The following is a 224,224-nucleotide window of genomic DNA, read 5'->3' on the forward strand; positions in this document are numbered from 1 at the left end:
GGGGTTGAATTCGCTGTGCAGGATGCCGCGGCCGGCACTCATGCGCTGCACCTCCCCCGGCCCGATGACGCCGCCGTTGCCCAGGCTGTCCCGGTGTTCGAGGCTTCCGGCCAGGAGATAGGTGACCACCTCCATGTCCCGGTGTCCATGCATGCCGAAGCCGCGGCCGGGCTGGATGCGATCCTCGTTCAGGACGCGCAGGCAACCCCAGCCCATTTCGCCCGGGTCGTGGTAATCGGCGAAGGAAAAACTGTGTCGGGCCAACAGCCAGCCGTGGTCGGCGTGACCGCGCTCGGAAGAAGGGCGGCGGCGGATCATCCTGGACTCCTCGGGAATTCAGCGATTGGACCGGCTCACCGGGCGGCGGTTCAGGCCTCGACCCACTCCAGGATCGCTTGCCACTGCTCCAGGTCGCGCTCGCTGCGCGAGGGGGGAAGGTCGAAGAGGGTGAGGCCGGCAGCGGCGGCCTGGACGTAGAGCTGGGTATCTCTCAGGCAGGTCAGCACCGGGACTTCCAGGGTGGCGAAGAAGCGCTCCAGATCCCCCGCAGCCCGGGTGCGGGCGTCGACCCGCATGCCCACCACCGCAACGTCGGCCCGCCCCTTGCGCACCGCCTTTTCGGCCAGGAGCTCGGTGAGAAAGCGGCGGCTGGCCTGCATGTCGAAGAAGGAGGGCTGCACCGGCACGATGACCCGCGACGACAGCTTGAGCACTTTCTCCAGGGTCTTGCCCCGCAGGCCCGCCGGGGTGTCGAGGACGGCGTGGGTGACCCCCTTGGGGGGCCGCGCGATGGCGTCGGGGCCGATTTCCCAGGTACTGATGGCGGGCACCGCCGCCGGGCGCAGGGCAAGCCACTCGCGGGAAGACTGCTGGCGGTCGATGTCGCCCAGCATGACGCGCTGACCGCGTGCGGCGAAGTAGCCGGCCAAGCTGGTGGCCAGGGTGCTCTTGCCCGAGCCTCCCTTGGGATTGGCCACCAGGAAGAGCTTCACCGCGCCGGCCCCAGCTTGTCCAGGGTCTTGCGCACCAGGTTCACATGCCCCCGCAGGGTATAGACCAGGTCGGTGAAGGCCAGCGGCACCCGCAGCCGGCTGGCCTCCTCGTCCAGGGCGTCGAGGCGCGTACGGTATTCCGGCAGTCGGTCGGCGTCGAAATGCTCCTTCAGGTCGTCCTCCAGGAATTTCAGTTCGCCGTAGCAGCGGAAAATCTTGGAACGGATGCGCCAGGAGTAGATCGCCGGCGCCACTTTGAGCAGGGGAATGAGCAGGGCGATGATGGGCACCAGCATGACGATGAGCCGATCGGCCAGCACGGCGAGCCAGAAAGGCAGGTAGCGCTGCAGGAAGGGCGGGCCGGATTTGTAATAGCGGGCCGCCTCGGGCGAGAGCGGCAACATGGGGTCCTTGTAGGCGGGGAATTCGCCTGCGTCCTGGAAGAAGCCGGCCTTGCCATGCACCTCGCTGGCCGCCTGGAGGAGCAGGCTCTGAAGGGCAGGGTGAAGGTCGTCACGCACGGCGAGATTGGAGGTCGGCGCCAGGACACGGATGTCTTCCGGCGGAAAATCCCGCACCAGGTCGGCGACGCCCTTGGGGAAGGTCAGGCGGGTGAGGAAGGGAAAGCGGCGCTGGTAGGCGCTGGATTGGGAGAAGCTCATCACCCGCACCCCGGGAGAACGCAGGAGCACCTGGACGACGGGGGCATTCTCGGCGGCGATGATGAAGGCGGCGTCGATGCGTCCCTGCTGAAGCTCTTCCGCCGCCTTGAGGCCGGACAGGGGCACCAGATGCTCGCCGGGCCTGATCTCGTTGGCTTCCAGGAGTTGCTGCGCCAGTTGACGCACGCCGGAGCCTTCCTGGCCGATGGCGATGCGCTTGCCCTGAAGGTCCGTCAGGCGGGTGAGGGCCGCCGCCCCCCGGTAGAAGACCCACACCGGTTCGTAAAACATGCTGCCCAGGGACAGGAGGCTCGAATCCTCCTGCCCATCCTCCGGCGGCGTCACCACGCCGCCCTGCACGAAGGCCACGTCGGCCTCACCGGCCTTCAGGCGCTCCAGATTCTGCAGCGAACCGGCCGAAGTCAGCACCTCCAGGGTGATGCCGTCCCGGGCCAGGATGGCGGCGTAGCGTTTGGCAAACTGGTAGTAGGCCCCCGCTTCGCCCCCGGTGCTGATGACGATGCGGCTGGGCGGCGCCGGCTGGACGAACTGATAGGCGACGACGAATCCGATACCGACGATGAGGATGATCCACCAGGCGGTGGCGAAGAGATCACGCAGGGAGAGGATACCTGCCTTGATGCGGGCCATCATGGAACGAGAATGCTGGAACCCGTGGTGCGGCGGGCTTCCAGATCACGATGGGCCTGGGCTGCGTCAGCCAGGGCATAGGTCTGCTGGACTTCGATGCGCAGACCGGCCGCCACCTGGGCAAAGAGCTCGCTGCCCAGGGCCTCCAGGTCCGCGCGCCGGGCGGTGTAGTGCATGAGGGTCGGCCGGGTCACGAAGAGCGAGCCCTTTTGCGACAGGAGCAGGAGGTCGAGGGGCGGCACGGGGCCCGAGGCGTTGCCGTAGCTCACCATCGTCCCCAGGGGGCGCAGACAGTCGAGAGAACCCGTGAAGGTGTCCTTGCCCACCCCGTCATAGACGACGGCGACGCCCTCGCCCCCCGTGATTTCGCGCACCCGGGCGGTGAAATTCTCCTCGCTGTAGTTGATGACGTGGTCGCAGCCGTGGGCGCTCGCCAGGGCGGCCTTGGCCGCGGAGCCCACGGTGCCGATGACGGTCGCGCCGAGGGCCTTGGCCCACTGGCAGGCGATGAGGCCAACGCCCCCCGCAGCGGCGTGGATGAGGACGGCGTCGCCGGCCCGCACGGCGTAGGTGCGGCGCAGCAGATAGGCCGCGGTCAGGCCCTGCAGCATCATCGCCGCCGCCGTCTCGAAGGCGATGCCGGAGGGCAGGACCAGCAGGCGATGGGCCGGGAGGTTGCGCACCTGGGCGTAGGCCCCCACCGGCCCCCCGGCGTAGGCCACCCGGTCGCCGACCGCCACTTCGCTGACGCCCTCGCCCACCGCCTCGACCACTCCGGCGCCTTCCAGGCCGATACCGCTGGGCAGGGGCAGGGGGTAGAGGCCGGTACGATGGTAGACGTCGATGAAGTTGAGGCCCACGGCCACGTGACGCACCCGGGCTTCCCCGGGCGCCGGTGGCACCACGTCGACGGCCTCCCAGACGAGATTCTCGGGACCGCCGGCGGCATGGATGCGAATGGCGTGGGGCATTTCGATTCCTCGGACAGTGAATGCGACAGGGCGGAAAGGGCAGCGCGGGCGCGTCCCGAAGGCGGGAGAGTATCACTGGCCCCGCTCTCGAATCCACCCGGTATCATGGGCTCATGATGTCCCTGCACCGACTGATCCTGCCCCGGGTCCTCCTGGTCTGGCTTGGGCTTTCCCTCATCGCGGGCGGCCTTACCTACTGGCTGGAGATGCGCAAGATCGACCAGGCGGTGGTCGCCCTGGCCGCCGCTGCGGTGACCCGCCATGGCGCCGAGAGGGGTGGCACCACGGATCTAGCCCGGCATGCCGAAGATTTCCTGCACGAGGGCTTCGTTGCCGTCGAAATCCTGGCTCCCGGCGGCACTCCCCTCGCCCGGTCATTCCAACCCGGCTTCGAGGGCGTCGCCGCCACCCTCATGGACGCCGACACTCCCCGCAGCGACCGGCCCCGCTACCGCACGATTCACCGCAACGGCGCAACGCTGGTGCGCGTGGCTCTGCCGCTCTCCGCAACGGACCGCCAGCCCACGGGACACTTCGAGGGACTCTACCGGGTGGAACCCGCCACCCTGGCCGGCCTGCGGGGCGATCTGTGGCGTACCCTTCTCGCCGTCCTGACAGCCGTGCTGGCGACCACGGTGGTGCTCTATCCGTTGATCGTCGCCCTCAACCGCAACCTCTTCCGCGCCTCCCGCGAAGTCCTGCGCGGCAATCTGGAAATGGCGGCGGTCCTCGGCGCCGCCATCGCCAAGCGGGATTCGGACACCAATGCCCACAATTACCGCGTCACCCTCTACGGCTGTCTCCTGGCCGAAGCGATGGGCCTGCACGGCGAAGCCCTGCGCGCCCTCATGCTGGGCGCCTTTCTGCACGACGTGGGCAAGATCGGCATTCCCGACACCATCCTCCTGAAACCCGCCGCCCTGACGGATGAGGAGCGGTCGATCATGCGGAGCCACGTCAGCCTGGGCGTGGATATCATCGCCTCCTCGGCCTGGCTGAGGGCCGCCCGGGAGGTGATCCAGAACCATCACGAGTGGTTCGACGGCAGCGGCTACCCGCGGGGCCTGGCCGGCGAGGCGATTCCCCTCACGGCCCGCATCTTCGCGGTCGTAGACGTCTTCGACGCCCTCACTTCCCAACGGCCCTACAAGACGCCCTGGAGTTGCGACGCCGCCCTGGCCACCCTGGAGCACGACGCCGGCAGCCACTTCGACCCCGCCCTGGTGGCGGCTTTCGCCCCCATCGCGCGGCAGGTCCAGCCCGTTGTTGCACAGGCAGACGAGGCCGCCATCGCCGAACGACTGGCCACCCACATCGACGCCCTGCTGCTTGCCGATGGCAATCGCCCCTTGCGTGGCCTGTTGCGCAGGCGTTTCGGCAACCTTGGCGGATGATGGCGGCCGAGGCTGCCGGCCCCCCGAGGCAAGGACTTCAGCGCGTGTAGTACCCCACCGCCACCAGCAGGTCGCCGACCTTGCGGAAGCGCGTGTGCTTGTCCTCCACCTTGCGGGTGACGGGATTGCGCCAGGCGTAGTCCAGTTCGCCCCGATCACTGTCCTTCAGGGCCTCGATCATCTGGCGGATGATGGGCTTGCCACCGGGGTCGGTGAGGGCCAGTCCGTCGCTGTCGATCAGGCGCGGCGACACGCCATGGGCCTTGAAGCGTCCATCCCTGAGGTCCACGACGAAGACGTAGAGATCGTCCTCGATGTACCCGCCGTTCAGATCGTTGAAGGCCGCAATGGCCTTGCCGGGATCGGCCTTGACCGCCGCCACGGCGCGGTCGAGCAGGGCATTGGCCTGCTCCGGCGAAGCCCGGGGAATGTAGTAGCCCACCGCCAGGATGCGGGTGCCGACCTTGTGGAAGAAGGTGATCTTGCGTTCCGGCTTCTGGTGCAGACGGTTGAGCCAGCGGTACTCGACGCTGCCGGTATCGGCGGCCTTGGCTTTTTCCAGCATGTCGTAGAAGAAGGGCGTGCCGAAGGCGTCGCGCATATTGGTCACCTTGCGCCCGATGAGGGCCGCCGAGGAACCGCCGCTGGCCAGGAAGGTACCGTCGGTGCCGACCACGTAGACATAAAGTTCCGCGTCGACGAAGTCGCCCGGATGGTTGAAGGCGGCGAAGGCTTCGTCGCCGTGCTGACGAAAATGGCCGACGGCCCGCGCCAGCAGCGCCCGGGCGCGCTGGGCGTCGGTGGTGGGCATTTCGCGGATGCCCGCTGTGCCCTGGGCGCCCTCCTGCTGCGCCTGGGCCGGGTAGAGGCCTATCGCCATTACCGCGAAGATTGCTGCCCGAAGAATCTGCCGCCCCACCATACCCATGCCCTCCTTCACCGGCCGCACTGCCGAAAAGGCGCCATTCTACCCATGACCGGCGCCCCGGCCCGACCGGACGGGCTCAGAGGGGAGTCAGCCGTGCATACTCCAGGGCCAGCCACTTGAGGCCGACGGCGCCGAAGTTGATGTGCACCCGGGCATCGGCACCCCGCCCCTCGCTATTGACGATGACACCGACGCCGAACTTGGGGTGCTCGACGCTCTGACCGATGCGCAATCCTCCGGCCAGCGCGGGCGCTGCCGCACCATAGACCGGCGCCACCGGGACCGCCGTTGCCGCCGGCGCGCGATTGAGCCGCTGCAGGAGTTCGGCCGGAATTTCCTCGAGAAAGCCCGATGGGACGCAGTAGCGCGTCTGACCGTGCAGGAGCCGGGTCTGGGCGCAGGAGAGGTAGAGGCGCTGGCGCGCCCGGGTCACCGCCACGTACATCAGTCGCCGCTCTTCCTCCAGGCCGTCACGGCCTTCGGCGATGGCATTTTCGTGGGGGAAGAGCCCCTGTTCCAGGCCGGTGAGGAAGACCACGTCGAATTCGAGGCCCTTGGCGGCGTGGACCGACATGAGTTGCACCGCCTCCTGGCCTTCGCCCGCCTGGTGCTCGCCCGCTTCCAGGGAGGCATGGGTGAGGAAGGACACCAGGGCGCCGCCTTCGCCCACCGCGCCTTCGTCGTCCACGAAGCCGGCGGCGGCGTTGATCAGTTCGTCCAGGTTTTCCAGGCGCTCCTGGCCTTCCTTTTCCCGCCGGTAGTGCTCGGCGAGACCGCTCTTCTCGATGACATGCTCGACCATCTCCGGCAGCGGGAGACCCTCGGTTTCCCGCCGCAGAGCCTCCACCAGCGCGACGAAGGCGCCCACGGTCTGACCGGCCTTGCCGGAGAGGGAAGCCGCGGCGTTGTACAGCGGGGAGTGGCACTGGTGGGCAGCGGCCTGGAGATTTTCCAGGCTGCGGGCGCCGATGCCGCGGGCGGGGAAATTCACCACCCGCAGGAAGGCCGTGTCGTCGTCCGGATTGGCGATGAGGCGCAGGTAGGCCAGGGCGTGCTTGACCTCCTGGCGCTCGAAGAAGCGCAGGCCGCCATAGACGCGGTAGGGGACGCCGCGGCTAAACAGTTCGTGCTCCAGCACCCGGGACTGGGCGTTGGAGCGATAGAGCAGCGCCATCTGCCCGGCGGGCCGGCCTTCCCGCAGCAGTTCGCGCACTTCCTCGACCACGAAGCGGGCCTCGTCCAGGTCCGACCAGGCCTCGAAGGCCCGGATGGGTTCGCCGGCGCCGGCGTCGGTCCACAGGTTCTTGCCCAGGCGCTCGCGGTTGTGCTTGATGATGGCGTTGGCCGCCGCCAGGATGTTGCCCTGGGAACGGTAGTTCTGCTCCAGGCGGATGACGTTGCTACCGGCGCTGGTCTTGCAATACTCGCGCTCGAATTCGCGCATATTGGCCACCTCCGCGCCCCGGAAGGCATAGATCGACTGGTCGTCATCCCCCACCGCGAAGAGGCAGGCCCCGCCAGCGGCCAGAAGCTTGAGCCAGGCGTACTGGAGTCGATTGGTGTCCTGGAATTCATCCACCAGGATGTGGCGAAAGCGTTCCTGGTAGTGGCGGCGCAGGGGTTCGTTGCGGGCAAGCAACTCGTGGCAGCGCAGCAGGAGTTCGGCAAAATCGACCACCCCCTCGCGATTGCACTGGGCTTCGTATTCAGCGTAAAGCTCGACCCGGCGCCGGGTCCAGGCGTCGTAGGCTTCGGCCTGGGCGGCCCGGATGCCTTGTTCCTTGTGGCCATTGATGAAATGGCAGAGCTCCCGAGGCGGATATTTCTCGTCATCGACGTTGAGGGCCTTGAGGAGCCGCTTGACCGCCGCCAACTGGTCGGCGGAATCGAGGATCTGAAAGGTCTGAGGCAACCCGGCCTCGCGATGGTGGGCCCGCAACAGGCGGTTGCACAGCCCGTGAAAGGTGCCGATCCACAGGCCCCGCGGATTGATGGGCACGAGGGCCGACAGGCGGGCGGTCATTTCCTTGGCGGCCTTATTGGTGAAGGTGACCGCCAGCACACCGTGGGGACTGACCTGGCCGGTGGAGATCAGCCAGGCGATGCGGGTCGTGAGCACCCGCGTCTTGCCGCTGCCGGCGCCGGCCAGGATGAGGGCATGGACCGGCGGCAGGGTCACGGCCTGAAGTTGAGGGGCATTGAGATGAGCGAGAAGATCGGACATGAATCAATTTCCGGCGCCGGCGGCAGGTATAAACTTGCCAGCGCCTATAACGAAAGGCATAGACGACGACAGGCCACTACCCATTGTGCAACGCAATGTCAACCGTGAATTCATACGCTACAAACAGTCACAAAGCGGCGGTAGACTTCGACATAAATAAATGCTGCAATGCACAAAACAAAAGAGAGCCCAAAAGGCTGGCCGTCATCAGAGAAAGTGGCTACCGCCACAGTAGCGAAAGGAGTAACACAATGAAAGCACCGAAAATCCTGCCCTGGATCGCCAAGCGCGCCGGGATCAGCGAGGAACTCGCCCTCAAGCTCTGGCGCCGCGGCGCCGGCGAAGCCGAATACCTGTGCGGCAAGGCCCAGGGCCCCGAGTACTGGGGCCTGGCCGTCGAACGCTTCCTCGCCCTGGTCGAGGACGAAGCCGGCCGCAGCCCCGCCTACACCCTGGAATCGGCCCCCCGCCTCTCCTGGATGTTCCGCCATCAGACCCGCATGTCGCTCCTCACCCTGATGGCTGCCCAGAATGCCTACCGCTACTGGCAGGACACCTGGGGCAATCTGCGCGGCGCCAAAAAGGCCGCCTGAGGCTCAGCGCCGATAGGGCCTGGCCGCCGGAAGGGCCAGCTCCTGCGCCAGGCGTGAGGCGAGCTTTTCCGCCTCCTCCTGGCCGGGAATCTGCCCCAGGCGCAGTTCGTAGGTCTTGCCGTTCTGGCGGGGAACGATGCGCACCCCGTAGCCCGCCGCGGTCGCCCGATCATAGACGGCGAGGGCCGCGGCCTGATCCACATAGGTTCCCAGGCGTACGCCCCAGCGGCCACCCCGCTTCTGCAGGCCAGACCCGGCTTCGAGTTCGGTTTCCCGGGCCCATTTTTCCACCTGGGCGGCATCGACCGAAGCCACCGGGTCCGGCCCCTTGCCCTTGTCCGCGCCGTAGAACTGGAGCGGCTGGTCGAGTTGCACCGGCGCCCCGCCGGGATGAGACGCCGTGATGCGCCCTTCGAGCAGACATACGAAGTCGCGCTGATCGTCACTGCGGCCCCAGATGTCGGTACCGCGAATGCCGGCGGTCACGGTGCCGATCTGAACATTGATCGCGCGCCGGTCACTGCTACGCCGAAAGATGTCGGTGGTCAGACGGAAGGCCCCCTTGGCCACTTCGAGGGCCGCGGTAAACACGCCATTTTCCTTGCGACCCAGGGCATTGAGGCCGACCTGGCCGTTCTCTCCCACCCGCACGGCGCTGCCATCGGCCATCTGCACCAGGGCTCGCCCCCCGAAGCCGGTCACCAGGCGATCCCGGCTCTCCAGAGCCATCCCCGGCGCCAGGGCGAGACGCGCCCCGCCCCGCTCGACCCAGGCCGGCGCCTGCACCCCATCGACCACCGCATGGGGGGCCGCCAGCAGCGGCAGCGCGAGACCCCACAAGGCCAGCGCAGCGAGTTTCTTTGTCCATTGCCTCATGTCACGCTCCCGATATTGGATTGCCATGGATGACCCCGGATGATAACAGCCCCCTTGCCATTGGCACCTGGAGGCCTACACTCGCCGCCATGGATGAACCCAGCGACGAAGGTCTGATGCTTGCGTATCGCGCCGGCGACGCCGCCGCCTTCGAAACCTTGTACCGGCGCCACCGTAGTCGCCTCTACCGTCACCTCGTCCATCAATGCGGCGACGCCCGGCTGGCCGAAGACCTCTACCAGGACGTCTGGGCGCGCGTCATCGCGGCCCGTACGGGCTACGAGCCCCTGGCAAAATTTTCGACCTGGCTGTTCCGCATCGCCCATAACCGTCTCCTCGACCACTACCGCCAGCACGCCCGCGGGGTCGCTTCCAGATACGACGCAGACGCCGATCCGGATGCGCTGCCGGCCCGGGAAGACAGCAACCCGGCCCGCCAGGCGGAACGCCACAGCCTGGCACGACGCCTGTCCAGCGCCCTGGAGGAACTGCCCGAGCCCCAGCGCGAGGCCTTCCTGCTGGCCGAGGAGGGCGAACTCAGCCTGGAGGAGATCGCCGCCGCCACCCAGGTGGGGCGGGAAACCGCCAAGAGTCGGCTACGCTATGCCGTCGCCCGGCTGCGCATCGCCCTGGAGGATCTGCTATGAGCCCCCCCGACAACAGTCCCCGGGACGCCGAACTCGCCCGCCTGTATCGCCAGTCGCAGACCGCGGAGCCGCCGCCCGCCCTGGACGCCACCATCCTTGCCGCGTCGCGCCAGGCGCTGCAGCCGCAGCGGCAAGCGTGGTGGCGCCGTCTCCAGATACCGGTAAGCGTGGCGGCCACGGTCATGCTTGCGCTCATGCTCAGCCTGAGCATGGAGCGCCACCCGCCTGAAGAAGCCGGCGTCCCGGCCACGGCCGCACCCCCCGCCGGGGAAACTCCCGCTGCAGGGGGCGTTCCCGCAGCCAAAGACCAGGCCACCGGGCCCCAGCCCGGGCCAGCGGGCGTCCCTGCATCGGCAGCCAAAGCCCTGCCACGGCAGCCCGCCCGCCCGGAACCACGGCCAATCACCGCGGACCATTCCGATTCGTCCCCTGCCGCTTCTCCCCCGGCGGCTCACGCCCCGGCTGGTCCTCCAGCAGCTCACTCCCCGGCTGCTTCCCCAACTGCTCCCTCCGCGGCAACTTCCGCCCCGGTCGCCGCTGTTCCGAACAGCCCGGCGCCAGCCCCTGCCGCTCCCGCCCGCGATCAGGCGCTCCCGGCTCCCGCCGCCGCCCGCTCGACGGAAAGCACCGTCGGCGAATTGCGCGAGGAACGCAAGGCCCTCGCGGCCCCGACGCCCGCCGCCGGCGCCGCGCCCGCGCCCGCGCCGGTAGCCGCCGACCGGGCCCTACCCAAGCGCGAGAAGGCGGCCCCCAGCCCGGCGGACTGGATCGAGGAAATCCGCACCCTGCGTCGCCAGGGCGCCACCCAGGAAGCCGAACGCCGCCTGCGGGAATTCCGCACCGCCTTCCCGGATTACCCCCTGCCCGACGATTTGCGCTGAGCTTTAACCCGACTGCGCGAGAACCGGCGTTTACCCGATCACCTCAACCTGATCGGAGAACACCGTGAAATCCCTCCTCACCGCGCTGGCCCTCGCCACCAGCCTCATCGCCCCTGCCCACGCCGGCTCCCTGGTGGACGTCCAGGTCATCGACCGCAGCACCGGCCAGACCCTGGAAACCTGGCGCCACCAGGGCCGCCTCTACGTGGCCGGCACACCGGGCAACCGCTACGCCATCAATCTCGGCAACAAGTCCGGCGGCCGCGTCCTGACAGTCCTGTCGGTGGATGGCGTCAATGCCGTGAGCGGCGAGACCGCCGCCGTCCGCCAGACCGGCTACGTCCTCACGCCCGGCCAGAGTGCCGAAATCGCCGGCTGGCGCAAGAGCCAGGACGAAGTCGCCGCCTTCTATTTCACTTCGGTGGCCGACAGCTACGCCAGCCGCAGCGACCGCCCCCGCAACGTGGGCGTCATCGGCGTTGCCGTCTTCCGGGAAATGGAGCCTCCCAAACCCGTCCTCCTGCCCGCCCCCCTGGCTTCCCGGGAGAAAGCCGAGGCCGCCGACTCCGCGGCCGCCACCGGCGCTGTCCGCGGCGAAGCCAAGGCCGCCCAGGCCCCGGCGGCCGAAAGCCGTTTGGGCACCGGCCACGGCGAGCGCATCGCGGCCCGCAGTGAATTCACCGAATTCGGCCGGGCCAGCGAGCAGCCGAGTGAGGTGATCGCCATCTACTACGACAGCCGCGCCAATCTGATGGCCCGCGGCATCATTCCGGGCACCCCCATGCACGGGCGCCCCAACCCCTTCCCGGGCGGCTTCGTGCCGGACCCCAAAGGCTGAAGCCCGCCCCGGCCGGGGCCGGAAAGCGCTCCCGAACCACGTATAATCTGCGGTTTTTCCACAGACTTTTTCGCCCCCGGCCATGCAGGACAAATACCAACCGGCAGCCATCGAGCGCGCCGTCCAGGAACACTGGGTCAAGACCGCCGCCGCCCGCGCCGTCGAAGACCTCAGCGGGCAACACGCCAAGCCCAAGTACTACTGCCTTTCCATGTTCCCCTACCCGTCGGGGAAACTGCACATGGGCCACGTGCGCAACTACACCATCGGCGACGTGCTCTCCCGCTTCCACACCATGCTGGGCTACAACGTGCTGCAGCCCATGGGTTGGGACGCCTTCGGCATGCCCGCCGAAAACGCCGCCCTCGCCAACAACGTTCCACCCGCCGGCTGGACCTATTCCAACATCGACTACATGAGGAAGCAGCTCCAGTCCCTGGGCTTCGCCATCGACTGGGAACGCGAGCTGGCCACCTGCACGCCCCAGTACTATCGCTGGGAGCAGTGGCTGTTCACCCGTCTCTACGAAAAGGGCCTGGTGTACAAGAAATTGGGCACGGTGAACTGGGACCCGGTGGATCACACCGTGCTGGCCAACGAGCAAGTCATCGACGGCCGCGGCTGGCGTTCCGGCGCCCTGGTCGAGAAGCGCGAGATCCCCATGTATTACATGAAGATCACCGCCTACGCCGAAGAATTGCTCGCCGAGCTGGATAACCTGCCGGGGTGGCCCGAGCAGGTGCGCCTGATGCAGAAGAACTGGATTGGCAAGAGCGTGGGCGTCAGGTTCGCCTTCCCTATCGTTTATCCCGGCGAAGCCGGCACCAATCTCCCCTCGCCCTCAGGGAGAGGGGCCGGGGGTGAGGGTGGGGAAGAACGACCCGACAAGCTCTGGGTCTTCACCACCCGTGCCGACACCATCATGGGCGTCACCTTCTGCGCCGTGGCGGCCGAGCACCCCCTCGCCACCCGCGCCGCCCGGGACAACCCTGCGCTGGCCGCCTTCATCGAGGAATGCAAGCAGGGCGGCGTCGCCGAGGCCGACCTGGCGACCATGGAAAAGAAGGGCATGCCCACCGGCATCTTCGTCGAGCATCCGCTCACCGGCGAGAAGGTCGAAGTCTGGGTCGGCAACTACGTGCTCATGGGCTACGGCGAAGGCGCCGTCATGGCCGTACCGGCCCACGACGAGCGGGACTTCGCCTTTGCCAAGAAGTATGGCCTGGCCATCAAGCAGGTCATCGCCGCCGCCGGCCAGCAATTCAGCCTGGACGGCTGGCAGGAATGGTATGGCGACAAAGCCAGGGGTGTCTGCGTCAATTCCGGCAAATACGATGGCCTGGCCTATGACGCTGCGGTGGACGCCATTGCCGCCGACCTGGCCGCGAAAGTTGTAAACGGCGAGAGCCTCGGCGAAAAGAAGGTGCAGTTCCGCCTGCGCGACTGGGGCATCTCCCGTCAGCGCTACTGGGGCTGTCCCATCCCCATCATCCACTGCCCGCGCTGCGGCGACGTGCCGGTCCCCGACGACCAGCTGCCCGTAGTGCTGCCGGAAAACGTCGAGATCACCGGCGCCGGCAGTCCCCTCGCCCGCATGCCGGAGTTCTACGAGACCAACTGCCCGAAGTGCGGCGGCAAGGCCAAGCGCGAAACCGACACCATGGACACCTTCGTCGAGTCGTCCTGGTATTTCCTGCGCTATGCCTGCCCGGACAACGCCACGGCCATGGTGGACGAGCGCGTCGCCTATTGGTGCAAGGGTGGCATCGACCAGTACATCGGCGGCATCGAGCACGCCATCCTGCACCTCCTCTACGCACGCTTCTTCACCAAGCTGATGCGTGATGTCGGCCTCATCGGCGACCTCGGCGAGCCCTTCGCCAACCTGCTGACGCAAGGCATGGTGGTGGCCCCCACCTTCTACCGCGAACTCGACGGTGGCAAGAAACAGTGGATCAACCCGGCCGACGTGGACGTCGTCACCGACGAGCGCGGTCGCCCCACCGGCGCATCTTTGCGCACCGACGGCCAGCCGGTGGTCATCGGCGGCACCGAGAAGATGTCGAAGTCGAAGAACAACGGCGTCGACCCCCAGGCCCTGATCGACCAGTACGGCGCCGACACGGCCCGCCTGTTCATCATGTTCGCCTCGCCGCCGGATCAGTCGCTGGAATGGTCCGATGCCGGCGTCGAGGGGGCCTACCGCTTTCTGCGCCGCCTGTGGAAGACAGTTTTCGAGCACGTCGGCGCTGGCCTGGTGCCCGCGTGCACCGGGAACGCAGACCTTTCCAAACCCCAGGCCGACCTGCGCCGCAAGCTGCACCAGACCCTGGGCAAGGTGGCCGACGACTACGGCCGGCGCAAGCAGTTCAACACGGCCATCGCCGCCGTCATGGAACTGCTCAACGCCTACGACAAGACCGACCTCGCCGGCGCCGCCGGCCGCGCCCTGGCCCAGGAGTTGCTGGAGAGCGCCGTTCTGGCGCTCTTCCCCATCGTGCCCCATATCGGTCAGGCCCTCTATGCCGAGCTGAAGCCCGGCCAGGATGCCGGCGTACAGCCCTTCCCCAAGGCCGACCCGGCCGCCCTGGTGCAGAGTGAAATCGAACTGGTCGTGCAGGTGAATGGCAAGCATCGCGGCGCCATCCGCGTCGCCGCCGATGCCGACAAGGCCGGCATAGAAGCCGCCGCCCTGGCTTCCGAAGGGGCGGTCAAGTTCATGGAAGGCAAGCCGGCCAAGAAGGTGGTGGTGGTGCCGGGCCGCCTGGTGAATATCGTCGTCTGACCCGTACGCTCTGCCTTTTCGTGCCCCCGCCCCCTGGAGACCCGCCTGCCATGAAGCGTCTATTTCTCGCCTTCCTCGCCGCCGTCCTGGTTGCGGCTTGCGGCTTCCAGTTGCGGGGTTCGACCAGTGCCACCCTGCCTTACAAGTCGATGTACATCGCCCTGCCCGAGAATTCTGAAATCGGCCTGTGGCTGGGGCGCTACATCAAAGCTTCCGGCAGCACCCAACTGGTGGCCAACGCGCGGGACGCCGAAGCCATATTCCAGCAGCTGCTGGATCAAAGGAACAAATCGATCCTCAGCCTGAACGCCAAGGGCGCGGTGCGGGAATATCGGCTCGAGGCCAAGTTCGCCTATCGCGTCATCGATCCCAAGGGCAAGGTTCTGGTGCCGCCCAGCGAAATCGTGCTTACCCGCGACTTGACCTTCGACGCCTCGGCGGTGCTCGCCAAGGACCAGGAAGAGGCCGTGCTGTGGCGTGACATGAGCAACGACCTGGCCAGTCAGATCCTCCGCCAACTGGCCATCGCCAAGCCGGGCAGCGGTGTGGAAGACGACTGATGCAACTCCGGGGAGACCAGTTCGCCTCCCACCTGGAAGGCCCCTTGCGTGCCCTCTACGTGCTGTATGGCGAAGAACCGCTCCTGGTTCTGGAGGCTGCCGACGCGCTCCGTGCCAAGGCCCGCCAGCAGGGCTACAGCGAACGCGAGGTCCTGACCGCCCTGCCCGGCTTCGACTGGGGCCAGCTTCTGGCCGCGGGAGGCAACCTTTCGCTTTTCGGCGACCGCAAGCTCATCGACCTGCGCATTCCCTCCGGCAAGCCAGGGCGCGACGGCAGTGCGGCCCTCCAGACCTGGTGCAGCCACCTCTCTCCCGACACCCTGCTCCTGGTCACCCTGCCTGAACTCGACTGGAAGGAAGAGAAGGCCGCGTGGTTCACGGCCCTCGCCGAAGCCGGGGTGACGGTGAAGCTCATGCCTCCGCCCCTGGGCGAACTGCCCGGGTGGATCGCCGGGCGCCTGCGGCGTCAGAAACAGCAAGCCGATACCGAGGCCCTGCGCTTCATTGCCGATCGCGTGGAGGGCAATCTGCTGGCGGCCCACCAGGAAATCCAGAAACTTGCCTTGCTGTACCCGGCCGGCGCCCTGAGCCTGGGACAGGTGCGCGAAGCGGTACTGAACGTCGCCCGTTACGACCTGGATGGCCTGCGCGAAGCCCTGCTGCTGGGGGATGTGGCACGTCTGGTGCGCACCCTGGACGGCCTCTGCCACGAGGGGGAAGCACCGCCCCTGGTGCTGTGGGCCATGACCGAGGAAATCCGCACCCTGGCCACCCTGCGCGCCGGCCTGGACCGAGGCCGGCCCCTGGAAGCCCTGCTCAAGGAAGCCCGCGTCTGGGGGCCACGCCAGGGGCCCGTCAAGCGGGCGCTACAGCGGCTGGGCCGCGGGACACTCGACTCGGCCATCGCCCATGCCGCGCGCATCGACCGCCTGGCCAAGGGCATCGGCCAGGGCAATGTATGGGAGGAATTCCAGCGCCTGGGCCTCACCCTGGCGGCTTCCGGCACTCGGGGCTGAGGCCCCCCGAATACGCCTAAGCCGCCTTGTCCTGCGTCACGCTGGCGGGGTCAGGCTCCAGGTCTTCCCACAGACATGCGCATTCCTTGCGCACGTCGTGCAGGCCCGGTTTGGATTTTTCCTGGACGAGGCACTCGCCCACACAATCGTGGTCGATGACGACCACTTTCATGTCTGTATCCACCTGACGCTCGCCGTCCCAGTAGCTGCACGTCGCACAAACCTTGATTTCAGCAGGCAGGATCAGCTTTTCCGCCATGTCACCCTCGCAGCATCACCCTATTATCGTTGCGGATAAGAGTTTACCCGGATAGAGAAGTTCCCTCCAATTGGGTCGCTATAATCATTCCCTGTTTCTGGATGGATTGATTTCATGGATATCAAGGAATACATGCACACCGTGGGCCGGCAGGCCCGCGCCGCCTCCCGCCGCATGGCCATGGCCAGCACGGCGGAGAAGAATGCCGCCCTGGCCGCCATCGCCGCCGCCATCCGCCGCGAGAAGGCCGCCCTTGTCGCCGCCAACGCCGAAGACCTGGCTGCCGCCCGCGCCGCCGGGCTGGAAAGCGCCATGATCGACCGCCTGACCCTCTCCGAGAAGGGCGTCGAAGCCATGGCCGAAGGCGTCGAACAGGTGGCCAAGCTGCCCGACCCCATCGGCGAGATGAGCGACATCAAGTACCGGCCGTCCGGCATCCAGGTAGGCAGGATGCGGGTGCCGCTCGGCGTCATCGGCATCATCTACGAGGCCCGCCCCAACGTGACGGCGGATGCCGCTGCCCTCTGCCTGAAGTCCGGCAACGCCGCCATCCTGCGCGGCGGTTCGGAGGCCATCCGCTCCAACCGGGCCATCGCCGCCCTGGTCCAGGAAGGCCTTACCGCCGCCGGCCTGCCAGCGGACTGCGTGCAGGTCATCGACACCACCGATCGCGCCGCCGTCGGCGAACTGATCACGATGCGCGAATTCGTCGACGTCATCGTGCCGCGTGGCGGCAAGGGCCTCATCGCCCGCCTGCTGGCCGAATCCCGGGTGCCCATGATCCAGCACCTGGACGGCAACTGCCACGTCTACCTGGACGAGGAAGCCGACCCCAACAAGGCCCTGAAGATCGTCGAGAACGCCAAGACCCAGCGCTACGGCACCTGCAACACCGCCGAATCGCTGCTGGTGGACCGGTCCGTCGCCGCCATGCTGCTGCCGCCCATCGCCCACATGCTCACTGCCAAGGGCGTCGAGATCCGCGGCTGTGCGGAGACCCGCGCCCTGGTCAAGGAAGCTCAGCCGGCGACGGAAGAGGACTACTACACCGAATATCTGGCGCCCATCATCTCGGTGAAGGTAGTGGCCGGCATCGACGAGGCCATCGCCCATATCAACCGGTACTCGTCCCATCACACCGATGCCATCGTCACCGACAACTACCCCAAGGCCCTGCGCTTCCTGCGGGAGGTGGATTCCTCCTCGGTCATGGTCAACGCCTCGACCCGTTTCGCCGACGGCTTCGAATACGGCCTGGGGGCCGAGATCGGCATTTCCACCGACAAGATCCACGCCCGCGGCCCGGTGGGCCTGGAGGGCCTCACCAGCCAGAAGTGGGTGGTGCTGGGCGACGGGCATGTGAGGCAGTGAGGGGTGAGGAATTCGGGGCGGTGCTTTCCGCCCCCGGCTTCTCGCTGGGCGTCCAGTGTGACGAGGAGGAGATCTTCGAAATCCACTTCCTCGAACCGTGCCCGGAAGTGGCCCCGATCAGCCCTCTGGCCGCCGAAGCGGTACGCCAGTTGAAGGCTTATCTGGTCGCCCCCGGCTTCGTCTTTGGCTTGCCCCTGCGCCCATCCGGCACCACTTTCCAGCGCCGGGTGTGGGAGCAGATCGCCGCCATCCCCTGCGGGCGGACGCGAACCTACGGCGAAGTCGCCAGGAGCCTCAACAACGCCCCCCGGGCCGTGGGCCAGGCCTGCGGCGCCAATCCCTTCCCCCTGGTCGTACCCTGCCACCGCGTGATCGGTGCCGCCGCCAGCCTGGGCGGTTTCGCCCGCCACGGGGGCGGCTTTCTCCTCGACGTGAAGCGCTGGCTCCTGACCCATGAAGGCTGCCTCCCCGGCGGTTGAACCGGAAGACCTCGCCGACATCGACGGTTTCTGCGACGCCCTCTGGCTGGAGGACGGTCTGGCCCGGGCCACCCTGGCCAGCTATCGCTCCGACCTCGCCCACCTTGCCGTCTGGCTGCGCGGCGAGGGCCACGGCCGGCTCCTCGATGCCAGCGAAGCGGCACTGATCGCCTACATCGCAAGGCTCGCCCGGGAAAAGCGGGCCAGTTCCCAGGCCCGCCACCTCTCGACCCTGCGGCGTTTCTACCGCTGGCAGCGGGCCCGGGGGCGCCTCTTTGCCGACCCCACCCTCAAGCTCGCCCACCCGGTTCGGCCCGCCCGCCTGCCCAAGGTGCTCTCGGAAAAGCAGGTCGAGGCGCTCCTGGCGGCACCCGATCCGGGCACCCCCCTGGGTTTGCGCGATCGCGCCATGCTCGAAGTGCTCTACGCCAGCGGGCTACGGGTGTCGGAACTGACCGGCATGGCCCTCGCCCAGGTCGGATTCAACGAGGGCGTGGCGCGGGTGATCGGCAAAGGAGACAAGGAGAGACTGGTGCCCCTCGGAGAGGTCGCCATCGACTGGCTGCGCCGCTACCTCGCCGAAGCCCGGCCGGAAATCCTGGGACTCCGCCGCAGCGAAGCCCTCTTCGTCACCGGCCGCGGCGGCCCCATGAGCCGGCAGATGTTCTGGAACCTCATCAAGCGCTACGCCATCCGGGCGGACATCGACCCGGCCAGACTCTCCCCCCACGTCCTGCGCCACGCCTTCGCCACCCATCTGCTCAACCACGGTGCCGACCTGAGGGTCGTCCAGTTGCTCCTCGGCCACGCCGACATTTCGACCACCCAGATTTATACCCACGTGGCGCGCGAACGTCTCAAGGCACTCCACGCGGCACACCACCCGCGGGGCTGATCCTTCCGCACGATGTGTGGCGTGATAGACGCAAAGCGCCTCTGTTTCATCCCTCTCGCACCCAAGGGGGGAGAAGCGGCGAGGGCGAGGGTATCGGGCGTGGCGGCATGCATCCCTCGGGCACGCCCGAAAACTTCACAGACGCTGAGCCGTCCGGTCTCGCCGGCAGCGGTGAAGCGTGCCAGACCCCCGGTTGAAGGCGGTCCCTTATCCGAAGCGCCTGACGCCCGCGGGGGTTCCCAGCAGCAGCACGTTGGCGGGCCGCACCGCGAAGAGGCCATTGGTGACGACACCGGTGATCTGGTTGATTTCCTTTTCCAGTCCCGCGGGATCGGTGATGGCGAGTCCCTGTACGTCGAGAATGACATTGCCGTTGTCGGTGACGAAGCCTTCCCGCAGCACCGGCGTGCCGCCCAGCTTGGCCAGTTCCCGGGCGGCATGGGCGCGGGCCATGGGGATCACTTCCACCGGCAGGGGGAATTTCCCCATGACGTCCACAAGCTTGGAGCCGTCCGCGATGCAGACGAAGCAGCGGGCCACGGCGGCGACGATCTTCTCCCGCGTCAGCGCCCCGCCGCCGCCCTTGATCATGTGCATGCCGTGGTCGATTTCGTCGGCGCCATCCACGTAAAGAGGAATGTCGTCCACCTGGTTGAGGTCGAGGATGGGGATGCCGTGGGTTTCGAGACGCCGCCGGGTGGCTTCCGAGCTTGCTACGGCCCCCCGAAAGCGTGTCTTGAGCGGGGCGATGGCATCGATGAAGCAATTGGCAGTCGAGCCGGTGCCGACGCCCAGCACGGAGCCCGCCGGCGCATGGGCGGCAACATAGTCGGCTGCGGCCTGGCCGACCGCCTGTTTCAATTCATCCTGGGTCATGGGTTCCTCCGCGCGAAGCCGGCATTTTACCTTCACAAATAATTCACTTTCCTGCCCCAGGGAAAGATATAAACTGTATATATCGTTTAACGACACAGGAGAACGCCATGACCAGTTCCGCCAAGCCCTCGTCCGACCAGGCGTCTGCCAGCACCGTTGCGGCCGCGGCACCCGTTTCTGCGCCGCCGGCCGTGGCCGCCGCCGCCGCCACGATTCGCAAGCCGGTGGTGGCCGCAAAACCAGCAGCGGAAAAATCCACAAGGAGCGCGAAGTCCGCGGCGGCCAAGCCTGCCAAGATCGTTGCGCCAGCGGGAAAGGTCACCCGCAAGGAAGCGGTCAGGTCCGCGCCGGGTGAAGGGGCGCCCAAGGCAGATAAGGAGGCCAAGGCCCGCAAGGCCGAGAAGACGGGCAAGGCCGCCAAGGCGGAGCCACCGCGTCAGGCTCGGGCCGAGAAGCCGCGCAAGGCCAAGATGGTGCGGGACAGCTTCACCATGCCCGAAGGCGAATACGTGCGCATCGCCGGCCTCAAGAAGCGGCTTCTGGGGCTCAAGATAGCGGCCAAGAAGAGCGAGTTGCTGCGGGCGGGCATCGCCCTGCTCGACGGACTCAAGGACGCCGAGCTGTTGGCGGCAGTGGCCCGTGTGGAAAAGGTCAAGACCGGCCGTCCGGCCAAGTCCGGCAAGTAGGGCCGTGGTTCCGGCTCCCGGTGCCGTGGCGCCGGGGCCGAAGCACTCCGGGCTGGGCCCCGGAGGGGAGCCTATGACTAATGTTACAGTCCGTCATCGTACTGTAACATTTCGGGAATAACCTGCGATCCGTCATTCACCACGCTCGCAGGAGTGCCCCATGTTCAAGCAATCCAAGCTCGTTTCCGCCCTGGCCCTCGTGGGTGCCGGCTTCCTTGCCGCCACTGCCGCCCAGGCCCAGGTCGTCAAGATCGACGGTTCCTCCACCGTGTATCCCATCACCGAAGCGGTTGCCGAAGAATTCCAGAAGGCCAAGAAGAACGCCATCAAGGTCACCGTGGGCATTTCCGGCACCGGCGGCGGCTTCAAGAAGTTCTGCCGCGACGAGACCGACCTCTCCAACGCCTCCCGCCCGATCACCGAGAAGGAAATGGCCGACTGCAAGGCCGCTGGTATCGAATACATCGAGATGCCGGTCGCCTACGACGCGCTGACCGTGGTCATCAACCCCAAGAACACCTTCCTCAAGCAGGCCACCGTCGAGGAACTGAAGAAGATGTGGGAACCGGCTGCCCAGGGCACCATCACCAAGTGGAACCAGATCAATCCGGCCTGGCCCGACGCGCCCATCAAGCTCTTTGGCGCCGGTGCCGATTCCGGCACTTTCGAATACTTCACCGAGGCCATCGTCGGCAAGGCGAAGTCCTCCCGCGGCGACTACACCGCTTCCGAGGACGACAACGTGCTGGTCCAGGGCGTGTCCCGCGACGTCAATGCCATCGGTTACTTCGGTTACGCCTACTACGCCGAAAACCAGGCCCGCCTGAAGGGTCTGCCCATCGTCAATCCCAAGACCGGCAAGGCGGTCGAGCCGTCCGGCGCCAACGTCGAGAACGCCAGCTACCAGCCGCTGTCCCGCCCCATCTTCGTCTATGTCAAGGTCAAGTCCCTGGACAAGCCGGAAGTGCGCGAGTTCATCGACTTCTACATGAAGAATTCCGACAAGCTGGTGCGCGAAGTCAAGTACGTGCCCCTGCCCAAGGCGGCCTACGACGGCAACCTGAAGCACGTGAAGGATCTCAAGAAGGGCACGGTCTTCAGCGGCAAGCCCGAGGTGGGCATCACCATCGAAGAACTGATGCGACGCGAAGCCAAGCTGTAATCCCGGGCACGCTTCTCTGTCTCGCAAAAAAGCCTGGTCTCTCCGGGGGCCGGGCTTTTAACATAGGGTTTTTCCCGTGACTGCACACTCCATGTCTGCAAACAACGCCTCTGACTTGCCCGTGGTCAGCGATCGCCTGGCCAGGAACGCCATGCGCAATCTGAGCGAACGGGTCATCGAGGCCCTGCTCTTCGCCGCTGCGGCGGTATCGGTGCTGACCACCGTGGGCATCGTCTATGTCCTGGTGTCCGAATCGATCCATTTCTTCCAGCGGGTGAGCATGGTCGATTTTCTGACCGATACCCAGTGGACGCCGCTGTTCGACGATGCGCATTTCGGCATCATGGTGCTGGTCTCGGGAACCCTGGTTTCCTCTGCCGTAGCCCTGATCGTCGCCATCCCCATGGGCACCGTCATCGCCATCTATCTCTCGGAATTTGCCAAGCCGAAAGTCCGCGAGATCTCGAAGCCCGTTCTCGAACTGCTGGGCGGCATTCCGACCATCGTGTTCGGTTACTTCGCCCTGCTCATGGTCACGCCGCTGCTGCAGAAGATCTTTCCCGAGTTGCCGGGCTTCTCGCTCCTGTCGGCGGGTCTGGTGATGGGCATCATGATCGTTCCCTACGTCGCCTCCCTGTCGGAAGATGCCATGCGTGCCGTGCCCATGAGCCTGCGCGAGGGAGCCTACGCCATGGGGTCCACGCGTCTCTACACGGCCCTCCACGTCGTCGTGCCGGCGGCCTTCTCGGGCCTTGCAGCTTCGTACATCCTGGGCATCTCCCGCGCGGTGGGTGAAACCATGATCCTGGCGGTGGCCGCCGGCATGCAGCCCAACCTGACCTGGAACCCCATGGAACCCGCCGCCACCATCACCTCCTACATCGTCCAGGTGGCCCTGGGCGACCTGCCGCACGGCTCCATCGGTTACCAGACCATCTTTGCCGCCGGCCTCACCCTTATCCTCATCACCCTGGCCTTCAACATCCTGGGGCAGTGGATGCGCCGCAAATTCCGGGAGAGCTACTGATGCCTGCCCTGACCAACGAACAAATCCGTGCCGTCATCGCCCGGGGAAAGCTGAAGGACGCCATTTTCCAGGCGGTGGGCATCCTCTGCCTGGCCATCGGCCTGCTGGTCATCTTTCTGCTGGTCGGCGACATGGTGATGCGGGGCTCCGAACGCTTCAGTCTCGATTTCTTCACCAATTTCGCTTCCCGCCGCGCCGGTTCCGCCGGCATTCTCTCGGCCTGGGTCGGCTCCCTCCTGGTGATGCTGGTGACGGCGGTGGCTGCCGTTCCTCTGGGTGTCGCTGCCGGCGTCTATCTGGAAGAGTATGCCAAGCGCAACTGGATCACCGAAATCATCGAGATCAACATCACCAATCTCGCCGCCGTGCCGTCCATCGTCTATGGCCTGCTAGCGCTGGGCATCTTCGTGTACCAGTTCGGTTTTGGACAGAGCATTCTGTCGGCAGGCCTGACGCTCGCCCTGCTCATCCTGCCCATCGTCATCGTCGCCACCCGCGAGGCCATCCGGGCCATTCCGGCCATGATCCGCGAAGGGTCGATGGCGGTCGGCGCGACGCGCTGGCAGACCTGCCGCTACCACATCATTCCCTACGCCATGCCCGGCATACTTACCGGCGTCATCATCGGGCTGGCCCGGGCCATAGGCGAGACGGCGCCCATCATCACCATCGGTGCCCTCACCTTCATCGCCTTCCTGCCGCCGGTACCCTTCACCGCGACCGGCGAAGGCGCCACCGCCGGGCTGTTCGACTGGATCATGTCGCCCTTCACGGTGATGCCCATCCAGATCTTCAACTGGACGTCCCGCCCCGACCCCGCCTTCGAAGTCAACGCCGCCGCCGCCGGTTTCGTCCTCATGGCCATGGTGCTGGCCATGAACGGGTTGGCGATCTGGCTGCGGTACAAGATGCGCAAGAACATCAAGTGGTAATTACCCAGGAATCCGTCATGCACACCCATGCCGAAACGCCCCCCCTCAAGGCCGAGGCCCGCAATCTCAACTTCTACTATGGTGAAGCCCAGGCCCTGAAGGGGATCAACATGCCCATCTACGACAAGAAGGTGACCGCCCTCATCGGCCCTTCCGGTTGTGGCAAGTCGACCTACCTGCGCAGCTTCAACCGCATGCACGATCTCTATCCCGGCAATCGCTACGAGGGCGAGATCCGTTTTTTCCCGGACAACACCAACATCCTGGCCAACGACGTTGATCCCATCGAGGTGCGCATGCGCATCGGCATGGTGTTCCAGAAACCGAACCCCTTTCCCAAGTCGATCTACGAAAACGTCGCCTACGGGCTGCGGGTACGGGGTGAGCGCAACAAGCGCGCCATGGACGACAAGGTGGAGCACGCCCTGCGCGGCGCGGCACTGTGGGATGAGGTCAAGGACCGCCTGACCGAGCTGGCTTCCAATCTTTCCGGCGGCCAGCAGCAGCGCCTGTGCATCGCGCGTGCCCTGGCGACCGATCCCGAACTCCTGCTCTTCGACGAACCGACGTCGGCCCTCGATCCCATCGCCACGGCTTCCATCGAGGAACTGGTGCATGAGCTCAAGAAGCGCGTCACCATCCTCATCGTCACCCACAACATGCAACAGGCCGCCCGCGTCTCGGACTTCACGGCCTACATGTTCCTGGGGGAGATGATCGAATTCGGCAAGACCGACGACATCTTCATCAAGCCCAGGGACAAACGTACCGAAGACTACATCACCGGCCGCATGGGCTGAGGCCCTGTGAAAATTTCATTCACTCCCGCTCGTCATGCCCAGCTGCGCCCGCTCGGCGTTGCAAATGCTCGCCATAGCCCGAGCTATGGCTGTGCTTTGCGCCTTGATCGTGCCCACCTGGGCACGCCGCTCGGGCGCGCCCGAAAATTTCACAGGTTCTGAGGAGACACACCATGAACGAAAGCTCGCACCTCTCCACCAAGTTTGATGAAGACCTTTCGGCCCTGCGCAGCCATGTGCTGCAGATGGGCGGACTGGTCGAATCACAGGTCTCGGACGCCATCGAAGCCTACTCCAGCGGCGAGATCGCCAGCGTCAAGTCCATCGTCGAGACCGATCACAAGGTCAATGAGCTGGAAAAGGCGGTTGACGACGATTGCGCCCATATCATCGCCAAGCGCCAGCCGGCGGCTTCCGACCTGCGTCTGGTCTTTGGCATCAGCAAGATCGTCACCGACCTGGAGCGGGCCGGCGACGAAGCCAAGAAAATCGCCAAGGGCGTGCGGCGCATCTACGAGAGCGGCCACATGCCCAGCCAGTACGGCGTGGGGGTGCGCCATGTGGCCGAGGCGGCCCTCAACATGATGCGCCATGCCCTGGACGCCTTCGCCCGCCTGGATACCGCCGCCGCCGCGGAAGTGATCCGCGCCGACAACGAGGTCGATGTCGAGTTCAAATCCATCCTGCGCCAGCTCATCACCCACATGATGGAAGATCCCCGCACCATCACGACGTCAATGGACATCATCTGGATCGCCCGGGCCATCGAGCGCATCGGCGACCACGCCAAGAACATCGGCGAGCACGTCATCTACATCGTGGAGGGGCAGGACATCCGTCACTCGCCCAAGAAAGAGCCGCTCGCATGAATCCGACCATCCTCGTCATCGAGGACGAGCCCGCCATCCAGGAACTGGTGGCCATCAACCTCAAACACGCCGGCTTTCTCGTGGTGAGAGCCAACAGCGCCGAGGAAGGCGAGTCCGCCATCCGCGCCGCCCTGCCAGACCTGGTGATTCTGGACTGGATGCTGCCCGGGCAATCCGGGGTGGCGCTGGCCAAGAAGTTGCGTGGCGATGAACGCACCCGGGAACTGCCCGTCATCATGCTTACGGCCCGGGTGCACGAAGAGGACAAGATTCAGGGTCTCGAAGCCGGAGCCGACGATTACGTCACCAAGCCCTTTTCGCCCAAGGAACTGGTGGCCCGGGTGCGGGCCGTTCTGCGCCGCCGGTCGCCGCATCTGGCCGGCGAAGCGGTCGAGGTCCGGGGACTCGTCCTCAATCCCGCCACCCACCGCGTGTTGGCGTCCGACCAGCCGGTCGAGCTGGGGCCCACGGAATTCCGTCTTCTCTTCTTCTTCATGACCCATCCGGAGCGGGTCTACACCCGGGCCCAGTTGCTCGACGAAGTCTGGGGTGACCACGTTTTTATCGAAGAGCGCACCGTGGATGTCCATATACGCCGCTTGCGGGCTGCCCTGGAGCCCTCGGGGCACCACGATCGCGTCGAAACCGTCCGCGGGACCGGCTATCGGTTCCGGGGCGACTGAGCGCTTGCAGGGGGATATGCCCCTCTCCATGGTCAGGGGGCTCGTCTATCTCGGGCTTACCCTTGCGCTGTCGGGCTTTATCGGGGGCCTGGTGCATCCCTGGCTGGGCTGGGCGCTGCTTGCCGCCGGCTTCGCTGCCCAGATCGTCCACCACCTGGTCTACCTGTCCCGGCTGGAGCGCTGGTCCGTCCAGCCAGAAAGCACCGAGATGCTCGAGGGCGCAGGCGTCTGGGACGAGGTCTTTGCCCGCCTCCATCGGCATGAAAAGTACCTCGTGGGCGTCGTGGCCCAGCGCGAGGCGGAAGTCGCCGAGTTTTCGGCGGCCATTCAGGCCCTCAATGACGGCGTGGTCCTGCTCGACGCCGGCAATCACATCCTCTGGTGCAACGTCACCGCCGAGCATCAATTCGGGCTCAACCTGAACACCGACGTCGGCCAGATGGTGGCCAACCTGGTGCGACAGCCGGAGTTCGTTCACTACCTCGGGGGAGAAGACTTCTCCAGGCCCCTGGTGATGCGCAGCGATCGCAAGGGCGAGCGCGTGTACTCGATCCACATCCTGCCCTACGGCCGCAGCAGCCGCCTCATGCAGATCAAGGACGTCACCCAGGCCGATCTCCTCGACCGCATGCGCCGGGACTTCGTCGCCAACGTCTCCCACGAACTGCGCACGCCGCTCACCGTGCTGGCGGGCTTTCTGGAAACCCTCCAGGAAATCGAGGTCGAACCCGCCCAGCGTCATCAATTCCTGCGGCTCATGGCCGAACAATCCGAACGCATGCAGCGCATCGTGCGGGATCTCCTGACCCTCTCCTCGCTTGAAGCGGCGCCGCCGCCGGAGGACGAGCGTATCGACATGGCCAGCCTCCTCGACAAATTGCGGCGCGACGCGGAAGCGCTCTCCGCTGGTCGCCACCGCGTCCTTCTGGAAGCGGATGGGCCGGACCTCCAGGGGGCCGAGGGGGAACTGGTGAGCGCCTTTGCCAACCTGGTCTCCAATGCCGTGCGCTACACCCCCGAGGGAGGAACCGTCACCCTGTCCTGGCAGGCCTGCCGGGAGGGTGCGGAGTTCGCCGTGCGCGACACGGGCATAGGCATCGACGCCAAACACATTCCGCGCCTGACCGAGCGCTTTTACCGGGTCGACCGGAGCCGCTCGCGGGATACGGGGGGCACCGGTCTGGGGCTGGCCATCGTCAAGCACGCCCTTTCCCGCCACCAGGCCAGTCTCGACGTCACCAGCGCTCCCGGCGAAGGCAGCCGTTTCGCGGCGCGCTTTCCCGCCTCCCGCGTGGCCGGCGCGTAACCAATCCTTCATCGCTTCATCACGGACCCTTAACGGCGCAGCGTTAAGGTGGCGCCATGCCACGGGTCCGCACGCTGTTCCTGTCAGATATCCACCTCGGCACCCGCGCCTGCCAGGCCGACCGACTGCTGGATTTCCTGCGCGAGTACCCCGCCGAGCGCACCTATCTCATCGGCGACATCATCGACTTCTGGGCCATGAGCCGCAGCATCCATTGGTCCCGGGCCCAGAACACCGTGGTGCAGAAGTTCCTGCGCCGGGCTCGCCATGGCGAGCAGGTAGTCTTCATTCCGGGCAATCACGATGAAGCCCTGCGCGACTACTACGGCATCGCCTTCGGCGATATCGAGGTGGCCGAGGAGGCGGTGCACGAGACCATCGACGGACGTCGCTTCCTCCTCATCCACGGCGATGCCTTCGACCAGGTGACCCGGCATCACCGCTGGTTGGCGATCGTCGGCGACATCGGCTACGAATGGCTGGTGCGCCTCAACCTGTGGCTCTCCTGGATACGCCGCAAACTCGGCAAGGCCGGCTACTGGTCCCTGGCCGGCTACGCCAAGCGCAAGGTCAAGACTGCCCTCAATTTCATCTTCGATTTCGAGGATTCGGCCCTTCACCACGCCCGGGAGCGTGGACTGGACGGCGTCGTCTGCGGCCACATCCACTGGGCGGCGATCAAGGACATCGGCGGGCTCACCTACGTGAACTGCGGCGACTGGGTCGACTCCTGCACCGCCGTCGTCGAGCATTTCGACGGCAGGCTGGAACTGGTGCACTGGGGCGCCCGCAGTCTGATCCCGGAAACGTCCCTCCCCCTGAACGAAGAGGTCCTGTCCTGATGCGCATCCTGATGGTTTCCGACGTCTATTTCCCCCGGGTCAACGGGGTCTCCACCTCCATCGAGACCTTCCGCGCCTGTCTTGCCGCCCAGGGAATCGAGGTCCGTCTCGTCGTCCCGGCCTACCGCGGGGAAGCGGGAGAACCGGGCATCGTGCGGGTTCCCGGCCGCGCCGTCCCGCGGGATCCCGAGGACAGGCTGGTCTCGTGGAGCGCCATGAAGGCCGCCGTCCTCACCGCGGCCCAGGACTGCGATCTGGTCCACATCCAGACGCCCTTCGCGGCTCACTACGCCGGCCTGGCGGCGGCGCGCAAGCTGGGCATTCCGGCGCTGGCCACCTACCACACGCTGTTCGAGGAATACTTCCAGTACTACGCGCCCTGGTTGCCGGCCCGCTGGCTCAAGGCCGTGGCCCGCCGCGTCTCCCGCCGGCAGTGCAATGCCCTCGATGCCATCGTGGTGCCCTCGGCTGCCATGGCGGAACGCCTTGCCAGCTATGGCGTCGTGCGCCCCTGTCACGTGCTGCCCACCGGCATTCCCCTCGCCAATTTCAGTCAGGGCGACGGTGCCGCATTCCGCCGCCGCCACGGCATCGAGGCCACGCGGCCGGTAGCCCTCTTCGTTGGCCGGGTCGCCCACGAAAAGAACATTGCTTTCCTGCTCCAGGCCTTCGCGCGCACCCTCGTCGCCCGTCCGGATGCCCTGCTCCTGGTCACCGGTGAAGGCCCCGCCCTGGAAGAACTGCGCACGCGGGCCGTCCAGCTCGGCCTTGCCCAGGCGGTCCGCTTCCTGGGGTATCTGGACCGGGGCAGCGAACTCCCCGACTGCTACGCCGCCGCCGACGCCTTCGTCTTCGCCTCGCGCACCGAAACCCAGGGGCTCGTCCTGCTGGAAGCCATGTCTGCGGGCGTTCCGGTCCTTGCCCTTTCCGCCATGGGCACCACCGACATTCTCGGCCCGCGCAGGGGATGCCTCGTCCCGCCCGACGACGCCGAGGCCTTCGGCCTTGCCCTGGCCCAGTACTTCTCCCACCCCGAGGGCTGGGATGAACTGCGCGAAGAAGCGCGCCATTACGCCCTGGAGTGGTCCGACGGCGCCATGGCCGCTCGTCTGGCCGACCTCTATCGCCAGCGCGTCGCCGCAACACCGGCCATTGCCGCAGTGCCGGTGGGTGCGTGAAGGGCGCGCACCGATGCAGGAATGCCTCCGTGAGTTCGAATGCAGTGCCCCCGGTCGCGTGAAGGGCGCGCGGTCCGCGGCCCCCATTCCGGTGCGCGCCAACCTCTGCCTCCTTGCCCTCCTGGCCCCTGCCCAGGCCTACCTCCTCTGGGGGCCTCCCCTGCTCGGCACGCCGCCGTGGACGGCACTCCTGCCCGTCATCCTGACCACCACCACCTGGTCCCTGGTGCACGAAGCCATGCACGGCGTCCTTCTCCCCGAAGCGCGGGCCAGCCACCGGGCCGGGCGCCTCCTGGCCGTCCTGCTGGGTACCGCCTTCAGCCTCCTGCAGCGCGCCCATCTCCTGCACCACGCCTACAGCAGAACCGAAGACCTCAGCGAAGTCTGGGAGTGCGGCCGCGAGTCCCGCCTGCGGGCGATCCTGCGCCACTACGGCGCCGTGCTGGGTGGCCTCCACCTGGCCGAAGTCGGCCTCGCGCTCCTGGCGACCCTGCCACGCTTCCTGCGGATACGCCTGCTGTCCGCCCTGGCACCGGCCAAGGACTCTGGGCGGCGCTTCGTCACCTGGGCGCTGCGCCCGGATGTCGAAGCGGAAAGCCGCGTCGACGGGGCGGCTGCCCTGTTCTTCCTGGCCGCGGCAGGGCTTCTCTGGGGGGCGGATGCCCTTTGGCTCCTGGCGGCATTCGCACTGCGGGGTCTCGCCCTGTCCCTGTTCGACAACGCCTACCACTACGGCACGCCGGCCGGTGATCCCCTGGTGGCGCGCAATCACCGCCTGGCGCCCTGCCTCTCCGGCGCCATCCTGCACTTCAATCTGCACGCCACCCATCACCGCCACCCGAGCGCCCCCTGGAGCGCGCTTCCTGCCCTGGCTGCTGCCGCGGGCGATCCCTGGGAAGGCGGTTACTGGTCTCGGGCCCTGGAGCAGCTCAGGGGGCCGATCCGCCGCAGTGATCTTCCCCCGGCCGGCGGCCGATGAAGCGGAAGTAGGGGACACTCAGCCCGGGCAGGTAGGGCAGGCGACTGCGGCCGACGATCTGGTGGTGATGCGGCAGCAAGGTGGCCAGGGTGCGCACATGCTGCGCATCGGGGCGCACGCCATCGTGGCCGAACCAGGCGCGCCAGAAGCGCCGCGCCCAGGGCGACTGGTCGGCCAGCAAGGTGAAATCCACCACCGCCAGACGGCCCCCGGGGCGCAGCATGGCGAAGGCATTGACCAGGGCGCGCCGCCAGTCGGGGATCATGGACAGCGAATAAGAGAAGACCACGGCGTCGGCAACCTCCCGCGGGAACCAGGTGCAGGCATCGGCGTGGTGGCAGAACACGTTTGGGTACGCGCTCCAGCGGTGCCGGGCCTGTTCCAGCAGGGGCGCGCACAGATCGACCAGATCCACCCTGGCCAGCTGGCCGATTCCCGGGCCCAGGCAGGCCAGATTGCGCCCGGTGCCGGCGCCGATCTCGATCAGACGGGCGCCGGGGGAGAGGTCCAGGTCGGCGTAGAGCGCCTCGCGACCCGCCAGCAGCCGCTCGCGGAAACCGTCGTAATGGGCCGCCTGGGGACCGTAGAAGCGCTCCAGACGAGACTGCTGATCGCCGTGGCGGCCCTGGCCGCGCAGCAGGGCCAACAGCACCCGGGCCTCGGAACCGAGCCGCAGCGCCCCCCGGCTCCCGCGCCGCTCACCGGGGAGTTCGGCGCCGGATTCACGTCGCGACATCGGCGATGTGGAATCCGGCATAGGTGTGGACGCGGTCCTGCAGGCTGAGGCGGCGGGCCAGGTCGTCGTGGAAGGTGAGGACGTGGCGCAGGCGGCGGTGGGCCTCGCCGACCTCGATCCAGTCCAGGTAGGCCGGCCGGGCGTGGGCGCTGCGGAAGATGATGCGGGCGCCCGGAGAGGCCCGGTCGAGGATGGCATTCCACTCCGCCACCAGGGCTTCCGGGTGATAGCAGCTCATCCAGTCCATGTGGTCGAGGAGCACGAACTTGTCGATACGATCGCCGGTACGATGCAGGAAATCGGTCACCAGGGTGGTGTGACAGCGGATGCGATCCACGCCGCCCGCCTTCAAGGTCGTAAAGCCCCTCTCGGTCAGGTATTCGGGGCAGCAGTCCGGCGTATAGCGGCCCCCGAAATAGACCCGCCAGAAATAGTTGTCGCGCAGGGGCAGTTCCTCCACCACGTATTCGACCGCCTCGCGGATGAAACCCGCGACCCCGCCAGGATGTTGCGCCTGCACCTCGCGCCGCTGGGGGTGAGGCACGCCCAGGAGGCTCAGGGTGATCTGCCGGCCCAGGAGCCAGTTCAAGGGGCGGCTCCACAATTGCGGCCGGATGCGCTGGCGGTAGAGGGTGCGCTGCTCCTCCAGGCCGCTGGCCGAGAAGAGGGCCGCGATGTCCCCCTGGAGGCCCGGGCTGCTGCGGAACCAGGCACGAAAGCTGCGCGCGACCAGACCGGCCAGGCTGTGGAAATAGAAACTGCCGTGGGGGCTCGCGAACCAGTGCAGGCGCTGGTCCCAGAAATCCCGCGCGAAATCGGAGAGATCCCAGCGCAGGGTCTTCTGATAGAAGGACGCGAAACGTTGGTGATAGCCGTGGCCGAAGAGAGCAAAGAAATCCTCGTACTCCAGGCGCCGGATGGCCGCCATCTTGAGTTCGAGCAGAGCGTTCTGGCGCGGATTGGCATCCACCGCATGAACGCGGCGTACGCCGGCGGCCGCATAGTCCAGGGCGTTGCAACCGGCACTGGTGATGACGAGGACAGTATCGTCCTGGCGCAATTGCAGGGCCTGCCGGTCCACCGCGGGATCTTCCCAGCAGGTGTTGTAGACCAGCGAGCGGCGGGTGACGGCGTCGAAGATTTTCTGGTCGACGCGATCGATCAGGGTCGGTAGACGTTTCACGGCATGTCCTGTGCGAGTGTTGGGATGACGGACGACGGGCAGCAGCTTAGGTCTTCGCGGTTACGCCTCCATGACGACGGCTGTCATGAAACCTTAGCCTGGCCGGCCTATCTTCCACCCCGAGACTTCACACCATGAACGCCCCCCACACCCCCCCGTCCCCCGGCGACGAAGCCGCCGCCAACGAATCCCCCTTCAAGGGCAAAACCGGTCTGCGCCGCGTGTGGAACGCCCTGCACTACTCCTTTGCCGGCCTGCGCGCCGCCCATGCCCACGAGGATGCCTTCCGGCAGGAGGTCTGGCTGGCCCTCCTGCTCACGGGAACCACCCTGCTGCTTCCGGTAAGCGGGGTCGAACGGGCGCTGATGATCGCCAGCGTGCTCCTGGTGCTGGTGGTCGAACTGCTCAACTCCGCGGTGGAAGCCGCCGTCGATCGGGTCAGTCTGGAGCGGCACCGCCTCGCCGAACGGGCCAAGGACATCGGCAGCGCCGCCGTGCTGCTCGCCCTGGTCAATGTGGTCGTGATCTGGGCCTCGATCATGCTCGATCGCGCATGACCCTGGCCATCGACATCGTCAGTGAAACCTACCCGCCGGAAGTGAACGGCGTGGCCATGACCGTGGGCCGCCTGGTGGAGGGCCTGCGGGGGCGAGGGCACGCGGTCACCGTCCTGCGGCCGCGGCAATATCGGGAGGAACTGCCGTCCCGCGACGAAATCCCCCTGGCCGGCCTTCCCCTGCCGGGTTATCCGGGCCTGCGCCTCGGGCTCCCCGCTGGAGGCCCCCTGCGGCGACGCTGGCGGGCGCGCCGGCCGGACCTCGTCCATGTCGTGACCGAAGGGCCCCTGGGCTGGTCGGCGGTGAGCGTCGCCCGCAGCCTCGGCATCCCGGTCACCTCCGGATTCCACACCAATTTCGACCACTACAGCGCCCATTACGGTCTGGGCTGGCTGCGTCCCGCCGTCGGGGCCTATCTGCGCAGCCTGCACCGCCGTACACGGGCCACCCTGGTGCCCACCGCCGCACTGGCCGCAGAACTCTCCTGCGCCGGGATTCCGGGGGTGCGCGTCGTGGGGCGGGGCGTCGATACCGCCCTCTTCGACCCGCGCCGGCGCAGCGAGGTCCTGCGGACAAGCTGGGGCGCCGGCCCCCGGACCGTCGTATGCCTGTCGGTCGGCCGGCTGGCGCCGGAAAAGAACCTGAGCCTCGTCAGCCGCAGCCTGCAAGGCCTTCCGGGTGACATCCGCATGGTCTGGGTGGGCGACGGCCCGAGCCGGGGCGCCCTCGAACAGAGCCATCCCGACCACGTCTTCGCCGGGGTGCGGCGGGGCGAAGAACTGGCTGTCCACTACGCCAGCGCCGACATCTTCCTGTTTTCCAGCCTCACCGAAACCTACGGCAACGTCGTGGCCGAGGCCATGGCCAGCGGCCTGGCCGTGGTCGCCTACCGCACCGCTGCGGCGGCGGAGATCGTCCGCCCCGAAAAAGACGGTCTCGTCGTCCCGCCCGGCGACGAAACCGCCTTCACCACCGCGGCGGCCCGCCTGGCAGGCGATGCCGGCCTGCGCCAGCGCCTGGGTTCCACCGCCCGCCTGGCCATGCTGCCCCGCAGTTGGGAGCAGGTCGTCGCCCAATTCGAAACGGCGATCCTGGAGGCGATCCATCGGCCGGCGGACTGTTCCCCCTGAGGGGGATATTCGCCCGGAAGACAAGAGGGCTTCGAGTTTGGCCGTGGAGCGGGCCCCGCAACATCAACGGACCGCCTGTCGCTGCCCGGAATGCCTTGTACCCGGGACTTCCGCGCGCCCCGGGCCGCCCGCCGACAGGGAGGGTACGCGCCCCGAACCGACCGCCCCATCCGGGCGCGCCGCGCCCCGCGCCGCGCCCCGCTCCGCTACTCCCCGAGCCGCGCGTGCAGCCGCGGCACGGCCCAATCGACAAAGGCCCGAATGCGCGGCGACAGCAGCCGCGAGTGGGGATAGACGATGGACACCGCAGCGGCTTCCGGCTCCCATTGCGGCAGCAGGCGAACCAGTTGCCCGCCATCCAGGAGGCGGCGCACCTGATAAGCGAGAAAGCGCCCGCAGCCCAGGCCCTTGGTGCAGGCTTCCACCGCCACATCGACGTGGTTGCAGGCGAATACATCGGCCACCGGCACGCGCACGGTTTCCGCCCCCCGCTGAAAAACCCAGTCCTGGCCACCGTCAAGGCCCGTGAAGCGAATCAGGCGATGTCGCGCCAGACCCCGCGGATGCTCGGGTGTCCCGTGGGCTTTCAGGTATTCCGGCGTGGCGCACAGCACCCGCCGCGTGCTCCCCACCGGCCGCGCCACCAGGGCCGAATCCGGCAGGGGGCCGATACGCACCGCCAGGTCGATGCCTTCCTCCAGCAAATCGACGATGCGGTCGAGGAGCACCAGTTCCGCTCGCACCGCCGGGTAGGCCGCAAGGAAATCGGTGACCACCGGCGCCACGTGCAGGCGGCCGAACATAACCGGCGCCGTCAGCACCAAGCGCCCCGAGGGTTCCCGGCGGCGGTCGGTGAGCACGGCTTCGGCCTCTTCCACTTCCGCCAGCAGGCGGCGGCAGCGCTCGAAATAGTCCCGCCCTTCTGCGGTCAGCGCCATGCGGCGGGTGCTGCGGTTGATGAGGCGCGCCCCGAGGGCTTCTTCGAGAGCGGCCAGGCTGCGCACCACGGCGGTCAGCGAGCAGCCGAGCCGCTCCGCTGCCCCGGTCAGGCTGCCAGCCTCGACGATGCGCACAAAGATGGTCATGGCTCGTAGTTTGTCCATGGCGCCATTACACCGTAACCCGGATTAATAAAGTGCTGACGACGCTATTTATTTCATCTTCGGAAGCTATCACCATCACCTCACTCCGGCCTGATGCGAAAGGCGCACCATGACCTACCACTTTGCCAAACTCGCCTACACCCCAGCCGTCCAGGAACTGCAACGCCGCGTCAACGGCCAGGAGATGCCCCTGGGCCGGGGGCCGGCGGAAGCCATGCTGGGGGGGCAGGAAGAAGAATTCATCGCCGCCCGCGACAGCTTCTACCTGGCCACCGTCAGCGAAACCGGTTGGCCCCACGTGCAGCATCGGGGCGGCCCGGCAGGCTTCCTCAAGGTCATCGCCGGGGACCGGCTGGCCTTCGCCGATGTGGGGGGGAACCGGCAGTACGTCAGCGTGGGCAATCTGCACAACCAGCCCCGGGTCGCCCTCATCCTGATGGATTACCCCCGGCGCCGACGCCTGAAGATCCTGGGCCTGGCCGAAGTCTACCCGGCCGACGCCGCCCCCGCGGAGCTGCTGCCAGCCCTGCGAGGCAGCACCGACGGCCGGGTCGAGCGGGTGATCGCCATCCGCATCGCCGCCTTCGACTGGAACTGCTCCCAGCACATCACACCCCGTTACTCGGCCGCGGAATTGCAAGCCTTCGGCCTGCTCGACCCCTCAAACCCGACAGGAGACATGCATGAAACTCTATGACCTCAGCCTTTCCGGCAACTGCTACAAAGTTCGCCTTTTCGCCGCCCTGGCCGGCATCCCCCTGGAGATCGTCGCCGTGGATTTCCTCAGCGGCGAGCACAAGCGCCCACCCCTGAGCGACCTCAACCCCTGGTGCGAGATTCCCATCCTCGTGGATGGCGACGTGGTCCTGCGGGATTCCCAGGCCATCCTCGTCTATCTCGCCGGTCGTTACGGCGGCGAACAGTGGCTGCCCAAGGATCCGGCGGGCATGCCCGCGCAATGTCCTCGACCTGGTCGAGCGCGAGCTGGACGACGACGATGACGAGGACGAAGACAACATGATGGTCATGTCCATCGCCAATGGCCTGGACTGCATCGGCTGCGGCTCTTGCGGCCGCGTCTGCCCCAAGGACTGCTACACCTACGCGCCGGCATGACGCAGCGGCCCGACGCCGCCACCGGGGCCGCCGTTTGCGCGGCCCTCCGCAGCCAGGTGGAAAAGCTGGGCCTCTCCATCGGTGACGAGCCGGTGTGGTCCGCCGTCACCTTCGAGGAGGCGGTGGACCCGTTTTCCCGGGAGGTGAGCACTGTTGCGTATTGGCGCGGCGGCGCACGCTTCGGCAAGGCCACCTTCTTTCCCGACGGGCGCGTCTTCGCCGAATACCAGGTACTGCAGGCGAATCCGGCCGATGGCGATACCTACGTCGATGCGGTGCAGGTCTGGGGGCGGCCGGAAAAGCTGCGGGGCGAGGCGGTCATCGCCGCCTATCAGAAGTGACGCCGGTGACCCTGCCGCGGCTCATCCTGCTGCACAAGCAGAAGACCAGCGGCCGCGTACGCTTTCTCTGCCTTGCTTCAGGCGTGGTCGCCTTCAATCCCTTGCCGGCCCTGGCAGCGCTGCGCGACGAGAACTACTCCCCGAAGATCCAGTTCCACCCCACGGCCGTGGTGCGGGAGGCGGAGATTCACCTCGGCTTGCCCGAAGGCGCCATCGAGCCGGAGGCCGAATTCGCCGCCTGGGTGGATACGCCGACGGGGGACGTGCCCGTGCTGCTCGGCGTGTTCACCGACCTCGACCCGCCCTTCGCCGCGGCGGAGCGGACCGGCAGCCGCTTCATCGCCCTCACCGAAGCCCGCCCCTTGAGCGACGTCGAACGCCAACTCCTGCGCCGCGCCTACGAGCACGTCCTGGGCTGACCAGGCGGGATCCGGGCGTCCTCTGCAATGGCCACGCCCCGACTCCCGTAGCCGGCCCGCACGGTCAGGTCATGTAGTTGCCGCCGTTGCAGGCGAAATTGGCGCCGGTGGTGAAGCCGGCGCCGTCGGAAGCCAGCCAGCCGCAAATGGAGGCGATTTCGTCCGGGGAGCCCAAACGCTTGACCGGGATGGTCGCGACGATCTTTTCCAGCACGTCTTCCCGGATCGCCCGCACCATGTCGGTCCCGATATAGCCCGGGGACACGGTATTGACGGTGACACCCTTGCTGGCCACTTCCTGCGCCAGGGCCATGGTGAAGCCGTGCATGCCGGCCTTGGCGGTGGAATAGTTGGTCTGCCCGAACTGGCCCCGCTGACCGTTCATCGACGAGATGTTGATGATGCGGCCCCAGCCCTGGTCCAGCATGCCATCGACCACCTGCTTGGTGACGAAGAAGAGGGAGTTGAGGTTGGTGTCGATGACGGCCATCCAGTCCTCCACCGACATCTTGCGAAACACGCCGTCCTTCGTGATGCCCGCATTGTTGACCAGGACGCTGACCGTACCGAAATCGGCGCGCACCTTGTCGAAGGCCGCCTTGGTGCTGTCCCAGTCCGAGACATTACCTTCTGAGGCGGCGAAATCGAAGCCCAGTTCCTTCTGTTCGGCCAGCCAGCGGTCCTTGCGGGGCGAGTTGGGTCCGCAACCGGCGACGACCTTGAAGCCGTCCTGGGCGAGTTTCTGGCAAATGGCGGACCCGATACCGCCCATGCCCCCTGTCACGTAAGCCACTTTCTGAGTCATCTTCGGCACCTTTAAATAATTAAATATTGAATTATGGATTATAGCGAGGGTGACGCGAAGCGCAAGCCCGGGTGCCGGAGACCGCGCCTCCAACGGGGAACCCATGGGTTCAGAAAAGCGGCCAGGCCGGGGAGAACCGGATCGATGAATCCCACAAGCCCAAGAAAGCACCCCGGAAAACCGGCATCCCCCACCCCACCTGGGCCATTGTCAGCTTCCCGACAAACGGCCAGTCCGCAACCCATTGATTTATCGATACTCACGCCTGGCACTCAACTTGCACATCCGTAGAAAAACCTCCCGGACTCCCCCATGCCCAAACCCAAAAAACACCTCCTCGTCTGCGTCCAGGGCCGCCCCCAGGGCCATCCGCGCGGCTCCTGCCAGTCAAAGGGCTGCGCCCAGGTCTGGCAGGCCTTCTCCGACGAATTCACCGCCCGCAACCTGTGGGCCTCGGGCTTCCAGCTCACCAACACCGGCTGCCTCGGCCCCTGCCATCTGGGGCCCAGCGCCATCGTCTACCCGGACGGCTTCATGTACACCGGCATCAAACCGGAGGACGTCGCCACCATCATCGACGAGCACCTGATGTTCGATCAGCCGGTAGAGCGCCTGAAGGCGCCGGCCGACGTGTGGAGCTGATGCCATGGCCGCCGTTCAATACGAAATCGGCGATCTCGTCTTCGCCGCCGAAGACATCCTCAACGACGGCGGCATGCCCGGCGTCGTTGAGGCGGAAGGCCTGATCGCTCCCGCCGGTGCCCGGGGCGTCGTGGTGCATTTCCGGGCATTCCGAAATCGACCCCAGCAGGGAGGTCTACCTGGTGCGCTTCGAAACCGGGCCCGAGGGGGCTCTGGGCAATCCGGTAGGCGTCCTGCCCGAGGAACTCACCCAGAACGAGCCTACCCTCCAGTGAGCCATCATCCTAGAAACCTCAGTTGACCGCTTGTCGAATGCCGGAATGCATTGTGTCCTGGAACTCCGCGCCCTACCGAATCACACACCCATTGGGTGGCATCGCTACGAGCCCGCTGGCGCGTCCAACTGAGGTTTCCAGGATCATGGCCAAAATCGGCATTTTTTTCGGGACCGACACCGGGCGTACCCGCCTGATCGCCAAGCAGATCGCCAAAAAGCTCGGTGAAGAGGCAGCGCCGCCGGTGAATATCGGGCGCACGACGGTGGCGGATTTCCTCGCCTACGAGGCCCTGATCCTGGGCAGCCCCACCCTGGGCGACGGCATGCTGCCCGGCGAATCCTGCGGCCTCGCTCACGCCAGTTGGGAGGAGTTCCTGCCCCAGATCGAAGGTGCCGACCTCAGCGGCAAGACCATTGCGCTGTTCGGCCTCGGCGACCAGAAGAAGTATCCGGACGAATTCGTGGACGCCATCGGCATTCTCCACGACGCCCTCACCGCCCGCGGCGCCCGCCTGGTGGGCCGCTGGCCGGCCGCCGGCTACGAATTCAAGGCCTCCCGTGCCCTCGTGGGCGATGACTTCCTGGGCCTCGCCCTGGACCAGCATCATCAGGCGGCACTGACCGAAGGCCGCATCGACGCGTGGCTCGCCTCGATCAAACCGGAGCTGACGGGCATGGATCGAGACCCCCAACGATGAAAGAGGCCGCCATGCCCGTCTCCCTCACCCCCGCCCCCTCTCCCGCGTTGCGGGCGAGGGGAGATAACGGAAACGCTTCGCATCTTTCACGCTAATGCCATGAACGCCAATCCCTGGGCCGCCCCCAAGGCCAAAGCCATCCGCCGGGTGCTCGTCTCCTTCGACGAACGTCTGGCCGGCGCCTGCGACGTGGTTCCCGACAGCGGTGACCCGGCCATGGTCACCCTGCGCCATGCCGAGCTGGAGCGCCTGCGCGCCCATGTTTTCCTGCACGGGCAGAAGCCGGGCACCTACGGCGTCTTCTTCGAGTACCCCCACCCGGTGCCGGGCATTCTGGAAAGCGAGGAGAACCTCTCCCTGCAGCGCCTGCTCTCCAGCCTGGCGTTGCATTTCGACGCCTGAGTGGTATACCTCCCGCCCATGCGCCTTCGCCGCTGCCTGTTCGCCCTCTGCGCCCTCTGCGCTCTCATCGCCGGCCCTGTGTACGCCGACGAGGTCCAGGTCGCCGTGGCGGCCAATTTTTCGGCGCCCATGCAGGCCATCGCCCGGGATTTCGAGGCCGACACCGGCCACCGGCTGCGCCTTTCCTTCGGCGCCACGGGCAAGTTCTACGCCCAGATCACCCACGGCGCGCCCTTCGACGTCCTGCTGGCCGCCGACGACGAAACGCCGACGCGCCTGGTCAAGGAAGGCCTGGCCAAGGGCGACAGCCGGATGACCTACGCCATCGGCCGCCTGGTGCTCTGGTCGCCCCGCGCCGACGGGGTAGATGCCAAGGGCGAGATGCTGCGCCGCGGCGAATTCGCCCGTCTCGCCCTGGCCAATCCCAAGACCGCCCCCTACGGCGCCGCCGCCGTCGAGGCCATGACCGCGCTCGACCTGCTGCCCGCCCTCCAGGCCAAATGGGTGCTGGGCGAGAACATCGCCCAGACCTACCAGTTTGTCGCCAGCGGCAATGCCGAAATCGGCTTCATCGCCCTCGCCCAGGTGTGGAAGGATGGCCGCCTCACCTCCGGTTCGGCCTGGATTGTCCCCGCCAAGCTGCACCAGCCCATTCGCCAGGATGCCGTGGTGCTGACCAGGACTGCCGTCCCGGCCGCAGCAGGCGCCCTGCTCACCTACCTGAAGGGCGACAAGGCGCGCACCGTCATCAACTCCTACGGATACGAGTTGTGAAAATCGCCATCGCCACCCGGGATTTCACCGCCGTCAGCGGCCATGCCGGCCAGACCCGCCACTGGCTGCTCTACGACTTGTCCGAGCACCGTTCCAACCGGCTGTTGCCCGCCCCGCGGCGCATCGATCTGGCCAAGGACGAAGTGCTCCACGTCTTCGAGGACGACCGCCCCCACCCCCTCGACGGCGTGGATATCGTGGTCGCCGCCAGCGCCGGCGACGGCTTCATCCGCCACATGAAAAAGCGCGGCGCGGAGGTACTGCTCACCGGCGAAGACGACCCGGCAATGGCCATCACCCGCATCCTGGCCGGCGAAGCCCTGCCCGACCCGCGCTTCGACATCACCACCACCCTGTGCAAACTGCGGGACCTGTTTTCGCGGCACTGACTTAGGGAACAGGCTGGAACAGTTCCCGTTGCGGCGGCCCCGGATCAACGTCCCGCCGCGCTTCAGGCCGGCGCCTCGGCCCGATCCGGCGCCCGGAACATCGAGCAGCGGCGGAACACCTCTTGGGTCGGCGCGACCTGCTTCTGGCTGCAATACTTGGCGACCCGCCTGGCCAAGCCCTTGATGTCGCGACCCGAGTTGGCCAACCGGTGCCGACGTCGCCTTTGCGACAGGGCGGCGCCGCCAACCTGCAGGAGCCCGCCATGCAATATTCCACCCACGACTGCCAGGGCCGCCCCGTCGCCGTCGGCGACGAGGTGCGCGTCCTCGACATCAACCCCGACCCCGATCTCGACGACGACCAGCGCGAGATGTTTCTCGCCATGATCGGCGCCTGCTGTGCCGTGGAGCGCATCGACGCCGACGGCACCGGCTGGGTGGCGGTGTGGTGGAACGGCGACGACGGCACCCAGCTGACGCTGGTGGGCCTGACGCCCCTGCAGATGGAACGGCAGGCGGGCTGAGGGCGGGCGGCGGGGCGGCGTCATTCTTCCGCCAAGGCCTCCTCGCCCTGGGCGTTGTAGTTGCGCAGACGCTTTTCGGCGGCGACGCCGAGTATCTTCAACAGCCAGGGGGGCGGCGAATTGGCCATGGCCTGCTGGAACTGGGCGATGATTTCCAGCGCCGGCCCGCCATCGGGCACCTTGATCGGGTAGATGTCGGCCCGGATCACCTTGGCCGCCGCCGGCCCGCCGATGGAAACCACGTAGCACACGTGGCAGTCGCCGATGAGCTGGGCGCGCCACAGGTTCTTGTCCGGCGCGAATTCGGCGTCCATGGTGTCGCGGATATCCACCAGCCGGACCGCCGTGGGCGATACCTGATAGACCAGAAAGCGCAGGCAGGAGCCGAAGTGGCCGGAGAGGGTGTCGCCCTTGTCGGAGGCGATGGCGACCCGCACCGAGCCCGGCATCTCGCCGGCCTCGTAGGCCTCGATCCGGGGCAGCGAGTCATCCCCCTGGGTCTCGCCCCACAGGATGCGCACGGCGAGCTTCATCGCCTCCAGGCCGATGCCGATATCCTCGCCGTCCTCCTCGCCGTCGGCGCTGGCGAAGCCGGTTTTCAGCAGGGTCACCGTCACCTGGCGCAGTTTCTCTTCGTCGATTTCGTGACCCAGGCCGCGCTGCAGCAGCTCCAGCAGGCGCGGCAGGGTGGCGTTGGGCATGGCCCGGGCGGCCAGGGCCACGCGCAGGGCCGCCTCGCGGGTGATGGGCGGCTTGTCGGCTTCTTCCATGATTTTCTCCTTGGGGTTGGGGTGTTATGGTGGTCTTTAAACCGACAACCTCGGTTCCGTTCGCCCTGAGCCTGTCGAAGGACAGTGCACCACGGGCTTCGACAGGCCAGTCCTGAGCCCCGTCGAAGGGCTCAGCCCGAACGGAGGAGGGAATTTCGGTTGCCATTCGAGGTCTGTTTTCCACCCCCTTGCAGAGATGGTGCCAGCCCGCGCCGTGCCCCTAAGGGCCTGATTTCACGCCGGCACGGCCCTTGCTGACCGACTCCCTGCCCCCGCCGGAATCGTCCCCAATGTCGGATAGCTCACAAAACCCCCTCGACCTTCTGCGCGCTTACCACGCCCGCACCAAACACCGCTTCGAGGCCTATGCCGAAGGCCCCGGCCAGCTCGACTGGGATGCCCAGCCCGACGCCTTCCGCCGTTACCCTGGGGCACCGCTGACCTCCCTGCCCCTGGCGGCCGACCGCTTCGAGCGCCCCTACAACCGCCTGGCGACGCCACCCGCCACCCCGGTGGGGGCCGACCTGGCCAGCCTGGGCGCCCTGCTGGAACTGAGCTTCGGCATCTCGGCCTGGAAATCCTGGGGACCAAGCCGCTGGGCGCTGCGCTGCAACCCCTCCTCCGGCAACCTGCATCCGGTGGAAGCCTATGTTCTCGCCTCCGGCCTCCCCGGCATCGCCGCCGGCCTGCACCACTACGACGCCCAGGATCACCTGCTGGAAGGCCGTGCCCTGCTGCCCCCCGGCGGCCCCCCCTGGCTCGCCGTCGGCCTCTCCAGCGCCCTGTGGCGCGAAGCCTGGAAATACGGCGAGCGGGCCTTCCGCTACTGCCAGCTCGACATCGGCCACGCCGTCGGCGCCCTGGCCTACGCCGCCGCCCTCCTCGGCTGGCGCGTGGAACCGCTGGCCCCCGGCGGCACGGCCCTCGCCCACCTGCTTGGCCTGGACCGCGCCGAAGACTTTCCCCCCGGCCGCCACGCCTTCACCGAAGCCGAAGAGCCGGAGGTTCTCCTCGCCCTCCACGCCCCCGGCCTGGCCGCCCCGCCCTCCGGCCTCACCGCCTGGCTCGACGGCGCCCCCTGGCACGGCCGACCCAGCACCATCGACCCCGCCCCCGGCTACCGCTGGCCCGTCATCGCCCAGGCCGCCGCGGCCAGCCGCCGGGAGGAATTCCCCGCAGTGCCGGTATCACCGGCCTTCGCGCCCCTGCCCGCGCTGCCGCCGCACCCCACACCGGCCGGCACCGCCCAACTCATCCGCCAGCGCCGCAGCGCCCAGCGCTTCGACCCCAAGCACACCCTGGACAAGGGCGCCTTCTATCGCCTGCTGGACGCCACCCTGCCCCGCGCCGGCGCCCCCTTCACGGGCCAGGAGGCCCCCCCCGCCATCGCCCTGCTGCTTTTCGTCCTGCGCGTCGATGGGCTGCCGCCCGGCCTCTACCTGCTGCCGCGCACGCCGATGGCGGCGGCCGGACTCCCGGTCGTCCTCGGGGCCGCCGACCACCGCTTCGTCAGCCGCTGCGCCGTGGCCGACGTGGACCCGGATTGCCCCGCCCATCTCCATCTCACGTTCCTCGCCGCCCTCGGCCTGCAGGAGGTGCAGCGTCTGGCCCGCGCCCTCTCCTGCCACCAGGACATCGCCGCCACCAGCGCCTTCTCCCTGGGCATGCTCGCCGACTTCGCGGCCCTGGCCGACGACGCCTACACCTACCGCACCCTGCTGCGGGAAGCGGGCCTCATCGGTCAGGCCCTCTACCTGGAGGCGGAGGCCGCCGGCGTGCGCGGCACCGGCATCGGCTGCTTCTTCGACGACCCGGTGCACCAGGCCTTTGGCCTGGCCGGCGATACCTGGCAGAGCGTCTATCACTTCACCGTCGGCACGGCGATCGTCGACGATCGCATCGAAACGGGCCCGCCCTACCCCCAACGCCAGGCGGAGACCCCATGAGCCCAGACCTCGCCGAAGCCCTCGCCCCCCGCGGCAAATTCGCTTCGGGCCACTGATTTAATTCATGCCCTGCCGGGTTGGCGGTGCTACATTGAAGGTGTGACCAGCCAACGGTTCACCTCGAACCTTCAGCTCGTATCCTGGGCGAAGGGCGCTTCCGTTGAATTGCATACCGTCGGGAATCCACCCGACACTTACGGAGGCCATCATCATGACCGACACCCCCCGAGGGACCGCCTGCGAGCGTCCCGATGCAACCGTTTCCGAGGCGCAACAGGCCCAGGCCATGCATCTCGGCATTGCCTTCGACGGACATCAGTTCGTCTATCACGATTTCAAGTACGACCGGCTGCCCGACGCCGTCGCCTATGCGGAGCTGGAAGCGGCACGCGGCGAGGGGCAGGCGCCCGTCACCAACCTGGAAGCCTGGCACGACCGGCCAGTTCCCAGTGCTGCCGAACGGGTGATCATGCAGCCCCTGGGCATCCGCTTCGAGGGATGGCGCTATCGCTATCACATTTATCGCTACGACCGCCTGGCCGATGCGCTGAATTACGCCCGCGGCTGATCCGCCCACCGCCCCCCCAAGCGGATAGTCAGTCAAACAGGTTCAGCCATGTTCGCCACGCCGCCCATCCCCACGCGCTGCTTCGCCCGTCCTCGCCACGGCTTCGGCGATGGCTGCGGATCGCGTCGTGCGATCGTGGCGCGAATGCACTCGGCATCGACGAAACCTGTTTGACTGAGGACTATGGCTTGCGGGGGATCTACGCCCCGAAACCCACGAACCGATGCAGATCGAATCCCTCCTTCTGACCACCGTCCGGGTGCAGACGCTCCAGGGCGGCTGGTACCTGACCAATGCCAGCGGCTTCCTCTTCCAAAGGGGATCGCGCCTCTTTCTGATCACCTGTCGCCACGTGGTCTGCGACCCGCCCAGCGAACACCATCCCGACAGCCTGGCCATCGAGTTGCATGTCGGCGGCGAACACCTGTCCCAATCGGTGCGCCTCGCCATCCCCTTGTTCGAAAACGGCCTGAGCCTGTGGCGCACCTGTGCCGATGCCGCCGGCGACGTGGACGTCGCGGCCATCGAAATCCCCCCCCAGCTGCTGCCCCGGGACGTGGTGTACCGGGCGTTTTCGCCCGAACACCTGCCCCCCCGGCTGGAGTCCATCGAGGCGGGGCAGTCGATCCTGGTGGTGGGCTACCCCCTCGGGTTTCAGGACACCCTGCATCACCTCCCCGTCGTGCGTCAGGCGGCCATCGCCTCGTCCTTCGGGCTGCGCTTTCAGGGGCAAGGCTATTTCCTGACCGACGCGCGCACCCACCGCGGCACCAGCGGCGCCCCCGTGGTTCTGCGCCGCCCCGACGATCGCGGTGGCGGCGCCGGACTGCCCTGGCTGCTCCTCGGCGTCCATTCGGCCCGCCTCGACGTGGGCACCCGGGATCTGGTCCTCGACGAGGCCCTGGGGCTCAACTGCGCCTGGTATTCGGATGTACTGATGGCCCTGACGGCAGATCGCCCGGCGTAAACCCCGAGCCCTGCGGGACGGGTGTGGGAGGGGCCGCATCCACGCCACGCCCCCGCCGCCGACGTGACGGCGTGGACGGAGAGGCCGTCGCGCTGTGCCCGAGGGGAGCCGAGATTCCCCGCCGGCAAACCCGATCAGAGCCTGCGAAATTTTCGGGCGCGCCCGAGCGGCGTGCCCAGGTGGGCACGATCAAGGCGCAAAGCACAGCCATAGCTCGGGCTATGGCGAGCATGGGCAACGCCGAGCGGGCGCAGTTGGGCATGACGAGCGGGGGTGAACGGAATTTTCACAGGCGCTCAGGGGCCGTCGCGGGACGAGTGGCCTTCCAGCTTCCTGATTTCCGCCACCAGGGCGACCTCCTGCCCGGCGGTAATGATCGGCTGGCCGGGGTGGCGAACGCTGCTCACCCGGCCCGCGCTCACCCCGGCGCCGTGCAGGGCCTGGGCCAGGGCCCGGAGATCCGGGCGCTCCAGGCGCTGTCCGTCGCTCAAGGTGGCAAGATAGCGGTCCCGCGCGCCGGCGACACCTGCCGAAATAACCATGACGCTCCCCCTTTTTCGGATTGGAGCCTGCAATTCATGGGATATCCCCAGCCCCGCGCACCAGTCGCCGATCGCGCCTGCTGCTGCGGCACGATGGCGCGCCGGACGCGCCGGGAAAGCCCCCCGACCGGGCGGACCGGCCACGCCCGCACCATCGTCCCGGGGCGACCCCGGCCGAAACCGGCTGACGACGCCCAGGAATAGGGCTCCGGGCCACACCCGGGGCTATAACCCATTGATTTATTGAGACGGCACCGGTGCCGCAGTGCCGGGCCGCGCCCGGAACTCGGAGCGCTCCCCCTCAAGCCTGACGGCGCGCGGCGGCCTCACCCGCCCCGCCGTTGCCCTTGCCGCCCGGGGCCGGCGCCCGGGCAAAGGCGGCGAGGATCGACGGCCAGGCATTCGGCATGGACTGGCGCCATTGGGGCGCAGGCGCCGGATTGAGCAGCACGTGCACGAATTCATCCTGGGCCTGGGCAGCAATGTCCTGCAACCCCCGGCAATAGGCGAGGGCCCGATTGACCTGGAACATCGACAGACTGTCGGTGAAGGCCTCCAGGCCGGTGGCCGAAGTCTTGCCCGCCGGGGAGCGGAGTGCGGGGGCGGCATCCGCCAGCATCTCCCGCAGGGCAGCCATGTTGAGCGCCACGAGGCGTTCCGAACTGGTGAGGTAGATGCGGGAGAGGGCGAGGAAGGATTCGACCGTGCCGGCGGGAATGCCGGACCGGGTGTTGCTGGCGTCGTGCGTCATTATTGGGTCTCCTTTGGTGTGGTCGGCCGTCGCACCGGGGTCGTTTTGTTGCCCTGGTTTTCGGTCGAGGGCTTACCATACTCCGGCGGTATGAGCGTTTTTGTACGAATCCGTACCTAGCCCCATTGGGCTCGGCCTTACCCTGTGGGCAGGATGAACCTGTCACCGGGACGACACTCCCGGAAATCCAGACGCGGGCGGCGATGGCCACCCCGGGGACACCACCATGGCTTCGACGATACCGGACAGCCCCAGCGAAAACCGCATCCTGGCAGGCCTCGCGCCGGCCGATCTGGCGCGCCTGAGCGACGACCTGGAACCGGTCACGCTCGCGCCGGGTACCCGCCTCTACGGCCTGGGCGACGTCATCGAGCACGTCTATTTTCCGCTCTCCGGCCTGGTCTCTTTGGCGTGCGTCACCGCCGTCGGCCAGGAGGCGGAACTGGCGGTGACCGGCCGCGAAGGCCTGGTGGGCATCTGTCTGGTGCTGGGAGGCGACCGGGCCACCTACCAGGTTTCCGTCTGCGACGCCGGCGAGGCCTACCGCCTCAAGGCCGATGTCATGGCGTGGGAACTCGGCCAGGGTGGCCCGCTGCTCGGACTTTGCCTGCGCTACGCCCGCCTCCTGATGCAGCAGATGGCCCAGGCCGCCCTGTGCTGCCGCCACCATTCGCCGCAACAGCAGGTCAGCCGCTGGCTGCTCAGCCACCTCGACCGCCTGGGCGGCAGCACGATCGCGCGCACCCAGGCCGGCATTGCCGAGGCCCTGGGCCTGCGGCGGGCGGAGGTCAATGCCTGCCTGGGCCAGCTACACGCTGGCGGAATACTCCTTTCCCGCCGGGGGCGGATCACCGTCACCGACCGCGATGCCTTGGCAGCAAGGGCCTGCGACTGCTACGCCCCCCTGCGCCAGGAGGAGGATCGCCAGGCGCCCCCGCGGGCCGAACCCCGCGCCGCCGCTGCGGCGCGCCCCGGCGGGAAGAGCCTGCGCCAGCGCGCCGAGGCCCGCTGGCAGCGCGATCGCTCTCTCCTGGCCAATCCCCCCGGTGACGCGGCACGCCTGGTCCATGAACTCCAGGTCCATCAGATCGAACTGGAAATGCACAATGAAGAATTGCAGCGGGCCCGGGACGAGGCCGAGGCCCTGCGCCGGCGCTGTGCCGATATCCATGACTTCTCGCCGGTCGGCTACTTCACGCTCGACGCCCGCGGCACCATCCTCGACCTCAATCTGGCCGGGGCCATCCTGCTGGGCATCAAGCGCTCCGAGGCATCCCGCCGGCGCTTCGTCGCGGCGCTGGCCCCCTCGTCCCTGGCACCCTTCGAGCACTTGCTGGCCGCCGTGCTGGCCAGCGGAGCGAAGCAGGTCGGCGAATTCACCCTGCTCCCCACCCATGCCCGACCAGAAACCGTGGTCCGGGTCGAAGCCGTGGCCGACGAGACAGGGGGAGAGTGCCGCCTGGTGGCCATCGACGTCACGCCGGCGCGGCGCGCCGAAGAGGCCCTGCGTCAGCGCGAACAGTACCAGCGGGCGCTGCTGGACAACTTTCCCTTCATGGTCTGGCTCAAGGACGAGGACAGCCGCTTTCTCGCCGTCAACACGCCGCTCGCACGCAACTTCGGCTACGCCACCGCCGACGAGCTCATCGGCCGGACCGATTTCGACATCACCACGCGGGAGATGGCCGAGGCCTATCGCGCCGACGACCGGGCGGTTCTTCTGAGCGGCGAGCAGAAGCTGGTGGAGGAATTGATCGAGGCGGACGGCAGCCCGCACTGGTTCGAAACCTACAAATCGCCCCTGGTGATCGACGGCCGCCGCGTGGGCACCGTGGGTTTCGCCCGGGACGTGAGCCACCGCCACTTCATCCAGGCCGCCCTGGAGGATGCGGAACGCCGCCACCGTCGTTTCATCGACCAGCTCTCCCTGCCGGTGGCGGTCGTCCAGGACGGGGCGCTGCGTCACGTCAATGCCGCAGCGCTCGAACTGTTGGGCTACGCGCCGCAAGCCTGTCTCGAGCAACCCTTCCTGCCGCGCGTCCACGAAGCCGATCGCCCCCGGGTGCAGACCCTTTGCGCGCAAGCGCCGGACGGCGAAGCGGCACCCCGGCATTGCGATCTGCGCGTCGTCGCCGAAGATGGACGGTGGGTCGACTGCCGGGTCCACGTCAGTTTCGTGGACTGGGGCGGGCGACCGGCGGCCCTGGGCATCCTCGAAGACCTCACCCAAGCCCGGCGTCTGCAAGCCGAGTTGCACGCCCTGGCCGCCAGCGTCGCCCGGGCCGAGGCAAGCCCCTGCCGGGCCGAAGTCGGTGGGCGCGGCGCAGAAGAGGCCGGGGCGGCTACGGCCGATCCCGCCGCCGCGCCCGCGGCGATTGCCACAAAACCCCGGCGGAGTTAAGGTTTCTCATGCCACATGGCAGCGATTCCGGAGGGGGAGGAAAGGCTTGACCCAACAACAACAGCGCCGGGGGCGCGCGCGGTCGGCCGTCCCGCCCGCCACCGCCACCACGGCGGCCAGGAAGAACGGATCACCCCCCCACCGCGGCGATCCGCCCGCCGTCGTCGGCATCGGCGCTTCGGCCGGCGGCCTCGAAGCCCTGGAACGCTTTCTCGCCCACGTACCCCCGGGGAGCGGCCTGGCTTTCGTGGTCATCCAGCACCTCGACCCCACCCACGCCGGCATCCTGCCCGAACTCCTGCAGCGGGCGACGACCATGCCGGTGATCCAGGCCCGGGACCGCCTGGCAGTGGCGCCCGACAGTGTCTATGTCATCCCCCCCAACCGGGATATGGCCATCCTGCACGGCCGCCTGCAGCTCCTCGAACCGGCAGCGCCCCGCGGGCTGCGCCTGCCCATCGACTTCTTTTTCCGCGCCCTGGCCGCCGACTGCCGCGAGCGGGCCATCGGCGTCATCCTTTCCGGCATGGGGTCCGACGGCGCCCTGGGCCTGCGGGCGATCAAGGAACAGGGCGGCTTGGTCCTGGTACAGGATCCGGCCACCGCCCGCTTCGACGGCATGCCGCGCAGCGCCATCGCCACCGGCTTGGCCGACGTGATCGGCGCAGTCGACGAACTGCCCCCGCGCATCGGCGCAATCCTGCACCCCAGCCCCCGCGCCGCCGCCGGCAGGGAGCCTTCCGGCAGGGAGCCTTCCGACAGCGAGACCGCCGCCCAGCGCAGCGCCCTGGAAAAAGCCTGCGTCCTGTTGCGGGCGCGCACCGGCAACGATTTTTCCCGCTACAAGAAGAGCACCCTTTACCGCCGCATCGAGCGGCGCATGGCCATCCATCAACTGGCGCGGATCGGCGATTACGTCCGCACCCTGCGCGACAACCCCCAGGAAGTGGACCTTCTGTTCCGCGAATTGCTCATCGGGGTGACGAGTTTCTTCCGCGATCCGGCGGCCTGGGTCTGCCTCCAGGAAGAGGCCCTGCCCGGGCTGCTCGCCGCCAACCCCGACGGCGCTCCCCTGCGGGCCTGGGTCGCCGGGTGTTCCACCGGGGAGGAGGCCTACAGCCTGGCCATGGTTTTTCGCGAGACTGCGGAAAAACTCTGCCCGGCACGCCCACCGGGCTTGCAGATCTTCGCCACCGACCTCGACCCCGACGCCATCGCCCGCGCCCGCCAGGGCCTGTATCCGGCCAATATCGCCAGCGACGTTTCCGCCGCACGCCTCAAGCGCTTCTTCGTCGAAGACGACGGCAGCTATCGTGTGAGCAAGGAAATCCGCGAAATGGTGGTCTTCGCCCCCCAGAACGCGATCATGGACCCGCCCTTCACCCGGCTGGACATCCTCACCTGCCGCAATCTCCTCATCTACCTCGGCCCCGAGTTGCAAAAGAAGCTGCTCCCCCTCTTCCACTACAGCCTCAAGCCGGGTGGCGTCCTCATGCTGGGCAGCGCCGAATCGGTGGGGTCCTACAGCGAGCATTTCTGCCCCATCGACGCCAAAGCCCGCCTGTTTCGGCGCAGCGCCGGCCCAATGCGGGGTGCCGAGATCGAATTTCCCACCCGCCACTTCCCCGTCAGGACCGAATCGCCCATGGACGCTCCCCCCGAAAACGCCGCCAGCGTGCAACAGATCGCCGACCAGCTCTTGCTGCAGCGCTTCGCGCCCGCCGCCGTCCTGGTCACCGCCGCCGGCGACCTGGTGTATATCAGCGGGCGCACCGGCAAATACCTGGAACCGGCCGCCGGCAAGGCCAACTGGAACATCCACGCCATGGCCCGGGAGGGCCTGCGCGACGAACTCGCCATGGCCCTGCCCAAGGCCCTGCGCAGCGGCGAAACCGTCGTCTGCCGCGGCCTGCACGTCGCCAGCGAGGGCGGCGCCTGCCGGGTGGACCTCACCGTCCAGCCGCTCGCCGATCCGGCGGCCCTGCGCGGCATGGCCATGCTGGTGTTCGCCGACGCGGCGGCGACCGCCCCGCCGCCAAAGGCCGCCGGCAAGCCGGGCAGCGCCCGCGGTCAGCGGGAAGAAGCCCTGCAACAGACCCTGGCCCAGGCCCGGGAGGAGGTGCAGACCCTGCGCGAGGAGATGCAGTCCTCCCAGGAGGAATTGAAGTCGGCCAACGAAGAGCTGCAATCGACCAACGAGGAACTGCAATCGACCAATGAGGAGCTGACCACCTCCAAGGAGGAAATGCAGTCCCTCAATGAGGAATTGCAGTCGGTCAATGTGGAGTTGCAGGCCAAGGTGGACGAGCTTTCCGCCGCCAACAACGACATGAAGAACCTGCTCAACAGCACCGACATCGCCACCATCTTTCTCGACAACGCGCTGCACGTGCGGCGCTTCACCAATCAGGCGACCCGGCTCTTCAAGCTCATCCCCGGCGACATCGGCCGCCCCCTGGCGGACATCGTCAGCAGCCTCGACTACCCCGGACTCCTGGCCGACGCCGAGGAGGTGCTGCGCACCCTGGCCTTTGCCGACCGGGAAGCCCCCGCCGGGGGGGACCGCTGGTTCCAGGTCCGCATCATGCCCTACCGCACCCTGGAAAACGTCATCGACGGCGTGGTCATCACCTTCAACGACGTCAGCCGCGCCAAGCGCCTGGAAGGCGAGCTGCGCCAGCTGGCCGGGCGGGACGAGGAGCCTTCATGACCTCGAACGACGCGAATCCGGGCCTGCGCGGCGCGGCAGAAACGCGCCCGCAAGCCGCCGGGCAGACCGCCAGGCCAGCCGGCAACGACGAGCTGGCACGGCTGGTGCACGAACTGGAGGTGCACCAGATCGAACTGCACATGCAGAACGACGAACTGCGCCAGGCCCGGGCCGAAGAGGAAGCCGCCCTCGCGCGCTATACCGAACTCTTCGACTTCGCGCCGCTGGGCTATTTCGGCCTCGATCGCAAGGGCGTCGTCCACGAGGTCAATCTGGCCGGCGCCCGGCTGCTGGGATGCGAGCGCTCCGTGCTCCTGGGGCGGCCCCTGGCCGGCTTCCTGGCCAAGGAATCCCACGCCGCGTTCGCCCGGCTCCTGACCCGGGCGGCGGCGCCGGAAGGGCGCGAAAGCTGCGAACTCACCCTGACGAGGGGGCCTTCGCCCGCCGGCCGAACTTTCGTCCAGATGGAGGCCGTGGCCGACGAGCCGGGCGGCGGCATCCGGGCGGCCATGCTCGACATCGACGCGCGCAAGCGCAGCGAGGCAGAACTGGAGCGCCATCGTCACCACCTGGAGGCCCTGGTGGCGGAGCGCACCGAAGAGATCGCCGGCCTCAACGCCCAGCTGGAGCGCCGGGCCCAGGAGGCGGAGGCCGCCAATCGGGCCAAGAGCACCTTCCTGGCCAATATGAGCCACGAGATCCGCACGCCCATGAACGCCATCATCGGCCTGACCACCCTGCTGCGCCGCCACGGCGAACTCGGCCCCGCCGCCCAGGACAAGCTGAGCAAGATCGCCAGCGCCGCCGATCATCTGCTGTCCATCCTCAACGCCATCCTCGACCTTTCCAAGATCGAGGCCGGCAAGGTCGTCCTGGAAAACATCCCCTTCAGCCCTGCCGCGCTGCTCGACGAGCTGGCGGGGCTGGTCGAGGAACGCGCCCAGGCCAAGGGATTGCGGCTGACCGTAGCCAGCCATGCCTTGCCGCCAGTGCTTGTGGGGGATGCCACCCGCCTGCGCCAGGCGCTGCTCAACTATTTGGGCAACGCGGTCAAATTTACCGAGGCGGGGAGCGTCGTCCTGAGCGCCCGGCTGATGAGCCAGACCGACGGCGAGGCGGTGATCCGTTTTGCCGTCGAGGATACCGGCATCGGCGTCACCGCCGAGCAGCAGTCGCGCCTGTTCACCCCCTTCGAGCAGGCGGACAACTCGACCACGCGCCGCTATGGCGGCACCGGCCTGGGCCTGGCCATCACCCGGCACATCGCCCAGTTGATGGGGGGCGAAGCCGGTTTCGAGCCGCGCCCCGGGGGCGGTAGCCGCTTCTGGCTCACCGCCCGCCTTGCCCGCTCGGCTGCGGCCGCTATCCCGGAAGCGCCATCGCCAAGCCCGGGCGACGGCCGCGCGAGGCTGCAGAAGGACCACCGCGGCGCCCGGGTGCTGGTCGCCGAAGACGACCCGGTCAACCGCCAGCTCGCCGCCTATCTGTTCAAGGAGGTCGGCCTGCTGGCCGAATTTGCCGAAGACGGCCAGCAGGCCGTGGCGATGGCGGCGGTCGGGCAATACGATCTGATCCTGATGGACATGCAGATGCCCGGGATGGACGGCCTTGCCGCCACACGGGCCATCCGCCGCCTGGCCGGTTACAGCGCCACACCGATTCTCGCGCTGACCGCCAACGCCTTCGCCGAAGACCGCAAGGCCTGTCTCGAGGCGGGTATGAACGCCTACCTCGCCAAGCCCGTGTCCCCCGCGATCCTCTACGCCGCCATGGCGGACTGGCTTTCACGGCCGGGCTGACCCCGGCGGGTCGGCGGGTCGGCGGGTCGGCGGGTCGGCGGGTCGGCGGAAATATATCGTGGCCACGTCCCCCCATGCGCCTATACTGAATTCGTACCGCGGCATTGCGGAGCCCTCCTGGAGGTCGTCATGGGCAAGATCAGAAAAGGCAACAAGGAAGTCAAGAAGCAGGCCCTCCTGACTGCGAAGGAAAAGAAAACGGCCAAGCAGGTCAAGAAGCACAGCAGCGACAAGATTCCCTTCATCGTGCATTGAGCGCCTTCAGTCGCCGCCAGCGGCGGCGCCCCCCACGGGGGAACAGGCAATCCCGGGGCGGGCCTCGTTTGCTCGCGAGTCCCCGGCCGGAAGGGTGCTCCGGCAGGCTTTCCCCAGCGCCCGGCACAGCCCGCGGTCCGCGCTGGGCGATTTCCCGAATCCACCCGGCCCCACGGCGGCGGGCTTGCCGCCAGCGCGTTCGGCGTGACCCCGTCGGACCACGGAAGGAGTCGATCATGGGCAGCATTTCCTACGACATGCGCAACCTGTTTTCACAATTGGGGCAGGCCAACGACGCCGACTCGATCCGGCGCTTCATCGAATCCAAGACCCCGATGGGCGACGCTGTTCTCCTCCACGAGGCCGCCTTCTGGTCGGCGTCCCAGGCGAACTTCCTGCGCGAGGCCCTGCTCGACGACGCAGAATGGGCTTCGGTCATCGACGCCCTCAACTCGGAACTGCACGGTCCGCGGCAAACGTCCGCGCCTCGGTGAGGCAGGCCTGTGTGCGGGCAGTTTCAGGGCGCTGCAGGACGGACCATCGCCTCGGGCTTGACCCAGCGATCGAATTCCTCGGCTGTCAGATAGCCCAGCGTCAGGGCCGCCTGGCGCAGCGTCGTCCCGTCCCCGTGGGCCTGGCGGGCGATCTCCGCAGCGCGGTCGTAGCCGATGTGGGGGACCAGGGCCGTCACCAGCATCAGCGACCGATCCACCAGTTCCGCCATGCGCTCGCGCCGGGGAACGACGCCGCGCACACAATGGGTCTCGAAACCGGCCATGGCATCGGTCAGCAGGCGCACGCTCTGCAGGAAGTTATGGGCGATCAGGGGTTTGCAGACATTCAGCTCAAAATTTCCCGCGGCGCCGCCAAAGCCGACCGCCACATCGTTGGCCATGACTTGGGCGCAGACCATGAGCAGCGCCTCGCACTGCGTCGGATTGACCTTGCCCGGCATGATGGAACTGCCGGGCTCGTTTTCCGGCAGGCTGATTTCGCCCAGGCCGGAACGGGGGCCCGAGGCCAGCCAGCGGATATCGTTGGCGATTTTCATCAACGCCACGGCCAGGGTCTTGAGGGCGCCGTGGGCGGCCACCAGACCGTCGTGGGCGGCCAGGGCGGCAAACTTGTTGGCTGCGCTGACGAAGGGCTGAGCGCCGGTACGGGCCAGTTCCGCCGCCACCCGCGGCCCGAATTCCGGGTGGGCGTTGAGCCCCGTGCCCACGGCGGTGCCGCCGACGGCGAGGGGATAAAGGGAGGCCAGCGATGCTGCGATCCCGTCCCGGGCGTGGTCGAGTTGGGCGACGTAGCCGGAGAATTCCTGGCCCAGGGTGAGGGGCGTCGCGTCCTGCAGATGGGTGCGGCCGATCTTGACCAGGGTGGCGAAGGCGGCGGCCTGCCCGTCCAGGGTCGAACGCAGCCGGGCCAGGGAGGGCAACAGGTGGCGGGCGATGCCGTGGGCAGCGGCGACATGCATGGCCGTGGGGAAGACATCGTTGGACGATTGCCCGAGATTGACGTCGTCATTGGCGTGGACCCGCCGCTGCTCGCCGCGCTGGCCGTGCAGGAGTTCCGAGGCACGGTTGGCGAGCACCTCGTTCATGTTCATGTGAGTCTGAGTTCCCGAGCCGGTTTGCCAGACCGAGAGAGGGAATTCTGCGTCGTGCAGGCCGGCCAGGACTTCCTCGGCCGCCGCGACGATGGCGTCCGCCTTCGCATCGCCGAGGAGACCGAGATCCCGATTGACCCGGGCGCAGGCCTGCTTGACCATCGCCAGGGCGACGATGAGTTCCTTCGGCATGCGTTCGCCGGAAATGGCGAAATGGGCCAGGGCCCGCTGGGTCTGCGCCCCCCACAACCGTTCCGCCGGCACCTCGATGGCTCCGAAGGAATCCCGCTCGATCCGCATTTCGCCCATGGCAACCTCCCCCGCCCCGGAACCGGGCCCGGCGCGGAACGAGGCTCGTTCCGGCACCCGCCAAGGCATAGCCTCATCATAGGCCTTCCGCAGGCAGGGAGTGGCGCCGTCGCCCGCCGGTGCGGGTCACGGCCCCTCCGGGACGCCACCGGGCGGGGGGAGGCGACGCGATGACGGCGGCCGGCTGGTCGCTGCTCGTCGGCATTCTCCTTATTCTCATGGCGCTCGCGGGCACCCTCCTGACTCGCCTGCCCTTGAGCACGGCCATGATCTATCTCGGCCTCGGTTATGCCCTGGGACCCGGCGGCCTGGCCATCATCGCGGTAAACCCGTTTCTGGAGGCGGAACTCCTTTCAGGCGTCTGCGAAGTGGCCGTCCTGATTTCCCTCTTTGCTGTCGGCTTGAAACTGGGCGTTCCCCTGGGCGATCGTCGCTGGCTGATTCCCCTGCGCCTCGCCTTTCCCGCCATGGCGCTCACGGTGGGGCTCATCGCCTCCATCGGCGTGTTCGGTCTGGGCCTTTCCCTCGGCGCGGCGGTGCTCCTGGGCGGCATCCTGGCCCCCACCGACCCGGTTCTCGCCACCGGCATCCAGGCCGAAGCCGGCCTCAGCCCGGATCGGATGCGCTTCAGTCTGGCCGGCGAGGGCGCCCTCAACGACGGCTCCGCCTTTCCCTTCGTCCTGCTCGGCCTGGGCCTTCTGGGGCTCCATCCCCTCGGACAAGGCGGCTGGCGCTGGCTGGGGGTGGATCTGCTGTGGGCCACCGCCGGGGGGCTGCTGGTCGGTGCCCTGCTCGGCACCCTGGTCGGAAAACTGGTGGTGCACCTGCGCATCCGCCATCAGAATGCGGTGGGCCTGGATGAATTCCTCTCCCTGGGGCTCATCGCCGTGTCCTACGGCCTGGCCCAGCTCAGCCTGGCCTCCGGCTTTCTGGCGGTATTTGCAGCGGGCCTGGCCATCAGCCGGGTACGGGATCTGCCCCCGGCCGGCAAATCAGCGCGGCGGCCGGAAAGCGATCGGGCCGACTGGGCGACCCATCCCCACCATGCCAGCTCCGCCCTGCACCGGGCCGTCCGGCGGTTCAACGAGCAACTGGAAAAACTGGCGGAGTTGGCCATCGTTCTCCTGGTCGGCATCCTCCTGCCGGCCGTTGCGGCGCTGCCGGCCCTGTGGTGGTTCGTTCCGGCACTCTTCATTCTGGTCCGCCCCCTGGCCATCCTCCTCGGCATGGCCGGTCAGCCCCTGAACCGTGACGAGTTCGCCATCGTCGGCTGGTTCGGCATCCGCGGTATCGGCTCGATCTTCTACCTGATGTTCGCCCTCGACCACGGTGTCACCGGTGCCCTGGCCCAGGAACTGGTGAGCCTGACCCTGGTCACCGTCGCCACTTCGATCCTGGTACACGGCATATCGGCCCTTCCCCTCATGAGCTGGTATGCCGCACGCAAGGCCCGCCGCATCCCCTCCTGAGGAGTCCTGGCCGCTTCGACGCCGGCGGGGAGGGCCTCAGGGGCCTGACTTCGCAAGCTCGCCCAGCCGCTGGCGCAAGTCTGCCGGCGCGTAGAACACAAAGGCGTTCCCTTGCCGGGTTCTTTCCAGAAGCCCCGCCGCCTCCAGTTCCAGCAGGTCGTTGCGCGCCGTCTGGTACACCACGCCGTGGGAGCGCTGGTGGGCGTCGATGCGGTACGCCTCCCCGGAGTTGCGCAAGGCGTGGTTCAGGAGTGCTGTTTGCCGATGGTTGAAGCGGCCGCGCAGATTGGGCGATGCCGCGAGCAGGCGCTCCGTTTCTTTCTGCTCCCCCGTTTTCCGTGCCAGGTACTGGTGCAAGGCGGCGATGGCCTGGCGAATGGTTTGCAGCTGGTGAAGCAGGAAATAGGTGGTGTCGTTCTTGTCGCTTTCCACGTGCAGGTAGGCGCGCATGTACTTCGCCGGCGCTTTGCGCAGGATGTGGCTGATCGACGCGTATTCCATCAGCCAGTAGCCGCTCCGGGCCATGGCCCAGTAGAACAACGCCCGCGCCGTGCGGCCGTTGCCGTCGGCGAAGGGATGGTCGTAGCCGATCATGAAGTGCAGAAGGATGGCGCGCAGAGCGGGATGCACGAAGGGCAGCAAGGCTTCGTCGGCATTGGCGAAGTCGCACAGGCGCTGCATGCGCGCGGGCAATTCGCTGTGGGGGGGTGGAACGTGCAAGGGCGTGCCGTCGCGCACATCGACGACTTGCACCCCGTCGTCGATGCGGTAGCGACCGGCGTCGTCGGGGTTTTCGAGCGTGTCTTCGGTCAGGATGCTGTGCAGTTCCAGCACGAGATCGGGGGTCAGCCTGGCATCGCGCAAAGCGCGCAGGTGTTCCATCGCCCGGTAATTGTTGAAGATCATCGTTTCGCTCAAATCCCGCGGCTTGCGCCCGCTGCGCAGCATCGTCGCCGCGACCTTGCGGGTGGTGGACGCCCCTTCGAGCTGGCTCGATGTGATGGCCTCCTCGATCAGCGAATTGATCAGGTGGCGCTGGGAATCTTCGTGCAGCGGGGCGCCGGACGTGGCCCGGAGGTGCCCTGCGGCATCGCGGTCGATGTGGTGCAGGTCGATGGCCACGGGCGCGGGGGTAGCAAAAACGAAGGGCTTTCCCCCCTTGCCCACCAGAGGCAATGGCTGGAACGAGGCCACGCGGCCGATGGTCACCGCTGCCCACCATTCGGCATGGGTCAGCCCGTGCGGCGCCGGGCGCCGCCGCAATTCGTCCCAATGGAGGTATTTTCCGGCGGGCAGCGGATTGGCATGGCGCAGGGCCGCCTCGATGCGGGCCGCATCCAACTGGGCGAAGCAGGTTTCCAGGGAGGGAGCGTGCTCCGGAAGGCGCATCTTCTACTAAACCAAGTATTTATTAGTAGACACTAGTATAGACGGGGTGGGCGCCCACGGTATACTAAATTGCCAATAAATTAGTAGTGACTACCCAATTGCGGCGCCCCCCGCCGGGCACACAAGGTGCCCAGGCTCCCTACCCGTCCCGCCGCGGCAGCACCCATCCCGCCCGCGCATAGTGGCAGGTATAGCCGCCGGGGTAGTGCTCCAGGTAATCCTGGTGTTCAGGCTCCGCCTCCCAGAAATCGCCCACCGGTTCCACCTGCGTGACCACCTTGCCCGGCCACAGGCCCGAGGCCTCGACGTCGGCAATGGTGTCGAGGGCGGTCTGCCGCTGGCGCTCGTCCACGTAGTAGATGGCCGAGCGGTAGGAGGGGCCGATGTCGTTGCCCTGGCGGTTGCGGGTGGTGGGGTCGTGGATCTGGAAGAAGAATTCCAGCAGGCGCCGGTAGCTCGTCTTCTCCGGGTCGAAGACAATTTCGATGCCCTCGGCGTGGCTGCCGTGGTAGCGGTAGGTGGCCCTGGGCACGTCGCCGCCGGTGTAGCCGACGCGGGTGGCGACGACGCCCGGCAGGCGGCGAATGAGCTGCTGCATGCCCCAGAAGCAGCCGCCGGCGAGGACGGCCCGTGCGGTGGTGGCCATCATTTCACCTCCACCTGGTCGATGTAGTCGCCGTAGCCTTCCGCCGCCATCCGCTCCAGGGGGATGAAGCGCAGGGACGCCGAGTTGATGCAGTAGCGCAGGCCGCCCCGGTCCCGCGGGCCGTCGGGGAAGACGTGGCCCAGGTGGCTGTCCCCGTGGGTGGAGCGGACTTCGGTGCGGATCATGCCGTGGCTGATGTCCCGCTTTTCGCTGACGAAGGCCGGCGCGATGGGTTTGGTGAAGCTGGGCCAGCCGCAGCCGGATTCGAACTTGTCGCTGGAGGCGAAGAGCGGCTCACCGGAGACGACATCGACGTAGAGGCCCGGCGCGTGGTTGTGCAGATATTCGCCGGTGCCGGGGTGTTCGGTACCGTTCTGCTGGGTGACCCGGTATTGCTCGGGGGCCAGGGCGGCGATGGCGGCGGCGTCTCGGATGTAGGTCTTCATGGCGGTGCTTTCCGGTTCTGGTTGGGACAGGGGCGGCGTGTTTTCGATCTGACCCGGCTGGCGGGCAAAGGTGCTTCCACCATTTTCTGCCACTCGCTTCCTTGGGGGAAACGATGAGTCTTCCATTGGTCGCCGCGCAGCCATTGAACCTTACAGGCCCCGGACTCTGCCCCTGAGGCAAAAAAAATACTTCATCCGGCTCACCGATTAATTCGATAATATTCGAACCATGGAAACATTGACCGCCGCCGAACTCCTCGCCGCCCTCGGGCACGAATCGCGTCTTTCCATCTTTCGCCTGCTGGTGGAAGCCGGCCCCGCAGGGGTAACGGCCAGCGCCATCGGCGAAGGCCTGGGCATGGCACCGGCCACTCTTTCCTTCCACCTGGCGCATCTGAGCCGGGTGGGGCTGATCCAGGGCCGCAAGGAGGGGCGCTTCATCCGTTACGCCACCGACTACGCCGCCATGGACGACTTGCTGGCCTTCCTCACCCGCAACTGCTGCCAGGGTAGCGGCGACTGTTTGCCCAGGACCCGGGCCGCCGACAGCATCGCCAAGCGCCGGGGCAGCCTCCAGAAAACCGCCTCCCGCCCGGGAACCCCCTTGACCTCCGAGACCGAAACGCCATGACCCCCACCGTCCTCGTCCTGTGCACAGGCAACTCCTGCCGCTCCCAGATGGGAGAGGCCATCCTCAACCACGATCTGGCCGGCCGGGTGAAGGCGGTTTCCGCCGGCACCCGCCCCCAGCCCAAGGTGGCCGACGGCGCCATCCAGGCCCTGAAGCTGGCCGGGCTGCCCACGGAAGGCCTCTTCCCCAAGGACGTGGACACCCTGCTCGACACGCCCATCGACCTGGTGGTCAGCGTGTGCGACAACGCCCGCGAGACCTGCCCGGTCTTCCCACGGCCGGTACGGCGCCTCCACGTACCGTTCCACGACCCCCACGGGGAACCGCTGGAGAGCTTCGTCGCCGTGCGCGACGACATCCGGGTGCGGCTGGTGGCCGCCGTGCGCGAAGCGCTCTCTCTGTGAGGCACCGCCATGTCCGCCCCCTGTGAAATCGCCGTGAAAGCCGGTTCCGGCGCCCCCATGAGCGTCTTCGAGCGCTACCTGACCCTGTGGGTCTTCCTCTGCATCGTCGCCGGCATCGTCCTCGGCCAGGTCGCCCCGGGGCCGGTGCAGGCCATCGGCCGCCTGGAGGTGGCCCGGGTCAATCTGCCGGTGGGCCTGCTGATCTGGGTGATGATCATCCCCATGCTGGTGAAGGTGGATTTCGGCGCCCTGCACGAGGTAAGGCAGCACGGGCGCGGCATCGCCGTCACCCTTTTCGTGAACTGGCTGGTGAAGCCCTTTTCCATGGCTTTCCTCGCCTGGCTCTTCGTGCGTACCCTGTTCGCCCCCCTGTTGCCGGCAGACCAACTGGACAGCTATGTGGCCGGCCTCATCCTGCTGGCGGCAGCCCCATGCACGGCCATGGTCTTCGTGTGGAGCCGGCTGTCCAACGGCGACCCGCTGTTCACCCTTTCCCAGGTGGCCCTCAACGATTCCATCATGGTCTTCGCCTTCGCGCCCCTGGTGGGCCTGCTGCTGGGCATCTCGGCCATCACCGTGCCCTGGGACACCCTGCTCACCTCGGTGGTGCTCTACATCGTCATACCCGTGATCCTCGCCCAGCTCTGGCGACGCGCCCTGCTGGCGGGCGGGCAGGCCGCCTTCGACGCGGCCATGGCCAAGGTAGGCCCCTGGTCCATCACCGCCCTGCTGGCCACCCTGGTCCTGCTCTTTGCCTTCCAGGGCGAGGCCATCCTGCGCCAGCCCCTGATCATCGCCCTGTTGGCGGTACCCATCCTGATCCAGGTTTTCTTCAACTCGGCGCTGGCCTACTGGCTGAATCGGGCCGTCGGCGAAAAGCACAACGTGGCCTGCCCCTCGGCCCTGATCGGCGCCTCCAATTTCTTCGAACTGGCAGTCGCCGCCGCCATCAGCCTCTTCGGCTTCGAGTCCGGCGCCGCCCTGGCGACGGTGGTGGGCGTGCTGATCGAGGTGCCGGTAATGCTGCTGGTCGTCAAAATCGTCAACCGGTCCAAGGGCTGGTACGAAGCCCGCTGATTTCCAAGGAGACCCCCATGAAAAAGCTGGAAGTGTTCGACCCCGCCCTGTGCTGCTCCACCGGCGTCTGCGGCGTCGATGTCGACCCCGTGCTGGCCCAGTTCGCCGCCGACTTGAAGTGGGTGGCGGAACAGGGCGTCACCGTGGTGCGCTACAACCTCGGTCAGGAACCCCAGGCCTTCGCCGCCAACCCCGCGGTGCTGAAGGAAATGGAAGCAGGCATGGATCGCCTGCCGATCCTGGTGGTGGACGGCCATGTCGTCTCCACCGGTATCTATCTCACCCGCCAGCAACTGGCCCAGAAGCTGGGCTCCGCCCTGGCGACTGCCGACAAGCCCCATGTGAAGGTGGGCGGTTGTGGCTGCAAACCGGGAAGCTGCTGACCCCATGACACTCGCCGACGCCCACACCCGCACCCTCTTCTTCACCGGCAAGGGGGGCGTGGGCAAGACCTCGCTCTCCTGCGCCACCGGCCTGGCCCTGGCCGACGCCGGGCGACAGGTGCTGATCGTCAGCACCGACCCGGCTTCCAACCTGGACGAGGTGCTGGGCACGCGGCTGGGTGCGGCGCCGACGGCCATCGCCGGCGCCCCGGGGCTGTTCGCCCTCAACATCGACCCCGAGGCGGCCGCCCGCGATTACCGGGAACGCATGGTCGCCCCCTACCGCGGCATCCTGCCTGCAGCAGCCATCCAGAGCATGGAGGAGCAGTTCTCCGGTGCCTGCACGGTGGAAATCGCCGCCTTCGACGCGTTCTCCAAGCTTCTCGGCGACCCCGCCGCCACGGCGCCCTTCGACCATGTCATCTTCGACACGGCGCCCACCGGCCATACCCTGCGCCTCCTCACCCTGCCCTCGGCGTGGAATGAGTTCATCTCCTCCTCCACCGGCGGCGCTTCCTGTCTCGGCCCCCTGGCCGGCCTGGAAAAGCAGAAGGCCCTCTACGCCGCCAGCGTGCAGCGCCTCGCCGATGCGGCGGCGACCACGGTGATCCTGGTCAGCCGCCCCGAGGCCTCCGCCCTGCGCGAGGCCGAGCGTACCCGGGGCGAATTGGCCGCCCTGGGCGTGAGCAACCTGCAACTGAGCATCAACGGCCTGTTCGCCGACGGGCGCCCCGATGACGCCGTCGCCACCGCCATGGCCCACCGGGCCGCCGCGGCGCTGGCGGCCATGCCCGCCGGCCTGGCCGATCTGCCCCGCCGCACCATCCCCTTCCTGCCCCTCGGCACCGTCGGCCTCGCCGCGCTGCGCCGCATGGCCGCCCCGGAAGATGCCCCCCTGCCGGCCTCGCAAGAAAACGCCGGGCCGCCCCAAGTTTTCTTGTCCCCCTCGGGGGGTGCCGCCGCTGGCGGCGGCTGGGGGCACTCAGTACCGATGCCGACAGCCCCCCTGCCCCCGGGCCTGGCAGGGTTGGTGGATGACATCGCCCGCGCCGGCCACGGCGTGGTGATGACCATGGGCAAGGGAGGGGTGGGCAAGACCACCGTGGCAGCGGCCATAGCCGTCGCCCTGGCGGCCCGGGGCCATGCCGTGACGCTATCCACCACCGACCCGGCCGCCCATGTGGCTGGGACCGTGGACGGCACCCTGCCGGGCCTGAGCGTCACCCGCATCGACCCGGCCCGGGAAGTGGCCGAATACACCGCCGAAGTCCTGGAGCGGGCCGGCCAACACCTGGATGCCGGTGGCCGGGCGCTGCTGGAGGAGGATCTGCGCTCCCCTTGCACCGAGGAGATCGCCGTCTTCCGCGCCTTCGCCCGCACCGTGGATGCCGGCCGGGCGGGGTTCGTCGTCCTCGATACGGCACCGACCGGCCACACCATCCTGCTGCTCGATGCCGCCCAGGCCTATCACCGGGAGGTGATGCGCACCCAGGGCGACATGCCCGAATCGGTTCGCCTGCTCCTGCCCCGCCTGCGCGACCCGGACTACACCCGCGTCCTCATCGTCACCCTGCCGGAGGCGACGCCCGTGCATGAGGCCGAACGCCTGCAGGCCGACCTCGCCCGGGCCGGCATCGCCCCCTACGCCTGGGTCGTCAATCAGTCATTGCTGGCCAGCGGCACCACGGACCCACGGCTCGCCCAGCGGGGGGCCAGCGAGTTGCCCCTCATCCAGCGGGTCCGGGACGAGCCCTGCCCCCATTGCGCCCTGGTGCCCTGGCTGGCCCAGGCCCCCGTTGGCCCCGCCGGCCTGGCCGCCGTCGTCGCCTGAGCGGCTGTCACGTTTGCGACAAGAGGGGCGACAGCATCTGTCGCGCCAAAATTCATCCGACTGATTCTTAAGCCAAAACTCCTCTGGCACAGCGATTGCTGAACCCCCCTCGAACGCTTTCGAGGAGCCAGCATCGTGGAACTTCCAGTCATCAGTGTCAGCAGCGGGCCCAAGGCCGAAGGTGGCGGCTGTGCCTCCGGCGGCTGCGGTACGGCCCCCGACGCCCTCTCCCACCTGCCGGATCACATCCGGGCCAAGGTGCAGGACCATCCCTGCTATTCGGAAGAGGCGCACCACTACTTCGCCCGCATGCACGTGGCCGTGGCGCCGGCCTGCAACATCCAGTGCAATTACTGCAATCGCAAGTACGACTGCTCCAACGAATCCCGCCCGGGCGTCGTGTCCGAGCTGCTGACGCCGGACCAGGCGATCAAGAAGGTGCTGGCCGTGGCGGCCGAGATCCCCCAGATGACGGTGCTGGGCATCGCCGGACCCGGAGACCCCTTGGCCAACCCGGGCCGCACTTTTGAAACCTTCGAACAGCTGTCCGCGCGCGCCCCGGACATCAAGCTGTGCGTATCGACCAACGGCCTCAACCTGCCGCAGTACGTCGACCGTATCGCCCAGCACAACATCGACCATGTGACGATCACCATCAACTGCGTCGATCCGGAAGTCGGCGCCAGGATCTACCCGTGGATCTACTGGGAGCACAAGCGCATCACCGGCGTTGAAGGCGCCCGCATCCTGATCGAGCAGCAGCAGAAGGGTCTGCAGATGCTGACCGACCGCGGCATCCTGGTGAAGGTCAATTCGGTGCTGATCCCCGGCGTCAATGACGAGCACCTCAAGGAAGTCTCGAAGATCGTCAAGGCCAAGGGCGCCTTCCTGCACAACGTGATGCCGCTGATCGCCGAGCCGGAACACGGCACCTACTACGGCATCATGGAGCAGCCGGAACCGACCCCGGAACAGTTGCAGGACCTGCAGGACGCCTGCGCCGGCGACATGGCCATGATGCGCCACTGCCGCCAGTGCCGCGCCGATGCGGTCGGCCTGCTGGGCGAAGATCGCGGCGACGAGTTCACTCTCGACAAGATCGACGTCATGGATGTCGATTACGAAGCCGCCATGGTCCGCCGCAAGGTGGTGCACGACGAAATCATCGAGAAGCTGGACGCCAAGCGCGGCATCGTCAAGCCGAAGCACGAGGGCATCCCGGAAGGGTCGCGCCCGGTGCTGATGGCGGTGGCCGGCAAGAACGGCGTCGTCGCCGAGCACTTCGGCCATGCCAAGGAATTCCTGATCTACGAAGCCTCGCCGGACGGCGTGCGCTTCATCAGCCACCGCAAGACCGAGTTGTACTGCGGCGGCATGGATTCCTGCGGTGAGGGCGACGAGGAACCGGACTCCCTGCTCGACCGCAACATCCGCGTGCTGGAAGGCTGCGAGGTCGTTCTCTGTTCCAAGATCGGCTACGAGCCCTGGGGCAAGCTGGAAGCCGCCGGCATCGCGCCGAATGGCGAACACGCCATGGAGCCGATCGAGGACGCCGTGATGGCGGTGTACAAGGAAATCGCAGCGACCGGCAAGCTGTTGCCCGCCGCAGAAAGCCTGAAGGTGGCTTGATGCACAGCCCCCTTCGCCCGCTCCACTCGCTGCCCCCCAAGGGGGCCCAGGTCTCCCTCGGGACGCCCCTTCAGGAGAGCTGAGATGGCCCTGCAAATCACCCAATCCTGCGTCAATTGCTGGGCCTGCGTCGATGTCTGCCCCAACGACGCGATCTACCAGGACACGCCGCATTTCCTGATCGACGACGGCAAATGCACCGAGTGCCTGGGCGACCACGCCGATCCCCAGTGCTCGTCCATCTGCCCCATCGAGATGGCCATCGTCAATGAACTGGGCGAGTTCCTCAATCCGCCCGGTTCCCTCACGGGCATTCCCATCGAGAAGCTGAAGGAGTTCGGGCTGTGGCGGGAAGCCGCGTGAATCCTCTTTCTCCGTGCGAGCCCCCTCCCCCCGTTCGCCCTGAGCCCGTCGAAGGGCGCTTTACCCACGGCGCATCCCGGGCTTCGACAAGCTCAGCCCGAACGGTTGCGGGGGGCTACGGCTAACGGCCCATGGCCATCGTCACCTTCTACGAAAAACCCGGCTGCAAGGGGAATCTTCGCCAGAAGACCCTTCTTGCCGCCGCAGGCCATACGGTTCAGGCCCGGAGCCTGAAGGCGGAGCCGTGGACGGCCGAAACGCTGCTCGCCTTCCTTGGCGCCCTGCCCATCGCCGACTGGTTCAACCGCAGCGCCCCGGCGGTGAAATCCGGCGAGATCGTGCCGGAGAAGCTGGGCTTCGAGCATGCGCTGCGTCTGCTTCTGGAAAATCCCCTGCTGATCCGCCGCCCCCTCATGCAAGTGGGCGAGGAACGCAGGGTGGGTTTCGATGCGGCGGCGGTGAACGCGTGGATCGGCCTCGACGGCGCGGCCCTGCCGGAAGGCAATATCGAAGCCTGTGTCCACGGCCCGGAAGGCCACGGCTCCTGCGGCAGCGCAGCCCGTGAGGAAACCGACCATGATGCCTGCGGGACTCACTAGCGCAGCGGTGGAACTGGCACCGGGCGTCCACTGGGTGGGCGCCCTCGACCCGCATCTGCGCAATTTCGACATCATCCTCAAGACCGCCAACGGGACCAGCTACAACGCCTACGTGGTGCGGGGCGAAGCCGGGGTGGCGGTCATCGACACGGTGAAGGAAAGTTTCGCCGACACCTTCTTCCAGCGCCTGGAGTCCGTCGCCCGCTACGACGAAATCACCACCATCGTCCTCAACCACCTGGAGCCGGACCACAGCGGCGCCCTGCCGGAGTTGCTGCGCCGTGCCCCCCAGGCCAAGGTCTATCTCTCCAGCCGCGCCCAGATGATGCTCAAGGCGCTGTTGAAGCCCACCGGCGAAACGGCCCCCGAATACATCCCGGTCACCACCGACGACACCGTGGCCCTCGGCGGCCGTACCCTGCGCTTCCTGCATACGCCCTACCTGCACTGGCCGGATACCCAATGCACCTACCTGGAGGAAGACGGCTTTCTCTTTACCGGTGACGTCTTCGGCTGCCACTTCTGCGACCCGCGGCTGTTCAACGATTCGGTGGGCGACTTCCGCTTCTCCTTCGAGTACTACTACGCCCACATCATGCGGCCCTTCCGGGAGAACGTGCTGGATGCCGTGGCCCTCATCGAGCCCCTGGACCTCACCCTCATCGCCCCCGCCCACGGCCCCATCCTGCGCCACATGCCACGGGACTACGTGCACCGCTACCGGGAGCTGGCCACGCCGCGGCTGTTCAACGAGGCCCGCAGCGAGAAGACCCTGGTCATCTTCTACATCTCGGCCTATGGCAACACCCGCCGCATGGCCGAGTCGGTCGCGGCCGGTGCCGAACGCATGGGCGGCGTACGGGTCTCGCTTTACGACCTGGAAGGCGGCGAATCGGGCATCTTCACCGACCTCATCGAAGAAGCCGACGGTCTGGCCTTCGGCAGCCCGACGATCAATGCCGACGCGGTGAAGCCCATCTGGGACGTGCTGTCCTCCCTCACCACGGTCAACGTCAAGGGCAAGCTGGGCGCCGCCTTTGGTTCCTACGGCTGGAGCGGCGAGGCGGTGCGCCTCATCGAGGATCGGCTGCGCGGCCTCAAGATGCGCGTCCCCGTCGAGGGCCTGCGCATCAAGCTGGTACCCGACGCCGGCGAACTGGAGCAGTGCCGCGACCTGGGCGAAACCCTGGCGCGCCACCTCACCGGCCAGATGGTGGCCCGTGAAATCAACATGGCCGCCTTGGCCTGAACAGGGAGAAAACATGACCCCCACGCTCGTTTCACTCGCTGCCCCCCGAGGGGGCGCCGTCTCCTTCGGGGCGGCCCATCAGGAGACTCCCAATGCCTAAAGCCAAAGTCACCTTCGAGGATATCGGCGTTTCCGTCACCGTGCCGGCCGGCACCCGCCTCATCGAGGTTTCGGAAAAGGTCGGCGCCGGCATCACCTACGGCTGCCGCGAAGGGGAGTGCTGTACCTGCCTGACCAAAATCGTCTCCGGCGGGGAAAACCTCGCTCCGCCCAGCATCCTGGAGGACCAGGTGCTCAAGGACAACCTCGCCCCGCGCAACCACCGTCTCGCCTGCCAGGCCCAGATTATCGGCGGCGAGATCGTGGTCAAGCCGGCCTGAAAGCGTGGGGCGGCCATGACTTTGTCGACTTCGCCTCGCCGTGCAGTACGCACTGTCTTCGGCTCGTCTTCGCGTCCTGACCGCCCCACGCTTTCAGGCACACACCAACCTTTGTCGACTTCGCCTCGCCGTGCAGTGCGCACTGTCTTCGGCTCGTCTTCGCGTCCTGACCGCCCCACGCTTTCAGGCGCACACCAACCTTTGTCGACTTCGCCTTGCCGTGCAGTACGCACTGTCTTCGGCTCGTCTTCGCGTCCTGACCGCCCCACGCTTTCAGGCGCACACCAACCTTTGTCGACTTCGCTTCACCGCGCAGAACACGCTGTCTTCGGCTCGTCTTCGCGTCCTGACCGCCCCACGCTTTCAGGCGCACACCAACCTTTGTCGACTTCGCTTCACCGCGCAGAACACGCTGTCTTCGGCTCGTCTTCGCGTCCTGACCGCCCCACGCTTTCAGGCGCACACCAACCTTTGTCGACTTCGCCTCGCCGTGCAGTACGCACTGTCTTCGGCTCGTCTTCGTGTCCTGGCCACCCCTCGCTTTCAGGCGCCCAGCCATCCCAATTTTCAAAGCCCCACGAGAATTTCCACTAAAACCAACTCAGGAGTAACACCATGGCACTCATCACTTTCAGCAGCCCCTTGCACAAGGACAAGACGGTCTATGCCGTCGCCGGCAGCCACACCCAGACCATCCTGGCCCTGGCCAAGGAACACCACATCCCGATCGACTTCGGTTGTCAGGAAGGCAACTGCGGCACCTGCCTGGTCAAGGTTTCCTCGGTGGATGGCAAGCGCCGCCCCATGGGTGGCCCCCTCAACGTGCGCGAGGTCGCCGCCCTGACCGAACTGGGTCACATCACCAAGGCCCAGATCGAGCAGATGTACGTGGACGACATCCCCCCCACCCAGTGGCGCCTGGCCTGCCAGATGGTCGTCCGTGACGAGGACATCCTGGTCGAGTATCCGAGCAAGTAAGCCATGAACGACCCGGATCGCACCGCACTCCGCGCCCTGGCCGTCGCCGAACTCCTGGCGGCGCCCTGCGGTGCGGACGTGCGCACCGATCCGAATCGCCCCTTGCTGGCCAGTCTGCTGACCGGCCAGCGCCTGGGCGAAGGCTGTCTGCCTGCCGACCTGGGCCTGGGTGCCGATCGCCACGGCCGCCTGCTGGCCGAATACTTTCCCGACTGCGCCACCACCGCCGCGAACCGGCCCGCGCCACCCATTCCGGAATGGAGCGACCTGCAGAAGCTCCTCCTGGACCACCGCGCCCATGAGCGCCATTCCGAACTCTGGTTCGCCGACATCGTCGCCACCGCCTGTGCCGGTGCCGACCACCTGTGGCAGGACCTCGGCCTCGCCAACCGCGACGAACTCAGCCGCCTGATGTGGGTGAATTTCCCGGAACTCGCCCGCAGCAACACCGGCGACATGAAGTGGAAGAAATTCGTCTACCGCCAGTTCTGCGCCCGGGAAGGCATCTACGTCTGCCCCGCCCCCTCCTGCGGCGTGTGCAAGGACTACGCCAAATGCTTTGGGCCCGAGAGCTGATCGCCCGCCCCGCGCCGGTCCACCGACGCGCTTCCCCTGACCGCAGCGCCCTCGTCGAGCGCGCCACGGCGGCCTACCTCGGCCTGGCCATCGGCGATGCCCTGGGCGCCACCGTCGAGTTCCTCACCCCCCGGGAAATCCTGCAACAGTACGGCACCCACCAGGACATCACGGGCGGCGGCTGGCTGCGCCTCAAACCCGGCCAGGTCACCGACGACACCACCATGTCCCTGGCCCTGGGCGACGCCATCCTGGCTACCGGCCGCGTCGAAGCCCGCGCCGCCGCCGAGGCCTTCGACGCCTGGATGCGCGCCAAGCCCGTGGATATCGGCAACACCGTGCGCCGCAACCTCATCACGTTCAGAAAAACCGGCAACCCGGAAGCCCCACCCTCCGAGCACGACGCCGGCAACGGCGCCGCCATGCGCGTGCTGCCGGCGGCCCTGGCCACCTTCGGCCACGGCCCAGAAGCCACCGCCGCCGCCTGCCGCGCCCAGGGCCACGTCACCCATCACAACGCTCTCTCCGACGCCGCCAGCATCGCCCTCGCCGGCATGGTGCAGGATTTCATGAACGGCCTGCCCGACGACGACGTGGAACGCCGCCACTGCCTGCCCCTCATCGCCGCCCACCCGTGCTTCACCTACACCAGCAAGCCCCGCGAAAACCCCAGCGGCTTCGTGGTCGAAACCCTGCAAGCCGTTCTCCAGTCCCTCTTCGCCACAGAAAGCTTCGAGGATTGCCTCATCGACGTCGTCAACCGCGGCGGCGACGCCGACACCACCGGCGCCATCGCCGGCATGCTGGCCGGCGCGCGGTATGGGCTGGAGGCGATTCCGCCAAGGTGGCTGCGAAAACTAGAGCCGGCAATCAGAGAGCGATGCGCGGAACAGGCACGGAAGTTAGTGACGACGGCGGCTAGCAGAACCGGCAAATACCCAGAAAGCGCTATCAACTTGGGATAGTTCACGCGCGCCACCCCTTGAACACTTTGCGTGCTTCCTCGATGAAGCGACCCAACGATGCATCTGAGCCGGCCACTCGCGACAGATCCATCGCGCCGACAATGTCATCGGCAAATTCGATGCCGCCCAAGCTTGGAGCAATGCCGGTTGCGCGAATGGCGTCCACCAACATCTTCTTGTAGCGTGACCGTTCGCACTTCGCATCGGGAGCGGCGCAACCGCGCCCGAACACCGCCTTGAATGCAGCAGAATCGGCCAACAGCCAGCGCTCGATGTGGGGATCAGGCACCGCGCACACCGTTTGCACGAGCGCCTTGTCGGTGACAGCGTTAACTTGGCGAAGACGCTCGACCAGTCCCTTGCAGTTGGCGTCAGTGGCGACAACAATCAGGTCCGGCAAGCGGTCGCGCCCACGCATCAGATCCCGAAAATATTGCTTCAGCTCGGTCACTACGGCGCCGTGTCCGCGGCGGGCATTGCGCCAATCCATCCGTATCTCCACGCCCGCCTCTCCTGCCAGTCGTTGCAACAAGGCGGCGAGAAATTCCTTATGGGCCTGGTCTTCGACAAAGAGCGCGATGTCACGCATCAAAGTCTCCCCTAAGCATCCGCTCCGAGACGGTGAGTTCCTCCTCATCCATGAGCGCCTGATCAATATCTCCACGTTTCGCCAGCGGCCCCCAGGCTGCAAAGGGATCAATGCGCGTTTCGCCGTCAACGCGCTTGCAGGCAAATAGAGATTCATCTTCCACAAGATCCGGTAGCAATGGCGAATGAGTAGTCACGATGTACTGGGTTTCCCCGAACGATGCGCGTGTTTTTAATAATTCCGCCACCAATTGGATGCGCCGCGGGTGAATGCCATTCTCAGGCTCCTCGAAGCCGATCAGCGACGGTTGCTCTCGCGCACCTGCCAGCGACAGGAGTCCGAGGATGCGCAGCGTGCCTTCCGAGAGGACCCGAGCGGGTACTGAAATACCATGCTCCCTCAGTCTTAGTTCGACCTCTCCAAGCTTGCTGACATCCACCTCGATGCCCTGGACATTGGGCATAAGGGTGCGCATCGCTTTCTCGACCGCCTTGAATTGGCGAGGATCAAGAACTTTCAGCGTGTTGAGAAAGGACGCCAGTTCTTCGCCCATGAGACCGATATGACGCACCTCCTTGACCGGATTGGCGGTACGCATACGCTCACGCGGCTCGAAGTAGAAGAACAACCAGCTTTCCAGTTCCTTGCGCATCGCGACCAAATGCGGGTAATGCGGCGGATAGTGCGGCAAGGAAAGGATACTGTGATCCAAAAAGCGCTCGTAATAGCTTGGGTGAGCCTGCCCCTCCAGGCGTAGATGCAGTCGTTTCCCTTCGCGCGACAGGAACGGTTTGCGCTTGCCGGTTGGTTCGCCCTTGTCCGTCAATGCGGCAAGGTACTCGTCTGCAACCCGGAGCACCCCTGATTTCGGCATCATCTCGACTTCTATCCGGTAACGCAGGTTTCTTTCCTTGACCGCATTCACCGCATGGGCTTCGTTTCCACTCGCTTCTTGGTCACTCGAACGGCGCATTTCACCGATTTGACGATTGACTGCTTCAACGACGGCATTGGAGAGTCGCACATCGACCTCAATGGAAAAAGACAGGCAATCCTTCTCCAGCAAGCCCTCGATGCCATTTTCTTCAAACGAAAACGATTCGAGCGGTTTGCCACGATAGGGAGGTGCGAAGGCTTCCTTGATGGTCTTTTCCGTCGCCAGCTTCGAGAGCAATTGCAGACAGTCCAGGAAGTTGCTTTTCCCAGCCGCGTTCGGCCCGAAAAGAATAGACAGGTCTGCAAGCCGGAGATCAAGGTGCTTCAGCGACTTATAACCATCGATCTTGATGCGTGTCAGCATTGCATTTCACCTCGTTCCGGTTTGAGCTTCCCCTGAGATTTCGTCCTCGAGGGGATGGTGTGGCGGCATGCCACGGCAATCGTATGGTCAATACCCGTGAAAAAGAAAATCCAGCGCCTCAGTTATCCGCATCTGATCCCCGGCGAGGGAAGTCACGGGCGATTTCAACACACGCTGCGGCACCGCGCCCATCTTGGGCGTCTCCAGCAGGTATTCTTCGCCTTGGATGGCCAACACCGGCGTCAGTCGCGTCGACAGCTTGACCTTGGGGAAGTGATCGAGGCTGCGCAGAGGAATCACCATTCGGCTGTCCAAGCCATCCAAAAGATCGCTTTGCACATCCAGTAGATACGGCGTGGTTTTAGCGTGGCTGCCTGGGTTGGCGTACACATCGAAGCGCGCCATCAGAAAGTTCTCCATTCATCCAGTGGCAGCCCCTCGGTTTCGATGGTGGCGTTGTAAGCGGCAATGAAATCTGCGTGATCCTCGCGCCATTTACGCTCCAGCTCGTGTCGTACGACTTCACGCAAGTAGGCGTCACAGACCTGCGAAATGTTGATGTCGAGCTGCTTGGCCGCCTCCAGCACATCGCTGCTCAAACTCAGATTGGCAGCCCGTTTGCCGGGGCTGCCGGTTCTCATGCGACGGGCAGTTTGAGTGATTGGCATAGGAATCTCCATGCGCATTTGGTTGTGCGCATATATTAACCCGCATATCACTTCGAATCCATCGCTGAACGTCACCCCTCGATCGGCCCATCTACGGTCGGCGGCGGCTAGTAGTCAGTCAGATAGGTTCAGCTATGTTCGGCACGCCCCGCATCCCCGCTCGCTGTGTCGCTCATCCTCGCCATAGCTTCGGCTATGGCTGCGGTTCGCTTCGTGCGATCGGGGCGCGGATGCGCGCCTCGGCATTCACGCAAACCTATCTGACTGACTACTAGTCGAAGGCCAACATCGCGGCACTGACATGTTGTGCTTCCGCCATGTCGAGGAGGGCTTCACCGCAGGCCGGGCAATAGTCACCGGTGGCAGCCGGAATGACGGTCGCCTCGCCTTTGCCGGTGTAGGACAGGTCACGGGTTTCGTGCACCAACTCGGCGGCTGCGCAGGATGGACATTTCATGTTGCTCTCCGAACTCGAACCATCCTGCCGCGGCCCAGCACCCCGGCGACGACGGGCGCCGGCAGACCCTTGAGCGACACCCTCGTTCATCCGCCCATGGCGCCGTCAATCCGATGGGATTTCAATGACCCCCGCATTGCGGGCGAGCGATCACCCCCGCTGCCACCGAGATGGCATCGGGCGTTTGGCCCGCGACCCAGGACGCTCAGCCCTTTGCCTTGAGGCACCCCGCCAGTGCCGCATCCATGGTGACCAGGTGGTTGGCGAACCACTGGGGCATGCCTTCCACGTAGGCGCGAGCCATGGTGAGGCGGCCACCGTCCACCCGGGCCGCCAGATGGGCGAGTTCGCCGAGCACCCTCAGGTGCTCGCTTTCGTGCTCGCCGATGGCGGGGAAGCGGCAGCGCCGCATGAGCCGGGCCTCGTGCTCGAAGTGCTTGCGGGTGTGCTCCCGCAGTTCCGCGAACCGGGTCGGAAAATCCGCGTCCGCTGCCGTCGCCAGGGCGTCGGCGAGGTCGACGAATTCCTGGTGGGTGACGTCCATGTCCGCCACCCCGAGGGCGAAGCGCTCCTCCCAGGGCATTACACTGCTCCGTGCACTTCGCGCTTGGCGTTGTTGGTCGTCTTCATGGCCTCGTCGACAGAGAGGGACGGATACTTGTACTTGAAGCCCTGGAAGGCGTTGAAGACCGTCACCACCTTGTCGCCGGCGCCCTGACCCTTGAAGTCGCCCTTTTCCAGCGCGGCGAGGTCGATCAGTTCGTTCCAGCACAGGCCTTCGGTGAGGGGGACGAAAGCCACCGTGGCACCGTTGATGACCGAGATGAAGGGCTTGGGGATGTTGACCGTGAACATCACGGCGACCGAGGCCGGGTTCAAGTCGGCACCGAATTTCTCCATGAACGCGGGCCAGTGCTGGAGCTCTTCCAGGGAACCGGAGATCAGCTTGAGTTCCTCGCCCTTGGTCAACACGATGGCCTGCTTGAAGAGGGCGTGGGGCGGCTTGCGGCGCCCCTGGTCATCGGCGACCTCGCCTTCCACCAGGACCAGCTCGCCGCGGTAGGCCTCCCAGCCTTCGCCGCTGGCGGCTTCACGAAAATTGGCATTGAAGAAGTAAGGTTCGTAATGATCGAGCAGCATGGGTTTTCTCCCTGTTTATGAATGTCTGAAGACTCTCAGGCCGGCACGGCGGCGCCGATGAATTCGAAGATGTCGGCCTCGAGGATCTCGAGGCCGATGCGCTTGCAGAAGCGGCGTTCCTTGTCCGTGGGGCTGGGGATGAAAACCCAGCCGGCCGGTTCGGCGGCGCTGTAGATCATGTCGGCCATGACCATGCGTTCCGTATCACGGTTGAGGCGCAGGCCCATCAGCAGGTATTGCTTGCCCTTGCGCAGGCTCTTGACCTCCGGCGGAATGGAGAAGCCCCCCATCAGCTCGGTGATGAAATCCACGTAGTCGGCGTCGGAAGCGATATAGACCGGCTCCGGCCGGGGCGTGCCCATGGGCTTGAAGAGGATGGGCAGAGCCGGGTTGATGATCTCGGCCGACTGATAGGCCGCGCCGTCCCAGAAGTACTGTTTGTAGCGGAAGGCGGTGCCGCCGATGCGGGCGATGCCGACGATCAGATTGTGGGGAAAGTCGGCGTAGGAATCCTGGAGCTGGGTGTCCCGGTTGATGTCGATGACGTAGGGAGGCGCGATGCCCTTCAGCCATTCGTGGAAGGCGCCGCGGGTCCACTGGGTTTCGCCGTAGGTGCGGGTGAGGAACTTGGTGACCGTGCTGCGGCCGCGCTTGAGTTCGACGTTCATGGCAGCCCGGGGAAACTCGTACATGAGCTTGGGCGCCATGGGCCTGCCGTCGTTCATGGCATAGATGAGGGAATCGCTGTCGGCGGGAATGGGGGCGCCGGTGGCGGCATTCTTCACGTCGGCGAGGACGCCGGGGCCAAGATAGGGGACGATGCTGCCGTCCTTGAGGCCGGCCAGCAGTTTTGCGCTGAGTTCTGGGGTCATGGCTGTGCTCTGGAAGGGGAACACAAGCCTTTGAGCAAATTCCACGCCCATCCGGCGACTACGCAGTGGCGGGGGTTTACGCCGCCCCGACTCAGCGATTGTCAGGTTTGTTACAGGAGCCAACGACGGAGGTGCGACAGCCCTCCCTCACACAACACCCCCATTTCTTCATCATGGCGAGCCGAAAGCCGCCACATGCCGCTATAGTTCTTCCCATCGCCGAATAGTCCGAGTTCTGCGCTTGCCAAGCGCTCGCCTATTCACAGAAGCGTAACCGCTTGGCCCAACGAAAGGAGTTATCCATGGAGAACGCATACGATGGGCTTTGAATGGTGGGTCTGGATCGTCGGGGGCATTTCCCTGGCCTTGGTGGAGCTTCTGCTTGCCTCTTTTTTTATCCTCTGGTTCGGCATGGGGGCACTCCTGGTCGGCCTCATCACCCTGGCGTGGCCGGAAATCTCCCTCACCGCCCAGCTTGCCACATGGACCGGGGCTTCCCTGGCGATGGTGGTGCTCTGGTTCCGGATCTTCAAGCCGGGCTTCCAGAAGACGAAGGCGGGGACGGCCGCCGGCGACGTGATTGGCGAGATCGGCCTGCTGGTGGCCGATGTGCAGCCCTTCGCCCGGGGTCGGGTGCGCTTTCAGCGCCCCATCCTGGGCACCGACGAATGGGCGTGCATGGCGGATACAGCGATCGCCGCCGGCGAACGAGTCAGGCTGCTTTCGGTAGAGGGCAGCTACCTGAAGGTTGAAAAATCATGAATGGAGATTTCGGTATGAGTGCAGGTTTTATCGTTGTCGTTGCCCTCCTGGTGTTCGCGATCGTCACCCTGGCCAAGGGCGTGCGTATCGTTCCCCAGGGCGAGGAATGGATCGTCGAACGGCTCGGCAAGTACCACGGCACCCTCAAGCCCGGCCTCAACATCCTCATCCCCTACCTGGACAACGTGGCCTACAAGCTGGTCACCAAGGACATCATCCTCGACGTCCAGGAACAGGAGGTCATCACCCGGGACAACGCGGTGATCCTCACCAACGCCATTGCCTTCGTCAAGGTGACCGACCCGGTCAAGGCGGTGTACGGCGTGACCGACTTCGCCGAAGCCATCCGCAACATGATCATGACCACCCTCCGCTCGATCGTCGGCGAAATGGAACTCGACGCCGCTCTCTCCTCCCGGGACCAGATCAAGGCCCGGCTCAGGGAAAGCATCGCCGACGAGGCAATCGACTGGGGCCTGGCGGTAAAGTCGGTTGAGATCCAGGACATCAAGCCCTCCCCTTCCATGCAGAAGGCCATGGAACTGCAGGCCGCCGCCGAGCGAGAGCGGAAGGCGGCGGTGACCAAGGCCGAGGGGGCCAAGCAGGCGGCCATTCTCGAAGCCGAAGCCCGCCTGGAGTCCGCCAAGCGCGATGCCGAGGCCCGGGTCACCCTCGCCGACGCATCGGCCCAGGCCATCCGCAAAGTGACCGAGGCGGTCGGCACCGAGCCGGGCCCCATGATGTACCTGCTGGGCGAGAAATACATCGCCTCCCTGGAACATATGGGAGCATCGGACAACGCCAAGCTGGTGGTGCTGCCGGCCGATCTGCAGGAGGCTGTACGGGGCCTGGTTGGCCGCGTCGCCGGTAGGTGACACTGAGTCCGCTACGGCCCAACCGCCCGCCTTCCTTGGTCACAGAGTCGACAAAGTCACCTCGACCGCCCCGCCAACCACCAGAAATTCGTCCTCCCCTTGCAGCACCCCAGGCAGCAGCCCGCAGTGGAAGAATATCTTGGCCAGGGGAATCTCCGCCGCCAGGATGTAGTCACCGAATTCGCAGGCCCGCTCCCGGCTGCAGGTGAAGGAATTGAGATTGTTGAGCAGGACGACCTGTCGCCCGTGGCCGCCCTTCTCCAGTACCTCATGGTCCGCCATGCGATTGACGCCGCGGTAGAGGGTGACATGGCGCGCGCCGGGGTGCCGCTGCTGCAGCGCATACTGGCAATAGGTGTAGACGAGGTCGAGCTGGGCCTCCAGCGCGTTGGTGCCGTAGAGGCCCTGGGCCCGCATCTCTTCATAGCGGCGATAGGCTTCGCCCGTGGGGTCGCGCAGGGAATCCCGGTGAAAGCGCGGGGTGAGGCCGAAGCGGGATTCCACCCAACCCTTGAGCACGGCCCCCTCCCGGCTGTCGGCATCGAAGCTCCAGCCGCGCAGCACCTTGATGTAATTGGCCTTGGCCCGCTTTTTCGAGCGGCCGGTCAGTCCCATCTCTTCCAGCCATTCGAGCTGGAAGCGCACCGTCATGTAATCACGAAAGACCTCCGGCCCAGCAGCAGGCTCCGCCGCTTCCAGGCGCTGGAACAGATCCCGGTGCAGCTCGGCCACGCCGTCGAGGAGTAACGGCGTCGGATGGCGCTGGTAGGTCAGCCCTCCCAACACCACGGCCGGCAGGTTGCAGCGATTGATGGGGAGACGCGCTGCCCGGGGCAGCGATGCCTTGTAGTCACCCCTACAAAGCATAGGGGAATTGTCGGAAGTCTCCACGCCCGCCGGCGCGGGAGAAAAATCGCTTTTCACTGGATATTCAATGGTTTGGTGTCTGTCAGCCCACCTGGCACGCAACGTGCAGAAGGGGAGGTGCGACTCTCACTGATTCCTTCGCAAATCGACTGACAGACACAAGGAGATTACACCATGGCAAAACTGCGTCAATGCGCCATCTACGGCAAGGGTGGTATCGGCAAATCCACCACCACCCAGAACTTGGTGGCCGCCCTCGCCGAAGCTGGCAAGAAGGTCATGATCGTTGGCTGCGACCCCAAGGCCGACTCTACCCGCCTGATCCTGCACAGCAAGGCTCAGACCACCGTGATGCACCTGGCTGCTGAAGCCGGTTCCGTCGAAGACCTCGAACTCGAGGACGTTCTCTCCGTTGGCTTCGGCGGCGTCAAGTGCGTCGAGTCCGGCGGCCCGGAACCCGGCGTCGGCTGTGCCGGCCGCGGCGTCATCACCGCCATCAACTTCCTGGAAGAAGAAGGCGCCTATGACGAAGACCTCGACTTCGTCTTCTACGACGTGCTGGGTGACGTGGTCTGCGGCGGCTTCGCCATGCCCATCCGCGAAAACAAGGCCCAGGAAATCTACATCGTTTGCTCCGGCGAAATGATGGCCATGTACGCCGCCAACAACATCTCCAAGGGGATCGTGAAGTACGCGAACTCCGGTGGTGTCCGTCTGGCCGGCCTGATCTGCAACAGCCGCAACACCGACCGCGAAGACGAGCTGATCATGGCCCTGGCCGCCCGCCTCGGCACAACCATGATCCACTTCGTGCCCCGCGATAACGCCGTGCAGCACGCCGAAATCCGCCGCATGACCATGGTCGAATACGATCCGAAACACAAGCAGGCCGACGAATATCGCCAGCTCGCCAACAAGATCGTCAACAACACCAACCTCGTCATCCCGACCCCGATCGAGATGGAAGAGCTGGAAGACCTGCTGATGGAATTCGGCATCATGGAAGCGGAAGACGAGTCCATCGTCGGCAAGACCGCCGCCGAACTGGCCGCCTGATTTCGTGCCATGACGCCGGTGACTTTGTCGACCTCGCCTTGCTGTGCCACTCGCCTTGCTGTGCGACTCGCACTGTCTGCGGCTCGTCTTCGCGTCACCGGCGCCCTGTCCCGAAATCGCACTGAATCACCCGTTCAACCAGCACGCCGGCCACAGATTGGTGGCGGCGTCAGGAGGAAAAAATGACGACTCTGTCTCGTGAAGAAACCGACGCCCTCATCGCCGAGGTGCTCGAGGTTTATCCGGAAAAAGCCAAGAAGGACCGCGCCAAGCACCTCGCGTCCAACGACGTTTCCGTTGAACAATCCAAGAAGTGCATCACGTCCAACCGCAAATCCCTGCCCGGCGTCATGACCATCCGGGGCTGCGCCTACGCCGGTTCCAAGGGCGTGGTCTGGGGTCCGATCAAGGACATGATCCACATCTCCCACGGCCCCGTCGGCTGCGGCCAGTATTCCCGCGCCGGTCGCCGAAACTACTACGTCGGCACCACCGGCGTCGATACCTTCGGCACGATGAATTTCACCTCCGACTTCCAGGAGAAGGACATCGTCTTCGGCGGCGACAAGAAGCTGGCCAAGCTGATCGAGGAGATCGAACAGCTCTTCCCGCTGCACAAGGGGATTTCGGTCCAGTCCGAATGCCCCATCGGCCTCATCGGTGACGACATCGAGTCCGTCTCCAAGAAGGCTGCCGTCGCCCTCGACAAGCCAGTCGTGCCGGTGCGTTGCGAAGGTTTCCGCGGCGTGTCGCAGTCCCTCGGCCACCACATCGCCAACGATGCGATCCGCGACTGGGTGCTCGACAAGCGCGACGGCGCCGCCTACGAATCGACACCCTACGATGTGGCCATCATCGGCGACTACAACATCGGCGGCGACGCCTGGGCGACCCGCATCCTCCTCGAAGAGATGGGTCTGCGCGTCGTGGCTCAGTGGTCCGGCGACGGCACCATCGCCGAGATGATGAACACGCCGAAGGTCAAGCTGAACCTGTTGCACTGCTACCGTTCGATGAACTACATCTCCCGGCACATGGAAGAGAAGTACGGCATTCCCTACCTGGAATACAACTTCTTCGGCCCGACCAAAATCATCGAATCCTGCCGCAAGATCGCCGCTTTCTTCGACGACAGCGTCAAGGCCAAGACCGAAGCCATGATCGCCCGTTATCAGCCGATGATGGACGAGATCATTGCCAAGTACAAACCGCGTCTGCAGGGCAAGAAGGTCATGCTCTACGTCGGCGGCCTGCGTCCGCGTCACGTCATCGGCGCCTACGAAGACCTCGGCATGGAAGTCATCGGCACCGGCTACGAGTTCGCCCACAACGACGACTACGACCGCACGATCAAGGAAATGGGCGATGCCACCCTGCTCTACGACGACGTCACCGGTTTCGAACTGGAAGAGTTCGTCAAGCGTCTCAAGCCCGACATGGTCGGCTCCGGCATCAAGGAAAAGTACATCTTCCAGAAGATGGGCATTCCGCTGCGCCAGATGCACTCCTGGGACTACTCCGGTCCGTACCACGGCTACGACGGCTTCGCCATCTTCGCCCGTGACATGGACATCGCCCTCTCCAATCCGACCTTCAAGAACCTGGTTCCGCCCTGGAAGAAGGTCGCTGAAGAAACGGCTGAAAAGCAGGCTGCCTGAGTTTCAGGAATTGGGAAACGGGACACGGCGGCGTGTGATTGCGGACTTCGCGTCCTTCATGCGCCCCGGTTCCCCGGCCCCGGATCATCAACCTTGCGCCCGGCTCTGCAGATTGGCGGAACGGGCAAGGAGATAGCAATGCAAACCGCAGACAAGATCAAGCCCTGTTATCCGCTGTTCCGCGACGATGACTACAAGAAGAACCTGGCCGAGAAGCGCGTCCAGTTCGAGGAAGGTCACGGTCCGGACAAGGTGTGGGAAACCTTCATGTGGACCACCACCCAGGAATACCAGGATCTCAACTTCCAGCGCGAAGCCCTGACCGTCGATCCGGCCAAGGCCTGCCAGCCCCTCGGCGCCGTCCTCTGCGCCTCCGGCTTCCACAAGACCCTGCCCTACGTGCATGGCTCCCAAGGTTGCGTCGCCTACTTCCGCACCTACTTCAACCGTCACTTCAAGGAACCGTGCTCCTGCGTCTCCGACTCCATGACGGAAGATGCAGCCGTGTTCGGCGGCCAGAAGAACATGTTCGACGGCCTGGAAAACGCCAAGGCCATCTACAAGCCGGACATGATCGCCGTCTCCACCACCTGCATGGCCGAAGTCATCGGGGACGACCTCAACGCCTTCATCAACAACTCGAAGAAGGCCGGTCACATTCCGCAGGACTACCCGGTTCCCTTCGCCCATACCCCGTCCTTCGTCGGTTCGCACACCACCGGCTGGGACAACATGGAAGAAGGCATCCTGCGCTACTTCACGCTGAACGCCATGGAAGGCAAGGTCGTCGGCTCGAACAAGAAGGTCAACATTGTTCCGGGCTTCGAAACCTACCTCGGCAACTACCGCGTCATCAAGCGCATGCTGGCCGAGATGGGCGTCGGCTACACCATGCTCTCCGATCCGACCGATGTCTTCGACACCCCGGCCGACGGCGAATTCCGCATGTATTCCGGTGGCACGACGATGGACGAGGTCAAGGACGCGCCGAACGCCATCACCACGCTGCTGATCCAACCGGCCCAGTTGGAAAAGACGAAGAAGTTCGTCGAGAACACCTGGAAGCACGACATTCCGAAGCTCAACATCCCGATGGGTGTCGAGTGGACCGACGAGTTCCTGATGAAGGTCTCCGAAGTCACCGGCCAGCCGATCCCGGCTTCGCTGGAACTGGAACGCGGCCGCTGCATGGACCTGATCTCCGACAGCCACGCCTGGCTGCACGGCAAGAAGTTCGCCCTCTACGGCGACCCGGACTTCGTCATGGGCATGGTCAAGATCCTGCTGGAAGTGGGTGCCGAGCCGACCCACATCCTGTCCCACAACGGCAACAAGCGCTGGGGCAAGCAAATGGAGAAGCTGCTCGCCTCCAGCCCCTTCGGCACCCTGGGCAAGGTCTATGTCGGCAACGACCTGTGGCACATGCGCAGCCTGTGCTTCACGGACAAGCCTGACTTCCTGATCGGCAACAGCTACGGCAAGTACATCCAGCGCGACACCCGCCACAAGGGTGAAGAGTTTGAAGTGCCGCTGATCCGTATCGGCTTCCCCATCTTCGACCGCCACCATCAGCACCGCGCCACCACCATGGGCTACGAAGGGATGATGTCCGTGGTCACCCAACTGACGAACGCCGTCCTTGAGCAACTCGACAAGGAAACGATCGGCATGGGGACGACCGACTACAACTTCGACCTGGTCCGCTAAACCCCCTCCCCTTCAAGGGGAGGGCCGGGGTGGGGATGGGGTTTCGCCAGCGACTTCCGGCCCCATCCCCCTCCCAACCTCCCCCTTGAAGGGGGAGGCGTTACAGGAGCATAACCATGGCCAATATCATGATCCGTCAGGGCGAAAAGGGATTGACCTTTTATCTCCCCAAGCGCGACCTGGAAGCCTCCATCGAGTCCATCGAATTCGACAGCCCGGAGAAATGGGGTGGCGAACTGAAGCTGGACAACGGCGGCTCGTACTACATCGACCCCATCGCCAAGCCGCCCCGCCTGCCCATATCCCTGCGCGCCAAGCGTCTTGGCGCTGCCGAGGACTGAGTTCCGCCACCTTACCCCTCCCCGATTTAGACGAAGGAGAAATCACCATGGCAATGAAGATCGATCCCGACATGTGCACCGCCTGCGGCGACTGCAAACCGGTCTGTCCGACCAAGTCGATCAGCGCCGGCAAGGTCTTCTACAAGATCGATGCCGCCACCTGCACGGAATGCGACGGCCACAACGATAGCCCGTTGTGCGTCGATGTCTGCCCGTCCGGCTGCATCAGCGCCGCCTGATTCGGCACCAACCCACGCTCCGTTCGGGCTGAGCCTGTCGAAGCCCAGGGCAAACCGCCCTTCGACAGGCCTGTCCTGAGCCCAGTCGAAGGGCTCAGGGCGAACGGGCACCGGGAACTTGATCTGCCGAAGAGCCTTGAGCCGAGCGCCGCCCCTGGCGGCCTTCCGCTGAAAGTTCTCAGGGAGCCCCCATGTCCACCACCCCCATTGCCTCCCGCGAGGCCGCCCTGCGCATCGCATTGGCTGCCCGCGCCCTCAACAACCTCGACGTCAAGGCTTTCGTCGGCGCCCTGATCGAGAAGCTCGAAGCGCCCCTCACCGAAGCCAAGCTCAGCAAGCTCACGGTGGAGGATCTGCGCACGCTCCTGGCCGGCGACTTTGCCGAGCAGGGCTGCCATGTCGGCGTCGAGCCGGAACAACTCAAGGAAACGGTGCGCCTCCTGTGGGGCCAAGGCATCGAGCACGGCGATTTTCCCGCCATCGAGGCCTACGCCGAGGGGGAGATGCCTGGATCGATCCGGGTCGCCGTCGCCGCCAACCGGGGCGAGAACCTCGATGGTCATTTCGGTTCCTGCGACCGCTTTCTGGTCTATCAGGTCGGGCAACTGGCCATCAAGCTGATCGACGTGCGCAGCACCGCCGAAGCCGATGGGGCCGAAGACAAGAACGCCGCCCGTTCCGCGCTGATCGGCGACTGCCAGATCGTCTACATCCAGTCTATCGGCGGCCCGGCTGCCGCCAAGGTGGTGCGGGCCGGCGTCCATCCCATCAAGAAGCCCACCGGCGGCCCGGCCCGGGAGGTGCTCGCCGAACTGCAGGGCCGCCTGTCCTGCCCGCCCCCCTGGCTGGCCCAGATCATGGGGGTGCCATCGGCCTCCCTGGCCCGCTTCGAGAAAAACGTCGAGGAGGAGGAAGCGTGATCACGCCCACCACGCTGGCCCGCGTCGGCGAAGCCGTCCTTCTCGACCCGCGCACCGCGATCCTGCGCCAGCGTTTCCCCGACCTGCACTTCACCGAGTGCAGCGAGGATGACGTCTCGCCCCGCTACAAGCCCGCCTTCACCGTCGACGGTTACGATCTCTACCTGGTCTCCGGCGCCAGTGGCCATTGCCTGGAATTTACCGGCGACCACGATGCCGCCACCGGCATCCTCATTGCGGCAAAGGTCGATGGCGAGTGAAACGACCTCCGCCCAGGCCGGTGTCGGCCGCCTTGGATTGTGCTCCGGCTGCAGCTATTTCCCGGACTTTCTGAACGGCCGGCGCTGTACCCCGGGCGACGCCTGCATCCGTGCCCACAGCGGCCGGCAGATCGACCGCTTTCTGCGCACCAACCCCGGCGAGGCCGAGCACTTCCTCAAAGACATCTTGTGGGAACGCCGCGCCATCGCCGCCCGCTACGCGCCCGTTGCCGCCATCGGCCCCCTGCGCTCCGACGCTGACGAAGTCGTCCGCCGCGTCGTCGCCACCCGCCTGCCCCTCGCAGAACTCGACCCCATGGTCGGCGACCCGGACCGGGAAGTCCGCCTTTCGGTCGCCACCCGCCTGCCGGAAGCGCTCCTGGTGCAGATGCTCGGCGACCCGGACTACCTGATCCGCGCCACCGTCGCCCGCCGCCTGCCCCATGGGCAGCTCACCAAACTGGCCCGGGACCCGGAGCGGGAGGTGCGCAAGGTGGTGGCTTCCCGCCTGCCCGCCTTTGCCCTGCACCTGCTGGCCGCGGATCCGGAGCCGGAAGTGCGCGCCATCGTCGCCGAACGTGCCCTCCCCGGCTTGGCCGCCACCCTGCTGCAGGACGACGAATGGTGGGTGCGCCTGGCGGCCGTGGGCAACGCCCCCCTGGAATTTCTGCAAGCCCTGACCGCGGACCCCGAAGTCGAGGTCCGGGAGGCGGTCATCGCCCGCCTTGCCGACGCAAAAACCGCCCCCTCACGAGGATAGCCCCATGAAAGAAGCCCTGGCCTGGACGGAATACTGCAAATCCCTGGCCCCCGCCATCGTCGAAGCCTGCGCCAAGACGCCGGTCAATACCGGACCGTCCGGGCTGGCCAAGGCCCTGGGCGCCGCCCTGCCCGACTGGAAATTCCGTCATGCCCTGGGCCGCGGCGGCTGGTACCGCCTGGGCGGCATCGTCGACGGCAACGGCCGGCGCGTCAGCGACAGTCTCGAAACCTGGGTGGAAACCGAGCTGGATGCCCGGGACGGCGACCTCGCCGCCCTTGCCGATGACTGCGCCGGAGAGGAACTCTACGCCACCCGCCTGGTGGGCCAGACCCACTACCTGGTGGCTCCTGCCGGCGACGATTGCGACGACTTCCTGCAACTGGAAATCGAGGATCTGCAGGAGATGCGCGCCCACCGCCTGTTCGCCAACGACCCTGCGTCCGTCGAGGAACTGGTGGACCCGCGGGGTGGAGCGGATATGCCCCAGGCCGTCGGGCTGCCCGCCTACAGCTTCCGCCGCATCCAGCACGTGGGCGCTTTCCTCAAGCGCATGCTGGCGCAGAAACCCGAGCCGGCCCCCATCCACCGCATGCTCGCCGACTGGGCAGGCAGCAGCGCTGGCGCAACCAGCGCCTATTTCAATCACTGGGTCATCGCCACCCGCGAGCATCTGGATCGCTACCACCAGCCGGTGTTCCGCGCCCAGCCCATCGCCACCCTGGCCGGCGAGCCGCCCGCCTTCGAAGCCGCCCAGGGCACGGAAGGTCTCAGGCTGCACGACGCCCTCAACCACTTCGACCGCCAGGCCGGCTACCCCATGGCCTGGTACTTCCACATGCTGGCCGCCAAGACCGTGCCCCACTGGGTGGCCCAGACGGTCGTGGAGGACGCCCTGACCGGCTTCGCCTACCTGCCCCAGAAGGACGTGGACGTGGTGCGGAGTTGGCTGCACCGGCCCTACGCTGTCTGATGTCACGCCGGCCCTCGCTGCGTTCGGGCTGAGCCTGTCGAAACGCCGGGGATACGCCGCCCTTCGAGACCCGTCCTGGAAGCCACTGTATCGGGGCGACTCCGGAGAGGCCAGGGCCTCTGTCGCATTCCCGACACACGCCCGACAGCCTGACCCAGCGCCACGACAAAGCATCCTAAAATCAATGCACTAACGCCTGGCACCCCCCTTGCTAGAGAGCTTGCAAGGAGATTTCCATGGCCCACGTCACCATCAACGACACCACCCTGCGCGACGGCGAACAGTCGGCGGGGGTGGCATTTTCGCTGGCGGAGAAACTGGAGATCGCCCGGCAACTGGCCGCCATCGGCGTCCCCGAGCTGGAGGTGGGCATTCCCGCCATGGGCGCCGAGGAACGCGCTTCCATCCGCGCCGTGGCCGACCTGGGCCTCGCTCCCCGCCTCATGGTGTGGAGCCGCATGCACCCTGCGGACATCGCCGCCTGTGCCGGCCTCGGCGCCCACCTCATCGACATTTCCGTGCCGGCCTCCGACCAGCACCTGGCCTACAAGCTGAAGCAGGAGCGGAGCTGGCTGCTGCGCGAACTGCCCCGCTACGTGGGCGCCGCCCTGAACCTCGGCCTGGAAGTGGGCATCGGCCTGGAAGACGCATCCCGCGCCGACCTCGATTTCCTCTGTGCCCTGGCGGAAGTGGCCGAACGCTGCGGCGCCCGGCGCCTGCGCTTCGCCGACACCCTGGGCATCCTGGAGCCCTTCGGCACCTTCGACCGCATCGCCCGCCTGCGCCGCGCCACCGGCCTCGAAATCGAAATGCACGCCCACGACGACATGGGCCTGGCCACGGCCAATACCCTGGCTGCCTGCAAGGCCGGCGCCACCCACGTCAATACGACGGTGAACGGCCTGGGCGAGCGGGCCGGCAACGCGCCCCTGGAAGAAGTGGTGCTGGGGCTGAAAAAGCTGCACGGTATCGATACCGGCATCGACTTGAAGGGCTTCCCCGCCCTCTCCCGCCAGGTGGCCGCCGCCTCCGGCCGGGCCGTCCCCTGGCAGAAGAGCGTCGTCGGCGCCGGCGCCTTCACCCACGAGGCGGGCATCCACGTCGATGGCTTGCTCAAGCACCCGGACAACTACCAGGGCTTCGATCCCCGCGAGGTGGGTCAGGCTCACCGCATCGTCCTCGGCAAGCATTCCGGCTCCCGGGCGGTGCAGGTAGTTTACGGTGACCTGGGCATCGACGTCGCCGAAGTCGAGGCTCAGGCGCTGCTGCCCCATATCCGCCAGTTCGTCTCCGCCCAAAAGCATCCGCCCGAAGCTGCCGATCTCAAGGCGCTCCTGGCCGCAGCCCGGAGCCCTTCCCATGCCTGACGCCATGACCATGATCGCTGCCGCTGCCCCCGCTCCCGGCCTCTGGGCCATGCTGCGCGAAGACCTGCACTGCGTCTTCCAGCGTGACCCCGCCGCCCGTTCGCGGCTGGAGGTGCTCACCACCTATCCCGGCGTCCATGCCATCCTCGCCCACCGCCTCGCCCACCGCCTGTGGCGGGCTGGCTGGCGCTACCCGGCCCGGCTCCTCGCCTTTTTCGGACGCACCCTGACCAACGTGGACATCCACCCCGGCGCCACCATCGGCCGCCGCTTCTTCATCGATCACGGTGCCGGCGTCGTCATCGGCGAGACGGCCGAAGTGGGCGACGACGTCACCCTGTATCACGGCGTCACCCTGGGCGGTACCTCCTGGAACCGGGGCAAGCGCCACCCCACCCTGGCCGACGGCGTGGTGGTCGGCGCCGGCGCCAAGATTCTCGGCCCCATCGTCGTCGGCGAACGGGTGCGGGTCGGCGCCAATTCGGTGGTGGTCAAGGACGTGCCGGCCGACCGCACCGTGGTCGGCATCCCCGGGCGCATCGTGGACACCCGGGCCGGCGGCCCCCGCCCCGAGGACGGCATCAGCCTCGACCACAACCTGCTGCCGGACCCGGTGGCCAAGTCCATCGCCTGCCTCATCGAGCGCATCGATACCCTGGAGAAGGAACTAGCCGAACTGCGCCAGGAGCCGGCTCCCCCCGACCACAGCGGCCAGTGCCGGGTATGCAGCGCCGGCGACCTGTGCTGCGAAAGCGAGTCCATGCAGGGCGAAACCCTGCACCGGCATTGAGACGACCATGGACCTGCTCGACTTCTCCGACTGCAAACTCTATTTCGAAGAGCCCCTGCCCGCCGAGGCGGAGCGCCTCATCGCCCAGGCCGCCCGGGAATACGGCGAGGCCAGCGCCGAACCGGCCCTGTTGCGGGCCCACTTGCTGGCGCCGGAAAACCTCGCCGTCCTCGTCGGCCTCTACCGCTACTACTTCTACCAGCACCGCCTGGAAGACGCCCTGGTCGTCGCCGAGCGCGCCATGCAGATCTCCGGCCGCCACCTGGGCCTGCCCAAGGACTGGAACCAGATCGACGAGGCCCGGCTGGGCTGCGCCGCCGCCAATTCCTTCGGCCTGCTGCGCTTCTACCTGCTGGCGCTGAAGGCCGCCAGCGTGGTGCTGCTGCGCCTGGGCAAGATCGCCGCTTCCCGTGCCCGCCTGGAGAAGCTCTCCTCCCTGGACAGCCGCGACCAGCTCGGCGCTGCCAAGCTCCTGGAAGTGGTGGACGAGTTTCAGCGCCCGGAAGAATCCGACATCCCCCATCTCACCCTTGTCGCTGCCTGAGGAGGCATCATGGAAGACACCCTTACCCTTGCCGAAGCCATGGAAGAGTTGGTCTCCGCCGAGGATTTCCTCGATTACTTCGAGGTGCCCTACGAGCCTTCCGTGGTCCACGTGAACCGCCTGCACATCCTGCAGCGCTTCCACGATTACCTGGCCAAGCAGGCCCCCAACCTGCCGCCGGAGGAAGAGCAACAGCGGGGCATCTATCGCCTGTGGCTGGAGCGGGCCTACCAGGATTTCGTCGCGTCCGACTCCCTGACCGAGAAGGTCTTCGCCGTCTTCCAGAACCAGGCCAAGCCCGAAGGCGGGTTCAGCTCCTTCGTCTCCCTCGACCGGGTCTTCCAGCAATGATCCTAGAAACCTCAGTTGGACGAGCCCGTTGGTGCGTTCGGGCGGGTGTCTGGCGCGAAGCGACGACGCGGCAGGCTGATGCCTGCAAGGAGGAGCGACAAAGCCAGGTGCCCGCCCGGATGCGCCAGCGGGCTCGTAGCGATGCCACCCGAGGGGTGGGCGGTTCGGAGCGGCGTAGAGGTCCAGTGCACAGGGCATTCCGGGTATCGACAAGCGGCCAACTGAGGTTTCTAGGATGATGGATACCCGCTGGGAATACGGCGAGGCGGTGCGGCTCACCCGCAACGTCCGCAACGACGGCACCTATCCGGGGCTCGATCCCGGCGCCCCTCTGGTACGTCGCGGCAGCATCGGCTACGTGGTGGACGTCGGCACCTTCCTTCAGGATCAGATCATCTACTCGGTCAATTTCCTGGAGGAAGGCAAGATCGTCGGCTGCCGCGAGGAAGAGCTGATCGGCGCCGAAGAGCCGTGGACCCCGAGCCGCTTCGAGTTCCGCGACAAGGTGCGCACAGCCAAGGGGCTTGCCGTCGCCGGCGAGGTACTGGTGGCCGTGGGTGCCAGCGGCGAAGTCATCAAGGTCATCCGCGACGCGCCCGGCGGTGTCGCCTACCACATCCACTTCGACAGCCTGCCCGGTCGCCTGCTGCAGATTCCGGAAGCGCTGCTGGAGGCTGCCCCGGCGAAGGAGTAAACCCATGGCCATGGCGCACGGTTACCTCACCCTGAAACTTTCCTGGGAACTGTTCCAGAAAGCACCGGAGGCGCTCAGCGTACCGGAGCGCACCCGCCTGGCTGAGGTCGCCGGCCGCCAGGACCGCATCGAGCATTGCATCCTGGCCAGCCCGGAAGCCGCCCCCATCGTCATTCCGGCCGCCACCCTCGCGGCACGTCTGGCCGACATCGAGAAACGCTATCCCTCGCCTGATGAATTCGCCGCCGACCTGGAGCGCAGCGCCCTCGACCGCCAGGGCTTCGAGAACGCCGTCGAGCGCGACCTGCGGGTGGAAGCCGTCCTCGACCGTATCGCCTCCCGCGTGCCGCCGGTGACGCCCGTCGACGCGGAAATCTACTACCGCCTCCACCCGGAAGCCTTTGACCGGCCGGAAGCCCGCCGCCTGCGCCACATCCTGGTCACCTTCGACAACCCGCGGGATAAGGCCAAGGCGGCCGTCCTTCTCGAGGGCCTGCGCAAGCCCTTGCCCGATGCCGAAGCCTTCGGCGAGGCAGCCCTGCGCCACTCCCAGTGCCCGACTGCCATGGAGGGCGGCCAGTTGGGCGTGGTCAAGCGCCAGCAGCTCTACGCCCAACTGGAGCCTGCCGCCTTTGCCCTGGTCGAGGGCGAAATCAGCGCCGTACTCGAATCCCCCATCGGCCTGCACATCCTGCGCTGTGACGAGATCTTCCCCAGCGGCCCGCTGCCCTTCCCGGAGGTGCGGCAGAAGATCATCGAGCGCCTGACCGACAGGCGTCGCCAGGAGGCCCAGCGCACCTGGATCAAGGAGCTTGTTGCCGGGGCACAGGGCAAACGCCCCCCACCAGGCAGCCGGCTCACCTGAGAGCCGAAAAATTCACAGGCGCTGAGGCCGCAATGAACAAGGGCTCCCGCAGGAGCCCTTGCTGTTGCTGTGGCCCGGTTCAGGCCTTGGGCGGAACGTAGCCCTGGATCTGGTCGGCACCTTCGCCGAAGAAGTGCTTCTCCACCTGCTCCATGAGGTACTTGCGGTGCTTGGCATCGACCAGGTTGAGGCGGTTTTCGTTGATGATCATGGTCTGCATGCGAATCCACTGCGCCCACGCTTCCTTGGAAACCTTGTCGAAGAGACGCTTGCCCAGGTCGCCGGGATAGGGCGGATGGTCCAGACCTTCGGCCTCGCGGCCGAGCTTGATGCAATTGACGGTACGTGCCATGAAATGCTCCGGAAGATGGTTTGGCGAATTATCCTAGTAGTCAGTCAGATAGGTTTGCGTCGATGCCGAGGCGCGCCTCCGCGCCCCGATCGCGCGAAGCGAACCGCAGCCATAGCCGAAGCTATGGCGAGGATGAGCGACAAAGCGAGCGGGGATGCGGGGCGGGCCGAACATAGCTGAACCTATCTGACTGACTACTAGAAACCTCAGTTGGACGAGCCCGTTGGTGCGTTCGGGCGGGTGCCTGGCGCGAAGCGACGACGCGTCAGGCTGATGCCTGCAAGGAGGAGCGACAAAGCCAGGCGCCCGCCCGGATGCGCCCGCGGGCTCGTAGCGATGGACCCGACGGGCGAGCGTTGGGGAGGTGCGCGGAGGTTCAAGGCACAAGGCATTCCGGGGACTGACAAGCGGCCAACTGAGGTTTCCAGGATTATAGCGGCTCGCGCACCATGAATCGCCAAACTCCCAAGAGCCAGGCGTAAGCGCGGAGGCTAAAGGGTCCGCCCCCACGGCGCCGGACTCCCGCCCATGCCCGGCGTCGGCAAGGTGCCGAAAAGCTACTCACGTAGCCACACACGAACTGGGAGGTGACCCACCTCGTCCCGCAACGCCACAAAACAAGCAATTCTATAAATTCAGTGGGTTATGCGACCGCGCGGCCTTGAGACACATCCCGAAAAGCCGTCAAAGGGGCTTGAACAGGACCTTCGACCGCCTTTGATAGTTGTACATGCGGCGCTTCTGTTCCGGCAGTTCGTCCACCTTGGCGACGCGGAAGCCGCGCTCGACGAACCAGTGTTCGGTGCGCGTGGTGAGGACGAAGAGACGGCGGATGCCGGCCTTGCGGGCGCGCATTTCGACCCGTTGCATGAGGAGTTCGCCATAACCCCATTCGCGGTGGTCGGGGTGCACGGCAAGGCAGGCGAGTTCGCCCACATCGTCGCCGTGCAGGTAGAGGGCGGCGCAGCCGACGATGATGCCGTCGTGCTCCATGACCGAAAAACGGTCGATTTCCCGCTCCAGGAGTTCCCGCGGTCGGTGGACCAGGATGCCCTCGTCTTCCATGGGCTCGATGAGGGCGATGAGATTACCGATATCGTCCGGGCGCGCTTCGCGGATGTTTTCCAGGGGCTCCCGGGTGACCACCGTCCCGACGCCTTCGTGGGTGAAAATTTCCTGCAGCAGGGCACCGTCGCGCTCGTAAGCGATGAGGTGCACCCGGCCCACTCCCTGCCGGCTGGCCCGTACGGCACACGGGAGGTAGCGCTTGAGGTCGGGGGAGAGCGCTTCGTCCTTGAGAAACTCCGCTGCGGCATCGGCGGTCAGGGCATCCTGGAATTCGCCGGCGGCGTTGCAGATCCCCCGAGCGTCGGCGAGAAAGAGGAGCTTGTCGGCCTTGAGGGCCACGGCGACGGCTTCGGCGACCTCTTCCATTTGCAGATTGAAGATTTCGCCGGTGGGCGAGGCGCCCTGGCAGGAGAGCAGCACGATGTTGCCGATGCCCAGTTGGGCCTTGAGTCCCTCGGAGTCGACCTTGCGCACCTTGCCGGCGTACTGGAGGTCGATCCCGTCGAGGACGCCGATGGGGTGCGCCGTGACGAAATTGCCGCCAATGACGCGAATCTGGCTGTTGGCCATGGGCGTGTTCGGCAGCCCCTGGGACAGAAGGGCTTCCACTTCGAGGTAGACGCTGCCCACGGCGTCGAGGACGCAGTCCAGGGTGGCTGCGTCGGTGATGCGGTAGCCCCGGTGGTAAAGGGACGGCAGGCCCTTTTCCTCCAGTTCTTCCTCGATCTGGGGCCGGGCGCCGTGGACCAGGACCAGCCGGATGCCAAGGGCGGCGAGCAGATTCACGTCGTAGGCCAGCGTCTTGGTATGGCCTTCCTCGATGGCCTTGCCCCCGAAGGCGACGACGAAGGTCTTGCCGCGAAAGGCGTTGATGTAGGGCGTCACGGCCCGAAACCAGGCTACGAAGTTCTCGTCGTACAGGTCGTCGCTCATTTGGCCTCGTCGTCGCGCAGCGCATTTTCCAGACGCTCGCAGACGGTGCGCAGCACCTTGATGCGGGCGAAGTTCTTGTCGTTGGCTTCCACCAGTGTCCACGGGGCGAGCCCGGTGGACGTCCGGTCCACCATGTCGCAGACGGCGGTGGCGTACTGATCCCATTTCTCGCGGTTGCGCCAGTCTTCCTCGGTGATCTTGAAGCGCTTGAATTCGGTGTCCTGGCGCTCCTGAAAGCGGCGCAATTGCTCGTCGGCACTGATCTGGAGCCAGAACTTGACCACCACCGCCCCCGCCGCGACCATCTGATGCTCGAAATCGTTGATCTCGGCGTAGGCGCGCAGCCAGTCTTCTTCGGAGCAGAAGCCCTCGACCCGCTCCACCAGCACGCGACCGTACCAGGAGCGGTCGAAGACCGTGATGCGCCCGGTACGCGGCAGGTGGCGCCAGAAACGCCACAGGTAGGGCTGGGCGCGCTCCTCTTCGGTGGGCGCGGCGATGGGGACGATCTGGTACTGGCGCGCATCGAGGGCCTCCACCGTGCGGCGGATACTCCCCCCCTTGCCGGCGGCATCCGAGCCTTCGAACACCATCACCAGCGAGCGGCCAGCGGTAAAGCGGGGATCGTGGGCCAACTCGGCCAGTTTCCCCTGCCAGCGGGCCAGTTCCCGCTCGTACTCCTTGCGCGCCAGCTTCTGGCCGAGGTCGAGTTCGCTGAGGACGCTCATGGCGTCTATGGTGCGCACGATGGGCGGCGCCACCGGCACCCGCGGCCGTTCCGCCTGTTGCAGGCGGCGCGCCATGGAATCGAGGACGATGCGCCCCACGGTGAGCGAGCGATATTCGTCGTCGGTGCCCTCGACGATGATCCACGGCGCGTGGGCTGTATTGGTCACCCGCAGGACGTGGCCAGCCACTTTTTGCAATTCGTCGTAGGTCTTGAGCCTATCGTAGCTGGCCTTGGTGACCCGCCAGGCCGTGCGGGGGTTCCGGGCCAGGGCCTTGAGACGCTTTTTCTGTCCTTCCTTGGAAAGATGGAACCAGAACTTGAGCACCAGAGCCCCTTCGTTCACCAGCATGGCCTCGAAGCGGTTGATGTCGTCCAGCACCTGATCGAGTTCGGAACGCCGCATGCTGCGGGCGATGCGGTCGGCGATGGGCTGCGAATACCAGGAACCGGCAAAGATGCCGACCTTGCCCTTGGGCGGCAGGGCGCGCCAGTAGCGCCACATGAAGGGCCGCTCCCGCTCCTCATCGCTGGGCGCGGCAAAAGCCAGGGTCGAAATGTGACGCGGATCCATCCAGGAATAGAGGAGATTGATGGTCTCCCCCTTGCCGCTGCCATCCACGCCGCTGATGAGCACCACGACCGGAAAATCCTTCTTTTGCAGCATGTCGTACTGCACGTCGAGCAGGGCCGCCCGCAGCTTGGGGACTTCCTTGCGGAAGGTGGCCCGATCGATGGTATGCCCCAGTTCAGCCGATTCGAACATCGCTACACCCCCCGAAAATCACCCCACAAAGTCTGCATGGCTGCAAGGGCAGCGAGCCCCGCCGTTTCGGTGCGCAACACCCGGGGCCCCAGGCGCACGGCCCGAAATCCCGACTGCTCCGCTGCCAGCACCTCCTGCGCATCCAGCCCGCCTTCGGCCCCGATGAGCAACTGCACCCGGGGCGAAGGCGGCAGATCCGCCAGGCTCTGCTCGGCCCCCGGCGCCAGCATCAGGCGCAAGGCCTCTGCGGAAGGCCGGGCCAGCCAGTTTTCCAGGCGTTCCACCGGGGCCACGCTGGGCACCTGGTTGCGCCCGCACTGCTCACAGGCCGCCGCGGCCACCCCCTGCCAGTGGGCAACGCGCCGCCCCGCCCGCTCGCCGGCCAGGCGCGTCACGCTGCGCCGGCTCTCCACGGGGACGATGGCCGCAACCCCCAGTTCGACCGCTTTCTGGATGGTGTAATCCATCTTCTCCCCCGCCTGGAGAGCCTGGACCAGCGTCACGGCCAGGGTGGATTCCCGCTCCACCGCATCCCAGGCGCCGACCGCCGCCACCACCCGCTCGCGCTCGATGCGTTCGATGCGGGCCGGATACTCGCCCCCCCGCCCATCGAACAAGACCAACCCTGCCCCCGCCGCCAGGCGCAACACGCGCACCGCATGGCGCGCCACGGGGTCGGGAAGCTCGACGTGGGCACCCGGAGCGAGCGGCTCGCGGCAGTAGAAACGGGGGGAATTCATCGATGCTATTATGGGCGAAATCCCCTTCCCAGGCACCTTCCATGGCCGCTCTCAACCCACCGGTGTGCGATTTCGGCCGTCCGGCCCCCGTCTTCGACCTGCCCGGCACCGACGGCCGCCAGCACAGCCTCGCCTCCGTCGCCGGCCCCCGCGGCCTTGTGGTCGTCTTCATGTGCAACCACTGCCCCTTCGTCAGGGCCATCATCGACCGCCTGATCCGCGACGCGCGGGACTTGCAGCCCCAGGGCATCGGCACCGTCGCCATCATGAGCAATGACACCCTCGCCTATCCCGACGACTCCTTCGCCAACATGGTCCGCTGGGCCGGGGAACTGGCCCTGCCCTTCCCTTACCTGCTCGACGAGAGCCAGGCCGTGGCCCGGGCCTACGGTGCCGTGTGCACCCCGGATTTCTTCGGCTACAACGCCGACCTGCAACTGCAATATCGGGGGCGCCTGGACGCTTCCGGACGCGACCCCGCGCCCCCCGGCGCCCCAAGGGAACTCTACCAAGCCATGCTCCAGATCGCCCGCAGCGGGGAAGGCCCCCCGCAACAGACTTCTTCCATCGGCTGTTCGATCAAATGGCGGGCATGAGTTTCGACACCGCCGCCCTCCTCCCTCGGGTGGAGGCCGCCGTGCGGGCGGTGGCACGACAGGAGATCATGCCCCGCTTTCTCCAGGTGGTGCGCGAACACAAGTCGGATGGCTCGGTCCTGACCGAAGCCGACGTGGCCGCCCAGCACTTCCTCGCCGACGCCCTGCGCGGGATCGCCGATCTGCCCATGATCGGCGAGGAGATGCCCGAACCCGATCAGCGCGCTGCCCTGGCCGCCGGAGACGAGGGCCTGTGGTGCTTCGACCCGGTGGACGGCTCGACCAATTTCCTCGTCGGCCTGCCCTATTTCGCGGTCTCGGTCGCCCTCATGCAGCATGGCCGAGCGGTCCTCGGCGTCACCTATGCCCCCATCGCGGATGAGATGTTCACCGCCACCCTGGGCGGCGGCGCCCGCCTGAACGGCGAACCCCTCCCCCTGCGCAACCCCGAACCCCGGCTGGAGAAATCCGTCGCCCTGGTGGACCTCAAGCGTCTGCCGGCACCGCTGGCCGCGGCCCTGGCCGCCGACTGCCCCTATTATTCCCAACGCAACTTCGGCGCCAGCGTCCTGGAGTGGTGCTACCTGGCGGCAGGCCGCGCCGACCTCCTGCTGCACGGGGGGCAATTGCTGTGGGACTACGCCGCCGGCGCCCTGCTCCTCGCCGAAGCCGGAGGCCGCGTGGCGACCCTGGACTGCGACGATTTCGCGGCGGCTCCGCCCTGGCGCCGCTCGGCGGTCGCAGCCCTGAACCCCGAAGTACACCGGGGATGGCTGCACTGGGTGCGCAGCCACCGATAAATCTGACAGATCGCTGTTGTTTTTGTCGATTTCAAGGAAATCCCCCACTTCGTCACCCGCTCCCCCCGGGGGCCGGGGTATGATGAGTCCCTTCTGGCCTGCGGCACTACGATCTTGGAGACTCCTCGCCCCCTGCTCGCCCCCCTAGGCACCGATAGCGGCACCAGCAAGAGTCCGCTTTCGGCCAGCCCCATCGACGAGCGGCATCTGCTGCTTCTGCTCGAAGCCCAGCATATTGCCCGGATCGGCAATTGGGAACGGGATCTGCTCAGCAATCAGTTGTGGTGGTCCGACGAGTGCTTCCGCCTCTTCGGCCTGGCGCCCGGATCGGTAGTCCCCACGCCCGGCCTCTTTCTCCTGCAGGTCCATGCGGAGGACCGGGAGCGGGTCGCCGCCGCCATGACCCGCGGTCACGCCCTGGCCCTGCCCTATCAGATCGAATTCCGCGTCCCGGGGCCGGGGGAGGAATGCCGCCATTTCCTGATCCACGGTCGTACCACCCTGGGTGAGGACGGTGCTCCCCTGCGGGCCAGCGGCACGGTGCAGGACATTTCCGAACGCAAGGCCATCGAGCAGGAGATGCATCGGCAGCACGCCTACCTGGCTGCGGTCCTGGCGCACATTCCCCAGGGGATCAGCGTCTTCGACGAAAATCTTCGCCTGCGCCTGTGGAACGCGGCCTTCGTGAGCCTCCTCGAACTTCCGCCCGAAGCCGTCCACGAGGGGGCCGAGTTCCCCGACCTGGCCCGCATCGCCGCCGAGCGAGGCGAGTATGGCCCCGGAGACCCCGAGGAGCACGTCGCACGACTGGTCGCCACCGCGCTCCGCTTCGAGCCCCACCGGCTGGAGCGCAAGCGAAGGTCCGGGCGTACGCACTTGATCCACGGCCAGCCTCTTTTCCTGGCTGGCCGCATCGCCGGCTTCGTCACCACCTATACCGACATCAGCGAATCCAAGGCCGCCGAGGCAGCACTCCGCCGCCAGCACGACCTGCTTGATTCCGTGGTCGCCAATTTTCCCGGCGGTCTCTCGCTCTTCGACGAAGAACTCAGGCTCGCCATTCACAACGCCCAGTTCCGCAGCCTGCTCGAATTTCCCGATGAACTCTTCGCCGAGGCCAATCCGCCCTTCGAGCGTTTCATCGCCTACAACGCCGCCCGCGGCGAGTATGGCCCCGGCGACCCGGAGGTCCTGGCCCGGGAAATCGTCGCCCGCGCCGAAGAGCGCAAGCCCCATCTCTTCGAGCGCGTACGCCCCAATGGCCTGGCCCTGGAAGTTCGCGGAACGCCCTTGCCCAACGGCAGTTTCGTCACCGTCTACACCGACATCAGCGAGCGCAAGCGCGCCGAGGCCCGCCTGCAACTCGCTGATCTGGTGTTCGACAACAGCCCCACCGCCATCGTCATCGCAGACGAAGCCCAGCGCATCGTCTCGACCAACCCGGCCTTTACCGAACTCACCGGCCATGAGGGCTACGAATTGCTGGGACTTGCTGCCGACGGTCTCCTGCTGGCGCAGCACGACACCCAGACCACGGGCTTCGGCGACGCACTGAGCAGCGACGGTACCTGGCACGGCGAACTTGAAGTGCAACGCAAGAACGGCGAAACCTTCATCGCCAGCATTCTGGTCACGCGGGTCAACGACCGCATTACCGGCCAGGCGACGCATTACATCTGGCTGCTGACCGACGTCACCCAGCGGCGGCGGGCCGAGGATCGGGTGCGCCACATGGCCCAGCACGACCCCCTCACGGGCCTGCCCAATCGCCTCGCCCTGCACATGCGTCTGGCCCAGGCGCTGCCCGACGCCCGCCGGCACGGCTGGAAAGTCGCCCTGATGTTCATCGACCTGGACCGCTTCAAGGTCATCAACGACACCCTGGGCCACCAGGTGGGGGACGAACTCCTGCGCGAGGTGGCGTCCCGGCTGGCCGCCACCGTACGCGAAACCGACATCGTCGCCCGGCTGGGGGGTGACGAATTCGTTGTCCTCCTGCCCGACATCGGCCACGTCACCGACGCCGCCATCGTGGCGGGCAAGATCATCGGCACCCTGTCCACGGCCATTACCGTGGATCAACACGAGCTGCACACCTCGCCGTCCATCGGCATCAGCATCTTCCCGGTCGACGGCAGCGATGGCGACACCATCCTGAAGAATGCCGACACGGCGATGTACCACGCCAAGGCCGCCGGCCGGAACAATTACCAGTTCTTCGCCGAAGAAATGAACCGCTCCGCGACCGAGCGTCTGGGCATCGAAAACAAGCTGCGCCAGGCAGTGAGCCGCAACGAATTCGCCCTGGTGTTCCAGCCCCAGTTCGGAGCCAGCAGCGGAAAACCCACCGGAGTCGAAGCCCTCCTGCGCTGGCACCACCCCAGCGACGGTACCATCGCACCGGATCGCTTCATCCCCATCGCCGAGGAAACGGGACTCATCGTTCCCATTGGCGAGTGGGTTCTCCTCAACGCCTGCCGCGAGATGCGCCGCTGGATCGACCGCGGTCTTCCACCGCTGCGCATGGCGGTCAACGTCTCCGCCCGCCAACTGAGGCGACGCGATTTCTGCGAAATGGTGGCCGGCGCCCTGGCCGAATCGGGACTCCCCGCCGAACTCCTGGAACTGGAAATCACGGAAAGCGCGGTCATGGAAAATCCCCAGGAAGCCGTGGGCATCCTGGAAATTCTCGGGCGCATGGGCGTCACCCTGGCCATCGACGACTTCGGTACCGGCTATTCGTCCCTCGCCTATCTCAAACTCTTCCACATCGACCATCTCAAGATCGACCGCTCCTTCGTGCGCGACATCGAACACGACCTCAACGACCGCGCCATCGCCATGGGCACCATTGCCCTCGCCCACTCCCTGGGGCTGCGGGTCATTGCCGAGGGGGTGGAAACCAGCGATCAACTCGGGCTCCTGGCCAGCAATGGTTGCGACGAGGTCCAGGGATACCTGTTCAGCGAGCCCATGAACGGAACTGCAGCCTTTTCCTACCTGCACGCCCGTACGACGGCGGGGTAGAATCCCGCCTTTCCAACGCCACACCGGAGAACCGCCATGGCGCGCATGACTTTGTCCCGCTACCTGATCGAGGAACAGCGGGAAAAAGGGATCATCACCGCTGACCTCAAGTTGCTGGTCGAAGTCGTATCGAGGGCCTGCAAGGCCATCTCCATCGCCATCGGCAAAGGCGGTCTGGGCGGCGTCCTGGGCGAGGCGGGCAGCGACAACGTCCAGGGCGAGGCCCAGAAGAAGCTGGATGTACTGTCCAACGAAATCCTTCTCGAAGCCAACGAGTGGGGCGGCCATCTGGCTGCCATGGCCTCCGAGGAAATGGACCTCCCCCACACCATTCCCCATCGCTACCCCCAGGGCGAGTACCTGCTTCTCTTCGATCCCCTCGACGGCTCTTCCAATATCGACGTCAACGTCTCGGTGGGCACGATCTTTTCCGTTCTCAAGTGCCCCGAGGGCGCCGATCTCTCGACGCCGGAGGCCGCCGAACGCGCCTTCCTCCAGCCCGGCACGGCGCAGGTCGCCGCGGGCTACACGGTCTATGGCCCGACGACCCTCCTCGTCCTCACCGTGGGCGACGGCGTGGTCGTATTCACGCTGGATCGGGAGGTCGGGGCCTTCGTGCTCACCCAGGACAAGGTGCGCATTCCGGAAGACACCAAGGAATTCGCCATCAACATGTCCAATATGCGCCACTGGGAGGCGCCGGTTCAGCGCTACGTCAGCGAACTGCTGGCCGGCAGGACCGGCCCCAGGGACAAGGATTTCAACATGCGCTGGGTGGCTTCGATGGTGGCCGACGTGCATCGCATCATGACCCGGGGCGGCCTCTTCATGTACCCCATCGACGCCAAGACCCGCGACAAGGGCGGCAAATTGCGCCTCATGTACGAAGCCAATCCCATGGCGCTTCTGGTGGAACAGGCGGGCGGGGCCGCCACCACCGGAACCATGCGCATCCTGGATCTCCAGCCCGAGAAACTGCACCAGCGCGTGCCGGTGATCCTGGGATCGAAGAACGAAGTCGAGCGGGTCACGCGCTACCACCACGGCGCGGACTGAACTCACCGGGCGAATCCCCGCCCAAGCGTCAAGGGACCTTCAGAGTCCCACGGAGAACGAGCATGGGTATCCTTGATCAGATTCGCGCCGCGTTTGCCAGGGCGGCCGAATCGAAAGCGGCGGAGCAGGACGTCGACACAAAACCACCTGCCCCCCGCCCCACCGTGGCGGCCGATTCGGCGCCGGTACCGGAACCCGCAGCCACGGGCGAGCGCCGCGCACGGCAGCGGGTCAATGCCCGCAAGGGGACGCGGGCGCTCATCATCGACGACTCGCCCACCATCGTCGCCGTCCTGCGCAAGACCCTGCGTTCGGTGGGCTTCTCCACCCGGGAGGCCCTCAATGGCGAGACCGGCCTCGAAATCGCCCAACACGAAAAGCCGGAACTCATCTTCCTGGACATCGTTCTGCCGGGCATGAGCGGCTTCGCCGTGCTGCGCACGCTGCGGCGCGATCCGGCCACCCGCGACATTCCCGTCATCATGATGAGCGGCAACGAGCAGGCCACCGAACAGTTCTACGCCAACCGCATCGGGGCCGACGACTTCATGAAGAAGCCCTTCTCGCGCTTCGAAATCTTCAGCCGCATCGAAAACCTGCTCGACCCCGATCTGGCGCCGGTGCGCAAGAAACACACCCCGGACAGCGGCACGCCTCAATAGCGCAAGGCCGGCACGCGGGCTCGCCCCATGAGGCGCCACGCCGGAATGGCCGGCTGAAGGGCGTTTTCGGGCGAATCCGCGGTGTTTTCCACAGTCGCGCACCACGTCCACCCTACCCAAAGCGCCCGCTTTCCCGGATAATTTCGTCTTTTCTCCGGGCGCGAATTTACGCCAAACGGATAGAGCCCCATGAGCGCAACCACGGTCAAGCCCCCTGTTTTCACCCCTCTCACCGGCGCTATCCGCGCCCTGGCCATGGACGCCGTCCAGAAGGCCAACTCCGGTCACCCCGGCGCCCCCATGGGCATGGCGGAAATCGCCGAAGTCCTGTGGCGCCGCCATTTGAAGCACAATCCGGCCAACCCCAAGTGGCCCGACCGCGACCGCTTCGTGCTCTCCAACGGCCACGGCTCGATGCTGATCTACGCCCTGCTGCACCTCACGGGCTACGACCTCTCCATCGACGACCTCAAGAATTTCCGCCAGATGGGCTCGCGCACCGCCGGCCACCCCGAATACGGCCACACCCCGGGCGTGGAAACCACCACCGGCCCCCTGGGCCAGGGCATCACCAACGCCGTCGGCTTCGCCATCGCCGAAAAGGCCCTGGCCGCCGAGTTCAACCAGCCCGGCCACACCGTCGTCGACCACCACACCTACGCCTTCCTGGGCGACGGCTGCCTGATGGAAGGCGTCTCCCACGAGGCCTGCTCCCTGGCCGGCACCCTGGGCCTGGGCAAGCTGATCGCCTTCTACGACGATAACGGCATCTCCATCGACGGCCACGTCACCGGCTGGTTCACCGACAATACGCCGCAGCGCTTCGAAGCCTACGGCTGGCATGTCGTTCCCGGCGTGGATGGCCACGACCCCGAGGCCATCGAAGCCGCGCTGCTCGCTGCCCGGGCCGTCAAGGACAAGCCCAGCCTCATCTGCTGCAAGACCGTCATCGGTCTAGGCGCCCCCAACAAGCAGGGCGGCCACGACGTGCACGGCGCTCCCCTGGGCAACGACGAAATTGCCGCCGCCCGCGCCACCATTGGCTGGAACCACGCTCCCTTCGAAATTCCCGCCGACGTCTACGCCGCCTGGGACGGCAAAGCCAAGGGCCTCAAGGCCGAAGGCGACTGGAACGCCCGGTTCGACACCTACCGCAAAGCCTTCCCCGAGAAGGCCGCCGAATTCCAGCGCCGCGTCATCGACGGCCAATTGCCCGCCCACTGGACCGCGACCGTCGCCGCCTATGTCGCCGCCTGCAAGGACAAGGCCGAGAACATCGCCACCCGCAAGGCCAGCCAGAACGCCATCGCCGCCTACGCGCCGGCCCTGCCCGAGCTGATGGGCGGTTCCGCCGACCTGGCGGCTTCCAACCTGACCCTGTGGAAGGGCTCCAAGGGCGTCACCCGCGAGGACGGCGGCAACTACCTCTACTACGGCGTGCGCGAATTCGGCATGACCGCCATCGCCAACGGCATCGGCCTGCACGGCGGCTTCATCCCCTACACCGCCACCTTCCTCGTCTTCTCCGACTACGCCCGCAACGCCATCCGCATGGCGGCGCTCATGAAGCAGCGCCAGATCATGGTCTATACCCATGACTCCATCGGCCTCGGCGAGGACGGTCCCACCCACCAGCCGGTGGAGCATGTGGCCTCCCTGCGCCTGATCCCCAACCTGGACGTCTGGCGCCCCGCCGACGCCACGGAAACCGCCGTCGCCTGGGCCGCCGCCATCGAGCGCGCCGACGGTCCCAGCGTCCTGGCCCTGTCCCGCCAGAACCTGCCCACCGTCACGGGCGCCATCAGCGCCGAGACCATCCGCAAGGGCGGGTACGTGCTGGCCGACTGCGCGGGCGAACCCCAGGTGACCCTCATCGCCACCGGTTCCGAAGTCAAGCTGGCTCTGGACGCCCAGGCGGCCCTGGCCGACGAGGGACTCAAGGCCCGCGTCGTCTCCGTGCCCTGCACCGAGGCCTTCGACCGCCAGGGCGCCGAGTACCGCAACGAAGTGCTGGGCAAGTGCACGCCCCGCGTCGCCATCGAAGCCGGCCATCCCGATCTGTGGCGCAAGTACGTCGGCAGCAAGGGCGGCGTCATCGGCATCGACCGCTTCGGCGAGTCGGCCCCCGCCGGCAAATTGTTCGAGTTTTTTGGGTTCACGGTCGCCCATGTGGTCGCTACCGTGAAAAACATTCTGTAAGGAGCTTCTAGCATGAGCATCAAAGTCGGTATCAACGGGTTCGGCCGCATCGGCCGCATGGTTTTCCGCGCTGCCATCAAGGATTTCTCGGACATCGAGATCGTCGCCATCAACGACCTCCTGGAGCCCGACTACCTGGCCTACATGCTGAAGTACGACTCCGTACATGGCCGCTGCAAGGCTGACATCGCCGTCGAAGGGGGCAATCTCATCGTCAACGGCAAGAAGATCCGCCTGACCGCCGAGAAGGATCCCGCCAACCTCAAGTGGAACGAAGTGGGCGCCGACATCGTCGTCGAAGCCACCGGCCTCTTCCTCGACAAGGCCGGTGCCGAGGCCCACCTCAAGGCCGGCGCCAAGAAGGTCATCATGTCGGCCCCGTCCAAGGACGACACGCCGATGTTCGTGTTCGGCGTGAACCACACCAAGTACGCCGGCGAGGCCATCATCTCCAACGCCTCCTGCACCACCAACTGCCTGGCCCCCGTGGCCAAGGTGCTGAACGACAACTGGGGCATCAAGCGCGGCCTGATGACCACCGTGCACGCCGCCACCGCCACCCAGAAGACCGTCGACGGCCCGTCCAAGAAGGATTGGCGCGGCGGCCGCGGCATCCTGGAGAACATCATCCCCTCCTCCACCGGCGCCGCCAAGGCCGTCGGCAAGGTCATCCCCGAGCTGAACAAGAAGCTCACCGGCATGGCCTTCCGCGTTCCCACCTCCGACGTCTCCGTGGTCGACCTCACCGTCGAGCTCTCCAAGGAAGCCTCCTACGAGGAAATCTGCGCTGCCATGAAGGCCGCCTCCGAAGGCGCCATGAAGGGTGTCCTCGGCTACACCAACGAGAAGGTCGTCGCCACCGACTTCCGCGGCGAATCCTGCACCTCCGTCTTCGACGCCGAAGCCGGCATCGCCCTCGACGGCACCTTCGTCAAGGTCGTCTCCTGGTACGACAACGAGTGGGGTTACTCCTGCAAGGTATTGGAGATGATTCGCGTCATCTCCAAGTAAGACTGAGAGGGGCGCCAACGAGCGCCCCTTTTTTATCGCCGCAACCGAATCGAGCACTGCCATGAACTTCAAGCGCCTCACCGATCTCGACGTGGCCGGCCAACGGGTCTTCATCCGCGCCGACCTCAACGTCCCCCAGGACGACACCCTCGCCATCACCGACGACACCCGCATCCGCGCTGCCCTGCCGGGTATCCAGTACGCATTGGGCAAGGGCGCTGCCGTGATGGTCACCTCCCACCTGGGCCGCCCCACCGAGGGTGAGTTCAAGGCGGAAGACTCACTGGCCCCCGTGGCCAAGCGCATGGCCGAGCTGCTGGGCAAGGAAGTGCGCCTGGTGCAGAACTGGGTGGACGGCGGCTTCGAGGTGAAGCCGGGCGAAGTGGTGATGCTCGAGAATTCCCGCTGCAACAAGGGCGAGAAGAAGTCCAACGACGAACTCTCCCAGAAGATGGCCGCCCTCTGCGACGTCTGGGTGCACGATGCCTTCGGCACCGCCCACCGCGCCGAGGCCACCACCTACGGCATGGGCAAGTACGCCAAGATCGCCTGCGCCGGCCCCTGCGTCGCCTCCGAGCTGGAAGCCCTGACCAAGGCCCTGGCCCAGCCGGCCCGACCCCTGGTGGCCATCGTCGGCGGCTCCAAGGTCTCCACCAAGCTGACCGTCCTCGAATCCCTGTCGGCCAAGGTCGATCAGCTGGTGGTCGGCGGCGGCATCGCCAACACCTTCCTCCTCGCCGCCGGCAAGAAGATCGGCAAGTCCCTGGCCGAGCGCGACCTGGTGGACCAGGCCAAGGCCATCCTGGCCAAGGTCGCCGTGCCCCTGCCCACCGACGTGGTCGTGGCCAAGGAGTTCTCGGCATCCGCCCCCGCGACCATCAAGTCCATCGACGATGTCGCCGATGACGACATGATCCTCGATATCGGTCCCGACTCCGCCAAGGCGCTTGCGGCCATCGTCGCCGCTGCCGGCACCGTGGTCTGGAACGGCCCGGTGGGCGTCTTCGAAATGGAAGCCTTCGCCAACGGCACCAAGGTCCTGGCCGACGCCATCGCCACCTCCAGGGCCTTCTCCCTGGCCGGCGGCGGCGACACCGTTTCCGCCATCAACGTCTTCAAGATCCACGACAAGGTGGGCTACATCTCCACCGCCGGCGGCGCCTTCCTCGAGTTCCTCGAAGGCAAGACCCTGCCCGCCGTCGAAATCCTGGCGCAGCGCGCGGAGCGCTGATCCTCGATGGCGCAGCACCCCCGGCAGACCGGCTTGCCCCGCCTTTTCCCGGCGCTGGCCGGTCTGTTGCTGGCTGCTGCGCTCGTCGTCGGGTGCAGCAGAAAGGACGACCTTGCGGCGGGGCGCGCCCCGGTCGCCGCTGCGGCCCCCGCGGCGCTCATGGCGCCCTCCCCCGCCCAGGCCCGCAAGTCTGACGCCGCGGCCCCCGAACCCGGCGAGGCCCGCCGGCTCATCGCCTACCGCCATTTTCTCACCCTCGAACTGCCCCGGGACGCCGTGGCGCCGGCCCTCCAGGCCAGCCAGGCCCGCTGCGTCCAGATGGGCCCGGCGGTCTGCCAGGTCGAATCCTCCTCCCTCGTGGCGCCCACCAACGGCGCGCCGCCCCAGGGCGCGCTGCAGCTGCGCATCGCGCCCGACCAGTACGGCGCTTTCCGCGAGGCCGCCCAGCAGGGCGCCGACCTGATCGGCGACCGCACCGAGGCCGAGGACAAGACCGATACCGTCATCGACGTCGAGGCCCGGCTGCGCAACAAGACGGCCCTGCGCGACCGCCTGCGCCAGCTCGTCCAGGCCCCCGGGGCCAAGGTCGCCGATCTGGTGGAGATCGAGCAGCAACTGGCCAATGTCCAGGCGGAACTCGATTCCCTGGCGGGCCAGCGCAAATTCCTCGCCCTGGAAACCGACAAGGTCTTCGTGGCCATCGATTTCCAGGCCCGCCCGGAACTGGGCAGCCCGGGTTTCTTCTCCCCCATCGCCCGGGCCTTCGGCAACATGGGGGCGGTGTTCTCGGAAAGCGTCGCCGCCCTCATCACCTTCTTCGCCGCCGTCCTGCCCTGGGCCGTCGTCGCCGTCTTTCCCCTGTGGGGCCTGCGTCGCGCCTGGCGGCGCTGGCGCGCCAGCCGCAACCCTTCCGGAGCCCATTGATCGTGCAGCGTTCCACCAAGATTGTCGCCACCCTGGGCCCCGCCTCCAGCGACGAGGCTGTTCTGCGCCGCATGGTCCTGGCGGGGGTCGACATCGTCCGCCTCAACTTCTCCCACGGCACCGCCGAGGACCACGCCGCCCGGGTCAAGCTGCTGCGGGCCATCACCAAGGATACCGGCCGCACCGTCGGCATCATGGCTGATCTGCAAGGGCCCAAGATTCGCGTCGGCAAATTCGAGCACGGCAAGGTGGAACTCGCCGCCGGCGCCCCCTTCATCCTCGACGTCACCTGCAAGCTGGGCAATCAGGAGCGGGTCGGCCTCGACTATCCGGAACTGATCGACGACGTGGAACCCGGCGTGGTCCTGCTGCTGGACGACGGCCGCATCGTGCTCGACATCGTCGCGGTCCACAGTCAGGAGATCGTCACCACCGTGCGCGTCGGCGGCGTGCTCTCCAACAACAAGGGCATCAACCGCCAGGGGGGCGGCCTCACGGCGCCGGCCCTGACCAGCAAGGACCGCCAGGACATCCGCACCGCTGCCGAACTGGGGGTCGATTTCGTCGCCGTCTCCTTCCCCAAGAACGGCGACGACATGCGCCAGGCGAGGAAGCTCCTCACCCGTGCCGGCTCCACTGCGCTCCTCGTCGCCAAGATCGAGCGGGCCGAGGCCCTCGGCGCCCTGCCGGACATCTGCGAGGCCTCCGACGCCCTCATGGTGGCCCGCGGCGACCTGGCCGTGGAAGTGGGCGACGCGGCCGTCCCCGCCCTGCAAAAGAAGATCATCCGCAGCGCCCGGGAACACAACAAACTGGCCATCACCGCCACCCAGATGATGGAATCCATGATCACCAGCCCGGTGCCCACCCGGGCCGAGGTCTCCGACGTGGCCAACGCCGTCCTCGACGGCACCGACGCGGTAATGCTTTCCGCCGAGACCGCCTCCGGCAAATACCCGGTGGAGACCATCGAATCCATGGCCCGCATCTGCCTGGAAGCCGAGAAGTCCGCCGAAGTCACCCTGGACAACGACTTTCTCGACCGCATCTTCACCCGCATCGACCAGTCCATCGCCATGGCCGCCATCTGGACGGCCCACCACCTCAAGGTCAAGGCCATCGCCGCCCTCACCCAGTCCGGCTCCACCGCCCTGTGGATGAGCCGGTTGAACTCCGGGGTGCCCATCTACGCTCTAACCCCGGAAGTGAGCTCCCGCTACAAGATGAGCCTCTACCGCGACGTCTTTCCCCTGCTCATGAAGCAGAAACACATCGACCGCGACCGCCTGCTCTGGGAAGCCGAGCAATTGCTCATCGACCAGGGCGTGGTCCAGGCGGGCGACCTCATCGTGCTGACCATCGGCGAGCCCATCGGCTCCTCCGGCGGCACCAACACCATGAAGATCGTCCGCGTCGGCGAACACCCGCAACCCAAACCCTGATTCACCCGCCTTCCAGGAGACCACCATGCCCCTCGTGTCCATGCGCCAACTGCTCGACCACGCCGCCGAAAACGGTTACGGCCTGCCCGCCTTCAACGTGAACAACATGGAGCAGGTCTGGGCCATTTGCGAAGCCGCCCACCAGCTCGACGCGCCGGTCATCATGCAAGCCTCCGCCGGGGCCCGTAAGTACGCCGGCGAACCCTTCCTGCGCCACCAGATCCTGGCCGCCCTGGAAGCCTACCCCCACCTGCCCATCGTCATGCATCAGGACCACGGCCAGAGCCCGGCGGTGTGCATGAGCGCCATCAAGTCCGGCTTCACCTCGGTGATGATGGACGGCTCGCTCCAGGCCGACGGCAAGACCGTCGCCTCCTACGAATACAACGTCGAAGTCTCCCGCGAAGTGGTCAAGTTCGCCCACTCCATCGGCGTTTCCGTCGAAGCCGAGCTGGGCGTTCTGGGTTCCCTGGAAACCATGAAGGGCGACAAGGAAGACGGCCACGGCGCCGAGGGCACCATGACCCGCGAGCAGCTCCTCACCGACGTCGAGCAGGCCGCCGACTTCGTCAAGCAGACCCAGTGCGACGCCCTGGCCATCGCCATCGGCACCAGCCACGGCGCCTACAAGTTCACCAAGAAGCCCACCGGCGATATCCTGGCCATCGACCGCATCGCCGAAATCCACGCCCGCATCCCCAACACCCACCTGGTGATGCACGGCTCCTCCAGCGTGCCCCAGGAACTCCTGGCCGAGATCCGCGAATTCGGCGGCGACATGAAGGAAACCTACGGCGTGCCCGTGGAGGAAATCGTCCGCGGCATCAAGCACGGCGTGCGCAAGGTCAATATCGACACCGACATCCGCCTGGCCATGACCGGCGCCATCCGCCGCTACTTCGCCGAGAACCCCGCCAAGTTCGACCCCCGCGATTACCTGAAGCCCGCCCGGGAAGCTGCCAAGAAGATCTGCCTGGCCCGCTACGAAGCCTTCGGCTGTGCCGGCCGCGCCAGCCAGATCAAGGTCGTCCCCCTGGAAAAGATGGCCGAGCGCTACGCCAAGGGCGAGCTGAACCAGATCGTCAAGTAAGGCTGCACCGCCCCGCAAGGCCGCCCTTGGGCGGCCTTTTCTTTCGCCCTCTCGCGCCCACGAAGCCGAGCACAAGCCCCCGTATAATCAATCCGCCGCCATACCCCCGGGACACCATGAACCTCACCCAGCACCCCCTGCGCCAGCGCCTCAACGACGAGGTCCACGCCCGCCCGCCGGTTCCGGTGGAAGCCCCCGTGCTGGTCAGCTTCCTGGCCATCCTGCACGACGAAGCCCTCCCCAACGGCGACCGCGCCCACCTGGGCGCGCTTTACGAGCGCCTGGGCAAGCCCCTGGAGCCCAGCGCCGACGCCGCCCACCTCATCATCGACGCCGGCGCCTTCCTGCTCAAATGGGAACGCCACGGCGAATTCTCCACCTACACCTTCTTCAAGACCCCGCAACAGGCACCCGGCAGCGGCGAAACCGCCCTCGCGGCGGTGCCTTCGGACTGGGTCCAGGCCATCCCCGGGCAATTGCTCGCCGCCACCCACCTCGAAGTCCTGGACGCCGCCACCACCAACCCCCAGGCCCTGCTGGCCACCCTGACCGCCCCCGGCGAAACCGTGGTGGCCTCGAAGATCGCCGGCAACGCCGCCTGGATGTTCACCGATTTCCGCATCCACGAAGGCTTTTCCCGCTTTACCGTGGTCAACGAAACCCTGGACCGCCTGCGCGCCGGCCGTACCGTGCAGCGCCTCCTGGAACTGGAAATCTACCGCGTCATGGCCCTGCTGGCCTTCCCCGTCGCCAAGGGCGTCGTGCGCCTGCTCAACCCGGCGGAGGAAAAACTCGCCCGGCTCATCGACCGCATGGCGTCCTCCGATTCACCGGAAGACGAACGCGCCGTCCTCGACGACCTCACCAGCCTCGCCGCCGCAGTCGAGCACTCCGTCGCCAGCACCAATTTCCGCTTCGGCGCGGCCGCGGCCTACTACCGCCTCGTGCAGCAGCGGGTCGCGGAACTGAAGGAAAGCCACATCCCCGGAATGCCCACCATCCGCGGCTTCATGGAACGCCGCCTGGCCCCGGCGCTCAACACCTGCTCCGCCGTTGCCCGCCGCCAGGAAGACCTCTCCGCCCGCATCGCCCGCACCAGCCAGCTCCTGCGCACCCGGGTGGACCTGGAACTGGAGCGCCAGAACCAGGAAGTCCTCGCCCAGATGAACCGCCGTGCCAAGCTGCAACTGCGCCTGCAGGAAACCGTCGAAGGCCTCTCCGTCGTCGTCCTCACCTACTACGGCTCGCAACTGGTGCAATACCTGACCAAAGGCACCAAGGAACTGCACCACCTCAACCCGGACGTGGTGACCGCCCTTTCCATCCCCGTCATCGCCGGCCTGGTGGCCTGGGGGACGCACCGCATGCGGAAGAAGTTGGCGGCGGAGGAGGGTGGGGGGCATTGAGTTGGGGCTGCGAAAGCAGCCAGCGTAAATGCGTCGGGGGTATGGTCGACCGACTGGTGGGTCGATCCCGCTGGCACGCTGGAGCGCGTGCATGCCCGACTGAGCGATTTGCTGGTGTCAGGACCGCGAACGCCGGGCACTCGAAACTAGCATGCAGCAAGCGGCGAGTGACGCGGCTCAAACGGCGGACGAAACTGCACCGGATACGGCAGCGGCACTAGAGACAACGCTGGCCATCGCCCGCGCGGCTGCAAAGCCGCCAGTGCCGTCGCAGGAGTCTGACAACGAAGCACCCGAATCCCTCTACGCACGTCCCGCAACTGCTCCTGCCGCAGCCAAATCCAGCGTCACACTACTGGCCCGATGGCATGACGCCCGGTGCAAGAGTCGCCTTCCGATGGCCTGCAGACGAAGACAGCTCTCGCGGCGTGGAGGAAATCTGTGAGCAGGAACTCCTATCACTCGCAAGCTGGGTCATCAGCACGGGCAAGTCTGGCGAGGATGCGCTGATTGCGATGGCGCGGGAGATAGGCTTGATGAAGTTGCGGGCTGCGAGTAGGGGGCGGTTGGAGATGGTGCTCAATGTCGCCCAGTGATATAGCCGAAACCAGGCCGGCAGGCAGCGATTTCGAGGGTTCAAATCGCCGGAATCGCCAATCGGCCGGTCACGACCATCGGACAATTCCGAGCTGCGGCTGAAAGTCCGCTCTGGCCGATGTGCAGTAGTCCAGGAATCGATCCACGTGACTGCTCTACTCCGGTGACTGCCCCTAGGGCGCCGAATAGGCAATGTCAGGTGAAGAGCGCAACCGGAAAGTACGTATCCCAGGATAGGCTTATTGCAGACAGAAATATATACTCGCGTATATATCATTGCGTCAGAAAGGTTTCTCCCCATGATCGAAACCCGCATCGCCAAACTCTTCAAGAACGGCGCCAGTCAGGCGGTTCGTCTTCCGGCCGAGTTTCGCTTCGAAGGCGCCGAGGTCTATGCCACCCGTGACGACGCAACCGGCGATGTCGTGCTGTCGACCCGGCCGGGCGCCAAGACCTGGAGTGGGTTCTTCGAGTTGTTGCATTCCGTCGAAGTGCCTGCCGACTTCATGGCCGAGCGCCCGCTGAATGTGCTGCCGCCAGAACGCGGCGTCTTTGATGACGAGACCGCCCCCGATACCGACGGGAAGCGGTAACCATGCTGCACATGCTGGATACCGATACGGCGAGCTACCTCATCAAGGGCAAATCGCCGGCAGTCGAGAGTCGCCTGACTGCCTTGGCGCCGTCGATGGTCTGCATCTCGGTGATGACGCGGGCCGAGTTGCAATACGGGCTGAAGCGCTTGCCCGCCGACCATCGCCTGCAGCTGGCAGTCCGTCAGTTTCTCAAGATCGTCCGCACCTTGCCCTGGGATGCCGAGGCGGCCGACTGGTATGCCAGCATCCGTCACCAGCTCCTCAGCACCGGTCAGCCCATCGGGGAAATGGACATGATGATCGCCGCCCATTCACTCTCGGCGGGCGCGGTACTGGTCACCAACAACGGTCGCCATTACGAGCGGATCGAAGCGCCGTTGATCCTGGAAAACTGGGCATGACCTGCTGCACCGGGCATAGCTGACTTCGTGCGTCACGGCAGCATTGAGGGTACGCCGGTCACGCCAAACCGAACCCCCTTTATAATCCGCCCTTTGCCCGCCGGAACCCCGCCGTGACCGCCCCTCTCTTCAATTCCACCCTCACCAGCCTTCCCCTCCTTTCCCGAGGCAAGGTGCGCGATATCTATGCCGTCGATGCCGACCGCCTGCTGATCGTCACCACCGACCGCCTTTCCGCCTTCGACGTCATCCTGCCCGACCCCATCCCCAAGAAGGGCGCGGTGCTGACGGCGGTGGCGGATTTCTGGTTTGCGAAGCTGAGCCACATCGTCCCCAACCAGCTCACCGGAATCGATCCGGAAAGCGTCGTTGCCGCCGCCGAGCGGGAGCAGGTGCGGGGCCGGGCGGTGGTGGTGAAGCGCCTGAAGCCCCTGCCCATCGAGGCGGTGGTGCGGGGCTACGTCATCGGTTCCGGCTGGAAGGATTACCAGGCCAGCGGCGCCATTTGCGGCATTGCCCTGCCGCCCGGCCTGCCGATGGCCGCCCGGCTGCCCAGCCCCATTTTTACCCCGGCCACCAAGGCCGACGTGGGCGATCACGACGAGAACATTTCCTTCGCCCAGGCCCAGGCCAACTGCGCCGCCGCCCTGGCGGGGGCCCTGGCCGGCAGCGGCAGGAACGGCGCCGAGCTGTGCGCCCAGGCCCGCAGCGCCGCCCTGGCCCTCTACGAAGAGGCGGCCAGCTACGCCCGCGGCCGCGGCATCCTCATTGCCGACACCAAGTTCGAATTCGGCATCGACGCCGCCGGCACCCTGCACCTGATCGACGAGGCCCTCACCCCGGATTCTTCCCGCTTCTGGCCTGCCGACCAGTATCGCGAAGGCAGCAACCCGCCTTCCTACGACAAGCAGTTCGTGCGCGATTACCTGGAAACCCTGGACTGGAAGAAGAAGGCTCCGGGGCCCCGGCTACCGGCCGAAGTCATCGCCCGCACGGCGGCAAAATATCTCGAAGCCTGCGAACGGCTCACGGGAAGAACGCTGTAGTATTTCCGGCGAACCGGGCGCGTGCCGCCCGGTCCAAAGGCCATCTTCGGGAGGAAAACTGCATGAAGCACGGCGTTCTCGAATCGCCCCTCGGCCAGCCCGCCGTCCGCCGCGTCGGTCGCGACCGACCCGCCGCCTGGCTTTACAAGGGCTGGCAGGACCTCAAGGCCAACCCCCTGCCCAGCCTGGCCTACGGCCTGCTCTTCGGCCTGTGCGGCGATGCCATGCTCCTGGCCAGCGTCACCCACCCCCACCTGTTCACGGTGGCCATTTCCGGCTTCGTCATCGTGGCGCCGGTGCTGTCCGCGGGGCTTTACGAACTCTCCCGCCAGCGGGAGGGGGGCGGCAAACCCGCTTTCATCGAATCCCTGCCCCGGCTCAAGGAAAAGGCCGAGCCCCTGGCGGCCTTCGGTCTCGGCGTGGGCCTGCTGGCCTTCTTCTGGGAACGCATTTCGGCGGTCATGTTCGGCGTCCTGGGGGGGACTTCGGGCATCGAGACCACCCACTTCATCACCCAGATCGTCCTCTCCGGCAACCACCGCGGCTTCGTCGCCGCCTGGTTCATCATCGGCGCCATCCTCGCCCTGCTGGCCTTCGCGGTCAGCGTCGTTTCCGTACCCCTCATGCTCGACCGCGAAGTCGGCCCCCTGACGGCGGTGTCCACCAGTCTGCGGGCCTTCTCCCTCAATCTGGAAACCCTGGTCCTGTGGGCCGCCCTCATCGTCGCCCTGACCCTGCTCGGCTTCGTCACCCTGCTCTTCGGCCTCATCCTCTTCATGCCGCTGCTGGGTCATGCCTCGTGGCATGCCTATCGCGACATGGTCGTCTAGACGCAGTCCCCTCCCTCCCCCGGGCGGCGTCTGCCGCCCTTTGTTTTCCGACCCCTGCCATGACCGCTGCCAATCCGCTCCTCGCCTTCGCCTGCCCCGATCATCTGCTCGCCCTGCCCCGCTTCGACGCCATTGCCCCCGAGCACGTCGGGCCGGCCGTCGAAACCCTGCTGGCCGACGCCCGCGGGCTGCAGGAACGGCTCACGTCCGCCGCCGTCCCGGCCACCTGGGACGACTTTGCCGGCCCCCTGGCCGACGGCATCGAACACCTGTCGCGGGCCTGGGGCATCGTCGGCCACCTGCACGCGGTCAATGACACGCCCCCCTGGCGGGAGGCGTACAACGCCATGCTGCCGGAGGTGACCCGCTTCTACACCGAACTGGGCCAGGATCTGAAGCTGTTCGACAAGTACCGGGCCCTGCGCGCCGGGCCGGAATACGCCGGCCTTTCCGCCGCCCGCCGCCGCATCGTCGATAACGAAATCCGCGATTTCCGCCTCTCCGGCGCCGAATTGCCCGACGACCAGAAGCCGCGCTTCAAGGCCATCATGGAAGAACTGGCCGGCCTGGCCGCCAAGTTCCAGGAAAACCTGCTGGACGCCACCAACGCCTTTGCCGAAACCGTCACCGACGCGGCGCTCCTCGCCGGCCTGCCGCCCGACGCCCTGGAAGCCGCCCGCACGGCAGCGGAAAAGGCCGGCAGCGCCGGCTGGCGCTTCACCCTCCAGGCCCCCTCCTACGGCCCGGTGATGCAGTACGCGGAAAACCGCGATCTGCGCGCCCGGCTCTACCGCGCCTACGCCACCCGGGCAGCGGAATTCCACGAGGGTTCGAGCAAGCCGGAATGGGACAACACGCCGGTCATGCAGCGCATGCTGGAACTGCGCCTGGAAGACGCCCGCATGCTGGGTTACGCCAATTTCGCCGAAGTCTCCCTGGTGCCCAAGATGGCCGATTCCCCCAGCCAGGTGCTGGCCTTCCTGCGCGAACTGGCCAGCAAGGCCCGCCCCTTCGCCGAAAGGGATTACGCCGAACTGCGCCAGTTCGCCGCCGATAACCTGGGCCTCGCCACCCTGGAGCCCTGGGACGTGGCCTTCGCCTCGGAGCGGCTGCTCCAGGCCCGCTACGCCTTCTCGGAGCAGGAGGTGAAGCAGTATTTCGCCGAACCCGCCGTGCTGGCCGGGCTATTCCGAGTCATCGAAGAATTGTTCGGCGTGCACGTCAAGCCCGACACGGCGCCGGTCTGGCACGGGGAGGTGCGCTTCTACCGCCTGGAAACCCCGGCCGGCGAACTGGTGGGCCAGTTCTACCTCGACCTCTACGCCCGGGAAACCAAGCGGGGCGGGGCCTGGATGGACGAGGCCCAGGGCCGTCGCCGCTGTACCGCCGGCATGCAGACCCCCATCGCCTACCTCAACTGCAATTTCTCCGCCCCGGTGGGGGGCAAGCCCGCCACCTTCACCCACGACGAAGTCATCACCCTGTTCCACGAAACCGGCCACGGCCTGCACCACCTGCTCACCCGGGTGGACGAGTTGGGCGTTTCCGGCATCCATGGCGTCGAATGGGACGCCGTCGAACTGCCTTCCCAGTTCATGGAGAACTACTGCTGGGAGTGGCCCGTCGTCGAGCGCATGACCGCCCACGCCGAAACCGGCGCGCCCCTGCCGCGCGCCCTCTTCGACAAGATGCTGGCGGCCAGGAATTTCCAGAGCGGTCTGCAGACCGTGCGCCAACTGGAGTTCTCCCTCTTCGACATGCTCCTGCACGCCGACTTCGACCCGGCCGGCGAGGGTTCGGGCATGGCCCTGCTGGAGACCGTGCGCAACGAGGTGGCCGTCATCCGCCCCCCCGCCTGGCAGCGCTTTCCCAATAGTTTTTCGCACATTTTCGGCGGCGGCTACGCGGCCGGGTATTTCAGCTACAAGTGGGCCGAGGTGCTTTCGGCCGACGCCTACGCCGCCTTCGAGGAGGCCGGCGACCCCTTCGACGCCGCCACCGGGCGGCGCTTCCTGGAGGAAATCCTTTCCGTCGGCGGCGCCCGCCCGGCCCTCGAATCCTTCACCGCCTTCCGCGGCCGCGAGCCCCGGGTGGACGCGCTGCTGCGCCATAGCGGTATGATTGCGGCGTAATCGCGCCTTTGGGGAGGAAAACATGAGAATCCTGTTCTTGCTTGTCATGCTCATCAGCCTGCCTGCCGTCGCCCAGGTCTATCGCTGGGTGGACTCGGCCGGCAGAGTCAATTTCACCGACACCCCGCCGCCGGGCAGCGCGAAGAATGTCTCCCGCGACAAGGAGGCCGACCCGGCGACCGAAAACCAGTCCTTTGCCACCCGCCGCGCCGCGGAGAATTTCCCCGTCACCCTCTACACCGCGCCTGACTGCATCGCCGAATGCAGGCAGGCCCGGGATCTCCTCACCGGGCGGGGCGTCCCCTTCAGCGAGAAGATGGTCCAGAAGCCCGAGGACATGGAGGAACTGAAGCAACTGGTCGGCGACGCCTTCGTGCCTTCCCTCAGGGTGGGCAAGCAGTCGGCGCGCGGCTTCGTGGCTTCGGCCTACCATAACCTCCTCGATTTGGCGGGCTATCCCTCGACCACGCTCTCGGCTGGCAAACCCCCCGCCGCAGCGCCCTGAGCCTGCCCATGCGCGTTGCCACCTGGAACGTCAATTCCCTCAATGTCCGCCTGCCCCATCTGCTGGACTGGCTGGGCGAGCAGAGTCCCGACGTGCTGTGCCTGCAGGAAACCAAGCTCGAAGATGGGCGCTTCCCGCGGGAAGCGATCGAGGCCGCGGGATATCGGGTGGCCTTTTCGGGGCAGAAGACCTACAACGGCGTCGCCCTGCTGGCCCGGCAGGAAATCGGCGAGGTGCAGTGCGGCAACCCGCATTTTCCCGACGCGCAGAAGCGCCTGATCGCCGGGACGGTCGGCGACGTCCGCGTCATCTGCGCCTACGTGCCTAACGGCCAGGCGGTGGGCAGCGACAAGTACCGCTACAAGCTGGACTGGCTTGCCGCCCTCCTCCCCTGGGTGCGCCAGGAACTGGAGGCCCACCCCCGGCTGGTGCTGACAGGCGATTTCAACATCGCCCCCGATGACCGGGACGTGCACGACCCCGCCGCCTGGGCCGGCCAGATTCTCTGTTCCGACGCCGAACGGTCCGCCTGGCGCGAAATCCTCGCCCTGGGCCTGCACGACAGCTTCCGACTCTTCGAACAACCGGAGAAGACGTTCTCCTGGTGGGACTACCGCATGCTGGGCTTTCAGAAGAATCTTGGCCTGCGCATCGACCACGTCCTGCTTTCGGAGCCCCTGGCCCGGTGCTGCCGCCAGTCCGCCATCGACCGGGCGCCGCGCAAGCGCGAGCGGCCGTCGGACCACGCCCCCGCCTACGTCGATCTCGCGTGATGGCCGTCGAGCGGAACGCGCTGCTGGCGCTCTACCCCGCCCTGAAGGAAGTTCCCGCCGCCCGGCTGGCGCCGCTTTTCCAGCCGGGAGCCGTGCTCGAAATCCCTGCCGGGCGTGAACTCTTCGCGGAACGCCACCCCTGCCGGGGCTTTCCCCTGGTGCTGTCCGGCAGCATCAAGGTGGTGAAGAGCTCGCCGGGGGGCCGCGAAATGCTGCTCTATCGCGTGGAGCCCGGGGGGTCGTGCATCATCACCTCCAGTTGCCTCCTCGGCCACGCCGATTACAACGCCCGCGGTATCGCCGAATCAGCCCTGGTGCTGGTCATCGTCCCGGCCTCCCTCTTCGCCCAACTGGTGGCGGAGTTTGCCGCGTTCCGGGATTTCGTCTTCCACCTTTTTTCCGAACGCATCGCCGAACTGATGCAACTGGTCGAGGAAGTCGCCTTCGCCCGCCTCGACCGGCGCCTGGCCAAACTGCTCCTCGCCCGGGGCGACGGCGTCCTGGCCATCACCCACCAGCAACTCGCGGAGGAACTGGGCAGCGTGCGGGAAATCGTCAGCCGCCTGCTCAAGGGCTTTGCCGCCCAGGGCCTGGTCGCCCTGGGACGGGAGCAAATCACGGTGCTCGACCGGGAAGGTTTGCAGGCCCTCGCGGCTGTGTGACCCAGGTTACAGACCCGCCCCCGCTGCGGGGAATACAGTGGCTCCCGTCATCACAACCCTACGGGAGAACATCATGAAAGCAAACGTTGGCGGCATCGACAAAGTCCTGCGCATCGCTGCCGGCCTCGGCCTCATCGCCTGGGCCGCGCTGGGTGGCCCGGTGTGGGCCTGGATCGGCGTCGTGCCCCTGGCCACCGGCCTGATGGGCTGGTGCCCGGCCTACCCCCTGCTCGGCATCAGCACCTGCGGCGTCAAGAAGGAGGCGTGACCTACCTGGTGGCCAGCCAGTCGGCCAGGCGAACGTAGTCGGCCACGGCCAGGTCCTCGGCCCGCGCCGTCGGGTCGACCCCCAGGGCCCGCAGGGCGGATTCGTCCAGCAGGCTCTTGAGGGTGTTGCGCAGCATCTTGCGGCGTTGGGAAAAGGCGGTGGCGACGACCCGCTCCAGCAGGGCGGCGTCGCGCACGCGGCAGTCTTCCGCCGGTCGCGGGATGAGGCGCACGACGGCGGAGTCGACCTTGGGCGCCGGGTCGAAGGATTCGGGCGGCACGTCGATCAGCCACTCCAGGTGGAAGCGGAACTGGAGCATGACCGACAGGCGCCCGAATTCCGACTCGCCCGGGAGTGCCACCATGCGCTCGACGACTTCCTTCTGCAGCATGAAGTGCATGTCGCGCACCCGCTCGGCATAGGTCGCCAGGTGGAAGAGCAGCGGCGTCGAGATGTTGTAGGGCAGGTTGCCCACCAGACGCAGCTCGCACCCCAGGGCGGCAAAGTCGAAGGCCAGGGCGTCGCCCTCGTGGATCACCAGTTGCCCGGGTTGGTAGCGCTGCTTCAGGCGGGCGATGAGGTCGCGGTCGATTTCGACCACGTGCAGGGGCTTCAGACGCTGCAGCAGGGGGTCGGTCAGCGCCCCGAGGCCGGGTCCGATTTCGACCAGGGTTTCCCCCGGGCGCGGGTCGATGGCGCCGACGATGGCGGCGATGACGCCCTGGTCCACCAGGAAGTTCTGGCCAAAGCGGCGGCGAGCGACGTGCTTCATCGCGGCCACCGGCCCGGCGCCGACGGGTGGGAGCCGGACCGCCCACAGGCGCCGTCCTCCCTCATTGCCGCGCTGCCATGCGCGCCGCTTCGCTCACCGCTTCGAACAGGCTGCCCGGATCGGCCTTCCCCGTGCCGGCCAGTTCCAGGGCCGTGCCGTGGTCCACGGAGGTGCGCAGGATGGGCAGCCCCAGGGTGACATTGATGCCGCGGCCGAAGGTGGCGTACTTGAGGGCCGCCAGTCCCTGGTCGTGGAACATGGCCAGAACCGCGTCGCCGCGGGCAAGCACCGGCGGCGTGAACAGGGTGTCCGCCGGCAGGGGGCCGATGAGTTTCATGCCCCGGGCGCGCAGATCGGCGAGCACCGGCTCGATGAGATCGATTTCTTCGCGCCCCAGGTAGCCGCCCTCCCCGGCGTGGGGGTTGAGGCCGGTGACCAGGATGGTGGGATCGGCGATGCCGTACTTGCTGCGCAGATCGGCATGCAGGATGGCGAGGGTCCGCCGCAGCAGTTCGGCGGTGATCGCATCCGGCACGGCCCGCAGCGGCAGATGGGTGGTCGCCAGGGCCACCCGCAGGGGGCCGTGCCCGGTCTCGCCGGCCAGCATCATGACCACCAGGGGCGTGGCGGTCTTCTCGGCCAGGTACTCGGTGTGGCCAGTGAAGGGAACGCCGGCCTGATTGATGACGCCCTTGTGCACCGGGGCGGTCGCCATGGCGGCGAACTCGCCGGCGGTACAACCGGCCAGCGCCCGATCGAGCAGGGCCAGGACGTAGGGGCCATTGGCGGCGTCGAGTTTTCCGGCGACGCAGGGCGCGGCGAGGGGAACGTGGAGCACTTCCAGCGCCCCCGGAGGCGCGGGCTGCTCGGGCCCATAGTCGTGCAGGGCCACGGCGAGGCCGAGGGCCGCGGCGCGCTGGGCGAGGAGTTGCCGGTCCCCCAGAACCACGGGGCGCGCCGGCAGGGGCTGTCCCGCCAGACGCAGACACAGTTCGGGACCGATCCCGGCGGGCTCCCCGCTGGTCACCGCAATGCGCGGCAGCGAACCCACTATTTGTCTTCCAGACGGTTTTCGACGTAGGTGCGGTCGCGCAACTGGCGGACCCAGTCCTGATAGGCCTCGTCCAGACGGCGCTCGCGCAGGGCCTGACGGGCGTCGAGGCGCCGTCTTTCCTCGCTCATGTCCCGCTCCCGTCGCTCCAGCACCTGGATGAGATGCATGCCGAAGGGCGACTGGACGACGGCGCTCAGCTCGTTCTCCTTCAGGGCGTTCATGGCCTTGTCGAATTCGGGCACCGTGTCGCCGGGGTTGAGCCAACCCAGGTCGCCCCCCTTGGCGGCGGAACCATCCTGGGAATAGAGGCGGGCCAGTTCCTGGAAATCTCCGCCATGAACCAGGCGCTCACGCAGGTTTTCCAGCTTGCGCCGGGCCTCGGCCTCGGAAACCACCTCGTTGATGCGGACCAGGATATGCCGCGCCCGGGTCTGCACCACCGGAGGCGGCGCGGCGCCTCCCTTGCGGCCGAACAGCTTGACGATGTGGAAGCCGGCGGGGGAACGCAGCAGTTCGCTGACCTCGCCGGGTTGCAACTTGCCCACGGCGTCGGCGTACAGGGAAGGCAGACGGTCTGCGGGGCGCAGACCCAGGTCGCCGCCCTTCAGGGCATCGGGGGCGTCGGAAAAGGCCGCCGCCAACTGGGCGAAGTTCTCGCCGGCCCTGGCCCGGGCCAGGGCCTGCTCGGCCCGCGCCCGCAACTTCTGCAACTGCTCCGGGCTGGCGGATTCCGGTGCCCGCATCAGGATATGGCCGATCTGCACCTGCTCCGCTTTGCCGGACGCCCCCTCGTTGGCGATGTAGTTGTCGATTTCCGAGTCGGAGATGACGAGCTTGCTGTCCACTTCCCGTTCCCGCAGACGGGTCAGGGCGATTTCGTCGCGGATTTCCTCGCGGAATCGGGCGTAGGTGATGCCATCCTTCTCCAGGGCCTGGCGGAACTGGGCGAGGGTCATCTTGTTTCCCGCCGCGATGCGGTTCATGGCCATGTCGAGCTGGCTGTCGTCGACGCGAATGCCGCTCTCGCGCGCCATCTGGATCTGGGCGCGGTCGACGATGAGGCGTTCCAGCATCTGCTTTTCCAGCACATCGTCGGACGGCAACGGCGTGCCCTGCTGCTTGAGCTGGGCGATGACCGAGGCCAGACGCCCGCGCAGTTCGTGCAGGGTGATCACTTCTTCACCCACCACAGCCACGATCCGATCCACCTCCTGGGGCTCGGCGCCGCGTACGGGCAACGCGGTGGCGCCCACAAGGGTGAGAAGGATGAGGGAGGCGCTGAGGACTCGGAGGTTCATGGCACTAGTCGGTCAGAAGGGAACTGGTGGAAGGCAACTCGTTGATCTTGCCGTACCCCGGGATGCTGCGGCGCAGGAGTCCGATGGGGTTGGAACCGACGCTGGCGAAGTCGTTGAGCTCGAGCTGGAAGAAGACGGAGGTATTGGGCGAGCCGGCGATGGCCTCCAGGCGCTGAACGACGAAACGGGCCGCCCAGCAGCCCGCGTTGTACTCGAACCCGCCGATGGTCTCCAGGGCCTGATGGTCGCGCAGGGAGTAGTTGAAGCGGCCCACGGCGTACCAGCGCGCGGCCAGGGGCCATTGCCCGGCAATGTCGACCTGGCGCACCTGGGACACCCCCAGGGCATCCCGGGTGGTTCGGTAGCCGGCACTGAGCACCTTGGCCAATTCGGGCTGGAAGCGCGCCCCGACGGAGAAGCGCTGGTTCTGGGACTGATGGTGATCGTATTCCCAGGCCGCATCGACATAGGTTGCCGGGGCGACGAGGCCGTTGAAGGCGGCGAGGAAGTTGGAGAGATTGCGCTGACGCTCGGTTTCACCGGTGATGGTGGTGCGCTGGGGCTCGAAGTAGTAGCGCTGCCCGATCATGGCCTTGAAGCGCTCGGCGCCGGTGGTGGCGTCCAGGTAGCGGGTGGTGAGCGCTGCCGTGAGCTGGTTGGCGTCGTTGATGCGATCGAGGCCGGTGTAGCGGTTCTCGGTGAATATCTGGGCGAAATTGAAGTCCGCAATACCGGAGTCGAAGACCGGAATCTTGTCCTGCTTGCGGTAGGGGATATAGACGTAATAGAGGCGCGGCTCCAGGGTCTGGATGCGGGGTTCGCCGAACCAGTGGGTCTCGCGCTCGAAGGCGAGGGAGCCGTCCAGGGTGAAGGTCGGCACGACGCGGCTCTGACTCGACGAGACCGTGGCCCCCGGATCCCGCAGGGAGTACTGCGTGGCGTGCAGACCGAACTTGGGGACCACCAGATAGGCCGGATCGACGATGGGGATGGCGATCTGGGGATAGACCACCAGGCGGTTGCCTTCCACCTTGTCCGGATGGGTGAAGCGCGAGAACTGACCGTAGACGCTGAGATCGACCGCCTTGAGGTTGCGCGCCCGGGCGCTGAAGCCGATTTGCGGCTCCAGGAAATAGGGGCGGGCAACGAGATTTTCCGGATCGGGGTTGAGGGTCTGGTAGGTGAGTACCTGGAGCGAGCTGTTCCACCAGGAACTCGGCGCGTAGGTCAGGATAGCCTGACGGGGCAACTGCTGCTGCGAGGTGTGGAGCAGGCGGGAGGAAAAATCCTGCCAGTAGTCGTCGTCCGACACGCCGTTGAGGTTGACCCGCAGATGCACGCCCTGGCCAAGATTCTGCTGATGCAGGATCTGGTAGGCGTGCCGCCTGCGCTCTTCGAGCAGGTCGTCGGGCAGATATTCCCCCCGGGCCTCGCTGTGGATGTTGTGATCCAGGTAGCGGGCTTCGGCACCGAGTTGAAAACCCCGCTTGCTCATGTAGCGGGGATAGAGGGTCAGGTCGTAATTGGGGGCCAGATTGACGTAATAGGGCAGCGTGACGTCGACACCGTTCTTGGACGAGGCCGAGAAACTGCCGGACAAGAAACCCGACTTGCGCTGCTGGTTGAGGCTGAAGGTCGCCGTCGGCAAATAAAACAGCGGAATGTCCTTGAAGAGCACCGTGGCATTGGTGGCCTTACCCTCTTCCTTGTCGTAATCGAGGCGGATTTCCTCACCCTTGGCGAACCAGTCGGTCTCGCCGGGTTTGCAGCTCGAATAGGTGGCTTCCGTCAGGCGGATCTGATTTTCGCCCTCGAAATCGATGCGCTTGGCCCGTCCGTAGGCGTCCGAGGGGCGCCGCGGCGGAAGCGTCGTCTGCAGTCCGTAGTTCGCCGGGACGTTGATCATGAGGGGCGCACCGCTGGTGGTGGTGCTGCTGACCTCGGTCTGCACGACTTTCACCGGCCGGGAAAATTCGTTGGGTACCTCGCGCCGGAAGCGGTATTCGGCGTCGTCGAAGTAGCCGATGCGGTCCGAGAGCTTCATGCGCATGTGCGGCCCCTTCACCTCGTCGTCGCCGCGCTGGTACACCACATTGCCCTGAGCCTCGACCTCGTCCGCCACGGGGCGGTATTCGAGGCGGTCGGAAAACACCAGGGTATCGACCCGGCGCAGTTCGACATTGCCCTCCGCCTCGGTGGAATCCTCACGCCCTTCGATATGGTCGGCCGTGATGAACATGGGGTAGCTGTCCTTGGCCGGCTTCTCGATTTCCGGGTCGAGTTGCAGGCCCGGCACGGGGACCGGCGCATAGCCCTTGGTGTCATCGGGAGCCTTCTTGGCCGCCAGGACGGCGAATTTGCGCTCCAGCCGGAGAGTCACCGCTTCGAGCTCGATGCGGGAAAAATCGGGTTCCCCTGCGCTGGCCGGCGCCCTCCCATCCCCCCCCAGGGCCGCCGCCCGGGCGGTTTCGACCGCGCCATGGCTCAGCTGCACCCCGGCAAAGAGGCAGCACACGAGTACGGCAAGGGGACGACGGGGGAATCCGGGCATCGGCGGGGAAATCCGGGCAGGACGCCGGGATGCCCCCGGCGCGAATGCTAAAATCCGGGCATTTTACAACGAACCCGCCCCCAGCCCGATGTCCCGCGACCAACTCGTTCACGACTGGGTGACCAGTCGTTTCCCCGGCCAGTCCGTCAGCCTCACCCCGGCTTCCGCCGACGCCAGCTTCCGGCGTTACTTCCGCCTCGGCTTCCCCGACGGCTCCACCCGCATCCTCATGGATGCCCCGCCGGACAAGGAAGACTGCCGCCCCTTCGTCAAGGTGGCCGGCCTGCTGGCCGACGCCGACCTTGCCGCTCCGCGCGTCCTGGACCAGGACCTGGAGCAGGGCTTTCTCGTCCTCACCGACCTGGGCCGCGTCGGTTACCTGGAAGCCCTGCAAGGCAACCTGGAACTCGCCGACCCCATGATGCGCCCGGTCCTCGACGTGCTGGTGAAATGGCAGCTTGCCTCGCAGCCCGGCGTCCTGCCGCCCTATGACCAGGCCCTGCTGCGCCGGGAACTCGATCTCTTCCCGGAGTGGTTCGTCGGCCGCCACCTGGGCCATAGCCTGAGCGGCGACGAGAAGACCATTCTGGAAGACACCTTCCGCCATCTCATCGCCTCGGCCCTCGCCCAGCCCAAGGTCTTCGTGCACCGCGACTTCATGCCCCGCAACCTCATGGTGGTGGAAAGTGAAGCCTCCCTGGTGCCCGGCATCATCGATTTCCAGGATGCCGTGTACGGCCCCATCGCCTACGACGTGGTTTCGCTCTTCCGCGACGCCTTCATTTCCTGGGAAGAGGAACAGGAAATCGACTGGGTCGTCCGCTACTGGGAAAATGCCCGTGCGGCCGGCCTGCCGGTGCGCGCGGATTTCGCCGAGTTCTGGCGCGACTACGAATTGATGGGCCTGCAAAGACATCTCAAGGTGCTGGGCATCTTCTGCCGCCTCAAGTACCGGGACGGCAAGGAGCGCTACATCGGCGACCTGCCCCGCTTCCTCGGCTACGCCCGCAAAGTCGCCGACCGCTACCTCGCCCTGAAGCCTCTCCTCGGCCTCCTCGACACCCTGGAAGGCAAGCAGGACGAAAGCGGCTACACCTTCTGATGCACGCCTTCATCCTGGCCGCCGGACGGGGGGAGCGCATGCGCCCCCTCACCGACCATACGCCCAAACCCCTGCTGCCGGCGGGGGGCAAGCCCCTCATCGTCTGGCACCTGGAACGCCTGGCCGCCGCCGGTTTCCGCGATGTGGTGATCAACCACGCCCACCTCGGCAGCCAGATCGAGGCGGCCCTGGGGGACGGTTCGGCCTGGGGCCTTTCCATCCGCTACTCCCCGGAGCCCCCCGGTGCGCTGGAGACCGCCGGCGGCATCGCCCAGGCCCTGCCCCTGATGGGCGACGCGCCCTTCCTGGTGGTCAATGGCGACATCTGGTGCGACTGGGACGTTCGTCGTGCCCACAGCCTGGCCGGACGCCTCGCCCACCTGCTCATGGTGCCCAACCCGGCCCACCATGCCAGCGGCGACTTCGGCCTGGAGGGCGAGCGGGTCGTTTTCGCCCACGGTGAGGGAACACTCACTTACGCCGGAATCGGCGTCTTTTCACCGGCCTTCTTCCAAGACGTTCCACTCGGCACGGCAATGAAGCTGCGCCCCCTGCTCGACGACGCCATTCGCCAAGGCACCCTAACCGGGGAACGCCACGGCGGCCGCTGGGTGGACGTAGGGACACCGGAACGCCTGATTGAACTGGATGCAGAACTCCGAGGAAGTGCGCCTCAGTAATTCCCGGCGGGGGGCGTCCGTCGCCCTCCCGGGCAACGACCCGCGAGACGTGTCGCCAAAACCGAAGAATTCACACACATCCCGTCCACCTGTCGCCGCCAGCGACAGCTCGCCATAACATGTCGATATTTTTTAAATCCATCGACACGTTGCATTGACCTGTCGCCCAGAGCGACATAACCTACCGCTTCCCCCAACTCGTTCAACCATACCGCAGTGACTTTGATCACCAACACCTGGCACCCCGGCGTTCCTTACAATGCCCTGCCCATGCTTCCGCCCGCCCACGATCTGGAAAGCAAGGCCGTGCTCAAGCGCTGCATCGTCGCCCGGGCGGCGCTGGCCGAACTCAAGCAGGCCGCCGAACTGATCCCCAACCAGAGCATGCTGATCAACACGATCCCGCTGCTCGAAGCCAAGGACAGCTCGGAAATCGAGAACATCGTCACCACCACCGACAAGCTTTTCCAGCACGCCCAGGGCGACAGCCAGACCGACCCGGCCACCAAGGAGGCCCTGCGCTACCGCTCTGCCTTGCGGCGCGGCTACCAGTCGCTGACCGACAGACCGCTCTGTACCGCCACGGCCGTCGACATCTGCCGCACCCTCAAGGGCGTCACCCTGGATGTCCGGCGCACCCCCGGCACACAACTGATCAACGATCGCAGCGGCGCCATCATCTACACCCCGCCTGAAGGCGAGGCGAGGCTGCGCGACCTGCTGGCCGACTGGGAACGCTTCCTGCACAACACCCCTGACCTGGACCCGCTGATCCGCATGGCGGTGGGCCACTATCAATTCGAGGCCATCCACCCCTTCGCCGACGGCAACGGACGCACCGGGCGCATCATCAACATCCTCTGGCTGATCCAGGAAAACCTGCTCAGCCTGCCCATTCTCTATCTCAGCCGCTACCTGATCGCCCGCAAGGCCGACTACTACCGCCTGCTGCTTGCCGTCACCAGCGACGGTGCCTGGGAGGAATGGACGCTCTTCATGCTCGACGCCGTGGCCGACACCGCCGCCTGGACCACGGCCAAGATTGCGGCCATCCGGACGCTCTCCGAGCACACCGCGGAATTCGTCCGCAATCGCCTGCCCAAGATTTACAGCCGCGATCTCATCGACGTCATCTTCGAGCAGCCCTATTGCCGCATCAGCGACCTGATCGACAAGGACATCGCCCAGCGGCAGGCGGCCTCGCGTTACCTGAAAGACCTCGTCGCCCTCGGCGTCCTGCGCGAAATCACGGCAGGGCGCGAAAAGCTCTTCCTGCACCCCAAGCTGCTGCAACTGCTAACCCGCGACGGCAACGACATCGTGACCTACGAACGGAGCGCCAATGTCTGATGCCATTCTGACGCTGCTCGCCGACGCCAAATTGCTCGCCCGGCGCTATCGCGCTCTGACAGGCAAGCCACTGGGTATCACGGGCGAAGTTGCGGAATACGAAGCCGCCCGGCTCCTTGGCCTCGAACTCACGACTGCCCGTCAGGCGGGTTACGATGCTATCGAGCGGCGTGGCGCGCAGACGATCAAGATTCAAATCAAGGGGCGTTGTATTCTGCCCGGCGCAAGCCCCGGTCAACGCCTGGGCGCACTGGATATCACCAAGACATTCGATGCAGTCCTGCTGGTGTTGCTGAATGAGCATCTTGAGGCGCAAAAAATATACGAAGCGTCACGCGAGGCGGTGATCGCGGCGTTGACCGCGCCGGGATCAAAGTCCCGCAATGAACGCGGTGCGCTTGGCATTGCCAAATTCAAATCCATTGCCCGGCTGCGCTGGAGTACGGAACCCGAAGCATCATGACCCACGCCCACTTTCTCGCCCGCCGCAAGCGCCTGTTGCAGACCATAGACTCCGGCGTCGCTATCGTCCCTACGGCCCCCGAGGTCATCCGCAACCGCGACGCCCACCACCCCTACCGTTTCGACAGCTATTTCTGGTATCTCACCGGCTTTCCGGAACCGGACGCGGTGCTGGTGCTGGTGGGGGGACAGCGGCCGAAATCCATTCTCTTCTGCCGCGAAAAGAACGAGGAGCGCGAAATCTGGGACGGCTTCCGCTACGGGCCCAAGGCGGCCAAGGCCGCTTTCGGCTTCGACGCCGCTTACCCCATCAGCGAACTCGACAAGCGCCTGCCGCAACTGCTGGCCGACCGCCCGACCCTGTGGCACGCCGTCGGCCACGACCCCGCCTGGGACGGCCGGGTCAACCAGGCCCTGAACGCCGTCCGCGCCCAGGCCCGGGCCGGCATCCGGGCGCCCCGGGCCATCCATGACCTGCGGGCCGAGCTCGATGCCCTGCGCCTCATCAAGGACAGTGCGGAAACCGCGCTCCAGCGCCGCGCCGCCGACATCGCCAGCGCCGGCCACGCCCGGGCCATGCGCGCCTGCCGGCCGGGCATGGCGGAGTACGAACTGGAAGCCGAGTTGACCTACGAATTCCGCCGCCGCGGCGCCGACGCCCACGCCTACACCCCCATCGTCGCCGGCGGCGCCAACGCCTGCGTGCTGCACTACGTCAGCAACGACAAGGTGCTCAACGACAACACCCTGGTCCTCATCGACGCCGGCTGCGAAGTGCAGGGCTACGCCTCGGACATCACCCGCAGCTTCCCGGTTGGTGGCCGTTTCAACGCCGCCCAGAAGGACGTTTACGAAATCGTGCTGGCGGCGCAGAACGCGGCCTTCGCCGCCATCGCCCCCGGCCGCCACTTCATGGAGGCCCACGAGGCCGCCCTGCGGGTGCTCACCCGGGGGCTCGTCGACCTGAAGCTGCTCACCGGCGACGTCGACAACCTCATCGACAGCAAGGCCTACCAGCGTTTCTACATGCACCGCACCGGCCACTGGCTGGGCCTGGACGTACACGACGCCGGCGACTACAAGATCGGCAACGACTGGACGCCCCTGCTGCCTGGCATGACGCTGACCGTCGAGCCTGGCCTCTACATCCGCCCCGCCGCCGACATCCCGCCCGCCCTGGCCGGAATCGGCATCCGCATCGAGGACGACGTGCGGGTCACCGAGGATGGCTGCGACGTCTACACCACTGCGCCCAAAACGGTGGCCGAAATCGAGGAAGTCATGCGCCATGACTGACGCCCCTTCCTGCATCGACGTGCTGATCGTCGGCGCCGGCCCTGTGGGCATGACCCTGGCGCTGGCCCTGGCGGACGGGCCCTACAGCGTGCGCCTCGTCGATCGCCGCCCCCTGGCCGCCCAGGCCGGCGACCCACGGGCCCTGGCCCTCTCCCACGGCGCCCGGCAATTGCTCGAACCCCTGGGCGCCTGGCCCGCCCGGGCGGCGACGCCCATCGAAACCATCCACGTCTCCCAGAAAGGGGGCTTCGGTCGCACCGTGATGGACCGCGCCGAACACGGCCTGCCTGGCCTGGGCTACGTCGTGCGCTACCGCGATCTCGCCAGCGCCCTGGCGGCCCGCCTGCCCGCCGGCAGCGTGCTGGAAGAAAGCGAAATCCTGGACATCAGCCCTGGCGAAGACCGCGTTTGGGTCACCCTGCGCCAGGGCGGCGAAGTGCGCCGCATCGCCGCGAAAATCCTGGTGCACGCCGAAGGCACCCCTACCGACGACCCCGGCGTCTCGGTCAGCGACTACCGCCAGCACGCGGTGATCGCCGAGGTGACTCCGACGCCGGGCCATGACCGCCGGGCCTGGGAACGCTTCACGCCTGACGGCCCCCTGGCCCTGCTGCCCCTGGGGGAAGAATACTCGGTGGTCTTCACCCTGCCCCCGGAAAAGGCCGACCGGGTCATGGCCCTCGACGACGCCGGCTTCATTGCCGCGCTGCAAGGGCAATTCGGCGGCCGCATCCGCTTCGCCAACCCCGGACCCCGCAGCCGGTTTCCGCTGGCCCTGCGCCTACGGGACCAACTCGCCGACGGCCGCCAGGTGTGGGTCGGCAATACCGCCCAGACCCTGCACCCGGTCTCCGGACAGGGCTTCAACCTGGGCCTGCGCGATGCCAGGGAACTGGCCACGGCGCTCCTGGACCACGGCCCGGAACCCGCCGCCCTCAAGACCCACGCCGCCCGGCGCCGCCTCGACCGCCGGGGCGGTGCCTTGTTCACCGACAGCATCGTGCGCGCCTTCTCCAACGACATCCCCCCCCTCAAGCTGCTGCGGGGCCTGGGACTGCTCGCCCTGGACCTCTGCCCCCCTGCCCGCCATTTCGTCGCCAAGCGCATGATCTGGGGAGCACGGGCCTGGCCGTAAGAGGAGCGGAGGAAGCGATACATCCAAGGTGAAATGCGGCAAGACATCACGTGCCGAGCCCCCCCTTTCCCTCCTCACCCCCACCACCCTCACCGCCCCCCATGCCCCTCCTCCAGGCCTGGTTCCTCGTACTCCGCCCCAAGACCCTGACCGTGTCCCTGTCGCCGGTCGTGGTGGGGACGGCGGTGGCGTGGCACGACACGGGCCGGCTGCTGGGGGGGCCCCTGCTGGCGGCCATCCTGGCGGCGGCCTTGATCCAGATCGGCACCAATCTGTTCAACGACGTGGGCGATTTCCTGCGCGGCAGCGACACCCCGGACCGCCTGGGTCCGCCGCGGGCCACCGCCCAGGGCTGGCTGACACCCGCCCAGGTGCGGCGCGGGGCCTGGGGGGCCTTTTTCCTGGCGCTGCTATGCGGCGTCTATCTGGCCTTCCACGGCGGCTGGCCCATCGTCGCCATCGGCCTCGCGTCCCTCGCCGCCGGCTGGGCCTATACGGGCGGGCCTTTTCCCATCGCCTACCGGCCCCTGGGGGAAGTTTTCGTCTGGATTTTCTTCGGCCTGGTCGCCGTGGGCGGCAGCTACTACCTGCAAACCCTCGCCCTCACGCCCTTGGCCCTGGTGGCGGGGGGCCTGATCGGCCTCCACGCGGCGGCGGTCATCACCGTCAACAACTACCGGGACCTGGACGGGGACGCCCGCAACGGCAAGAACACCCTGGCCGTGCTCCTGGGCCGACCCGCCACCCGTCAGCTCTACCGGGCCGAGATGCTCGCCCCCTACCTCGGCCTGGGGCTTCTGGTCCCCAGCCTGGGGCCGGCGAGCACCCTGCCCCTACTCACCCTGCCGCTGGGTCTTGGACTGGTTCGCCGCTTCTGCCGGGAACCGGTGGGCCCCGTCTTCAACACCCTGCTGGCTGCCACCGCCGGCCTGCAACTCGTCTTCGGCCTGCTGCTCGCCATCGCCTTCGTACTCTGAACCCCTTCCCCGACCCTCCAATGCCGCCAAGGATTTTTCCGTGACCATCGCCAGCTTCGCCGACCTCCTCACCGCCGCCCGCCAGCAAGCCAATCCCCAGCGCCTGCTCTTTGTCTTCACCCGCGCCGAATTGCCCGAGAACGCCAGTCCCGAGGAGATTCGCCGCTTCGAGAACGGCCGCGGCGGCGCCCTGGCGCCGGTCATGTTCGTGGACAAGAAGACCAGCGAATTGCAAAGCTTCACGGAACTGGTCGAGGAGTCCCGCCATACCGGCCAATCCTGGGATCTGGTCTTCGTCGGCTGCCTGGGGGGCAACGACCGGCGCGGCCCCAGCGACGACGATGCGCAGCAGGCCCTGGAAACAATGGTCAAGTCGATCCAGGGTGGCATGGTTTCCCATCTCCTGGCCTATCGGCCGGACGGCGAGCAGGTCAGTTTCGCCTGAGCGCCCGGGAAAATTCCCTTCGGCGCCCCGCTTCCCGGTTCGCCCTGCGCGACCGGGGCGCGGGGGGCTGTCGCGGCCCCACGCCAGCCGATCCCGAACCTCTTCGGAAGCACCGCCAGTCCCGCCCCGCCCCTCCGGGAAAACCCCCGCCTGACTATTTCTTAGGCGCCGCTTGAGGTAGAATCCCGCCTCTCCCCCCGCCTGCTTTACCGGCCTGCGCGCGCCCATGGATTTCCTCGGTTTCAAGCTCCGCAACAACCTTTTCGTCGCGCCCATGGCCGGGGTCACTGATCGCCCCTTCCGCCAGTTGTGCAAGAAAATGGGCGCCGGGCTGGCGGTTTCCGAGATGGTGACCTCCAATTCGCTGCTCTACGGCAGCGCCAAGACCCTGCGCCGCGCCAACCACGAAGGCGAAGTGGCGCCGATCTCGGTGCAGATCGCCGGCGCCGACCCGAAGATGATGGCCGAGGCCGCCCGCCACAACGTCGACAACGGCGCCCAGATCATCGACATCAACATGGGGTGCCCGGCCAAGAAGGTGTGCAACGTCATGGCCGGCTCGGCCCTGATGCAGAACGAGAAGCTGGTGGGCGCCATCCTCGACGCCGTGGTCGGCGCCGTGCCGGGCACGCCGGTGACGCTCAAGTTCCGCACCGGCTGGAACCTGGCCAACAAGAACGCCCCCACCATCGCCCGCATCGCCGAGAGCGCAGGCGTGCGCGCCGTGGCCATCCACGGTCGCACCCGCTGCCAGCAATACACGGGCGAGGCGGAGTACGACACCATTTCCCTGGTGAAGACCCTGGTCGGCATCCCGGTCATCGCCAACGGCGACATCGCCACCCCGGAAAAAGCCCGGCAAGTCCTCGACAGGACCGGCGCCGACGGCCTCATGATCGGCCGCGCCGCCCAGGGCCGCCCCTGGCTGTTCCGGGAAATCGAACATTACCTGAAGACCGGCGAGCATCTGCCGCCGGCCCGGGTCGATGAAATCCACGGCATCCTGCAGGAGCACCTGGAAGACCTCTACGCCTTTTACGGGTTGGAGACGGGCTTTCGGGTCGCGAGGAAACATATCGCGTGGTACACGAAAGGATTGGCAGGTTCAGCCGCCTTTCGCCATTACATGAACCAGTTGCCCAGCATCGAGCTGCAACGCCAGGCCGTGAATGACTTCTTTTACGACCTGGCCGGACGGTCCGAGCATCTGCAATATATCCACACAAAGGAGGAGTTGGCAGCATGAGCCAACAAGACATATCGGCGTGCGTCGTGGGCGCCCTCGAGCAGTACTTTCACGACCTGGATGGGGAAAAACCGGCGGCAATATATGACATGGTACTAAAAAGTGTGGAGAAACCCATGCTGCAGGTGGTCCTGGCCAAGGCCAGCGGCAACCAGACCCTGGCGGCCGACATGCTCGGCATCAATCGCAACACCCTGCGCAAGAAACTCACCGAATACCAACTTCTTTAGATTCCCATGACCGTCAAGCAAGCCCTGATTTCCGTCTCCGACAAGACGGGTGTACTCGCATTCGCCCAGGGCCTTGCCGCCCAGGGCGTCAAGCTCCTGTCCACCGGCGGCACCGCCAAGCTGCTGCGGGATGCCGGCCTGGCCGTCACCGAAATCGGCGACTACACCGGCTTCCCGGAAATGCTCGATGGCCGGGTCAAGACCCTGCACCCCAAGGTGCACGGCGGCATCCTGGCCCGCCGGGATCTGGCCGAGCACAGGGCCACCCTCGAGCAGCACGGCATTCCGATGATCGACCTGGTGTGCGTGAATCTCTACCCCTTCGCCGCCACCATCGCCAAGGCCGGCGTGACGCTGGAAGACGCCATCGAGAACATCGACATCGGCGGTCCGGCCATGGTCCGTTCCTCGGCCAAGAACTACGCCGGCGTCGCGATCGTCACCGATCCGGCCGACTACCAGCCGCTGCTCGACGAGATGAAGGCCAACGGCGGCGCCCTGCAACTGGCCACCCGCTTCAATCTGGCCAAGAAAGCCTTCACCCACACCGCCCGCTACGACAGCATGATCGCCAACTGGCTGACCGGCCTGGAAGAAAATGCCGAGTCCAAGCCGGCAGAGGCTGCCCCGACCCCGGCGATCTTCCCGGCCAGGCTGCAACTGGCCTTCGACCGGGTGGAAATTCTGCGTTACGGCGAGAACGCCCACCAGTCGGCCGCCTTCTACCGCGACACGACGCCGTTGGCCGGCAGCATCGCCGCCTACACCCAGTTGCAGGGCAAGGAACTGTCCTACAACAACATCGCCGATTCGGACGCCGCCTGGGAGTGCGTCAAGGCTTTCGACGCGAGTGCCGGCCAACGCGCCTGCGTCATCATCAAGCACGCCAACCCCTGCGGCGTGGCCATCGCCGGCACCCTGCTCGGCGCCTACGAAAAGGCCTTCAAGACCGACTCCACCTCCGCTTTCGGCGGCATCATCGCCTTCAACGGCGAAGTCGGCCTCGACGTGGTCAACGCCATGAACGAAAGAAAGCACTTCGTCGAAGTGCTGCTCGCCCCGTCCTTCACCGCCGAAGCCAAGGCGGCGCTCGCCGCCAAGACCAACCTGCGCGTACTGGTGGTGCCCCTCGGCCGTGACCTCAACAAGCTGGAACTGAAGCGCGTCGGCGGCGGCCTGCTGGTGCAGACGGCCGACGACTTCACCGCCCAGGCTTCCGGTCTGAAGGTGGTCACTAAGGTGCAGCCTACGCCTACGCAGATCGAAGACCTGCTCTTCGCCGAGCGCGTCGCCAAGTTCGTCAAGTCCAACGCCATCGTCTTCTGCGGCGGCGGCATGACCCTGGGGGTCGGGGCAGGCCAGATGAGCCGCGTCGATTCGACCCGGATCGCCAGCATCAAGGCCACCAACGCCGGCCTGTCGCTCAAGGGTTCGGTCGTGGCGTCGGATGCCTTCTTCCCCTTCCGCGACGGCCTCGACGTGGTGGCCGAAGCCGGCGCCGTGGCAGTCATCCAGCCCGGCGGCTCCATGCGCGACGAGGAAGTCATCGCCGCGGCCGACGAGCACGGCATCGCCATGGTCTTCACCGGCGCCCGCCACTTCCGCCACTGATTTCGTGCCCGGCTGCGCCGTGACTTGTCGACTTCGCCTCGCCGTGCAACAGCACTGTCTTCGGCGCGTCTTCGCGTCACGCCTTCGCCGTCCGCGAAATCGCACTATGGGAAATTGAAGGAAAACCACGCATGAAACTCCTCGTCATCGGCTCCGGCGGTCGTGAGCACGCCATGGCCTGGCGCCTCGCCAAATCCCCCGGTCTGCAAAAGGTTTACGTCGCCCCGGGCAACGCCGGCACGGCCCGGGAGCACGAGTTGCAGAACATCGCCCTCGGGGATCCGGTCGCGCTGGCCGATTTCGCCGCAAAGGAAAAGATCCATCTCACCGTCGTCGGTCCCGAGGCGCCCCTGGCTGCCGGAGTGGTCAATATCTTCCGCGCCCGCGGCCTGAAGATCTTCGGCCCCACCAAGGAAGCCGCCCAGCTCGAATCCTCCAAGGATTTCGCCAAGCGCTTCATGGCCCGCCACGGCATCCCGACGGCCGAGTTCGAGACCTTCTCAGATGCCACGGCCGCCCACGCCTACATCGACAGGAAGGGCGCCCCCATCGTCATCAAGGCCGACGGCCTCGCGGCCGGCAAAGGTGTGGTCGTCGCCATGACCCTGGCCGAGGCCCACGCCGCCATCGACGACATGCTGTCCGGCAACAAGCTGGGCGTGCAGCACAATGAGGCGGGCGCCCGCGTCGTCATCGAGGAATTCCTCGATGGCGAGGAAGCCAGCTTCATCGTCATGGTGGACGGCAAGAACGTCCTGGCCCTGGCCTCCAGCCAGGACCACAAGCGCATCGGCGACGGCGACACCGGCCCCAACACCGGCGGCATGGGCGCCTATTCGCCGGCCCCGGTGGTCACCCCGGAAATCCACGCCAAGGCCATGCGGGAAGTCATCCTGCCCACGGTGCGCGGCATGGCGGCCGACGGCATCCCCTACACCGGCTTCCTCTACGCCGGCCTGATGATCGCCAAGGACGGCACGGTCAAGACCCTGGAATTCAATTGCCGCATGGGCGACCCCGAGACCCAGCCCATCCTCATGCGTTTGAAGTCCGACTTCGTCGATCTGCTGGAACACGGCGTCGCCGGCACCCTGGACCAGGTGGAAGCCGAGTGGGACCGCCGCATCGCCCTGGGCGTCGTCCTCGCCGCCGCCCGCTACCCCGACACGCCGAAGAAGGGCGACCCCATCGCCGGACTGCCCGAGGGCAACGCCTTTTCCGACGCTGTCCACGTCTTTCACGCCGGCACGGCAGAAAAGGATGGCCAGGTCGTCACCTCCGGAGGCCGCGTGCTGTGCGTCACCGCCCTGGGCGAGAACGTCCGCCAGGCGCAGAAGCTGGCCTACGAGGCCGCCGGGCGGATCACCTGGGACGGCCTGCAATACCGCAAGGACATCGGCCACCGCGCCCTCAGCCGCTGACCCCCACCCATCGGGAGAAACCCCATGACCAGCGAAAACGAGCCGGTGCTTCTGGTCGATTTCGAGAATATCCAGGATCTGGATTACTTGAAAAAGCTGAGAAACACCGACTACGAGGTTCGTGTATTTGTCGGCCCACACCAGACGAAACTCCCGACTTCCCTGGTGCGCCAGACCCAGCCTTTCGGAAATCGCCTTCAGTGGATACAAATGGAGGGGCATGGGAAGAATGCGCTGGACTTCCATATTGCGTACACCATCGGTCTGCTCTCCGCTGTCGATGGGCGAAAGCGCAGAATTTTCGTTCTCTCGAAGGACGCTGGTTTCGATCCGCTGATCAGCTACCTGAACAAGCGAAACATCCTCTGCAAGCGCGTTGAGGAACTTGGAAAATTCCTGACCAATGAGGAGGCCGGCCACTCCATGGCTTCATCATCGCCGGAGCCACCACTGCCTCTGCCGGATTCGGCGCACCAGGAGGATGACACCCCAACGCCTTCTCCATGCAGGGTACGTTCGCCGACGCTGAATGAAGTCCTTCTCCACCTAAATTCCCTTCAACCGCGCACGCGCCCAAAGAAGCCAGGAACCCTCGCTGCCCATCTTGCCAGCCATTTCAAGAAGAGTGGCACAGGCACGGACTTCCCCCACATCGTTAAGGAACTCGTGGTTATCGGAAAAATTTCGGTGAACGGCGACGCCCTGACCTACCACCTTAAGTAGCCCCATGGACACCACCCGCCTCAAGGATTTCTTCACCGGCCTGCAAGGGCGCATCGTGGCCGAACTGGAAGCCTTCGACGGCCAGCCCTTCCGTTCCGATTCCTGGCAGCGGCCGGAGGGCGGCGGCGGCATGTCCCGCCTCATTGAGGACGGCGACTTCTTCGAGCGGGGCGGGGTCAATTTCTCCCACGTCACCGGCGACAAGCTGCCGGCTTCCGCCACTGCGGTGCGCCCCCAACTGGCGGGCCGCGCCTGGGAGGCCATGGGCGTGTCGCTGGTGCTGCACCCGCGCAATCCTTACTGCCCGACGGCGCACATGAACGTGCGCTGCTTCGTCGCCAGCAAGCCCGGCGAGGAAGACGTCTGGTGGTTCGGCGGCGGCATGGACCTGACCCCCTACTACGGCGAGGAGGACGACGCGCGCCACTTCCACGCCACCTGCCGCGAGGCCCTGGCGCCCTACGGGCCCAAGGTTCACGCCAGGTACAAGAAGTGGTGCGACGAGTATTTCTTCCTCAAGCACCGCAACGAACCCCGCGGCGTGGGCGGCGTGTTCTTCGACGATCTCAATGAAGCCGGTCCCGGCGGCGAGACGCCCTTCGAGCGCTGCTTCGCCCTCACCCGGGCGGTGGGCGAAGCCTTCACCCACGCCTATCTGCCCATACTGGCCCGCCGCCGTGCCACGCCCTACGGCGAGCGGGAAAGGGACTTCCAAGCCTACCGCCGCGGCCGCTACGTCGAGTTCAATCTGGTGTGGGACCGCGGCACCCTCTTCGGCCTGCAATCGGGCGGGCGCACCGAATCCATCCTCATGTCCCTGCCGCCGGTGGTGAAGTGGCGCTACGACTGGAAGCCGGAACCCGGAACGCCGGAAGCACGCCTTTACGACGTTTTCCTTTGCGCCCGGGACTGGGTGTAGCGAAGCGGAGCCCGGCGAAGAAGCGGGCCCCTGCCCCTTTGCCGCAGCCTACTTGAGTTTGCCGCGCACCACGCGCACCCGGGACGGGTCGCGGATGGTCGCCACGCCGCCGTTGCCGGTGATATTGCCGCAGGTACAGACCGCCTTGATGCGCGGAACAGAACTGACGATCCCGGTGCAGTCCAGGCACTCGTAGTAGAGATCGCCGCCGGTGGGCAGGTTTCCCGGGTCGGGCGCCGGTTCCACCGGGTAAAAGTTGTAGATCTTGCGCATGTCGATATTGAGCACGGTCTCCTCCTTATTGTGGGCTCTGCCGGCGAGGCAAAGTTGCGCCGCCCCGGGAACCGGGCCATTCCGGGCGGCGGGGGCTTATACGCCCCAATTATAAGCGCACAGTCCGGCAAGAATGCCCACGTCGGCGGGGCCGGTGAGCACCACCCGCTCGAGACCAAGCTCCCGTGCGCATTCGGCGATGCGGGCATGGGGGACGAAGAGCGGCGTTGCCTCGAGCTCGCGGCGAGCCTCGGCGCCCACCAAGTCGACCAGATGGCGCAGGCCCTCGCTGCTCGACACCGTGATGGCATCCAGAGCGCCCGCTGCCCAGGCTTCGCGCAGGGCGTCGATCCCGCCGGCCGGAGGCGAGCGGCGATAGCAGGGAATGCACTCGACGCGCGCCCCGCGCTCGCGCAGGGTATCGGCCAGCAGTTCGCGCCCGCCGTCACCGCGAAAGATGGCGACGCCGCGCCCGGCCACACCCTCGGCCTGCAGGGCGGACAGGGCGAGCAGAGCCTCCGAATCGAAGCGTTCCCGGGGCGCGATGCAGCCCTCCACGCCCGCTGCCGCCAAGGCCTTCACCGTCCCCTGGCCGACAGCGGCCGGCAGGAGTCCTGCGGGCCACGGCCCCGCAGCCAGCAGGGCAGGCAGGGCGTAGGTCACGGCGTTGGGACTGATGAACACGGCGATGCGGAACTCGTCCCGGCGGGCCACCGCTGCGGCCAAGGGTGCCGCGTCGTCGGGCGGAGAAATCTCCAGCAGGGGAAAGAGCAGCGGCGTCCCGCCGGCGGCGGCGATGGCTTCGACCAGGGGGCCGGCCTGGTCCCGCGGACGGGTGACGACGATGGTGCGCCCGGCCAGGGGGCCGCCCGGACTCATGCGCAGGCGGCGAGCTTTTCCAGGATGGCGCCGGCGCCCTGGGTCCGGAGCCGGTCGGCCAGTTCCTGCCCCAGCGCCTCGTCGGCGGCCGGATCGCCGCGCAGTTCTCCGGCCACCATGTCCTTGCCGTCGGGGGTGGCGACGAAGCCACGCAGCCAGAGGCGTCCATCGTCTTCGATGATGGCGTAGGCCCCAAGGGGCACCTGACAGCTTCCCCCCAGGGCACGGGAAAAAGCGCGCTCGGCCCGCACACACTGGGCGGTGACGGCATCGTTGAGGGGGGCGACGACGGCCGCCATGGCGCCTGCGCCCGCGACGAGCTCGATCCCCAGCGCCCCCTGCCCCGGCGCCGGCAGCGACTGCTCCGGCGTCAGAAGCGAACGGATGCGGTCCTTGAGCCCCAGACGGATGAGCCCGGCGCCGGCCAGGATGATGGCGTCGTACTGGCCCTCGTCGAGTTTGCGCAGGCGCGTGTCGAGATTGCCGCGCAGGCTGCGGATTTCCAGCTGCGGATAGCGGGCCCGCAGCAGGGCCTCGCGGCGCAGGCTGGACGTTCCGACCACGGCCCCCGCGGGAAGATCGTCCAGGCTGGCGTAGCGGTTGGAAACAAAGGCGTCCCGCGGATTCTCGCGCTCGGAGATGGCCGCCAGGACGAAGCCTTCCGGCATGACCATGGGCACGTCCTTCATGGAGTGCACGGCGAGGTCGGCGCGGCCTTCGGCCATGGCGACTTCGAGTTCCTTGATGAACAGGCCCTTGCCGCCGATCTGGGCCAGGGGCCGGTCGAGAATCTGGTCCCCCTGGGTGGTCATGCCCAGGATACTGACCGTGGCGCCAGGATTGAGGGCCGACAGACGATCCCGGACATGCTCGGCCTGCCACAGGGCGAGGCGGGATTCACGGGAGGCGATGACGATCTGGGCGGGTGCGGACATGGCAGGCGGCTCGCGACGGGAGGGCGCCGATTCTACCACGCAGCCCCGCCCTAACCGGCGGTGGCCAGGGCCCGCGCCACCGCCCACTGGCGGCGGCTCACCGGCAGGCGGTCGGGCACGCCGCGCACCAGGGCCCAGCCGTAAGCCTCGGCGTCGTCCCCCGCGGTCCGCTCGAAGCCGGCCAGGGCATCGCGCGCCACCAGGACCGCCCGGTGCAGACGCAGGAAGCGCTCGGCAAATTCCTGCTCCAGGTGGGTCAGGGCGTCGTCGAGCAGATACTCGCGCTCCCGGGTACGGGCGGTGACGTATTTGAGATCGGCCTTGAAATAGAGCACATCCGCCACCGGCACCAGGAGCAGCCGCCCCCGCTCGTGGCAGGAAAGATGGCTGCGCCCGCTGCCACGCATCTCGCGACCGATGGCCTGGAGCGCCTCTCCCGTCTTGCCACGCACCGGATGCAGCTTCTGCAGGGCAGCCAGGAGCCGCTGCGCCCGCACCGGTTTGAGCAGGTAGTCGATGGCGTTGAGGTCGAAGGCCTGCACCGCGTAGCCGTCGTAGGCCGTGGTGAAGATCACCGCCGGGCCGTCCTCCAGCCCCCCCAGATGGCCGGCCAGTTCGATACCGTCCATGCCGGGCATGCGGATGTCGGCCAGGACGACATCCACCGGCGTATGGCGGAGAAAGTCGAGGGCTTCCAGGCCGTTGCCCGCCTCACCCACGCAGGTGTTGGGCAGGCTGGGGGCGATGTCGGCCAGGAGTTCCCGCAGGCGTGCGCGGGCCAGGGGCTCGTCGTCCACTACCAGGAGGGTCAGGGCTGGGGTCGTGTGCGGCATGGCAGGTGAATGAGGACGCGGTAGACATCGGTGCCTTCCTCGATGTCGAGGCGGGCTTCCAGATCGTAATACAGGGCGAGGCGTTCGCGGATGTTGGCCACCGCCATGTGGTTGCCCCGGGCGTGACCGCCGCCGCCCGCCGGGTTGGCGATGACGATGAGCAGTTCATCGGCGCGGCGGGAGAAGGCGATGTCGATGGTGCCCCCTTGCGGCCGCGGCTCGATGCCGTGATAGACGGCGTTTTCCAGCAGGGGCTGGAGCATGAGGGGCGGAATCGCCTCGTCCAGGGGGAGATCGGCCACCTCCCACCGCACGTGCAGACGTTCGCCCAGGCGCAGGCGCTCCAGGTCGAGGTACTGGCGGGCCAGGGCAATTTCATCCGACAGGGGCACCCGCTCCGCCGGATCCCGCAGGGCCGCGCGAAAGAGATCCGACAGGGACTCCAGCGCCTCCTCAGCCCGCCGCGGCTCCGCCCGGATGAGGGACAGCACGGCGTTGAGGGAATTGAAGAGAAAGTGGGGCCGGATGCGGGCGTTGAGCGCCGAAAGACGCGCTTCGCTCATGGACGGTGAAATGGCCCGCAAGCGCAGGTCGAAATAAGCCAACAGAAGCGCCGCCCCGCCCCCCGCGATGAGGGCCGCGCGCAGGCTCTCCCAGGGGGTTCCCTGGTCGAGGCCGATCCAGGCCCACAGGTCGCTCTGCAGGGCGGCGAGTCCCGCGGCGAGCCCCACCACCGTCGCCTGGGCGGCACGGGGAGGCAGCTTCCACAACACATCCCGCGCCCCGGCGACGATGCCCAGGCTGATGAGCAGCAAGGGCTCCACCAGGGCAGACAGCTCGACGAAGCGCCAGGGCCAGCCGCGCAGATCGGGGCTTTGCAGGAGGGCCGCACCCAGGGCCAGGGCGTTGCCTCCAAGCAGCACACGCAACACGACCCCGAGATTGCGCCAGTCCGGCAGGGGATGAACCGCCTGGATTTGCCTTATCATTTCGCTTCCCGAATCTTTCCGTTCGCGCCCTGCGCGCATGCCAAACGGAACTCTAACCCCGATTTGCGCCACTGAAAATGACTTCCAACGCTGCACAATACACCTGGGCCGGCCGCTTCTCCGAACCCGTCTCCGATCTCGTCAAACGCTACACGGCCTCGGTGGATTTCGACCGCCGCATGTGGCGCCAGGACATCCGCGGCTCCCTGGCCCACGCGCGCATGCTGGCCCGGCAGGGCATCATCGCCGCCGCCGACCTGGCCGACATCGAGCGGGGCATGGCCCAGGTGGCGACCGAGATCGAATCCGGTGTCTTCGAGTGGTCCCTCGATCTGGAAGACGTGCACCTCAATATCGAGAAGCGCCTCACGGCCCTGGTCGGCGATGCAGGCAAGCGCCTGCATACCGGCCGCTCGCGCAACGACCAGGTGGCCACCGACATCCGCCTCTACCTGCGCGACGCCATCGACGACATCCTCGGCCTCATCCGTGCCTTCCGCAGCGCCCTCCTCGATCTGGCCGAGAAGGAAGCCGCCACCCCCATGCCCGGCTTCACCCACCTCCAGGTCGCCCAGCCGGTGACCTTCGGCCACCACATGCTGGCCTATTTCGAGATGTTCGGCCGCGACGGCGAACGCTTCGCCGACTGCCGCAAACGCACCAATCGCCTGCCCCTGGGCGCCGCCGCCCTGGCCGGCACCACCTACCCCATCGACCGGGAATTCGTCGCCGCCGAACTCGGCTTCGAGGGAGTCTGCGAAAACTCCCTGGACGCCGTTTCCGACCGGGACTTCGCCATCGAATTCTGTGCCGCCTGCGCCCTGCTCATGACCCACATCAGCCGCCTTTCCGAGGAACTGGTGATGTGGATGAGCCCCCGGGTCGGCTTCATCCAGATCGCCGACCGCTTCTGTACCGGCTCCTCGATCATGCCCCAGAAGAAAAACCCGGACGTGCCGGAGCTGGCCCGGGGCAAGACCGGCCGGGTGACCGGCCATCTCGTCGCCCTGCTCACCTTGATGAAGTCCCAGCCCCTGGCCTACAACAAGGATAATCAGGAGGACAAGGAGCCCCTCTTCGACGCCGTGGATACCGTCACCGACACCTTGCGCATCTTCGCCGACATGGCCGGTGGCATCACGGTCCGCGCCGACAACATGAGAGCGGCACTGAGCCAGGGCTTCGCCACCGCCACCGATCTGGCCGACTACCTGGCCAAAAAGGGCCTGCCCTTCCGCGACGCCCACGAGGCCGTCGGCCATGCCGTCAAGGCCGCCGAGCAGAAGGGCGTGGATCTGCCGCAACTGGCCCTGGCCGAGTTGCAAGCTTTCTCGCCCCTGATTGGCGAGGATGTTTTTGCCGTGCTCACCGTCGAGGGTTCGCTCGCCTCCCGCAAGCACATCGGTGGCACCGCCCCGGACCAGGTCAAGGCCGCCATCCTCCGCGCCCGCGGGCGCCTCGCGGATGATTAAGAAACTCGGCAAATACGAAATCATCCGCGAGCTGGGGCAGGGCGCCACCAGCACCGTGTACCTGGGGCTCGACCCCTTCGCCCAGCGGGACGTGGCCATCAAGGTGGCCACCCCCGAAGCCCTGCGCGACCCGGATCGCAGCCGGGTCTATTCCCACCTGTTTCTCAACGAAGCCTCCCTGGTCGGCAAGCTCGACCATCCACACATCGTCCAGATTTTCGACGCGGTGGTGGCGGACACCTTGTCCTACATCGTCATGGAATTCGTGCCCGGCGGCACACTGGAAGCCCACGCCCGGCCCCGGGATCTGCTGCCGGTGGAGCGGGTCATCGAAATCGTCTTCAAATGCACCCGGGCCCTGGACCACGCCTTCCGCCTCGGCATCACCCATCGCGACATCAAGCCGGCCAACATCCTCATGTCGCCGCAGTCCGACATCAAGATTTCCGACTTCGGCGCCGCCATCACCCGGGAAAACCTGGAGCGTACCCAGGTCTCGGGCATCGGCTCACCCGCCTATATGTCGCCGGAGCAGGTGCAGGAGCAGCCCCTGGACCACCGCACCGACATCTACTCCCTGGGGGTCGTCCTTTACCAGTTGCTGACCGGAGAGCTTCCCTTCCAGGCCAGCACCAGCTACAGCATGATCTACCAGATCATCCACACCCAGGCCTCCGAACCCTCCTTCCTGCGCCCGGAACTTCCCCCCGCCCTGGACACCGTCGTGGCGCGGGCCATGGCCAAGGATGTGCACGCCCGCTACCAGACCTGGGAGCACTTCGCCCACGATCTGGCCCAGGCGGCCCGTAAGCGCTCGCTGCGCACGCGCAAGTTCGAGCTTCCCGCCACGGAGAAATTCGACCTGCTGCGGGCCATGCCCTTCTTTCAGGATTTTCCAGACCCGGAGCTCTGGGAGGTTCTCGGTTTCGCCCAGTGGGAGCGGATTCCGGCTGAAACCCACATCGTCCGGGACGGCGACGAGGGCAGCTTTTTCTGCCTTCTCATCGGGGGCGAACTCAAGGTGGCCAAGAATGGCCGCGTCCTCAACCTGCTTTCCCCGGGGGATTGCTTCGGCGAGATGGCCGTCGTCACGCGGCGGGGAGGCCCCCGCACGGCCGACGTCATCGCCCTGAGCACCGCCAACGTGGTGACCATCCACCGCAGCGCCCTGGAAGGCGCCAGCGAGTCCTGCCGCATGCACTTCTACCAGGGTTTCCTGGAAGTGCTGGCCAACCGGCTCACCGTGGCCAATCAGCGACTGACCGCGGTCTGAAGGGCAGGTCGCAGCGCCGGGACAGTCGAGGAAAGGCGCCGCCCCCGAATTCGCCGCGGCGCGTCAGCCGGCGGAAGTCCCCTCGAGGAGTTTCTGCAATTCACCGGCCTGGTACATCTCGCGCATGATGTCGCAACCCCCGACGAACTCCCCCTTCACGTACAACTGGGGGATGGTCGGCCAGTTGGCGTAGTCCTTGATGCCCTGGCGGATGTCGGCGTCTTCCAGGACATTGACCGTCACGAATTCCTGCACCCCGCAGGTCCTGAGGATTTGCACCGCGGTGGCGGAAAAACCGCACTGGGGAAACTGAGCCGTCCCCTTCATGTAAAGGACCACCGGATGACCGGTGACGGTGGCGTGGATGCGCTGCTGAACGTTGTCGGACATGGTTCTTTCCCGGGAATTTCAAATCTGGCCGCCGCTGATGCGCTCACTGCCGGCGAGATCGGTTTGCGTGAGCACGTCTTTGAAGCCCGCACCCCGCAATAAGTTCCGGCATGCGGCGCCCTGGTCATGACCGTGCTCGAACCACAGCCAGCCACCGGGCCGCAGGTGGGCCGGCGCCCCCCGTACCACGGTCCGCACGGCGGCCAGGCCGTCGCCCCCCGCCACACCGTCGGTCAGGGCGCCCTGGGGTTCGAAGGGCAGGCCATCGTGGTCCAGATGGGGGTCGTCGAATTCGATATAGGGGGGATTGGCCACCACCAGGTCGAAACGCTCGCCGGGCAAGGGGCCGTACCAATCGCCGGCGCGAAAATCCACCGCCGCCCCGAGGGCCGCGGCATTGTCGGCCGCCACCACCAGGGCTTCGGGGGAGAGGTCCACCGCCACCACCCGGGCTCCGGGCCGCTCCAGGGCGAGCGTGACCGCGATGACGCCGGAACCCGTCCCCAGGTCGAGGATATGCGGCTCGGCCATACCGACCAAGGTCTTGAGAGCCCGTTCCACCAGCCCCTCGGTCTCCGGGCGGGGAATCAGCACCGCCGGGGTGACGGCGAACTCACGGCCAAAAAAACCCGCCCGGCCCAGCAGGTAGGCCAGGGGTTCCCCCGCTTGCCGCCGCGCGACGAGGGAATCGAGCCACACCCCCTGGTCCTCGGTGAGCACCTTCTCGGGACGCGCGATCAGGTCGGCATGGCTGCACGCGGCGGCATGCTGGACGATGAGGCGCGCGTCGAGCCGGTCGATAAGCTCTGCGGCCCGACGCCAGGCAGCGCCCCGCGTGAGGATCACCCCTGCTCCGCGAGCGCCGAGAGCTGCTCGGCCTGGTGCTCGTTGGCCAAGGCCGCCAGGAGTTCGTCCAGGTCGCCGTCCAGGATGGCGGCCAGTTTGTACAGGGTCAGGTTGATGCGGTGATCGGTGAGCCGACCCTGGGGGAAGTTGTAGGTCCGGATACGTTCGGAGCGGTCCCCGGAACCGATGAGGCTCTTGCGGGTGCTGGCGATGCGGCTCTGCTGCGCCCGCACCTGCACGTCCTTGATGCGCGCCGCCAGCACGCGCAGGGCGGAAGCCTTGTTGGCGTGCTGGGAGCGCCCGTCCTGGCATTCGGCGACGATGCCGGTAGGCAGGTGGGTGATGCGCACGGCGGAATCGGTCTTGTTGATATGCTGCCCCCCGGCCCCGGAGGCACGAAAGGTGTCGATGCGCAGATCGGCCGGGTTGAGTTCCACCTCGCCGACCGCGTCGGCCTCGGGCATCACGGCGACCGTACAGGCCGAAGTATGGATGCGCCCCTGGGTTTCGGTCTCCGGAACGCGCTGCACGCGATGCCCGCCGGATTCGAACTTGAGCCGAGAGTAGGCCCCGAAGCCAGCGATGCGGCAGATGATTTCCCGGTAGCCCCCCAGGTCGGATTGGTTGGCCGAAAGCACTTCCACCTCCCAGCGCTGACGCTCGGCAAAGCGCGAATACATGCGAAAGAGGTCGCCCGAGAACAGGGCCGACTCCTCGCCCCCGGTTCCAGCGCGGATTTCCAGAATGACGCTGCGTTCGTCGTCGGGATCCCGGGGCAGGAGCAACTTCTGAAGATCGATTTCCAGCTCGGGCAGGCGCGCCCGGGCGACGGACATTTCTTCCTCGGCAAACTCCCTCAGGTCCGGATCGGCCAGGAGGTTCTGCGCCTCGGCCAGATCGCCTTCGGCGCGGCGGAAGTCGCCGTAACGGGCGACGACGGGCTCCAACTCGGCCCGCTCCCGGGAAAGGCGGCGGAACTGCTCCATGTCGGCGGTCGCGGTCTCGGAGGCCAACAGGAGATCGATTTCCTCCAGGCGGTCGGACAGGTGGTCGAGCTTGAGGCGAATGCTGGCCTTCATGGATCGTTCGGGGCGGGGGAAGCCCGCCATGGTAACCGACATTGCCGTCCGTCGGCGACGGGCGGCCTTGCTCCGGGCTCCCTTACCCCCGAATAATGCCCCCTTACCCGCCCGTCCTCATGCCCCCCGTCTCAAACGCCCTACTCGCCGTTGCGGAAACCCTGGAAAGGCGCTGGCAGGACTATCTCGAACGCGGCGTCTTCGACGCCTTCGTCGAATTCACCCTGTCTCTCAATGGTCTCGCCGAGCACCTCGCCCGCCAGCAGATGCCCGGGCTGGTGCGCGCCTGCCAGGAACTCGAAAATACGGCCCTGAGCCTCTTCGGCAGCGGGGTTCCCCACCCCCTGGACAGCGACCGCAGCGGCATCATCGACCGCCAGTTGGGCGCCATCCTGCGCGAGTTGCGCCGCCATGAAACGCCGGCCGTCACCAGCCGACGGGGCAGCGAAGCCTCCCTGGGCCACGAAGGCGCCTGGAGCCGGCCGCGCCGCGTTCTCATCGTCGCCGCCCCGCAGCACCCCTGGAGCACCGCTCTCGCCGAGCAACTGGAATTTTTCGGCTTCCAGCCCAGCAGCATGCGCTGGGAAGACAGCCAGTCCGACGCCGAAACACCCCTCGCCGTCGTCTTCATCCCGGACCGGGAAGGCGACTACGGCCCGGAGGCGGTGGCCACCATCCGCCTGTTGCGCTCGGAATTCCCCGCCAGCACCTTCTACTGCCTCTCGGTTCCCGGCGCCCTGGGCGCCATCATCGACTTGCAGCGCGCCGGGGCAGACATCTGCGTCCCGACGGGCGACAAGCTGACCGATCTGGTCTCCCGCATCCTCGATCTGGTCCAGGCCCGCGAGCAGCACGTCGCGCGCGTGCTGGTGGTGGAGGACTCGGCCACGGCCACGGCCCACATCCGGCGCTCCCTTTCGCAACACGGCATTGACAGCGAAGCCATCAGCGATCCCCGCCTGCTGCTCGAAGCCACCGCCCGCTATCGGCCCGACCTGGTCCTCATGGACATGTACATGCCCTACTGCACGGGCGTCGAGGTGACCCGAGCCCTGCGCCAGTTGCGCGAATTCCAGGCCCTGCCTGTGGTGTATCTGTCGAGCGAGACCGACATCGTGCAGCAGGTCGAGGCCCTGCGCCTGGGGGGCGACCAGTTCCTCACCAAACCGGTCAACCCGGTGGTCCTCGCCGCCGTGGTCAAGACCAAGATCGAGCGCTACCGCGAAATGCTCCACTCCGGGCGCCACGACAGCCTGACCGGCCTCCTCAACCACACCGCCGCCAAGGCCCGCCTCGATGAACTGGTGCGCTCCGCCGGCGGCGAGCCGGTCACGGTGGCCATGATCGACATCGACCGTTTCAAGTCCATCAACGACACCTACGGCCACCCGGTGGGCGATCAGGTCATCCGCAGCCTGGCCTGGCTCCTGCGCGGGCGCCTGCGCAGCAGCGACCTCATCGGACGCTATGGCGGCGAGGAATTCATCCTCGCCCTGCCCGGAACCGACGGCGGACGAGCCAAGGCCCTGCTGGACCGCATTCGTGAAGATTTCTCCGAACTGCCGCTGGCCCACGGTAACGGCACCCTGCGCGCGACGTTCAGCTGTGGCCTGGCGTCCAAGGCCGACGCCGAAGATTCCGAATTGCTCATCACCGCCGCAGACGAAGCGCTGCTGGTCGCCAAGCGCTCGGGGCGCAATCTGGTGATCTCCGCCCTCCCTCGCCCGGTCGCCCGCGCCAAGATCTAGTAGGTTTGCGCCGATGCCGAGGCGCGGTAGCGCGCCTCGGGGTGCCCGCGGCCCTGTCCGACGGGGGGCGCCTACTCTTCCCGATGCAGGTGAAAGAGGCGCGTCGCGGCTGACTGGAGGTCCTGCCGCTCTTCGCCCTCGGCCAGATTGAGGGCCTGGGTCGGTGCGTGCAGGAACTTGTTGGTCAGACGATGGGAGAGATGTTCCAGCACCTTGTCGGGGGCTTCGCCCCGGGCCAGGAGCTTGGCGGCATGTTCCAGCTCGTGGCGGCGCAGGCGCTCTGCGTTGTCGCGCAGGGCGCGAATGACCGGCACGGAATCGCGGGAATCCAGCCAGGAAAGAAAATTCTCCACCCGGCTGCTGATGATGGCCTCGGCCTGGACGACCGCCGCCTGGCGGGATTCCAGGCCGCTTTCCACCACCTGGGCCAGATCGTCGACGGTGTAGAGGAACACGTCGTCGAGTTCGCCCACCTCGACCTCGATGTCCCGCGGCACCGCCAGATCGACCATGAAGATGGGCCGATGCCGGCGCGCCCGCACGGCCCGCTCGACCATGCCCAGGCCGATGATGGGCAGCGGACTGGCGGTGCAGGACACGACGATGTCGTGCTGGGGAAGGATTTCGGCCAACTCGTCGAGACGGACCGCCACCCCGCCGAATCGCTGGGCCAAAGCCTGTCCCCGCTCCACGGTACGGTTGGCGATGGTCACCTGGCGCGGCTTCTGGGCGCAGAAGTGGGCCGCGCACAGTTCGATCATCTCCCCGGCCCCGATGAACAGCACCCGCTGCTGCGCCATCGACTCGAAGATGCGCTCGGCCAGATGCACCGCCGCCGCCGCCATGGAAACGATATTGGCTCCGATGGCTGTGGTACTGCGTACCTCCTTGGCCACCGCAAAGGAGCGCTGAAAAAGCTTGTGCAACTGCGTGCCGAGGGTGCCTGCTTCTTCCGCGACGCGCACCGCGTCCTTCATCTGCCCCAGGATCTGCGGCTCGCCGATCACCATGGAATCCAGCCCGCTGGCCACCCGGAAGGCGTGGCGCACGGCCTCCGGCTGCGGAAAGGTATACAGATAGGGCTCGATGCGCGACCGCTCGACGCGATGGTATTCCGCCAGCCAGTCCGCCGCCGCTGCGGGCGCATCGGTCGTGCAATACAACTCCATCCGGTTGCAGGTGGACAGGATGGCGGCCTCCTTCACCGGCTTGGCCGACACCAGATGGGCCAGAGCCTTGGGCAGTCCCTCGGCGTGAAACGCCACCCGCTCGCGGATGGCGAGCGGAGCCGAATGGTGATTGATGCCGAGGGTGAAGATCACGGGTCGCGGGGGAGCAGGAATCGGCCCGGATTATAGCGCAGCCCTCAACGGCCCCCCCGGAGCGCCACCGCGGGGGGATGCGGTGAGAGTGGTCGGAACTGAAAGCCAGCGCGGAGATGCTTGGGTATTCCCAGGTGCTTTCGCGCATCGAACAGACGACAGCGCGCCACGGGGCGGGCAAGGGGCCGGTTGACGAGGTTTCGTTCATGAAGCGGCACGGCCTTGGCGGCCGGATTCTCAATACCCCGTTGGCCGACGAGTACCTGATCCGGGCGCTCGGCGCGAAGGTTTCCATCGACATGCGCCTCGATCTGTATGGGGATCGCGCCCTGTTCGAATTGCCTTGTGCGATGCGAGGGGAGGCCGGGCGGAAGGATTCAACCTAGCAACATAGGTTCAGCTATGTTCGGCCCGCCCCGCATCCCCGCTCGCTTTGTCGCTCATCCTCGCCATAGCTTCGGCTATGGCTGCGGTTCGCTTCGCGCGATCCGGGCGCGGAGGCGCGCCTCGGCATTCACGCAAACCTATCTGACTGACTACTAGGCGCAAGCGCTATGGATCCCGTCAACCCCCTCGCCGCGCTCGCCGCCCTCGTTCGCAAGCGCGTCGAATCCCGGCGCATCGAGGGCAAGCCGGTGGCAGCGGCCAATCGCCCAACTCACGCGGGATCAACCCCCGTACAACCCCGCACCACGCTGCCGGAATTGCAGCGCGAAATCGCGGTAGCTCTCCGCGCAGTTGAGCCCAGCGACCCGAACGCCCGAAGCAAAAAGCTGCGCATCTTCGCCGCGCGCGTGCTGCGCTGGCAATTCGGCGATGCCATGCTCGCCGACCCGGGGTTCGAGCAACTGATCGACGATGTCTTCGGGACATTGGCAGCAAACGAGCAGATTGCCGAAATGCTCGGTGCCCTTGAGGGCGGGGAAAAATAGGGCTTGGCGGCTCGCCGATGACCCCCTTCGGAACGGGCTACCGGACTTCCGATTCGAGAGAGAAGTGAAAGAAGAACCGCTGAGCGTCTAATTTGCAAACAGACTCAATCATCTTTGCTGCATGAATTCAAATGTCTATAATGAATGCATTGAGTGGGAAAACAAAAGGTGATTCCATGGCCATGCTGACAGTACGAAATTTACCCGAAGACGTGCACCGTGCCTTGAAGGTGCGCGCCGCACAGCACGGGCGCAGCACCGAGGCGGAGATTCGCGACATCCTGGAGAAAGCAGCGAAGCCGGAAGGTCGCTTGAAGCTTGGCTCGCTGCTGGCCTCCATCGCCCGTGAAGCCGGCGGGCTGACCGACGGCGAAGCCGAGCACTTCGACCAACTCCGCGACAAGACCCCGGCCGAGCCGATGAGGTTTGAGTGATCCTCATCGACACCAATGTGATTTCCGAGCTATGGAAGGTCGAGCCTTACCCGGCCGTGCTGGCCTGGATCGACGCGCAGGCGGTCGAAACTTTGTACCTGTCAGCCATCACCGTAGCCGAGCTGCGTTTCGGCGTGGCGACCATGCCAGAAGGCAAGCGGCGTTCGATCTATCAAGATCGTCTGGAGCGGGAGGTTTTGCCCGCCTTCACGGGTCGGGTGCTCCCCTTTGATCTGGAGGCGTCGCAAGCCTACGCGGAGCTCATGGCACGTGCGAAATCCGAAGGCAAGGCGATCGGCAAAGCAGACGGCTACATCGCCGCCACGGCTGCCGCCCGCGCCTTGACGGTCGCAACGCGGGACGTCGCGCCGTTCCAGGCGACCGGCCTAGCAGTAATCAATCCGTGGATGATGTGAAGCAACGCAAGAAATCGTGGTCTGTCCCCAATGCCGTTATGTCCCCAATGCCGTTAAGTTAAGGCCGGAATATGGTATAATTCTGACTGCAAAGTAATTATTATTCAATGGGATACATGAGAATGACTTTGCAACTTCCATGCCACACTGGTGGCCAAAATCAAGGCGGCCCTGACCTCTGACGAGTTCATCTCGGAACACCGGGCCAGTCCGAAAGACTTCACCCGTTGCCGCACGCTTACGTTCGCCACGCTGGTCAGCAGTCTGGCCCGCGGCATGACGCGAAGCCTGCAAGGCGAACTGGACGATTTTTTCGGCCGCCTCGCCAATCGGGCTCATCTGGTCCGAGCCGTCTCCAAAAGCGCTTTCTCCCAGGCCCGTCAGAAACTCTTGCCCTCGGCCTTTCGGGCTCTCAACGAGTTGTTGCTCAGCCAGTGGGAGCAGAGCGTCACCGTGCCTCGTTGGCACGGCTTCCGATTGTTGGCGGGCGATGCCACCACCCTGCGTCTGCCGACCTTGCCTGAGGTCATCGACGAGTTCGGTATGCATGGCGACCGCTGGGGTGGACAAACCCCCTTGGCCCAGGTCTTTGGCCTGATGGACGTGACCAGCGGCTTGCTCGTACACGGCGATCTGTGGGCATCGAGTACCCGGGAACGGGAGATGTTGGCGGACAGCTTGGCGCATGTGCGTGCTGATGATCTTTTGCTGCTGGACCGGGGGTTTCCGTCCTATTGGTTGTTTGCCTGGTTGATCGAACACCAGCGCCATTTCTGCATGCGGGTCCGCGATGGCGTCGCCGGCATGGCGCAATTCGCGGCCTTCTTCCAGTCGCGGGCGACGGAGGCTGTCATTCAGGTCGAGATGCCGGCCGCCGCTGTACGCAAGGCAGCTGCCCAGGGATTCGCGATCCGGGAACGTCGCTTTCCCGTGCGCTTGATTCGTGTGTGCCTGCCTTCGGGACAGGAGGAGTTCCTGGTCACTTCCTTGTTGGATAAAGCCGCCTTCCCTGCCAGCGAGTTCGCTGCGCTTTACCACCGCCGCTGGCGCATCGAGGAGTGCTTCAAGGTGCTCAAGTGCCGTTTGGCGGTCGAGCATTTCTCCGGGGAATTGCCGATCTCCATCCGACAGGATTTCCTGGCCAAGGTCTGGCTGGGGAATCTGGTGGCGACCTTTGCTTATCTGGCGCACGCGGCCTTGCCGCCGGAGAAGCAGGGACGCTTCTCGCCCAATCCGACCTATGCCATTACCGCCGTCAGAGCGATCTTGCCTCGTCTCCTTCTGCGCCTCGCCCATCCGGACAGGGCCTTGAGGGATCTGCTCTTGCTGATTGCCAAGACCCTCGAATGGCGGCAGCCAGGGCGCAGCTTTCCAAGAACCAGGCAACTCGTCAAACCAGCTCGGCATCGCGCTTATAAGCCCATCTGATACCATGTCAACGGCCTAACTTAACGGCATTGGGTCTGTCCCCGATTATTTTGCGATTATTTATACCATGTCAAAATTGGGACTCTGTGCATGCAGGATCAGACCTGGCAAGACCATATCTGTGCCGGGCGAATCAAACGCCCCGGAAGTGGAGTAGGGGTACCTCAGCCAGGATTTCGATGAGGCGTTCAGCCAATTGGATGGTAAAAGCCCCCGAGCGAGGATGGCTGACGCAACTTGCGAAGAAAGTGGGCCCGGGGCGCGGCGGGGACATTCCCGCGTTCCCGCATGCCGGCGCCCTACGCGGGACTGGTCCCGGGGCGGCCGAAAAGCTATCATCGCCCTCTTGCCGAATCGTCCCCGCCCCCCGGTCATGTCTCCCCACCCCTTGCGTACCCTCCCGGCGTTCCTGTCCTGCCTCCTGCTGGCGGCTTGCGCCTCGCAGCAGCCCACGCCCCACCTTGCCCAGAGCGGCAACCTCAAGGTCCATCCGGGTCTGCTCGGGCAGCCTGTCCCGCCGGAATTGCAGCCCGTGGATGCGCGGGCGGTAGCGCGGGTGACGGCCGAGGGTGCCGAAGGTTCCGCGGCCACTCGCGAGGGCATGAAGGTGGACGAGGCCGGTCTGCGCACCCAGCGCAGCATTTACTTCGACTACGACCGGTCCGAGATCAAGGATGAGTACGCGGGAGTTTTGGCCGCTCACGGCAAGCACCTCAAGGCCAATCCCGCCCTGCGGGTCAAGGTGGAAGGCAACGCCGACGAGCGTGGCGGCGCGGAGCACAACCGGCGTCTGGGGCAGAAGCGCGCCGATACGGTGCGCCAGTCCCTGGTGGCCGGCGGCGCCGAGGAGAAGCAGGTGCGGGTGGTGAATTACGGCGAATCCCGCCCCAAGCTCCGCGGCCACGACGAGGAATCCTGGGCCGAGAACCGCCGCGCCGACATCGTGTACGAAAAGGAAGAGTGACCATGGCCGAAGCCGGCGAAGCCCCCCGGATTCCATCCAGTCTCCAGCACCGCTACGAATTCAAGCGGGAGATCGGCAGCGGGGCGAGCGGCGTCGTCTATCTCGGCCACGACGTGTATAACCAGCGGCCGGTGGCCATCAAGGTCGCCCATTCCCATATTTTCCGGGATACCGCGGCCAACGACATCACCCGCAAGGCCTGGCTCAACGAGGTCCATCTGGCGGGCAGCCTCAAGCACCCTTACATCGTCGAGGTCTTCGACGCCGGCATCGATCCGGACACCGCCTGGCTGGTCATGGAGTATCTGCCGGGGGGCACTCTCGATCCCTTCACCCAGCCTAACCGCCTCAAGCCCATCCAGGAAATCCTGGAGATCATCTACAAGTGCGCCAGCGCCCTGGATTACGCCTGCCGCAACGGCATCGTCCACCGCGACGTGAAGCCCGCCAACCTGCAATACGTGGGTCCCGGCGAAGTCAAGGTGGGTGATTTCGGCGCCGCCTACTGGAACAAGGACGAATCCACCCAGGTCATGGACATCGGCTCCCTGGCCTACATGGCGCCGGAACTGTTCCGTTCCTGGGTGACGCCCCAGGCCGACATCTACGCCCTGGGCGCGGTGCTGTTCAAGCTCCTCACCGCCCGCCTGCCCTTCGAGGCCGACAACCCGGCCGGCCTGATGTACGAAATCATCAACGGCGAACGCCCCGCCCTGCGCGCCCTGCGCCCGGACCTGCCGGTGGAACTGGAAGCCATGGTCGACCGCATGCTGGCCCGCAGCCTGGAAGACCGCTTCCCCAACTGGAACGAAGTCCTCAAGACTCTCACCGAACTGCTGCCCAAGCTGCGCTCGGCGACGGCGGTGGAGCGGCCGGCCGAATCGAAGCGCCCGGCCCAGGCGGAAACCTACGACCGCCTGCGCCGCCTGCCCATTTTCGAGGATCTGAACGACGCCCAACTGTGGGAGATGCTGCGCCTCTCCAAGTGGTACCAGGTGCCCAAGGACACGGTGCTCATCAAGGAAGGCGCGCCGGCCAAATCCTGCTACATGCTGCTGGAGGGCGACGCCAAGGTGACCCAGCAGAACAAGCTGATCGCCTGGATGTCCCCCGGAACCCTGTTCGGCGAACTGGCCTTTGCCGAGAAGGCTCCCTCCCAGCGGGCGGCCACGGTCATCGCCAACACCGATGTCGTGGTGGGCAAGTGGCCCTTCGAGTCGCTGCACCACGCTTCGCCGGAGCTACAGACCGAACTGCTCAAGATTTTCTTCCGCCTGGCTGCGGAACGGCTGAAGCAGGTGGATGAGCAGTACCTCCTGCTTTACCAGCAGCGTCAGAAAGAAGCCCCCTCCGGCGCCTGAGCGGCTCCGGGCGCCATGGCCGGCGCCAGAGCCCCCCTCTCCGGAGGGCTGCATTACCTCAGCGTTTACCCGCCAGACGGCGCAGGAAGGCGCGCCGCGGGGGTGGCGGCGTGTCATCGCCAGGGGGCTTGGCCTCGGACATCGCCGGGGCACCGGGCGCCTCGGCCAGGGCGGGGGCCTCGGGGGGCGGCGTAAAGGCAGCGGTCAAGGCATCCCGGGCTGCGCCCAGGGCGGCGATCATGCTCTCCAGCCCGGTCACGGGTGCGATCAGCGGGCAATACTGGTAGGGCCCCAGGTCGGGGTCGTCGTCGGCGATGAATTGCAGGGTGCCGCAGGGCAGTTCGATGTAGCGCCGTTCGCCGGCCGGAATATCGCCCCACAGTTCTCCCCCGCCGGACAGCAGGAAGAGGTTGAGAAACCAGGGGGTCACCATGACGCCCACCCAGTCGCCCCGATGGCGGCTGAAGCCCACCGCCGCAACACCCAGTCGGGCATTGACGAAGGGCAAGTCCTGCATGCGCGTTTCCCAGACGTGCAGGTAGTGGTTTTCCAGGAAGGCCGTGGGATCGGCGTCCAGGGGCGTCGCCGGGCGGATGGGGGGAGGCGCCAGGGCGGGGGTACGGATGCGTTGGGTCACGGGCGCTTGAGGTCGGTGAAATAGCGCTCCGCATCATAGTCGCCGTCCAGGGATGCCGCCAGGGCTTCCAGGGCCTCCTCGATGAGGGCCAGTTCCCCGGGTTCCACCACTTCCTTGGCGAAACCCAGGGAGCTCAGCACCCAGGTACCCTGCGGCTGCGGCCCCACCAGCATCATGTTGAGCAGTTCCCGCTCGCCGTGGCGCTCGACCCAGGCGAAGTCGCCCTCCCCTTCCCAGGCCACCACCTGCTTGGGAATGGAGAGGCACATCAGGCGCGCCCCCGCACATCGATCCCCAGGCCGTGCAACTCGGCGACGGTCATGGCCAGCAATTGCGGCAAACGCTCAGCGACGGTGGGGGTCAGCTCCATGCCCAGTTCCATCGACGCCGGCTGAATGCCGATGATGGCCGTGCGCCGGGGCGCCCGGCCGGTGAATTCGAGGCTGGCGAGGACGTCGGAAAGCCCCACCTGGTGCGGCGACAGCTTGGTCTTGAAGAACACCGGCACATCGTCGTCCTTCAACAGCACCGGCGTTCCCGGCGCCTGACCGTGGCGCACGCAATCGACCACGATGAGGGCGTCGAGGTTTTCCAGTTGCTCCAGCATCTCCATGGCGCAGGTGCCGCCGTCGATGACGTTGACCTCGGGGGGAAGGAGGTAGTCACGCTCCAGGCGTTCCACGACGCGAACGCCGACCCCTTCGTCGGAGAGCAGGATGTTGCCGATGCCGAGGACCACGACCGCCACGGGAATCTCCAAAAAAAAGGGGCGCGAGAAGTATCGCGCCCAAAACGACGGAACTCGTTGCCCTGGATCAAACGGCCTTGACCGTCACCACCGGGTTGTTCTCCTGATCCACCACATGCACGGCGCAGGCCAGGCAGGGGTCGAAGGAGTGCACCGTGCGCAGCACTTCCAGGGGCTTTTCGGGATCGGCCACCGGGTTGTCCAGGAGGCAGGCCTCGTAGGCGCCGGGCTGGTCCTTTTCGTTCCTCGGCGCGGCGTTCCAGGTGGTGGGCACCACGCACTGGTAGTTCTTGATCTTGCCGGAATCGATGACCACCCAATGGGACAGCACGCCCCGCGGCGCCTCGTGGAAGCCGACGCCCATCTGCTCGCCCTTGGGGAAGGTCGGCTTGTTGTAGGTCTTCAAGTCGCCCTTGGCCATGTTGGCCAGCAGCAGATTCCACTGGTTCATCAGTTCGTCCGACTGCACGGCGCAGCCCACGGCCCGGGCCGCATGGCGGCCGATGGTGGAGTGCATGGCGTCCAGGCCCACCTTGGCGCCGGCCAGGCTGGAGACCAGGTCGAGGGCGGCGGTGGCGTACTTCTTGGTCGGCTCGTGGCCGGCGGCCAGCATGTTGAGCACCCGGGAGAGGGGCCCCACCTGCATGGGCTTGCCGTAGAAGGTGGGCGACTTGAGCCAGGAATACTTGCCGTTATCCTGGAAGTCCGTGTAATTGGGCTTGGTCTCGCCCTTGTAGGGGTGGAGGGACACGTCGTTGCCGGCGGCGTAGTCGTACCACGAATGCTTGATCGCCTCCGACACGCCGTCGGTGAAGTACTTGTCGCCGAAGGTCTTGATCGGCTTGTGGCTTTCCAGCTTGCCGCCCTCGATATAGCCGCCCGGCAGGGCGAAGACGGTGCCCTTGCCGTCCAGCGGAATATCCGGCACGCAGAGGTAGTCGATGATGCCCTTGCCGTATTTGGTCCAGTCGGCGTAGAAGGCGCCGACGGCGGCCACATCGACCAGATAGACGTTCTTGACGAAGTCGTCGAGCTTCTCGATCCACTCCTTCACCGCCAAGAGGCGCTCGACGGTAAGCACCGACTGGGAGTCCAGGGAAAGCGGGTTGGCCACGCCGCCCACCGCCACGTTCTGGATGTGGGGTGACTTGGAACCCAGGATGGCGACGATCTTGTTGGCGTAGCGTTGCACCTCCAGGGCCTGCAGGTAATGCACGGTCGCCAGCAGATTCACCTCCGGGGACAGCTTCATGGCCGGGTGGCCCCAGTAGCCGTTGGTGAAAATGCCGAGCTGGCCGGTACCGACGAAGCCCTTCAGCTTTTCCTGCACCTTCTTGAATTCGGCCTCGCTGTTGTTGTTCCAGTTGGACAGGCTCTGGGCCAGGCTGGCCGCCTTCTTGGGGTCGGCCTTCAAGGCAGAAACCACGTCCACCCAGTCCAGCGCCGAGAGGTGGTAGAAATGCACGATATGGTCATGGATGGCGTGGGCCAGCATGATCATGTTGCGGATGTACTGGGCATTGACCGGGATTTCCAGTTGCAGGGCGTTTTCCACCGCCCGCACCGAGGCGAAGGCATGCACCGTGGTGCACACGCCGCAGATGCGCTGGGTGATGGCCCAGGCGTCCCGCGGGTCGCGGCCGATGAGGATGTTCTCGACCCCCCGCCACATCTGGCCCGAGGCCCAGGCCTTCTTGACGCGGCCGCCGTCCACTTCCACATCCACGCGCAGGTGGCCCTCGATGCGGGTGATCGGGTCGATGGTGACTCGTTTGGACATGATTAAGCCTCCTGAAAGGCCGCCCTGAAGGAGGCGGCGCCCCCGTGGGGGGCAGCGAACACAAGGTCGAAGACCGCAGGACAGCCGAAGGCTGGTCCCGCGAAGCGGGATGCGGCCTTGCCGCACAAAGTGAGCGTGGGGGTCATTTTCTTTCCTATCCCTGAATTCAGTGGGCCGCGGCGGCACCCTCGCGGGGCAGCACCGGGAAACGGCGGGTGATGATGATGTAGGCGAGGACTTCCAGCGCGAACATGCCGGCGGTGACGATCATTTCGGCGATGGACGGGAAGTAGTTCCAGCCCGTGTCGACGCCCAGGCCCGTGTCGTAGCCGATGAGGAAGCCGTTGAGGCGCAGGAAGACGCCGCCCACCATGATGGCCACCCCGGCAAGGAAGAGCCGGGCCGGATTGCGCCGGGCGGCAGCCGACCCGACCAGGACGAAGGGCGCCAGGAAGGCCAGGTTCTCGATCCAGAAGACGAAGGCTTCCAGGCTGGGACGGAAGGCGTTGCCCAGGGCGCCGCGCACCACCAGATCGCCGAAGCGCACCACCAGGTAGGCGCCCAGCACCCCCAGCATGACCTTGGCCATGGGTTCCAGCAGATGGACTTCGATCTGCCGCCGGTAGGCCGAAGACGCCACGCAGGACTCGAAGAGCACCACCCCGTAGCCGATGGCGATGGCGGTCAGCAGGTAAAGGAGCGGCACGACGGGGGTCTGCCACAGGGGATTGACCTGGGGCCCCATCACCACCAGGAGCGTCCCCAGGGACGACTGGTGCATCATGGGCAGCAGGGTGCCGAGGGCGATGACGACGAAGAGCACCTTGTCCAGCTTCTTGCGGGCGTCCTTCAGGCCCCAGTGCTCCAGGAAGGCCGGCGAGAACTCGATCCACATCACCAGGATGTAGGCCGAGATGCACACCGCCACCTCGAACATGACCGAGTTGGGATTGGCGTAGCCCGGCGCGAAGATGTGCCAGAAGTTCCAGTAGCGCCCCAGGTCGAAAATGACGCCGACCCCGGCCAGGGTGTAGCCGAAGAGGCTCGCCAGCAGCGCCGGCCGCACCAGCGGGTGATACTCGCCGCGGTTGAAGATATAGACCAGCATGGCCACCGAGAAGCCGCCGCAGGCGAAGGCGGAACCGATGATGACATCGACCACCACCCAGATGCCCCAGGGGTAGCCGTCGTTCAGGTTGGTGACCGCCCCCAGGCCGAAGAGGAAGCGGGTGATCAGAACGGCCAGCATGGCGAGCACCAGGACGCCGCACACGAAGGTCGCCGGATTGAGCAGGCTGCCGCCCACCGGGGCGGGCGCTGCGTGACGATGGGCGCTCATGACTGGCCTCCTTCCTTGCCTTCCTCTTCGGCCACCACGTTGCGACGGGCGATGAAGGTCAGGGCACCGAGGACGGCGATGGGCATGATCAGCCCGCCGTACAGGGTGTGCTGGATGGTTTCCGAAGTGGCGGCGGAAGCCGTCGGCTTGAGGTCGGGCATGCCCGCCTTCTGGAAATTCACCGCCGAGAGCTTCAGGACCTGGGTACCCCCGTATTCGGTTTCGCCATAGACGTGTTGCAGATAGTGGCCCACCTGGGCCTGGTAGCTCTGGTCCGGCTCGTCGCGCCAGCCACGGCGGCGACGCTCGCCCTTGCCATCCTCGCCGGTGGCCAGAATCTTCTCCTGGCCGTGGCGCAGGTGGCCGCGGGGAATGGTGGTCCACTCGCCGGGCTTCAAGGCAAGCCGGCGCTTGGCTTCGGCCAGCAGATCCTCGGTGCGGCCGAAGAGGGTCGCTCCGGTGGGGCAGACCTCGGCGCAGGCCGAGTAATGGCCTTCCTTGTGGCGGTGGCGGCACAACTCGCACTTGCCGATCTTGCCGGTGGGCGAATCGTACTGGTACTTGGGAATGCCGAAGGGGCAGGCGGCAACGCAGTAGCGGCAGCCGATGCAGGCGTCGGCATCGTAGCCGACGATGCCGGTCTCAGGATCCTTGGTCATGGCCGACACCGGGCAGGCCGACACGCAGGAGGGGTCCGCACAGTGCATGCAGGAGGTCTTCATGAAGGAATAGCCGTTCTCTTCGGCGTCCTTCACCTCCATGGTGCCGTGGCGGTACATCTTGATGAGATTGAAGGTATGGCCCGAGGTATCCAGCGGGGTATCCCACAGGTGGTCCATGACGTTGAATTCGGGCGGGTTCTCGTTGGCCTGCTTGCAGGCGGCCACACAGGCCTGGCAGCCGACGCAGAGGGTGGCGTCGTAGAGGAGGCCCATGGCTCCCGGGGGACGCTTCAGCGTCTCCCGGGCAGAAGCCGCCTCGGGCACCACGGTCGCGGCCGCCGCCGCGCCGCCGGCCAGGCAGCTTCTGAGAAAGTTGCGGCGACCGGCGACCGGTTCGCCGCTGGTCCGCCCCAAGGCGGCTGGCGCCCCTTCGCGGGGCAGCGCTTGCAGTGCGCGTGGGGGCTGTGTCATCTCAGACCTCCGTTTTTTCGCCGGACTGCTTGGCTTCTTCCAACTGCTCGGCCTTGTGCGAGAGACCGAGATTCCTGGCCACCATGGCGCCCGCCCCCGCCGCCGCACCGGCCACGGCGGCCAGCACCGCGGCGGACCCCAGGCTGGCGCCGACGCCCTTCTGTTCAGAGATGCGCGGCAGATAGACGCTGGGTTCGATGTTCTTCATCTTGGCGACGGCATGGATCGGCTTCTGGAAGCCCACCCCCTGCTCGGTACAGCCGATGCAGGGGTGACCGCAGGCCACCGGCCAAGTGCCGGCCCCGGCGTCGCCGAAGAGGATGACCGAGCAGTTGGCGTAGGTCTCCGGTCCCTTGCAGCCCAGCTTGTAGAGGCAGTAGCCCTTCTTGTGACCTTCGTCGCCGAAATCCATGGCGAAGCGGCCGGCGTCGAAGTGGGCGCGGCGCTCGCAGTTCTCGTGGATGAGGCGGGAATAGGCGAACTTGGGCCGGCCCAGTTGATCCACCGCCGGCAAACTGCCGAAAGTGAGGAAATGCACCACCGTCGACAGGAAGTTGTACGGATTGGGCGGACAGCCGGGAATGGTCACCACGGGTTTGCCCAGCACCTTGGCGACGCCGGAGGCGCCGGTGGGGTTGGGGTCGGTGGAAGGCATGCCGCCCCAGGAAGCGCAGGAGCCGATGGCGATCACCGCCGCGGCGTGCTCGGCGCATTCCTTGGTCAGCTCGATGGCCGTCTTGCCGCCGATCTTGCAGTAGACGCCGTTGTCCTTGGTCGGGATGGCGCCCTCGATGACGAGAATGTACTTACCCTTGTTGGCCTCCATGGCCGCGTGGCGCGCCGCTTCCACCTGGTGGCCGGCGGCGGCGAAAAGGGTCTCGTGGTAATCCAGCGAGATGACGTCGAGGATGAGCTTTTCCAGGGTGGGATGCTCGGCCCGCAGGAGGGACTCGGAGCAACCGGTACATTCCTGGAAGTGCAGCCAGATGACGCTGGGCCGCGGCTTGGTCGCCACCGCCTCGGCCACGGCCGCATCGGCGCCCTGGGCGAGCCCCAGGGTGCTCGAAAGCGCCGCGCAGAATTGCAGGAATTCCCGCCGCGTCATGGAAAGCCGCGCCGCTGCGGCGTCAATGCGCGCGTCGGTTTCCAGCGCGATCAGATTCTGGTTTGCCATCGTTTCCCCCTTTTATGCGGCCGGTGGTCCGGCGCCCTCTCTGTCGGGGGGAATGTTCTTTTCTGGTCTAAGCTCAGCCCGCGAAAAACGGCCCTGTCGTGAGCGCTTCCCGAGGGGAACAGGATCTCGCCAAGCAACCCGGTTCGATCCTGCAAGCACCCGTGTGGTGCATGACTCGTGCCATGATAAGCAAACGCTTGATTATCATTGGCTTAAATAAAAAGCCGGGGCTCAATTCCCGCCATCGCATTGTTCAACTTGGCGGCCGGTCTGGTTAGTGCGCTTTCATCCTGAAGGATTAGTCCGCCCGATCAGGCCTGATTGCCTGGGGATCACCGCGAGCGCCCCTGGCGGTTCGCCGCAGACTTGCGCATAATTGCAAAAAATCTATTCACACATCTATTCACTTATCCATTCAGCTCCAATGTCCAGGCACCAGGAAGCGATACGCCAACAGCTGTCCGCCGGCCCGGTGCCGGCGCGGCAACTCATTGATCGCATTGGCCTTAGCCAACCCACGGTTTCCCGCGGTCTGGCTGCCCTGGGCGATGAGGTGGTTCGTCTGGGGGCCGCGCAATCCATTCAATACGCCCTGCGCGACCGCAGCCGTGGCTTCGGCGATCTGCCGGTCTATCGTGTCGATGCGGACGGCCTGATCAGTCACATCGGCGAGCTCGTACCCGTACGTCCCGAGGGTTACGTGATGTTCCGCCAGAGTGGCAAGGCCCTGTACAGCGAAGGCCTGCCCTGGTGGCTCATGGATATGAGGCCCCAGGGCTATCTCGGTCGCGCCTATGCGGCGCGCCAAGGCGAGGTGCTCGGCCTGCCCCCCGACGTGAATCGCTGGAGCGACGCGGATGCTCTCCGTGCGCTGCTCGCCCATGGGCACGATCTGGTTGGCAATCTGCTGCTGGGCAATCTGGCCCGGGCGCGGTTCACCAGTGCCGATGATCCGCCGCTGATCTCCCAGTCGTCGAAGGCAAGGGTGTACGTCGCCCTGGCTGCTGACGCCGCCAAGGGTGAGGTTCCCGGATCGTCCGCCGGCGGCGAGCAGCCCAAGTTCACAGCCTACGCCGAGACGGAACACGGTCCACGGCATGTGATCGTGAAGTTCAGCGATCCGGTCGATTCGAGCCTGTCCGAGCGCTGGCGGGATCTACTCCTTGCCGAGCATCTGGCCTTGCAGACTTTGCGCGCCGCCGGGGTGCCGGCTGCAGCGAGCTGGATTCACGACCACGCCGGTCAGCGCTTCCTCGAAGTCGAGCGCTTCGACCGGGTAGGCATCCGGGGGCGCCGTGCCCTGTTTTCGTTGTTGGCGGTCGATGCCGAGTTCGTCGGCTTGGGCAGCGGCCCCTGGCCGGCCGCGGCGCGGCGGCTGGTCGATGAAAAGACCATTCACCCGCAGGCAGCGGCGGGTGCCTCGCTGCTGTGGGCTTTCGGGGCGCTGATCGGCAATACCGACATGCATTTCGGCAATCTGTCCTTCATGACCGAAGGGGGTGGGCGACCCTACGACCTGGCCCCCTGCTACGACATGTCGCCCATGGGATTCGCTCCGCGCAGCAGTGGCGGGATGAGCGACGGCCTTCCCGAACCGGTTCTCCATGAGAGCGTTCGCCCCCAGGAGTGGCGCGACGCGCTGGCCCTGGCGCATCGCTACTGTGAAGCCTTGTTTGCCGCTGAGGGTTTCAGCCCACGGTTTTCGCCCTGCATCGACACGTTGATGAGCCATATTGAATTGGCGGCGGTACGAATTTCGCGGCTCGGCGACCGATAGGCCACTGCCGCATCAGGGTGGCGGGGGGTGTGGCGGAAGAGAGCAGGAGTCGAACCTACCCAAGCCTGTTTGACAGGCCCTGACGGTTTTGAAGACCGTCCGTCCCACCGGGGAGCGATCTCTTCCGTGGTTCATGCCTGACCGAACTGCGCCGCAGAACCGCGCAACACGTGGGTGTCGCGTACGCGGCGAGTGTAGCCGACCCGGTCGAAGAATTCGAGGATGTGGATGGCCACCTTGCGGCCACCGCCGATCTCGTCCCGGAGTGGCGCAGCGCGGGCGGCGCCGTCACGGGTGGCGAGGGCGGCGACGCGCCGGGCCAGGTCGGCTATCGACTCGGCCGTGAAATAGTGGTCATGGGCGACGGGATAGGCCTCGCCCAGGCGGGCGACGCGCTTCATGAGGGCGCGGACCGTGTCTTCGGCAAGGCCACTGGCGCGGGCCATGTCCCGCACCCGGGGGGGCCCGTAGGGGGCTGCGTCGAGCAGGGGTTTCAAGGTCTGCCAGAGGTCGCGGTCGGCGGCGGCGAGTTGCACCCGGTGCTCGGGCAGATGGAGCCAGGCGTGGGTCTGGGCCAGGCGGCCGGCGGCCAGGAGTGTGTCCACCAGGGCGTCGAAGGCGGGGCGGGCCAAGGCCGGCAAGGTCAGGCGGCGCAGCCGGTCGCGCTCGACGCCGGGCATGTCCGGGGCGCGCTCATGTTCGTGGGCGAGGGCTTCCAGCGCCCGCGCCTGCAGGGCCTGCCAGCGGCTGGCGGCGAAGGCGGTGCCGCCGATGACGGTGAGGCCCAGGGCGGCCACCAGGCGGGCCTGGGTCGCCGCATCCAGATTGCGGTTGCGGGCGTGGCGGGCGAGGTCGACGCCGGCGGGCAGGCTCTCCGCCGCCAGGCGCAACGCTGCCGTGGGATCGGGGTCGGCGAGCGCCGCCAGCATGGCCAGGCGCTCCGGACTGCGCTTGTGCCGGCTGGGGGGAAAGATGTCGAGCACCTGGCCGCCGCCCAGTGTGCTGCGGGCGCCGGCATCGCGCAGGATGAAGCGGTCGCCGGCCAGGGCGCCGATATCCCGGTCGACCTGGACGTGGGCCAGGCCACTGGCGCCGGGGGCGATAGTGTCGCCCTCAAGCAGCGCGACGCGGGCGGGTACGTCGCCGGCGCCCAGGTGAAGGTGCACCGGCAACCCATGCTTCAAGGGCGGCTGGCCCGGCAGCACGCGCAGGGTGGCGTCGAAGTGGCGCAGCGGTTCGTGCAGGGGGGACGCCAGCACCCACATGCCGCGGGCGACTTCCTGCTTTTCCACCCCGGCCAGGGCGAGGGCGACGCGTTGGCCGGCTCGGCCCGACTCGGCCGGCTGGTCCTGGACACGCAGGCTGCGCACCCGTACCGATTTGCCGGGGGGCGATAGCAGGAGGGTGTCGCCCACGGCAACCTGCCCGGCGAAGGCGGTGCCGGTGACCACGGTGCCGATGCCGCCCAGGGTGAAGCAGCGGTCCACCGCCAGGCGGAAACCGCCGGCAGCCTGACGGTCCCCCAGTTGCCTGGCCGCCGCTTCGAGATGGGCGCGCAGTGCGCCAATGCCGGTGCCGCCGGTGGCAGCTACGGGAAAGACCGGGGCACCGGCCAGGACGGTGGGGGCGAGGAGTTCGGCGATTTCGGCCCGGGTGGCGGCGATGCGCTCCGGGGCCACGGCGTCGATCTTGGTCAGGGCCACCGCACCCTGGCGGATGCCCAGGAGTTCGACGATCTCCAGGTGCTCCCGGGTCTGGGGCATGGGGCCGTCGTCGGCAGCTATCACCAGGAGGGCGAAGTCGATGCCGGTGGCGCCGGCCAGCATGTTGTGGATGAGTTTTTCGTGGCCCGGGACGTCGATGAAGCCGAGGACGCCGCCCGCTGGTAAGGGCGTGTAGGCGTAACCGAGATCGAGGGTGATGCCGCGCGCCTTCTCTTCCTTGAGGCGGTCGCAATCAACCCCGGTGAGGGCCTTCACCAGAGTGGTCTTGCCGTGGTCGATGTGGCCGGCAGTACCGACGATCATTTGGGCCTAGTCCGCCAGAGGCTTCCCCGCTCGCCCCGAGGGTGCGAAGGACGAACGGGGAAGCCGGATTCGAGGCATGGTCCGCAAACACCATTCACCCTTCGATACCTCAGGGCGAACGGTGTTTGAATGGTGAACTGGTCAGTCATTGCCGGAGCATCAGAACCGGCCTGACGGTCGGTCTGTGGCGAGGCATCCCCGGTCGGTCCGTGCCAGAGGCGTCCCCGGTCGGCCTTTGGCAGAGGCGTCCCCGGTCGGCCTTTGGCGGAGGCGTCCCGGTTGCTCTGTAGCGGAGGCATTCCCGTTCGTCCTGAGGTATCGAAGGACGGGCGGGAATGCCGGGGACAGGCCGCAAACACCGCGCACCCTTCGAACCTTCAGGGCGCAGCGTTTGAATGGAGTGCCGGCGAATCATTGCTGGGGTGTCCCAATAGGCCCGGCCCGCTGTCCTCGGCGGAGGATTTCCTGTTCGCCCTGAGGGTGCGAAAGACGAACGGGGACGCCGGGTTCGAGGCATGGTCCGCAAACACCATTCACCCTTCGATACCTCAGGGCGAACGGTGTTTGAATGGTGAACTGGTCAGTCATTGCCGGAGCATCAGAACCGGCCTGACGGTCGGTCTGTGGCGAGGCATCCCCGGTCGGTCCGTGGCAGAGGCATCCCCGGTCGGCCTTTGGGAGAGGCGTCCCCGGTCGGCTTTTGGCAGAGGCGTCCCCGGTCGGCCTTTGGCAGAGGCATCCCCGGTCGGCCTTTGGCAGAGGCATTCCCGTTCGTCCTGAGGTATCGAAGGACGGGCGGGAATGCCGGGGACAGGCCGCAAACACCGCGCACCCTTCGAACCTTCAGGGCGAACGGCGTTTGAGACGGGCGGTGGTGGCTCATTTCAGATGCCCTGGCAATGGATTGTCAGTGCCCCAGGCCAACTGCCGTATTCGTTTCCAATCCCCCGCTATCAAGGCTTCCTTCTTCGCCCGGCTCCAGCCCTTGATCTGCCTTTCTGCCGCCAGGGCCTCCTCCCGTGTCGCAAATTCCTGGGACCAGGCCAGGGAGACCGGGCGGCGCGTCGCCGTATAGCCCCCGCACTCGCCGGTTTGGTGCTGTCCCAGCCGGTGCGGCAGATCGTCCGTATGGCCGGCGTAATACGAGCCATCGGCGCAGTGGAGCAGGTAGGCGGTGAAGCTCACGGCAGCCTGAGCTCGGCCAGTTGGGCCGCGAAGCGGGTCTCGTCGCCGGCTTCGAGGCAACGCAGATCCAGATGGTAGGCATCGTCGCGGATAGAGCCGATGACCGGCACGGGCAGGGTGCGGAATGCGGCTTCCAGGGCGAGCAGGGCCTTACCCGGACGCCTGGCGGTGGGGCGCAGGACGAGGGCGGCGGAAGGCAGGCGCTCCGCCGGCAGGGCGCCGCTGCCGATCTGGCTGGCGCAGGGTTCCACCGTCACCGTGGCGAAGGCGCCGACGGCGGCCTGAACGGCCGGCAGCAGACGCTCCCCGACGGCGGCCATGGCGGCCTGGGGTCGGGTGAGCAGGCGCAGGGTGGGCAGGCGCTCGCGCAGGCGGTCCGGGTCACGGTAGAGGCGCAGGGTCGCTTCGAGGGCGGCCAGCGTCGTCTTGCCCACTCGCAGCGCGCGTTTGAGCGGGTTCTTCTTGATCCTGGCGATCAGCGCCTGGCGCCCGACGATGAGGCCGGCCTGGGGGCCGCCCAGGAGCTTGTCGCCGGAAAAGGTGACGATGTCCGCCCCGGCGGCCAGGGCTTGCTGGGGCGTCGGCTCGGCCGGCAGGCCGTAGGCGGCGAAATCGCATAGCGTGCCGCTGCCCAGATCCACCAGCAAGGGCAGGCCGGCACCGTGGGCGATGCGCGCCACCTCGCCCTCCTCCACCGCTGCGGTGAAGCCGGTGACGGCGTAATTGCTGGTGTGCACCTTCATCAGGAGCGCCGTCCGGGGACCGATGGCCTCCTCGTAATCCCTGGCGTGGGTGCGGTTGGTGGTGCCGATTTCCACCAGCTTCACCTGGGCCCGGCGCATCACGTCCGGGATGCGGAAGGCGCCGCCGATTTCCACCAGTTCGCCGCGGGAGACCACGGCTTCCTTGCCCTGGGCCAGGGCGTTGAGGCACAGGAGCACGGCGGCGGCGTTGTTGTTGACCACGGTGGCGGCGATGTCCGGGTCGCCTCCGGCGACGATTTCGGCCAAGAGAGGCGACACCAGGTCGTCCCGGTCGCCCCGGCCGCCGGAGGCGAGGTCGTATTCCAGGGCGCAGGGGGCGCGGGCCGCCTCCACCATGCGGGCGATGGCTTCCTCGGCCAGCTGGGCGCGGCCCAGGTTGGTGTGGAGCACCGTGCCGCTGAGGTTGAACACCGGCCGCAGGCGCGCGCGGCCGGATTCATCGGCGCGGCGACGGATGGCGGCAAGGAGCGCGGCTTCGTCCGGCAGCGGCAGGCCGCCCCGGGCGCCTTCCCGGGAGGCGGCCAGTTCTGCACGGACGCAGGCGCTGACCGGCTGGCGGCCGTGGCAATCGATGGCGTCGGCCAGTTGCTGCAGCAGGCGGTCGACGGAAGGGAGGTGGAGTTTTGGTGAGGTCATCGTTTTCACCCGGACCGGGCAGAAAGCGTGGAAGGAAACTGCTTTTCTCGAAGGCTGTAGACCGTATCACCCGCTCGCCCCAAGCCCTTCTACTTGGTCCAGGACAGGCCCTTCGACATGGCTCAGGACAGGCCCTTCGACATGGCTCAGGACAGGCCCGTCGCAGGGCGGTTCGCTCGGGCTTCGACGGGCTCGGCCCGAACGGTGGGCGGAACAGCCTGGCTGTAGCTTACTCGCCGCCCGCTCCGATGAGCAAGAGATTGGGGCCAGCCCGCTCGAAGCCGGCTTCGTCGACCAGCATGTCGAGGGCAATGGAAGCGAGGTCGTCGGCCACCGGGTCCACGTGGGCGTTGTGACCCTGGTAGATGATCTTCAGGTAGCTGTGGCAGGCGTCGCAGGATTCGGCCCGGGCGATGCCGTCGTCGCCGTCGATTTCGTGCAGGGCAAGTTGCTCGTCGTCGCCGCACAGGACACAGGTGGCGCGGGGCACGTTCCACTCGGTGTTGCACAGGGTGCAGTGGGCGTAGCGCAGGTTCTCCACCGGGCCGTCGGCGCGAATGACGCTGGCCACCGGCAGGCTGCCGCAGCAGGGACAGATGCTGCGGGCTTCCATGGGCGGCAGGCGGTCGGCGTCGAGCTGGGCGGCGAGGTGGGTGAACAGCACCTGGAGCGCGGCGGCCACCAGGGGCAGGCGGGTCAGGTCGTTCTTGTCCGGCTCGCTGGAGAGCAGTTGGTCGGCCAGTTTCTCCAGGCCGTCGCTGCTGGTGACCAGGAGGGTGGCGAGGGTGTCGCGCAGGCCCTCGGGGGCGTCGGGCTGCACCGTTTCGACGATGCGGCCGAGGACGGCGCGCCAGGCGGGGGGCCGCTTGTAGGAAGCGGCAGTGAGGGGGGGCATGCCGTGGGTGCGGGCGCGGTCGAGTTCGTCGGTGTCGGGCAGTCCGACGTCGGCGACCTCTTCCAGGGCCTCGTGCTGGGCGCGGGTGAGGCGGCCGAGGAAGGACAGCCACTCGCCCAGGCTGTGATCCTTGGCCAGGGCGTCGAAACGCTCGGCGCGGTCGAGGAAAAGGCGGGCCGGATCGGGCAGGCGGATGGCCGGGACATCGCCCACGGGCTTGATATCGAAAATTTTTGAGGACATGGCAGGGAAAGAAAAAGGGGCGCCGGGATGATGACCCGGGCGCCCCGCAGGCGCAAGCTGATCGAATGGGCTAGACCGGCAACGGCCCCTACTTCCCCGTCACCTGCCGGTACCACCCCCGGTGATGCTGTTTGGCCCAGCCCCGGGTCACCGTGCCGGTCCACATGGCGCGGAGGGTGCCCTTGACCCAGATGGCGGCATACACGTGGACCATGATGAGGGCGATCATCACGGCGCCGGTGGCGGCATGGACGACGGCCCCCAGGCGAACCAGGGTGATGTCGAAGCCGAAATAGGCGCGCCAGATGAAGACGCCGGACACGGCCATCAGCAGCATGCACAGGGAGAGCGCCCAGAAAAGCGCCTTCTGGCCGCCGTTGTACTTGCCCTGCTCCGGCATGTTGTGGTCGTCGCCGGCCACCATTTCGCCCACCCTGGACAGCCACGCCCTGTCCGCCGGCGTCATGGCGTTGAGGCGCCTGAAGCGGAAGAACAGGGCCAGGAAGCTCACCGCCATCAGCACCCCGATGAAGGGATGCAGGATGCGCGCCCAGACCCCGCCGCCGAACAACTGGGTCAGCGGAAAGAAGGCCGGATGGAAGAAGGCCAGTCCGGAGAGGGCGAGCAGGATGAAGCTGATGCCCACCACCCAGTGATTGGCCCGCTCGGGCGCCGTGTAGCGTTGCAGGTCTTTGGGATCGCGGATCATGATGTCGCCTCCGTAGGGCCGCCCCAAGGAGGCGACGAGTCAGCAGCGTGGAAGCCGCACAGCGGCTGAACCGGAATCACCCCTTTCCTCGGGAAAGGGGGCGGGGGATAGGTTTTCATGCGTCCTCCTTCTCGATCTCGTCCTCAATCTCCTTGGAAACCTCGTTCGGTCCCTTGGTGACGTAGTGGAACAGGCTGCCCAGGGCGACGCCGGCCAGGGCCAGGGTGGCGAGGGGCTTGGCGGCGCCCTTCCACAGGGCCACCAGCGGGCTGATCGACGGATTGGCCGGCAGGCCGGCGTAGAGCCCGGGCTGGTCGGCGTGGTGCAGGACGTACATGACGTGGGTGCCGCCGACGCCTTCCGGGTCGTAGAGCCCGGCCTTGTCGAAGCCCCGTTCCTTCAAGTCCGTGACCCGCTTGGCGGCGTAGTCCGTCATGTCCTCCTTGCTGCCAAAGTGGATGGCACCCGTCGGGCAGGCCTTGGCACAGGCCGGGGCCTGGTTCACCGCCACCCGGTCGGAGCACAGGGTGCACTTGTAGGCCTTGCTGTCCTTCTTGGAAATGCGGGGGACGTTGAAGGGGCAGCCCGTCACGCAGTAGCCGCAGCCGATGCAGTTTTCCTGATGGAAATCGACGATGCCGTTGGCGTATTGAATGATGGCGCCGGGGGCCGGGCAGGCCTTGAGGCAGCCGGGGTCGGAACAGTGCATGCAGCCGTCCTTGCGGATGAGCCACTCCAGCTTGCCGTTCTGTTCCACTTCCGAAAAGCGCATCACCGTCCACGAGTTTTCCGTGAGGTCCATCGGATTGTCGTAGACGCCGTGGCAGTGGCCGACCTCGTCGCGCACGTCGTTCCACTCCATGCACGCCACCTGGCAAGCCTTGCACCCGATACAGGCGGAAACGTCGATGAGCTTGGCGACTTCCACCGTCTGCCGGGCCTGGGGCGCCGGCGTGGTGGTGGCGGAGCGCTGTTTGATGTCTAGGGATTGCAGTGCCATGTCACGCCTCCTGATGAGCCGCCTCGAAGGGGGCGTGCCCTCCTCGGGGGGTGACGAACGCAGTGAGTCTGGGGGTCGTGTCCATTCCAGTTCTCCTTTACGCCTTCTCGATGTTGACCAGGAACGCCTTGTACTCCGGCGTCTGCACGTTGGCGTCGCCCACGAAGGGCGTCAGGGTGTTGGTGATGAAGCCCGGCTTGGTCGCCCCCTTGAACCCGTAGTGGATGGGGATGCCGACGGTGTGCACCTTCCTGCCCTCCACCTCCAGGGCCTTGATGCGCTTGGTCACCACCGCCACCGCCTTGATGAAGCCCCGGTTGGAGCGCACCTTGACCCTGTCGCCGGCCGCAATGCCCTTCTCCTTGGCCAGCTCCTCGCCGATTTCCACGAACTGCTCCGGCTGCATGATGGCGTTGATCAGGCTCTGCTTGGTCCAGTAGTGGAAGTGTTCGGTCAGCCGGTAGGTGGTCGCCACGTAGGGAAAGTCCTTGGCCTTGCCGAAGGCCTCCATGTCGCCCTTGTACACCCGGGCGGCCGGATTGCTCGTGGCCTTGGGGTTCTTCGGGTGCAGGGGGTTGGCTTCCAGCGGCGTCTCGAAGGGCTCGTAATGCTCGGGGAAGGGACCCTCCGCCATCAGCTCGCGGCTGAACAGGCGGCCGACACCCTCCGGGTTCATGATGAAGGGCATCACGTTCTCTTCCGGCTTGGCATCCGGGCGCATGTCGGGCACGTCGTTGCCGGCCCACTTGTCGCCCGCCCACTTGAGCACCGTGCGCTTCGGATCCCAAGGCTTGCCGGCGAGGTCCGCCGAGGCGCGGTTGTAGAGGATGCGCCGGTTAACCGGCCAGGAAAATCCCCAGTTGAGGGTCTGGCCCAGGCCCGAGGGATCGGCGTTGTCGCGGCGGGCCGAATTGTTGCCGGCCTGGGACCAGACGCCACAATAGATCCAGTTGCCGCAGGTGGTGGAACCGTCGTCCCGCAGGTGGGCGAAGGTGCCCAACTGGTCGCCGGCCTTGGCCAGCACCTTGGTGGGATCCTTGGGATCGAGGACGTCGGCGAGGGCCTTGCCGTTGATCTCCCGCAACAACTCTTCCGGCGAGGGTTTCGTCGGCTGGGCATAGGCCCAGGTGAGCTTCTGGATGGGGTCGGGGAAGGCCCCGCCGTCCTTGGCGTACATTTCCTTGAGCTTCAGGAAGAGGTTCGCCATGATCTCGGTGTCGTCCTTCGAGTCGCCGGGGGCATCCGCCGCCTTCCAGCGCCATTGGATGACGCGGCCGGAGTTGGTGAAAGTGCCGGCGGTTTCGGCGAACAGCGAGGTCGGCAGGCGGAAGACTTCCGTCGCGATCTTGCCCGGGTCCACCTCGTTGAACTCGCCGTGGGGCTTCCAGAATTCAGAGGTATCGGTGGCCAGCGGGTCCATGATGACCAGGTACTTCAGCTTGGCCAGGGCGTCGCCGACCTTCTTCTTGTTGGGTACCGAAGCCAGGGGGTTGAAGCCCTGACAGAAGAAGCCGTTGATCTTGCCCTCGAACATGGCATTGAAGATCGACAGGGTGTCCGAAGCCCCCGCCAGCTTGGGCAGGTAGCTGTAGGCGAAGTCGGTCTCCTTGGTCGCCGCGTCGCCCCACCAGGCCTTCTGCAGGCTGACGAACCACTTGGGGAAGTTCTGGGGGAAGTTCATCTGCCCCGGACGCAGGGGCTTGGGCGTGCGCTTTTCCAGGAAGGTGACCAGATCCTTGTCGGCATCCAGCGGCGCTCCCAGGTAGCCCGGCAAGTTCTGGGCGTAGAGGGCGAAGTCGGTGATGCCCTGGACGTTGGCATGGCCGCGCAGGGCGTTGATGCCGCCCCCCGCCATGCCCATGTTGCCCAGCAGCAGCTGGATGATGGCCATGCAGCGGATGTTCTGGGAACCGACGGAATGCTCGGTCCAGCCCAGGGCGTAGAGGTTGGTCATCGTCCTGTTGGGCGCCGCCGTCTCCGCGATGTACTCGCAGACCTTGAGGAAGGCGTCCTTGGGCGTGCCGGTGATCTTGCTGACCACATCCGGCGTATAGCGGGCGTAGTGGGCCTTCATCAACTGGAAGACGCACTGCGGATCCTGCAGGGTGTCGTCCACCTTGGCAAAGCCGTCGTCGCCCAACTGGTACTTCCAGGTGTCCTTGCCGTAGCTGCGCTTCTCCTCGTTGTAGCCGGAGAAGATGCCGTCCTCGAACTTGAAGGCCCCATCCACGAGGAAGGCCGCGTTGGTGTAGGCCTTGACGTAGTCGTGGTGGATCTTGTCGTTGGCCAGCAGGTAATTGATGACGCCGCCCAGGAAGGCGATGTCGGTGCCGGCGCGGATCGGCGCGTAATAATCGGCGACGGCGGCCGTGCGGTTGAAGCGCGGATCGACGACGACGAGTTTGGCCTTGCGGTTCTTCTTCGCCTCGATCACCCACTTGAAGCCGCAGGGGTGCGCTTCGGCCGGGTTGCCGCCCATGACGAAGACGAGATCGGCATTCTTGATGTCAACCCAGTGGTTGGTCATCGCGCCACGCCCAAAACTCGGAGCCAGACTGGCCACCGTGGGAGCGTGTCAAATGCGCGCCTGGGTATCGAGGGAGGTAATGCCGAGGGCGCGCAGCGTCTTGACCGTCAGGTAGCCCACCTCGTTCTGGGCCGCCGAAGAGGCCAGGAAGCCGGTGGTGGTCCAGCGGTTGACGGTGACGCCGTCGGCGTTCTGGGCCATGAAATTGGCGTCCCGGTCGGCCTTCATATGCTTGGCGATGCGATCGAAAGCGTCCGACCAGGAAATCTTCTTCCACTCGGCCGTGCCCGCCTCGCGCACTTCCGGCCACTTGAGGCGGTTGGCGCTGTGGATCATGTCCTTCAAGCCGGCGCCCTTGGGACAGAGCGTGCCGCGATTGACCGGATTGTCCGGGTCGCCCTCGATGTGGATGATCGTCGACTGGGCGTTCTTGGACTTGTCGCCGGTGGTGTAGATGAGGACGCCGCAGGACACCGAGCAGTACGGACAGGTGTTCCGTGTCTCGGTGGCGCGGGCCAGCTTGAAAGTCCGTACTTCCGCCAGGGCAGCGGTCGGCGAGAAGCCCATCATGGCGATGGACGACCCACCCAGCCCGGCGGCGCAGACTCTGAAGAACTGTCGCCGTGTAACGTTCATGTTGACTTGTCTCCTCCAGGGCGCGGGTTGCGCACTCGTAAGACTAGACAAGTGGAGCGAGGTTCGCCACCAGGACGCTGTTTCCCAAGGGCTTACCCAGGGGTCGCCGCGGGGCTGATGCGGCCCTCGAGGGCTACCCCAGGGCACGCCGCAACAGAGCGCTGGCCCCGTCCACGAGCATCGACAGCAGAAGCATGGCGGCGATGACGGTGGCGGCCTGGGCGTGGTGAAAAAGAGACAGCTCGACGTAAAGCAATTGCCCCAGGCCGCCGGCACCCACGAAGCCGAGAATGGCGGCCATGCGCAGGTTCATTTCCCAGCGGTAAAGGGTATAGGCGAGCATCTGCGGCAGGGCGGCAGGCAGAGTTCCGTAGAGAAACGCCAGCACGCCGCCGGCGCCTGCCCCCTGGAGCGCCGCCCGAGGCCGTGGCGAGGCGTTCTGGAGTGCTTCCGCATAGAGGCGGCCGAGAACTCCGGTGGTATGCAGGGCCAGCGCCAGGGCTCCGGCAAAGGGACCCAGGCCCGCCGCCAGGACGGTGAGTGTTGCCCACACCAGTTCCGGCACCGAGCGCAGGGCATTGAGGACCAGGGACCAGGGCAAGCGCCAGCGGGGCAACGCCAGGAGCAGCCCGCCAAGCGCCGCCAACAGGGTGCCGACCGTGGCGATCGCCAGGGTTTCCCAGGTGCCCCGGGCAACCCGGGCCAGCCAGTCGGCGGACAGGTCGGGCGGGAAGAATTCGGAGACGAATCCCGCGATGGATGCAGCGGCCTCCCGGGTGAGCAGGGCCCCGAACGGGAGGTCGAGATAGCGGGTGCTTTCCACCACGGCAAGGCCCGCGGCGACTGCGAGGATGAAAGCGGAAGGTCCGAAGGGAGAGCGGCGCGCCGGGGGGGGGCGGTCGAGCCGCCGTCGCAGTACGGCGGACAGTTGGTCGGCGGCAAACACCAGGGCGACGAAGACCAGCAGGATGCTCGCCGCTTCGCCCCCGTTGAGCATCTTCATGGCCTGATCCATGAGCTGGCCCAGGCCGCCGGCGCCGACGAAGCCCATCACCACGGAGGCCCGGATGGCACACTCCCAGCGATAGACCGTATAGGAGAGCAGTTCCCCGGCGGCCTGGGGCAGCACTCCATAGAGGATGGCCGCCGTGCGGCGGGAACCGCTGCGGCGCAAAGCCTCGGCGGGCCGCGGGTCGCTGGACTCGAGAATCTCGGCATAGACCTTGGCCAGCATGCCGCCATAGGTGAGCCCCAGGGCGAGCACCCCGGCGGCCGGACCGAGGCCGAAGACCCGCACGAAAACCAGGGCCCAGACCAATTCCGGAATGCCCCGCAGGACGACGAGCAGGGCCCGCGCCACGGGGTTGAGGCTGACCCGCTCCCGGGCGGCACCGCTGGCCCAGCTCGCCAGGGGGACCGCGAGGAGCAGGGCCAGGGCCATCCCTGCCGTGGCGATGGCCAGGGTTTCCAGGGTCGCCCGCCCCAGGAGAGCGAGAAATTCCGCATCGCTGGCGAGGGGCAGGAAACCCGCCAGGAATGTTCCGATCACCCGCAGATTGGCGCCATCGAAGAGCACCACCGGATCGACCTCGGCGGACCGAAACAGCGGCCACAGCACGGCCACCGCAGCGAGGACGGCACCCAGACGAATGCAGGCCGCGGGGTCGCGGTGGGCTGGCGCAATCATCCTGGAAACCTCGGCGGACCACTTGTCGATGCCCGGGAGGCCGTGGGGCACCGTGGCGCAGAAGTTGCCCGCGCGGGTAAATGGGGATGCGCAGCCACAGGCATGGCGCCCCGGAACGCGACAACGCAAGTAGAATGGCGCCATCTGTGGCCGGGCGGCAGGAAATCGCGGGGCAGCCCGCAGGGGATCGCCAGGTCGCAGGGCATGTCGGGAGGATCGCTTTTTTTTGCCGCAGCCCCTCGTCGAAAGAGGGCGCGGTTTTCCGTCGCTTCATTTCGCAAAGGAGATCTATTCGTGGCAATCAATCCGAAGGAACTATCCGCATCCAATCTGGCTGCCCTCGACGCCCTCTTGTCGGTCGCCAACGCTGCGCTCGAAACCGTCGAGCGCATCGCCACCCTCAACATGAACACCGTGCGCAGCTCCCTCAAGAACTCCGCCCAGGGCACCAAGAAGGTTCTCGCCGCCAAGACGCCCCAGGAAGCAGCCGAGGCGCAGTCAGCCATGGTGCAGCCCGCCATCGACAGCGCCGTGGCCTATACCCAGGCCCTGCAACAGGTTTCTGAAGAAGCGCGGAACGAACTGGCCAAGGTGGTCGAGGCCCAGTTCAGCGCCTTCCAGAAATCCGCCGGGCGACTGCTGGAGCAGGCCACCAAGGGGGCTCCCGCGGGTTCCGAGGCCTTCGTCAGCGCCATGCAGGATGCCCTGAGCAAGGCCAATTCGGCCTACGACCAGGTCACCGCCATGACCCGGCAACTCGCCGAGGCCGGTCAGGCAACGGCCGTTGCGGTGAGCAAGGCCGCGAAAGCCCCGGCCAAGGCGCCGGCCAAGACCGCCGCCAAAAAGGCCCCGGCCAAGAAATAAGCCTGCCGCCCCCCCACATCCTGGCTCTGCCCCTGGCAGGGCCATTTTTTTGCGTATTGACGCACTCTTGCGCTGCCATCGCGCAAGAATGCGGCCGGGGAGCAGGAGGGTACGCAGGGCGGCGCGTTTCGGCATGAGGCGTGACGATCCCGGCCCGTCAGCAGCACGCCGCCCGGCGCGCTTCCTCCGTGGCTTCCGCACGCAGATCCGCGGGCCGTTCGCCGGCCAGGGTGGGCAGGATTTCTCCCTCGCAGGCATAGAGTTCGTGCAGATGCGCTTCGCTCACTTCGGCCACCGGCAGGTCGAAGGCGACCCTCCCCCCCTTGACCCCGACGATGCGGGCAAAGGACGCCAAGGCGAGATCCACGGCGTGCAGGCTGGCCACCAGGGTGGCGCCGCGGGCCCGGGCCTCGGCGCAGAGCAGGCGCACCGTGGCCGTGGCCAAGGCCGGGTCCAGGGCGGAGACCGGTTCGTCGGCGAGGATGAGCTCCGGCTCCTGGTACAACACCCGAGCCACGCCGACCCGCTGAAGTTGTCCACCGGAAAGGCGGTCGCAACGTTCGAACAGTTTGTCTGTCAGGTCGAGGCGTTCGAGGACCGCGCGGACACCGGCCACATCCAGGGGATAGAGCAGCGAGGCCAGGCTCTTCCACAGGGGCCAACGGCCCAGGCGTCCGGCCAGGACAGCAGTGACCACCCGTTGCCGCCCGGGGATGGGGGGGGCCTGATGCACGGTACCGATGCGGCTGCGCAGGTGGCGCAGCTCACCGGCGGCCAGCCCCGCCGCCCTTCGGCCCAGAATGATCGCCTCGCCCGCCGTCGGCACCAGGGCACTGCCCACGAGCGACAGCAGGGTGGTCTTGCCGGCGCCCGAGGGGCCGACAAGGGCGATCTGCTCGCCCTGTCGCGCTGCCAGCCCCACGTCCTGGAGGGCCTTGGCGCCCTTGCCGTAGGCCAGGTCGACCCCGGCCAGCGCAAAGCTCACTTGAGGAGACCCGCGGCCTGGGCGGCCTTCTCGATTCCCGCGTAGTTTTCCTTGCGGGTCGGGATAAAGCGCGAAGCCCGTTGCAGGGCCATGATTTCCTTGTGCTCGGGATTGGCCGGGTCCAGCTTCAGGAAGGCGTCGGCGATCTTGTTGACCAGGGCCGTATCGAGGTCACCGCGCACCGTCCAGTTGTAGTCGAAGTACGCCGGCGTGGTGGCGAACACGCGGACCTTGTCCGGATCGACCTTTTTCTGCTCCACCAGTTTGTCCCACACCGACGCATTGAGCACCCCCGCCTCGGCCTTGCCCGCGGCGACGAAGGCCACGGTCGCGTCGTGGGCGCCGGAAAAGGCGATGGTCTTGAAATCCTTGTCGGGATTGAGACCAGCCTCCTGCAGGAAATAACGCGGCATGAGATGGCCCGAAGTCGAGGATGGCGATCCGAAGGCGAAGCTGCGCCCCTTCAGGTCGGCCAGGGACTTGATAGCCGGATCGGCGGTGATGAAGCGCGAAGTGAAGCGGGCATCCTCCTCCCGCTGCACCAGAGGAACGGCGGTTCCGTTGGTGCGTATCCTGGCCTGTACGTAGGTGAACCCCCCCAGCCAGGCGAGGTCGATCTTGCGGGTGGCGAGGGACTCAACCACCGCCGCGTAATCGGAGACCGGCGTGAACACGACCTTCATGCCGGTCTGGGCTTCCAGATAGCGGCCCAGGGGGGCGAATTTTCTTTGCAACTCGGTAGGGGCCTCGTCAGGAATGGCCGAAACCCGCAGCACGTCTTCAGCCAAAGCCGGGAGGGAAGCGAGGGAGAGCAGGCCGGCAAGCACCGCCGCCCCCTTGAGCGCCAGACGGCGCAGGATGGACAGGTTCATAAGGACTCCGAATTGAACGACAACCGCCACCCCGCGGAACTCGAGGCAGCTTACATGACGCCGTGGCGCCGGATTTCTTGGGGCGGTACGCAGACCGCAAGGGGAATTATCCATGAAACCTCGCTTGACCAAGGCGCCTTGATGCAGGCGCTACAGGGGTACGAAGCCGGATTGGATTTCCCGGACTCGCTGCACGCCGCTCTGAGCGCGGGCGAAGTCGCAGTGATCACCTTTGACAAGCGGTTTGCCAGCCGAGCCAAGCACGAAGAGATTGCCCCGCCCGTCGAACTCGTCTGATCCTGGTCAATGCACCGTACACACCATGCACGGATCGAAGGAGCGCACCACATGCTGTACGGTGGGCGGGGCGCCCTCTCCGGCGGGCAGGCCGACCAGGGCCTGTTCGAGGGGGCCGGGCTGCTCCTGCTGGTCGCGGGGGGAAAAATTCCAGGTGGTGGGGGCGACGATCTGGTAGCGCTCGATGCGGCCGCGACGCACGCTGATCCAGTGCCCCAGGGTGCCCCGGGCGGCTTCCACCAGACCGGCGCCGACGGCGTCGTCGGGCAGATCGGCGTGGGTGCAGAAGGGCTCGCCGGGCCGCAGGGCCTGCACCCAGGTTTCCATGGCAGGGAGCACGGTGGCGAGTTCGACCATGCGGGCCACGACGCGGGCCGTGACGCTGCCGCCCGTGCCGCGCACCATGTCCCGCAAGAGAGGATGACCGGCGACGGTTTGCCGGGCCAGGGCGCCGACTTCCGCCGGACTGCCATCGTAGCGGGGCGCCTTGCACCAGGTGTAGCCGGAGGGCTTGTCCGCCGCCACCAGGGTCTCGCCGCGCGCCGGGGGCAGCGGCGGGCCATCGGCGAGCCAGGCGTGGTGGGCATCTTCCGTGATCGCGGCGGGATCGAGCGACGCGCCCTCCCCTTGCGGCGACCAGACACCGGCCGGGAAGAGACCGTAGGCGCCGCTGGAAAGGTAGGGGTGGCCGGCCCGGCCCAGCCGGTCCAGACCCAGGTCAGCGGCGGCGGCGAGAAAGGCCGGAAAGTCGCCCGGCCGCCCAGCGGCCCAGGCGCTCAGGGCATCGCGGCCGTCCAGGGCGGCGACGGCTGGCAGGGAATCCCCCAGAAGCCGGGTCTCAAGGAACGTGCGGAATTCCCGCAGCAGGGCCAGGATGCGAATGCGCTCGGCGGCGGTTATGGCGCGGGTGCTGCCGCCGGGTTGCAGGGCCAGGGTATGGGGCCACTTGCCGGCGAGGAAGCCCATGAGCTTCAAAAAATTGGCCCGGGCCGGAAGAACTTCCGCGGCCGCGCTGCCCTTCACCGCCATGAACCGGCTGGCCAGGGCGGCGTACCAGGGCCGCCCGGCGTAGGCGGGGCGGGCAAAGTCGGGCATGAAAAAAAGGTAGAAATGGCTGAGGTGGTCAGCCAGATTTTCCGTCGCCTGGATGAGGTGGCGGGCCAGGACGCCGTTGGGCGCCGGCACGAGGCCCGCCGCCTCGGCCAGGGCCGACGCGGCGGCGGCCGACTGGGCGACGGAACAGATGCCGCAGATGCGCGGCACGATCACCAGGGCGTCGGCCGGAGCCCGCCCGACGAGCAATTGTTCGAAGCCGCGGAAGAGGGGCGAATTGACGCGAGCCTCGACCACCTGGCCGGAGGCGTCCAGGTCGAGGCTGAGTTCCAGGTCGCCCTCCACCCGGTTGAAGGGACCGACGCTTATGCGCATGACCGCCCCCGCCCCCCCTGCCCCGCCACTATTTGAGCCCCGTCTTGCGGATCGGGGGGCGCACCACGGCGTGATCCTCCACGGCGTTCTCCCGCACGCGGCGGGGCGTGGCCGACTTGGACAGCGCCGCCAGGGCCACGAACCAGGCCTTGGGCATGTCGGTGGGCAGGCCGATGGGGATGCCGGCCACCTTGGGGGTTTCCTGGAAGGGGTGTCCCGGCGCCTCGAAGCCCGGCTCGGTGCAGGAGATGCAGGCGTAACCGCCCCGCAGGCAGGAACCGTTGCCGTTCCAGGCCCGGAGATTGCAGTCGGCATGGGCCTGGGTGCCCTTGCAGCCCAGGTTTTCCATCAGGCAGCCCAGGTCGGAGGCCTTCTGGGCGCTGGCCTTGAATTCGTAATACTCGTTGCGCGGGCAGCCGTGATGCACGAGCTGCTCGGCATACAGCAGGGGGCGCTGGAAGTCGTCCAGGTCCGTCGGCGAGAGCCCTTCCAGGGCGAGTTTTTCCAGGCTGTCCACCACCCATCCGGGATGGACCGGGCAGCCGGCGACATTGACCACCGGCAGGCCGCTCAGGGAGCGGAAGCCGCTCCCCAGCAGGCCGCCCGCTTCTTCGGCGTCGAATTGCAGCCCGCAGGCTTCGAGGGGATTCCCCGGGGTGCTGGCGGAAAACCCGCCGTAGGCCGAACAGGATCCGATGGCGAAGACCCAGCGGGCCTGGCGGGCGAGGCGCCCGACCCAGTCGGTGAGGGGGCGGCCGTCGCCGGACATGAGGTGGAATTTGCCGCTGCCCGCCGGCCCCCGCAGCAGGGCGCCCTCGACGCACAGGATGTCGAAGGGACGCGCCCCGCTGGCGCAGTCTTCCAGCAAGGCCAGGGCTTCCGCCCCCGTCTGTTCGGAAAATGCCGGGTGCCAGAGAAATTCGATGCCCGCCTCGCGCAGTTCGGTAAACAGGGGGCGCGGGTCGGCGCCCAGGAGCGACTGGGTGCAGCCGCCACAACCGCCGCTCTGGAGCCACAACACCTTGAGCATCACGCCTCCCGCTGCGCCGCCCCGAGGGGGGCCGAGAGCGCCCCGGGGGGCGGCGAACGAAGGGGGTGGGCCGCGGGTGTCACTACTGCTCCAGGCCGTAGCGAACCAGCTTGCTGCGCAGGCCGACGCGGGACAGGCCGAGTTCCCGGGCGGCGCGGGACTTGTTCCAGCGATGCCGGATCATGGCCTCCTTGAGCACCTGGGCTTCCAGTTGGTCCATGCGTTCCTTGAGCCCTCCGGAAAGACTGGCCAGCCAGGCCAGTTCGGCCGCCTGGGTTTCCCCCACCGGTGCCCGCAGGACGCGGGGCGAAAGCAGGTCGGCGCCGAGACGGGGCCCGTCGCTCAGAGCCACCATGCGCAGGATTTCGTTCTGCAGCTCGCGCACATTGCCGGGCCAGCGGTAGGCGGCCAGGCAGGCCAGGGCTTCGGCACTGAAGCCCTCCAGGGGACGCCCCAGGGCTCGGCTGGCGGAATCCAGGAGGCGCTCGGCCAGGAGGGGAATGTCCATGGGACGCTCGCGCAGGGGCGGAACATGGAGGGGGATGGTCGCCAGGCGGTAGTAAAGATCCTCGCGGAAGCGCCCGGCCCGCACCTCCTCTTCCAGATCCTTGTTGGTGGCGGCGATGACCCGCACATCGACATCCACCGACCGGGAACTGCCCAGGGGCCGAAACTCGCCTTCCTGCAGCACGCGCAGCAGCTTGACCTGAAAGGCGGGACTCGTCTCGCCGATTTCGTCCAGGAAGAGACTGCCTCCGTCCGCCTGCTGGAAGAGGCCGATACGATCCTCGACGGCGCCGGTGAAGGCGCCCCGCTTGTGGCCGAAAAGTTCGGCCTCCAGCAGGGTATCGGGGACGGCGCCGCAGTTGGTGGGGATGAAGGGCCTGGCCGAGCGCCGGCTCTCGTAGTGGATGGCCCGCGCCACCATCTCCTTGCCGGTCCCGGATTCTCCGGTGACCAGTACCGAGAGGTCGTAGGGGGCAACCCGGGCGATGAGTTCGCACACGCCGTGCAGGGGGCTGTCCTTGGCCCGGGTGAGCCCGGCGATGCCGAAGGTTTCCCGGGCGCGCTCGACCTTGCCCGCCACCCGGGTCTTCAATTCCGGCAGGGCAGTGCGCAGTTCCAGGGTCAGGCGCTGGTTGTCCTGTTGCAGGCGCCAGAGTTCGGCGGCCCGCTTGAGGGTGAGCAGCATGTGCTCCGGCTGCCAGGGTTTCAGCAGGTACTGCCAGATGCCGGCGTCGTTCACCCCGGCGATGATGTCCTCGGCGTCGGTGTAGCCGGAGAGCACGATGCGGATGGCGTCGGGCCAGCGGCTGCGCACTTCCTTGAGGAACTGGATGCCGGTGGTGTCCGGCATGCGCTGGTCGCAGAGGACGATCTGCACCCACTCCCGTTGCATGATTTCGCCCCCCTCCTCGGCGGAGGAGGCGCAGAAAACCTCGAAATCCTCCTCCAGCGTGCGGCGCAGGGCCTCCTGGGAGCGCACCTCGTCGTCGATGACCAGGACGACGGGCAGCCTGGCGGCGGTGGAGGCGCTTCTGCGGTTCATGGCGGAGTCTCCCATCCCAGGTCACGGTGGCGGGCGAGGTGTCGCGGGGTCCAGGAATGGGGCGACTTCCTGACGAAATGATAGCGCGCCACGTGGTACGAGGGGTCGAAGCCATAGAAATTGCGCCGCATTTCCCGCAATTCCTCGGCGCGATAGGCCGAAAGCGGCTTGGCTGCCTCGTCCCGGGCGCGTCTCTCCGCTTTGTCAGCCAGGCGCAGGGCAAAATCGGCGGCCGCCGCAAGTTCCACCGCACGGCGGGCCACGTCCACCCGGAAGGCCACCGCGGGCCCTGGCAGACAGGCGTCGTAGAAGCCCAGGGATACGGCCTCGCGGGCGGTCATGGGCAGACGGTGCTGCATGATGGCCCGGGCTCCCGCCTCGCCCACCCGGGGGGGCAGCAGATAGGTCCACAGTTCGGAGCCGTAGAGGTTGCCCATGTTCTTGTAATGGGGATTGAGCATCACCCCTTCCCGCACCCAGACCTGGTCGGCGGCGCGGGCCAGGAAACACCCGCCCGCCCCCGCGTTGCCCCGCAGCGCCGCGATGGTCAGGTGGCTGGCACAGCCGAGGATGGCCTCGGCCAGATCGTCCATGGCGTTGATATTGGCCCAGGACTCGTCGGCCGGACTTTCCGCCGCCTCGATCAGGTTGAGGTGGATGCCGTTGGACCAGAAATCCTCGCCCCCCAGGAGGACGATGACCCGGGTCGGCCGCCCCGCCGCCCAGCGCAAGGCCTCGCCCAGGCGCCGGCACTGTGCCGTTCCCATGGCGCCGTTGTGGAATTCGAAACTGAGGAAACCCACGGCGTCGGCCTCCTCGTAGGCGATGTCCTGCCAGGTGCGCGCGGGGTGCTTCCACCAACCCTCCAGGGGCACTTCGGGCAGCGCGCCGGATTCCGCAAAGGCGACGGTGGTGGGCAGCTTGCAGGCCTCGTCCCCCTCCCGCCGCACCTGGCCGATCCATACCGCCCCATCGGCGGTGGCGCGGCAGACGGCCCCCTCCCGCCGGGCCAGCAGCGTTCCCGCCACCCCGTGCAGTTCGGCTTCCGGCCAGGCATCGTAGAGGCGGCAGGGGTGCCCGAAGAGCGTGTCGAGGACGCCGGGGAAGCCGTCAGCGGCACCGATCCGCGCCAGCACCTCGGCCGTGCTCGCCACCTGCCAGTCGATGCGTCGCTCCGCCTGCCGCATCAAGGGACGCAGCCGCCCCCGAGCCTGCGGCCCGGGACGCTGCGGGTCGAAATCCCCGACCGCAAGCCGCTCCACCGCCAGCAGCACGGCAGCGACCGCGGCCTCGGTGACTTCGTGGCGATAGACCGAAGACTTGCGCGCCCGCCGCAGCGGAAATTCGGCACTGGACCAGACCGGACCGGCATCCATTTCCGCCTCCGCCTGGAGCACGGTCACCCCCCAGCGCGTCTCCCCCTCCTGGATGGCCCAGTCCAGGGCCGAAGGGCCGCGATCGCCGACGATGCCCGGATGGACCACCAGACAGGGCACCGCCCGCCAGACCGATGCCGGGATGGCCCGCTTGAGGAAGGGCGCGACGATGAGATGGGGACGGAAGAGGGCCAGCGCTTCTTCGCTCACCGAGTCGGCGATGTCCAATTCCACGCTGAGGGCGTGGCCCCGGGCCGCCAGCTCGCAGTGGATGCGCTGGGCAAGGCTGTTGTAGGCGTGGGTGAGGATGAGAATTCGCATACCGAGCGGGTTTTTTCAAGTCATGCTGAAAAAATGTTGCCGCACTGCACAAGGGATTGCGGCAAGAAACTTTCCATGGCGCATAAATCTATTACCTTCGCCTTATTTTTCAGTTGCTTAGCTTTGGATAAGATGGATTCAGTCACGCAATAAAAACCAGGGAGAAACAGCCATGACCGCCAAACCTGTTGCGGGGTCCAGCCCCAAAGGCAGCCGAAAACCGGGGCGCCGCCCCGCCGAATACATCGCCGCCGTCCGCTACCACGACGGCACCCGCGACCTGGTCCGGGTGCGCAACGCCGACGACATGGCCGACGCCCGCGCCATGGTCCTCGACGAACTCGACGGCGTGCGGGCCGTGGTCATCGCCGCCCGGCATTAGCGCCCGCTTCCTCACGGTTTCAGCAAATCCGCGGCAGTTGTTCGCCGCTCAGCCAGTCCACGATGCGCCGGCCGCCAAAGGCGGTGGTCATCTGGACGAAGTGATGGGCATCCTCCCGCACCTCGCCGATGATGGCGGCGTCGACGCCCAGGGGATGGGCCTTGAGGGCGGCCAGCAGCTTTTCGGCATCGCTTCCCGCGCACAGGGCGACCAGTTTGCCCTCGTTGGCCACGTAGAGCGGGTCCAGGCCCAGGAACTCGCAGGCCGCCGCCACCGCCGGCTTCACCGCAAGCGCCTTCTCTTGCAGCATCATGCCCACGCCGGATTGCTTGGCGATCTCGTTCAGCGTCGTACCCAGGCCGCCCCGGGTGGGGTCGCGCAGCACGTGGATGTCGGCGCCGCTGGCCAGAGCGGCTTCGATCAGGCCATGCAGCGCCGCCGTGTCGGAAACGATGGGCGAGTCGAAGCCCAGGCTCTCCCGCTGCGCCATGATGGCCATGCCGTGGTCGCCCAGGGTGCCGGACAGCAGGATGGCGTCGCCGACCCGGGCCTTGCGCCCGGAAAGCTCCCGACCGGGAGGCACCTCGCCGACGCCGGTGGTGGTGATGAAGACGCCGTCGCCCTTGCCCCGCTCCACCACCTTGGTGTCGCCGGTGACGATGGGCACTCCTGCCTCCCGGGCAGCCTCCGCCATGCTCTGCACGACGCGGGCGAGATCGGCCAAGGGAAAGCCCTCCTCCAGAATGAAGGCGGCGGAGAGCCACAAGGGCTGGGCCCCCATCACCGCCACGTCGTTCAAGGTGCCGTGGACGGACAGGCAGCCGATATCGCCGCCGGGAAAGAACAGGGGCGACACCACGTGGCTGTCGGTGGCCATCACCAGCCGGCCTTCGCCGGGATGGGGCAGCACGGCGCCGTCGTCCCCCTGGGCCAGCCATTCGTTGCCCAGCGCCCGGGCGAACAGTTCCTCGATCAACTGGGCCATGGCCCGGCCGCCGGAACCGTGGGCCATGTCCACCTGCCCGTGCTTGATGTCCAGGGGCCGCACGTAACCGGCCCGCACCTTGCCTTCGCTCACAGGGTCTCCTGTTTGTCGTTTTGATGGCGCCGCCAGAGCCAGACCACGGCGCCGACCATCAGCGCGTACCCCAGCCAGCGGGTGATGCCGGCGATTTTCACGTCCTTCGCCAACACCCCCCAGCGCAGGAAGATTTCCGTCCAGTCGTGCTCACCGCCGCCCACCAGGGGCAGTTCCTGGGCGCGGGCATCGGCCATGTAGCGGGCCACGTTGAGGAGATTCTCCCCCAGCCAGACGACCGCCATGGCCAGCCCCGCCGGTTCGCCGCGGCGGGCGAAGTGAATGGCCACTACCGCCGGGAAGGCCAATTGGAAAATGGTCCCGCCATAGACCATGAGGCGGTCGCTGAAAGCGCCGATGATGGGGTGCCCCGCCTCGTGGAAGGCCAGGTTGGCCGAATCGAGCAGGGGAATCCAGCCGTCGCGGGAGGTGGCGTGGACGCCCAGCAGCAGGGCGCAGACCAGGGCCACAGCCACCAGGGCGGCGCCGCTCACCGGCTTCCAGGCGGCGGTGGCTTCTTCGGCGGTGATGATGGGCTCCGGCCTCAAGCGACGTCCTTGTAGCGACCGTAGGTGTAATGGGCAGCACAGGCGCCCTCGGATGACACCATGCATGACCCCACCGGATTCTCCGGCGTGCACACGGTGCCGAAGATCTTGCAGTCCTGGGGCTTCTTGACCCCGCGCAGGATGGCGCCGCATTCGCAGGCCTTGTGATCGGGCACCGACTGGTAGCCCAGCGGGAAGCGCTTCTCGGCATCGAAGGCCTCGAATGGTTTGCGGATGCGCAGGGCCGAGTAGGGCACGACATTGAGGCCCCGCCACTCGAAGGCGCGGCGCAGCTCGAAGACCTCCGCCACCAATTGCTGGGCCTTGAGGTTGCCCTCCCGGGACACGGCGCGGGAGAACTCGTTTTCCACCTCGGCGCGGCCTTCGTTCACCTGGCGGATGAGCATGCGGATGGCCTGCATGACGTCCAGGGGCTCGAAGCCGGCGATGACCACCGGCTTGCGGTATTCCTCGGCGAAGAATTCGTAGGGCCGGCTGCCGATGATGGTGGAGACGTGGGCCGGGCCAACGAAACCGTCCAGGGGAACGGTGCCGTACTGGCGCACCTCCGGCGACTCCAGGATGCTGGAGATGGCCGAGGGCGTGAGCACGTGGCAGCAGAGCACGGAAAAATTGGCGAGGCCGAGGGCCTGGGCCTGCTTGATGGCCACCGCCGTTGGCGGCGTTGTCGTTTCGAAGCCGATGGCGAAGAACACCACCTGCTTTTCCGGGTGCTTCTGGGCCAGGGTCACCGCGTCGGCGCTGGAATAAACCATGCGGATGTCGCCACCCCGGGCCTTGGCCTTCAAGAGCGACAGGCTGTCGGAGGCCGGCACCCGCAGGCAGTCGCCGTAGGTGCACAGGGTGACGCCCTGCTCCAGCGCCAGGCGGATGGCCTGATCGACGCGGCCGATGGGCAGCACGCAGACCGGGCAGCCCGGGCCGTGGATCATGCGCACATTGTCGGGCAGCAGGTCGGAGACGCCGTAGCGGGAAATGGCGTGGGTGTGGCCGCCGCAGAATTCCATGAAATGGTAGCGACGCTCCGGCCGCACCTCGGCGCGGATGGCGGCGGCCAGGCCCTTGGCCACCTCGCCGTCACGGAATTCGTCGATGTATTTCATCAGTGGATGACCGGATCGTCGTCGGGCATCACGCCCCCCATTTCGGCGAAGAGGGCCAGGGTCTTTTCCGCCTCCTCGGGGTCGAGCTTGTTGAGCGCGTAGCCCACATGGACGATGACGTAATCGCCCAGCGCCACGCCATCCACCAGGGCAAGGGAAATTTCCTTCTTCACCCCGGCCAGGTCCACCACGGCATTGTCGCCGTCGCGCAGTTCGATCACTTGGGCGGGAATCGCCAGACACATGGTGCTTGCCCTTTCAGTCGTAACGTCCGCGCAACTGGGCGAGGATGATTTCCTCGTCGGCGACCTTGTACACCACCCGATGCTCGTCGTCGATGCGCCGCGACCAGTAGCCGCTGAAATTGAACTTGAGGGGCTCCGGCTTGCCGATGCCCCGTTCGGCATCTTCTAGCACGGCTCGGATCAAGGCATTGATCCGCCGCAAGCGAGGCCGATCCGACTTCTGCCAATGCAAATAATCCTCCCAGGCCTGGGGGTGGAAGGAAATGATCATTCGTCGATCAACTCCCGGCGCACGATATTGCGGCGATTCTCGATATCTTCGATGGCGTTCATCAGGCGCATGGCGTTCTTGGGGCTGCGCAGCAGATGGGCCGTTTCCATCAGGGACTCGTACTCCTTGAGGGACATGAGAACAGCGGCTTCCGCCTTCTGGCGGGTGATGATGGTGACGTCGTAATCGTTGGCCACCCGGTCGAGTTCGGCGGCCAGATTGTTGCGGGCTTCGGTGTAGGTGATGGCGCGCATGCTAGCTCCTGTACATAACGTTGGACATGTCCAGATTATTGCACAGAACCGCATGATCGTTGCCGGGCCACCCAGGCCTGACCGAGGGCGAGCCCACCGTCGTTGGGCGGCGCCCGGCGGGCTTCCAGCAGGGTCAGGCCGGCGCCTTCCAGATGCCCGCGCAGGGCGGTCATGAGAATGGCGTTCATGGCACAGCCGCCGCCGCAGGCGATGGTCGTCAGCCCCGTCGCTTGCGCGGCGGCGCCGGCCCAGTCGGCCAGTCCCCGCGCCACGGTGGCGTGGAAGACAGCGGCGCCCCGGGCGGCATCGTCGCAGTCGGCGAGAAAGGAGAGCAGCGGCGCGAAATCCAGCCTGTCGGCGGCGGGGATACCCCCGTCGGCCAGCGCTTCCACGACGCCATGGGCGGCGGCGAGGCCCTCCAGCTCCATGGCCGCCTGGCCCTCGTAGCGGGCTTCGGCGCGCACCCCGAGAAGGGCGGCCGCGGCGTCGAAGACCCGGCCCAGGCTGCTACTGGGCGGGCAGCGCAGGTCGCGGGCCAACAGGGTGAGCAGCGGCCCGGCGTCGCGACCGGGGAAGCGCCTGGCCAGCCAGGCACCGATGCGATGGCCGTGACCACCGGCGTGCAGGGCCGAAACCGCCATGCGCCAGGGTTCCCGGGCTGCCCGGTCGCCACCGGGCAGGCGCAGCGGGGCGAGGTGGCCGAGGCGCTGGCAAGCGGCGCCCTCCACCCGCAGCAATTCGCCTCCCCAGGCGCCGCCGTCCGGGCCCAGGCCGACGCCGTCCAGCGCGAGGCCGAGCAGCGGGCCGGCTTGGCCGTGCTCCGCGGCGATGGCGGCGATGTGCGCGTGGTGGTGCCCGACGGCGACGGCGGGAATGCCCCGTTCCGCGGCGAAAGCCTGGGCCAGCCGGGTGGAGGGGAAATCCGGGTGCAGGTCGTGGGCGACCAGATCGGGGCTCACGTCGAGGATGGCCAGCAGGTGGGCGACGGTCTCTTCGAGAAAGCCGATGGCCACCGCATTGTCCAGGCCGCCGATGTGCTGGGAGAGAAAGGCCTGGTGTCCCTTGGCGACGCATACCGTGTTCTTCAGGTAGGCGCCGAAGGCCAGCACGGCGGGGCCGTCTTCCGCCAGGGGGATGGGCAGGGGCGTGTAACCCCGGGCGCGGCGGATAAAGGTTACCGTCCCTCCTCCTTCAAGGGGGGCGAAATCGGGGTTTCGCAGAGCGGCGCTCTGCGCCGATTGAGCGGGCAGGCTATGCAGAGCCTGCCCTGGGAGCTTAGGAGGGGGATGGGGTTTGGAGCGACCGGCAGCAGCCCCATCCCCACCCCGGCCCTCCCCTTGAAGGGGGGGGAGTGTCGGCCGCACTACAGAATCGTCGCAACGCACGACGACGGCCCGGTCGTGGACGAGGTAGGCATCGGCGATGCCGGAAAGGCGCTGCAATGCCTCGTCGTTGGCGATCACCAGGGGCTCGCCGTGGGGATTGGCGCTGGTCATCACCAGCAAGAGGTCGCTGGGGGCGTCGCGCCAGGCGGTGCCGGCGGGGCGGCCGGCGGCCTCGTGCCAGAGCAGCAAGTGGAGCGGCGTGGCCGGCAGCATGGCGCCCAGCCAGACGAGGCCGGGGGCGATGCCCGGCAGATCGGCTTCGCCCTTGGGGCAGAGGACGATGGGGGCCGCCGGGTCCTTCAGCAGCGCGGTCTCGGCCGGGCCGACCCGGGCGAAAGGCGCCAGGGAGGAGGCGTTCAGGGCCATGACGGCGAAGGGCTTTTCCTCCCTGTGCTTCCTCGCCCGCAGTTCGGCGACGGCGGTGGCATTGCGGGCGTCGCAGGCCAGTTGGAAACCGCCCAGGCCCTTGAGGGCGACGATCCTGCCCGCTTGCAGGAGGGCCAGAGCGGCGGCGATGGGGTCTCCTGGTAGTTCTGCACCCCCAGCATCGAGCAGGCGCGGGCGCGGGCCGCAGTCCGGGCAGCAGGTGGTTTCGGCGTGGAAGCGGCGATCGGCCGGATCGGTGTATTCGGCGGCGCAGGGCGCGCAAAGCGGGAAAGGGGCCAGGCTCGTCTTTTTGCGGTCGTAGGGGATGCCGGCACTGACCGTGTAGCGCGGGCCACAGTGGGTGCAGGTGGTGAAGGCGTAGCGCCATCGCCGGCCCGCCGGATCGCAGAGGTCGGCGAGGCAGGCGGGACAGGTCGCGGCGTCGGGGCCTATGGCGGTGCTGACCGGGCCCGACGCACTGTCGACGATGCGAAAATCCAGCGGCGCCCAGTCGTCAGCCAAAGGCTCCCGCGCCACCGAATCGATGCGCGCAAGACGCGGCGCCTCGGCACGCAGGTGTGCCTCGAACTCGGACCAGCGGGGACCGTCGATGGCGACCTCGACGCCTTCCCCATTGTTGCGCACCCACCCCCGCAGGCCGAGCGCCTGAGCGATCCGCCAGACGTGAGGCCGGAAGCCCACCCCCTGGACAAGCCCGCCAATGCGGTACAACCAACCGGCCATGCCCGTTCCCGCGTGAAAAGTTTGAGCTTACGCCCGGTAGCGCTTTTGCGCATTACAGTGCCGCGCGCCTATCCGACGGCCAGCCCCTCTGCTCCAACGTGCGCCGCGACCCTTCCCCCCCCGACGTGCAGCGCTGCGCACCGCGGCAGCGCGCATCGTTGAGCGGCGGTGGCAGAACGCCCGAATGGACCATGGCGCGAATCGTGGCGGCGGTTTCTTCCACCCGCCGCTGCAGCTCGGCTGTGATCTCGATTTGGCGGCGTCGTCGGCTGCTGACGTGGTAGATCGCGCCGCACGGCACGAGCCGCGCCAGCATTTCTTCGAGGCACAGAGCCTGCCCCGCCAGTTGCAAGTCGTCGTTCAGCCATTTGCGCTTGGGACCGTGCTTGTACTCGACGGGATACACGGTGCCGTCGGGTCAGAACTCGACCACGTCGCACTTTCCGATGAGTCCGATGCGGTCGTTCCAGATCGGAAGCGCGTGCTCCACCCGCGCGCCATCGCGCGTGACCGCGTGATCGACCCGGTCGACGCGCGCATGTTCGGCATTGCCGCGCGCCGTATGCAGGTTGTCGGCGAACTCGCCTTCCTGGTAAATCAGGCCGCAGCGCCGTGGGCAGTAGGCGTACTGGTTTAGGGCGGAGAGGTTGACGAACTGGTCTTCGATCATGACCCGGACGGGTCGAGCAGGGTCAGGCCGGAGACGGACTTGAAGTCCGCCACGTTGCCTGTCATCAACGGCAAACCCTCGACCAGGGCACTGGCGGCGATGATGGCGTCGGGCAATTTGATCGCCGACTGGCCGCGCAGCGCGATCACGCGATCCACCACCGCTCGCGTCAGCGCCAGTTCGCCATGCCACGCAGCAGGTTCTCGGCGTCGCGCCGGCTTTGTTCGGTATGCCCGCGCCAGCCGAGGAGTTCCATGGTGGTGATGACCGATACCACCGCCCCGGCGGCCAACGCCTGCTCGACGTTTTCGACGAGGGCCGGCGCAGCGCCGACACTCAGGTAGTCGATCAGAACATTGGTATCGATGAGGCAGCGGCCGCTCATTTTTCGGCGGCCCGCCCGTCCCATTCGGAGCGCATCGTGTTGAACTCGTCGCGCAGGCGTACCGGATCGCCCTTGGGAAAGCTCGCACGTGCCGCTCGCGCCAGCGCAACGATGTCCGAGGCCAGTTCCTGCGTCGATGAGGCTTCGTACATGACGATGATCCGCGCCTGCTTGACATCCGCCGGCAGCTTGTCGCTGCTGACTTCGATTCGGTGATTGACGATGGGCGCGTCGATTTCAACGGCGATCATGGGGTGTCTCCTCGGTTGCGGGTGTGGCCTGGGGGATCAGTCTAGCTTTCGATCACCGGAAATACTACGGCTCGAGCAGTTCCACGCCCGCGGGCAGGCGATCCCGATGGACGGTAACCCCATAGTCGGCGAATGAACGGGGCGCCATCGGCCATAAGGGAAGCGCCCACGACAAACCAGCCGCCACGGCTCACTTGGCCGCCAACTGACGTTCCAGTTCGGCCACCCGACGCTTCAGCGCGTCGACGGATTCCGCGCGCTTGCCGCGCTGCGCTTCCAACCCCTTCTCGATCCAGTCCAGCCAGGCGGCCATGCCGTCGCCGCTGGTGGCGGAAACACGGAACACCGTCAGCTTGGGATTCACCTTACGGGCGTTTTCCTCGGCCAGGTCGGCGTTGAAATCCAGGTAGGGCAGCAGGTCGCACTTGTTGAGGAGCATGACCTCGGCGGCCCGGAACATGTCCGGGTACTTCAGCGGCTTGTCCTCGCCCTCGGTCACCGAGAGGATGGCCACCTTGTGCTGCTCGCCCAGGTCGAAGGCGGCGGGACAGACCAGGTTGCCGACGTTCTCGATGAGGAAGAGCGATGCCTCGGCCGGCTGCAGGCGCTGCAGGGCGTGGCCGACCATGTGGGCGTCCAGGTGGCAGCCCTTGCCGGTGTTGATCTGCAGGGCCGGCACGCCGGTGGCGCGGATGCGCTCGGCGTCGACGGAGGTTTGCTGGTCGCCTTCGACGACGGTGATGGCGAGTTTGCCCCTCAGGGCTTCGATGGTCTTCACCAGCAGCGTGGTCTTGCCGGAGCCGGGGCTGGAAACCAGGTTGAGGGCGAAGATGCCCCGCTCGTCGAACCAGGCGCGGTTGGCCCGGGCATAGGTGTTGTTCTTGGCCAGGATGTCCTGCTCGATCTGCACCATGCGGCTCTGGCTCATGCCCGGGGCGTGGGCACGGGCGGGACCGGTGCCGTAGTCGAGGTCGCCGCCGACGCCGGGAGCGTGGCCGCGGGCGTGCTCACCCCCATGAGCGTGGCTGTGCACCGTGCCGTCGGCGTGGCGATGGACATGGCCGTGGTCGCCGGCGTGCACATGGCCGTGGCTATGGGTGGTGCCGTCGGCGTGGGTGTGCACGTGCGCGTGGGCGCCCTCCAGGGCCGCATCGCCATGACTGTGGGCATGGTCGTCCCCATGCTCGTGGCTGTGGCTATGGACCGTGCCATCGGCATGGACATGGGGGTGATCGTGGGGGTGGAGGGCGTCGCCCTCGACGCGGGTTTCACCCGCACCGCAACCGCAAACCGTACACATCGTCTCGTCTCCTCTCCGCTCACTCGATCTCGATTTCCTTGACCCGCATCTCCGTGCCGGCCGTGGCTTGAACCTGGTGGCTGCCGCAGACGGGGCAGGCCCCCCACAATTCTTCCATGGGCACCGTGGCGCCGCACACCATGCACCAGCCGGCCCCCGCAACCGGAACGATGTCCAGCACCGCTCCCTGGGCGAGACTGCCGTGGGTGACCGCCTCGAAGCAGAAGGCCAGGGATTCCGGCTCCACGGCCGAGAGCCGGCCGATTTCCAGCACCACCGTCTTCACCCGCACTGCGCTCTCGCGCCGGGCCGTCTCTTCCACCAGTTGCAACACGCCCTCGGCGAGGGACATTTCATGCATCGCTCACACTCACCTTCAATTCATGGGGCAGGCAGGGGTCGAGGGCCAGCACCGCCTGCTCCAGGCCACGCCGCGCCGCGTCCTCGTCCGGCCACCGTCTGCCATCCACCAGGGCCGCCAGGGCCGCGGCATCGACAAAATGGCGGTCGGTGGGGGCCCAGACACGGTAGGCCACCACCCGGCCCGCCTCCAGCCGCGCGCCGTGGGTCAACACGCCGCGAGCGGTGAGGGTCTGCCCGACGCCCCAGCCAGCGCCGCCGGCCATCGCCACCGGATAGGGCGCACCGCTGGCCAGGGACCGGGCGGCTTGAACCACCGCGCCCAGGCGCTCGCGGTAGGCTGCGGCCACCGTGGAGGGCCCCTCCGCTGGCGGCGCCGCCAGCGTCGGGTTCTTCCAGTATGGGAGCCAATCGGCGGGGTGCAAAGAAGGGAAATCAAATTCGGCACAAGCCGGACCTTGCCCCAGGACCCCCAGGCAGCGGGCGGCCAGGGAATGCGCTTGAGCCACCCCCGCCCAGGCAGCCGCGGCGACACCGAGCAGCGTGCCTTCCAGGACCCGGTCGGTTGCAGCGCGGAGCCCGGCGCCACCCCGGGCTCCGCGCCAGATGGCGAAGGCCTCGGTGGCCTGAGGAAGGCCGAGGGCCGGGGGCCAGTCGAGGAGGAGGCGCCAGAGGTGCTCGTGCAGCATTTCCGCCCACAAGGGCTGCGGATCGGCCGGCGGCAGGATTCTGTCCCCGGCTCCGGCCAGGGCTGCCTCGGCGGCCCTGCGTTGGGCCTGGGCGCACACACTGAAGAGAACTGGTACGGTCTCGACCACGACTGCGGCGGGCTTTCCCAGGTACAGGCGCGTCACCTGCGGGCGTTGCAGAGCGACTTCCAGGTCCGCGAGCCGCCCCTCGGCGTAACGGGCGCCTACGCTCAGTTGGCCGACCGCATTCATGGGCGAACGCGCCGCAGGGTGCGATGCGAGCGCCCCACCCCGGGCAGCCGAGCCGCGCCAGAAGCGTAGGGCCGTACGATAACGAGACGAGCAAGTCCACAAAGCATGACGAAGGGCAAGGGGCGCCAGGGGGAATCAGGATTATGCCCCACAAGCCTTCGCTGGCCCCCTGCACCGACACCAGGGCATCACCCCGGCACAAGCGGCAGAAAATCGGGGTAAACCGGTACAAATCCCTGATACCGAACAAGCATCGCGGGCCAGAAGCCCCTTAAAATGGCAGCATCGCGTATCACTAAAGTAATAAGAAACACGCGCCGCGGCGCTACCGGGAAAAGTCATGCTCCACCATCGAAATCGCTGGATCTTCGCGGTCCTGTGCGCGGCCCTGGGTTGCGCGCGTGCCATGGCCGAATCCGGGGGTGCCGTACCGGACATGAGCCTGGAAGAACTGCTCAATACGGAAGTCACCAGCGCGTCGCGCAAGGCCCAGAGCCAGCAGAGCGTCGCAGCCGCCGTCTTTGTCATCACCCGCGAAGACATCGCCCGTTCCGGAGCACGCAATCTGCCGGACCTTCTGGCCATGGCACCCGGCATCGAGGTGGCGCGCATCGGCAACGACCGTTGGGCGGTCTCGGCGCGGGGCTTCAACGGACGCTTCGCCAACAAGCTCCAGGTATTGAAGGATGGCCGCAGCCTCTATTCCCCCCTCTTTTCAGGAGTCTTTTGGGAAGTCGAGGATACGGTGCTCGAAGATATCGAACGCATCGAGATCATCCGGGGACCCAACGCGGCAAGCTGGGGATCAAATGCCGTCAATGGAACCATCAACATCGTCACGCGCAAGGCGCGGGACACCCAGGGCGGCTTGGTCGCAGTGCTTGCCGGGAGCGATGACCGAGGCAATGGGGTCGCCCGCTACGGCGCCCCTCTTGGCGAAAGCGGCCACATCCGCGTTTTTGGCAAGGCCGTGAATCGCCGGGCCGGATTCTCCCCGTCCGGCGGGAAGGGGGACGACGAAAGCGACATGGGCATGGCCGGCTTCCGCGCGGATTTCGTTACCGCTCCAGGAAACCGCTTGATGCTCACCGGCGGGGTCGCGCGGCAACACGGCGATGACATTTATCGCTTTGCGGATCCGCTCCAGCCTCCCAATTACATCAACGCGTTGCGCTCGACCCTGCACCTGCACTCGGAGTATCTGCAGGCCCGGTTCGATTCCCTGCAGGACGACGGTTCGGAGTGGTCTCTCCAGGCTTACCTCGTCCACGATTACCTCGATTCCGTACACACCAGCACCCAGCGCAGGACCACCGTCGATCTTGACGCCCAGTACCATTTTTCCCCCTTGGGAACGCACGACCTGATCGTGGGCATCAATGCGAGGAGTTCCCGGGATTCCATTTCCACCGCGTCGGACTTCCTGCGCTTTCGCGACGCCGATCGGGAATTCACCTTGCTGAGCGTCTTCGCCCTGGATGAAATCACGCTGATTCCGGAACGTCTGCGCATCAGCCTCGGCGCGCGACTGGAGCACAACAATTTCTCGGGCGCGGCCTTCCAGCCCACGGCACGTTTCCTGTGGACTCCAAATGCCGACCAAACGGTATGGGGCGCTGTTTCGAGGGCCAATAGAACCCCCTCCCGCGCTGACATGGACACCATCATCGTCGCCAGCGTCATTCCCCCAAGCGGCTCCCTACCGGTACCCCTGCTGGCAACCTATATGGGCGACAACGGCAGATCACTGCGATCCGAACGCATGGATGCGGCAGAGCTGGGCTACCGCCAGCGCTTTGGCCCGAGCTTTTCACTCGACACTTCCGCCTTCATCCACCGCTACCGCGACGTGGTTTCCCTGTCCTCAGGCAGCGTCGACCTGAGCACCCTGGGCCTGGGATACGCCCAGCTTCCCCTCGTTTCCACCAACGACGAGCACGGCCATATCTACGGACTCGAGGTCGCCGCCTTTGCGCAAATCACGCCCGCGTGGCGCCTCCAGCCCAGCTACACCTGGCAACGCGCCAGCATTCGGGGAAGTCAGAATCCGGCCTCGACAAGCCTCGCTTCGCGGGACGAGGGCAAGATTCCCCGCCACATGCTGTCCCTGCGCTCCCAGCACAACCTCGCCAAGGCCCACCAACTGGATTTCTGGCTCAAGTACAAGAGCCGCATCGAGGCCTTCGGCATTCCTGACCGGGCCAACCTGGATGTCCGCTACGCCTGGGCCATCGATCGCTGCACCGATCTGTCCCTCGTCGGCCAGAACCTGCTCCATCGCCGCACCCTGGAGTATCTCTCCGACACTTTGCCGTCGGCGCCGATCGAAATCGGGCGAGGTGCCTACCTCCGCCTGGAACATCGTTTCTGAGCCCGCCATGAGCGCACGCCGCCGGCTGTTCCGCCGGATTCTCGCGGCCGGGCTTGCCCCTTTGTGCCCAAGCCCGACGGGTTTCGCGCAACAGCAGGTCTTGAGCGACCAGCAGTTGCTGGGGGCCTATCTGCTCAACTTCCTGCGTTATGTCGATTGGCCCGAACGCCTGCTCCCCACTCCGGACTCGCCCCTGGTCCTCGGAATCCTGGGGAGCGATGCGGCAGGCGCCTTCACCGGAATCTCGGGAAAGCTCGTCAAGGGGCACCCCGTCTCGGTCCGCCCGGTCCTCGGCGCCGAAGACGCCCGCAGTTGCCATGCCCTCTACGTCCCGGACCAGGACAGCCGGCGTTTCGTCAGCGTGCTGCGCGCCCTGCACGCCAGCCCGGTGCTGACCATCAGCGACGCCGAGGGCTTCATCGAAGTGGGGGGCATGATCGGGCTGGTCCGGACCGACAATCGCCTGCAATTCGAAATCAATCTCGCCGTCCTCTCCCAGGCGCAGTTGAAGGCCAGTTCCCAGCTCCTGCGTCTGGCGCGCAGCGTCGTGGACGGAAGACCGCGGTGAGCGCCAGGGCCACGCGCTCCGAGCAGCCCCTGAGCGCTCGACTTCAGTGGATCGTCGCCCTGGCCATGGGCTTCGGCCTGGTCCTGGTCCTGGCCTACTTCTCCCTCAGCGGCCTGGTGCGGGAACAGGCGGCGCGGATCGGGCAACTGTCCGCACTCGCGGAAGTCATCGCCCGCAATAGCGAAGCGGCCTTGCGCTTCGACGATCCCGACGCTGCCCAAGCCCTGCTCGTGTCCCTCGACCGGCGCGAAGGGGTCGAAGGGGCCTGGATTCTCAAGCCGGATGGCAGCCTGCTAGCCCGTTTCCCTCCCAGTTCGGCCCTGGCCAGTTGGGCTGACTCGCCCGTTCTGGAAGCCAACCTGCCACATCCCTTCACGCTGGCCCAGACCCTGAGGTTGAAGCAGCCCATCGAGGACCGGGGCGAGACTCTGGGAACCTTGATTCTCGCCGTCGACCTCTCGGCCATGTGGGCCCACGCCTACCAGAGCCTGCTTTTCGGCATCGCCGTGACGCTCGTGGCCTTCGCCGTTGCCCTCGGCCTGGCAACGCATCTGCAGCGGCGCATCAGCCAGCCTCTGGTCGACATGGCGCTCACCGCGCGCCGCATCGGCGAGGAGAAACGCTATGACCTGCGCGTCCGGGGAGGACGGGGGATCAGCGAACTCGACACCCTGATCGAAGGGTTCAACCGCATGCTGGACGAAGTCGTCCTGCGGGACTCCGAACTGCAGCGCCACCGCGAGCACCTGGAACTGCTGGTGGCGGACCGCACGGCGGAATTGCGTCTCGCCAAGGAACAGGTTGAATCGGCCAACCTGGCGAAGTCGCAGTTCCTGGCCAACATGAGCCATGAAATCCGGACCCCGATGAACGGCGTCATCGGCATGACCGAAGTCCTTCTCGACACGCCCCTCTCGCCCGACCAGAGACGATTCGCCACGACGGTGCGGACTTCGGCCGACACCCTGCTGCGCCTCATCAACGACATTCTGGATTTTTCCAAGATCGAAGCAGGCAAATTGAGTCTCGAAGACGCCCCCTTCGCCATCCGCCCCCTGGTCGAAGAGGTCGTCCTGGCCCACGCGGGTCCGGCCCAGGACAAGGGGCTCGAAATCGCCTGCGCCATAGCACCGGGAATCCCGCAATCGCTGTGCGGCGACCCCTACCGGCTGAAGCAGATGATCGGCAACCTGGTCAGCAACGCGGTGAAATTCACCGCTGCCGGACAGATCGACATTTTGGTCACCGACCGGCCCGAAGAATTGCCCCCCGGAAGCGCTCTCGGCCCGAACCAATTCGCCGTCGTGGTGAGGGATACCGGCACCGGGGTGCCTGCGGAGGCCGAGACCTCGATCTTCTCCGCCTTTTCCCAGGCGGATACCTCCACCACCCGACAGTTCGGGGGCACGGGCCTGGGGCTGGCCATCGTGCGGCAACTGGCCGAACTCATGCACGGGCAGGTCGGATTCCACAGCACACCGGAACGGGGTTCCGCCTTCTGGATCGTTCTCCCGACGCGACCGGGCCCGACGCCCCACCCGGAGCCGGGCCACGTCGCCCTGCCCATTGCCGGGCAACGCGCGCTGGTCATCCACCCCGGAGATACCGCGAGGCGCCACCTGGTGGCCTGTCTTTCCGTTCTGGGGGCCAGCGCCGCGGAAGCCGCGACGGTCCCCGACAGCTACACGGGGTTCGACCTGATTCTCGTGGACGATTCCCTCGCCGGCCAGATCGGCACGCCGCCACCGGGGCAGCGGGTCATCGCCATGGTTCCGCTCAAAGGAAGCGCCAGCGGCGGGGCGGGTACCGAGGGCCCGGGGGTTCTGCACAAGCCCGTCGTTCTTGAAGACCTGCGGCGCGTCCTCGTTGCCGATGCCCACGCCGATGCCCACGCCAATACGCGCTCGATCGCGAACGCGGTCACGGCGCCCAATCGCGGCCTGAAAATCCTGGTCGTCGAGGACAACCCGGTGAATACCCTCCTCGCGGTCACCCTGCTCGAGCAGCTCGGCTGCACCGTGGCGTCGGCCGAAAACGGGGAAGAAGCCCTGACCGCCGTCCGGAGCGGCGCCGCCTTCGACCTCGTCTTCATGGATTGCCAGATGCCGGTCATGGACGGCTACAGCGCAACCCGCGCCATCCGGGACTGGGAGGCCGCCCGGCCGGAGCGGAAGCCCCTCCCCATCGTGGCCCTGACCGCCAACGCCATGCCCGGTGATCGGGAACGCTGCCTCGCAGCGGGCATGAACGATCATCTTGCCAAACCCTTCACCCGGCCGCAGATCGAAGCGATGCTGAGTCTCCACACCGGCCACCGCCCCCCGCCAGAAAAGGTCGTCACAAGCGAAGCCAGCCCCCCCGAGGCGAGTGCGGCGTTCGATCCCAGCGTGCTTGGAGGATTTGCTGCCCAGGGCGGGGACTCCCTGGCCTCACGCCTCCTGGGCATGTTCTTCACGGAAGCCACCCGTATGCTCAGCGAGATGGAGGCTGCAGAAAGCGTCGGAGACCACGGGCTCTGCCGGCGTCTCGCCCATACCCTCAAGTCCTCGGCGGCCGCCGTCGGCGCCCGGTCCCTCGCCGGCATGGCCCGGGAGGCGGAAGCACTCCTGAGCGCCGGCGACGGCGGGAGCGTCGCCCCCCAGTCCGTCCGGCTCCTCCAGGCCCTCGACCTGGCCCGGCGCGCCGCCACCGATCTTGCGCCGCAGTGGCTTTCCCCGGAACAATGCTCACCATGAACGCACCCCTGGAAACCTGCCGCATCCTGCTCGTCGATGATGATCTGGTTTTGCGCACCATGGCCGCGCAAACACTGGTACAGGCAGGCTTCACCGTCACCGAGGCCGCGAACGGCGAGGAAGGGCTGCGTCTGTGCCGGGAGCTACAGCCTGACCTGGTGTTGCTGGATATCGTCATGCCCGGCATAGACGGCTTCGAAACCTGCAGCCGCCTGCGCAGCCTCCCAGGAGGCCCCGATCTGGCGATCATGATGCTCACCGGCCTGGACGATACCGATTCGGTCGAGCGCGCCTACCGCAGCGGTGCCGACGACTTCATTACCAAACCCATCCACTGGAGTCTGCTCATCCATCGGGTGCGCTTCAATCTGCGGGCGGCAAAGGTCCGCGCCGAGCTGGCCGCGAACCGCAGCCGCCTCGACAATGCGCAGCGTCTCGCCCGCATGGGAAGCTGGGAGTGGTCGCCCGACTCCGGCCTGTTCACCTTTTCCCGGCAACTCCCCGCCCTGGCGGGCCTGAGTGCGGATGCCCTGCAACGGGGAGGCCCCGAGGGGCTGCTCGAGCGCGTCCTGCCCGCGGATCGCGAAGCCCTGGAGGCTGCCCGGGGCTGCGCGCTCACCCAGAGGCGCAACTACCAGGTGCGCTACCGTTACGCCCATCCGGACTCGGGCACCCTCGTCTTTCTGGAGTCGGGCCGCAGCATGGCCGAAAGCGGCGGGAAATCGCACAGGATCGAAGCCATCCTGCAGGACATCAGCGAAACCGTCGCCTACGAAGAGCGCATGCGCTTCCTGTCCTATCACGATGTGGCCACAGGCCTGCCCTCACGCCAATTTTTCCTGGAAGTCGCGGCGCATACCCTGGAGCAGGCCCGCAACGGGTCCGGACAATGCGCCCTGCTGTTCATCGACCTCGACCACTTCAAGGAAATCAATATCGGCCTGGGCAACGACGCGGGCGACGCCATGCTGAAGGCCATGGCCTTCCGCATCATCTCGACCGTACGCGAGGCGAACCGCAAGGGAATGGTCCATACCCCGGAGGGGACCGAAGTCGCGGCGAGAGCGGGTGGCGATCAGTTTCTGGTCCTGCTTTCGCAATTGCGGCGCGAATCCGATGCCTCCACCTTGGCCGAACGCATTCTGGCCACGATTCGTCAGCCCGTTCAACTGGGCAACGAGGAATCGATCATCACCGCCTCCGTCGGCCTTGCCCTTTATCCCGAAGACGGCGGAGACGTGGCCACCCTTCTGGAGCACGCCGAGCAAGCCTGCCACACGGCCCAGAAGCTGGGCCGCGACAGCTTCGCGTTCTGCAGCCATCACGCCGACCAGGCAGCCAGCGCACGCCTGCAGCAGGAAGGCGATCTTCGCCGCGCGGTATCGCAGGGAGAATTCCTCCTGCACTACCAGCCTCGCGTCGAACTCGCCACGGGCCGGATGGTCGGGGCGGAAGCGCTGATTCGCTGGCAACACCCCGAGCGCGGCCTGCTCTACCCGGCGGATTTCATCCCCCTGGCCGAGGAAAGCGGTTTGATCCGCGCCATCAGTCACTGCGTCCTCGAACTCGCCTGCGATCAGATCGCCGACTGGCGCTCCCGCGCTCTCCTGCCCCCCCAGTGGTCCATCGCCATCAACCTCTCGGCCCTGGATTTCGCTGAGGGCGACCTGCTGGTTCGATTGCTGAGCACCATTCGCCTGCGCGGCATTCCCTCCGAATGCCTCACCCTCGAATTGACCGAGACCTCGCTCATGCCCCACGCCGAAGCGGCGGTCCCCAAACTCGCCGCGCTGCGAACCGCCGGATTCCCCATCGCCCTGGACGATTTCGGCACCGGATACTCTTCTCTCGGCTACCTGAAGCGCTTTCCAGTCGACCAACTCAAGGTCGATCGCAGTTTCGTCCGCGATCTCACCACCGACCCCCAGGACGAAGCCATCGTGGGCGCCATCATTTCCCTGGCTCAGCGCTTCGGCTTGCAGGTCGTGGCCGAGGGCGTCGAAACCGAAGCCCAGGCAGCAAAACTGCGGGAACTCGGCTGCCGTCACGCCCAGGGCTATTACTTCGCCAAGCCGATGCCCGCACCCGATCTGGCGCACCTGCTGCAATCGGCGACCCTTCCCGCCCCTACCCACTGAGGGCAATCCCCCTGCGGGCACCATCCGCCCGGCCCCGGGGCGTTTTGATTCCGGTCATTCTGCCGGTACACTGGCGCCCTCATAATTTGCCCCTGATTTTTCGCGGTTTTTTCATGCTGGAAGCAGACAACCTGGAATGCGTGCGCGGCGACCGCCGCCTTTTCGCCGGCGTCGGTTTTCGCGTCGCGGCGGGCGAACTGCTTTACCTGCAAGGCAAGAACGGCGCCGGCAAGACCAGCCTGCTGCGCATGCTCATCGGCCTGCTGCCGCCGGAGGCCGGCACCATCCGCTGGAAGGGCGAACCGATCAGGGTTCTGGGCGACGAGTTCCGGGCCGACCTGTGTTATCTGGGCCACCAGAACGCCATCAAGGAGGAACTGACGCCCCTGGAAAACCTGCTGGCGGCGGCCCGCCTGGCCGAGGAAGACCTGTCCGAAGACGACGCCCTGGACGCCCTGGAACAGGTGGGTCTGGCCGGTCGCGAGGATCTGGCCTGCAAATATTTGTCCCAGGGCCAGAAGCGCCGCGTCGCCCTGGCCCGCCTGGTGAAGGAAAAGCGCCCCCTGTGGATCCTCGACGAACCCTTCGTGGCCCTGGACGTGGCGGCGGTGGAATGGCTGGCCGGCCTCATCGGCGCCCACCTGCAACGGGGCGGCGTGGCGGTGATGACCACCCACCAGGCCGTCGACATCCCCGCCGGAGCGGTCCGGGAATTGCGGCTGTCGTGATGCATCCGGAAACCTCGACCGACCGCTTGCCAAAGCGCGGACTGCTTTGTGCCCCGGACCTCCACGCCACCAGGAAGTCCTCGCGGCGTGACCAACCCGCGGGCGCACCCGGGCGGGCGAGGCGCGGTCGCTTCGACGCCGGGCGTCTTCTGGCCTGATGCTTTCCATCGTCACGGCGGTCATCGGCCGCGATCTGCGACTCGCCCTGCGCCGCCAGGCGGATATCGTCTCGGCCCTGTTTTTCTTCATCATCGTGGTCAGCCTCTTCCCCCTGGGCGTCGGCCCGGAGCCCAACCTGCTGCGCAAACTCGCCCCCGGGGTGCTGTGGGTCGCCGCCCTGCTGGCGACCATGCTCTCACTCCCCAGGCTCTTCGCCGACGACCATAGGGACGGCACCCTGGAACAGCTTGCCCTGGCGCCCCACCCCCTGGGGCTTGTGGTTCTCGGCAAAGTGGTCGCTCACTGGCTGGTCTCGGGACTGCCCCTCGCCGTCCTTGCCCCCATCCTGGGCCTGCAATTCGACCTCCCCGCCGACGGGCTCCTGGTGCTCACCGGATCGATTTTGCTCGGCACCCCCGCCCTCTCGGGAATAGGCGGCATCGGCGCCGCGTTAACCCTGGGACTGCGGGGGGGCGGCGTGCTGCTGTCGCTCCTCGTGCTGCCCCTGTATATTCCGGTTTTGATTTTTGGCGCCGGGGCCGTGGATGCCGCCGTTTCCGGCCTCGGTGGCCAGGCCCACCTGTCTCTGTTGGCCGCCCTGACCTGCGCCGCCCTCGGCTTCGCCCCCTGGGCTGCGGCCGCCGCCTTGAAGATCGCCCTCGAATGAAAGACGCCTTCAACCTCTACCGCTTCGCCGCACCGTCCGCCTTCTACCCCCTGGCCGGGGCGCTGGTGCCCTATTTCGCCGCCGTTTCGCTGCTCTTCGGCCTGGCCGGCCTGTGGCTGGGCATGCTGGTCGCCCCCACCGACTTCCAGCAGGGGGAGGGCTACCGCATCATCTTCATCCACGTGCCGGCCTCCTGGATGTCCATGTTCATCTATCTGGTCATGGCCTTCTGGGCGGCCATCGGGCTGGCCTTCAACACCCGGCTTTCCGGCATGATGGCCCAGGCCCTGGCGCCCACCGGGGCGCTCATGGCTTTCCTTTCCCTGTGGACCGGCGCCCTGTGGGGCAAGCCCATGTGGGGCGCCTGGTGGGTGTGGGACGCGCGGCTCACTTCCGAACTGATCCTGCTCTTCCTTTACATCGGCTACATGGCGCTGGTGGCCGCCATCGATGACCCCCGCCGGGCCGACAAGGCCGGTGGTCTGCTCCTGCTGGTGGGCGTGGTGAACGTGCCCATCATCTATTTCTCGGTGAAGTGGTGGAACACCCTGCACCAGGGCGCCTCGGTGAGCCTCACCAAATCGCCTTCCATGGCTTCCACCATGTTGTGGGGCATGCTGCTCATGGCCCTGTGCTTCTGGATGTACTCCATCGCCGTCGCCCTCATGCGGGTGCGCACCCTCATGCTGGAACGGGAGCGCCACACCGACTGGGTCAAGGAACTGCTGGCCGGAGGCGAACGGTAATGATCCACTGGAATAGCTTCGCCGACTTCCTGGCCATGGGCGGGTACGCTGGCTACGTCTGGGGCTCCTTCGGGGTCACCGCCCTCATCATGATCGTTGAACCGATCCTGGTCGCCCGCCATCGAAAGAACACCCTCGCCCTCCTGAAGCGCCAGTTGCGCGCCGAATCCCGCAGCCAATCCGGAAAACCCGACGCATGAAGACCCGCCACAAACGCCTCGCCCTCATCGGCGGCGCCCTTGCCATTCTCGGCGTCATCGCCGCCCTGGTCCTGAACGCCCTCAACAGCAACATCGCCCTCTACATCTCCCCCACCGACGTGGCTGCCGGCAAGGCACCCCAGGACAAGCTTTTCCGCATCGGCGGCCTGGTCAAGGAAGGCAGCCTCAAGCGCCAGGCCGACGGCGTCACCGTGAGCTTCGTCGTCACCGATACCGACAAGGACCTCACCGTCAATTACAAGGGCATCCTCCCCGACCTGTTCAAGGAAGGGAAGGGCGTGGTGGCCCAGGGCAAACTGGGCGGCGAAGGCGTTTTCGTGGCCAGCGAAGTGCTGGCCAAGCACGACGAGAACTACATGCCGCCGGAAGCCGCCAAGGCCGTCGGCGACGCCCACGCCCGGGCGGCCGAGAAGAAGGCGGCGGAAGCGGGCGGTGCGCCCGCCAAGCCGACGGCCAGTTACTGAGTCTATGCCTACGGTTCTACGCAGCGGCCCTTTTCGTTTTTTCTTCTATGCCGGCGACGGCAACGAACCTCCGCATATCCACGTTGCCCGGGACAAGGCAGTGGCAAAATTCTGGCTCGATCCGGTGATGCTGGTCACCAGTGAAGATTTCACCCGCGTCGACCTGAGCCGATTGACAAAACTTGTAACCGAACATCGCAAGACTCTTCTGGAGGCCTGGAATGACTACTTCCACGCTTGAACTCGAGATTCCGGAAATCGCCGGCCTACTGCTTTCCGACGACACGCTGACGGTGGACCTGGCCGATGGCCGGTCGCTGTCCGCCCCCATTGCGTGGTATCCCCGCCTCGCTGCCGGCTCCGCCGCCGAGCGAGCCAATTGGGAACTTGTCGGCCGTGGCCATGGCATCCACTGGCCGGATCTGGACGAGGACATCAGCGTCGAGAACCTGCTCGCCGGCCATGGCTCTGCGGAGCGCCCTGCCTCCTTCAAGCGCTGGCTGGCTGCGCGAGGAGCCTGAGCATGATCCCCGAACTCGGTCACTTCGCCCTTATCCTGGCCCTAGTCGTGGCCGGCATCCTCGGCACCCTGCCCCTCATCGGCGCCCACAGGAACCGTCTGGCGTGGGTGGCACTGGCCCGTCCGGCCGCCGGGGCCTTCGCCCTGCTGGTGACCTTTTCCTTCGCCTGCCTGACCCAGGCCTTCGTCGCCAACGACTTCTCGGTGGTCTATGTGGCCCAGCATTCCAACTCGCTGCTGCCCACCCCCTACCGGGTGGCCGGCGTCTGGGGCGGCCACGAGGGGTCGCTCTTGCTGTGGATGCTGATGCTCTCCTGGTGGGCCGCCGCCGTCGTGCTCTTCTCCCGCCAACTGCCGGAAACCATGGTGGCCCGCGTCCTTGGCGTGCTGGGGCTGGTGGCCTTCGGCTTCCTGCTCTTCATCCTGGTCACCTCCAACCCCTTCGAGCGCCTGCTGCCCGCCGCCGAGGAAGGCCGCGACCTCAACCCGCTCTTGCAGGATCCGGGCCTCATCATCCACCCGCCGCTCCTGTACATGGGCTACGTGGGTTTCTCGGTGGCCTTCGCCTTCGCCATCGCCGCGCTGCTTTCCGGCCAGCTCGACGCCGCCTGGGCGCGCTGGTCCCGGCCGTGGACCACCGCCGCCTGGATCTTCCTCACCCTGGGTATCGCCATGGGCTCCTGGTGGGCCTACTACGAGTTGGGCTGGGGCGGCTGGTGGTTCTGGGATCCGGTGGAGAACGCCTCCTTCATGCCCTGGCTGGTGGGGACGGCCCTGGTTCATAGCCTGGCGGTGACGGAAAAGCGCGGCAGTTTCAAGAACTGGACGGTGCTGCTGGCCATCTCGGCCTTCTCCCTCTCCCTGCTGGGCACCTTCCTGGTCCGCTCCGGGGTGCTGACCTCGGTGCATGCCTTCGCCACCGACCCGGCCCGGGGCATCTTCATCCTCATCTTCCTGGTTGCCGTCATCGGCTCGTCCCTGGCGCTCTTCGCCTGGCGGGCGCCCAAGGTCGGCCTGGGCGGGCGTTTCGGCCTGGTCTCGCGGGAATCCCTGCTGCTCACCAACAACGTTTTGCTGGTGGTGGCCGCCGGTACCGTGCTGCTGGGCACCCTCTACCCGCTGCTCATCGACGCCCTGGCCCTGGGCAAGATTTCCGTCGGCCCCCCCTACTTCAACGCCGTCTTCGTGCCGGTGATGGCGCCGGCGCTCTTTCTCATGGGCGTCGGACCCTTCGCCCGCTGGAAGGAGGCCTCCTTGGCCGAAATCGCCCGCACCGTGCGCTGGGCCTTCGCTGTCGCGGTCGTGGTGGCCGTCGCCCTGCCCCTGGCCTACGGCAGCTGGACGCCCCTGGTCGGCCTCGGCCTCCTGCTGGCGGCCTGGATCGTCGCCACCGCGGTGCTCAATTTCGTCGAGCGGGTGCAGCATACCCGCGCCGGCCAGCCTTTCCTCACCGCCGCCCTGAAGCAGCCGCGCCACTTCTACGGCATGCATCTGGCCCACATCGGCATCGCCGTTTTCACGGTCGGCGTCGCCATGGTGGGCGGTTTCCAGGACGAGAAGGACGTCAAGATGGAACCCGGCGACACCGTCACCGTGGCCGGCTACAGCTTCAGATTCAACGGCGTGAAGGGGGTCGAGGGCCCCAATTACAGCGCCGCCCGGGGCGATGTGGATTTGTCGGTGGACGGCAAGTTTCTGCGCAAGATGGCGCCGGAAAAACGCAATTACCACTCCTCCGCCATGCCTATGACCGAGGCGGCCATCGACGCCGGCTTCCTGCGCGACGTCTATGTCTCCCTCGGCGAGCCCATCGAGCGGGACAAGCCCGAAGGGGCCTGGGCGGTGCGCGTCTACTACAAACCCTTCGTGGACTGGATTTGGGGCGGTTGCGTCCTGATGGCCCTGGGCGGCCTCATGGCCATGCTCGACCGCCGCTACCGGGTCAAGGCCCGTTGCGCTGCCACCCTCCCCGCCGGAGCCCAAAACGCATGAACAAGTATCTCTGGATTCTCGGTGGCTTCGTCGCCCTGGTGGCGTTGTTGGCCGTCGGCCTCGGCCTCAACCCCCGCGACGTGCCCTCGCCCCTGGTGGGCAAGCCGGCGCCGGCCTTCGCCCTGCCCGTCCTGGCCAAGCCGGACCAGGCCTTCGGCCCCAAGGACATGGCCGGCAAGGTGTGGCTCCTGAACGTCTGGTCCTCCTGGTGCGTCTCCTGCCGCCAGGAACACCCGGTCCTGGTGGAATTCGCCAAACGCGCCAGCGTGCCCCTGGTGGGCCTCAATTACAAGGAGGTCCGCGGCGACGGCGAGTTCGACATGAGCAAGATCGCCGCCGACCAGGAAACCAAGCTCGCCATCGAGCGGGCCAGCCGCTGGCTGACCCAGCACGGCGATCCCTACACCCTTTCCGTCCTCGACCTGGACGGCCGCGTCGGCATCGACTACGGCGTCTATGGCGTGCCCGAGACCTACGTCATCGACAAGGCCGGCGTCATCCGCCTGAAGCACACCGGCCCCATCACGCCGGACGTCCTGGGCAGCAAGATCCTGCCCCTGGTCGGGGAGCTTTCCAGGTGAAGCGGCTGTTCCTCGCCTTCGCCCTCGCCTGCTTTGCCCTCGCCGCCACGGCCAAGGATGCGGCACCGCTGGCCGACGACCCGGTGGCGGAAAAACGCCTGATCAAACTCTCCGAGGAACTGCGCTGCCTGGTCTGCCAGAACCAGAACATCGCCGATTCCAACGCCGAACTGGCCCAGGACCTGCGCCGGGAAATCCGCGGCATGATCCAGGCCGGCAAGTCGGACAAGGAAATCATCGACTTCATGGTGGCCCGCTACGGCGACTTCGTCCTCTACCGGCCGCCGGTCAAGGCCACGACCGTCCTGCTCTGGGCCGGCCCCCTGCTGCTCATGTTCCTCGGCCTGGTCGCCCTCGTCCGCTACCTGAGGCAGCGCAACCTCCAGGTCACCGACGATTCTCCCCTCTCCGCCGACGAGGCCCGCCGCGCCGAGGCCCTCCTCAACGAAACCCGCAACCCATGACTCTTTTTGCCGTTTTCGCGACGCTGCTCATCGTCGTCGTCGCTGCCTTCCTGTTGCCTCCCCTATGGTTCGGCAGACGGCCGGACAACGCCGTCACCGAGCGCCGCGAAGCCAATTTGGCCATCTTTCGTGACCAACTGGCGGAACTGGAAAAGGAAAAGAGCGAAGGCAGCCTGACCGAACCCGATTTCGAGCAGGCCCGGCGGGAACTCCAGCACCGCCTGCTGCAGGAAGTGAACGAAGATCTCGCCGTAGCCCAGCAGAGCCGCGCCCCCAGCCGCAAGGCGGCCCTCGCCCTGCTCGTCGCCCTGCCTCTCGCCGCGGTGGGCGTCTATCACCAACTGGGCACGCCGGCCGCCCTGGATCCGCAGGCCCGCGTCGCCCGACCCCAGGTGACGCCGCAGCAGATCGAAGCCATGGTCAGCAAGCTTGCCGAGCGCCTCAAGGCCAATCCGGACGATCCCAAGGGCTGGGTCATGCTGGGCCGTTCCTACAAGGCCATGGGCCGCCTGGCGGAAGCCGCCGAGGCCTACGGCAAGGGTGAAACCCTGGTCCGCCAGGACGCCGGCCTGCTCACCGAATACGCCGAAACCCTGGCCATGGCGGGCAATACCGGCTTCGTCGGCAAGCCGCGGGAATTGGTGGATGCTGCCTTGAAGCTCGATCCGGAAAACGGCCACGCCCTGCTCCTGGCCGGCGCCGCCGCCATGCAGGCCGGCCAGCGGGCCGAAGCACTCCGCTATTGGGAAAAGCTGCTGCCCATGGTCGAACCGGGAACGGAAATCGAGGCCATGCTGAAGAGCAGCATCGAAAAACTGCGCCAGCCGGCCAAGTAGCTTCGCGCCAATGCCCCGTCACTGCGCGAGGCCGGCCCCGCTCACCCTGAGCAATCCGGGAATCCCGGCCAAGCGCCACCCTCCAGCCACGAAAAAGGGCGAGGAATTCCTCGCCCTCGTTGCTGCGCCGGACCGGAAGCGTCAGCGTCCGCCGAAGCGATAGCGCACCCCAATCCAGCCCGCCCGTGGCGCGCCGGGAGCGACGAAGGTTTCGTGCCTCCAGTCGTCGGGATCGGCCTGGAAGGCGCCGTTGGCAAAGGGGTTCTCCGCCAGGATGCCCCCGGTGGCGTAATGCTTGTCGAACAGGTTGGTGACCTTGGCGAACATTTCCCAGCCTGCTCCCAGGTCGGCGTCGGCATTGACGTTGACGATGGCGTAACCGGGAATCTTGCCGGGGCCTTCGTAGGTTTCCCCGCCAGTGCTGCCGGCACGGTGCTGGTTGTTCTCGTTGCCCCGCACGTACTGGCTGCTGAAGGCCTGCACGTCGCCGCCCACCCGCAGCCAGTCCAGGGCCTTCCAGGACAGGCCGAGCTTCAGGCTGTGGGCAGGCAGGCCGGGAATGCGGTCACCGGACTTGACGCGGATTTCGTCGCCCGCACACAGGGCCGAAGCCCCGGCGCTGCTGTTGTTTTCCGCCAGGACGCAGGCGTCTGACCGGAAGGTGGCGTGCAGATAGCTGTAGCTGGCGCTCCAGTCGAAGCGGCGATAGCGCCCGCTGGCCCCGAGTTCGATGCCCTGGCGCAGGGTTTCGCCGAAATTGTCGAAGTAGCCGGCGCTGGTGGACGTTCCCACGAAGAGGATGTCGTCCTTGCTGAGGGTGCGGAAGACGCCGGCGTTCCAGCGGATGTCGCCGGCCAGCTTGCCGCGTAAGCCGGCTTCCAGGGTGCGGGACACCACCTGCTTGAGGAAGGGGTCGGCGGCCATGGCGTTGGGCAGGGAGCAGGGATGGTCCGAGTCGGCGCAACCCAGTTCGATGGGGGTCGGCACCCGGGTGCCCTGGTTGAACCCGACATAGGCATTGAGGGAAGGCATGGCCTGCCAGGTCAGCCCCAGGGCGGGATTGAGCTTGCGGTAGCGATGGTCGCCATCCAGGTTGTGGGGTGCGGATGGATTGAGTTCGTCTATCGTCTTCACCCGGCTGTAGTTGTAGCGCGCTGAGGCGCTCAGGTGGAGGGCCGGGGTGAGGGCGTAGGTGTCGGTGATGAACAGGCTGCTGGTACGGGTGGTGCCGCGCAACTTGTTTTCCAGTTCGTCCTCCTCCAGGTCGGAGACGCCGCGCCCGGCGTCGATCACCCCTTCGGCGGCGGTCTGACGGAAGCGCACCCGGGCCTGATCGTGGGACACGCCCAGGGCCAGGGTGTGGCGGTCGTCGATCAGATTCCATTGCAGGGAGGCCCCGCTCCCATCCTGGATGGTGCGGGTCCGGTTGTGGACCCCGGTTTCCGTCGGCAGGGGGGTCGCGTTGAGGACGGCGTCCTCGTAGGCGTCCTCGTAGTCGTCGTTGGCGTCCCCGTTCAGGGTACTGGTCCGCGTGCGACGATGGTAGAGACTACCCGACAGATTGCTGGCGTCCGAGAGCCACCACTTGCCCGTGAGGGCGATCTGGGTCATCTCGTTTTTCGTGTTGTCGGGGTAGGTGAAAATCTGGTCCCGCCGTTCGCGCAACATCGACAGGGGCAGGACGCCGTTGCCGATCAGGTCCGATCGGCCGTGGGTGAGGGATAGGTCGGCTTCCAGGCGCTCCCCGCGATGGGAGAGCTTGCCGAAAAACTGTTTCACCTCCGAGGGAGAATGATCGCGCCAACCATCTTCGTCAAACCAGTCGGCGGCGACGAACCAGCCCAGGGTGCCGCGATTTCCGCCGTAGGAGGCCTCCACGTTGCGGCGACCGAAGCTGCCAGCAGAAATCTCGACCTCGCCCCCGGCATCGTCAAAACCATTCTTGGTGCGCAGAGACAGGGCGCCGCCCAGGGTATTGAGCCCGAAGAGGGGGTTGGAACCCGGCATCAGGTCCATGGAGGCGATGGCGGACTTGGGGATGAGATCCCAATTGACGGTATCGCCGAAGGCTTCGTTGGCCCGCACGCCGTCCAGGTACACCGAAAGCCCCTGGGGAGTGCCCAGGAGGGGCGAGGCGACGAAGCCCCGGTAATTGAGATCGGCCTGATAGGGGTTGCCCTGGATTTCATTCACATTGACGCTGGGCAGTTGGCGGGCCATGAATTCGGGCAGATTCTGGGCTTCCTTCTCGCGCAAGTCCCGGGCGCGGGTGGACTGGACGTTGGCCGGCACCTGTTCCCGCGCCACGCCCAGGCCCGACAGAGGCGTCGTCCCGACCACCTCGACGGTGGGCAATTGCACGGTGGATTGGGCGGTAGCGGCGCCGCAAAAGGCGGCACCGACGGCGAGGCAGAGGGTACTGCGGGTCCAGATTCGCGTAGACATGGTGTTCCAGTGAAGAAAGGCGGCCTGGAAGGCCGCCGGTTGAACAATCAGGGTTGATCGAGGCTGCCCAGGGCCTTGGGTGAAGTCACCAGTCCCCAGGGCAGCCCGGGAACGGCGATGCTTCCGGTCACCTCGAGCTTCTCGGCATCGATGACGAGCACTTCGTTGGAGCGGCCGCAGGCGACGAGGATTTCCCTTTCGTCCGGAGTGAAGCTGAAATGCCAACAGCGCTGGCCCACCGGAATGTCGAGGAGCTTCTCCAGGCTTGTGGCATCGAAGACCTGCAAGGCATTGTCCCGGGAGGCGGCAACGAAGAGGCGCGCACCGCTGCGGTCGTAGGCCACGCCATAGGGCGTCTTGCCCGTGGCCACTGCCTTGACCGGCTTGAAATCGGCGTCGAGCAGGAGAAGCTTGTCACCGAATTCCAGGGTCACGGCGTAATGCTTGCCGTCCGGCGAGCGCTTGATGCCACGGGGACGGTCGCCGTACGCCTTGGTGGCGACGGTCTTCAGGAGGCGGCCGCTCTTGAGGTCGTACACGGTGATGGTGTTGTCGGCCTCGTTGGTCACCGCCATGCGGCGCCCGTCGGCGGAAAACTCGATGCCTTCGGTTTCCGGGCCGCTGACGATTTCGCGCAGCACCTTGCCCCGCTTCACATCGACGATGGCGATGCGAGCCGGGACCAGATCATCGTCGTCATCGTCGGCAGCGGGGGCGCTGCCCGCCTTGGGCGGGGGACCGCCTTTGGCACTGGGCTCATAGGTGACGTAGACGCGCTCGCCCAGCACCCGGACGAACTCGGGATTCTTGCCGATCTTGACGTGGCGCACAGGTTTCTCACCGCCCAGATCGATTACGGAAAGGTTCCCGCCATCCTTGTTGGCCGTCACCAGAAGGCGGCCGTCCTTGCTGATGCCAATGCCCCGTGGGCCGCCGGCTGCGACATCCAGGGTCCGGATCAGCTTGCGGCTGCCGATGTCGATGACGGCGACGCCGCCGTTCTGCTGGCTGACGTAGGCCAGACCACGATCCAGCGCCCGCGCAGGGGAGGAAAAGCCAAGGCCGATGGCGGCCAAGGTCAGCAATAGACGGGAAGTACGCGACATGATGTCTCCTGGTGGACTGGGATGGGAAAAGACGGGGACGCAGCACCTCGCGCCAGGCCCCCGGCCCGCCCCCGAGGGGCGACGGACCAGGAGGAAATCCCGAACTGCGCGAGGCCAGATCGACGCAGGCGCAGAGTTTAGCCCGACATTCCCCCGAACCCCATCAGCCACAACTGGCCATTTTCCCGGGATGGCATCGGGGCGTCTCGGGAAATTTTCCCGGCGTCCTTGCGCGAGCAAAAAAAGGGAACCCGAAGGTTCCCTGGCTTTGATGATCTCGGAAAAAGATCAGTTTTTCTTGGCCGGCTTGGTGGCGGCAACGTCGCCCTTGAAGTCGTTTTCCACCAGCGGCGGGGCATCCACCTGGGGCACGTGGCACTGGACGCAGTTGTGGCGAGCCGCCGACGCGGCATCGAGCTTGCGCCCTTCACGGTCCACAAAGTGACTGTCGCCGGCCTTGGGAGCTTTCTTCTTCTTGTAGGTATCGGCTCCATGGCAACTCAGGCACTGGTTTTCCTCCAGGCTGATTTCGTCGAAATTCTCGACCGCATGGGGAATCACCGGCGGCTGACTCTTGAAGGTGCGCGCCACCTTCTGCTGCCCGCCGGGCTTGCCGCCCAGATACTGTTTGGCCTCCGGAGCCTGATCGGGGGCCGCGACGTCGGCACCCCGCATGGGCTTTGGGGCTTCCTGCCCGATGGCCTGCGGAGCAAGTGCCCAGCAGGCGGCGGTCGCCAGGATGGCAAAAGTCGTCTTCAAAGAGTGGTTCATGATGGGCGCTCCTCCTAAAAAATCTTCAAATCACGTGGCAGAACCCGACGCCTCCGCGGGAGCCGCAGGCGGTGTCGTTTCCGGGTTGGCGAATCGGGCTCCGAAGCGAAAGACGTCCTTGGAACAGACGTCGATGCAACGGCCGCAGTTGGTACAGCTGGCGGCCAGGATCACCGGGCTGCCGCCTCCTTTGAGGGCGGGGCGGATGACCTGGGGTTCCGGGCAAATCTCGTAACAGTCCATGCAGTCGTTGCAGGCGGCGCGGGCGGGAGCGCTGACGCGCAGAGGGCTCCAGCGGCCGAGAAGGCCGTAGAAGGCGCCCACCGGGCAGAGGTGGCCGCACCAGCCCCGGCTCATGACGAAAAGGTCGAAGAGAAAGACGGCCAGGACGATCGTCCAGGCGGTTCCCAGGCCGAAGATGAGGCCGCGGTGGAGCATGGAAACGGGGTTGACCAGCTCCCACAGCACCACGCCGGTCAGGGCGGAGCCGATCCCGGTCATGGCCAGTATCCAGAAGCGGGTTTCCCGGGCCAGATGGATGCTGCCCTTCAGGCCCAGGCGCTCGCGCAGCCAGCCGGCAGCGTCGGTGACCAGGTTGACCGGGCACACCCAGCTGCAATAGACGCGACCGCCCACCAGAAAATAGAAGGCGACGACGATGGCGACGCCGATGAACCCCAACTTTTCCGGCACATGCCCGGTCATCAGAGACTGCAGGACGACGTAGGCGTCGGTGAGGGGCAGGACGCCCAGGGTCAGGCTGTAGCTGAGGTTGCCCTTGACGATCCACAGACCGGCCAGGGGGCCCAGGAGGAAGAGCGCCAGGATGCCCAGTTGGGACAGGCGGCGCAGCAGCAGCCACTTGTGGGCGGCGAACCAGCCCTTGACGGCGACGGCTTCGGCACCGGTGCGGCGCTTGGCGGTGGCGCTCATTTGCCGCCTCCCAGTCCGGGCGGTGCGCTGGGCACGGGGCCGGCCACGCTGCCGGGCATGCCCGGCGGGGCCGAGGGCACGGCGACACCGCCGCCGGCCGGGTCGTAATGGTTGGGCAGGGTGACGCCTTCCGGCAGGCGGTCGGGCAGGTCCACCACGCTCTTTTCGTCGATGAGGGAATGACCGGCTTTCTGCTTTTCCTCCCAGCCCAGGCGGTAGTGTTCGCCCAGGGCGCCCTTGGCCAGTTTGGCCGGCAGCACGCGGATGGCGGCCTCCTGCAGCACGCAGGCTTTCTCGCACTTGCCGCAGCCGGTGCAGTGCTCGGAATGCACGGTGGGCAGGAACATGGTGTGGCGCCCGGTGCGGGTGTTGGGCACCAGTTCCAGGGTGATGGCCTTGTCGATCACCGGGCACACCCGGTAGCAGACGTCGCAGCGCAGGCCGAGGAAGTTGAGGCAGGTCTCGTGGTCGATGAGCACCGCCAAGCCCATCTTCGCCTTGTTGATGTCGGTGAGCCCGTGGTCGAGGGCGCCCGTCGGGCAGGCCTTGACGCAGGGGATGTCGTCGCACATTTCGCACGGCACCTGGCGGGCGGTGAAGTAGGGGGTGCCGGTGGCCACCGGCGTTTCGGGCCTGGCCAGGCTGAGCGTGTTGTAGGGGCAGTCGCGCACGCACAGGCCGCAGCGGATGCAGGCGCCGAGGAAATCCCCTTCGGCTCCGGCGCCCGGCGGGCGCAGGGCCAGCGCCGGCAGAGCCTTGCTCTGCTTGGCGTAGAGCCCCAGACCGAGGCCCAGCATGCCGACCCCGCAGGCCATCTTGGCGCTGTCGGCGAGGAACTGCCGGCGAGAGGCGGAGGATTGGATTTTGGCCATGGCAGTCAGCCGGCGGGTGGGGCCGTGGCCCCACCCTGTCGCGGCACTCCCTGATTGCCTTGTTCCGCTAATCCACGCCTTAGGCCTTGACCACCTTGCAGGCGCACTTCTTGAAGTCGGTTTCTTTCGAAATCGGGCAAGTAGCGTCCAGGGTCAGTTTGTTGACCAGGCGGCTTTCGTCGAAGAAGGGGATGAAAACCAGTCCGACGGGGGGCTTGTTGCGGCCCTTGGTCTCCACCCGCAGCTGGATTTCACCGCGGCGAGTGCTGACCTTGACCACGTCGTTCCGCGCCAGGCTGCGCTTCTTGGCGTCTTCCGGATGCATGTAGACCACGGCATCAGGTACCGCCTTGTACAGTTCGGGCACGCGCCGGGTCATGGAGCCGGTGTGCCAGTGCTCCAGTACGCGGCCGGTACACAGCCAGAGGTCGAAGTCCGCATCGGGCATTTCGGCGGCAGGCTGGTAAGGCAGGGCGTAGACCACCGCCTTGCCATCCGGGAAGCCGTAGAAGCGCACGCCTTCGCCCTTGGGCACGTAGGTGTCGTAACCTTCGCGGAAGCGCCACAGGGTTTCCTTGCCATCAACCACTGGCCAGCGCAGGCCGCGGGCCTTGTGATAGACGTCGAAGTCGGCCAGGTCGTGGGCCTTGCCACGGCCGAAAGCCGCGTATTCCTCGAAGAGGCCCTTTTGCAGGTAGAAGCCGCAGGCCTGGGACTCGTCGTTCATGTAGTCCTTGATGGCGTGGGCGTTCACCTTCTTGACCTCGTCCAGGCCCCAGCGGGTGGTGTCCTTATTGGCGTAGAGCACGTCGTAGAGGGTCTTGCCCTTGTACTCCGGCATCTTGTCGAGGAGCTCGGCCGGCCAGACTTCTTCCGTCTTGAAGCGCTTGGCGAATTCCACGTATTGCCAGAGATCGGATTTGCACTCGCCCGGCGCCTTCACCTGCTGGCGCCAGAACTGACCCCGGCGCTCGGCGTTGCCGTAGGCGCCTTCCTTCTCCATCCACATGGCAGAGGGCAAGATGAGGTCGGCGGACATGGCGGAAACCGTCGGGTAGACGTCGGAATGGACGACAAAAGCCTTCGGGTTGCGCCAGCCGGGGTAAATTTCCTCGTTGACGTTGGGCCCCGCCTGCATGTTGTTGGTGGTGGTGGACCAGAAGAAGCCCACCTTGCCGTCCTTCAAGGCCCGGGACTGGGCTACGGCGTGCAGACCGATCCAGTCGGGCAGCGTGCCGGCGGGAAGCTTCCAGAGTTTTTCCGAAAGTTCCCGGTGCTTGGGGTTCATGACCACCATGTCGGCCGGCAGGCGGTGGGCGAAGGTGCCCACCTCGCGGGCGGTGCCGCAGGCGGAAGGCTGGCCAGTCAGCGAGAAGGGGCCATTGCCGGGTTCGGAAATCTTGCCCACCAGCAGGTGGACGTTGTAGATCATGTTGTTCACCCAGGTGCCGCGGGTGTGCTGGTTGAAGCCCATGGTCCAGTAGGAGCAGACCTTGGTCTTGGGGTCGGCGTAGGCCTTGGCCAGGGCCTCCAGGTTTTCCTTGGGCACGCCGGAAATTTCGTGCGTCTTGTCCAGGGTGTATTCGGAGACGAAGGCCTTGAACTCGTCGAAGGTCATGGGCGCAGAGTTGTTGGGGTTGCCCTTGGGCTTGCCGTCCTCGCCCGGGTAGCCATTGTTCATGGCCACCTTTTCCAGCGGGTGGTTGGGTCTGAGGCCGTAGCCGATATCAGTGACGCCCTTGGCGAACTTGACGTGCTTGTCCACGAAAGCCTGGTTCACCGCGCCGTTCTGGATGATGTGATTGCAGATGTAGTTGAGGATGGCGAGATCGGACTGGGGATTGAAGATCAGGGTGTTGTCGGCCAGTTCGCAGGAGCGATGGTTGAAGGTGGACAGAACGTGGATCTTCACCTGCTTGGCTGTCAGGCGGCGGTCGGTGATGCGCGACCACAGGATGGGGTGCATCTCGGCCATATTGGAGCCCCACAGCACGAAGGCGTCGGCATGCTCCATGTCGTCGTAGCAGCCCATGGGCTCGTCGATGCCGAAGGTGCGCATGAAGCCGGCCACGGCCGAGGCCATGCAATGGCGGGCGTTGGGGTCGAGGTTGTTGGAGCGGAAGCCGGCCTTGAACAGCTTCGCGGCGGCGTAGCCTTCCCATACGGTCCACTGGCCAGAGCCGAACATGGCGACGTTGCGCGGGCCGCCTTCCTTCAGGGCTGCCTTGCACTTTTCTTCCATGATGTCGAAGGCCTGCTTCCACGACACCGGCTTGAACTCGCCGGCCTTGTCGAACTTGCCGTCCTTCATGCGCAGGAGCGGCTGGGTCAGGCGGTCCTTGCCGTACATGATCTTGGACAGGAAATAGCCCTTGATGCAGTTTAGGCCCCGATTGACCGGCGCGTCCGGGTCGCCCTGGGTGGCCACCACGCGGCCGTCCTTGACGCCTACGAGAACGCCGCAGCCGGTGCCGCAATAGCGGCACACGCCCTTGTCCCAACGCACACCGTCGTCCTTGCCCTTCTGCTGGGCCAGGGCTTCCGGCGCACCAAAGCCGGCCACCGTGGCGGCGGCGGCAACGGCATTGCTCTTGATGAAATCACGCCGGGTCAGTTTCATTTCGATCATTTCAGGCCTCCTCGTCTGGATCGGTTTCATAGCGGTGATACACCATGGCCGCGGACAGGACATCCGGGAGCTGGCGGATCGTTTCGAATCTTTCGACGGTCGCCTCTTCGGAAGCCGTTTCCACGGTGACGATCAGACGACCGTCTTCGGCGACGGCGTGAAGCTCGACACCGGGGAGCGCCGCGAACGCGGCCCGCAAGCCCTCGATTCCCTCGGGCCGGGCGGCCACGATCAGGCTGGAGATATGGGCAGGACAGGACACAGGGTTGACCATGGGCGACTCGTCGTTAACAGGTCGCTGCACTTTAGCCCTACAGGGATTGGGGTGTTTTTAGCACAGGTCAAACTGGCAAGCGGTCGATCCTTCTTTTGGCCAAAGGTTGACCAGGATCAAACCGAAGGAACTAGCCCACTCGGGGAAACAGGGTGCGCACATTGGCGCCGATCTCGCTCACCACCTGCTCCAGGGGCAGTTGGCGCAGCGCGGCGAATTCCCGGGCGATGGGGAGCAGTTCGGCCGGCGTGTTGCGACCGCGATTCAGCCAGGCCGGCGGGATGTCGGGGGCGTCGGTTTCCAGAACGATGGCCGACAACGGCAGGGTCGCCGCCAGGTGGCGGATGCGGGTCGAGCCGCTGTAGGTCATCGCCCCGCCGAATCCCAGCTTGAAGCCGAGGGCGATGAGGGTTTCCGCCTGCTGCCGGCTGCCGTTGAAGGCGTGGGCAATGCCGCCGCGGACGGGGACACGGCGCAGATGCCCGACGATCTGATCGACGGCCCGCCGCACATGCAGGATGACCGGCAGGTCGTGCTTGCGGGCCAGTTTGAGCTGGGCGGCGAAAAAGCGCTCCTGGCGCGGCAGATCGAGTTCGGGAAGGTAGCAGTCGAGACCGATTTCCCCCACGGCGACGGGCCGCTCCCGATGGAGCCAGTCGTCGAGCACATCCACATCTTCTTCATGCGCCTCGCGGACGTACAGCGGATGAAGCCCGTAGGCCGCGAAGCTGCCCGGGTAGACGGCGCAACAGGCCCGCAGGCGCGGGAAATCCACCGCAGCGACCCCGGGGACGATCCACGCCGCAACGCCCTGCTCCCGGGCAGCGGCGACCAGGGTCTCCCGATCGGGGTCGAATTCCCGCGCGTCGAGATGGCAGTGCGTGTCGATCAGCATGCGAGAAAGGGGAAATCCGGCTCCGGCCGGCGCCCGGCGATGAGATCGCACAGGGCCGCCGCCGACCCGCAGGCCAGGGTCCAGCCGAGGGTTCCATGGCCGGTATTGAGCCATAGGTTGTCGTAGCGACAACGCCCGATCAGGGGCCGGTTGGAGGGAGTCGCGGGGCGCAGGCCGCACCAGAAGAGCGGTTCCCCCGCCGGACGCAGGGCGGGAAAGAGTTCCCGCGTCCGGCGCAGCAGAGCCTGGCAGCGCACGGGGTTGAGGTCCAGGTTGTAGCCGTTGAATTCCGCCGTACCCGCGATGCGCAGGCGTTCACCCAGACGCGAGATGACGATCTTGTAACCGTCGTCGGTCAGGCTGACGCTGGGGGCACCGCTGTCCTGCGCCAGCGGCAGGGTGGCGGAGTAGCCCTTGGCCGGAGTCACCGGCAAACGGATCCCCAGGGGCTTGAGCAGTCCCGGGCTGTAACTGCCCAGGGCGACGACGCAGGCGTCGGCGGCCAGCGTCTCGGGCCCGCCCTCCCCCCGCACGACGGCCCCCGTCAGCCGCGGACCGGTGGCCACCAGGCTTTCGACCCTCGTGCCGGTACGGAAGGCGACTCCCGCCGCCCGAGCCCGGTCGGCCAGGGACTGGGTGAAGCGATGGGCGTCGCCGGACTCGTCACTGGCGGTGAAGTCACCCCCCACCAAGAGGGGCCGCGCCCCGGCCAGGGCAGGTTCGATGGCGACACAGGCGTCAGCGGACACGGCCTGCCGGTCCAGCCCCAGGGAACGCATGATGGCCGACGCCTCGGTGGCGCGCCGGAAATCCCCCGCGTCGGTATAGAGATGGAGGATGCCGCGCTGCAACTGGTCGTACTCCAGGGCCAGATCACGGCGCAATTCTCCCAGACAACGCCGGCTGTAGAGCGCCAGGGAAACGATGGCACGGATGTTTTCCCGGGTTCTGCCCGGCAGGCAGTTGGCCAGAAAGGCGAGGCCCCAGCGCAGGAAATCGGGGTCGAGACGCCAGCGCACCAGCAGGGGCGCATCCTCGCGACCGATCCAGGCGGCGACCTTGCCCAGGACGTGAGGATTGGCCCAGGGTTCGGCGTGGGAGACGGAAATCTGGCCCCCGTTGGCAAAACTGGTTTCGAGTCCCGCCCCGGGCTGGCGGTCCACGACCGTGACCTGGTGCCCCTCCCGCGCGAGATACCAGGCGCTCGCGGTGCCGACCACGCCGGCCCCCAGCACCAGAATCCTCATCGGCCGTCCCGCCCACTCCGCAGGATCATTCCAGTCCTCCCCGGTCGCGGGCGATGCGGCTGACTTCGGGGATGTGCCGCAGGCCCCGCAGCACCTGGGCCAGGTGGGCGCGGTTGGCGACCTGGATGGTGAATCCCAGGTCGGTGAACAGGCGCTCCGGACTGGCGTCCATGGATACGTGCTCGATGTTCGATCCCGCTTCGGCGATGGCCGCGGCGACCTGAGCGAGCACGCCGCGGGTGTTCTTGACGTCGACGCGGATGCGCACCTCGAACAGCGCACCGTCTTCCGGCTCCCATTCGACATCGATCCATTTGTGGGGCTCACTGCTGCGCGAGTGCCGGATGGCGGGGCAATCGTGGGTATGGATGACCAGTCCGTGGCCCTTGCGGATCGAGCCGATGATGGGGTCGCCGGGAATGGGCTGGCAACACTTGGCCAACTGGATGGCCATGCCCTCGGTGCCCCGGATGGTGAGGGCGCCGCCCCCCTCCGCCGCCGGAGCGTCGTCCCGGGCCAGAAGGCGCCGGGCCACGACCGAGGGAAGGCGTTTGCCCAGGCCGATGTCAGTGAAGACGTCCTGGCGGGACTTGTTGCCATTGTTCTTGAGAAGCTGTTCCCACGCGGCGTCGGGAACCATGCTGGCCGCGACGCCCAGGGCCAGCAATTCCTGGTTCAAAAGGCGCTCGCCCAGGGAGGCCGATTCCTCGTTCTGCATGGTGCGCAGGAAGTGGCGAATCTTGCTGCGGGCGCGGCCAGTCTTGATGTAGGTGAGCCAGGCCGGATTGGGATTGGCGTGGGCGGCAGTGATGATTTCCACCAGATCGCCGTTCTTGAGTTCGGTGCGCAGGGGCGCCAGTTCGTGATTGACGCGGGCTGCGGTGCAGTGGTTGCCCACATCGGTATGGACGGCATAGGCAAAATCCACCACCGTGGCGCCCCGCGGCAGGGCGAGAATCTTGCCCTTGGGCGTGAAGACGTAGACCTCGTCGGGGAAGAGATCGATCTTGACGTTTTCGAAGAACTCCGCCGAATCACCGCTCTGCATCTCGAGCAGGGACTGCAGCCACTTGTGGGTCTTGATCTGGAGGTCGGCGCCGCTCTGCTCGGTATCCTTGTACAGCCAGTGGGCGGCGATGCCTTCCTGGGCGACGTGGTGCATGGCCTCGGTACGAATCTGCACTTCCACGGGCGTGCCGAAGGGGCCGATGAGCGTCGTGTGCAGGGACTGGTAGCCGTTGGCCTTGGGAATGGCGATGTAATCCTTGAACTTGCCCGGCACGGGCTTGTAGAGCGCGTGCAGCGCCCCCAGGGCAAGATAACTGGCCGGCACGCTTCCGGTGACGACCCGAAATCCATAGATGTCGAGCACCTGGGAGAAGGAGAGCTGCTTCTCCTTCATCTTGCGATAGATGGAATAGAGCGTCTTCTCCCGCCCGAAGACATCGGCGTCGATTCCGGCGGATTTCAACTTGCCGGTGATGCCCTCGGTGATCTTGGTGAGCAATTCCCTCCGGTTGCCCCGGGCCGCCCGCACGGCCTTGGCCACCACTTCGGCCCGGTGCGGGTGCAGCAGGCGGAAGCAGTTGTCCTGCAATTCCCGGTACAGCTTGTTGAGCCCCAGGCGCAGGGCGATGGGCGCATAGATTTCGAGCGTTTCCGCAGCGATGCGGCGCTGTTTGTCGGGGCGTACCGCCGCCATGGTGGCCAGGTTGTGCTGGCGGTCGGCGAGCTTGATGAGCACCACCCGCAGATCGCGGGCCATGGCCATCAGCATCTTGCGGAAATTCTCGGCCTGGGCCTCGTGGTACGAGGCAAACTCCATCTTGTCCAGCTTGGAGAGGCCGTCCACCAGCTCGGCCACTTCGCGGCCGAAACGCTCGCTCAGCTCGCGCTTGGTGGCGCCGGTATCTTCGAGGACGTCATGCAGCAGGGCTGCCATGATCGCCTCGGTATCCATGCGCCATTCGACCACCGCCCCCGCAACGGCGAGGGGATGGGTAATGTAGGGCTCGCCTGAAAGGCGCTTCTGGTTGGCGTGGGCGCGGGCCGAAAAGGCGTAGGCCGCGCGGACGCGCTCGACGTCGGCCGGAGGAAGGTA

At 66.6% G+C, this 224,224-nt stretch carries 228 protein-coding genes, 1 tRNA gene and 2 pseudogenes (2 of these 231 running past the window's edge); 138 read left to right on the top strand and 93 right to left on the bottom strand.

The window, feature by feature from the left end:
- The 4 genes in view from IPM73_13620 to IPM73_13635 are tightly spaced (at most 50 nt apart) and all read right to left on the bottom strand, a layout consistent with a single transcriptional unit that may run on beyond the window.
- Positions 1-318 carry the 5' portion of a pirin family protein gene (locus IPM73_13620; GenBank protein ID MBK8919037.1) on the bottom strand. Its footprint begins 393 nt before the window's first position, so only the first 318 of its 711 coding nucleotides appear in the window; the start codon lies at positions 316-318; the stop codon falls past the left edge of the window.
- Positions 319-368: 50 nt separating this feature from the next.
- Positions 369-992: a ParA family protein gene (locus IPM73_13625; GenBank protein ID MBK8919038.1), complete on the bottom strand. Its 624-nt coding sequence runs from the start codon at positions 990-992 to the stop codon at positions 369-371.
- On the bottom strand, positions 989-2,308 hold the full coding sequence (locus IPM73_13630; protein MBK8919039.1) for a TAXI family TRAP transporter solute-binding subunit: 1,320 nt from the start codon (positions 2,306-2,308) through the stop codon (positions 989-991). Before IPM73_13630 ends, IPM73_13625 begins: the two co-directional genes overlap by 4 nt.
- On the bottom strand, positions 2,305-3,276 hold the full coding sequence (locus IPM73_13635) for a quinone oxidoreductase (protein ID MBK8919040.1): 972 nt from the start codon (positions 3,274-3,276) through the stop codon (positions 2,305-2,307). The genes IPM73_13630 and IPM73_13635 overlap by 4 nt, the downstream gene beginning before the upstream one ends.
- 113 nt (positions 3,277-3,389) lie before the next feature.
- On the opposite strand from IPM73_13635, the gene IPM73_13640 reads away from it, so the two are divergent.
- Positions 3,390-4,670, top strand: coding sequence for an HD-GYP domain-containing protein (locus tag IPM73_13640; GenBank protein MBK8919041.1), 1,281 nt, complete (start codon positions 3,390-3,392; stop codon positions 4,668-4,670).
- A gap of 37 nt (positions 4,671-4,707) precedes the next feature.
- On the opposite strand, the gene IPM73_13645 is transcribed toward IPM73_13640, so the two are convergent.
- Complete coding sequence (locus IPM73_13645; GenBank protein MBK8919042.1) at positions 4,708-5,592, bottom strand: cache domain-containing protein; 885 nt, start codon at positions 5,590-5,592, stop codon at positions 4,708-4,710.
- An 82-nt stretch (positions 5,593-5,674) separates the two neighbouring features.
- Positions 5,675-7,822 (bottom strand): UvrD-helicase domain-containing protein, encoded by a 2,148-nt coding sequence (locus tag IPM73_13650; protein MBK8919043.1) that lies wholly within the window; start codon positions 7,820-7,822, stop codon positions 5,675-5,677.
- Between the two features lie 251 nt (positions 7,823-8,073).
- Between IPM73_13650 and IPM73_13655 the strand changes: the two genes are divergently transcribed.
- Positions 8,074-8,415, top strand: coding sequence for a hypothetical protein (locus IPM73_13655; protein MBK8919044.1), 342 nt, complete (start codon positions 8,074-8,076; stop codon positions 8,413-8,415).
- Between the two features lie 3 nt (positions 8,416-8,418).
- Here the strand turns inward: IPM73_13655 and IPM73_13660 are convergent, their stop codons facing one another.
- Entirely contained in the window at positions 8,419-9,291 is an 873-nt protein-coding gene (locus IPM73_13660; protein MBK8919045.1) for a FecR domain-containing protein, read from the bottom strand.
- 89 nt (positions 9,292-9,380) lie between these two features.
- Between IPM73_13660 and IPM73_13665 the strand changes: the two genes are divergently transcribed.
- The 6 genes from IPM73_13665 (at position 9,381) to IPM73_13690 (ending at position 16,018) form a co-directional block, all read left to right on the top strand.
- Positions 9,381-9,938, top strand: coding sequence for an RNA polymerase sigma factor (locus tag IPM73_13665; protein ID MBK8919046.1), 558 nt, complete (start codon positions 9,381-9,383; stop codon positions 9,936-9,938).
- The gene (locus tag IPM73_13670; GenBank protein ID MBK8919047.1) at positions 9,935-10,819 is read left to right on the top strand and encodes a hypothetical protein; all 885 of its coding nucleotides are present in this window, start codon (positions 9,935-9,937) and stop codon (positions 10,817-10,819) included. Before IPM73_13665 ends, IPM73_13670 begins: the two co-directional genes overlap by 4 nt.
- Positions 10,820-10,883: 64 nt before the next feature.
- The gene (locus IPM73_13675; GenBank protein MBK8919048.1) at positions 10,884-11,657 is read left to right on the top strand and encodes a hypothetical protein; all 774 of its coding nucleotides are present in this window, start codon (positions 10,884-10,886) and stop codon (positions 11,655-11,657) included.
- A gap of 82 nt (positions 11,658-11,739) precedes the next feature.
- Positions 11,740-14,442, top strand: a complete 2,703-nt coding sequence (locus IPM73_13680) for a leucine--tRNA ligase (GenBank protein MBK8919049.1) — start codon at positions 11,740-11,742, stop codon at positions 14,440-14,442.
- 50 nt (positions 14,443-14,492) lie between these two features.
- Positions 14,493-15,002 (top strand): hypothetical protein, encoded by a 510-nt coding sequence (locus IPM73_13685; protein ID MBK8919050.1) that lies wholly within the window; start codon positions 14,493-14,495, stop codon positions 15,000-15,002.
- On the top strand, positions 15,002-16,018 hold the full coding sequence (locus IPM73_13690) for a DNA polymerase III subunit delta (protein ID MBK8919051.1): 1,017 nt from the start codon (positions 15,002-15,004) through the stop codon (positions 16,016-16,018). The genes IPM73_13685 and IPM73_13690 overlap by 1 nt, the downstream gene beginning before the upstream one ends.
- A gap of 16 nt (positions 16,019-16,034) precedes the next feature.
- Here the strand turns inward: IPM73_13690 and IPM73_13695 are convergent, their stop codons facing one another.
- Positions 16,035-16,277: a hypothetical protein gene (locus tag IPM73_13695; GenBank protein ID MBK8919052.1), complete on the bottom strand. Its 243-nt coding sequence runs from the start codon at positions 16,275-16,277 to the stop codon at positions 16,035-16,037.
- Between the two features lie 114 nt (positions 16,278-16,391).
- On the opposite strand from IPM73_13695, the gene IPM73_13700 reads away from it, so the two are divergent.
- From IPM73_13700 to xerD, 3 genes are read left to right on the top strand one after another with little or no spacing between them, the layout of a single operon-like run.
- On the top strand, positions 16,392-17,648 hold the full coding sequence (locus IPM73_13700) for a glutamate-5-semialdehyde dehydrogenase (protein ID MBK8919053.1): 1,257 nt from the start codon (positions 16,392-16,394) through the stop codon (positions 17,646-17,648).
- Complete coding sequence (locus IPM73_13705) at positions 17,645-18,127, top strand: methylated-DNA--[protein]-cysteine S-methyltransferase (GenBank protein MBK8919054.1); 483 nt, start codon at positions 17,645-17,647, stop codon at positions 18,125-18,127. The genes IPM73_13700 and IPM73_13705 overlap by 4 nt, the downstream gene beginning before the upstream one ends.
- Positions 18,102-19,022 (top strand): site-specific tyrosine recombinase XerD, encoded by a 921-nt coding sequence (xerD, locus tag IPM73_13710; GenBank protein MBK8919055.1) that lies wholly within the window; start codon positions 18,102-18,104, stop codon positions 19,020-19,022. The genes IPM73_13705 and xerD overlap by 26 nt, the downstream gene beginning before the upstream one ends.
- Before the next feature lie 207 nt (positions 19,023-19,229).
- On the opposite strand, the gene rpiA is transcribed toward xerD, so the two are convergent.
- Complete coding sequence (gene rpiA / locus IPM73_13715) at positions 19,230-19,898, bottom strand: ribose-5-phosphate isomerase RpiA (GenBank protein MBK8919056.1); 669 nt, start codon at positions 19,896-19,898, stop codon at positions 19,230-19,232.
- A 191-nt stretch (positions 19,899-20,089) separates the two neighbouring features.
- Between rpiA and IPM73_13720 the strand changes: the two genes are divergently transcribed.
- From IPM73_13720 to IPM73_13770, 11 genes are all read left to right on the top strand, one after another.
- Positions 20,090-20,584, top strand: a complete 495-nt coding sequence (locus IPM73_13720; protein ID MBK8919057.1) for a hypothetical protein — start codon at positions 20,090-20,092, stop codon at positions 20,582-20,584.
- A 160-nt stretch (positions 20,585-20,744) separates the two neighbouring features.
- Positions 20,745-21,746: a PstS family phosphate ABC transporter substrate-binding protein gene (locus IPM73_13725; GenBank protein ID MBK8919058.1), complete on the top strand. Its 1,002-nt coding sequence runs from the start codon at positions 20,745-20,747 to the stop codon at positions 21,744-21,746.
- A 91-nt stretch (positions 21,747-21,837) separates the two neighbouring features.
- Positions 21,838-22,773 carry a phosphate ABC transporter permease subunit PstC gene (pstC, locus tag IPM73_13730; protein MBK8919059.1) on the top strand — a complete coding sequence of 312 codons (936 nt, stop codon included), beginning with the start codon at positions 21,838-21,840 and terminating at the stop codon, positions 22,771-22,773.
- Positions 22,773-23,705, top strand: a complete 933-nt coding sequence (gene pstA / locus IPM73_13735; protein MBK8919060.1) for a phosphate ABC transporter permease PstA — start codon at positions 22,773-22,775, stop codon at positions 23,703-23,705. The genes pstC and pstA overlap by 1 nt, the downstream gene beginning before the upstream one ends.
- Before the next feature lie 17 nt (positions 23,706-23,722).
- A complete protein-coding gene (gene pstB / locus IPM73_13740) occupies positions 23,723-24,505 on the top strand; it encodes a phosphate ABC transporter ATP-binding protein (protein ID MBK8919061.1) in 783 nt (260 codons plus the stop codon).
- Positions 24,506-24,678: 173 nt separating this feature from the next.
- Complete coding sequence (gene phoU, locus IPM73_13745; protein MBK8919062.1) at positions 24,679-25,374, top strand: phosphate signaling complex protein PhoU; 696 nt, start codon at positions 24,679-24,681, stop codon at positions 25,372-25,374.
- Positions 25,371-26,057 carry a phosphate regulon transcriptional regulator PhoB gene (phoB, locus tag IPM73_13750; protein MBK8919063.1) on the top strand — a complete coding sequence of 229 codons (687 nt, stop codon included), beginning with the start codon at positions 25,371-25,373 and terminating at the stop codon, positions 26,055-26,057. The genes phoU and phoB overlap by 4 nt, the downstream gene beginning before the upstream one ends.
- A 28-nt stretch (positions 26,058-26,085) precedes the next feature.
- The gene (gene phoR, locus IPM73_13755; protein MBK8919064.1) at positions 26,086-27,363 is read left to right on the top strand and encodes a phosphate regulon sensor histidine kinase PhoR; all 1,278 of its coding nucleotides are present in this window, start codon (positions 26,086-26,088) and stop codon (positions 27,361-27,363) included.
- A 56-nt stretch (positions 27,364-27,419) separates the two neighbouring features.
- Positions 27,420-28,205 (top strand): UDP-2,3-diacylglucosamine diphosphatase, encoded by a 786-nt coding sequence (locus tag IPM73_13760; protein MBK8919065.1) that lies wholly within the window; start codon positions 27,420-27,422, stop codon positions 28,203-28,205.
- Positions 28,205-29,383, top strand: a complete 1,179-nt coding sequence (locus IPM73_13765) for a glycosyltransferase (GenBank protein ID MBK8919066.1) — start codon at positions 28,205-28,207, stop codon at positions 29,381-29,383. The genes IPM73_13760 and IPM73_13765 overlap by 1 nt, the downstream gene beginning before the upstream one ends.
- Before the next feature lie 13 nt (positions 29,384-29,396).
- Entirely contained in the window at positions 29,397-30,362 is a 966-nt protein-coding gene (locus IPM73_13770) for a fatty acid desaturase (protein MBK8919067.1), read from the top strand.
- Here IPM73_13770 and IPM73_13775 read toward each other — a convergent pair.
- On the bottom strand, positions 30,313-31,098 hold the full coding sequence (locus IPM73_13775) for a class I SAM-dependent methyltransferase (protein ID MBK8919068.1): 786 nt from the start codon (positions 31,096-31,098) through the stop codon (positions 30,313-30,315). The genes IPM73_13770 and IPM73_13775 overlap by 50 nt on opposite strands.
- Positions 31,085-32,281 carry a BtaA family protein gene (locus IPM73_13780; GenBank protein MBK8919069.1) on the bottom strand — a complete coding sequence of 399 codons (1,197 nt, stop codon included), beginning with the start codon at positions 32,279-32,281 and terminating at the stop codon, positions 31,085-31,087. Before IPM73_13780 ends, IPM73_13775 begins: the two co-directional genes overlap by 14 nt.
- Before the next feature lie 134 nt (positions 32,282-32,415).
- Here IPM73_13780 and IPM73_13785 point away from each other — a divergent pair, with 134 nt between their 5' ends.
- Positions 32,416-32,838 carry a diacylglycerol kinase gene (locus tag IPM73_13785; protein ID MBK8919070.1) on the top strand — a complete coding sequence of 141 codons (423 nt, stop codon included), beginning with the start codon at positions 32,416-32,418 and terminating at the stop codon, positions 32,836-32,838.
- The gene (locus IPM73_13790; GenBank protein ID MBK8919071.1) at positions 32,835-33,968 is read left to right on the top strand and encodes a glycosyltransferase family 1 protein; all 1,134 of its coding nucleotides are present in this window, start codon (positions 32,835-32,837) and stop codon (positions 33,966-33,968) included. Before IPM73_13785 ends, IPM73_13790 begins: the two co-directional genes overlap by 4 nt.
- 206 nt (positions 33,969-34,174) lie before the next feature.
- On the opposite strand, the gene IPM73_13795 is transcribed toward IPM73_13790, so the two are convergent.
- Positions 34,175-35,071: a LysR family transcriptional regulator gene (locus IPM73_13795; protein MBK8919072.1), complete on the bottom strand. Its 897-nt coding sequence runs from the start codon at positions 35,069-35,071 to the stop codon at positions 34,175-34,177.
- Between the two features lie 109 nt (positions 35,072-35,180).
- Between IPM73_13795 and IPM73_13800 the strand changes: the two genes are divergently transcribed.
- From IPM73_13800 to IPM73_13820, 5 genes and pseudogenes are all read left to right on the top strand, one after another.
- On the top strand, positions 35,181-35,768 hold the full coding sequence (locus IPM73_13800; protein ID MBK8919073.1) for a pyridoxamine 5'-phosphate oxidase family protein: 588 nt from the start codon (positions 35,181-35,183) through the stop codon (positions 35,766-35,768).
- Positions 35,755-35,997: pseudogene (locus tag IPM73_13805) on the top strand (glutathione S-transferase N-terminal domain-containing protein). Before IPM73_13800 ends, IPM73_13805 begins: the two are co-directional and overlap by 14 nt.
- A complete protein-coding gene (locus IPM73_13810) occupies positions 35,924-36,187 on the top strand; it encodes a ferredoxin (protein MBK8919074.1) in 264 nt (87 codons plus the stop codon). Before IPM73_13805 ends, IPM73_13810 begins: the two are co-directional and overlap by 74 nt.
- Entirely contained in the window at positions 36,184-36,528 is a 345-nt protein-coding gene (locus IPM73_13815) for a hypothetical protein (protein ID MBK8919075.1), read from the top strand. The genes IPM73_13810 and IPM73_13815 overlap by 4 nt, the downstream gene beginning before the upstream one ends.
- A complete protein-coding gene (locus IPM73_13820) occupies positions 36,525-36,947 on the top strand; it encodes a hypothetical protein (protein MBK8919076.1) in 423 nt (140 codons plus the stop codon). Before IPM73_13815 ends, IPM73_13820 begins: the two co-directional genes overlap by 4 nt.
- A 64-nt stretch (positions 36,948-37,011) precedes the next feature.
- Here IPM73_13820 and phbB read toward each other — a convergent pair whose 3' ends face one another.
- The gene (gene phbB, locus IPM73_13825; protein MBK8919077.1) at positions 37,012-37,752 is read right to left on the bottom strand and encodes an acetoacetyl-CoA reductase; all 741 of its coding nucleotides are present in this window, start codon (positions 37,750-37,752) and stop codon (positions 37,012-37,014) included.
- Between the two features lie 312 nt (positions 37,753-38,064).
- Between phbB and IPM73_13830 the strand changes: the two genes are divergently transcribed.
- From IPM73_13830 to IPM73_13860, 7 genes and pseudogenes are all read left to right on the top strand, one after another.
- Positions 38,065-38,394: a (2Fe-2S) ferredoxin domain-containing protein gene (locus IPM73_13830; GenBank protein MBK8919078.1), complete on the top strand. Its 330-nt coding sequence runs from the start codon at positions 38,065-38,067 to the stop codon at positions 38,392-38,394.
- A gap of 4 nt (positions 38,395-38,398) precedes the next feature.
- Positions 38,399-38,669: pseudogene (locus IPM73_13835) on the top strand (nitrogen fixation protein NifZ).
- 145 nt (positions 38,670-38,814) lie between these two features.
- Positions 38,815-39,369: a flavodoxin gene (locus IPM73_13840; protein ID MBK8919079.1), complete on the top strand. Its 555-nt coding sequence runs from the start codon at positions 38,815-38,817 to the stop codon at positions 39,367-39,369.
- Positions 39,370-39,468: 99 nt separating this feature from the next.
- Entirely contained in the window at positions 39,469-39,771 is a 303-nt protein-coding gene (locus tag IPM73_13845; protein MBK8919080.1) for a hypothetical protein, read from the top strand.
- 18 nt (positions 39,772-39,789) lie between these two features.
- The gene (gene modA, locus IPM73_13850; protein MBK8919081.1) at positions 39,790-40,545 is read left to right on the top strand and encodes a molybdate ABC transporter substrate-binding protein; all 756 of its coding nucleotides are present in this window, start codon (positions 39,790-39,792) and stop codon (positions 40,543-40,545) included.
- Positions 40,542-40,934 carry a hypothetical protein gene (locus IPM73_13855; protein ID MBK8919082.1) on the top strand — a complete coding sequence of 131 codons (393 nt, stop codon included), beginning with the start codon at positions 40,542-40,544 and terminating at the stop codon, positions 40,932-40,934. The genes modA and IPM73_13855 overlap by 4 nt, the downstream gene beginning before the upstream one ends.
- A gap of 263 nt (positions 40,935-41,197) precedes the next feature.
- The gene (locus tag IPM73_13860; GenBank protein ID MBK8919083.1) at positions 41,198-41,458 is read left to right on the top strand and encodes a hypothetical protein; all 261 of its coding nucleotides are present in this window, start codon (positions 41,198-41,200) and stop codon (positions 41,456-41,458) included.
- Between the two features lie 20 nt (positions 41,459-41,478).
- On the opposite strand, the gene IPM73_13865 is transcribed toward IPM73_13860, so the two are convergent.
- Positions 41,479-42,228, bottom strand: a complete 750-nt coding sequence (locus IPM73_13865) for a dinitrogenase iron-molybdenum cofactor biosynthesis protein (GenBank protein ID MBK8919084.1) — start codon at positions 42,226-42,228, stop codon at positions 41,479-41,481.
- A 290-nt stretch (positions 42,229-42,518) separates the two neighbouring features.
- Here IPM73_13865 and IPM73_13870 point away from each other — a divergent pair, with 290 nt between their 5' ends.
- From IPM73_13870 to IPM73_13880, 3 genes are all read left to right on the top strand, one after another.
- Positions 42,519-44,174: a SagB/ThcOx family dehydrogenase gene (locus IPM73_13870; GenBank protein ID MBK8919085.1), complete on the top strand. Its 1,656-nt coding sequence runs from the start codon at positions 42,519-42,521 to the stop codon at positions 44,172-44,174.
- Positions 44,175-44,385: 211 nt separating this feature from the next.
- Positions 44,386-44,742, top strand: a complete 357-nt coding sequence (locus tag IPM73_13875) for a hypothetical protein (GenBank protein ID MBK8919086.1) — start codon at positions 44,386-44,388, stop codon at positions 44,740-44,742.
- Positions 44,743-44,965: 223 nt separating this feature from the next.
- The gene (locus IPM73_13880; GenBank protein ID MBK8919087.1) at positions 44,966-45,709 is read left to right on the top strand and encodes a trypsin-like peptidase domain-containing protein; all 744 of its coding nucleotides are present in this window, start codon (positions 44,966-44,968) and stop codon (positions 45,707-45,709) included.
- Between the two features lie 296 nt (positions 45,710-46,005).
- Here the strand turns inward: IPM73_13880 and IPM73_13885 are convergent, their stop codons facing one another.
- Both IPM73_13885 and IPM73_13890 read right to left on the bottom strand, forming a co-directional pair.
- Positions 46,006-46,251 carry a hypothetical protein gene (locus tag IPM73_13885; GenBank protein MBK8919088.1) on the bottom strand — a complete coding sequence of 82 codons (246 nt, stop codon included), beginning with the start codon at positions 46,249-46,251 and terminating at the stop codon, positions 46,006-46,008.
- A gap of 301 nt (positions 46,252-46,552) precedes the next feature.
- On the bottom strand, positions 46,553-47,002 hold the full coding sequence (locus IPM73_13890) for a phasin family protein (GenBank protein MBK8919089.1): 450 nt from the start codon (positions 47,000-47,002) through the stop codon (positions 46,553-46,555).
- Positions 47,003-47,228: 226 nt separating this feature from the next.
- On the opposite strand from IPM73_13890, the gene IPM73_13895 reads away from it, so the two are divergent.
- From IPM73_13895 to IPM73_13910, 4 genes are all read left to right on the top strand, one after another.
- A complete protein-coding gene (locus IPM73_13895; protein MBK8919090.1) occupies positions 47,229-49,403 on the top strand; it encodes a PAS domain S-box protein in 2,175 nt (724 codons plus the stop codon).
- 46 nt (positions 49,404-49,449) lie between these two features.
- A complete protein-coding gene (locus IPM73_13900; GenBank protein MBK8919091.1) occupies positions 49,450-52,113 on the top strand; it encodes a PAS domain-containing protein in 2,664 nt (887 codons plus the stop codon).
- Positions 52,110-53,912, top strand: coding sequence for a response regulator (locus tag IPM73_13905; protein ID MBK8919092.1), 1,803 nt, complete (start codon positions 52,110-52,112; stop codon positions 53,910-53,912). The genes IPM73_13900 and IPM73_13905 overlap by 4 nt, the downstream gene beginning before the upstream one ends.
- A gap of 491 nt (positions 53,913-54,403) precedes the next feature.
- Complete coding sequence (locus IPM73_13910; protein MBK8919093.1) at positions 54,404-54,661, top strand: DUF2789 domain-containing protein; 258 nt, start codon at positions 54,404-54,406, stop codon at positions 54,659-54,661.
- A 23-nt stretch (positions 54,662-54,684) separates the two neighbouring features.
- Here IPM73_13910 and fumC read toward each other — a convergent pair whose 3' ends face one another.
- Positions 54,685-56,082, bottom strand: a complete 1,398-nt coding sequence (gene fumC, locus IPM73_13915) for a class II fumarate hydratase (GenBank protein MBK8919094.1) — start codon at positions 56,080-56,082, stop codon at positions 54,685-54,687.
- A 170-nt stretch (positions 56,083-56,252) separates the two neighbouring features.
- Here fumC and IPM73_13920 point away from each other — a divergent pair, with 170 nt between their 5' ends.
- A complete protein-coding gene (locus IPM73_13920) occupies positions 56,253-57,551 on the top strand; it encodes a cation:proton antiporter (GenBank protein ID MBK8919095.1) in 1,299 nt (432 codons plus the stop codon).
- 36 nt (positions 57,552-57,587) lie between these two features.
- Here IPM73_13920 and IPM73_13925 read toward each other — a convergent pair whose 3' ends face one another.
- The 3 genes from IPM73_13925 to msrB form a co-directional block, all read right to left on the bottom strand.
- Complete coding sequence (locus IPM73_13925) at positions 57,588-58,940, bottom strand: Fic family protein (protein ID MBK8919096.1); 1,353 nt, start codon at positions 58,938-58,940, stop codon at positions 57,588-57,590.
- A gap of 139 nt (positions 58,941-59,079) precedes the next feature.
- Positions 59,080-59,589: a peptide-methionine (S)-S-oxide reductase MsrA gene (gene msrA / locus IPM73_13930; protein ID MBK8919097.1), complete on the bottom strand. Its 510-nt coding sequence runs from the start codon at positions 59,587-59,589 to the stop codon at positions 59,080-59,082.
- Positions 59,586-60,032, bottom strand: a complete 447-nt coding sequence (msrB, locus tag IPM73_13935) for a peptide-methionine (R)-S-oxide reductase MsrB (GenBank protein ID MBK8919098.1) — start codon at positions 60,030-60,032, stop codon at positions 59,586-59,588. The genes msrA and msrB overlap by 4 nt, the downstream gene beginning before the upstream one ends.
- A gap of 229 nt (positions 60,033-60,261) precedes the next feature.
- Here msrB and IPM73_13940 point away from each other — a divergent pair, with 229 nt between their 5' ends.
- From IPM73_13940 to draG, 13 genes are all read left to right on the top strand, one after another.
- Positions 60,262-60,663, top strand: a complete 402-nt coding sequence (locus tag IPM73_13940; GenBank protein MBK8919099.1) for a helix-turn-helix transcriptional regulator — start codon at positions 60,262-60,264, stop codon at positions 60,661-60,663.
- A complete protein-coding gene (locus tag IPM73_13945) occupies positions 60,660-61,067 on the top strand; it encodes an arsenate reductase ArsC (protein ID MBK8919100.1) in 408 nt (135 codons plus the stop codon). Before IPM73_13940 ends, IPM73_13945 begins: the two co-directional genes overlap by 4 nt.
- A gap of 9 nt (positions 61,068-61,076) precedes the next feature.
- Positions 61,077-62,144, top strand: coding sequence for an ACR3 family arsenite efflux transporter (arsB, locus tag IPM73_13950; protein MBK8919101.1), 1,068 nt, complete (start codon positions 61,077-61,079; stop codon positions 62,142-62,144).
- Positions 62,145-62,161: 17 nt separating this feature from the next.
- The gene (arsD, locus tag IPM73_13955; protein MBK8919102.1) at positions 62,162-62,527 is read left to right on the top strand and encodes an arsenite efflux transporter metallochaperone ArsD; all 366 of its coding nucleotides are present in this window, start codon (positions 62,162-62,164) and stop codon (positions 62,525-62,527) included.
- Between the two features lie 4 nt (positions 62,528-62,531).
- Entirely contained in the window at positions 62,532-64,358 is a 1,827-nt protein-coding gene (locus IPM73_13960; GenBank protein MBK8919103.1) for a TRC40/GET3/ArsA family transport-energizing ATPase, read from the top strand.
- 135 nt (positions 64,359-64,493) lie between these two features.
- Positions 64,494-65,987: a nitrogenase cofactor biosynthesis protein NifB gene (nifB, locus tag IPM73_13965; protein MBK8919104.1), complete on the top strand. Its 1,494-nt coding sequence runs from the start codon at positions 64,494-64,496 to the stop codon at positions 65,985-65,987.
- 84 nt (positions 65,988-66,071) lie between these two features.
- Positions 66,072-66,350 (top strand): 4Fe-4S binding protein, encoded by a 279-nt coding sequence (locus IPM73_13970; protein ID MBK8919105.1) that lies wholly within the window; start codon positions 66,072-66,074, stop codon positions 66,348-66,350.
- A 131-nt stretch (positions 66,351-66,481) separates the two neighbouring features.
- Positions 66,482-66,949 carry a hypothetical protein gene (locus IPM73_13975; protein ID MBK8919106.1) on the top strand — a complete coding sequence of 156 codons (468 nt, stop codon included), beginning with the start codon at positions 66,482-66,484 and terminating at the stop codon, positions 66,947-66,949.
- Complete coding sequence (locus IPM73_13980; protein ID MBK8919107.1) at positions 66,927-68,198, top strand: FprA family A-type flavoprotein; 1,272 nt, start codon at positions 66,927-66,929, stop codon at positions 68,196-68,198. Before IPM73_13975 ends, IPM73_13980 begins: the two co-directional genes overlap by 23 nt.
- 92 nt (positions 68,199-68,290) lie before the next feature.
- Positions 68,291-68,578: a (2Fe-2S)-binding protein gene (locus IPM73_13985; protein MBK8919108.1), complete on the top strand. Its 288-nt coding sequence runs from the start codon at positions 68,291-68,293 to the stop codon at positions 68,576-68,578.
- A 615-nt stretch (positions 68,579-69,193) separates the two neighbouring features.
- Complete coding sequence (locus tag IPM73_13990; GenBank protein MBK8919109.1) at positions 69,194-69,556, top strand: (2Fe-2S)-binding protein; 363 nt, start codon at positions 69,194-69,196, stop codon at positions 69,554-69,556.
- 3 nt (positions 69,557-69,559) lie between these two features.
- On the top strand, positions 69,560-70,132 hold the full coding sequence (locus IPM73_13995) for a nitrogen fixation protein NifQ (GenBank protein ID MBK8919110.1): 573 nt from the start codon (positions 69,560-69,562) through the stop codon (positions 70,130-70,132).
- Positions 70,111-71,097 (top strand): ADP-ribosyl-[dinitrogen reductase] hydrolase, encoded by a 987-nt coding sequence (draG, locus tag IPM73_14000; protein MBK8919111.1) that lies wholly within the window; start codon positions 70,111-70,113, stop codon positions 71,095-71,097. The genes IPM73_13995 and draG overlap by 22 nt, the downstream gene beginning before the upstream one ends.
- 1 nt (position 71,098) lies before the next feature.
- On the opposite strand, the gene IPM73_14005 is transcribed toward draG, so the two are convergent.
- From IPM73_14005 to IPM73_14040, 8 genes are all read right to left on the bottom strand, one after another.
- The gene (locus tag IPM73_14005; GenBank protein ID MBK8919112.1) at positions 71,099-71,686 is read right to left on the bottom strand and encodes a DUF4276 family protein; all 588 of its coding nucleotides are present in this window, start codon (positions 71,684-71,686) and stop codon (positions 71,099-71,101) included.
- A complete protein-coding gene (locus IPM73_14010; GenBank protein ID MBK8919113.1) occupies positions 71,679-72,986 on the bottom strand; it encodes an AAA family ATPase in 1,308 nt (435 codons plus the stop codon). Before IPM73_14010 ends, IPM73_14005 begins: the two co-directional genes overlap by 8 nt.
- Before the next feature lie 87 nt (positions 72,987-73,073).
- Complete coding sequence (locus tag IPM73_14015; GenBank protein ID MBK8919114.1) at positions 73,074-73,391, bottom strand: CcdB family protein; 318 nt, start codon at positions 73,389-73,391, stop codon at positions 73,074-73,076.
- On the bottom strand, positions 73,391-73,654 hold the full coding sequence (locus tag IPM73_14020) for a type II toxin-antitoxin system CcdA family antitoxin (GenBank protein ID MBK8919115.1): 264 nt from the start codon (positions 73,652-73,654) through the stop codon (positions 73,391-73,393). Before IPM73_14020 ends, IPM73_14015 begins: the two co-directional genes overlap by 1 nt.
- Positions 73,655-73,925: 271 nt before the next feature.
- The gene (locus IPM73_14025; GenBank protein ID MBK8919116.1) at positions 73,926-74,111 is read right to left on the bottom strand and encodes a type II toxin-antitoxin system MqsA family antitoxin; all 186 of its coding nucleotides are present in this window, start codon (positions 74,109-74,111) and stop codon (positions 73,926-73,928) included.
- Positions 74,112-74,316: 205 nt separating this feature from the next.
- Entirely contained in the window at positions 74,317-74,694 is a 378-nt protein-coding gene (locus tag IPM73_14030) for a hemerythrin family protein (GenBank protein MBK8919117.1), read from the bottom strand.
- Complete coding sequence (locus IPM73_14035) at positions 74,694-75,251, bottom strand: hypothetical protein (GenBank protein MBK8919118.1); 558 nt, start codon at positions 75,249-75,251, stop codon at positions 74,694-74,696. The genes IPM73_14030 and IPM73_14035 overlap by 1 nt, the downstream gene beginning before the upstream one ends.
- Before the next feature lie 35 nt (positions 75,252-75,286).
- The gene (locus tag IPM73_14040; GenBank protein ID MBK8919119.1) at positions 75,287-76,123 is read right to left on the bottom strand and encodes an SIR2 family protein; all 837 of its coding nucleotides are present in this window, start codon (positions 76,121-76,123) and stop codon (positions 75,287-75,289) included.
- A 318-nt stretch (positions 76,124-76,441) separates the two neighbouring features.
- Here IPM73_14040 and IPM73_14045 point away from each other — a divergent pair, with 318 nt between their 5' ends.
- Together IPM73_14045 and IPM73_14050 are read left to right on the top strand one after the other, a co-directional pair.
- Entirely contained in the window at positions 76,442-76,885 is a 444-nt protein-coding gene (locus tag IPM73_14045) for an NfeD family protein (protein ID MBK8919120.1), read from the top strand.
- A 14-nt stretch (positions 76,886-76,899) separates the two neighbouring features.
- On the top strand, positions 76,900-77,760 hold the full coding sequence (locus IPM73_14050) for an SPFH/Band 7/PHB domain protein (protein MBK8919121.1): 861 nt from the start codon (positions 76,900-76,902) through the stop codon (positions 77,758-77,760).
- A 39-nt stretch (positions 77,761-77,799) separates the two neighbouring features.
- Here the strand turns inward: IPM73_14050 and IPM73_14055 are convergent, their stop codons facing one another.
- Positions 77,800-78,627, bottom strand: coding sequence for an NAD(+)--dinitrogen-reductase ADP-D-ribosyltransferase (locus IPM73_14055; GenBank protein ID MBK8919122.1), 828 nt, complete (start codon positions 78,625-78,627; stop codon positions 77,800-77,802).
- A gap of 174 nt (positions 78,628-78,801) precedes the next feature.
- Between IPM73_14055 and nifH the strand changes: the two genes are divergently transcribed.
- The 15 genes from nifH to nifM all read left to right on the top strand — a co-directional run bounded on the left by nifH (position 78,802) and on the right by nifM (position 91,152).
- Complete coding sequence (gene nifH / locus IPM73_14060) at positions 78,802-79,683, top strand: nitrogenase iron protein (protein MBK8919123.1); 882 nt, start codon at positions 78,802-78,804, stop codon at positions 79,681-79,683.
- A gap of 182 nt (positions 79,684-79,865) precedes the next feature.
- Positions 79,866-81,341, top strand: coding sequence for a nitrogenase molybdenum-iron protein alpha chain (nifD, locus tag IPM73_14065; protein MBK8919124.1), 1,476 nt, complete (start codon positions 79,866-79,868; stop codon positions 81,339-81,341).
- Between the two features lie 138 nt (positions 81,342-81,479).
- The gene (gene nifK / locus IPM73_14070) at positions 81,480-83,048 is read left to right on the top strand and encodes a nitrogenase molybdenum-iron protein subunit beta (GenBank protein MBK8919125.1); all 1,569 of its coding nucleotides are present in this window, start codon (positions 81,480-81,482) and stop codon (positions 83,046-83,048) included.
- Between the two features lie 116 nt (positions 83,049-83,164).
- Positions 83,165-83,389, top strand: a complete 225-nt coding sequence (nifT, locus tag IPM73_14075; protein MBK8919126.1) for a putative nitrogen fixation protein NifT — start codon at positions 83,165-83,167, stop codon at positions 83,387-83,389.
- A 47-nt stretch (positions 83,390-83,436) separates the two neighbouring features.
- Positions 83,437-83,628 (top strand): 4Fe-4S binding protein, encoded by a 192-nt coding sequence (locus tag IPM73_14080; protein ID MBK8919127.1) that lies wholly within the window; start codon positions 83,437-83,439, stop codon positions 83,626-83,628.
- Positions 83,629-83,819: 191 nt separating this feature from the next.
- Positions 83,820-84,548 carry a dinitrogenase iron-molybdenum cofactor biosynthesis protein gene (locus tag IPM73_14085; protein MBK8919128.1) on the top strand — a complete coding sequence of 243 codons (729 nt, stop codon included), beginning with the start codon at positions 83,820-83,822 and terminating at the stop codon, positions 84,546-84,548.
- A complete protein-coding gene (locus IPM73_14090) occupies positions 84,545-84,808 on the top strand; it encodes a hypothetical protein (protein MBK8919129.1) in 264 nt (87 codons plus the stop codon). Before IPM73_14085 ends, IPM73_14090 begins: the two co-directional genes overlap by 4 nt.
- The gene (locus IPM73_14095) at positions 84,798-85,568 is read left to right on the top strand and encodes a (Fe-S) protein (GenBank protein ID MBK8919130.1); all 771 of its coding nucleotides are present in this window, start codon (positions 84,798-84,800) and stop codon (positions 85,566-85,568) included. The genes IPM73_14090 and IPM73_14095 overlap by 11 nt, the downstream gene beginning before the upstream one ends.
- Positions 85,569-85,572: 4 nt before the next feature.
- Positions 85,573-86,541, top strand: a complete 969-nt coding sequence (locus IPM73_14100; protein MBK8919131.1) for a hypothetical protein — start codon at positions 85,573-85,575, stop codon at positions 86,539-86,541.
- Positions 86,542-86,777: 236 nt separating this feature from the next.
- Entirely contained in the window at positions 86,778-87,908 is a 1,131-nt protein-coding gene (gene nifV, locus IPM73_14105; protein MBK8919132.1) for a homocitrate synthase, read from the top strand.
- A 10-nt stretch (positions 87,909-87,918) separates the two neighbouring features.
- On the top strand, positions 87,919-88,698 hold the full coding sequence (cysE, locus tag IPM73_14110; protein ID MBK8919133.1) for a serine O-acetyltransferase: 780 nt from the start codon (positions 87,919-87,921) through the stop codon (positions 88,696-88,698).
- A gap of 7 nt (positions 88,699-88,705) precedes the next feature.
- The gene (locus tag IPM73_14115) at positions 88,706-89,242 is read left to right on the top strand and encodes a hypothetical protein (protein ID MBK8919134.1); all 537 of its coding nucleotides are present in this window, start codon (positions 88,706-88,708) and stop codon (positions 89,240-89,242) included.
- A gap of 9 nt (positions 89,243-89,251) precedes the next feature.
- Positions 89,252-89,593, top strand: coding sequence for a nitrogenase-stabilizing/protective protein NifW (locus tag IPM73_14120; GenBank protein ID MBK8919135.1), 342 nt, complete (start codon positions 89,252-89,254; stop codon positions 89,591-89,593).
- Positions 89,594-89,831: 238 nt separating this feature from the next.
- Positions 89,832-90,287 (top strand): nitrogen fixation protein NifZ, encoded by a 456-nt coding sequence (locus IPM73_14125; GenBank protein ID MBK8919136.1) that lies wholly within the window; start codon positions 89,832-89,834, stop codon positions 90,285-90,287.
- Positions 90,288-90,291: 4 nt separating this feature from the next.
- Positions 90,292-91,152, top strand: a complete 861-nt coding sequence (gene nifM / locus IPM73_14130) for a nitrogen fixation protein NifM (protein MBK8919137.1) — start codon at positions 90,292-90,294, stop codon at positions 91,150-91,152.
- A gap of 79 nt (positions 91,153-91,231) precedes the next feature.
- On the opposite strand, the gene IPM73_14135 is transcribed toward nifM, so the two are convergent.
- From IPM73_14135 to IPM73_14150, 4 genes are all read right to left on the bottom strand, one after another.
- Entirely contained in the window at positions 91,232-91,504 is a 273-nt protein-coding gene (locus IPM73_14135) for an oxidative damage protection protein (protein MBK8919138.1), read from the bottom strand.
- A gap of 684 nt (positions 91,505-92,188) precedes the next feature.
- Positions 92,189-93,505: an amino-acid N-acetyltransferase gene (gene argA, locus IPM73_14140; protein ID MBK8919139.1), complete on the bottom strand. Its 1,317-nt coding sequence runs from the start codon at positions 93,503-93,505 to the stop codon at positions 92,189-92,191.
- Positions 93,502-94,998, bottom strand: coding sequence for a polyphosphate:AMP phosphotransferase (gene pap / locus IPM73_14145; GenBank protein MBK8919140.1), 1,497 nt, complete (start codon positions 94,996-94,998; stop codon positions 93,502-93,504). The genes argA and pap overlap by 4 nt, the downstream gene beginning before the upstream one ends.
- A 2-nt stretch (positions 94,999-95,000) precedes the next feature.
- Positions 95,001-95,738, bottom strand: coding sequence for a 16S rRNA (uracil(1498)-N(3))-methyltransferase (locus IPM73_14150; GenBank protein MBK8919141.1), 738 nt, complete (start codon positions 95,736-95,738; stop codon positions 95,001-95,003).
- A 41-nt stretch (positions 95,739-95,779) separates the two neighbouring features.
- On the opposite strand from IPM73_14150, the gene IPM73_14155 reads away from it, so the two are divergent.
- From IPM73_14155 to IPM73_14255, 21 genes are all read left to right on the top strand, one after another.
- Entirely contained in the window at positions 95,780-96,334 is a 555-nt protein-coding gene (locus tag IPM73_14155; GenBank protein MBK8919142.1) for a thioredoxin family protein, read from the top strand.
- The gene (locus IPM73_14160; protein MBK8919143.1) at positions 96,331-97,134 is read left to right on the top strand and encodes an inositol monophosphatase family protein; all 804 of its coding nucleotides are present in this window, start codon (positions 96,331-96,333) and stop codon (positions 97,132-97,134) included. The genes IPM73_14155 and IPM73_14160 overlap by 4 nt, the downstream gene beginning before the upstream one ends.
- Before the next feature lie 114 nt (positions 97,135-97,248).
- Positions 97,249-100,161 carry an EAL domain-containing protein gene (locus IPM73_14165; protein ID MBK8919144.1) on the top strand — a complete coding sequence of 971 codons (2,913 nt, stop codon included), beginning with the start codon at positions 97,249-97,251 and terminating at the stop codon, positions 100,159-100,161.
- A 36-nt stretch (positions 100,162-100,197) separates the two neighbouring features.
- The gene (locus IPM73_14170) at positions 100,198-101,217 is read left to right on the top strand and encodes a class 1 fructose-bisphosphatase (protein MBK8919145.1); all 1,020 of its coding nucleotides are present in this window, start codon (positions 100,198-100,200) and stop codon (positions 101,215-101,217) included.
- 62 nt (positions 101,218-101,279) lie between these two features.
- Positions 101,280-101,879, top strand: a complete 600-nt coding sequence (locus IPM73_14175; protein MBK8919146.1) for a response regulator — start codon at positions 101,280-101,282, stop codon at positions 101,877-101,879.
- A gap of 189 nt (positions 101,880-102,068) precedes the next feature.
- Positions 102,069-104,078: a transketolase gene (gene tkt, locus IPM73_14180; protein MBK8919147.1), complete on the top strand. Its 2,010-nt coding sequence runs from the start codon at positions 102,069-102,071 to the stop codon at positions 104,076-104,078.
- A 12-nt stretch (positions 104,079-104,090) separates the two neighbouring features.
- Positions 104,091-105,089, top strand: a complete 999-nt coding sequence (gene gap, locus IPM73_14185; GenBank protein ID MBK8919148.1) for a type I glyceraldehyde-3-phosphate dehydrogenase — start codon at positions 104,091-104,093, stop codon at positions 105,087-105,089.
- 61 nt (positions 105,090-105,150) lie between these two features.
- On the top strand, positions 105,151-106,320 hold the full coding sequence (locus IPM73_14190; GenBank protein MBK8919149.1) for a phosphoglycerate kinase: 1,170 nt from the start codon (positions 105,151-105,153) through the stop codon (positions 106,318-106,320).
- A 33-nt stretch (positions 106,321-106,353) separates the two neighbouring features.
- Positions 106,354-107,244, top strand: a complete 891-nt coding sequence (locus IPM73_14195; protein MBK8919150.1) for a DUF4349 domain-containing protein — start codon at positions 106,354-106,356, stop codon at positions 107,242-107,244.
- Positions 107,245-107,246: 2 nt separating this feature from the next.
- Positions 107,247-108,686, top strand: a complete 1,440-nt coding sequence (gene pyk, locus IPM73_14200) for a pyruvate kinase (protein MBK8919151.1) — start codon at positions 107,247-107,249, stop codon at positions 108,684-108,686.
- Positions 108,687-108,711: 25 nt separating this feature from the next.
- Positions 108,712-109,776, top strand: coding sequence for a fructose-bisphosphate aldolase class II (locus IPM73_14205; GenBank protein MBK8919152.1), 1,065 nt, complete (start codon positions 108,712-108,714; stop codon positions 109,774-109,776).
- Between the two features lie 116 nt (positions 109,777-109,892).
- Positions 109,893-111,182, top strand: coding sequence for a DUF3422 domain-containing protein (locus tag IPM73_14210; protein ID MBK8919153.1), 1,290 nt, complete (start codon positions 109,893-109,895; stop codon positions 111,180-111,182).
- Between the two features lie 896 nt (positions 111,183-112,078).
- The gene (locus tag IPM73_14215; protein MBK8919154.1) at positions 112,079-112,372 is read left to right on the top strand and encodes an AbrB/MazE/SpoVT family DNA-binding domain-containing protein; all 294 of its coding nucleotides are present in this window, start codon (positions 112,079-112,081) and stop codon (positions 112,370-112,372) included.
- Positions 112,373-112,374: 2 nt separating this feature from the next.
- Positions 112,375-112,776, top strand: a complete 402-nt coding sequence (locus IPM73_14220) for a type II toxin-antitoxin system VapC family toxin (GenBank protein ID MBK8919155.1) — start codon at positions 112,375-112,377, stop codon at positions 112,774-112,776.
- Between the two features lie 113 nt (positions 112,777-112,889).
- Positions 112,890-113,822: a phosphoribosylaminoimidazolesuccinocarboxamide synthase gene (locus tag IPM73_14225; protein MBK8919156.1), complete on the top strand. Its 933-nt coding sequence runs from the start codon at positions 112,890-112,892 to the stop codon at positions 113,820-113,822.
- A 62-nt stretch (positions 113,823-113,884) separates the two neighbouring features.
- Positions 113,885-114,652 carry a DUF2189 domain-containing protein gene (locus IPM73_14230; GenBank protein ID MBK8919157.1) on the top strand — a complete coding sequence of 256 codons (768 nt, stop codon included), beginning with the start codon at positions 113,885-113,887 and terminating at the stop codon, positions 114,650-114,652.
- A gap of 59 nt (positions 114,653-114,711) precedes the next feature.
- On the top strand, positions 114,712-116,784 hold the full coding sequence (locus IPM73_14235) for a M3 family metallopeptidase (protein MBK8919158.1): 2,073 nt from the start codon (positions 114,712-114,714) through the stop codon (positions 116,782-116,784).
- Positions 116,785-116,806: 22 nt separating this feature from the next.
- Positions 116,807-117,289: a glutaredoxin family protein gene (locus IPM73_14240; protein MBK8919159.1), complete on the top strand. Its 483-nt coding sequence runs from the start codon at positions 116,807-116,809 to the stop codon at positions 117,287-117,289.
- An 8-nt stretch (positions 117,290-117,297) separates the two neighbouring features.
- Positions 117,298-118,062 carry an exodeoxyribonuclease III gene (gene xth / locus IPM73_14245; protein MBK8919160.1) on the top strand — a complete coding sequence of 255 codons (765 nt, stop codon included), beginning with the start codon at positions 117,298-117,300 and terminating at the stop codon, positions 118,060-118,062.
- Complete coding sequence (locus tag IPM73_14250; protein MBK8919161.1) at positions 118,062-118,724, top strand: Crp/Fnr family transcriptional regulator; 663 nt, start codon at positions 118,062-118,064, stop codon at positions 118,722-118,724. Before xth ends, IPM73_14250 begins: the two co-directional genes overlap by 1 nt.
- 73 nt (positions 118,725-118,797) lie before the next feature.
- A complete protein-coding gene (locus IPM73_14255; GenBank protein ID MBK8919162.1) occupies positions 118,798-118,992 on the top strand; it encodes a DUF2892 domain-containing protein in 195 nt (64 codons plus the stop codon).
- A 1-nt stretch (position 118,993) separates the two neighbouring features.
- Here IPM73_14255 and rsmA read toward each other — a convergent pair whose 3' ends face one another.
- The 4 genes from rsmA to IPM73_14275 form a co-directional block, all read right to left on the bottom strand.
- On the bottom strand, positions 118,994-119,764 hold the full coding sequence (gene rsmA, locus IPM73_14260) for a 16S rRNA (adenine(1518)-N(6)/adenine(1519)-N(6))-dimethyltransferase RsmA (protein MBK8919163.1): 771 nt from the start codon (positions 119,762-119,764) through the stop codon (positions 118,994-118,996).
- Between the two features lie 61 nt (positions 119,765-119,825).
- Positions 119,826-120,815, bottom strand: a complete 990-nt coding sequence (pdxA, locus tag IPM73_14265) for a 4-hydroxythreonine-4-phosphate dehydrogenase PdxA (protein MBK8919164.1) — start codon at positions 120,813-120,815, stop codon at positions 119,826-119,828.
- Complete coding sequence (locus IPM73_14270; protein MBK8919165.1) at positions 120,815-122,116, bottom strand: peptidylprolyl isomerase; 1,302 nt, start codon at positions 122,114-122,116, stop codon at positions 120,815-120,817. Before IPM73_14270 ends, pdxA begins: the two co-directional genes overlap by 1 nt.
- A gap of 4 nt (positions 122,117-122,120) precedes the next feature.
- Entirely contained in the window at positions 122,121-124,667 is a 2,547-nt protein-coding gene (locus tag IPM73_14275; protein ID MBK8919166.1) for an LPS-assembly protein LptD, read from the bottom strand.
- An 88-nt stretch (positions 124,668-124,755) separates the two neighbouring features.
- On the opposite strand from IPM73_14275, the gene IPM73_14280 reads away from it, so the two are divergent.
- The 14 genes from IPM73_14280 to hemF all read left to right on the top strand — a co-directional run bounded on the left by IPM73_14280 (position 124,756) and on the right by hemF (position 138,264).
- The gene (locus IPM73_14280; GenBank protein MBK8919167.1) at positions 124,756-125,769 is read left to right on the top strand and encodes a phosphotransferase; all 1,014 of its coding nucleotides are present in this window, start codon (positions 124,756-124,758) and stop codon (positions 125,767-125,769) included.
- Entirely contained in the window at positions 125,769-126,449 is a 681-nt protein-coding gene (locus IPM73_14285) for a nucleotidyltransferase family protein (protein ID MBK8919168.1), read from the top strand. Before IPM73_14280 ends, IPM73_14285 begins: the two co-directional genes overlap by 1 nt.
- Positions 126,450-126,719: 270 nt before the next feature.
- Positions 126,720-127,799, top strand: a complete 1,080-nt coding sequence (locus IPM73_14290) for a Fic family protein (GenBank protein ID MBK8919169.1) — start codon at positions 126,720-126,722, stop codon at positions 127,797-127,799.
- Positions 127,792-128,262: a hypothetical protein gene (locus IPM73_14295; GenBank protein ID MBK8919170.1), complete on the top strand. Its 471-nt coding sequence runs from the start codon at positions 127,792-127,794 to the stop codon at positions 128,260-128,262. The genes IPM73_14290 and IPM73_14295 overlap by 8 nt, the downstream gene beginning before the upstream one ends.
- Positions 128,259-129,557 (top strand): aminopeptidase P N-terminal domain-containing protein, encoded by a 1,299-nt coding sequence (locus IPM73_14300; protein MBK8919171.1) that lies wholly within the window; start codon positions 128,259-128,261, stop codon positions 129,555-129,557. The genes IPM73_14295 and IPM73_14300 overlap by 4 nt, the downstream gene beginning before the upstream one ends.
- Positions 129,550-130,692 (top strand): FAD-dependent monooxygenase, encoded by a 1,143-nt coding sequence (locus IPM73_14305; protein ID MBK8919172.1) that lies wholly within the window; start codon positions 129,550-129,552, stop codon positions 130,690-130,692. Before IPM73_14300 ends, IPM73_14305 begins: the two co-directional genes overlap by 8 nt.
- 101 nt (positions 130,693-130,793) lie before the next feature.
- On the top strand, positions 130,794-131,669 hold the full coding sequence (locus tag IPM73_14310) for a 1,4-dihydroxy-2-naphthoate polyprenyltransferase (GenBank protein MBK8919173.1): 876 nt from the start codon (positions 130,794-130,796) through the stop codon (positions 131,667-131,669).
- A gap of 40 nt (positions 131,670-131,709) precedes the next feature.
- Positions 131,710-132,114, top strand: a complete 405-nt coding sequence (locus IPM73_14315; GenBank protein MBK8919174.1) for a ribonucleotide reductase subunit alpha — start codon at positions 131,710-131,712, stop codon at positions 132,112-132,114.
- 226 nt (positions 132,115-132,340) lie between these two features.
- The gene (dusB, locus tag IPM73_14320) at positions 132,341-133,360 is read left to right on the top strand and encodes a tRNA dihydrouridine synthase DusB (protein MBK8919175.1); all 1,020 of its coding nucleotides are present in this window, start codon (positions 132,341-132,343) and stop codon (positions 133,358-133,360) included.
- Positions 133,357-133,590, top strand: a complete 234-nt coding sequence (locus IPM73_14325) for a Fis family transcriptional regulator (GenBank protein ID MBK8919176.1) — start codon at positions 133,357-133,359, stop codon at positions 133,588-133,590. The genes dusB and IPM73_14325 overlap by 4 nt, the downstream gene beginning before the upstream one ends.
- A 6-nt stretch (positions 133,591-133,596) precedes the next feature.
- Positions 133,597-135,201, top strand: coding sequence for a bifunctional phosphoribosylaminoimidazolecarboxamide formyltransferase/IMP cyclohydrolase (gene purH / locus IPM73_14330; GenBank protein MBK8919177.1), 1,605 nt, complete (start codon positions 133,597-133,599; stop codon positions 135,199-135,201).
- A 131-nt stretch (positions 135,202-135,332) separates the two neighbouring features.
- Entirely contained in the window at positions 135,333-136,622 is a 1,290-nt protein-coding gene (purD, locus tag IPM73_14335) for a phosphoribosylamine--glycine ligase (GenBank protein ID MBK8919178.1), read from the top strand.
- A gap of 24 nt (positions 136,623-136,646) precedes the next feature.
- Complete coding sequence (locus IPM73_14340) at positions 136,647-137,345, top strand: hypothetical protein (protein MBK8919179.1); 699 nt, start codon at positions 136,647-136,649, stop codon at positions 137,343-137,345.
- Between the two features lie 4 nt (positions 137,346-137,349).
- The gene (gene hemF / locus IPM73_14345) at positions 137,350-138,264 is read left to right on the top strand and encodes an oxygen-dependent coproporphyrinogen oxidase (GenBank protein MBK8919180.1); all 915 of its coding nucleotides are present in this window, start codon (positions 137,350-137,352) and stop codon (positions 138,262-138,264) included.
- Between the two features lie 48 nt (positions 138,265-138,312).
- Here hemF and IPM73_14350 read toward each other — a convergent pair whose 3' ends face one another.
- From IPM73_14350 to IPM73_14370, 5 genes are all read right to left on the bottom strand, one after another.
- A complete protein-coding gene (locus IPM73_14350; protein ID MBK8919181.1) occupies positions 138,313-138,552 on the bottom strand; it encodes a hypothetical protein in 240 nt (79 codons plus the stop codon).
- Positions 138,553-138,633: 81 nt separating this feature from the next.
- Positions 138,634-139,416, bottom strand: coding sequence for a uroporphyrinogen-III synthase (locus tag IPM73_14355; protein MBK8919182.1), 783 nt, complete (start codon positions 139,414-139,416; stop codon positions 138,634-138,636).
- Positions 139,413-140,351, bottom strand: coding sequence for a hydroxymethylbilane synthase (gene hemC / locus IPM73_14360; protein ID MBK8919183.1), 939 nt, complete (start codon positions 140,349-140,351; stop codon positions 139,413-139,415). Before hemC ends, IPM73_14355 begins: the two co-directional genes overlap by 4 nt.
- A gap of 50 nt (positions 140,352-140,401) precedes the next feature.
- Positions 140,402-141,184 (bottom strand): response regulator transcription factor, encoded by a 783-nt coding sequence (locus tag IPM73_14365; GenBank protein MBK8919184.1) that lies wholly within the window; start codon positions 141,182-141,184, stop codon positions 140,402-140,404.
- Positions 141,160-142,173: a histidine kinase gene (locus IPM73_14370; GenBank protein ID MBK8919185.1), complete on the bottom strand. Its 1,014-nt coding sequence runs from the start codon at positions 142,171-142,173 to the stop codon at positions 141,160-141,162. The genes IPM73_14365 and IPM73_14370 overlap by 25 nt, the downstream gene beginning before the upstream one ends.
- Before the next feature lie 77 nt (positions 142,174-142,250).
- Here IPM73_14370 and argH point away from each other — a divergent pair, with 77 nt between their 5' ends.
- Both argH and IPM73_14380 read left to right on the top strand, forming a co-directional pair.
- Positions 142,251-143,645 (top strand): argininosuccinate lyase, encoded by a 1,395-nt coding sequence (gene argH / locus IPM73_14375; GenBank protein ID MBK8919186.1) that lies wholly within the window; start codon positions 142,251-142,253, stop codon positions 143,643-143,645.
- Positions 143,638-144,918, top strand: a complete 1,281-nt coding sequence (locus IPM73_14380) for a protein kinase (protein ID MBK8919187.1) — start codon at positions 143,638-143,640, stop codon at positions 144,916-144,918. Before argH ends, IPM73_14380 begins: the two co-directional genes overlap by 8 nt.
- A gap of 63 nt (positions 144,919-144,981) precedes the next feature.
- Here IPM73_14380 and grxD read toward each other — a convergent pair whose 3' ends face one another.
- From grxD to prfA, 3 genes are read right to left on the bottom strand one after another with little or no spacing between them, the layout of a single operon-like run.
- Positions 144,982-145,308 carry a Grx4 family monothiol glutaredoxin gene (grxD, locus tag IPM73_14385; protein ID MBK8919188.1) on the bottom strand — a complete coding sequence of 109 codons (327 nt, stop codon included), beginning with the start codon at positions 145,306-145,308 and terminating at the stop codon, positions 144,982-144,984.
- A gap of 18 nt (positions 145,309-145,326) precedes the next feature.
- Positions 145,327-146,154 carry a peptide chain release factor N(5)-glutamine methyltransferase gene (gene prmC, locus IPM73_14390; protein MBK8919189.1) on the bottom strand — a complete coding sequence of 276 codons (828 nt, stop codon included), beginning with the start codon at positions 146,152-146,154 and terminating at the stop codon, positions 145,327-145,329.
- Positions 146,151-147,233, bottom strand: coding sequence for a peptide chain release factor 1 (gene prfA / locus IPM73_14395; GenBank protein MBK8919190.1), 1,083 nt, complete (start codon positions 147,231-147,233; stop codon positions 146,151-146,153). Before prfA ends, prmC begins: the two co-directional genes overlap by 4 nt.
- 119 nt (positions 147,234-147,352) lie before the next feature.
- On the opposite strand from prfA, the gene IPM73_14400 reads away from it, so the two are divergent.
- A complete protein-coding gene (locus IPM73_14400; protein MBK8919191.1) occupies positions 147,353-148,981 on the top strand; it encodes a diguanylate cyclase in 1,629 nt (542 codons plus the stop codon).
- A 71-nt stretch (positions 148,982-149,052) separates the two neighbouring features.
- Here the strand turns inward: IPM73_14400 and IPM73_14405 are convergent, their stop codons facing one another.
- Positions 149,053-150,303 (bottom strand): glutamyl-tRNA reductase, encoded by a 1,251-nt coding sequence (locus tag IPM73_14405; protein ID MBK8919192.1) that lies wholly within the window; start codon positions 150,301-150,303, stop codon positions 149,053-149,055.
- A 134-nt stretch (positions 150,304-150,437) separates the two neighbouring features.
- Between IPM73_14405 and IPM73_14410 the strand changes: the two genes are divergently transcribed.
- The 7 genes from IPM73_14410 to IPM73_14440 all read left to right on the top strand — a co-directional run bounded on the left by IPM73_14410 (position 150,438) and on the right by IPM73_14440 (position 155,838).
- Positions 150,438-150,689 carry a hypothetical protein gene (locus tag IPM73_14410; GenBank protein MBK8919193.1) on the top strand — a complete coding sequence of 84 codons (252 nt, stop codon included), beginning with the start codon at positions 150,438-150,440 and terminating at the stop codon, positions 150,687-150,689.
- 168 nt (positions 150,690-150,857) lie between these two features.
- On the top strand, positions 150,858-151,235 hold the full coding sequence (locus IPM73_14415; protein ID MBK8919194.1) for a hypothetical protein: 378 nt from the start codon (positions 150,858-150,860) through the stop codon (positions 151,233-151,235).
- A gap of 176 nt (positions 151,236-151,411) precedes the next feature.
- Positions 151,412-151,669 carry an Arc family DNA-binding protein gene (locus tag IPM73_14420; protein ID MBK8919195.1) on the top strand — a complete coding sequence of 86 codons (258 nt, stop codon included), beginning with the start codon at positions 151,412-151,414 and terminating at the stop codon, positions 151,667-151,669.
- Positions 151,666-152,085 (top strand): type II toxin-antitoxin system VapC family toxin, encoded by a 420-nt coding sequence (locus IPM73_14425; GenBank protein ID MBK8919196.1) that lies wholly within the window; start codon positions 151,666-151,668, stop codon positions 152,083-152,085. Before IPM73_14420 ends, IPM73_14425 begins: the two co-directional genes overlap by 4 nt.
- A 150-nt stretch (positions 152,086-152,235) precedes the next feature.
- On the top strand, positions 152,236-153,513 hold the full coding sequence (locus tag IPM73_14430) for an IS4 family transposase (GenBank protein ID MBK8919197.1): 1,278 nt from the start codon (positions 152,236-152,238) through the stop codon (positions 153,511-153,513).
- A 373-nt stretch (positions 153,514-153,886) separates the two neighbouring features.
- The gene (locus tag IPM73_14435) at positions 153,887-154,477 is read left to right on the top strand and encodes an OmpA family protein (protein ID MBK8919198.1); all 591 of its coding nucleotides are present in this window, start codon (positions 153,887-153,889) and stop codon (positions 154,475-154,477) included.
- Positions 154,478-154,479: 2 nt separating this feature from the next.
- The gene (locus IPM73_14440; GenBank protein MBK8919199.1) at positions 154,480-155,838 is read left to right on the top strand and encodes a protein kinase; all 1,359 of its coding nucleotides are present in this window, start codon (positions 154,480-154,482) and stop codon (positions 155,836-155,838) included.
- Positions 155,839-155,896: 58 nt separating this feature from the next.
- On the opposite strand, the gene hybE is transcribed toward IPM73_14440, so the two are convergent.
- The 7 genes from hybE to IPM73_14475 form a co-directional block, all read right to left on the bottom strand.
- Positions 155,897-156,475 carry a [NiFe]-hydrogenase assembly chaperone HybE gene (hybE, locus tag IPM73_14445; GenBank protein MBK8919200.1) on the bottom strand — a complete coding sequence of 193 codons (579 nt, stop codon included), beginning with the start codon at positions 156,473-156,475 and terminating at the stop codon, positions 155,897-155,899.
- Positions 156,472-156,744 carry a HypC/HybG/HupF family hydrogenase formation chaperone gene (locus tag IPM73_14450; protein ID MBK8919201.1) on the bottom strand — a complete coding sequence of 91 codons (273 nt, stop codon included), beginning with the start codon at positions 156,742-156,744 and terminating at the stop codon, positions 156,472-156,474. Before IPM73_14450 ends, hybE begins: the two co-directional genes overlap by 4 nt.
- Positions 156,744-157,223: a HyaD/HybD family hydrogenase maturation endopeptidase gene (locus tag IPM73_14455; protein ID MBK8919202.1), complete on the bottom strand. Its 480-nt coding sequence runs from the start codon at positions 157,221-157,223 to the stop codon at positions 156,744-156,746. Before IPM73_14455 ends, IPM73_14450 begins: the two co-directional genes overlap by 1 nt.
- Before the next feature lie 67 nt (positions 157,224-157,290).
- Positions 157,291-159,003 (bottom strand): nickel-dependent hydrogenase large subunit, encoded by a 1,713-nt coding sequence (locus IPM73_14460; protein ID MBK8919203.1) that lies wholly within the window; start codon positions 159,001-159,003, stop codon positions 157,291-157,293.
- 166 nt (positions 159,004-159,169) lie between these two features.
- Positions 159,170-160,342 (bottom strand): Ni/Fe-hydrogenase cytochrome b subunit, encoded by a 1,173-nt coding sequence (hybB, locus tag IPM73_14465; GenBank protein ID MBK8919204.1) that lies wholly within the window; start codon positions 160,340-160,342, stop codon positions 159,170-159,172.
- Complete coding sequence (gene hybA / locus IPM73_14470; protein MBK8919205.1) at positions 160,339-161,475, bottom strand: hydrogenase 2 operon protein HybA; 1,137 nt, start codon at positions 161,473-161,475, stop codon at positions 160,339-160,341. Before hybA ends, hybB begins: the two co-directional genes overlap by 4 nt.
- A gap of 1 nt (position 161,476) precedes the next feature.
- A complete protein-coding gene (locus tag IPM73_14475) occupies positions 161,477-162,649 on the bottom strand; it encodes a hydrogenase small subunit (protein MBK8919206.1) in 1,173 nt (390 codons plus the stop codon).
- 424 nt (positions 162,650-163,073) lie between these two features.
- Here IPM73_14475 and yjjJ point away from each other — a divergent pair, with 424 nt between their 5' ends.
- The gene (gene yjjJ / locus IPM73_14480; protein ID MBK8919207.1) at positions 163,074-164,426 is read left to right on the top strand and encodes a type II toxin-antitoxin system HipA family toxin YjjJ; all 1,353 of its coding nucleotides are present in this window, start codon (positions 163,074-163,076) and stop codon (positions 164,424-164,426) included.
- A 30-nt stretch (positions 164,427-164,456) separates the two neighbouring features.
- Here the strand turns inward: yjjJ and IPM73_14485 are convergent.
- The 9 genes from IPM73_14485 to IPM73_14525 all read right to left on the bottom strand — a co-directional run bounded on the left by IPM73_14485 (position 164,457) and on the right by IPM73_14525 (position 176,735).
- Positions 164,457-164,552: transfer RNA gene (locus IPM73_14485), tRNA-Sec, on the bottom strand.
- Positions 164,553-164,557: 5 nt separating this feature from the next.
- On the bottom strand, positions 164,558-166,453 hold the full coding sequence (selB, locus tag IPM73_14490; protein ID MBK8919208.1) for a selenocysteine-specific translation elongation factor: 1,896 nt from the start codon (positions 166,451-166,453) through the stop codon (positions 164,558-164,560).
- 879 nt (positions 166,454-167,332) lie between these two features.
- Positions 167,333-167,638 (bottom strand): GIY-YIG nuclease family protein, encoded by a 306-nt coding sequence (locus IPM73_14495; protein ID MBK8919209.1) that lies wholly within the window; start codon positions 167,636-167,638, stop codon positions 167,333-167,335.
- On the bottom strand, positions 167,635-169,038 hold the full coding sequence (locus tag IPM73_14500; GenBank protein MBK8919210.1) for an L-seryl-tRNA(Sec) selenium transferase: 1,404 nt from the start codon (positions 169,036-169,038) through the stop codon (positions 167,635-167,637). Before IPM73_14500 ends, IPM73_14495 begins: the two co-directional genes overlap by 4 nt.
- Before the next feature lie 229 nt (positions 169,039-169,267).
- On the bottom strand, positions 169,268-170,176 hold the full coding sequence (gene fdhE, locus IPM73_14505; protein ID MBK8919211.1) for a formate dehydrogenase accessory protein FdhE: 909 nt from the start codon (positions 170,174-170,176) through the stop codon (positions 169,268-169,270).
- 88 nt (positions 170,177-170,264) lie between these two features.
- The gene (locus tag IPM73_14510) at positions 170,265-170,885 is read right to left on the bottom strand and encodes a formate dehydrogenase subunit gamma (protein MBK8919212.1); all 621 of its coding nucleotides are present in this window, start codon (positions 170,883-170,885) and stop codon (positions 170,265-170,267) included.
- A gap of 115 nt (positions 170,886-171,000) precedes the next feature.
- Positions 171,001-171,885 carry a formate dehydrogenase subunit beta gene (gene fdxH, locus IPM73_14515; GenBank protein MBK8919213.1) on the bottom strand — a complete coding sequence of 295 codons (885 nt, stop codon included), beginning with the start codon at positions 171,883-171,885 and terminating at the stop codon, positions 171,001-171,003.
- A gap of 97 nt (positions 171,886-171,982) precedes the next feature.
- Positions 171,983-175,048: a formate dehydrogenase-N subunit alpha gene (gene fdnG / locus IPM73_14520; protein ID MBK8919214.1), complete on the bottom strand. Its 3,066-nt coding sequence runs from the start codon at positions 175,046-175,048 to the stop codon at positions 171,983-171,985.
- A gap of 133 nt (positions 175,049-175,181) precedes the next feature.
- Positions 175,182-176,735 (bottom strand): ABC transporter permease subunit, encoded by a 1,554-nt coding sequence (locus IPM73_14525; GenBank protein ID MBK8919215.1) that lies wholly within the window; start codon positions 176,733-176,735, stop codon positions 175,182-175,184.
- A gap of 294 nt (positions 176,736-177,029) precedes the next feature.
- Between IPM73_14525 and IPM73_14530 the strand changes: the two genes are divergently transcribed.
- Positions 177,030-177,599 carry a phasin family protein gene (locus IPM73_14530; protein ID MBK8919216.1) on the top strand — a complete coding sequence of 190 codons (570 nt, stop codon included), beginning with the start codon at positions 177,030-177,032 and terminating at the stop codon, positions 177,597-177,599.
- 157 nt (positions 177,600-177,756) lie between these two features.
- Here the strand turns inward: IPM73_14530 and IPM73_14535 are convergent, their stop codons facing one another.
- Together IPM73_14535 and IPM73_14540 are read right to left on the bottom strand one after the other, a co-directional pair.
- Entirely contained in the window at positions 177,757-178,584 is an 828-nt protein-coding gene (locus IPM73_14535; GenBank protein ID MBK8919217.1) for an ATP-binding cassette domain-containing protein, read from the bottom strand.
- Entirely contained in the window at positions 178,581-179,456 is an 876-nt protein-coding gene (locus IPM73_14540; protein MBK8919218.1) for a putative selenate ABC transporter substrate-binding protein, read from the bottom strand. The genes IPM73_14535 and IPM73_14540 overlap by 4 nt, the downstream gene beginning before the upstream one ends.
- A 12-nt stretch (positions 179,457-179,468) precedes the next feature.
- Here IPM73_14540 and IPM73_14545 point away from each other — a divergent pair, with 12 nt between their 5' ends.
- The gene (locus IPM73_14545; protein MBK8919219.1) at positions 179,469-179,753 is read left to right on the top strand and encodes a hypothetical protein; all 285 of its coding nucleotides are present in this window, start codon (positions 179,469-179,471) and stop codon (positions 179,751-179,753) included.
- Between the two features lie 6 nt (positions 179,754-179,759).
- Here the strand turns inward: IPM73_14545 and IPM73_14550 are convergent, their stop codons facing one another.
- The 4 genes from IPM73_14550 to IPM73_14565 form a co-directional block, all read right to left on the bottom strand.
- A complete protein-coding gene (locus IPM73_14550) occupies positions 179,760-181,181 on the bottom strand; it encodes a nickel-dependent hydrogenase large subunit (GenBank protein MBK8919220.1) in 1,422 nt (473 codons plus the stop codon).
- Between the two features lie 28 nt (positions 181,182-181,209).
- Positions 181,210-182,211 carry a HupU protein gene (locus IPM73_14555; protein MBK8919221.1) on the bottom strand — a complete coding sequence of 334 codons (1,002 nt, stop codon included), beginning with the start codon at positions 182,209-182,211 and terminating at the stop codon, positions 181,210-181,212.
- Positions 182,212-182,293: 82 nt separating this feature from the next.
- Positions 182,294-183,760, bottom strand: coding sequence for a sigma-54-dependent Fis family transcriptional regulator (locus IPM73_14560; GenBank protein ID MBK8919222.1), 1,467 nt, complete (start codon positions 183,758-183,760; stop codon positions 182,294-182,296).
- On the bottom strand, positions 183,757-185,457 hold the full coding sequence (locus tag IPM73_14565) for a hydrogenase maturation protein (GenBank protein ID MBK8919223.1): 1,701 nt from the start codon (positions 185,455-185,457) through the stop codon (positions 183,757-183,759). Before IPM73_14565 ends, IPM73_14560 begins: the two co-directional genes overlap by 4 nt.
- 172 nt (positions 185,458-185,629) lie before the next feature.
- On the opposite strand from IPM73_14565, the gene IPM73_14570 reads away from it, so the two are divergent.
- Entirely contained in the window at positions 185,630-185,839 is a 210-nt protein-coding gene (locus IPM73_14570) for a hypothetical protein (protein MBK8919224.1), read from the top strand.
- Between the two features lie 19 nt (positions 185,840-185,858).
- Here IPM73_14570 and hypE read toward each other — a convergent pair whose 3' ends face one another.
- The 15 genes from hypE to IPM73_14645 all read right to left on the bottom strand — a co-directional run bounded on the left by hypE (position 185,859) and on the right by IPM73_14645 (position 195,761).
- Positions 185,859-186,851 carry a hydrogenase expression/formation protein HypE gene (gene hypE / locus IPM73_14575; protein ID MBK8919225.1) on the bottom strand — a complete coding sequence of 331 codons (993 nt, stop codon included), beginning with the start codon at positions 186,849-186,851 and terminating at the stop codon, positions 185,859-185,861.
- 62 nt (positions 186,852-186,913) lie between these two features.
- Complete coding sequence (locus tag IPM73_14580) at positions 186,914-187,450, bottom strand: hypothetical protein (protein ID MBK8919226.1); 537 nt, start codon at positions 187,448-187,450, stop codon at positions 186,914-186,916.
- Positions 187,451-187,461: 11 nt separating this feature from the next.
- Positions 187,462-188,589: a hydrogenase formation protein HypD gene (gene hypD / locus IPM73_14585; GenBank protein ID MBK8919227.1), complete on the bottom strand. Its 1,128-nt coding sequence runs from the start codon at positions 188,587-188,589 to the stop codon at positions 187,462-187,464.
- Entirely contained in the window at positions 188,589-188,834 is a 246-nt protein-coding gene (locus tag IPM73_14590; GenBank protein MBK8919228.1) for a HypC/HybG/HupF family hydrogenase formation chaperone, read from the bottom strand. Before IPM73_14590 ends, hypD begins: the two co-directional genes overlap by 1 nt.
- Positions 188,835-188,847: 13 nt before the next feature.
- A complete protein-coding gene (locus tag IPM73_14595; GenBank protein MBK8919229.1) occupies positions 188,848-189,105 on the bottom strand; it encodes a Txe/YoeB family addiction module toxin in 258 nt (85 codons plus the stop codon).
- The gene (locus IPM73_14600; protein MBK8919230.1) at positions 189,102-189,359 is read right to left on the bottom strand and encodes a type II toxin-antitoxin system prevent-host-death family antitoxin; all 258 of its coding nucleotides are present in this window, start codon (positions 189,357-189,359) and stop codon (positions 189,102-189,104) included. The genes IPM73_14595 and IPM73_14600 overlap by 4 nt, the downstream gene beginning before the upstream one ends.
- 35 nt (positions 189,360-189,394) lie before the next feature.
- Complete coding sequence (locus IPM73_14605) at positions 189,395-191,854, bottom strand: carbamoyltransferase HypF (GenBank protein MBK8919231.1); 2,460 nt, start codon at positions 191,852-191,854, stop codon at positions 189,395-189,397.
- Positions 191,855-191,906: 52 nt separating this feature from the next.
- Positions 191,907-192,260, bottom strand: a complete 354-nt coding sequence (locus IPM73_14610) for a Dna2/Cas4 domain-containing protein (protein MBK8919232.1) — start codon at positions 192,258-192,260, stop codon at positions 191,907-191,909.
- A gap of 12 nt (positions 192,261-192,272) precedes the next feature.
- Positions 192,273-192,524, bottom strand: coding sequence for a hypothetical protein (locus IPM73_14615; protein ID MBK8919233.1), 252 nt, complete (start codon positions 192,522-192,524; stop codon positions 192,273-192,275).
- Positions 192,521-192,682: a hypothetical protein gene (locus tag IPM73_14620; protein ID MBK8919234.1), complete on the bottom strand. Its 162-nt coding sequence runs from the start codon at positions 192,680-192,682 to the stop codon at positions 192,521-192,523. The genes IPM73_14615 and IPM73_14620 overlap by 4 nt, the downstream gene beginning before the upstream one ends.
- Positions 192,683-192,693: 11 nt before the next feature.
- Positions 192,694-192,909, bottom strand: coding sequence for a hypothetical protein (locus IPM73_14625; GenBank protein MBK8919235.1), 216 nt, complete (start codon positions 192,907-192,909; stop codon positions 192,694-192,696).
- Positions 192,906-193,160 (bottom strand): hypothetical protein, encoded by a 255-nt coding sequence (locus IPM73_14630; protein MBK8919236.1) that lies wholly within the window; start codon positions 193,158-193,160, stop codon positions 192,906-192,908. Before IPM73_14630 ends, IPM73_14625 begins: the two co-directional genes overlap by 4 nt.
- Before the next feature lie 190 nt (positions 193,161-193,350).
- Positions 193,351-194,241 (bottom strand): hydrogenase nickel incorporation protein HypB, encoded by an 891-nt coding sequence (gene hypB, locus IPM73_14635; GenBank protein MBK8919237.1) that lies wholly within the window; start codon positions 194,239-194,241, stop codon positions 193,351-193,353.
- A 238-nt stretch (positions 194,242-194,479) separates the two neighbouring features.
- Positions 194,480-194,821: a hydrogenase maturation nickel metallochaperone HypA gene (gene hypA / locus IPM73_14640; GenBank protein MBK8919238.1), complete on the bottom strand. Its 342-nt coding sequence runs from the start codon at positions 194,819-194,821 to the stop codon at positions 194,480-194,482.
- Positions 194,814-195,761, bottom strand: a complete 948-nt coding sequence (locus IPM73_14645) for a hypothetical protein (protein ID MBK8919239.1) — start codon at positions 195,759-195,761, stop codon at positions 194,814-194,816. The genes hypA and IPM73_14645 overlap by 8 nt, the downstream gene beginning before the upstream one ends.
- Positions 195,762-196,101: 340 nt before the next feature.
- Here IPM73_14645 and IPM73_14650 point away from each other — a divergent pair, with 340 nt between their 5' ends.
- The 15 genes from IPM73_14650 (at position 196,102) to ccmI (ending at position 210,951) form a co-directional block, all read left to right on the top strand.
- On the top strand, positions 196,102-198,132 hold the full coding sequence (locus IPM73_14650; protein ID MBK8919240.1) for a TonB-dependent receptor: 2,031 nt from the start codon (positions 196,102-196,104) through the stop codon (positions 198,130-198,132).
- Between the two features lie 7 nt (positions 198,133-198,139).
- A complete protein-coding gene (locus tag IPM73_14655; protein MBK8919241.1) occupies positions 198,140-198,700 on the top strand; it encodes a YfiR family protein in 561 nt (186 codons plus the stop codon).
- Positions 198,697-201,435, top strand: coding sequence for a response regulator (locus IPM73_14660; protein MBK8919242.1), 2,739 nt, complete (start codon positions 198,697-198,699; stop codon positions 201,433-201,435). Before IPM73_14655 ends, IPM73_14660 begins: the two co-directional genes overlap by 4 nt.
- Positions 201,432-203,573 carry an EAL domain-containing protein gene (locus IPM73_14665; protein ID MBK8919243.1) on the top strand — a complete coding sequence of 714 codons (2,142 nt, stop codon included), beginning with the start codon at positions 201,432-201,434 and terminating at the stop codon, positions 203,571-203,573. Before IPM73_14660 ends, IPM73_14665 begins: the two co-directional genes overlap by 4 nt.
- A gap of 113 nt (positions 203,574-203,686) precedes the next feature.
- Positions 203,687-204,301, top strand: a complete 615-nt coding sequence (gene ccmA, locus IPM73_14670; protein MBK8919244.1) for a cytochrome c biogenesis heme-transporting ATPase CcmA — start codon at positions 203,687-203,689, stop codon at positions 204,299-204,301.
- 157 nt (positions 204,302-204,458) lie between these two features.
- Positions 204,459-205,127: a heme exporter protein CcmB gene (ccmB, locus tag IPM73_14675; protein ID MBK8919245.1), complete on the top strand. Its 669-nt coding sequence runs from the start codon at positions 204,459-204,461 to the stop codon at positions 205,125-205,127.
- Positions 205,124-205,873: a cytochrome c biogenesis protein CcsA gene (gene ccsA, locus IPM73_14680; GenBank protein ID MBK8919246.1), complete on the top strand. Its 750-nt coding sequence runs from the start codon at positions 205,124-205,126 to the stop codon at positions 205,871-205,873. The genes ccmB and ccsA overlap by 4 nt, the downstream gene beginning before the upstream one ends.
- Entirely contained in the window at positions 205,873-206,073 is a 201-nt protein-coding gene (gene ccmD, locus IPM73_14685) for a heme exporter protein CcmD (GenBank protein ID MBK8919247.1), read from the top strand. Before ccsA ends, ccmD begins: the two co-directional genes overlap by 1 nt.
- Positions 206,070-206,558, top strand: a complete 489-nt coding sequence (gene ccmE, locus IPM73_14690; GenBank protein MBK8919248.1) for a cytochrome c maturation protein CcmE — start codon at positions 206,070-206,072, stop codon at positions 206,556-206,558. Before ccmD ends, ccmE begins: the two co-directional genes overlap by 4 nt.
- A 4-nt stretch (positions 206,559-206,562) precedes the next feature.
- Complete coding sequence (locus tag IPM73_14695; protein MBK8919249.1) at positions 206,563-206,799, top strand: DUF4160 domain-containing protein; 237 nt, start codon at positions 206,563-206,565, stop codon at positions 206,797-206,799.
- Positions 206,780-207,079: a DUF2442 domain-containing protein gene (locus IPM73_14700; protein ID MBK8919250.1), complete on the top strand. Its 300-nt coding sequence runs from the start codon at positions 206,780-206,782 to the stop codon at positions 207,077-207,079. The genes IPM73_14695 and IPM73_14700 overlap by 20 nt, the downstream gene beginning before the upstream one ends.
- Before the next feature lie 2 nt (positions 207,080-207,081).
- Positions 207,082-209,070 carry a heme lyase CcmF/NrfE family subunit gene (locus IPM73_14705; GenBank protein ID MBK8919251.1) on the top strand — a complete coding sequence of 663 codons (1,989 nt, stop codon included), beginning with the start codon at positions 207,082-207,084 and terminating at the stop codon, positions 209,068-209,070.
- Positions 209,067-209,651: a DsbE family thiol:disulfide interchange protein gene (locus IPM73_14710; protein ID MBK8919252.1), complete on the top strand. Its 585-nt coding sequence runs from the start codon at positions 209,067-209,069 to the stop codon at positions 209,649-209,651. The genes IPM73_14705 and IPM73_14710 overlap by 4 nt, the downstream gene beginning before the upstream one ends.
- Entirely contained in the window at positions 209,648-210,115 is a 468-nt protein-coding gene (locus IPM73_14715) for a cytochrome c-type biogenesis protein CcmH (GenBank protein ID MBK8919253.1), read from the top strand. The genes IPM73_14710 and IPM73_14715 overlap by 4 nt, the downstream gene beginning before the upstream one ends.
- Positions 210,112-210,951 carry a c-type cytochrome biogenesis protein CcmI gene (gene ccmI / locus IPM73_14720; protein MBK8919254.1) on the top strand — a complete coding sequence of 280 codons (840 nt, stop codon included), beginning with the start codon at positions 210,112-210,114 and terminating at the stop codon, positions 210,949-210,951. The genes IPM73_14715 and ccmI overlap by 4 nt, the downstream gene beginning before the upstream one ends.
- A gap of 141 nt (positions 210,952-211,092) precedes the next feature.
- Here ccmI and IPM73_14725 read toward each other — a convergent pair whose 3' ends face one another.
- From IPM73_14725 to IPM73_14770, 10 genes are all read right to left on the bottom strand, one after another.
- Positions 211,093-213,396 (bottom strand): TonB-dependent receptor, encoded by a 2,304-nt coding sequence (locus IPM73_14725; protein MBK8919255.1) that lies wholly within the window; start codon positions 213,394-213,396, stop codon positions 211,093-211,095.
- Between the two features lie 47 nt (positions 213,397-213,443).
- Positions 213,444-214,502 carry a beta-propeller fold lactonase family protein gene (locus IPM73_14730; protein ID MBK8919256.1) on the bottom strand — a complete coding sequence of 353 codons (1,059 nt, stop codon included), beginning with the start codon at positions 214,500-214,502 and terminating at the stop codon, positions 213,444-213,446.
- A 288-nt stretch (positions 214,503-214,790) separates the two neighbouring features.
- Positions 214,791-215,273, bottom strand: coding sequence for a nitrate reductase cytochrome c-type subunit (locus tag IPM73_14735; protein ID MBK8919257.1), 483 nt, complete (start codon positions 215,271-215,273; stop codon positions 214,791-214,793).
- Positions 215,274-215,303: 30 nt separating this feature from the next.
- Positions 215,304-216,206 (bottom strand): quinol dehydrogenase ferredoxin subunit NapH, encoded by a 903-nt coding sequence (napH, locus tag IPM73_14740; GenBank protein MBK8919258.1) that lies wholly within the window; start codon positions 216,204-216,206, stop codon positions 215,304-215,306.
- A complete protein-coding gene (gene napG / locus IPM73_14745) occupies positions 216,203-217,078 on the bottom strand; it encodes a ferredoxin-type protein NapG (protein MBK8919259.1) in 876 nt (291 codons plus the stop codon). The genes napH and napG overlap by 4 nt, the downstream gene beginning before the upstream one ends.
- Positions 217,079-217,157: 79 nt before the next feature.
- Positions 217,158-219,698, bottom strand: coding sequence for a nitrate reductase catalytic subunit NapA (napA, locus tag IPM73_14750; GenBank protein MBK8919260.1), 2,541 nt, complete (start codon positions 219,696-219,698; stop codon positions 217,158-217,160).
- 10 nt (positions 219,699-219,708) lie between these two features.
- A complete protein-coding gene (locus IPM73_14755) occupies positions 219,709-219,981 on the bottom strand; it encodes a chaperone NapD (GenBank protein MBK8919261.1) in 273 nt (90 codons plus the stop codon).
- 130 nt (positions 219,982-220,111) lie between these two features.
- Complete coding sequence (locus IPM73_14760) at positions 220,112-220,876, bottom strand: TatD family hydrolase (GenBank protein ID MBK8919262.1); 765 nt, start codon at positions 220,874-220,876, stop codon at positions 220,112-220,114.
- Positions 220,870-222,123 carry a D-amino acid dehydrogenase gene (locus tag IPM73_14765; GenBank protein ID MBK8919263.1) on the bottom strand — a complete coding sequence of 418 codons (1,254 nt, stop codon included), beginning with the start codon at positions 222,121-222,123 and terminating at the stop codon, positions 220,870-220,872. Before IPM73_14765 ends, IPM73_14760 begins: the two co-directional genes overlap by 7 nt.
- 25 nt (positions 222,124-222,148) lie before the next feature.
- A protein-coding gene (locus IPM73_14770; GenBank protein MBK8919264.1) for a bifunctional (p)ppGpp synthetase/guanosine-3',5'-bis(diphosphate) 3'-pyrophosphohydrolase crosses the window boundary here: on the bottom strand, positions 222,149-224,224 show its 3' portion. The gene runs 66 nt beyond the window's last position; 2,076 of the gene's 2,142 nt are visible here — the last part of the coding sequence; its start codon lies off the right edge, out of view — the gene reads right to left on this strand; the stop codon is at positions 222,149-222,151.

The sequence above is a fragment of the Betaproteobacteria bacterium genome, from assembly GCA_016720065.1.
In the GTDB taxonomy this organism is placed as follows: Bacteria; Pseudomonadota; Gammaproteobacteria; order Burkholderiales; family Rhodocyclaceae; genus SSSZ01.

Bases quoted from the DNA above. Each gene is read 5' to 3' on its own strand.
- IPM73_13630 (MBK8919039.1), bottom strand. From the start codon at position 2,308: ATGATGGCCCGCATCAAGGCAGGTATCCTCTCCCTGCGTGATCTCTTC.
- IPM73_13635 (MBK8919040.1), bottom strand. From the start codon at position 3,276: ATGCCCCACGCCATTCGCATCCATGCCGCCGGCGGTCCCGAGAATCTC.
- IPM73_13640 (MBK8919041.1), top strand. From the start codon at position 3,390: ATGATGTCCCTGCACCGACTGATCCTGCCCCGGGTCCTCCTGGTCTGG.
- IPM73_13645 (MBK8919042.1), bottom strand. From the start codon at position 5,592: ATGGTGGGGCGGCAGATTCTTCGGGCAGCAATCTTCGCGGTAATGGCG.
- IPM73_13650 (MBK8919043.1), bottom strand. From the start codon at position 7,822: ATGTCCGATCTTCTCGCTCATCTCAATGCCCCTCAACTTCAGGCCGTG.
- IPM73_13655 (MBK8919044.1), top strand. From the start codon at position 8,074: ATGAAAGCACCGAAAATCCTGCCCTGGATCGCCAAGCGCGCCGGGATC.
- IPM73_13660 (MBK8919045.1), bottom strand. From the start codon at position 9,291: ATGAGGCAATGGACAAAGAAACTCGCTGCGCTGGCCTTGTGGGGTCTC.
- IPM73_13665 (MBK8919046.1), top strand. From the start codon at position 9,381: ATGGATGAACCCAGCGACGAAGGTCTGATGCTTGCGTATCGCGCCGGC.
- IPM73_13670 (MBK8919047.1), top strand. From the start codon at position 9,935: ATGAGCCCCCCCGACAACAGTCCCCGGGACGCCGAACTCGCCCGCCTG.
- IPM73_13680 (MBK8919049.1), top strand. From the start codon at position 11,740: ATGCAGGACAAATACCAACCGGCAGCCATCGAGCGCGCCGTCCAGGAA.
- IPM73_13685 (MBK8919050.1), top strand. From the start codon at position 14,493: ATGAAGCGTCTATTTCTCGCCTTCCTCGCCGCCGTCCTGGTTGCGGCT.
- IPM73_13690 (MBK8919051.1), top strand. From the start codon at position 15,002: ATGCAACTCCGGGGAGACCAGTTCGCCTCCCACCTGGAAGGCCCCTTG.
- IPM73_13695 (MBK8919052.1), bottom strand. From the start codon at position 16,277: ATGGCGGAAAAGCTGATCCTGCCTGCTGAAATCAAGGTTTGTGCGACG.
- IPM73_13700 (MBK8919053.1), top strand. From the start codon at position 16,392: ATGGATATCAAGGAATACATGCACACCGTGGGCCGGCAGGCCCGCGCC.
- xerD (MBK8919055.1), top strand. From the start codon at position 18,102: ATGAAGGCTGCCTCCCCGGCGGTTGAACCGGAAGACCTCGCCGACATC.
- rpiA (MBK8919056.1), bottom strand. From the start codon at position 19,898: ATGACCCAGGATGAATTGAAACAGGCGGTCGGCCAGGCCGCAGCCGAC.
- IPM73_13725 (MBK8919058.1), top strand. From the start codon at position 20,745: ATGTTCAAGCAATCCAAGCTCGTTTCCGCCCTGGCCCTCGTGGGTGCC.
- pstC (MBK8919059.1), top strand. From the start codon at position 21,838: ATGTCTGCAAACAACGCCTCTGACTTGCCCGTGGTCAGCGATCGCCTG.
- pstA (MBK8919060.1), top strand. From the start codon at position 22,773: ATGCCTGCCCTGACCAACGAACAAATCCGTGCCGTCATCGCCCGGGGA.
- pstB (MBK8919061.1), top strand. From the start codon at position 23,723: ATGCACACCCATGCCGAAACGCCCCCCCTCAAGGCCGAGGCCCGCAAT.
- phoU (MBK8919062.1), top strand. From the start codon at position 24,679: ATGAACGAAAGCTCGCACCTCTCCACCAAGTTTGATGAAGACCTTTCG.
- phoB (MBK8919063.1), top strand. From the start codon at position 25,371: ATGAATCCGACCATCCTCGTCATCGAGGACGAGCCCGCCATCCAGGAA.
- phoR (MBK8919064.1), top strand. From the start codon at position 26,086: ATGGTCAGGGGGCTCGTCTATCTCGGGCTTACCCTTGCGCTGTCGGGC.
- IPM73_13760 (MBK8919065.1), top strand. From the start codon at position 27,420: ATGCCACGGGTCCGCACGCTGTTCCTGTCAGATATCCACCTCGGCACC.
- IPM73_13765 (MBK8919066.1), top strand. From the start codon at position 28,205: ATGCGCATCCTGATGGTTTCCGACGTCTATTTCCCCCGGGTCAACGGG.
- IPM73_13770 (MBK8919067.1), top strand. From the start codon at position 29,397: ATGCAGGAATGCCTCCGTGAGTTCGAATGCAGTGCCCCCGGTCGCGTG.
- IPM73_13775 (MBK8919068.1), bottom strand. From the start codon at position 31,098: ATGTCGCGACGTGAATCCGGCGCCGAACTCCCCGGTGAGCGGCGCGGG.
- IPM73_13785 (MBK8919070.1), top strand. From the start codon at position 32,416: ATGAACGCCCCCCACACCCCCCCGTCCCCCGGCGACGAAGCCGCCGCC.
- IPM73_13790 (MBK8919071.1), top strand. From the start codon at position 32,835: ATGACCCTGGCCATCGACATCGTCAGTGAAACCTACCCGCCGGAAGTG.
- IPM73_13795 (MBK8919072.1), bottom strand. From the start codon at position 35,071: ATGGACAAACTACGAGCCATGACCATCTTTGTGCGCATCGTCGAGGCT.
- IPM73_13800 (MBK8919073.1), top strand. From the start codon at position 35,181: ATGACCTACCACTTTGCCAAACTCGCCTACACCCCAGCCGTCCAGGAA.
- IPM73_13810 (MBK8919074.1), top strand. From the start codon at position 35,924: ATGGCGACGTGGTCCTGCGGGATTCCCAGGCCATCCTCGTCTATCTCG.
- IPM73_13815 (MBK8919075.1), top strand. From the start codon at position 36,184: ATGACGCAGCGGCCCGACGCCGCCACCGGGGCCGCCGTTTGCGCGGCC.
- phbB (MBK8919077.1), bottom strand. From the start codon at position 37,752: ATGACTCAGAAAGTGGCTTACGTGACAGGGGGCATGGGCGGTATCGGG.
- IPM73_13830 (MBK8919078.1), top strand. From the start codon at position 38,065: ATGCCCAAACCCAAAAAACACCTCCTCGTCTGCGTCCAGGGCCGCCCC.
- IPM73_13840 (MBK8919079.1), top strand. From the start codon at position 38,815: ATGGCCAAAATCGGCATTTTTTTCGGGACCGACACCGGGCGTACCCGC.
- IPM73_13845 (MBK8919080.1), top strand. From the start codon at position 39,469: ATGAACGCCAATCCCTGGGCCGCCCCCAAGGCCAAAGCCATCCGCCGG.
- modA (MBK8919081.1), top strand. From the start codon at position 39,790: ATGCGCCTTCGCCGCTGCCTGTTCGCCCTCTGCGCCCTCTGCGCTCTC.
- IPM73_13860 (MBK8919083.1), top strand. From the start codon at position 41,198: ATGCAATATTCCACCCACGACTGCCAGGGCCGCCCCGTCGCCGTCGGC.
- IPM73_13865 (MBK8919084.1), bottom strand. From the start codon at position 42,228: ATGGAAGAAGCCGACAAGCCGCCCATCACCCGCGAGGCGGCCCTGCGC.
- IPM73_13870 (MBK8919085.1), top strand. From the start codon at position 42,519: ATGTCGGATAGCTCACAAAACCCCCTCGACCTTCTGCGCGCTTACCAC.
- IPM73_13875 (MBK8919086.1), top strand. From the start codon at position 44,386: ATGACCGACACCCCCCGAGGGACCGCCTGCGAGCGTCCCGATGCAACC.
- IPM73_13880 (MBK8919087.1), top strand. From the start codon at position 44,966: ATGCAGATCGAATCCCTCCTTCTGACCACCGTCCGGGTGCAGACGCTC.
- IPM73_13885 (MBK8919088.1), bottom strand. From the start codon at position 46,251: ATGGTTATTTCGGCAGGTGTCGCCGGCGCGCGGGACCGCTATCTTGCC.
- IPM73_13890 (MBK8919089.1), bottom strand. From the start codon at position 47,002: ATGACGCACGACGCCAGCAACACCCGGTCCGGCATTCCCGCCGGCACG.
- IPM73_13895 (MBK8919090.1), top strand. From the start codon at position 47,229: ATGGCTTCGACGATACCGGACAGCCCCAGCGAAAACCGCATCCTGGCA.
- IPM73_13905 (MBK8919092.1), top strand. From the start codon at position 52,110: ATGACCTCGAACGACGCGAATCCGGGCCTGCGCGGCGCGGCAGAAACG.
- IPM73_13910 (MBK8919093.1), top strand. From the start codon at position 54,404: ATGGGCAGCATTTCCTACGACATGCGCAACCTGTTTTCACAATTGGGG.
- fumC (MBK8919094.1), bottom strand. From the start codon at position 56,082: ATGGGCGAAATGCGGATCGAGCGGGATTCCTTCGGAGCCATCGAGGTG.
- IPM73_13920 (MBK8919095.1), top strand. From the start codon at position 56,253: ATGACGGCGGCCGGCTGGTCGCTGCTCGTCGGCATTCTCCTTATTCTC.
- IPM73_13925 (MBK8919096.1), bottom strand. From the start codon at position 58,940: ATGCGCCTTCCGGAGCACGCTCCCTCCCTGGAAACCTGCTTCGCCCAG.
- msrA (MBK8919097.1), bottom strand. From the start codon at position 59,589: ATGATGGCCACCACCGCACGGGCCGTCCTCGCCGGCGGCTGCTTCTGG.
- msrB (MBK8919098.1), bottom strand. From the start codon at position 60,032: ATGAAGACCTACATCCGAGACGCCGCCGCCATCGCCGCCCTGGCCCCC.
- IPM73_13940 (MBK8919099.1), top strand. From the start codon at position 60,262: ATGGAAACATTGACCGCCGCCGAACTCCTCGCCGCCCTCGGGCACGAA.
- IPM73_13945 (MBK8919100.1), top strand. From the start codon at position 60,660: ATGACCCCCACCGTCCTCGTCCTGTGCACAGGCAACTCCTGCCGCTCC.
- arsB (MBK8919101.1), top strand. From the start codon at position 61,077: ATGTCCGCCCCCTGTGAAATCGCCGTGAAAGCCGGTTCCGGCGCCCCC.
- arsD (MBK8919102.1), top strand. From the start codon at position 62,162: ATGAAAAAGCTGGAAGTGTTCGACCCCGCCCTGTGCTGCTCCACCGGC.
- IPM73_13960 (MBK8919103.1), top strand. From the start codon at position 62,532: ATGACACTCGCCGACGCCCACACCCGCACCCTCTTCTTCACCGGCAAG.
- IPM73_13970 (MBK8919105.1), top strand. From the start codon at position 66,072: ATGGCCCTGCAAATCACCCAATCCTGCGTCAATTGCTGGGCCTGCGTC.
- IPM73_13975 (MBK8919106.1), top strand. From the start codon at position 66,482: ATGGCCATCGTCACCTTCTACGAAAAACCCGGCTGCAAGGGGAATCTT.
- IPM73_13980 (MBK8919107.1), top strand. From the start codon at position 66,927: ATGATGCCTGCGGGACTCACTAGCGCAGCGGTGGAACTGGCACCGGGC.
- IPM73_13985 (MBK8919108.1), top strand. From the start codon at position 68,291: ATGCCTAAAGCCAAAGTCACCTTCGAGGATATCGGCGTTTCCGTCACC.
- IPM73_13990 (MBK8919109.1), top strand. From the start codon at position 69,194: ATGGCACTCATCACTTTCAGCAGCCCCTTGCACAAGGACAAGACGGTC.
- IPM73_13995 (MBK8919110.1), top strand. From the start codon at position 69,560: ATGAACGACCCGGATCGCACCGCACTCCGCGCCCTGGCCGTCGCCGAA.
- draG (MBK8919111.1), top strand. From the start codon at position 70,111: ATGCTTTGGGCCCGAGAGCTGATCGCCCGCCCCGCGCCGGTCCACCGA.
- IPM73_14005 (MBK8919112.1), bottom strand. From the start codon at position 71,686: ATGCGTGACATCGCGCTCTTTGTCGAAGACCAGGCCCATAAGGAATTT.
- IPM73_14010 (MBK8919113.1), bottom strand. From the start codon at position 72,986: ATGCTGACACGCATCAAGATCGATGGTTATAAGTCGCTGAAGCACCTT.
- IPM73_14015 (MBK8919114.1), bottom strand. From the start codon at position 73,391: ATGGCGCGCTTCGATGTGTACGCCAACCCAGGCAGCCACGCTAAAACC.
- IPM73_14020 (MBK8919115.1), bottom strand. From the start codon at position 73,654: ATGCCAATCACTCAAACTGCCCGTCGCATGAGAACCGGCAGCCCCGGC.
- IPM73_14025 (MBK8919116.1), bottom strand. From the start codon at position 74,111: ATGAAATGTCCATCCTGCGCAGCCGCCGAGTTGGTGCACGAAACCCGT.
- IPM73_14030 (MBK8919117.1), bottom strand. From the start codon at position 74,694: ATGCCCTGGGAGGAGCGCTTCGCCCTCGGGGTGGCGGACATGGACGTC.
- IPM73_14035 (MBK8919118.1), bottom strand. From the start codon at position 75,251: ATGCTGCTCGATCATTACGAACCTTACTTCTTCAATGCCAATTTTCGT.
- IPM73_14040 (MBK8919119.1), bottom strand. From the start codon at position 76,123: ATGACCCCAGAACTCAGCGCAAAACTGCTGGCCGGCCTCAAGGACGGC.
- IPM73_14045 (MBK8919120.1), top strand. From the start codon at position 76,442: ATGGGCTTTGAATGGTGGGTCTGGATCGTCGGGGGCATTTCCCTGGCC.
- IPM73_14050 (MBK8919121.1), top strand. From the start codon at position 76,900: ATGAGTGCAGGTTTTATCGTTGTCGTTGCCCTCCTGGTGTTCGCGATC.
- IPM73_14055 (MBK8919122.1), bottom strand. From the start codon at position 78,627: ATGCTTTGTAGGGGTGACTACAAGGCATCGCTGCCCCGGGCAGCGCGT.
- nifH (MBK8919123.1), top strand. From the start codon at position 78,802: ATGGCAAAACTGCGTCAATGCGCCATCTACGGCAAGGGTGGTATCGGC.
- nifD (MBK8919124.1), top strand. From the start codon at position 79,866: ATGACGACTCTGTCTCGTGAAGAAACCGACGCCCTCATCGCCGAGGTG.
- nifK (MBK8919125.1), top strand. From the start codon at position 81,480: ATGCAAACCGCAGACAAGATCAAGCCCTGTTATCCGCTGTTCCGCGAC.
- nifT (MBK8919126.1), top strand. From the start codon at position 83,165: ATGGCCAATATCATGATCCGTCAGGGCGAAAAGGGATTGACCTTTTAT.
- IPM73_14080 (MBK8919127.1), top strand. From the start codon at position 83,437: ATGGCAATGAAGATCGATCCCGACATGTGCACCGCCTGCGGCGACTGC.
- IPM73_14085 (MBK8919128.1), top strand. From the start codon at position 83,820: ATGTCCACCACCCCCATTGCCTCCCGCGAGGCCGCCCTGCGCATCGCA.
- IPM73_14095 (MBK8919130.1), top strand. From the start codon at position 84,798: ATGGCGAGTGAAACGACCTCCGCCCAGGCCGGTGTCGGCCGCCTTGGA.
- IPM73_14100 (MBK8919131.1), top strand. From the start codon at position 85,573: ATGAAAGAAGCCCTGGCCTGGACGGAATACTGCAAATCCCTGGCCCCC.
- nifV (MBK8919132.1), top strand. From the start codon at position 86,778: ATGGCCCACGTCACCATCAACGACACCACCCTGCGCGACGGCGAACAG.
- cysE (MBK8919133.1), top strand. From the start codon at position 87,919: ATGATCGCTGCCGCTGCCCCCGCTCCCGGCCTCTGGGCCATGCTGCGC.
- IPM73_14115 (MBK8919134.1), top strand. From the start codon at position 88,706: ATGGACCTGCTCGACTTCTCCGACTGCAAACTCTATTTCGAAGAGCCC.
- IPM73_14120 (MBK8919135.1), top strand. From the start codon at position 89,252: ATGGAAGACACCCTTACCCTTGCCGAAGCCATGGAAGAGTTGGTCTCC.
- IPM73_14125 (MBK8919136.1), top strand. From the start codon at position 89,832: ATGGATACCCGCTGGGAATACGGCGAGGCGGTGCGGCTCACCCGCAAC.
- nifM (MBK8919137.1), top strand. From the start codon at position 90,292: ATGGCCATGGCGCACGGTTACCTCACCCTGAAACTTTCCTGGGAACTG.
- IPM73_14135 (MBK8919138.1), bottom strand. From the start codon at position 91,504: ATGGCACGTACCGTCAATTGCATCAAGCTCGGCCGCGAGGCCGAAGGT.
- argA (MBK8919139.1), bottom strand. From the start codon at position 93,505: ATGAGCGACGACCTGTACGACGAGAACTTCGTAGCCTGGTTTCGGGCC.
- pap (MBK8919140.1), bottom strand. From the start codon at position 94,998: ATGTTCGAATCGGCTGAACTGGGGCATACCATCGATCGGGCCACCTTC.
- IPM73_14150 (MBK8919141.1), bottom strand. From the start codon at position 95,738: ATGAATTCCCCCCGTTTCTACTGCCGCGAGCCGCTCGCTCCGGGTGCC.
- IPM73_14155 (MBK8919142.1), top strand. From the start codon at position 95,780: ATGGCCGCTCTCAACCCACCGGTGTGCGATTTCGGCCGTCCGGCCCCC.
- IPM73_14160 (MBK8919143.1), top strand. From the start codon at position 96,331: ATGAGTTTCGACACCGCCGCCCTCCTCCCTCGGGTGGAGGCCGCCGTG.
- IPM73_14170 (MBK8919145.1), top strand. From the start codon at position 100,198: ATGGCGCGCATGACTTTGTCCCGCTACCTGATCGAGGAACAGCGGGAA.
- IPM73_14175 (MBK8919146.1), top strand. From the start codon at position 101,280: ATGGGTATCCTTGATCAGATTCGCGCCGCGTTTGCCAGGGCGGCCGAA.
- tkt (MBK8919147.1), top strand. From the start codon at position 102,069: ATGAGCGCAACCACGGTCAAGCCCCCTGTTTTCACCCCTCTCACCGGC.
- gap (MBK8919148.1), top strand. From the start codon at position 104,091: ATGAGCATCAAAGTCGGTATCAACGGGTTCGGCCGCATCGGCCGCATG.
- IPM73_14190 (MBK8919149.1), top strand. From the start codon at position 105,151: ATGAACTTCAAGCGCCTCACCGATCTCGACGTGGCCGGCCAACGGGTC.
- IPM73_14205 (MBK8919152.1), top strand. From the start codon at position 108,712: ATGCCCCTCGTGTCCATGCGCCAACTGCTCGACCACGCCGCCGAAAAC.
- IPM73_14210 (MBK8919153.1), top strand. From the start codon at position 109,893: ATGAACCTCACCCAGCACCCCCTGCGCCAGCGCCTCAACGACGAGGTC.
- IPM73_14215 (MBK8919154.1), top strand. From the start codon at position 112,079: ATGATCGAAACCCGCATCGCCAAACTCTTCAAGAACGGCGCCAGTCAG.
- IPM73_14220 (MBK8919155.1), top strand. From the start codon at position 112,375: ATGCTGCACATGCTGGATACCGATACGGCGAGCTACCTCATCAAGGGC.
- IPM73_14230 (MBK8919157.1), top strand. From the start codon at position 113,885: ATGAAGCACGGCGTTCTCGAATCGCCCCTCGGCCAGCCCGCCGTCCGC.
- IPM73_14235 (MBK8919158.1), top strand. From the start codon at position 114,712: ATGACCGCTGCCAATCCGCTCCTCGCCTTCGCCTGCCCCGATCATCTG.
- IPM73_14240 (MBK8919159.1), top strand. From the start codon at position 116,807: ATGAGAATCCTGTTCTTGCTTGTCATGCTCATCAGCCTGCCTGCCGTC.
- xth (MBK8919160.1), top strand. From the start codon at position 117,298: ATGCGCGTTGCCACCTGGAACGTCAATTCCCTCAATGTCCGCCTGCCC.
- IPM73_14250 (MBK8919161.1), top strand. From the start codon at position 118,062: ATGGCCGTCGAGCGGAACGCGCTGCTGGCGCTCTACCCCGCCCTGAAG.
- IPM73_14255 (MBK8919162.1), top strand. From the start codon at position 118,798: ATGAAAGCAAACGTTGGCGGCATCGACAAAGTCCTGCGCATCGCTGCC.
- rsmA (MBK8919163.1), bottom strand. From the start codon at position 119,764: ATGAAGCACGTCGCTCGCCGCCGCTTTGGCCAGAACTTCCTGGTGGAC.
- IPM73_14270 (MBK8919165.1), bottom strand. From the start codon at position 122,116: ATGAACCTCCGAGTCCTCAGCGCCTCCCTCATCCTTCTCACCCTTGTG.
- IPM73_14275 (MBK8919166.1), bottom strand. From the start codon at position 124,667: ATGCCCGGATTCCCCCGTCGTCCCCTTGCCGTACTCGTGTGCTGCCTC.
- IPM73_14280 (MBK8919167.1), top strand. From the start codon at position 124,756: ATGTCCCGCGACCAACTCGTTCACGACTGGGTGACCAGTCGTTTCCCC.
- IPM73_14285 (MBK8919168.1), top strand. From the start codon at position 125,769: ATGCACGCCTTCATCCTGGCCGCCGGACGGGGGGAGCGCATGCGCCCC.
- IPM73_14290 (MBK8919169.1), top strand. From the start codon at position 126,720: ATGCTTCCGCCCGCCCACGATCTGGAAAGCAAGGCCGTGCTCAAGCGC.
- IPM73_14295 (MBK8919170.1), top strand. From the start codon at position 127,792: ATGTCTGATGCCATTCTGACGCTGCTCGCCGACGCCAAATTGCTCGCC.
- IPM73_14300 (MBK8919171.1), top strand. From the start codon at position 128,259: ATGACCCACGCCCACTTTCTCGCCCGCCGCAAGCGCCTGTTGCAGACC.
- IPM73_14305 (MBK8919172.1), top strand. From the start codon at position 129,550: ATGACTGACGCCCCTTCCTGCATCGACGTGCTGATCGTCGGCGCCGGC.
- IPM73_14310 (MBK8919173.1), top strand. From the start codon at position 130,794: ATGCCCCTCCTCCAGGCCTGGTTCCTCGTACTCCGCCCCAAGACCCTG.
- dusB (MBK8919175.1), top strand. From the start codon at position 132,341: ATGGATTTCCTCGGTTTCAAGCTCCGCAACAACCTTTTCGTCGCGCCC.
- IPM73_14325 (MBK8919176.1), top strand. From the start codon at position 133,357: ATGAGCCAACAAGACATATCGGCGTGCGTCGTGGGCGCCCTCGAGCAG.
- purH (MBK8919177.1), top strand. From the start codon at position 133,597: ATGACCGTCAAGCAAGCCCTGATTTCCGTCTCCGACAAGACGGGTGTA.
- purD (MBK8919178.1), top strand. From the start codon at position 135,333: ATGAAACTCCTCGTCATCGGCTCCGGCGGTCGTGAGCACGCCATGGCC.
- IPM73_14340 (MBK8919179.1), top strand. From the start codon at position 136,647: ATGACCAGCGAAAACGAGCCGGTGCTTCTGGTCGATTTCGAGAATATC.
- hemF (MBK8919180.1), top strand. From the start codon at position 137,350: ATGGACACCACCCGCCTCAAGGATTTCTTCACCGGCCTGCAAGGGCGC.
- IPM73_14355 (MBK8919182.1), bottom strand. From the start codon at position 139,416: ATGAGTCCGGGCGGCCCCCTGGCCGGGCGCACCATCGTCGTCACCCGT.
- hemC (MBK8919183.1), bottom strand. From the start codon at position 140,351: ATGTCCGCACCCGCCCAGATCGTCATCGCCTCCCGTGAATCCCGCCTC.
- IPM73_14365 (MBK8919184.1), bottom strand. From the start codon at position 141,184: ATGCCGCACACGACCCCAGCCCTGACCCTCCTGGTAGTGGACGACGAG.
- IPM73_14370 (MBK8919185.1), bottom strand. From the start codon at position 142,173: ATGATAAGGCAAATCCAGGCGGTTCATCCCCTGCCGGACTGGCGCAAT.
- argH (MBK8919186.1), top strand. From the start codon at position 142,251: ATGACTTCCAACGCTGCACAATACACCTGGGCCGGCCGCTTCTCCGAA.
- IPM73_14380 (MBK8919187.1), top strand. From the start codon at position 143,638: ATGATTAAGAAACTCGGCAAATACGAAATCATCCGCGAGCTGGGGCAG.
- grxD (MBK8919188.1), bottom strand. From the start codon at position 145,308: ATGTCCGACAACGTTCAGCAGCGCATCCACGCCACCGTCACCGGTCAT.
- prfA (MBK8919190.1), bottom strand. From the start codon at position 147,233: ATGAAGGCCAGCATTCGCCTCAAGCTCGACCACCTGTCCGACCGCCTG.
- IPM73_14400 (MBK8919191.1), top strand. From the start codon at position 147,353: ATGCCCCCCGTCTCAAACGCCCTACTCGCCGTTGCGGAAACCCTGGAA.
- IPM73_14415 (MBK8919194.1), top strand. From the start codon at position 150,858: ATGGATCCCGTCAACCCCCTCGCCGCGCTCGCCGCCCTCGTTCGCAAG.
- IPM73_14420 (MBK8919195.1), top strand. From the start codon at position 151,412: ATGGCCATGCTGACAGTACGAAATTTACCCGAAGACGTGCACCGTGCC.
- IPM73_14435 (MBK8919198.1), top strand. From the start codon at position 153,887: ATGTCTCCCCACCCCTTGCGTACCCTCCCGGCGTTCCTGTCCTGCCTC.
- IPM73_14440 (MBK8919199.1), top strand. From the start codon at position 154,480: ATGGCCGAAGCCGGCGAAGCCCCCCGGATTCCATCCAGTCTCCAGCAC.
- IPM73_14450 (MBK8919201.1), bottom strand. From the start codon at position 156,744: ATGTGCCTCTCCATTCCCAAGCAGGTGGTGGCCTGGGAAGGGGAGGGC.
- IPM73_14460 (MBK8919203.1), bottom strand. From the start codon at position 159,003: ATGTCCAAACGAGTCACCATCGACCCGATCACCCGCATCGAGGGCCAC.
- hybB (MBK8919204.1), bottom strand. From the start codon at position 160,342: ATGAGCGCCCATCGTCACGCAGCGCCCGCCCCGGTGGGCGGCAGCCTG.
- hybA (MBK8919205.1), bottom strand. From the start codon at position 161,475: ATGACACAGCCCCCACGCGCACTGCAAGCGCTGCCCCGCGAAGGGGCG.
- IPM73_14475 (MBK8919206.1), bottom strand. From the start codon at position 162,649: ATGGCAAACCAGAATCTGATCGCGCTGGAAACCGACGCGCGCATTGAC.
- yjjJ (MBK8919207.1), top strand. From the start codon at position 163,074: ATGTCCAGGCACCAGGAAGCGATACGCCAACAGCTGTCCGCCGGCCCG.
- selB (MBK8919208.1), bottom strand. From the start codon at position 166,453: ATGATCGTCGGTACTGCCGGCCACATCGACCACGGCAAGACCACTCTG.
- IPM73_14500 (MBK8919210.1), bottom strand. From the start codon at position 169,038: ATGACCTCACCAAAACTCCACCTCCCTTCCGTCGACCGCCTGCTGCAG.
- fdhE (MBK8919211.1), bottom strand. From the start codon at position 170,176: ATGTCCTCAAAAATTTTCGATATCAAGCCCGTGGGCGATGTCCCGGCC.
- IPM73_14510 (MBK8919212.1), bottom strand. From the start codon at position 170,885: ATGATCCGCGATCCCAAAGACCTGCAACGCTACACGGCGCCCGAGCGG.
- fdxH (MBK8919213.1), bottom strand. From the start codon at position 171,885: ATGGCACTGCAATCCCTAGACATCAAACAGCGCTCCGCCACCACCACG.
- IPM73_14525 (MBK8919215.1), bottom strand. From the start codon at position 176,735: ATGATTGCGCCAGCCCACCGCGACCCCGCGGCCTGCATTCGTCTGGGT.
- IPM73_14540 (MBK8919218.1), bottom strand. From the start codon at position 179,456: ATGAACCTGTCCATCCTGCGCCGTCTGGCGCTCAAGGGGGCGGCGGTG.
- IPM73_14550 (MBK8919220.1), bottom strand. From the start codon at position 181,181: ATGCGCATAAGCGTCGGTCCCTTCAACCGGGTGGAGGGCGACCTGGAA.
- IPM73_14555 (MBK8919221.1), bottom strand. From the start codon at position 182,211: ATGCTCAAGGTGTTGTGGCTCCAGAGCGGCGGTTGTGGCGGCTGCACC.
- IPM73_14560 (MBK8919222.1), bottom strand. From the start codon at position 183,760: ATGAACCGCAGAAGCGCCTCCACCGCCGCCAGGCTGCCCGTCGTCCTG.
- IPM73_14565 (MBK8919223.1), bottom strand. From the start codon at position 185,457: ATGCGAATTCTCATCCTCACCCACGCCTACAACAGCCTTGCCCAGCGC.
- IPM73_14570 (MBK8919224.1), top strand. From the start codon at position 185,630: ATGACCGCCAAACCTGTTGCGGGGTCCAGCCCCAAAGGCAGCCGAAAA.
- hypE (MBK8919225.1), bottom strand. From the start codon at position 186,851: ATGGCCCACGGTTCCGGCGGCCGGGCCATGGCCCAGTTGATCGAGGAA.
- hypD (MBK8919227.1), bottom strand. From the start codon at position 188,589: ATGAAATACATCGACGAATTCCGTGACGGCGAGGTGGCCAAGGGCCTG.
- IPM73_14590 (MBK8919228.1), bottom strand. From the start codon at position 188,834: ATGTGTCTGGCGATTCCCGCCCAAGTGATCGAACTGCGCGACGGCGAC.
- IPM73_14595 (MBK8919229.1), bottom strand. From the start codon at position 189,105: ATGATCATTTCCTTCCACCCCCAGGCCTGGGAGGATTATTTGCATTGG.
- IPM73_14600 (MBK8919230.1), bottom strand. From the start codon at position 189,359: ATGCGCGCCATCACCTACACCGAAGCCCGCAACAATCTGGCCGCCGAA.
- IPM73_14605 (MBK8919231.1), bottom strand. From the start codon at position 191,854: ATGGCCGGTTGGTTGTACCGCATTGGCGGGCTTGTCCAGGGGGTGGGC.
- IPM73_14615 (MBK8919233.1), bottom strand. From the start codon at position 192,524: ATGATCGAAGACCAGTTCGTCAACCTCTCCGCCCTAAACCAGTACGCC.
- IPM73_14625 (MBK8919235.1), bottom strand. From the start codon at position 192,909: ATGAGCGGCCGCTGCCTCATCGATACCAATGTTCTGATCGACTACCTG.
- IPM73_14630 (MBK8919236.1), bottom strand. From the start codon at position 193,160: ATGATCGCCGTTGAAATCGACGCGCCCATCGTCAATCACCGAATCGAA.
- hypA (MBK8919238.1), bottom strand. From the start codon at position 194,821: ATGCATGAAATGTCCCTCGCCGAGGGCGTGTTGCAACTGGTGGAAGAG.
- IPM73_14645 (MBK8919239.1), bottom strand. From the start codon at position 195,761: ATGAATGCGGTCGGCCAACTGAGCGTAGGCGCCCGTTACGCCGAGGGG.
- IPM73_14650 (MBK8919240.1), top strand. From the start codon at position 196,102: ATGCTCCACCATCGAAATCGCTGGATCTTCGCGGTCCTGTGCGCGGCC.
- IPM73_14655 (MBK8919241.1), top strand. From the start codon at position 198,140: ATGAGCGCACGCCGCCGGCTGTTCCGCCGGATTCTCGCGGCCGGGCTT.
- IPM73_14665 (MBK8919243.1), top strand. From the start codon at position 201,432: ATGAACGCACCCCTGGAAACCTGCCGCATCCTGCTCGTCGATGATGAT.
- ccmA (MBK8919244.1), top strand. From the start codon at position 203,687: ATGCTGGAAGCAGACAACCTGGAATGCGTGCGCGGCGACCGCCGCCTT.
- ccmB (MBK8919245.1), top strand. From the start codon at position 204,459: ATGCTTTCCATCGTCACGGCGGTCATCGGCCGCGATCTGCGACTCGCC.
- ccsA (MBK8919246.1), top strand. From the start codon at position 205,124: ATGAAAGACGCCTTCAACCTCTACCGCTTCGCCGCACCGTCCGCCTTC.
- ccmD (MBK8919247.1), top strand. From the start codon at position 205,873: ATGATCCACTGGAATAGCTTCGCCGACTTCCTGGCCATGGGCGGGTAC.
- ccmE (MBK8919248.1), top strand. From the start codon at position 206,070: ATGAAGACCCGCCACAAACGCCTCGCCCTCATCGGCGGCGCCCTTGCC.
- IPM73_14695 (MBK8919249.1), top strand. From the start codon at position 206,563: ATGCCTACGGTTCTACGCAGCGGCCCTTTTCGTTTTTTCTTCTATGCC.
- IPM73_14700 (MBK8919250.1), top strand. From the start codon at position 206,780: ATGACTACTTCCACGCTTGAACTCGAGATTCCGGAAATCGCCGGCCTA.
- IPM73_14705 (MBK8919251.1), top strand. From the start codon at position 207,082: ATGATCCCCGAACTCGGTCACTTCGCCCTTATCCTGGCCCTAGTCGTG.
- IPM73_14710 (MBK8919252.1), top strand. From the start codon at position 209,067: ATGAACAAGTATCTCTGGATTCTCGGTGGCTTCGTCGCCCTGGTGGCG.
- ccmI (MBK8919254.1), top strand. From the start codon at position 210,112: ATGACTCTTTTTGCCGTTTTCGCGACGCTGCTCATCGTCGTCGTCGCT.
- IPM73_14725 (MBK8919255.1), bottom strand. From the start codon at position 213,396: ATGTCTACGCGAATCTGGACCCGCAGTACCCTCTGCCTCGCCGTCGGT.
- IPM73_14730 (MBK8919256.1), bottom strand. From the start codon at position 214,502: ATGTCGCGTACTTCCCGTCTATTGCTGACCTTGGCCGCCATCGGCCTT.
- IPM73_14735 (MBK8919257.1), bottom strand. From the start codon at position 215,273: ATGAACCACTCTTTGAAGACGACTTTTGCCATCCTGGCGACCGCCGCC.
- napH (MBK8919258.1), bottom strand. From the start codon at position 216,206: ATGAGCGCCACCGCCAAGCGCCGCACCGGTGCCGAAGCCGTCGCCGTC.
- napG (MBK8919259.1), bottom strand. From the start codon at position 217,078: ATGGCCAAAATCCAATCCTCCGCCTCTCGCCGGCAGTTCCTCGCCGAC.
- napA (MBK8919260.1), bottom strand. From the start codon at position 219,698: ATGAAACTGACCCGGCGTGATTTCATCAAGAGCAATGCCGTTGCCGCC.
- IPM73_14755 (MBK8919261.1), bottom strand. From the start codon at position 219,981: ATGGTCAACCCTGTGTCCTGTCCTGCCCATATCTCCAGCCTGATCGTG.
- IPM73_14760 (MBK8919262.1), bottom strand. From the start codon at position 220,876: ATGCTGATCGACACGCACTGCCATCTCGACGCGCGGGAATTCGACCCC.
- IPM73_14765 (MBK8919263.1), bottom strand. From the start codon at position 222,123: ATGAGGATTCTGGTGCTGGGGGCCGGCGTGGTCGGCACCGCGAGCGCC.